The organism is Mycobacterium sp. AZCC_0083 (genome assembly GCF_014202335.1).
In the GTDB taxonomy this organism is placed as follows: domain Bacteria; phylum Actinomycetota; class Actinomycetes; order Mycobacteriales; family Mycobacteriaceae; genus Mycobacterium.
This window is the reverse complement of record NZ_JACHGP010000005.1, coordinates 1-227208: the sequence shown is the minus strand read 5'-3', so window position 1 is coordinate 227208 and position 227208 is coordinate 1. Positions and strand designations below refer to the sequence as shown.

214 protein-coding genes, 9 pseudogenes and 1 riboswitch are annotated in these 227208 nt (G+C 66.7%); of the genes and pseudogenes, 124 read left to right on the top strand and 99 right to left on the bottom strand.

The window, feature by feature from the left end:
* Positions 1–93: 93 nt before the first annotated feature.
* The 3 genes from HNP02_RS14200 to prpB are packed head-to-tail and all read left to right on the top strand — an operon-like array spanning position 94 to position 3215.
* Positions 94–768 (top strand): GntR family transcriptional regulator, encoded by a 675-nt coding sequence (locus HNP02_RS14200; protein ID WP_184439379.1) that lies wholly within the window; start codon positions 94–96, stop codon positions 766–768.
* Between the two features lie 17 nt (positions 769–785).
* Entirely contained in the window at positions 786–2303 is a 1518-nt protein-coding gene (locus HNP02_RS14195) for an MmgE/PrpD family protein (RefSeq protein ID WP_184439377.1), read from the top strand.
* Positions 2304–2315: 12 nt separating this feature from the next.
* Positions 2316–3215: a methylisocitrate lyase gene (prpB, locus tag HNP02_RS14190; protein WP_184439375.1), complete on the top strand. Its 900-nt coding sequence runs from the start codon at positions 2316–2318 to the stop codon at positions 3213–3215.
* 32 nt (positions 3216–3247) lie between these two features.
* On the opposite strand, the gene HNP02_RS14185 is transcribed toward prpB, so the two are convergent.
* Genes HNP02_RS14185 through HNP02_RS14160 form a run of 6 tightly spaced genes read right to left on the bottom strand, consistent with a single transcriptional unit; the run spans position 3248 to position 8524 of the window.
* On the bottom strand, positions 3248–4012 hold the full coding sequence (locus HNP02_RS14185) for an HpcH/HpaI aldolase/citrate lyase family protein (protein ID WP_184439373.1): 765 nt from the start codon (positions 4010–4012) through the stop codon (positions 3248–3250).
* A 14-nt stretch (positions 4013–4026) separates the two neighbouring features.
* Positions 4027–4986, bottom strand: a complete 960-nt coding sequence (locus HNP02_RS14180) for an aldo/keto reductase (RefSeq protein ID WP_309241550.1) — start codon at positions 4984–4986, stop codon at positions 4027–4029.
* Entirely contained in the window at positions 4983–5828 is an 846-nt protein-coding gene (locus tag HNP02_RS14175) for an ATP-binding cassette domain-containing protein (protein ID WP_184439371.1), read from the bottom strand. The genes HNP02_RS14180 and HNP02_RS14175 overlap by 4 nt, the downstream gene beginning before the upstream one ends.
* Entirely contained in the window at positions 5825–6649 is an 825-nt protein-coding gene (locus tag HNP02_RS14170; RefSeq protein ID WP_184439369.1) for an ABC transporter ATP-binding protein, read from the bottom strand. The genes HNP02_RS14175 and HNP02_RS14170 overlap by 4 nt, the downstream gene beginning before the upstream one ends.
* A 1-nt stretch (position 6650) precedes the next feature.
* A complete protein-coding gene (locus tag HNP02_RS14165) occupies positions 6651–7592 on the bottom strand; it encodes an ABC transporter permease (RefSeq protein WP_184439367.1) in 942 nt (313 codons plus the stop codon).
* Complete coding sequence (locus tag HNP02_RS14160; protein WP_184439875.1) at positions 7589–8524, bottom strand: ABC transporter permease; 936 nt, start codon at positions 8522–8524, stop codon at positions 7589–7591. Before HNP02_RS14160 ends, HNP02_RS14165 begins: the two co-directional genes overlap by 4 nt.
* A 309-nt stretch (positions 8525–8833) precedes the next feature.
* On the opposite strand from HNP02_RS14160, the gene HNP02_RS14155 reads away from it, so the two are divergent.
* From HNP02_RS14155 to HNP02_RS14135, 5 genes are all read left to right on the top strand, one after another.
* Positions 8834–10411: an ABC transporter substrate-binding protein gene (locus HNP02_RS14155; RefSeq protein ID WP_255506509.1), complete on the top strand. Its 1578-nt coding sequence runs from the start codon at positions 8834–8836 to the stop codon at positions 10409–10411.
* 31 nt (positions 10412–10442) lie between these two features.
* Positions 10443–11657: an exo-alpha-sialidase gene (locus tag HNP02_RS14150; RefSeq protein WP_184439363.1), complete on the top strand. Its 1215-nt coding sequence runs from the start codon at positions 10443–10445 to the stop codon at positions 11655–11657.
* A 38-nt stretch (positions 11658–11695) separates the two neighbouring features.
* Positions 11696–12355, top strand: a complete 660-nt coding sequence (locus HNP02_RS14145; RefSeq protein WP_309241548.1) for an SDR family oxidoreductase — start codon at positions 11696–11698, stop codon at positions 12353–12355.
* A gap of 88 nt (positions 12356–12443) precedes the next feature.
* On the top strand, positions 12444–14543 hold the full coding sequence (gene pdxA, locus HNP02_RS14140) for a 4-hydroxythreonine-4-phosphate dehydrogenase PdxA (protein ID WP_309241547.1): 2100 nt from the start codon (positions 12444–12446) through the stop codon (positions 14541–14543).
* A gap of 9 nt (positions 14544–14552) precedes the next feature.
* Complete coding sequence (locus HNP02_RS14135) at positions 14553–15320, top strand: DeoR/GlpR family DNA-binding transcription regulator (RefSeq protein WP_184439361.1); 768 nt, start codon at positions 14553–14555, stop codon at positions 15318–15320.
* 60 nt (positions 15321–15380) lie between these two features.
* Here the strand turns inward: HNP02_RS14135 and HNP02_RS14130 are convergent, their stop codons facing one another.
* Positions 15381–15785, bottom strand: a complete 405-nt coding sequence (locus tag HNP02_RS14130; RefSeq protein ID WP_184439360.1) for a RidA family protein — start codon at positions 15783–15785, stop codon at positions 15381–15383.
* 70 nt (positions 15786–15855) lie between these two features.
* On the bottom strand, positions 15856–16569 hold the full coding sequence (locus tag HNP02_RS14125) for a class I SAM-dependent methyltransferase (RefSeq protein ID WP_309241546.1): 714 nt from the start codon (positions 16567–16569) through the stop codon (positions 15856–15858).
* 63 nt (positions 16570–16632) lie between these two features.
* Here HNP02_RS14125 and HNP02_RS14120 point away from each other — a divergent pair, with 63 nt between their 5' ends.
* The 4 genes from HNP02_RS14120 to HNP02_RS14105 are packed head-to-tail and all read left to right on the top strand — an operon-like array spanning position 16633 to position 20124.
* On the top strand, positions 16633–17442 hold the full coding sequence (locus tag HNP02_RS14120) for a MerR family transcriptional regulator (protein WP_184439357.1): 810 nt from the start codon (positions 16633–16635) through the stop codon (positions 17440–17442).
* A 57-nt stretch (positions 17443–17499) separates the two neighbouring features.
* The gene (locus tag HNP02_RS14115; protein ID WP_184439355.1) at positions 17500–18453 is read left to right on the top strand and encodes a metal ABC transporter solute-binding protein, Zn/Mn family; all 954 of its coding nucleotides are present in this window, start codon (positions 17500–17502) and stop codon (positions 18451–18453) included.
* On the top strand, positions 18446–19228 hold the full coding sequence (locus HNP02_RS14110; protein ID WP_184439871.1) for an ABC transporter ATP-binding protein: 783 nt from the start codon (positions 18446–18448) through the stop codon (positions 19226–19228). The genes HNP02_RS14115 and HNP02_RS14110 overlap by 8 nt, the downstream gene beginning before the upstream one ends.
* Positions 19225–20124 (top strand): metal ABC transporter permease, encoded by a 900-nt coding sequence (locus HNP02_RS14105; protein WP_184439353.1) that lies wholly within the window; start codon positions 19225–19227, stop codon positions 20122–20124. Before HNP02_RS14110 ends, HNP02_RS14105 begins: the two co-directional genes overlap by 4 nt.
* Positions 20125–20128: 4 nt before the next feature.
* Here the strand turns inward: HNP02_RS14105 and HNP02_RS14100 are convergent, their stop codons facing one another.
* A complete protein-coding gene (locus tag HNP02_RS14100; RefSeq protein WP_184439351.1) occupies positions 20129–20959 on the bottom strand; it encodes an Rv3717 family N-acetylmuramoyl-L-alanine amidase in 831 nt (276 codons plus the stop codon).
* A gap of 845 nt (positions 20960–21804) precedes the next feature.
* On the bottom strand, positions 21805–22953 hold the full coding sequence (locus tag HNP02_RS14095) for an acyl-CoA dehydrogenase family protein (RefSeq protein ID WP_309241572.1): 1149 nt from the start codon (positions 22951–22953) through the stop codon (positions 21805–21807).
* Between the two features lie 133 nt (positions 22954–23086).
* Here HNP02_RS14095 and HNP02_RS14090 point away from each other — a divergent pair, with 133 nt between their 5' ends.
* The 4 genes from HNP02_RS14090 (at position 23087) to HNP02_RS14075 (ending at position 28177) form a co-directional block, all read left to right on the top strand.
* The gene (locus HNP02_RS14090; protein ID WP_184439347.1) at positions 23087–24259 is read left to right on the top strand and encodes a thiolase family protein; all 1173 of its coding nucleotides are present in this window, start codon (positions 23087–23089) and stop codon (positions 24257–24259) included.
* A gap of 44 nt (positions 24260–24303) precedes the next feature.
* Positions 24304–25077: an SDR family oxidoreductase gene (locus HNP02_RS14085; protein WP_184439345.1), complete on the top strand. Its 774-nt coding sequence runs from the start codon at positions 24304–24306 to the stop codon at positions 25075–25077.
* Positions 25078–25514: 437 nt separating this feature from the next.
* Positions 25515–27146, top strand: coding sequence for an AMP-binding protein (locus HNP02_RS14080; RefSeq protein ID WP_184439343.1), 1632 nt, complete (start codon positions 25515–25517; stop codon positions 27144–27146).
* Complete coding sequence (locus HNP02_RS14075; RefSeq protein ID WP_184439341.1) at positions 27143–28177, top strand: phosphotransferase family protein; 1035 nt, start codon at positions 27143–27145, stop codon at positions 28175–28177. The genes HNP02_RS14080 and HNP02_RS14075 overlap by 4 nt, the downstream gene beginning before the upstream one ends.
* A 5-nt stretch (positions 28178–28182) precedes the next feature.
* On the opposite strand, the gene HNP02_RS14070 is transcribed toward HNP02_RS14075, so the two are convergent.
* On the bottom strand, positions 28183–28995 hold the full coding sequence (locus HNP02_RS14070; RefSeq protein WP_184439339.1) for an enoyl-CoA hydratase/isomerase family protein: 813 nt from the start codon (positions 28993–28995) through the stop codon (positions 28183–28185).
* 82 nt (positions 28996–29077) lie between these two features.
* On the opposite strand from HNP02_RS14070, the gene HNP02_RS14065 reads away from it, so the two are divergent.
* Positions 29078–30730 (top strand): class I adenylate-forming enzyme family protein, encoded by a 1653-nt coding sequence (locus HNP02_RS14065; RefSeq protein WP_184439336.1) that lies wholly within the window; start codon positions 29078–29080, stop codon positions 30728–30730.
* 53 nt (positions 30731–30783) lie between these two features.
* Here the strand turns inward: HNP02_RS14065 and HNP02_RS14060 are convergent, their stop codons facing one another.
* From HNP02_RS14060 to HNP02_RS14050, 3 genes are read right to left on the bottom strand one after another with little or no spacing between them, the layout of a single operon-like run.
* A complete protein-coding gene (locus HNP02_RS14060; protein ID WP_184439334.1) occupies positions 30784–32019 on the bottom strand; it encodes a cytochrome P450 in 1236 nt (411 codons plus the stop codon).
* A 47-nt stretch (positions 32020–32066) separates the two neighbouring features.
* The gene (locus tag HNP02_RS14055) at positions 32067–32261 is read right to left on the bottom strand and encodes a ferredoxin (RefSeq protein ID WP_184439332.1); all 195 of its coding nucleotides are present in this window, start codon (positions 32259–32261) and stop codon (positions 32067–32069) included.
* Between the two features lie 42 nt (positions 32262–32303).
* The gene (locus tag HNP02_RS14050) at positions 32304–32975 is read right to left on the bottom strand and encodes a TetR/AcrR family transcriptional regulator (protein WP_184439330.1); all 672 of its coding nucleotides are present in this window, start codon (positions 32973–32975) and stop codon (positions 32304–32306) included.
* Positions 32976–33087: 112 nt separating this feature from the next.
* On the opposite strand from HNP02_RS14050, the gene HNP02_RS14045 reads away from it, so the two are divergent.
* Positions 33088–34191 (top strand): serine hydrolase, encoded by a 1104-nt coding sequence (locus tag HNP02_RS14045; protein WP_184439328.1) that lies wholly within the window; start codon positions 33088–33090, stop codon positions 34189–34191.
* A 16-nt stretch (positions 34192–34207) separates the two neighbouring features.
* On the opposite strand, the gene HNP02_RS43720 is transcribed toward HNP02_RS14045, so the two are convergent.
* Both HNP02_RS43720 and HNP02_RS14035 read right to left on the bottom strand, forming a co-directional pair.
* Entirely contained in the window at positions 34208–35317 is a 1110-nt protein-coding gene (locus tag HNP02_RS43720) for an acyl-CoA dehydrogenase family protein (protein ID WP_184439326.1), read from the bottom strand.
* Positions 35314–36618: an acyl-CoA dehydrogenase family protein gene (locus HNP02_RS14035; protein ID WP_184439324.1), complete on the bottom strand. Its 1305-nt coding sequence runs from the start codon at positions 36616–36618 to the stop codon at positions 35314–35316. The genes HNP02_RS43720 and HNP02_RS14035 overlap by 4 nt, the downstream gene beginning before the upstream one ends.
* 147 nt (positions 36619–36765) lie before the next feature.
* On the opposite strand from HNP02_RS14035, the gene HNP02_RS14030 reads away from it, so the two are divergent.
* Positions 36766–37845, top strand: coding sequence for an amidohydrolase family protein (locus HNP02_RS14030; protein WP_184439322.1), 1080 nt, complete (start codon positions 36766–36768; stop codon positions 37843–37845).
* Between the two features lie 100 nt (positions 37846–37945).
* On the opposite strand, the gene HNP02_RS14025 is transcribed toward HNP02_RS14030, so the two are convergent.
* Together HNP02_RS14025 and HNP02_RS14020 are read right to left on the bottom strand one after the other, a co-directional pair.
* Positions 37946–39550, bottom strand: coding sequence for a GMC family oxidoreductase (locus HNP02_RS14025; RefSeq protein WP_184439320.1), 1605 nt, complete (start codon positions 39548–39550; stop codon positions 37946–37948).
* Positions 39551–39563: 13 nt separating this feature from the next.
* Positions 39564–41042: an aldehyde dehydrogenase family protein gene (locus tag HNP02_RS14020; RefSeq protein WP_184439318.1), complete on the bottom strand. Its 1479-nt coding sequence runs from the start codon at positions 41040–41042 to the stop codon at positions 39564–39566.
* A 172-nt stretch (positions 41043–41214) separates the two neighbouring features.
* Here HNP02_RS14020 and HNP02_RS14015 point away from each other — a divergent pair, with 172 nt between their 5' ends.
* The 6 genes from HNP02_RS14015 to HNP02_RS13990 all read left to right on the top strand — a co-directional run bounded on the left by HNP02_RS14015 (position 41215) and on the right by HNP02_RS13990 (position 47731).
* Entirely contained in the window at positions 41215–41676 is a 462-nt protein-coding gene (locus tag HNP02_RS14015; RefSeq protein ID WP_184439316.1) for a zinc ribbon domain-containing protein, read from the top strand.
* Entirely contained in the window at positions 41673–42824 is a 1152-nt protein-coding gene (locus HNP02_RS14010) for a thiolase family protein (RefSeq protein WP_309241543.1), read from the top strand. Before HNP02_RS14015 ends, HNP02_RS14010 begins: the two co-directional genes overlap by 4 nt.
* The gene (locus HNP02_RS14005) at positions 42821–43990 is read left to right on the top strand and encodes an acyl-CoA dehydrogenase family protein (protein ID WP_184439314.1); all 1170 of its coding nucleotides are present in this window, start codon (positions 42821–42823) and stop codon (positions 43988–43990) included. The genes HNP02_RS14010 and HNP02_RS14005 overlap by 4 nt, the downstream gene beginning before the upstream one ends.
* Complete coding sequence (locus HNP02_RS14000) at positions 43980–44912, top strand: acyl-CoA dehydrogenase family protein (protein ID WP_184439312.1); 933 nt, start codon at positions 43980–43982, stop codon at positions 44910–44912. Before HNP02_RS14005 ends, HNP02_RS14000 begins: the two co-directional genes overlap by 11 nt.
* The gene (locus tag HNP02_RS13995) at positions 44909–45715 is read left to right on the top strand and encodes an enoyl-CoA hydratase/isomerase family protein (RefSeq protein ID WP_184439310.1); all 807 of its coding nucleotides are present in this window, start codon (positions 44909–44911) and stop codon (positions 45713–45715) included. Before HNP02_RS14000 ends, HNP02_RS13995 begins: the two co-directional genes overlap by 4 nt.
* 66 nt (positions 45716–45781) lie before the next feature.
* Entirely contained in the window at positions 45782–47731 is a 1950-nt protein-coding gene (locus tag HNP02_RS13990) for a hypothetical protein (RefSeq protein ID WP_184439308.1), read from the top strand.
* 225 nt (positions 47732–47956) lie between these two features.
* Here HNP02_RS13990 and HNP02_RS13985 read toward each other — a convergent pair whose 3' ends face one another.
* Positions 47957–48928 carry a hypothetical protein gene (locus HNP02_RS13985; protein ID WP_184439305.1) on the bottom strand — a complete coding sequence of 324 codons (972 nt, stop codon included), beginning with the start codon at positions 48926–48928 and terminating at the stop codon, positions 47957–47959.
* Between the two features lie 194 nt (positions 48929–49122).
* Here HNP02_RS13985 and HNP02_RS13980 point away from each other — a divergent pair, with 194 nt between their 5' ends.
* The 8 genes and pseudogenes from HNP02_RS13980 (at position 49123) to HNP02_RS13950 (ending at position 56356) form a co-directional block, all read left to right on the top strand.
* Positions 49123–50331, top strand: coding sequence for an amidohydrolase family protein (locus HNP02_RS13980; protein ID WP_184439304.1), 1209 nt, complete (start codon positions 49123–49125; stop codon positions 50329–50331).
* An 83-nt stretch (positions 50332–50414) separates the two neighbouring features.
* Positions 50415–50537, top strand: a pseudogene (locus HNP02_RS43715) (zinc ribbon domain-containing protein); the annotation flags it as partial.
* A 24-nt stretch (positions 50538–50561) separates the two neighbouring features.
* A complete protein-coding gene (locus HNP02_RS43710; protein ID WP_309241571.1) occupies positions 50562–50813 on the top strand; it encodes an OB-fold domain-containing protein in 252 nt (83 codons plus the stop codon).
* Positions 50810–51985, top strand: a complete 1176-nt coding sequence (locus HNP02_RS13970) for a thiolase family protein (RefSeq protein WP_255506507.1) — start codon at positions 50810–50812, stop codon at positions 51983–51985. The genes HNP02_RS43710 and HNP02_RS13970 overlap by 4 nt, the downstream gene beginning before the upstream one ends.
* 50 nt (positions 51986–52035) lie before the next feature.
* The gene (locus tag HNP02_RS13965) at positions 52036–53649 is read left to right on the top strand and encodes a class I adenylate-forming enzyme family protein (RefSeq protein ID WP_184439302.1); all 1614 of its coding nucleotides are present in this window, start codon (positions 52036–52038) and stop codon (positions 53647–53649) included.
* Between the two features lie 66 nt (positions 53650–53715).
* On the top strand, positions 53716–54945 hold the full coding sequence (locus HNP02_RS13960) for an acyl-CoA dehydrogenase family protein (protein WP_184439863.1): 1230 nt from the start codon (positions 53716–53718) through the stop codon (positions 54943–54945).
* 41 nt (positions 54946–54986) lie between these two features.
* The gene (locus tag HNP02_RS13955; RefSeq protein WP_184439300.1) at positions 54987–55802 is read left to right on the top strand and encodes a mycofactocin-coupled SDR family oxidoreductase; all 816 of its coding nucleotides are present in this window, start codon (positions 54987–54989) and stop codon (positions 55800–55802) included.
* Positions 55802–56356: a PaaI family thioesterase gene (locus tag HNP02_RS13950; RefSeq protein WP_184439298.1), complete on the top strand. Its 555-nt coding sequence runs from the start codon at positions 55802–55804 to the stop codon at positions 56354–56356. Before HNP02_RS13955 ends, HNP02_RS13950 begins: the two co-directional genes overlap by 1 nt.
* Before the next feature lie 56 nt (positions 56357–56412).
* Here HNP02_RS13950 and HNP02_RS13945 read toward each other — a convergent pair whose 3' ends face one another.
* Positions 56413–57945: an AMP-binding protein gene (locus tag HNP02_RS13945; protein ID WP_184439296.1), complete on the bottom strand. Its 1533-nt coding sequence runs from the start codon at positions 57943–57945 to the stop codon at positions 56413–56415.
* Positions 57946–58148: 203 nt separating this feature from the next.
* Here HNP02_RS13945 and HNP02_RS13940 point away from each other — a divergent pair, with 203 nt between their 5' ends.
* The 12 genes from HNP02_RS13940 to HNP02_RS13885 all read left to right on the top strand — a co-directional run bounded on the left by HNP02_RS13940 (position 58149) and on the right by HNP02_RS13885 (position 71864).
* Positions 58149–59501 (top strand): phenylacetate--CoA ligase family protein, encoded by a 1353-nt coding sequence (locus HNP02_RS13940; protein WP_255506506.1) that lies wholly within the window; start codon positions 58149–58151, stop codon positions 59499–59501.
* Positions 59498–60199, top strand: a complete 702-nt coding sequence (locus HNP02_RS13935; RefSeq protein WP_184439295.1) for a hypothetical protein — start codon at positions 59498–59500, stop codon at positions 60197–60199. The genes HNP02_RS13940 and HNP02_RS13935 overlap by 4 nt, the downstream gene beginning before the upstream one ends.
* Positions 60199–60654, top strand: coding sequence for a CAP domain-containing protein (locus tag HNP02_RS13930; protein WP_184439293.1), 456 nt, complete (start codon positions 60199–60201; stop codon positions 60652–60654). Before HNP02_RS13935 ends, HNP02_RS13930 begins: the two co-directional genes overlap by 1 nt.
* A 383-nt stretch (positions 60655–61037) precedes the next feature.
* Positions 61038–61796, top strand: a complete 759-nt coding sequence (locus tag HNP02_RS13925; RefSeq protein ID WP_184439859.1) for an ABC transporter permease — start codon at positions 61038–61040, stop codon at positions 61794–61796.
* The gene (locus HNP02_RS13920) at positions 61793–62647 is read left to right on the top strand and encodes an ABC transporter permease (protein WP_184439291.1); all 855 of its coding nucleotides are present in this window, start codon (positions 61793–61795) and stop codon (positions 62645–62647) included. The genes HNP02_RS13925 and HNP02_RS13920 overlap by 4 nt, the downstream gene beginning before the upstream one ends.
* Before the next feature lie 3 nt (positions 62648–62650).
* Complete coding sequence (locus HNP02_RS13915; RefSeq protein ID WP_184439289.1) at positions 62651–64081, top strand: MCE family protein; 1431 nt, start codon at positions 62651–62653, stop codon at positions 64079–64081.
* A gap of 43 nt (positions 64082–64124) precedes the next feature.
* The gene (locus HNP02_RS13910; protein ID WP_184439287.1) at positions 64125–65153 is read left to right on the top strand and encodes a virulence factor Mce family protein; all 1029 of its coding nucleotides are present in this window, start codon (positions 64125–64127) and stop codon (positions 65151–65153) included.
* On the top strand, positions 65150–66481 hold the full coding sequence (locus tag HNP02_RS13905; protein ID WP_184439285.1) for an MCE family protein: 1332 nt from the start codon (positions 65150–65152) through the stop codon (positions 66479–66481). The genes HNP02_RS13910 and HNP02_RS13905 overlap by 4 nt, the downstream gene beginning before the upstream one ends.
* Complete coding sequence (locus HNP02_RS13900; RefSeq protein ID WP_184439283.1) at positions 66478–67851, top strand: MCE family protein; 1374 nt, start codon at positions 66478–66480, stop codon at positions 67849–67851. The genes HNP02_RS13905 and HNP02_RS13900 overlap by 4 nt, the downstream gene beginning before the upstream one ends.
* Positions 67852–67862: 11 nt before the next feature.
* A complete protein-coding gene (locus HNP02_RS13895; protein WP_184439857.1) occupies positions 67863–68981 on the top strand; it encodes a virulence factor Mce family protein in 1119 nt (372 codons plus the stop codon).
* Positions 68982–68983: 2 nt separating this feature from the next.
* Positions 68984–70489: an MCE family protein gene (locus HNP02_RS13890; RefSeq protein ID WP_184439281.1), complete on the top strand. Its 1506-nt coding sequence runs from the start codon at positions 68984–68986 to the stop codon at positions 70487–70489.
* 331 nt (positions 70490–70820) lie between these two features.
* Entirely contained in the window at positions 70821–71864 is a 1044-nt protein-coding gene (locus HNP02_RS13885) for a methyltransferase (RefSeq protein ID WP_184439855.1), read from the top strand.
* 238 nt (positions 71865–72102) lie between these two features.
* Here the strand turns inward: HNP02_RS13885 and HNP02_RS13880 are convergent.
* The 4 genes and pseudogenes from HNP02_RS13880 to HNP02_RS13865 all read right to left on the bottom strand — a co-directional run bounded on the left by HNP02_RS13880 (position 72103) and on the right by HNP02_RS13865 (position 76297).
* Positions 72103–72967, bottom strand: a pseudogene (locus tag HNP02_RS13880) (LLM class flavin-dependent oxidoreductase).
* Between the two features lie 383 nt (positions 72968–73350).
* Positions 73351–73851, bottom strand: a complete 501-nt coding sequence (locus tag HNP02_RS13875) for a DUF3830 family protein (RefSeq protein ID WP_184439279.1) — start codon at positions 73849–73851, stop codon at positions 73351–73353.
* Positions 73848–75251 carry an amidase gene (locus HNP02_RS13870; protein WP_184439277.1) on the bottom strand — a complete coding sequence of 468 codons (1404 nt, stop codon included), beginning with the start codon at positions 75249–75251 and terminating at the stop codon, positions 73848–73850. The genes HNP02_RS13875 and HNP02_RS13870 overlap by 4 nt, the downstream gene beginning before the upstream one ends.
* On the bottom strand, positions 75248–76297 hold the full coding sequence (locus tag HNP02_RS13865; protein ID WP_184439275.1) for a D-2-hydroxyacid dehydrogenase: 1050 nt from the start codon (positions 76295–76297) through the stop codon (positions 75248–75250). The genes HNP02_RS13870 and HNP02_RS13865 overlap by 4 nt, the downstream gene beginning before the upstream one ends.
* 79 nt (positions 76298–76376) lie before the next feature.
* Here HNP02_RS13865 and HNP02_RS13860 point away from each other — a divergent pair, with 79 nt between their 5' ends.
* From HNP02_RS13860 to HNP02_RS13845, 4 genes are read left to right on the top strand one after another with little or no spacing between them, the layout of a single operon-like run.
* Complete coding sequence (locus HNP02_RS13860; protein ID WP_255506505.1) at positions 76377–77099, top strand: Asp/Glu racemase; 723 nt, start codon at positions 76377–76379, stop codon at positions 77097–77099.
* Entirely contained in the window at positions 77096–78316 is a 1221-nt protein-coding gene (locus tag HNP02_RS13855; protein WP_255506504.1) for a M24 family metallopeptidase, read from the top strand. Before HNP02_RS13860 ends, HNP02_RS13855 begins: the two co-directional genes overlap by 4 nt.
* 3 nt (positions 78317–78319) lie before the next feature.
* Positions 78320–79522 (top strand): PLP-dependent aminotransferase family protein, encoded by a 1203-nt coding sequence (locus HNP02_RS13850; protein WP_184439273.1) that lies wholly within the window; start codon positions 78320–78322, stop codon positions 79520–79522.
* Between the two features lie 4 nt (positions 79523–79526).
* Positions 79527–80705: a M20 family metallopeptidase gene (locus tag HNP02_RS13845; RefSeq protein ID WP_184439271.1), complete on the top strand. Its 1179-nt coding sequence runs from the start codon at positions 79527–79529 to the stop codon at positions 80703–80705.
* Here HNP02_RS13845 and HNP02_RS13840 read toward each other — a convergent pair.
* Positions 80680–83574, bottom strand: coding sequence for an FAD-binding and (Fe-S)-binding domain-containing protein (locus HNP02_RS13840; protein WP_184439269.1), 2895 nt, complete (start codon positions 83572–83574; stop codon positions 80680–80682). The genes HNP02_RS13845 and HNP02_RS13840 overlap by 26 nt on opposite strands.
* A 46-nt stretch (positions 83575–83620) precedes the next feature.
* Between HNP02_RS13840 and HNP02_RS13835 the strand changes: the two genes are divergently transcribed.
* Positions 83621–84358 (top strand): maleate cis-trans isomerase, encoded by a 738-nt coding sequence (locus HNP02_RS13835; RefSeq protein ID WP_184439267.1) that lies wholly within the window; start codon positions 83621–83623, stop codon positions 84356–84358.
* The gene (locus tag HNP02_RS13830; protein WP_184439265.1) at positions 84355–85020 is read left to right on the top strand and encodes a GntR family transcriptional regulator; all 666 of its coding nucleotides are present in this window, start codon (positions 84355–84357) and stop codon (positions 85018–85020) included. The genes HNP02_RS13835 and HNP02_RS13830 overlap by 4 nt, the downstream gene beginning before the upstream one ends.
* Here HNP02_RS13830 and HNP02_RS13825 read toward each other — a convergent pair.
* Positions 85017–86477, bottom strand: a complete 1461-nt coding sequence (locus tag HNP02_RS13825) for an NAD-dependent succinate-semialdehyde dehydrogenase (RefSeq protein WP_184439263.1) — start codon at positions 86475–86477, stop codon at positions 85017–85019. The two genes, HNP02_RS13830 and HNP02_RS13825, sit on opposite strands and share 4 nt — an antisense overlap.
* Positions 86478–86550: 73 nt before the next feature.
* On the opposite strand from HNP02_RS13825, the gene HNP02_RS13820 reads away from it, so the two are divergent.
* Positions 86551–87810: an aminotransferase class III-fold pyridoxal phosphate-dependent enzyme gene (locus HNP02_RS13820; protein ID WP_221317595.1), complete on the top strand. Its 1260-nt coding sequence runs from the start codon at positions 86551–86553 to the stop codon at positions 87808–87810.
* A gap of 37 nt (positions 87811–87847) precedes the next feature.
* Here the strand turns inward: HNP02_RS13820 and HNP02_RS13815 are convergent, their stop codons facing one another.
* Positions 87848–89197 (bottom strand): MFS transporter, encoded by a 1350-nt coding sequence (locus HNP02_RS13815; protein WP_255506546.1) that lies wholly within the window; start codon positions 89195–89197, stop codon positions 87848–87850.
* 278 nt (positions 89198–89475) lie between these two features.
* Here HNP02_RS13815 and HNP02_RS13810 point away from each other — a divergent pair, with 278 nt between their 5' ends.
* A complete protein-coding gene (locus HNP02_RS13810) occupies positions 89476–89898 on the top strand; it encodes a VOC family protein (protein WP_184439256.1) in 423 nt (140 codons plus the stop codon).
* A 1-nt stretch (position 89899) separates the two neighbouring features.
* Here HNP02_RS13810 and HNP02_RS13805 read toward each other — a convergent pair whose 3' ends face one another.
* Positions 89900–90346: a MarR family winged helix-turn-helix transcriptional regulator gene (locus tag HNP02_RS13805; protein ID WP_184439254.1), complete on the bottom strand. Its 447-nt coding sequence runs from the start codon at positions 90344–90346 to the stop codon at positions 89900–89902.
* Positions 90347–90589: 243 nt separating this feature from the next.
* Here HNP02_RS13805 and HNP02_RS13800 point away from each other — a divergent pair, with 243 nt between their 5' ends.
* From HNP02_RS13800 to HNP02_RS42695, 3 genes and pseudogenes are all read left to right on the top strand, one after another.
* Positions 90590–91204, top strand: a complete 615-nt coding sequence (locus HNP02_RS13800; RefSeq protein WP_184439252.1) for a hypothetical protein — start codon at positions 90590–90592, stop codon at positions 91202–91204.
* Positions 91205–91301: 97 nt separating this feature from the next.
* Positions 91302–91817 (top strand): annotated as a pseudogene (locus HNP02_RS42700) (FAD-dependent oxidoreductase); the annotation flags it as partial.
* A gap of 3 nt (positions 91818–91820) precedes the next feature.
* A complete protein-coding gene (locus HNP02_RS42695) occupies positions 91821–92891 on the top strand; it encodes an FAD-dependent monooxygenase (RefSeq protein WP_304611003.1) in 1071 nt (356 codons plus the stop codon).
* A gap of 5 nt (positions 92892–92896) precedes the next feature.
* On the opposite strand, the gene HNP02_RS13790 is transcribed toward HNP02_RS42695, so the two are convergent.
* The 10 genes from HNP02_RS13790 to HNP02_RS43705 are packed head-to-tail and all read right to left on the bottom strand — an operon-like array spanning position 92897 to position 104003.
* Positions 92897–94279, bottom strand: coding sequence for a glucose-6-phosphate dehydrogenase (locus tag HNP02_RS13790; protein WP_184439250.1), 1383 nt, complete (start codon positions 94277–94279; stop codon positions 92897–92899).
* Positions 94280–94288: 9 nt separating this feature from the next.
* Positions 94289–95473: an imidazolonepropionase gene (hutI, locus tag HNP02_RS13785; RefSeq protein ID WP_184439248.1), complete on the bottom strand. Its 1185-nt coding sequence runs from the start codon at positions 95471–95473 to the stop codon at positions 94289–94291.
* Positions 95474–95513: 40 nt separating this feature from the next.
* A complete protein-coding gene (locus HNP02_RS13780) occupies positions 95514–96884 on the bottom strand; it encodes a formimidoylglutamate deiminase (protein ID WP_309241542.1) in 1371 nt (456 codons plus the stop codon).
* Positions 96881–98104, bottom strand: a complete 1224-nt coding sequence (locus HNP02_RS13775; protein WP_184439245.1) for an allantoate amidohydrolase — start codon at positions 98102–98104, stop codon at positions 96881–96883. The genes HNP02_RS13780 and HNP02_RS13775 overlap by 4 nt, the downstream gene beginning before the upstream one ends.
* Positions 98101–99822 carry a urocanate hydratase gene (hutU, locus tag HNP02_RS13770; RefSeq protein ID WP_184439243.1) on the bottom strand — a complete coding sequence of 574 codons (1722 nt, stop codon included), beginning with the start codon at positions 99820–99822 and terminating at the stop codon, positions 98101–98103. The genes HNP02_RS13775 and hutU overlap by 4 nt, the downstream gene beginning before the upstream one ends.
* Positions 99823–99852: 30 nt before the next feature.
* On the bottom strand, positions 99853–100779 hold the full coding sequence (locus tag HNP02_RS13765; RefSeq protein WP_184439241.1) for an ABC transporter substrate-binding protein: 927 nt from the start codon (positions 100777–100779) through the stop codon (positions 99853–99855).
* A gap of 38 nt (positions 100780–100817) precedes the next feature.
* Positions 100818–101543, bottom strand: a complete 726-nt coding sequence (locus tag HNP02_RS13760) for an ABC transporter permease (RefSeq protein WP_309241541.1) — start codon at positions 101541–101543, stop codon at positions 100818–100820.
* Positions 101540–102184, bottom strand: coding sequence for an ABC transporter permease (locus tag HNP02_RS13755; protein ID WP_184439239.1), 645 nt, complete (start codon positions 102182–102184; stop codon positions 101540–101542). Before HNP02_RS13755 ends, HNP02_RS13760 begins: the two co-directional genes overlap by 4 nt.
* Positions 102181–103326 carry an ABC transporter ATP-binding protein gene (locus HNP02_RS13750; RefSeq protein ID WP_184439237.1) on the bottom strand — a complete coding sequence of 382 codons (1146 nt, stop codon included), beginning with the start codon at positions 103324–103326 and terminating at the stop codon, positions 102181–102183. The genes HNP02_RS13755 and HNP02_RS13750 overlap by 4 nt, the downstream gene beginning before the upstream one ends.
* Entirely contained in the window at positions 103323–104003 is a 681-nt protein-coding gene (locus HNP02_RS43705) for an IclR family transcriptional regulator C-terminal domain-containing protein (protein ID WP_184439235.1), read from the bottom strand. Before HNP02_RS43705 ends, HNP02_RS13750 begins: the two co-directional genes overlap by 4 nt.
* A gap of 159 nt (positions 104004–104162) precedes the next feature.
* Here HNP02_RS43705 and HNP02_RS13740 point away from each other — a divergent pair, with 159 nt between their 5' ends.
* A complete protein-coding gene (locus tag HNP02_RS13740; RefSeq protein ID WP_184439233.1) occupies positions 104163–105632 on the top strand; it encodes an aromatic amino acid lyase in 1470 nt (489 codons plus the stop codon).
* Here the strand turns inward: HNP02_RS13740 and hutH are convergent.
* Positions 105613–107169 (bottom strand): histidine ammonia-lyase, encoded by a 1557-nt coding sequence (gene hutH / locus HNP02_RS13735; RefSeq protein WP_255506502.1) that lies wholly within the window; start codon positions 107167–107169, stop codon positions 105613–105615. The two genes, HNP02_RS13740 and hutH, sit on opposite strands and share 20 nt — an antisense overlap.
* A gap of 57 nt (positions 107170–107226) precedes the next feature.
* Here hutH and HNP02_RS13730 point away from each other — a divergent pair, with 57 nt between their 5' ends.
* Positions 107227–108438 carry a hypothetical protein gene (locus HNP02_RS13730; RefSeq protein WP_184439231.1) on the top strand — a complete coding sequence of 404 codons (1212 nt, stop codon included), beginning with the start codon at positions 107227–107229 and terminating at the stop codon, positions 108436–108438.
* Between the two features lie 29 nt (positions 108439–108467).
* On the opposite strand, the gene HNP02_RS13725 is transcribed toward HNP02_RS13730, so the two are convergent.
* Positions 108468–109169: a helix-turn-helix domain-containing protein gene (locus HNP02_RS13725; RefSeq protein ID WP_184439229.1), complete on the bottom strand. Its 702-nt coding sequence runs from the start codon at positions 109167–109169 to the stop codon at positions 108468–108470.
* The gene (locus HNP02_RS13720) at positions 109160–110278 is read right to left on the bottom strand and encodes a substrate-binding domain-containing protein (RefSeq protein WP_184439227.1); all 1119 of its coding nucleotides are present in this window, start codon (positions 110276–110278) and stop codon (positions 109160–109162) included. Before HNP02_RS13720 ends, HNP02_RS13725 begins: the two co-directional genes overlap by 10 nt.
* A 292-nt stretch (positions 110279–110570) precedes the next feature.
* Between HNP02_RS13720 and HNP02_RS13715 the strand changes: the two genes are divergently transcribed.
* The 6 genes from HNP02_RS13715 to HNP02_RS13690 are packed head-to-tail and all read left to right on the top strand — an operon-like array spanning position 110571 to position 116923.
* Complete coding sequence (locus HNP02_RS13715; RefSeq protein ID WP_184439225.1) at positions 110571–111620, top strand: autoinducer 2 ABC transporter substrate-binding protein; 1050 nt, start codon at positions 110571–110573, stop codon at positions 111618–111620.
* A gap of 27 nt (positions 111621–111647) precedes the next feature.
* On the top strand, positions 111648–113159 hold the full coding sequence (locus HNP02_RS13710) for a sugar ABC transporter ATP-binding protein (protein ID WP_221317593.1): 1512 nt from the start codon (positions 111648–111650) through the stop codon (positions 113157–113159).
* Positions 113156–114178, top strand: coding sequence for an ABC transporter permease (locus tag HNP02_RS13705; RefSeq protein ID WP_184439223.1), 1023 nt, complete (start codon positions 113156–113158; stop codon positions 114176–114178). The genes HNP02_RS13710 and HNP02_RS13705 overlap by 4 nt, the downstream gene beginning before the upstream one ends.
* A complete protein-coding gene (locus HNP02_RS13700; protein ID WP_184439221.1) occupies positions 114175–115257 on the top strand; it encodes an ABC transporter permease in 1083 nt (360 codons plus the stop codon). Before HNP02_RS13705 ends, HNP02_RS13700 begins: the two co-directional genes overlap by 4 nt.
* 56 nt (positions 115258–115313) lie before the next feature.
* Positions 115314–116081, top strand: coding sequence for an SDR family NAD(P)-dependent oxidoreductase (locus HNP02_RS13695; RefSeq protein WP_184439219.1), 768 nt, complete (start codon positions 115314–115316; stop codon positions 116079–116081).
* A 29-nt stretch (positions 116082–116110) separates the two neighbouring features.
* Entirely contained in the window at positions 116111–116923 is an 813-nt protein-coding gene (locus HNP02_RS13690) for a CDP-diacylglycerol diphosphatase (protein WP_309241540.1), read from the top strand.
* Positions 116924–116960: 37 nt separating this feature from the next.
* On the opposite strand, the gene HNP02_RS13685 is transcribed toward HNP02_RS13690, so the two are convergent.
* Positions 116961–117143, bottom strand: a complete 183-nt coding sequence (locus HNP02_RS13685) for a long chain fatty acid-CoA synthetase Faa4p (protein WP_184439841.1) — start codon at positions 117141–117143, stop codon at positions 116961–116963.
* A 258-nt stretch (positions 117144–117401) separates the two neighbouring features.
* Entirely contained in the window at positions 117402–119345 is a 1944-nt protein-coding gene (locus tag HNP02_RS13680) for a potassium transporter Kup (protein WP_184439217.1), read from the bottom strand.
* Positions 119346–119474: 129 nt separating this feature from the next.
* On the opposite strand from HNP02_RS13680, the gene HNP02_RS13675 reads away from it, so the two are divergent.
* The 4 genes from HNP02_RS13675 (at position 119475) to HNP02_RS13660 (ending at position 121833) form a co-directional block, all read left to right on the top strand.
* The gene (locus tag HNP02_RS13675) at positions 119475–120050 is read left to right on the top strand and encodes a DUF6611 family protein (RefSeq protein WP_184439215.1); all 576 of its coding nucleotides are present in this window, start codon (positions 119475–119477) and stop codon (positions 120048–120050) included.
* Positions 120050–120214: a hypothetical protein gene (locus tag HNP02_RS13670; protein ID WP_184439213.1), complete on the top strand. Its 165-nt coding sequence runs from the start codon at positions 120050–120052 to the stop codon at positions 120212–120214. Before HNP02_RS13675 ends, HNP02_RS13670 begins: the two co-directional genes overlap by 1 nt.
* Positions 120215–120577: 363 nt before the next feature.
* Positions 120578–121009, top strand: coding sequence for a PPOX class F420-dependent oxidoreductase (locus tag HNP02_RS13665; RefSeq protein ID WP_184439211.1), 432 nt, complete (start codon positions 120578–120580; stop codon positions 121007–121009).
* Complete coding sequence (locus HNP02_RS13660; protein ID WP_184439209.1) at positions 121006–121833, top strand: TIGR03620 family F420-dependent LLM class oxidoreductase; 828 nt, start codon at positions 121006–121008, stop codon at positions 121831–121833. Before HNP02_RS13665 ends, HNP02_RS13660 begins: the two co-directional genes overlap by 4 nt.
* Positions 121834–121851: 18 nt before the next feature.
* Here HNP02_RS13660 and HNP02_RS13655 read toward each other — a convergent pair whose 3' ends face one another.
* From HNP02_RS13655 to HNP02_RS13645, 3 genes are read right to left on the bottom strand one after another with little or no spacing between them, the layout of a single operon-like run.
* A complete protein-coding gene (locus HNP02_RS13655; RefSeq protein WP_184439207.1) occupies positions 121852–122526 on the bottom strand; it encodes a class I SAM-dependent methyltransferase in 675 nt (224 codons plus the stop codon).
* 2 nt (positions 122527–122528) lie between these two features.
* Complete coding sequence (locus HNP02_RS43700) at positions 122529–123005, bottom strand: DUF1772 domain-containing protein (protein ID WP_184439205.1); 477 nt, start codon at positions 123003–123005, stop codon at positions 122529–122531.
* Positions 123002–123691 carry an NAD(P)-dependent oxidoreductase gene (locus HNP02_RS13645; RefSeq protein ID WP_184439203.1) on the bottom strand — a complete coding sequence of 230 codons (690 nt, stop codon included), beginning with the start codon at positions 123689–123691 and terminating at the stop codon, positions 123002–123004. Before HNP02_RS13645 ends, HNP02_RS43700 begins: the two co-directional genes overlap by 4 nt.
* 74 nt (positions 123692–123765) lie before the next feature.
* Here HNP02_RS13645 and HNP02_RS13640 point away from each other — a divergent pair, with 74 nt between their 5' ends.
* The 4 genes and pseudogenes from HNP02_RS13640 to HNP02_RS13625 all read left to right on the top strand — a co-directional run bounded on the left by HNP02_RS13640 (position 123766) and on the right by HNP02_RS13625 (position 127774).
* The gene (locus HNP02_RS13640) at positions 123766–124257 is read left to right on the top strand and encodes a MarR family winged helix-turn-helix transcriptional regulator (RefSeq protein ID WP_184439201.1); all 492 of its coding nucleotides are present in this window, start codon (positions 123766–123768) and stop codon (positions 124255–124257) included.
* Positions 124258–124324: 67 nt separating this feature from the next.
* Positions 124325–124618: pseudogene (locus HNP02_RS13635) on the top strand (hypothetical protein); the annotation flags it as partial.
* 67 nt (positions 124619–124685) lie between these two features.
* On the top strand, positions 124686–125429 hold the full coding sequence (locus HNP02_RS13630; RefSeq protein WP_184439200.1) for a beta-phosphoglucomutase family hydrolase: 744 nt from the start codon (positions 124686–124688) through the stop codon (positions 125427–125429).
* A complete protein-coding gene (locus HNP02_RS13625; protein ID WP_184439198.1) occupies positions 125426–127774 on the top strand; it encodes a glycoside hydrolase family 65 protein in 2349 nt (782 codons plus the stop codon). The genes HNP02_RS13630 and HNP02_RS13625 overlap by 4 nt, the downstream gene beginning before the upstream one ends.
* A 7-nt stretch (positions 127775–127781) precedes the next feature.
* Here the strand turns inward: HNP02_RS13625 and HNP02_RS13620 are convergent, their stop codons facing one another.
* The 3 genes from HNP02_RS13620 to HNP02_RS13610 all read right to left on the bottom strand — a co-directional run bounded on the left by HNP02_RS13620 (position 127782) and on the right by HNP02_RS13610 (position 131536).
* Entirely contained in the window at positions 127782–129158 is a 1377-nt protein-coding gene (locus HNP02_RS13620; RefSeq protein WP_184439839.1) for a YdiU family protein, read from the bottom strand.
* A gap of 64 nt (positions 129159–129222) precedes the next feature.
* Complete coding sequence (locus tag HNP02_RS13615; protein WP_184439196.1) at positions 129223–130392, bottom strand: acyl-CoA desaturase; 1170 nt, start codon at positions 130390–130392, stop codon at positions 129223–129225.
* Between the two features lie 46 nt (positions 130393–130438).
* Positions 130439–131536 (bottom strand): ferredoxin reductase, encoded by a 1098-nt coding sequence (locus tag HNP02_RS13610; protein ID WP_184439194.1) that lies wholly within the window; start codon positions 131534–131536, stop codon positions 130439–130441.
* Positions 131537–131631: 95 nt separating this feature from the next.
* Here HNP02_RS13610 and HNP02_RS13605 point away from each other — a divergent pair, with 95 nt between their 5' ends.
* The 4 genes from HNP02_RS13605 (at position 131632) to HNP02_RS13590 (ending at position 135307) form a co-directional block, all read left to right on the top strand.
* On the top strand, positions 131632–132834 hold the full coding sequence (locus HNP02_RS13605; protein WP_184439192.1) for a CdaR family transcriptional regulator: 1203 nt from the start codon (positions 131632–131634) through the stop codon (positions 132832–132834).
* Between the two features lie 54 nt (positions 132835–132888).
* Positions 132889–133587, top strand: a complete 699-nt coding sequence (locus HNP02_RS13600; RefSeq protein WP_184439190.1) for a DUF899 domain-containing protein — start codon at positions 132889–132891, stop codon at positions 133585–133587.
* Positions 133588–133673: 86 nt separating this feature from the next.
* Positions 133674–134108, top strand: a complete 435-nt coding sequence (locus HNP02_RS13595) for a hypothetical protein (RefSeq protein WP_309241539.1) — start codon at positions 133674–133676, stop codon at positions 134106–134108.
* Entirely contained in the window at positions 134018–135307 is a 1290-nt protein-coding gene (locus HNP02_RS13590) for a wax ester/triacylglycerol synthase domain-containing protein (protein WP_309241538.1), read from the top strand. The genes HNP02_RS13595 and HNP02_RS13590 overlap by 91 nt, the downstream gene beginning before the upstream one ends.
* 21 nt (positions 135308–135328) lie before the next feature.
* On the opposite strand, the gene HNP02_RS13585 is transcribed toward HNP02_RS13590, so the two are convergent.
* Positions 135329–136585, bottom strand: coding sequence for an RNA polymerase sigma factor (locus tag HNP02_RS13585; RefSeq protein ID WP_221317592.1), 1257 nt, complete (start codon positions 136583–136585; stop codon positions 135329–135331).
* A complete protein-coding gene (locus HNP02_RS13580) occupies positions 136575–136925 on the bottom strand; it encodes a YciI family protein (RefSeq protein ID WP_184439188.1) in 351 nt (116 codons plus the stop codon). The genes HNP02_RS13585 and HNP02_RS13580 overlap by 11 nt, the downstream gene beginning before the upstream one ends.
* Before the next feature lie 291 nt (positions 136926–137216).
* On the opposite strand from HNP02_RS13580, the gene HNP02_RS13575 reads away from it, so the two are divergent.
* On the top strand, positions 137217–137648 hold the full coding sequence (locus HNP02_RS13575; protein ID WP_375373671.1) for a hypothetical protein: 432 nt from the start codon (positions 137217–137219) through the stop codon (positions 137646–137648).
* A 3-nt stretch (positions 137649–137651) separates the two neighbouring features.
* Here HNP02_RS13575 and HNP02_RS13570 read toward each other — a convergent pair whose 3' ends face one another.
* Positions 137652–138815: a hypothetical protein gene (locus HNP02_RS13570; protein WP_184439184.1), complete on the bottom strand. Its 1164-nt coding sequence runs from the start codon at positions 138813–138815 to the stop codon at positions 137652–137654.
* A 54-nt stretch (positions 138816–138869) separates the two neighbouring features.
* Here HNP02_RS13570 and hrpA point away from each other — a divergent pair, with 54 nt between their 5' ends.
* Positions 138870–142769, top strand: coding sequence for an ATP-dependent RNA helicase HrpA (hrpA, locus tag HNP02_RS13565; RefSeq protein WP_184439182.1), 3900 nt, complete (start codon positions 138870–138872; stop codon positions 142767–142769).
* Between the two features lie 35 nt (positions 142770–142804).
* Here hrpA and HNP02_RS13560 read toward each other — a convergent pair whose 3' ends face one another.
* Together HNP02_RS13560 and HNP02_RS13555 are read right to left on the bottom strand one after the other, a co-directional pair.
* Complete coding sequence (locus HNP02_RS13560; protein WP_184439180.1) at positions 142805–144292, bottom strand: amino acid permease; 1488 nt, start codon at positions 144290–144292, stop codon at positions 142805–142807.
* A 92-nt stretch (positions 144293–144384) separates the two neighbouring features.
* Positions 144385–144564, bottom strand: a pseudogene (locus HNP02_RS13555) (hypothetical protein); the annotation flags it as partial.
* Positions 144565–144795: 231 nt separating this feature from the next.
* Between HNP02_RS13555 and HNP02_RS13550 the strand changes: the two are divergent.
* A complete protein-coding gene (locus HNP02_RS13550; protein ID WP_309241537.1) occupies positions 144796–145770 on the top strand; it encodes an NAD(P)H-binding protein in 975 nt (324 codons plus the stop codon).
* Between the two features lie 522 nt (positions 145771–146292).
* A complete protein-coding gene (locus tag HNP02_RS13545; RefSeq protein ID WP_184439176.1) occupies positions 146293–146556 on the top strand; it encodes a hypothetical protein in 264 nt (87 codons plus the stop codon).
* A gap of 84 nt (positions 146557–146640) precedes the next feature.
* Here HNP02_RS13545 and HNP02_RS13540 read toward each other — a convergent pair whose 3' ends face one another.
* From HNP02_RS13540 to HNP02_RS13515, 6 genes are read right to left on the bottom strand one after another with little or no spacing between them, the layout of a single operon-like run.
* On the bottom strand, positions 146641–147393 hold the full coding sequence (locus tag HNP02_RS13540) for a hypothetical protein (protein ID WP_184439174.1): 753 nt from the start codon (positions 147391–147393) through the stop codon (positions 146641–146643).
* Positions 147390–148370 carry a VWA domain-containing protein gene (locus HNP02_RS13535; protein WP_184439172.1) on the bottom strand — a complete coding sequence of 327 codons (981 nt, stop codon included), beginning with the start codon at positions 148368–148370 and terminating at the stop codon, positions 147390–147392. Before HNP02_RS13535 ends, HNP02_RS13540 begins: the two co-directional genes overlap by 4 nt.
* A complete protein-coding gene (locus HNP02_RS13530) occupies positions 148367–149302 on the bottom strand; it encodes a hypothetical protein (protein WP_184439171.1) in 936 nt (311 codons plus the stop codon). The genes HNP02_RS13535 and HNP02_RS13530 overlap by 4 nt, the downstream gene beginning before the upstream one ends.
* Positions 149293–149766 carry a hypothetical protein gene (locus HNP02_RS13525; protein ID WP_184439169.1) on the bottom strand — a complete coding sequence of 158 codons (474 nt, stop codon included), beginning with the start codon at positions 149764–149766 and terminating at the stop codon, positions 149293–149295. The genes HNP02_RS13530 and HNP02_RS13525 overlap by 10 nt, the downstream gene beginning before the upstream one ends.
* Positions 149756–150628, bottom strand: a complete 873-nt coding sequence (locus tag HNP02_RS13520) for a DUF58 domain-containing protein (protein ID WP_184439167.1) — start codon at positions 150626–150628, stop codon at positions 149756–149758. Before HNP02_RS13520 ends, HNP02_RS13525 begins: the two co-directional genes overlap by 11 nt.
* 20 nt (positions 150629–150648) lie before the next feature.
* Complete coding sequence (locus HNP02_RS13515; RefSeq protein WP_184439165.1) at positions 150649–151650, bottom strand: MoxR family ATPase; 1002 nt, start codon at positions 151648–151650, stop codon at positions 150649–150651.
* A 92-nt stretch (positions 151651–151742) separates the two neighbouring features.
* Between HNP02_RS13515 and HNP02_RS13510 the strand changes: the two genes are divergently transcribed.
* Positions 151743–152426, top strand: coding sequence for a GAP family protein (locus HNP02_RS13510; RefSeq protein WP_184439163.1), 684 nt, complete (start codon positions 151743–151745; stop codon positions 152424–152426).
* A 58-nt stretch (positions 152427–152484) separates the two neighbouring features.
* On the top strand, positions 152485–152679 hold the full coding sequence (locus HNP02_RS13505; RefSeq protein WP_184439161.1) for a hypothetical protein: 195 nt from the start codon (positions 152485–152487) through the stop codon (positions 152677–152679).
* A gap of 11 nt (positions 152680–152690) precedes the next feature.
* On the opposite strand, the gene HNP02_RS13500 is transcribed toward HNP02_RS13505, so the two are convergent.
* Entirely contained in the window at positions 152691–153608 is a 918-nt protein-coding gene (locus tag HNP02_RS13500; protein ID WP_184439160.1) for an AraC family transcriptional regulator, read from the bottom strand.
* A gap of 118 nt (positions 153609–153726) precedes the next feature.
* Here HNP02_RS13500 and HNP02_RS13495 point away from each other — a divergent pair, with 118 nt between their 5' ends.
* Entirely contained in the window at positions 153727–154809 is a 1083-nt protein-coding gene (locus tag HNP02_RS13495) for an aldo/keto reductase (RefSeq protein ID WP_184439158.1), read from the top strand.
* On the opposite strand, the gene HNP02_RS13490 is transcribed toward HNP02_RS13495, so the two are convergent.
* From HNP02_RS13490 to HNP02_RS13480, 3 genes are all read right to left on the bottom strand, one after another.
* Positions 154806–155441, bottom strand: coding sequence for a cutinase family protein (locus HNP02_RS13490; protein ID WP_184439156.1), 636 nt, complete (start codon positions 155439–155441; stop codon positions 154806–154808). The genes HNP02_RS13495 and HNP02_RS13490 overlap by 4 nt on opposite strands.
* A 237-nt stretch (positions 155442–155678) precedes the next feature.
* Entirely contained in the window at positions 155679–156845 is a 1167-nt protein-coding gene (locus HNP02_RS13485; RefSeq protein ID WP_309241536.1) for an acyl-CoA dehydrogenase family protein, read from the bottom strand.
* Positions 156838–158040, bottom strand: coding sequence for an acyl-CoA dehydrogenase family protein (locus HNP02_RS13480; RefSeq protein ID WP_184439152.1), 1203 nt, complete (start codon positions 158038–158040; stop codon positions 156838–156840). The genes HNP02_RS13485 and HNP02_RS13480 overlap by 8 nt, the downstream gene beginning before the upstream one ends.
* Positions 158041–158253: 213 nt before the next feature.
* Between HNP02_RS13480 and HNP02_RS13475 the strand changes: the two genes are divergently transcribed.
* On the top strand, positions 158254–158742 hold the full coding sequence (locus HNP02_RS13475) for a hypothetical protein (RefSeq protein WP_184439150.1): 489 nt from the start codon (positions 158254–158256) through the stop codon (positions 158740–158742).
* Positions 158739–159050 carry a transcriptional regulator gene (locus HNP02_RS13470; RefSeq protein ID WP_184439148.1) on the top strand — a complete coding sequence of 104 codons (312 nt, stop codon included), beginning with the start codon at positions 158739–158741 and terminating at the stop codon, positions 159048–159050. Before HNP02_RS13475 ends, HNP02_RS13470 begins: the two co-directional genes overlap by 4 nt.
* A gap of 48 nt (positions 159051–159098) precedes the next feature.
* Here HNP02_RS13470 and HNP02_RS13465 read toward each other — a convergent pair.
* From HNP02_RS13465 to HNP02_RS13445, 5 genes and pseudogenes are all read right to left on the bottom strand, one after another.
* Positions 159099–160386, bottom strand: a pseudogene (locus HNP02_RS13465) (acyl-CoA carboxylase subunit beta).
* Positions 160383–161615: a lipase LipE gene (gene lipE, locus HNP02_RS13460; protein ID WP_184439145.1), complete on the bottom strand. Its 1233-nt coding sequence runs from the start codon at positions 161613–161615 to the stop codon at positions 160383–160385. The pseudogene HNP02_RS13465 and the gene lipE overlap by 4 nt, the downstream one beginning before the upstream one ends.
* The gene (locus HNP02_RS13455; protein ID WP_184439143.1) at positions 161612–162100 is read right to left on the bottom strand and encodes a peroxynitrite isomerase; all 489 of its coding nucleotides are present in this window, start codon (positions 162098–162100) and stop codon (positions 161612–161614) included. The genes lipE and HNP02_RS13455 overlap by 4 nt, the downstream gene beginning before the upstream one ends.
* 17 nt (positions 162101–162117) lie before the next feature.
* Positions 162118–162465, bottom strand: coding sequence for a hypothetical protein (locus tag HNP02_RS13450; RefSeq protein ID WP_184439141.1), 348 nt, complete (start codon positions 162463–162465; stop codon positions 162118–162120).
* A gap of 38 nt (positions 162466–162503) precedes the next feature.
* Positions 162504–163160, bottom strand: a complete 657-nt coding sequence (locus HNP02_RS13445) for a class I SAM-dependent methyltransferase (RefSeq protein WP_184439139.1) — start codon at positions 163158–163160, stop codon at positions 162504–162506.
* Positions 163161–163270: 110 nt separating this feature from the next.
* Between HNP02_RS13445 and HNP02_RS13440 the strand changes: the two genes are divergently transcribed.
* Genes HNP02_RS13440 through HNP02_RS13425 form a run of 4 tightly spaced genes read left to right on the top strand, consistent with a single transcriptional unit; the run spans position 163271 to position 167665 of the window.
* Positions 163271–164401 carry an FAD-dependent oxidoreductase gene (locus HNP02_RS13440; RefSeq protein WP_184439137.1) on the top strand — a complete coding sequence of 377 codons (1131 nt, stop codon included), beginning with the start codon at positions 163271–163273 and terminating at the stop codon, positions 164399–164401.
* Positions 164402–164460: 59 nt separating this feature from the next.
* On the top strand, positions 164461–165654 hold the full coding sequence (locus HNP02_RS13435) for a PP2C family protein-serine/threonine phosphatase (RefSeq protein WP_184439831.1): 1194 nt from the start codon (positions 164461–164463) through the stop codon (positions 165652–165654).
* A complete protein-coding gene (locus HNP02_RS13430; protein WP_184439135.1) occupies positions 165651–167228 on the top strand; it encodes a CHASE3 domain-containing protein in 1578 nt (525 codons plus the stop codon). The genes HNP02_RS13435 and HNP02_RS13430 overlap by 4 nt, the downstream gene beginning before the upstream one ends.
* Positions 167225–167665: a response regulator gene (locus HNP02_RS13425; protein ID WP_184439133.1), complete on the top strand. Its 441-nt coding sequence runs from the start codon at positions 167225–167227 to the stop codon at positions 167663–167665. The genes HNP02_RS13430 and HNP02_RS13425 overlap by 4 nt, the downstream gene beginning before the upstream one ends.
* Here the strand turns inward: HNP02_RS13425 and mrf are convergent.
* Positions 167634–168854: a ribosome hibernation factor-recruiting GTPase MRF gene (gene mrf / locus HNP02_RS13420; RefSeq protein ID WP_184439131.1), complete on the bottom strand. Its 1221-nt coding sequence runs from the start codon at positions 168852–168854 to the stop codon at positions 167634–167636. The genes HNP02_RS13425 and mrf overlap by 32 nt on opposite strands.
* A gap of 112 nt (positions 168855–168966) precedes the next feature.
* Here mrf and rpmB point away from each other — a divergent pair, with 112 nt between their 5' ends.
* From rpmB to HNP02_RS13395, 5 genes are read left to right on the top strand one after another with little or no spacing between them, the layout of a single operon-like run.
* Complete coding sequence (gene rpmB / locus HNP02_RS13415; protein WP_184439129.1) at positions 168967–169203, top strand: 50S ribosomal protein L28; 237 nt, start codon at positions 168967–168969, stop codon at positions 169201–169203.
* A complete protein-coding gene (rpmG, locus tag HNP02_RS13410; RefSeq protein ID WP_184439127.1) occupies positions 169203–169367 on the top strand; it encodes a 50S ribosomal protein L33 in 165 nt (54 codons plus the stop codon). The genes rpmB and rpmG overlap by 1 nt, the downstream gene beginning before the upstream one ends.
* A gap of 2 nt (positions 169368–169369) precedes the next feature.
* A complete protein-coding gene (rpsN, locus tag HNP02_RS13405) occupies positions 169370–169675 on the top strand; it encodes a 30S ribosomal protein S14 (RefSeq protein ID WP_184439125.1) in 306 nt (101 codons plus the stop codon).
* Entirely contained in the window at positions 169672–169935 is a 264-nt protein-coding gene (gene rpsR, locus HNP02_RS13400; protein WP_184439118.1) for a 30S ribosomal protein S18, read from the top strand. The genes rpsN and rpsR overlap by 4 nt, the downstream gene beginning before the upstream one ends.
* Positions 169932–170303, top strand: a complete 372-nt coding sequence (locus HNP02_RS13395) for a hypothetical protein (RefSeq protein ID WP_184439116.1) — start codon at positions 169932–169934, stop codon at positions 170301–170303. Before rpsR ends, HNP02_RS13395 begins: the two co-directional genes overlap by 4 nt.
* Before the next feature lies 1 nt (position 170304).
* On the opposite strand, the gene HNP02_RS13390 is transcribed toward HNP02_RS13395, so the two are convergent.
* Positions 170305–170664: a hypothetical protein gene (locus tag HNP02_RS13390; RefSeq protein WP_184439114.1), complete on the bottom strand. Its 360-nt coding sequence runs from the start codon at positions 170662–170664 to the stop codon at positions 170305–170307.
* Positions 170665–170766: 102 nt separating this feature from the next.
* On the opposite strand from HNP02_RS13390, the gene HNP02_RS13385 reads away from it, so the two are divergent.
* Genes HNP02_RS13385 through HNP02_RS13355 form a run of 7 tightly spaced genes read left to right on the top strand, consistent with a single transcriptional unit; the run spans position 170767 to position 176595 of the window.
* On the top strand, positions 170767–171240 hold the full coding sequence (locus HNP02_RS13385) for an SRPBCC family protein (RefSeq protein ID WP_184439112.1): 474 nt from the start codon (positions 170767–170769) through the stop codon (positions 171238–171240).
* 4 nt (positions 171241–171244) lie between these two features.
* Entirely contained in the window at positions 171245–172414 is a 1170-nt protein-coding gene (locus tag HNP02_RS13380) for an alpha/beta hydrolase (protein ID WP_184439110.1), read from the top strand.
* A gap of 58 nt (positions 172415–172472) precedes the next feature.
* Positions 172473–173459, top strand: a complete 987-nt coding sequence (locus HNP02_RS13375) for a DUF4129 domain-containing protein (protein ID WP_184439108.1) — start codon at positions 172473–172475, stop codon at positions 173457–173459.
* Positions 173456–173941 (top strand): hypothetical protein, encoded by a 486-nt coding sequence (locus tag HNP02_RS13370; protein WP_184439106.1) that lies wholly within the window; start codon positions 173456–173458, stop codon positions 173939–173941. Before HNP02_RS13375 ends, HNP02_RS13370 begins: the two co-directional genes overlap by 4 nt.
* Positions 173938–174912, top strand: coding sequence for a MoxR family ATPase (locus tag HNP02_RS13365; protein WP_184439088.1), 975 nt, complete (start codon positions 173938–173940; stop codon positions 174910–174912). Before HNP02_RS13370 ends, HNP02_RS13365 begins: the two co-directional genes overlap by 4 nt.
* Positions 174909–176159 (top strand): DUF58 domain-containing protein, encoded by a 1251-nt coding sequence (locus HNP02_RS13360; RefSeq protein ID WP_184439086.1) that lies wholly within the window; start codon positions 174909–174911, stop codon positions 176157–176159. Before HNP02_RS13365 ends, HNP02_RS13360 begins: the two co-directional genes overlap by 4 nt.
* A 1-nt stretch (position 176160) precedes the next feature.
* On the top strand, positions 176161–176595 hold the full coding sequence (locus HNP02_RS13355) for a hypothetical protein (RefSeq protein ID WP_184439084.1): 435 nt from the start codon (positions 176161–176163) through the stop codon (positions 176593–176595).
* A gap of 57 nt (positions 176596–176652) precedes the next feature.
* On the opposite strand, the pseudogene HNP02_RS44025 reads toward HNP02_RS13355, so the two are convergent.
* The 3 genes and pseudogenes from HNP02_RS44025 to HNP02_RS13340 form a co-directional block, all read right to left on the bottom strand.
* Positions 176653–176889 (bottom strand): annotated as a pseudogene (locus HNP02_RS44025) (DUF805 domain-containing protein); the annotation flags it as partial.
* Positions 176890–177204: 315 nt separating this feature from the next.
* Positions 177205–178716: an RNA polymerase sigma factor gene (locus HNP02_RS13345; protein WP_184439082.1), complete on the bottom strand. Its 1512-nt coding sequence runs from the start codon at positions 178714–178716 to the stop codon at positions 177205–177207.
* Between the two features lie 99 nt (positions 178717–178815).
* Complete coding sequence (locus HNP02_RS13340; RefSeq protein ID WP_184439080.1) at positions 178816–179151, bottom strand: hypothetical protein; 336 nt, start codon at positions 179149–179151, stop codon at positions 178816–178818.
* A gap of 181 nt (positions 179152–179332) precedes the next feature.
* Between HNP02_RS13340 and HNP02_RS13335 the strand changes: the two genes are divergently transcribed.
* Both HNP02_RS13335 and HNP02_RS13330 read left to right on the top strand, forming a co-directional pair.
* Positions 179333–180157 carry an acyl-CoA thioesterase II gene (locus HNP02_RS13335; protein ID WP_184439078.1) on the top strand — a complete coding sequence of 275 codons (825 nt, stop codon included), beginning with the start codon at positions 179333–179335 and terminating at the stop codon, positions 180155–180157.
* 54 nt (positions 180158–180211) lie between these two features.
* A complete protein-coding gene (locus tag HNP02_RS13330; RefSeq protein ID WP_309241535.1) occupies positions 180212–181057 on the top strand; it encodes a rhomboid family intramembrane serine protease in 846 nt (281 codons plus the stop codon).
* A gap of 3 nt (positions 181058–181060) precedes the next feature.
* Here HNP02_RS13330 and HNP02_RS13325 read toward each other — a convergent pair whose 3' ends face one another.
* Positions 181061–181438 carry a heme-binding protein gene (locus tag HNP02_RS13325; protein ID WP_184439076.1) on the bottom strand — a complete coding sequence of 126 codons (378 nt, stop codon included), beginning with the start codon at positions 181436–181438 and terminating at the stop codon, positions 181061–181063.
* 323 nt (positions 181439–181761) lie between these two features.
* On the opposite strand from HNP02_RS13325, the gene HNP02_RS13320 reads away from it, so the two are divergent.
* Positions 181762–182691, top strand: coding sequence for an esterase family protein (locus HNP02_RS13320; protein WP_184439827.1), 930 nt, complete (start codon positions 181762–181764; stop codon positions 182689–182691).
* A gap of 47 nt (positions 182692–182738) precedes the next feature.
* Positions 182739–183206, top strand: a complete 468-nt coding sequence (locus HNP02_RS13315) for an SRPBCC family protein (protein ID WP_184439074.1) — start codon at positions 182739–182741, stop codon at positions 183204–183206.
* Here the strand turns inward: HNP02_RS13315 and HNP02_RS13310 are convergent.
* Positions 183190–183843 carry an O-methyltransferase gene (locus HNP02_RS13310; RefSeq protein WP_255506496.1) on the bottom strand — a complete coding sequence of 218 codons (654 nt, stop codon included), beginning with the start codon at positions 183841–183843 and terminating at the stop codon, positions 183190–183192. The genes HNP02_RS13315 and HNP02_RS13310 overlap by 17 nt on opposite strands.
* Positions 183844–183895: 52 nt before the next feature.
* Positions 183896–184502 (bottom strand): annotated as a pseudogene (locus HNP02_RS13305) (nitroreductase).
* A gap of 146 nt (positions 184503–184648) precedes the next feature.
* On the opposite strand from HNP02_RS13305, the gene HNP02_RS13300 reads away from it, so the two are divergent.
* The 3 genes from HNP02_RS13300 to HNP02_RS13290 all read left to right on the top strand — a co-directional run bounded on the left by HNP02_RS13300 (position 184649) and on the right by HNP02_RS13290 (position 186585).
* Positions 184649–185251 (top strand): DUF6636 domain-containing protein, encoded by a 603-nt coding sequence (locus tag HNP02_RS13300; protein ID WP_184439072.1) that lies wholly within the window; start codon positions 184649–184651, stop codon positions 185249–185251.
* 90 nt (positions 185252–185341) lie between these two features.
* Positions 185342–185617 (top strand): hypothetical protein, encoded by a 276-nt coding sequence (locus HNP02_RS13295; protein WP_184439070.1) that lies wholly within the window; start codon positions 185342–185344, stop codon positions 185615–185617.
* 74 nt (positions 185618–185691) lie between these two features.
* Positions 185692–186585: a DMT family transporter gene (locus HNP02_RS13290; RefSeq protein ID WP_184439068.1), complete on the top strand. Its 894-nt coding sequence runs from the start codon at positions 185692–185694 to the stop codon at positions 186583–186585.
* A 27-nt stretch (positions 186586–186612) separates the two neighbouring features.
* Here HNP02_RS13290 and HNP02_RS13285 read toward each other — a convergent pair whose 3' ends face one another.
* A complete protein-coding gene (locus tag HNP02_RS13285) occupies positions 186613–187536 on the bottom strand; it encodes a class I SAM-dependent methyltransferase (RefSeq protein WP_184439066.1) in 924 nt (307 codons plus the stop codon).
* A gap of 183 nt (positions 187537–187719) precedes the next feature.
* Here HNP02_RS13285 and car point away from each other — a divergent pair, with 183 nt between their 5' ends.
* On the top strand, positions 187720–191223 hold the full coding sequence (car, locus tag HNP02_RS13280) for a carboxylic acid reductase (protein WP_184439064.1): 3504 nt from the start codon (positions 187720–187722) through the stop codon (positions 191221–191223).
* A 249-nt stretch (positions 191224–191472) separates the two neighbouring features.
* On the opposite strand, the gene HNP02_RS13275 is transcribed toward car, so the two are convergent.
* From HNP02_RS13275 to HNP02_RS13255, 5 genes are all read right to left on the bottom strand, one after another.
* A complete protein-coding gene (locus tag HNP02_RS13275) occupies positions 191473–192540 on the bottom strand; it encodes a dihydrodipicolinate reductase (RefSeq protein ID WP_184439062.1) in 1068 nt (355 codons plus the stop codon).
* A gap of 17 nt (positions 192541–192557) precedes the next feature.
* Positions 192558–194651 (bottom strand): elongation factor G-like protein EF-G2, encoded by a 2094-nt coding sequence (locus HNP02_RS13270; RefSeq protein ID WP_184439060.1) that lies wholly within the window; start codon positions 194649–194651, stop codon positions 192558–192560.
* A 116-nt stretch (positions 194652–194767) separates the two neighbouring features.
* Positions 194768–195067, bottom strand: a complete 300-nt coding sequence (locus tag HNP02_RS13265; protein ID WP_184439058.1) for a hypothetical protein — start codon at positions 195065–195067, stop codon at positions 194768–194770.
* A gap of 247 nt (positions 195068–195314) precedes the next feature.
* Positions 195315–195734 (bottom strand): TIGR03668 family PPOX class F420-dependent oxidoreductase, encoded by a 420-nt coding sequence (locus tag HNP02_RS13260; protein ID WP_184439056.1) that lies wholly within the window; start codon positions 195732–195734, stop codon positions 195315–195317.
* A complete protein-coding gene (locus HNP02_RS13255; RefSeq protein ID WP_184439054.1) occupies positions 195731–196510 on the bottom strand; it encodes a hypothetical protein in 780 nt (259 codons plus the stop codon). The genes HNP02_RS13260 and HNP02_RS13255 overlap by 4 nt, the downstream gene beginning before the upstream one ends.
* Positions 196511–196639: 129 nt before the next feature.
* On the opposite strand from HNP02_RS13255, the gene HNP02_RS13250 reads away from it, so the two are divergent.
* Entirely contained in the window at positions 196640–197758 is a 1119-nt protein-coding gene (locus tag HNP02_RS13250; RefSeq protein ID WP_184439052.1) for an ABC transporter substrate-binding protein, read from the top strand.
* A gap of 10 nt (positions 197759–197768) precedes the next feature.
* Here the strand turns inward: HNP02_RS13250 and pyrE are convergent, their stop codons facing one another.
* Together pyrE and HNP02_RS13240 are read right to left on the bottom strand one after the other, a co-directional pair.
* The gene (gene pyrE, locus HNP02_RS13245; protein WP_184439050.1) at positions 197769–198338 is read right to left on the bottom strand and encodes an orotate phosphoribosyltransferase; all 570 of its coding nucleotides are present in this window, start codon (positions 198336–198338) and stop codon (positions 197769–197771) included.
* Positions 198339–198379: 41 nt separating this feature from the next.
* Positions 198380–199180 carry a HugZ family protein gene (locus tag HNP02_RS13240; RefSeq protein ID WP_184439048.1) on the bottom strand — a complete coding sequence of 267 codons (801 nt, stop codon included), beginning with the start codon at positions 199178–199180 and terminating at the stop codon, positions 198380–198382.
* A gap of 124 nt (positions 199181–199304) precedes the next feature.
* Between HNP02_RS13240 and HNP02_RS13235 the strand changes: the two genes are divergently transcribed.
* The 7 genes from HNP02_RS13235 to HNP02_RS13205 all read left to right on the top strand — a co-directional run bounded on the left by HNP02_RS13235 (position 199305) and on the right by HNP02_RS13205 (position 207136).
* Entirely contained in the window at positions 199305–200309 is a 1005-nt protein-coding gene (locus HNP02_RS13235; RefSeq protein WP_184439046.1) for a hypothetical protein, read from the top strand.
* 84 nt (positions 200310–200393) lie between these two features.
* Positions 200394–200909 carry a signal peptidase II gene (locus HNP02_RS13230; protein ID WP_309241534.1) on the top strand — a complete coding sequence of 172 codons (516 nt, stop codon included), beginning with the start codon at positions 200394–200396 and terminating at the stop codon, positions 200907–200909.
* A 15-nt stretch (positions 200910–200924) separates the two neighbouring features.
* Entirely contained in the window at positions 200925–201446 is a 522-nt protein-coding gene (locus HNP02_RS13225) for a hypothetical protein (RefSeq protein WP_184439044.1), read from the top strand.
* 23 nt (positions 201447–201469) lie between these two features.
* Positions 201470–203224, top strand: a complete 1755-nt coding sequence (gene treS, locus HNP02_RS13220) for a maltose alpha-D-glucosyltransferase (protein ID WP_184439042.1) — start codon at positions 201470–201472, stop codon at positions 203222–203224.
* Positions 203221–204567 carry a phosphotransferase gene (locus HNP02_RS13215; RefSeq protein WP_184439039.1) on the top strand — a complete coding sequence of 449 codons (1347 nt, stop codon included), beginning with the start codon at positions 203221–203223 and terminating at the stop codon, positions 204565–204567. Before treS ends, HNP02_RS13215 begins: the two co-directional genes overlap by 4 nt.
* Before the next feature lie 75 nt (positions 204568–204642).
* Positions 204643–205125, top strand: a complete 483-nt coding sequence (locus tag HNP02_RS13210; protein ID WP_184439037.1) for a YkgB family protein — start codon at positions 204643–204645, stop codon at positions 205123–205125.
* A gap of 28 nt (positions 205126–205153) precedes the next feature.
* Positions 205154–207136: a glycosyltransferase family 39 protein gene (locus HNP02_RS13205; protein ID WP_309241533.1), complete on the top strand. Its 1983-nt coding sequence runs from the start codon at positions 205154–205156 to the stop codon at positions 207134–207136.
* A gap of 9 nt (positions 207137–207145) precedes the next feature.
* Here HNP02_RS13205 and HNP02_RS13200 read toward each other — a convergent pair whose 3' ends face one another.
* The 4 genes from HNP02_RS13200 to glgX all read right to left on the bottom strand — a co-directional run bounded on the left by HNP02_RS13200 (position 207146) and on the right by glgX (position 211509).
* Complete coding sequence (locus HNP02_RS13200) at positions 207146–207886, bottom strand: ABC transporter permease (protein ID WP_184439818.1); 741 nt, start codon at positions 207884–207886, stop codon at positions 207146–207148.
* A 97-nt stretch (positions 207887–207983) separates the two neighbouring features.
* A complete protein-coding gene (locus HNP02_RS13195) occupies positions 207984–208796 on the bottom strand; it encodes an ATP-binding cassette domain-containing protein (protein WP_184439035.1) in 813 nt (270 codons plus the stop codon).
* The gene (locus HNP02_RS13190) at positions 208793–209245 is read right to left on the bottom strand and encodes a MarR family transcriptional regulator (RefSeq protein ID WP_184439033.1); all 453 of its coding nucleotides are present in this window, start codon (positions 209243–209245) and stop codon (positions 208793–208795) included. The genes HNP02_RS13195 and HNP02_RS13190 overlap by 4 nt, the downstream gene beginning before the upstream one ends.
* 113 nt (positions 209246–209358) lie before the next feature.
* The gene (gene glgX, locus HNP02_RS13185; protein WP_184439031.1) at positions 209359–211509 is read right to left on the bottom strand and encodes a glycogen debranching protein GlgX; all 2151 of its coding nucleotides are present in this window, start codon (positions 211507–211509) and stop codon (positions 209359–209361) included.
* Positions 211510–211816: 307 nt separating this feature from the next.
* A riboswitch (cobalamin riboswitch) is annotated at positions 211817–212033 on the top strand.
* 145 nt (positions 212034–212178) lie between these two features.
* Here glgX and metE point away from each other — a divergent pair.
* Complete coding sequence (gene metE, locus HNP02_RS13180) at positions 212179–214440, top strand: 5-methyltetrahydropteroyltriglutamate--homocysteine S-methyltransferase (protein WP_184439029.1); 2262 nt, start codon at positions 212179–212181, stop codon at positions 214438–214440.
* Here the strand turns inward: metE and HNP02_RS13175 are convergent.
* The 9 genes and pseudogenes from HNP02_RS13175 to HNP02_RS13135 all read right to left on the bottom strand — a co-directional run bounded on the left by HNP02_RS13175 (position 214437) and on the right by HNP02_RS13135 (position 221593).
* Positions 214437–214991, bottom strand: a complete 555-nt coding sequence (locus HNP02_RS13175; RefSeq protein ID WP_184439027.1) for an isochorismatase family protein — start codon at positions 214989–214991, stop codon at positions 214437–214439. The two genes, metE and HNP02_RS13175, sit on opposite strands and share 4 nt — an antisense overlap.
* A gap of 148 nt (positions 214992–215139) precedes the next feature.
* Positions 215140–215622 carry a MerR family transcriptional regulator gene (locus tag HNP02_RS13170; RefSeq protein WP_184439025.1) on the bottom strand — a complete coding sequence of 161 codons (483 nt, stop codon included), beginning with the start codon at positions 215620–215622 and terminating at the stop codon, positions 215140–215142.
* Positions 215623–215630: 8 nt separating this feature from the next.
* A complete protein-coding gene (locus HNP02_RS13165) occupies positions 215631–216503 on the bottom strand; it encodes an SDR family NAD(P)-dependent oxidoreductase (RefSeq protein WP_184439023.1) in 873 nt (290 codons plus the stop codon).
* 178 nt (positions 216504–216681) lie between these two features.
* A pseudogene (locus tag HNP02_RS13160) lies at positions 216682–218018 on the bottom strand (hypothetical protein).
* The gene (locus HNP02_RS13155) at positions 218015–218428 is read right to left on the bottom strand and encodes a hypothetical protein (protein WP_184439816.1); all 414 of its coding nucleotides are present in this window, start codon (positions 218426–218428) and stop codon (positions 218015–218017) included. Before HNP02_RS13155 ends, HNP02_RS13160 begins: the two are co-directional and overlap by 4 nt.
* Before the next feature lie 29 nt (positions 218429–218457).
* Complete coding sequence (locus HNP02_RS13150; RefSeq protein ID WP_184439022.1) at positions 218458–218652, bottom strand: hypothetical protein; 195 nt, start codon at positions 218650–218652, stop codon at positions 218458–218460.
* Positions 218649–220493 carry a hypothetical protein gene (locus HNP02_RS13145; protein WP_184439020.1) on the bottom strand — a complete coding sequence of 615 codons (1845 nt, stop codon included), beginning with the start codon at positions 220491–220493 and terminating at the stop codon, positions 218649–218651. The genes HNP02_RS13150 and HNP02_RS13145 overlap by 4 nt, the downstream gene beginning before the upstream one ends.
* A gap of 105 nt (positions 220494–220598) precedes the next feature.
* On the bottom strand, positions 220599–221366 hold the full coding sequence (locus tag HNP02_RS13140; RefSeq protein ID WP_184439018.1) for an isocitrate lyase/phosphoenolpyruvate mutase family protein: 768 nt from the start codon (positions 221364–221366) through the stop codon (positions 220599–220601).
* A 14-nt stretch (positions 221367–221380) separates the two neighbouring features.
* Positions 221381–221593, bottom strand: a complete 213-nt coding sequence (locus tag HNP02_RS13135) for a molybdopterin-binding protein (RefSeq protein WP_184439016.1) — start codon at positions 221591–221593, stop codon at positions 221381–221383.
* 59 nt (positions 221594–221652) lie between these two features.
* Here HNP02_RS13135 and HNP02_RS13130 point away from each other — a divergent pair, with 59 nt between their 5' ends.
* Positions 221653–222219: a hypothetical protein gene (locus tag HNP02_RS13130; RefSeq protein ID WP_184439014.1), complete on the top strand. Its 567-nt coding sequence runs from the start codon at positions 221653–221655 to the stop codon at positions 222217–222219.
* Between the two features lie 364 nt (positions 222220–222583).
* Here the strand turns inward: HNP02_RS13130 and HNP02_RS13125 are convergent, their stop codons facing one another.
* Positions 222584–223408, bottom strand: coding sequence for an alpha/beta hydrolase (locus HNP02_RS13125; RefSeq protein ID WP_184439012.1), 825 nt, complete (start codon positions 223406–223408; stop codon positions 222584–222586).
* A gap of 205 nt (positions 223409–223613) precedes the next feature.
* Between HNP02_RS13125 and HNP02_RS13120 the strand changes: the two genes are divergently transcribed.
* The 5 genes from HNP02_RS13120 to HNP02_RS13100 are packed head-to-tail and all read left to right on the top strand — an operon-like array spanning position 223614 to position 227038.
* On the top strand, positions 223614–224795 hold the full coding sequence (locus tag HNP02_RS13120) for a tyrosine-type recombinase/integrase (RefSeq protein WP_184439814.1): 1182 nt from the start codon (positions 223614–223616) through the stop codon (positions 224793–224795).
* Positions 224770–225561 (top strand): hypothetical protein, encoded by a 792-nt coding sequence (locus HNP02_RS13115; RefSeq protein ID WP_184439010.1) that lies wholly within the window; start codon positions 224770–224772, stop codon positions 225559–225561. Before HNP02_RS13120 ends, HNP02_RS13115 begins: the two co-directional genes overlap by 26 nt.
* On the top strand, positions 225558–225962 hold the full coding sequence (locus HNP02_RS13110; RefSeq protein WP_184439008.1) for a hypothetical protein: 405 nt from the start codon (positions 225558–225560) through the stop codon (positions 225960–225962). The genes HNP02_RS13115 and HNP02_RS13110 overlap by 4 nt, the downstream gene beginning before the upstream one ends.
* Positions 225963–225978: 16 nt before the next feature.
* Positions 225979–226647 (top strand): tyrosine-type recombinase/integrase, encoded by a 669-nt coding sequence (locus HNP02_RS13105; RefSeq protein ID WP_184439006.1) that lies wholly within the window; start codon positions 225979–225981, stop codon positions 226645–226647.
* On the top strand, positions 226637–227038 hold the full coding sequence (locus tag HNP02_RS13100; RefSeq protein ID WP_184439004.1) for a DUF6262 family protein: 402 nt from the start codon (positions 226637–226639) through the stop codon (positions 227036–227038). Before HNP02_RS13105 ends, HNP02_RS13100 begins: the two co-directional genes overlap by 11 nt.
* The last annotated feature ends 170 nt before the right edge of the window (positions 227039–227208 follow it).

The window sequence follows — 227208 nt, the reverse complement described above, 5'->3', positions numbered from 1 at the left end:
AAACGTATACACAATGTCCGTCGGCTGGCAATAGATCCTGGCAATTCTTGACGGGCGGCCCGGTCGTTGACTTGGTATGTATACACTGAGGCCGTGGCATCCAAGGTTTCGAGCGCTGCGACCCGCGCCTACGAACAACTGCGATCGGAGATCGTCGAGGGTGCGCTCGGTCCAGGCACCACGCTCTACGAGGTCGAGCAATCCGAGCGCATCGGGGTGTCGCGCACCCCGGTCCGCGAGGCGTTCGGGCGTCTCGTCGCCGAGGGCCTGCTCGACGACGGGCAGGGGCGCGGCCTCGTCGTCACCGACGTCTCCGACGGCGACATCGACGCACTCTTCGAGATGCGGACCTGCCTGGAGGCGCAAGCCGCCCAGCTCGCCGCACGTCACGCCGACCCGGAAGTCTTCGCGCAGTACGCCCGCGAGTTCCGGACATGGCACAGCCCGCTGCTCGACCCCGACGTGACCGATCAGCAGGTGATCGACTACTACGCCCTGATCCGCCGCTTCGACCACGAGGTGGACGCCGCCGCGAGCAACACCTACCTGGTCGACGCCCTCGAAACGCTGCGTACGCACATCGCCAGAGTGCGCCGAAAGGCCGGCGCATCACCGGCGCGCCTGGCTGCCTCTGCCCTCGAGCACGCCCTCATCGCATCGGCGATCGCAAATCACGACGCGAGCCTGGCGGTGCACGCCACCCACGTTCATCTACACAACAGCCTCGAGCACTTCCGCCACGGCTACACCGGTCTCGGCGCTGACTGAAGGGAAGAACGCCACCCATGAGGAACCACTTGGTGCGGGTGCACCGCAGCGACGAAGGGCTGCCGAGGGACGGGCAGCTCGCGTGGGCCATGGCTCAGGTCGCTGCGGACCCGGTCGAGGTGAGCGATGAAGTCACCGAGATGATCGTCAACCGGGTCCTCGACAATGCGGCGGTCGCGGCGGCATCGATCGGACGGGCGGCGCCTTCGGCAGCTCGCGAGCAGGCCGTCGCGCACCCACCGAGTGCGGGAGGCGCAGGCGCTTCCATCTTCGGCCTGGACGCGAATGCGCACGTCAGCCCGGAGTGGGCAGCCTTCGCCAACGGAGTTGCGGTGCGGGAGTTGGACTTCCACGACACGTTCCTGGCAGCCGACTACTCCCACCCGGGGGACAACATCCCGCCCATCGTCGCGGTCGCTCAACACGTCGGCGCGGACGGACCTGCGATCGTGCGCGGCATCGCAACGGGGTACGAATTGCAGATCGACCTGGTCCGCGCAATCAGCCTGCACGCACACAAGATCGACCACGTCGCACACCTCGGCCCGTCCGCGGCAGCAGGCATCGGCACTCTGCTCGACCTGCCCGCCGACGTCATCTACCAAGCGATCGGGCAGGCGCTGCACACCACCACGGCCACCCGGCAGTCGCGCAAGGGTGAGATCTCGTCGTGGAAGGCCTATGCCCCTGCCTTCGCAGGGAAGGTCGCCGTCGAGTCCGTCGACCGCGCCATGCGCGGGCAGACCAGCCCGGCCCCGATCTACGAGGGGGAGGATGGCGTCATCGCTTGGCTGCTCGACGGGCCGGACGGACGATACGACGTTCCGCTACCGGATCCCGGTGAGCCCAAGCGTGCGATCCTGGACAGCTACACCAAGGAACACTCGGCCGAGTATCAGGCGCAGGCGTGGATCGACCTGGCCCGCAAGCTGTTTCGCGAGCACCCCGGTATCGGCGACCCGCAACGCGTGGAGAGCATCGCCATCCACACCTCCCACCACACGCACTTCGTCATCGGCTCCGGTGCTGCCGACCCGCAGAAGTACGACCCCGCCGCGTCGCGCGAAACGCTCGATCACTCATTGCCGTACATCTTCGCGGTGGCACTTCAGGACGGGGCCTGGCATCACGAAGCCTCCTACACCCCGGAGCGTGCCGCACGTGCGGACACCGTCGCGTTGTGGCAGAAGATCTCGACCGTCGAAGATCCGGTGTGGACCGAGCGCTACCACGCGGCGGGTGCTGACCAATCCTACGGCGGGCGAGTGGTGGTGACGCTGGCCGACGGCCGCCAGGTCGTCGACGAAATCAGCGTTGCGGACGCCCATCCCAGTGGCGCGCGACCATTCAGGCGCGATGACTACGTGCGGAAGTTTCGCAGCCTGGCCACGCCCGTGCTTGGCGAGGCGGAAGTGGAGCGCTTCCTCGCGCTGGCCCTGCGCCTGCCCGAACTCGGTCCAGAAGAGGTGCGGACGTTGACCTTCACCGCGCTGCCAGGCGCATTGCCCGCGGCCGGCCGGCCCGGGCTGTTCTGACCCGGGGGAACCATGCTGTACGCGACGACGACACCGGCCGACAAGCGGGCACACCTACGCAGGCGCCTGGAATCGGGCGACCTGTTGCAGTTCCCTGGGGCGTTCAACCCGTTGTCCGCCAAGCTGATCGAACGAAACGGCTTTGACGGCGTCTATGTCTCTGGTGCCGTGTTGAGCGCCGACCTCGGTCTTCCCGACATCGGATTGACCACGCTGAGTGAGGTCGCCACGCGTACCCGCCAGATCGCACGGGTCACCGAGCTGCCTGCACTCGCCGACGCCGACACGGGATTCGGTGAACCGATGAACGTGGCGCGCACCGTCCAGGAGCTCGAGGACTCCGGGCTGGCGGCACTGCACATCGAGGATCAAGTCAATCCCAAGCGGTGTGGTCACCTCGACGGCAAGCAGGTCGTGGATCAGGCCACCGCGACACAGCGCATCCGCGCGGCGGTCGATGCCCGGCGAGACCCGAATCTGGTGATCGTCGCGCGCACCGACATCCGGGCGGTCGATGGCATCGAGGCGACCATCGAACGTGCGCGGCGGCTCGTCGACGCCGGCGCCGATGCGATCTTCCCCGAGGCGTTGGAGTCGCTCGACGAGTTCGCTGCAGTGCGCTCGGCCGTCGATGTCCCGCTGCTGGCCAACATGACCGAGTTCGGCAAGAGCGAGCTGTTCACCACCGACCAGTTGCGCGAGGTCGGCGTCAACGTCGTGATCTGGCCGGTTTCGTTGCTGCGCATCGCAATGGGCGCCGCCGAGCGGGCGCTAGATACCCTCAAGGCGGAGGGATCACTGACCTCCGAGCTGGACCGGATGCAGCACCGGCGCGACCTCTACGACCTGGTGGACTACGAGAGCTACAACAGGTTCGACGAGTCGGTGTTCAACTTCCGGGTCGCCGACTGAAGCCGGCTCGCCGACTGCCGGGCCGCACTGAGCTACTTCCCCAGCGCGGCTTTCAGGTGCGCGGAGGACACCGCCTTGAGGTGGGTGAGGTCGGAGGCAACGGTGGCGAAGGTGTAGCCCTCGCTCACGCGTTTGGCCGCGATATCGCCTGCCGCAGTGTGGATGCCTGCGGCGATGCCTGCAGTCGCGGCGGCGTGCTGGATTCGGCTGAGGGCCGCTTCGAATTCGTCGTCGACGGACACGTCGTTGGGTGAGGCGCCGCCCACGGCCAGTCTGAGGTCAGAGGGTCCGACGTAGATGCCGTCGAGTCCGGGTACGGCGCAGATCGCTTCGACGTTCTCCAGGCCGAGAGGGGTTTCGATCATCGCGATGACGACGGTGTCGCGGTCGGCATCGGCGGGAGTGGGGCCGATCCGCAGCTGCGACCGCATTGGGCCGTAGGACCGGATGCCGGCGGGTGGGTACCGGGCGGCGGAGACGGCGCGGGCGGCGTCCTCCGCGGTATCGATGAGCGGGACGATGACGCCCACGGCGCCGGCATCCAGGGCCCGGCCGATGGGAGTGATGTCGTTGGCTTCGACGCGGACGATCCCGGCGGGGCCGTGCGCAGCGTCGATTGCCGTGAGTCCACGCAGCATGCCGTCGTAGCCGATGAGGCCGTGCTGGAGGTCGAGCGCGATGTAGTCCCAGCCGATGTGGGCCAGCCACTCGGTGGAGACGGGACTATCGATCACAGACCAGTACCCGAGTATCCGCTCCCGATTGCGCAACCGCGCGGCGAAGTCATTGGGGGACATGGAGAAAACAGCTCCTATCGGTTGTAAGCGGGCATCTGGCCCCGTAAGGCTGTGCCGACTTCGTCGCAGGCCACGACGAGGTCGTCGGACAACGGTCCACGTGAAAGGGAATCGATGTTGGCCTGTAGGTGAGTTGTCTTCGATCCGCCGAGCAGGATCGGCCCGGCCGCCGGCTTGGACCGCAACCACCTGAGTGCCAGTTCGGTCATGGGCAGTCCGGCGTCGTCGGCGATGCGGGACAGGGCGCCGATGGCGTCGAAGATCTGTGTGTTCCAGTACCTCTCGCGGTACATCTCGGCGAGCCGTGAGTCGCCGAAGCGGCCTTCGGTTGGCGCCTCGGTGAACTGGTGCTTGCCGGTGAGCAGCCCGCCACCGAGCGGGTTGTAGACCATCGTGGTGAGGCCGGTGACGGCCGCGTACTCGGCATATTCTTCTTCGATGCGTCGCGCGAGCAGGTTGTACAGCTGCTGGGCGACGATGGGCCGAGGAGCGCCGACGCGGTCGGCGACGCGAATGACTTCACCTATCTGCCAGGCCGCAAAATTCGAGACGCCAAGTGCGCGGATCTTGCCCTCGGCGACCAACTCGGCGACGGTCGTCAGCGTATCATCCAGGGACGCAGCGCGATCGGGCTGGTGAAGGTAGAGCAGATCGACGTAGTCAGTGCCGAGCCGGGACAGGCTGGCGTCCACGCTGAGCCGCAGACCCTTCGGAGAGAGCGGGGAGTTGCCATCGGTGTCGCCGGTGTACATGCCGGCCTTGGTCGCGATGGTGACGGAGTCACGCTTGTCGGCCAGTAACTTCGCGAGGATGCTCTCGGCGGCACCGCCGGCATACCCGTTGGCGGTGTCGATGTGGGTGATGCCGGCGTCGAGGGCGACCTCGAGTAACGCGCCTGCACCGTCGGCGTCGACGGTATCGCCGAAGGTCATGGTGCCGAGCACCATCGGCGACAAGAGGTCGGGCGTGGTCACGTCGCGGCTCCTGCGGGTTGAGGCGCGGTGGCGCGTCTTGAGGTGAGGTGACGGGGCTTGATGCCGACCATTGACGTCGGATCGAGCGCGGCGGCCCGAAGCGCCTGCGTGTACGGCTCGCGCGGATGGGCCAGAACGTCAGCGGTGGAACCCGATTCGACGACTTTGCCCTTGGACATCACGGCGACGGTCTCGCTGATCTCGCGCACCACGCCGAGGTTGTGCGAGATGAACACGTAGGTCAGTCCAGTGTCATGCTGAATCTCGCGCAGCAGGTCGAGCACCTGAGCTTGCACGGACACGTCGAGGGCGCTGGTGGCCTCATCGCAGACCAGGATCTCGGGTCCGCTCGCGAGGGCGCGGGCAATGCCGATGCGCTGCCGTTGCCCACCGGAGAACTCGGCGGGACGGCGATGCAGTGCGGTGGTCGGCAGCCCGACTCGGTCGATCAGTCCCGCAGCCGTCTCTGCCCGCTTCCGTTTGTCGCGCACCCCCTGCAGCCGAAGCGGCTCGCCGACGATGTCGACGGCGGTGAGGTGCGGATCGAGGGACCCGTAGGGGTCTTGGAAGACCATCTGCACGCGAGAGCGGAACGGGCGCAGCGCTTTCTCCGACAGTTGGGCGATGTCGGTGCCGTCGACGACGATGCGCCCCGAGGTGGGAGTGAGCAGCCGCACGATGGACTTTGCGATGGTGGACTTGCCGCAGCCGGATTCGCCGACGATGGCCACCGTCGCGCCGCGGTTCACGCTGAAACTCACGGAGTCGACGGCTCGGAACGTCCCGGTGGGTACCGGATACTCGACGACGAGGTCCTCGACGGACAACACTGTCTGGCTCATGCTGGGACCCCCGCTTTCGCTGTGCCCGCACTCCATGGACCCAGCACGGGGATCGCGTCGAGCAGCTTCTTGGTGTACGCGCTCTGCGGGCGACGCACCAGGTCCTCGGCGCCACCGTTCTCCACGAAGGCGCCGTTGCGCATTACATAGATGCGGTCGGACATCAGCCGCGCTACTCCCAGGTCGTGGGTGATCACCAGCATTCCGATTCCGGTGCGTTCCTGCAGTTCCAGGAGCAGATCGAGGATGCTGGCCTGCACGGTGACGTCGAGAGCGCTGGTGGGCTCGTCGGCGATGATCAGTTCGGGCCCTGCGGCTAGTGCACTGGCGATCAACACGCGTTGCAGCATGCCGCCGGAGAGTTGATGGGGATACTTCGCGAGTTGAGCGGCCGGATCCGAGATTCGTACCTGCTCGAGCAGCTCGATCGCCCGGCTGGTTTCCGCGGACTTGCCGCGTACCCCGCTGTGGCGCACTGCTTCTCGAAGCTGGCTTCCGATGGTGTGCACGGGGCTCAGGGCTGTCATCGGATCCTGCGGGATGAGCGCGATGTGCTTACCACGGACTTCGGCGAGTGTCTTCGGGTTGCCGAGGAGTTGGCAGTCCTTGAACCGAACGGATCCGGAGAGAACGGCGAGGTCGTCAGCCAGCAGTCCGAGAATGCCCATGGCGGTGGTGGACTTGCCGGAACCGGACTCGCCGATGATCGTGACGGTCTCGCCGGCGTCGATGCAGAAAGAGACTCCGTCGACGGCCCGGATGACACCGGTGGCGGTGACGAGCTCGATCTGTAGCTCGTCGACTGTCAGTAGATTTCCCACGTCACGCTCCAGCTCTGTTCGGACGGAATTTGTTCAACAGCCCTCGCAGGCTTGATCCGGCGGGCCGGTCACGCAGCCCGTCGCCGAGCAGATTCACGCCGACCACCAACAGAACGATGACCAGGCCCGGCAGGGTGACCAACCACCAGGAGGTGGTGATGTAGTCCTGGCCGTCGGAGATGATCCGACCCCATGTCGCGAACGGCCGTTGCGGGCCGGCACCGAGGTAGCTCAATGCGCTTTCCAGCAGGACGGCCTGAGCCAGCAGCAGGAGGACGACCAGAGATGCGGCCTTGATGACATTGGGCAGTACGTGGCGGAAAAGCGTCGCGAACTTTCCGAGCCCGAGTATGCGTGCGGCGGCGATGTAGGGCTTTTCACGCTCCACCAAGACCAATGACCTAGTGATGCGGGCGATCTCGGGCCACTGTGCGATGGCGATCACGAAGGTGATGACCGGAATGGAGGGCCCGAACAACGCGACCACGAGAAGCAGCATCATCAGCAGCGGAAGAGAGAGCTGCGCTTCGAGCAGGCGGCTGACCGCCGTGTCCACCCAGCCGCCGAGGTATCCCGCGAGGGAACCGAGGGTCAGACCGATGAGCCCGGACACGATGATCGCGAGAACACCGATGGTCAGCGATACCTGCCCGCCGAAGAGCACCCGGGCAAAGAGGTCGCGACCGAGTTGATCGGTGCCGAAGAGATGTCCGTCGGTCAGCGGTGGAAGCCGCCGCCTGCCCAAGTCGGTCGCGTCGGGCGACGGGAGCGGAAGTAGCCGGGCGAAGGCGACGGGCAGAATCACGGCGAGTGCGCAGATGCTGCCCACCCAGATCTTCAGGCGACTGTCGCGGGCGCGACGAGTGACCCCGGCGCGGGCGATGTCCTTGGCAGTGACTGCGCTGGGGCGCTGTCGGTCGGTGCTGTCGGTGACTGTGGTCATCGGTTCGTTCCCTTTCCAAGCCGTACCCGCGGGTCCAACAGCGGGTAGCAGAGATCGACGAGCAGCTGCACGAGGATCGCGAGGACGGCAGTAACGAGGACGGTGGCCTGGATCAATGGATAGTCCCTCGTTTCGAGGGCCCGCACGACCAACGAACCGACGCCGGGCCAGGCAAACACCACTTCGACGACCACGACGCCGTTGAGCATCGAGGCAAACCGCGTCCCGAGCGCGGTGAGGACGGGAATGGCGGAATTGCGCATGGCGTAGCGCCAGGTGAGTTCGCGTTCACTGGCGCCACGGGAGCGAGCCACCGTCATGTACGGCGACAGGAACGAACTGACCATCTCGCGTCGGACCATTCGGGAGATCAGCGCGATCTGGAGCACGGCCACGGTCACCGCGGGAAGGACGAGTGACGACCATTGGGTGAAGCCAGCGGACGGTAGGACCGGGATGAGCACGGCGAAGACGGTCAGCAGCATCAACCCGGTCCAGAAGTCGGGCATGGACTGTCCGGCGATGGTGACCACGTTGGCCGCTAGTTCACGGCGGCTGTCTGCGTGGCGCGCCATCCAGGTGCCAAGGGGGATGGCGATCACGGTGGTGAGCAGGATCGCCGCGATCGCCAGGGTGATCGTGTAGGGCAGCCGGCCCAGCACCACGTCGAGCGCAGGCGCCTGAAACGAGTACGACGTTCCGAGGTCGAGTTGCAGCAGCCCTTTGAGGTAAAGCAGGTACTGGACGAAGATCGATTGATCGAGGCCCATCGCGGTACGGATCTTGGCAAGGTCTTCGCTGGTGGCCAATGGACCGGCCATCGAGTACGCGGGATCGCCTGGCGCCAGCCGGATCAGTACGAAAACTGTACTGAGCGTGAGGAACACGGTGAGCACACTCTGCGCGAGCCGTTTCCCGACGTAGCCATGCAGGGCAGACCGGCGCACCTTGTTGTCGATGGGTGCCGTGCGGGGCGGGCCGAGGCTCGCTGGTTCCGCGAGTTGCTGTGTCATCTGTTCACCAACTGTCCGGTGTGCCGATTTGGGGCCGCTGAGCGCGGGGTCGCTGTAACCCAGCTCACAATGCCATTTGTGCGTGATTCGCGCAAGTCTTCGTCACTGATTGCGTATTTCATGCATGTCTGCGTATTCTATGGCTGTGCTCGTGGTCACAGTTGCAGGGTTGTGGGACCTCGGATCGGGCACCCCAGCTTCCGCCGTTGCTACTTCGTCGAGAGGTCGATGATGACCAGATCTCCCTTGCAGCACCAGTTTTCGAGAAGAACGCTGTTCCGGTCCGGCCTGGCTCTTGGTGCCGGTCTCTCGCTCGGATCGCTGGTGAGCTGCGCTACCCCGACTGGGACACTGGGACCCCGGACGGCCAGTCTTGCGCTCAACCGCTCGGTGGTCAGCCTCGACAACAAGCTCAACCAGTTCGATGCCGCGGTCACCGTGCAACGGGCCGTGCGTCAATCGTTGATCACCCTGGACCAGCACCTCAAGCCGCAGCTAGTGCTGGCGGACAAGTTCGACATGACCAGCCCCACTCAGTGGTACGTGCACCTGCGCCCGGGAATCGTCTACTCCGACGGCCGGCCGGTACAGGTCCAGGACGTCGCCACCGCGCTGAAGATGTACAGCCAGGTCAGCGGTTCATTCGTTGGCGCGTTCTTCCCGGAGTGGCCGACGGTCGACCAGATCGACGGGTCCAGCTTCACACTCAACACGGAGCGGCCGGTTCCGGTCCTGGATTACCTGATGACGAACATCCTGATCACCCCGGCCGCCGAAAACCGCCCGGAGGAACTGCAGACCGGCGTCGGTTCAGGTCCGTACATCGTCACCGCCAGCGATCGCGGAACGGGTGACTACACGCTGGAGAAGAACCCCAAGTACTGGGGCCCTGCGCCCAACATCGATTCCGTCCAGGTCCGATTCGTCCCCGACGAGTCCAACCGCGTAGTGGCACTGCGCAGTGGCCAGATCGACGTTGTCGACTCCGTGTCACCGGATTCCGCCGACCAACTCGACGGGCTGTCGGGGGTCACCATCGATCGCGTCGACGGTGTGCGCCTCAACCAGCTCTTCTACAACTTCCGCAAACCGCCTGGCCATCCGCTCGCCGACAAGCGGGTACGGCGCGCCTTGAGCTTCGCGATCGACGGCAAGTCGTTGATCGACGAGGTGATGCAAGGCTCGGCTACCGCGTCCAAGGGAGTCATCCCCATGACTCTCACCGGCGCGATCGAGACCGGCGAGTACGTCTACGATCCGGTTCGTGCCCGGGCTGAACTGGACGCGCTGGGAGTCCGCAATCTCGACCTCAAGATCATCTGGGAGAGCGGGGAATTCGTCGCTGATACCGACATCATGGAAGCCGTGGTCCAGATGCTGTCCGCGGTGGGCGTACGCCCGAAGCTTCAGCAGTTCGAGCCCGGCGGGGATATCTCGACCTGGCGCCAGGGCAAGGCCGGCGACTGGGATGTGCTGGGCAACGGATTCCCGGGACCCACCGGGCTGGGCATCACCATCATGCAGGGCATGTATGCGGGCACCGCTGCCAAGGAAGCCACCCGCGACACGTACCACGGCTATGTCTTCCCCGAGATCACCGATGTCATCACCCGCGCCTCCGAAGACACCGATCCCGCGCGGCGGGCAGTCCTGTTGGCTGATGCCCAGCGGATGATCTGGGATACCTGCCCGATGATGTGGTCGTTCGTCCCGAAGGTTGTCCTGGCCCGCCGCGAGCGCTTCGGCGATGTCGGGTTGCGCCCCACCAACTCCTACGACCTGAGCGCCGCCACCCTGGGTGCATGACGCTGCCCACCTCCACGGATACGGAGTGCCGATGACCGCTCGAACCGCCACCATTCTCGGATCGGCCGACGGCGTCGTGCGGCCCAACGACGATGGTGGTCGATCGGATGCTCTGTTGCCCGCGCCTCAGGTACAGAATCACGCAGCGAACCTCGCTGTCCTGCCGGATGATTCACTCGGCTGTGTGTGGTTTGCTGGCACCCAGGAGGGCGTCCCGGACATCAGTGTCTGGTTCTCGACCCTGGCGCCGGGGTCAGGCCAATGGTCGGCACCGGTGCAGCTCTCCGACGACCCGAGCCGCTCGGAACAGAATCCCGTCCTGCACGTCGTCGACGATGGGTCGGTGTGGCTGCTGTGGACCTCGCAGCATGCCGGCAACCAGGACACCGCCCGCGTGCTCCGGCGGATCTCCGAGGACGGCGGCCACAGTTGGGGCCCGACGCACGTGTTGATTCCGGAAACCGATGCCGGCGGGATCTTCGTCCGCCAGCCCATCACCGTGTTGCCGTCCGGTCGACTGCTGCTCCCGGTGTTCCATTGCGTGCGTGTTCCCGGCCGCAAATGGGTCGGCGACCGCGACTACAGCGGCGTGATGATCTCCGACGACGGCCAGACCTGGCGCGAGGTGGTGGTCCCCGACAGCATCGGATGTGTCCACATGAACATCGGCCGACTCTCGGACGGAACCTTGGTCGCGCTGTATCGGAGCCGGTGGGCCGACCACGTCTACCGGAGCGAGTCGCTCGACGACGGCGAGACGTGGACGGCTCCGGTGGCCACCGAACTGCCGAACAACAATTCGTCGATCCAGTTCGTGGTCCTTCCCGACGACCGACTTGCGCTGGTGTTCAACAACTCCAGTGCCCTCGATGCCACCGAGCGCCGCACCTCCCTCTACGACGAGATCGACGACGACGGCGTGGCAGGGGACGCCCCCGCGGAGAGTCTGACACCCATCGACGACGGTGACGGCCGGTCCGCCTTCTGGGGCGCGCCTCGTGCCCCGATGACGCTGGGCATCTCCCACGACGGCGGGCTCACCTGGCCCCTGCTCCGAGACCTGGAGACCGGCGACGGATACTGCATCACCAACAACTCCCGCGACGGACTCAACCGCGAATTCTCCTACCCGAGCATCACCGGTTCGGCCGACGAAGTGCTGCACATCGCCTTCACCCGGTTCCGCCAGGCCATCGAATACGTGCGCGTCGAGCCAACCTGGGTACGCGACGGCCCGACCTCGTGACGCCGCGACACGACCCCATCTCCGCGCGGCGAGCAGTCGTGACCGGCGTCAGCTCCGGCATCGGCGCGGCAATCGTCGCGCGACTGCTCGACGACGGCTGGTCGGTGATCGGATTGTCCAGACGCAAACCGGATTTCGAGCAAGTGGGGTTCTGCTGGCGGGAATGCGACCTGAGCGACCTGCCCGGCATCCATTCTGCCGTAGCGGGACTCGGTTGCATCGATGCGATCGTGCACGCCGCAGGCCTGCAGCGATCGGCGCGACTGGGTGAGCTGTGGTCCGCGGACGGCCAGGCGATGTGGGCGGTACACGTCGGGGCCGCCGAGGAACTGGTCAATGCACTGATCGGTGACGTCGTGGACGGCGGACGCATCGTGCTGGTCGGGTCGAGGACCATGACCGGTGCGGCACGCAAGAGCCAGTACACCGCGACGAAGGCCGCCCAGCTCGCCATGGCCCGATCATGGGCCCTCGAGCTGGTCGAAAGAGCTGTCACCGTCAACGTGGTGGCCCCAGGACCCACCGCAACGCCGATGCTGACCGACCCGGCCCGCAGCGCGACCCCGCCCCGAGTACCCCCGTTCGGCCGGTTCATCGAGCCCGAGGAGATCGCAGGCACGGTGGCGTTTCTGTTGAGCCCGGCCGCCCGCAGCATCACTGGTCAGGCTTTGGTGCAGTGCGCGGGGACCTCGCTGTGAATGTGCGTCGCAGTGAATTGATGCGCAGAACACGCAACACTGATAGTGTTAGCGCACAAAACACGCAATCAAGCCAGGTGAGACCTACGTGACGGGAACGGAATCCATCGGAGGCGACCAGCGCACGGTGTGGGTTCTCGCTGACGACGTGTCCGGCGCAGCAGAAGCCGCCGCCGGATTCATGGGGCGCGGAGTCGGCGTCGAGGTACTCCTGCATGCCGGGGTCTCGAACCGGCCAGTGACGGTGGTCGACCTGCATACCCGCCGGCTGTCGGTCGCCGACGCGGAGAAGGCTGTGGCGCAAGCGCTTTCGATCGCCGCCGACGCACGAGTGGTCATCAAGATCGATTCGCTGCTGCGCGGTTCCGTCGAGGCCACCGTCCGTGCCGCGGCGCACACCGGGCGCCCCGTCGTCATCGCCGCAGGTAATCCCACGCTGGGACGCACCGTGGTCGGGGGAGTGGTATTGGTCGACGGAGTTCCGTTGGACCAGAGTGGCCTGTGGGCAGCGGAGAGCACCCCGGCACCTCGCAGCATAAGTGACGCCGCGGGGGCCGCGCGGGGAGTCCGGATCGTCGACATCACCTCCGACGCCGACCTGGACGGCGTTGTCGCCCAAGCGACTCCGGACACGATCCTGATCGGAACGGGCGCATTGACCGCCGCCGTTGCGCGGACGCTGCCGCCCCGTTCAGGGGCGCGGGCGGTCGCCATCTCGTCGCGCACGGTGATGGTGGTCGGCACCGCCGACTCCGGTGTGGAGGCTCAGCTGCGGCACCTCGAAACCGACGGGACCGCCGTCGTACGCATCGATTCCGCGGACCTGCTCGCCGGGCGCGCCGCCAAGCCTGACGTGCACGACGCAGTGGCCATCGCCATCGATGGCCCGGTCACCCCCGAGAACGCACACCGCCTGGTGCACGCCCTCGCCGGCGTCGCCGCCGGGATCATCGATGACTCCACCAATCTGGTGCTGACCGGCGGTGAGACGGCCAGGACCGTGCTCGACCGACTCGGCGTCGACCGCATGGAACCGATCGCCGAAATCCATCAAGGGGCCATCGCGTGCGTCACGTCCGACGGTCGCCTCGTGGTGACCCGCCCTGGCAGTTTCGGCGACGATCGCTCGCTCGCGACGATCGCTGCCTACTTACGCTCCAACAACAGTGAGGGCCATCCCATGACGAAACACCTTCCGTACGTTGCCGTGACGATGGGTGACGGTGCCGGTATCGGGCCAGAGGTCATCGTGCCCGCGATGCTCGATCCGCGCGTCGCCGGATGGTGCCGCCCCGTCGTCATCGGCGACGCGTCGCGTTTGCGCCTGGCCGCCGGTGCGTTGGGCCTGCAGCCGCAGATCGTTACCGTAGAACGGATTTCCGACGCCGAGTTCACCCCAGGGCGGATCAATGTCATCGATCTCGCTCTGCTTCCCGAAGATCTCGCGTGGGGCGAACTGTCCGCCGTCGCGGGCCACGCGGCCTACGAATACATCCGCGTCGCAGGCGAGCTGGCAGTGGCGGGCGACGTGCAGGCGATCTGCACTGCTCCGCTGAACAAGGAAGCACTGCATGCCGCCGGACACATCTTTCCCGGCCACACCGAGCTGCTCGCGCACCTGACCGGTACCGAAGAGGTGTCGATGATGTTGTCGTCGCCGACGCTCAAGGTCATCCACGTGACAACCCACATCGGGCTGCTAGACGCCGTCGCCAAGATCGAACCCGGCCTCGTCGAGCGGACCATCCGCCGCGGGCACGACGCGCTAGTGCGATCGGGTAACGCACACCCGAAGATCGGCGTGTGCGGTATCAACCCGCATGCCGGCGAGAACGGACTTTTCGGCTATGGCGAGGAGGATCAGAAGATCGTTCCCGCCGTCGAACTGCTGCGGGCGGAAGGAATCGACGTGCACGGACCCTTGCCTGCCGACACCGCGTTCTTCCTCGCCGGCCGCGGAGATTACGACCTCATCGTCGCGATGTACCACGATCAGGGGCATGGTCCGGTCAAGGTGCTCGGACTCGAGGCGGGAGTCAACATCACGGTTGGCCTGCCCGTCATCCGCACCTCCGTCGATCACGGAACCGCGTTCGATATCGCAGGTAAGGGCATTGCTGAGCCCGGTAGCATGATTGAGGCCCTCCGGCAGGCAGCGGAACTGGCCACCAGCACGGCCACAGTCTAGGAGAGGCGGATGGCGGTCCGACAGTCACAGGCGCGACGTTCCGAGATCGTCCGACTGGCCAAGACCAGCGGCCTCGCGAGTGTCGAAGAACTGTCGGTGATATTCGGTGTGACTCCGTCGACGATCCGCCGCGACCTTGGGCAACTGACCACCGAAGGATTGTTGGCGCGAACCTACGGCGGCGCCATCGCCCTCAACGCTCATCCCGAGCCGTCGATCCGGCAGCGCACCCTCGAAGGCTTCGACGCCAAGCGGGCGATCGCGAAATGGGCAGCGACCCAAGTCCTTCCGGGTGAGACAATCCTGCTCGACGCCGGCACCACCGTCGGTGCGATGGGAGAGTTTCTGCGCGAGACGGAACGGCTCACGGTCATCACGGCGGGGCTCACCGCTCTCGAAGCGCTCGCCGACGCCGACACGGTGCGGGTCGAATGCCTCGGGGGAACGCTGCGACACCTGAGTCAGGGCTTCGTCGGGCCGCTGACCGAATCCGCGCTCGCCAGGGTGTCCTTCGACCGCGCGTTCCTCGGCGCCGATGCCGTGACCGCGGATCGCGGGATATGCGAGGCCGAGCTGGAACAGACGCGGCTCAAGGAGCTCATGATGGAGCGTGGTAGCGCGGTGTACGTCCTCGCGCACGCCGCGAAGCTAGGGCGCCGGCCGTTTCACGCTTGGGCGCCCCTGCCTCCCAGCGTCACCGTGGTCACCGATTCCACTGCTACCGACGCGCAGCTCCGCCCCTTCGCCGACGCAGGCATCGTGGTCGTGACGGTCTGAGATCGGCGGAGTCGGTGAGCGGCGACGTCGTGGGTCAACTTCCGGGTCGCCGACTGAAGCCTAGGCGATCACCGCGGTGACTTCGGCCTCGACGAGGATGCCGGGTTCGTAGAGGATGCTCACACCGATCAGAGCAACCGGCGGCGTCGAGAGCTCGAACTCGCGTGCCGCCTGGTCGACACCGGCAGTGAACGCCTCCATCTTCGACTTTTCCCAGTCCACGGCATACCAGGTCATTCGGACGACGTCACTGAAGGTTGCTCCCGCCGCCTCGAGCGATTTGGCGACGTTGCGGTAGACCTGGGCGACTTGGCCCGCCAGGTCTCCTGGCGCCACCAAATTGCCGTCCGCGTCCCATGAGACCTGACCCGCGATGTGGACTTGCTTGCTACCCGTCGCGACTGCGACGTGGTGGTACAACGGGATTCGAACGTGTCCGTCCGGATTGATCAGAGAAACAGGCACAGAAACTCCTTCGGGGTCGCACAGCAGTAACAGGAGTCGACTGAAGTTATTCCGCTGAGCCTTCGCGCCTTCACTGACGTCGCGGGTCCGGCACGGCCCTGATGGCGAGGAAGCCCGTCGGCTCGCGGGTCAGCCGCTCGTAGGCTTCGCGATCGATCTCGGCTGCGCCCTCGGTTGGGCGCGGCTCGAGCAACCGCTCGATGAGGAACCCCGCCTCGTGCAGCTCTTCACACGTCCGCTCAAGCGGCGCAAGCCAGTACCGCACCCGCCACCCCCGGCTCCACACCTCGTCGATGACCCGAACGTCGAAATAGCTGCCGCCGTGGCGCAGCCAGTCGCCCGTCGGATGCTGCCGCGACAAGACGATCGCCCCGTCGGGCCGCAGCACCCGCCGTAACTCACGCAGCGCCGCCGTCCCGTCGTCCACGTACTCCAGCGCCAGTGCGAACAGGACCAGATCGACCGAGTCGTCGGCCAGCCAGTGCAGCGGGTCGGCCAGATCATGTGCGCGAAAATCGCCAGAGGGCACTCGTTGCCGGGACAGCTCCGCCATCCGCGGGCTTTGGTCGAAGCCGATCACCGATGCGCCGCGGGCCGTCAGCTCCTCGGCGTACAGACCGGGACCGCAGGCCGCGTCCAACACGGTGCGTCCTGCCACGTCTCCGAGAAGCCCCAGGCAGGCCGGGCGGTCGTAGTGGGCGTTGTAGAAGCCGTCCCTTGCGTGTTCGAGGAACTCGTCGGCGAATACATCGTACTGGGGATGCGAACCCACGGAATCAGGCACGTAGCCAGTCTGATCCATGGTGGGCTTGCACCTGACACGGTGTCATGGGACATGGTGGAGACCATGTACACCATCGGAGCGTTCGCCCAACTGGGCGGCGTGACGGTCCGGATGCTCAGGCACTACGACCGCATCGGGTTGTTCGTGCCGTCACGCGTGGATCCGACGACCGGGCACCGCGCCTACGAGGCCGCCCAGCTGCCCCGGCTGAACCGGCTCGTCGCTCTGAAGGACCTCGGGTTCTCACTCGAACAGGTCGGCGAGCTGTTGACCGACGGGGTCGAAGTGGACCAGCTGCGTGAGATGCTCCGTTGTCGGGCAGCCGAATTGGAGAAACGCATACTTCACGACCGGCAGACCCTGGATCGGGTGCGTGGACGGATGCGACTCATCGAGAGCGAGACACCCGTGCCCGTCACCGACGTCGAAGTCAAGCAGGTCGTGCCACAACGCGTCGTGGGCCTGCACGTCACCGTGCCCGCGGACGAGGACACGCAGGACGTCGAGGCGCTGTTCGAACGAGTCATCGAGCTCGTGGAGGCAGCAGGTGCCGACCGCGCATCGCCGATCTCGTGGCGTGACTGCACCGATGGTGCCGTGCGCATCTGCGCCGGCTATCTCGCACCCACCGGCGACGTGCCGGGACTCGAGACGTTCGCGCTCGCCGGTGCCGCCGTGGCGTCGGTGGTGCGTCGCGGTGCCATCGATGGGGCGGCCGAGGCGCACCAGGCGGTCGGCCGGTGGGCGGAGGCGCGGGGACTGGCCGCGAGTATCGAGTCAGGCCGGTGGCGCGAGATCTATCTGGAGACCAACGACGACGATCGCTCGGACTGGCTCATCGAAGTGCAGCTGGAGCTCACCGAGCCGCAGTGAAGGGGCGCCAGCGGGACCCGCTCGCACCATGCAGTTGGTAACGGTTATCGTTATCGTATGACTTCGTCCCGCCGCCGCGCTCTCGCCGCCGCCGTGTTCGCGCTTGCAGTTCCCGTTGGATTGGCCGCATGCTCGTCGAATGACAGCGGAACCACCATTGCCGCGACGTCGACCAGCGCCGCGTCGGGCGGAGCATGCCCCACCACACCGGTCAACGTCGTCGTCAGCGTCGACCAGTGGGGCGACATCGTCTCTGCCCTCGGCGGCGAGTGCGCCAAGGTGACGACGGTCCTGGCCAGTTCATCGGTCGACCCCCACGACTTCGAGCCGTCGCCCGCTGACGCCGCGACCTTCGCGAGTTCCCAGCTCGTCGTCGTCAACGGCGCGGACTACGACCCGTGGGCGTCAAAGTTCGCGGCGACCTCGGCGCCGAACGCACCAGTGGTCGACGCGGGCGTGGTCACCAAGACGGCGGCGGGCTCCAACCCGCACCTCTGGTACAGCCCGCCGGCGGTTGACGCCGTCGCCGATGCCGTCACGGCCGAACTCGACAAGCTGGCACCCGACGCCAAGAGCTACTTCGCCGACCAGCGCAAGGCGTTCACGACGAGCTTGGAGCCCTACGACAAGCTGGTCAGTGCCATCAAGGCCGGTGCATCGGGTAAGACCTACGCAGCCACCGAGACGGTATTCGACTACACGGCTGCAGCCGTCGGGCTGGCGGACAAGACGCCGCCGGGATACCAGACTGCGTCGGCCAACGAGAGCGACCCGTCGCCTGCCGATCTGGACGCCTTCCGTCGCGCCCTTGCCGATCACCAGATCAACGTGCTGATCTACAACACCCAGACCGAGGGCTCGGTACCCGAGCAGATCCGCTCGGCCGCCGAGGCGGCAGGGGTACCCGTCGTCGAGGTGACCGAGACGGTGCCGCCGGGAACGACTTCGTTCGAGGCGTGGCAGGTCGCCCAACTCAACGCATTGGCAAAGGCGCTTGGTGTCCCTGTCTGATCACGAAGCCGCCGCACCGGCACTCGCGCTCGAGGACGTCAGCGTGGTGCGCGGCGGGAGGCTGATCTGGTCCGAGGGGACCTTCGAGGTGCCCGCAGGCGGCATCGTCGCGATCATCGGATCGAACGGATCTGGCAAGACCAGCCTGCTGCAGGTGATCCTGGGATTGCTCCCTGCGGCCTCGGGCAGTGTCAAGGTGCTCGGGAAGCCGCCAGGCGAGGTCAACGCGTCCATCGGTTACGTGCCGCAGAACTACGCGTCCGCGTCGGGTGAGGCCATCCGGGTGTGTGACGCAATCCTGCTGGGCCTCAACGGAACCCGGTGGGCATTCGGCCGCACCAGCCGCGAAGACCGACGCAGGGTTGCCGAGGTCCTCGACGCCGTTGGCGCCGGTGCGTTCGCCCGTCGGCGACTCTCGGAACTATCCGGTGGGCAGCGCCAACGCGTCGCGATCGCCGAGGCGCTCGTCGCCCGCCCGAAGATGCTCATTCTCGACGAACCGCTGGCATCCTTGGATCTGCGCAATCAGCGCGAGATCGTCCAGTTGCTCGATCGTCTCCACGAGGATCTCGGCGTGACCATCCTGGTCGTCGCCCATGACCTGAACCCTCTCCTGGGCGTATTGAGCAGCGCGATCTATCTGCTGGACGGGCACGCACACTTCGACGTCCTCGACGACGTGGTGGACGAAAGCCTGCTCAGCCATCTGTACGGCACCCAGATCCAGGTGATCCGCACACCGCAGGGCGGGCTCTACATGCGCAGCTCCGGATGACGACGCAGGTCGTAGCCATGGGCTACCAACACAATTGGTGGCAGATCCTCACGTCGCCGTTCATGGGCAATGCGCTCATCGGCGGAACGATCGTCGCGCTCGCTGCCGGTCTGATCGGCTACTTCGTCATCGTCCGAAACACCGCATTCGCCGCACATGCATTGGCGCACATCGGGTTACCCGGTGCCACCGGCGCCGTCCTACTCGGAGTGCCGGTCGCGCTCGGGCTCGGAGTGTTCTGTGTCGGCGGGGCGCTCGTCATCGGCGTGCTTGGCACTCGCCGCGCCGATCGCGAAGTGGCCACGGGAACCATCCTGGCGCTGGCGACGGGCTTCGGGCTGTTCTTCAACTCGCTGGCGACCAGGAGTTCGAGCACCATGACGAACGTCTTGTTCGGGAACCTGCTCGCGATCTCCCACGAGCAGCTGATCACGTTCGCGGTGCTATTGCTGGTGCTGGCGGCCAGCATTGGCTTCATCTACCGGCCGCTGCTGTACACCTCGGTCAACGTGGAAGTCGCGGAGGCCAAGGGCTTGCCGGTGCGCCTGCTGTCGATGATCTTCATGGCGCTACTCGGCCTCGCCGTCACCATGGCGGTCCAGGCGGTGGGCACCCTGCTGCTCTTCGCGCTCGTCGTCACCCCTGCGGCGACCGCGATCATGCTCACGCCGAAGCCGCCAGCGGCGATGTTGGTCTCCACCGTGATCAGCGTGATATCGGTGTGGCTTGGCGTTGGGGTGTCGGCGATGTTCAACCTGCCGCCGAGCTTCCTCATCATCACGATCGCCTGCACGGTGTGGCTGGTCGTCTGGGTCGTCGAACGCCGGGTACGTCCGGCATCGAAGGCAGCCGGAACGGATCGACCGAGCGCCGTCGGCGACCACGCCCACCATTGAGGCGCTATGCCACCCCGGCCTCGTGGCTCAGGTAGCTGGTGATTCCCCGCGCGGCGGCAGCGGCGTACGCGGCTCTGCCGCCCGCGCTCTCCATCTGCGCGGCGTCGTTGGCGTTCTTCATGTTGCCCATCTCGACCAGGATGGACGGATGCCGTGCCAGGTTGAGGCCAGCCAGATCCGCGCGCCCGCAGAGGCCATTGGACCCCATGTACGTCGAGGGCGTGAGGCCTGCGGCGACCAGTTGATCGCGCATCATGGTGGCCAATTGCACTGCGGGCCCGGACTGAGCGTCGTTCAATGGCGGGTTCGAGTAGTTGACGTGAAATCCGTGACCCCCCGGCGGTCCGCCGTCGGCGTGAATGCTGACGATGGCGTCGGGATTCAGTGCGTCGGCCATCGCGGCGCGCTCGTCGACGCAGGGCCCGAGGGCGTTGTCGTTGCCCCGTGACATCGCGGTCCGCACCCCGAGCTGGTCAAGAGCAGCCCGAAGCTGTAGCACCACATCCCAATTGAAGGTGTGCTCGGGAAAGCCGCCGGCGGTGGTCGTGCCAGTGGTCTGGCATTCCTTGGTGCCGCCGCGGCCAGTGGGGACCTGACGATTGATCGAGGCGTCGTTGGCGCCGTTGTGGCCAGGATCGAGGAAGACGATCATCCCGGCGATACCCGCTGCGGCCGCGGCGTTCGGTGCGGCCACGGCTCCGGCCAGGGAGCTCAAGCCGAGAACGGCGGGGGCCGTCGCCGCAAACCGCAGAAGATTCCGTCGGGTCACGGAATCCGTTGGTGTGTACCTGCACGGATCTTGCACGGGGCCACGGTAGCCCTCCCGGCCTTGCATGCCGCTGGATGACGCGCCGCCCGTTGGGTTTTCACAGGATCTCGGCAGGCTCCCAGGGTCGCGTCGAAGGTCGCGGATATCGTTTGCCGACGGCCACACGGACATTGGCTGCGGTGATGGCCAACGGCCGCGGTGGTCGAAACCCGGATGCGAGCATGAAGACCCGTGAGGCGGCGAAGCGGACCCGATCCTCGGCACGCACAACAACGGTCCGACCAAGGCGATTACCGTTGCCCACCAACTGCTTTGTCGCGATTCACGAACTTGGCGATCAAGCTCACACGAGTCCAATTGGACACGAAAGTGAGAATCACCAGTTGAGGTCGGCGTCGCCGTGGGCTTGGTCATAGCTCCCTTGTCCGACGATGGCGATCGCTTTAGGTCCCACCACGGTGTTCGTCATTGATGAGCGCGGGTGACCGTGGTGGAAGGGTGCTGGTCCCCAGATGGCGGCCGAGCGTCGCGCGCGAGCGATCGACGGTTCTATTGCGCCTCGTGGGTGATTGCGCGACCTGACCTCCGCAGCACCGGCCAACACATCGCGACGCCCCGGCCACAGATTGCAGAGGCGATGGGGACGTCGGGATTCATGTCCCCATCCTTTGTTCAGCCTGACCGAGCGCGCCGCCTCCGGTACTTCGAGGTTTAGGTGTGCTGTCTCAACTGTCGGTGACTTACCGATATGGCGCCCTCTCGGATCGACCGAGTTCACGCAAGCGGCGCATGGATCGCGCGTCGAGGCCAACGGCGCCGGAGATCTCCTGCTCGGTCAGCGGAGGTGGTTTGCCTCGCCTCTTGTCAGCCACTTTGTCGGGTTCGCGATCGTCGACCCGTGCACGCCTTGCCTAGAACCCCATGCCGCGACCAACGATGTCGAGCATGATTTCGTTGGTGCCGCCGTAGATGCGCTGTACCCGTGCGTCTCGCCACAACCGCGCTATCTCGTATTCATTGACGTAGCCGTAGCCACCGTGAAGTTGCAGGCAACGATCGACGATGCGCCACTGCGCCTCGGTTGTCCACCACTTCGCTCCGGCCGCCTCGTCCGCGGTGAGTTCCCCTGCGTTGACGGCCATGATGCCTTTGTCGACGTAGGTCTGTATGACGTCCATCTCGGTGAACATCTGAGCGAGCGCATGCCGATTGACCTGAAACGTGCCGATGGGCTGGCCGAAGGCCTTTCGGGTCTTCGCATATTCGGTCGCGAGGTCCAGAGCGCGCCGCGCTTGAGCCGCCGCGTGAATCGCGATGCCGAGCCGTTCGGCGGGAAGGTTTGCCATCAGGTGATAGAAACCACGATTGAGCTCACCTATGAGATTGCTTGCGGGAACGCGTACTTCGTCGAAGTGAAGCTCGGCGGTGTCCGCGGACTTCTGTCCGATCTTGTCCAATGTGCGCCCACGGCTGAAGCCGTCCATTCCGGCCTCGACCATGAGCAGACTGATGCCCTTGTGCGGTGACGCTGCCTCGGGGTCCGTCCGGCACACCACGATTATCAGGTCCGCGAGCAGGCCGTTCGAGATGAACGTCTTGGAGCCGTTGAGGATGAAGTCCGTGCCGTCGCGGCGAGCGGAGGTGGCGATGTTGGCGAGGTCGGATCCTGCGCCGGGTTCGCTCATGGCGATCGCGCTGATCAGCTCGCCGGTGATGTACCCGGGCAGCCAGCGCGCCTGCTGTTCATCGGTCGCGAGGTTGTCCATGTAGCCGGCGACGATGTCGTTTTGCACGCCCAGACCGATGCCGACGGCGCCGGTGGCGTGGAACTCCTCGGTCATGATGGCGTTGAAGCGGAAGTCCTTGATCCCCGACCCGCCGTAGTTCTCCGGGAGTTCCCAGCCGATCAGTCCTAGTTTGCCTGCCTCGATCCACGCTTCCCGATCGACGTAGCCGCGGTGTTCCCACTCTTCGGTGTGCGGAACGCAGACGGTCTCGTAGAACGAACGCGCGGTGGCGCGGAAGTCGTCGTGCTCGGGCTCGAAGATGTCTCGGCGCACGAGGTCACTTCCCATCCGGACGTCGCTGGATTGCTTTAAACCCCAACGGTTGGGACCGAACTATACGTGTATAGTTCGGTCGTGCGCAATTGCCCCGGGCATGCGTTCTCGTTGCGACGACCTAGGAGGAAAGATGCGTGATGCCGTCATCACCGCGGCCGTGCGGACACCGATCGGCCGGCGCAACGGCGGCCTGAACGGCGTGCACGCCGTCGATTTATCGGCATTGGTGCTGCGTGAACTCGTCGACCGCGCCGGCATCGACCCTGCGGTCATCGATGACGTGCACTGGGGCAACGTCATCAGCATCGGCCAGCAGTCGGGCAACGTCGCGCGGATGGCAGTGCTCGCAGCGGGCTGGCCGGAGTCAGTTCCCGGATTCACCATCGACCGCCAGTGCGGGTCCTCGCAACAGGCGATCTCCACCGCGGCCGCAGCGGTGATCTCCGGACAAGCCGAGGCCGTCATCGCTGGGGGGGTGGAGATGATGTCGAACGTGCCGATGGCGGCCGCATACGTCGAGGGAACCGGCGAAATGGGCGGCGCGGCGGTCGATCGGTACGAAACAGCGCTTCGTGCAACCGGATTCAACGGTCGCTTCAACCAGGGTGCGGGAGCCGAACTGATCGCTGCCGAGTACGGATTGTCCCGAACCCAACTCGACGAATACGCACTGCTGTCGCACGAACGAGCCGCCAAGGCACAAGACGACGGTGCCTTCGACGACGAGATCGTCGCCGTGCCGACCACCTCGTCCATCGTCGACGCCGACGAGGGGGTGCGGCGTGGGTCGACGATCGAGTCGCTCGCACAGCTGAAGGCCCCGTTCGTCGCGGAGGGAAAGATCACCGCGGGCAACGCCTCTCAGATCTCCGATGGCGCCTCGGCCGTCATCGTGACGACCTCAGAACGTGCCGCCAGCCTCGGTATGACACCCCTAGCGCGCGTACATACCGCGGTCGTGACGGGCGATGACCCCGTGAAGATGTTGACCGGGCCGATCCCGGCGACGGCACTTGCGCTGAAGCGCTCTGGACTGTCCTTGGACGATATTGCCGCATTCGAGGTGAACGAAGCCTTCGCATCGGTGCCGCTGGCGTGGCAGGTCGCCGTCGGCGCCCCGTCGGACCGCCTCAATCCTCTGGGTGGCGCCATAGCGCTCGGCCATCCGTTGGGCTGCTCGGGGACTCGGCTGGCCACCACGCTCATTCATCACCTCCGACGCACCGGCGGAAGATACGGCCTACAGACGATGTGCGAAGGCGGGGGCACGGCTAACGCGACCATCTACGAGCGACTGTCGTGACCCGAGCGGCCACACGGACGACGACGCCGAAGGGCAACAAGGCAATGAGCATTCGAACCGACGCATCTGTGATGGTCAGCGGGGGAGTGGGCGGCCTGGGTGCTGCGACCGTGCGTCGCCTCCACGCCGACGGGTTGGCGGTGGTGGTGTGCGACCTCGCCGAAGAGGCGGGCGACGCTCTGGCGGCTGAGCTCGGGAAGCGTGCCGCCTACGTCCGCACCGACGTCACTGATTCCGATAGCGTCGCCGCCGCGATCGACCGCGCCGGACAGCTCGCGCCGCTGCGCTACGTGGTGACCGCCCACGGTGGACCTGGCGTAGCGCAGCGCATCGTTGCCCGCGACGGCTCACCTGCGGACTTCGACGCCTACCGCGGGACGATCGACGTCTACCTGAACGGCACGTTCAACCTGCTTCGTCTGACCGCTGCTGCGATCGCTGCGTCCGATCCGGGCGCGGACGGCGAGCGGGGCGCGGTCGTGCTGACGTCGTCCATCGCCGCATACGAGGGTCAGATCGGACAGTCTGCCTATGCAGCGGCGAAGGCGGGGGTCGTCGGCCTCACATTGGCCGCGGCCCGTGATGTCAGCTCGGCGGGCATCCGGGTGAACGCCATCGCGCCGGGAACGATGAAGACACCCATCATGGAATCGGTGGGTGCCGAGGCGCTTGCGAAGTTCGCGAGCAGCGTGCCGTTTCCCAAGCGGCTCGGATCACCAGACGAGTACGCCGACGCCGCGGCGTTCCTGCTGGGCAACCGGTACGTCAACGGCGAGATCCTGCGCTTGGATGGCGCCCAGCGGTTCGCTCCCCGATAGAGCCCGCTGCACGCGCGGCAATGGTGGTGCAAGCGGCGTGGGCCAAGCGCTTCGCACGCATCACCCACGTATCGCAACCCGGGGCAGCCCGTTTCCGGGTGTGTGGTCCTAACGGAGGTTGCGACGCCACGACATCCGTGGCAACAACCTCCGGCGCGACTCGCGTGGATGCAGGCACAGGTGGTAACCCGAGATCCACACGCACGCGCGAGGAATGCCGTCCTGGCCGCACGCCGGCCCGGCGGTGGCCCTGATCTGGCGTCGGCGATGCCGAGAACGGACCGCCTGCCGAGGACGAAACCGAGTGCGAGGCCGAGCATTCGGAGCTCTCATGGTATAACCACTATACATGTATAGTTGCCTGATCGGGGAGCCATGCCGGCGCTGAGCGTCGCAGTCGGCACCGTGGCGCCGGCACGCGTCGGCGAGGTGACGCTGTGACCGTCCGCGAGCCGCTGAACCCCGCAAGAATCCCGGGCTCCCTGCGGGAGCGGTATCTGCGCAGCGGTCTGTGGGACGACACGTCACTGGGTACCCTTCTCATCGACGGCCTGCGACGTCGTCCGCGCCAGCGGGTGGGCATCTGGTCGAAGCACACCGGCCGCGAGGAGACGTTCGGATCGTTGGAGGCGACGGCGCGCCGAGTAGCCGCCGGCCTGTCCAAGCGCGGGCTCGCCGCGGGTGATCGCGTGGTGATCTGGTTGCCGAACGGGTGGGAGGCCGTAGCGGCGTTCGTCGGCGTGGCTGCGTTGGGCGCCGTCGTCGTTCCGGTCGCCTCGTTCTACGGGCGCAAGGAACTGACCGAGATCGTCAACGCGACCGGCGCCACGGTGCTGATCACCTGCGAACGCCACGGCGCTCGCGACTACCTCGGTGAAGTCCTGGACTCTCGCACGGAGATGCCCAGCGTGGACACCGTCGTGGTGTGCGCCGGCCTGGGCAAACGCGCGCCTGGCTCGGACGTCGTATCGTTCGATGACCTGCTATGTGACCCCATCGCGGCAATCCCGAGCGATCGGTCGCCAGACGACGAGTGCCTGTTGGCCTTCACCTCCGGGACCGGGGGCACCGCGAAGGGGGTCGTCCACACCCACCGAACCCTCGGGGCCGAGGTGCGTGGACACCTCGTGGCGATGATCCCCACTGACGCGACCCCCCAGATCATGGCTTCACCGATCGCGCACGCGGCCGGGATGACCCTAGGACTGCTGGCGCCGATTCACCGTGGCGAACCGATCCACTTGGTGGACACCTTCGACGCCGACTTCATCCTCGACACCGCACGGGCCGAGGGGCTCGCACCCGGCGGCGGCGCGGCGGTCTTCTTGTCGGCGTTGATCGACCATCCCGGTTTCACCGACGAACTCGCCCACCGGATGGGGTACGTCATCCTCGGCGGATCGCCGGTGCCGGAGAGCTTGGTCGCCAAGGCAGCCCAGCGCGGGATCACCGTGCTGCGGAGTTACGGACTGACCGAACACCCGACCGTCAGCGCCAGTCGGCTTGGCGACACCCCTGGACAACTGGCCCGCACCGATGGCTGTCTACTCGACGGGGTGGAGGTGCAGGTGCGCGATCGCTGCGGTGCGCTCTTGCCGTCGGGCAGCGAAGGCGAGATCTTCACCAGGGGCCCGGATCGGTGCGCCGGTTACCTGCAACCGGAACTGAACACCGTCTTCGACGTGCAGGGATGGCTGGCGACCGGCGACGTCGGCGTCGTCGACGCCGACGGGCACCTCTCGGTGACCGGACGGGCCAAGGAACTCATCATCCGCAACGGCGTGAAAGTCTCACCCGTAGAAGTCGAAAGCGCGTTGATGACCTGTGCTGCGGTGGCCGAGGTCGCGGTGATCGGTGTCCCCGATATCCGTACCGGGGAACGTGCGGTGGCGGTCGTCGTTGCGCGGGGCGGCCGGGAGATGTCCCTGTCGACGCTGACCGGGCATCTCGCCGCGATGGGGCTGGCCAAGCCGAAGTGGCCCGAGGAACTCCGTGTCGTCGACGCACTTCCGCGCACCGCATCGGGCAAGGTGCGCAAGAACGAGATCAGAAAGACGTGGTTGGTGTGACGACGACAAATGCTGAGGCACTGGATCTTTCGGCGCTGACCCGGCATCTCGCCGGTGCCGGGTTCGCCCGCCAGGGCCAACTTCGGGCCGAACTGATCTCCGGCGGTCGATCGAATCTGACGTACCTGTTATTCGACGACGTGTCCACGTGGGTGCTGCGTCGCCCCCCGTTTCACGGCGTCACGCCCTCGGCTCATGACATGAGCCGGGAGTACCTGGTGGTGTCTGCGTTGGCCTCTACCGACATTCCCGTCGCCCGTCCTGTCACGATGTGCCAGGACGCATCGGTGTTGGGTGCGCCGTTCACCCTCGTCGAATACGTCGTGGGTCAGGTGATTCGCACGCAGACCGAACTGGACGCGATCGAATCCGACTCCGTGGTGCGCGATTGCGCGTACGGCTTGATCGACGTCTTGGCCGCGCTGCACCAGGTCGACCCCGTCAGCGTCGGGCTGGCGGACTGGGCACGTTCAGACGGCTATCTACAGCGCCAGATACGGCGGTGGGGATCGCAGTGGGAGCTAATTCGTGAACCCGGCGACCCGCGCGACGAGGACGTTCGGCGCTTACACGCGCGACTCGCGGAATCGGTTCCGCCGCAAAGCGCGACGACGATCGTGCACGGCGACTACCGCATCGACAACACCATCTTGGAATCATCGGCACCGCATCGGGTTCGGGCCGTGGTGGACTGGGAGATGTCCACACTCGGCGACCCGCTGGCCGACGTCGCACTGATGTGCGTCTACCGTGACCCCGTCTTCGACCTAGTGATCGGTACCGACGCGGCATGGACGTCGTCGAGGCTTCCCAGCGCCGACGAGATGGCGCAGCGGTACGCAACCGTGTCCAGTACGCCGCTGCAGCACTGGAACTTTCACCTGGCGCTGGGCTACTTCAAAGTGGCGATCATCGCGGCCGGAATCGCCCACCGCCGCCGCAGCAACGACGGCGCGGTCGACGTCGCCGACGATGCGGTATCCCCTCTGATTACGACCGGCCTACGGCACCTGGGCCGGTCACGGGGCTGATCGGCTCACCCTCGGCGTGACCCCGCGGCTGCCGCCTTGGACTGCGCCGCGGCAACCGCCAGCCGGTGTTCCTCGGAGTGCATGCTGTCCAACTCTCCGGACAGTGCAACGGCATAGGCATTGTCGAGCTGTTGGTCCAGGTAGGCGTTCAGGGCCCGCTTGGTGGTCTGAAGGGCCGCGGCGGGCACGTCGGCCAGCCGCAGCGCCAGCGCGAGCGCCTCGTCGAGGAGCTTCTCCGGTGCCACGACGCGGCTGGCCAGCCCCATGCTCACGGCGTCGGCGGCAGGAATTCGCGAGCCCAGGAACAGGTATTCCTTGGCCCGCGAGAGGCTGGTCAGCATCGGCCAGGTCATGCCACCGTCACCGGGCACCAAGCCCATCCGCAAGTGCGGGTCGGCCAGGAAGCTACCTTCGACCATCAACACGATGTCGGACAACACGGCCAGGCTGCATCCCAGTCCGACCGCGGGGCCGTTGACCGCGGCGATCACCGGCAACCGGCACCGCACCATGCCCTCGATGATTGCGCGGCCCTCGGCCATCGTCTGTGCGCGCATTGCCTCATCGTCGATGTTCTGCTGCATGTAGCCGAAATCTCCACCGGCACTGAATGCCTGCCCGCTGCCGGTGAGGATGACAGCGCGCGCCTCGGTGTCCTCGTCGAGCCGGTTCCACAGCCCGGCCAGCGCCTGATGCATGGCACGGTTGGCACCGTTGAGATCGTCCGGACGGTTCAGCGTGACCAGCCGTACCGGTCCGTGGGCCTCGACCTTGACTTCTGCTGGGAATCCGTAGAGAGCATCGTCGAAGTCGTTCATCTGGAGTCTCCATCGGCCGCGGGATCATCGGATAGGCTGCACGTAACTTTACGTGTATACCACGCTGCTCGTGGAGGCTGCCATGACGACGACGACCTTTACCACCGTCGAGCCCACACCTGAGCTCTGCGCCCGCTACCGTGCCGAAGGCTGGTGGAGCGGCGAGACGCTACGCGACCTGCTGGCAAGCGCCCTGCACTCCTCCGGCGGGCGGATGTTCACCATGTACACCCGGAGTGGGATGCAGCGGATGTCGTTGCGCGAGATGGCAGATCTGGGACGACGGGTGGGTACTGGGCTTCGGCGACTGGGCATCGTGCCCGGCGACCCCGTCGCGTTCCAACTGTCCAATAGCGTCGAAGCGGCTGCGGTCTTCTACGGCCTCGTGCACGCCGGCGCCGTTCTGGTACCGATCTCGCACGCGGCGGGAAGCTCCGACGTCATGCATGCCCTGCGGACGTCTCGGGCACGCGCGGTCATCATCGAAGGCCGCCGCGGTCACGGTGCCGTCGTCGAGGAGATCACCTCGGGACACCAGCGATTGGAGAAGCTGGAGCACCTCATCGTGGTCGGTGACGGCGCGAAACCGTCAGCGGCGATCGGTTTCGGCACGCTGACCGCATCTGCAGCAGAGCACAGCCAGATCCGGCTCGATCCGGCAGCCCCAGCGGTGATCGGGTGGACCTCAGGCACGACCGCCACCCCGAAGGGCGTGCTGTTGAGCCACCGGGCGCTGTGCGCCGAGATACGTCAGCACATGGCTCCTCTGTTCGCCGAACGGAGTCGGGGCCTGCTGAGTACGTCACCGGTCAGCCACGTCACCGGAATGCTCGTGTCGTTGCTGGTGCCTCCGCTGGTGGGCCACGACGTGCATCTGATGGACTACTGGAACGCCAGTGACGTGCTAGGGCTCATGCAGACGCACGACCTGGCCGCCGGCAGTGGAGCGCCAGTGTTCCTGCAGGGCCTGCTAGACGATCCACGGTGCACGCCGGAGCATCACCGGCTGGTCGGCGTCGCCGCCCTGGGCGGAGCCGCCGTGAGCCGGGAACTGATCGAGCGCGCTGACGCGCTCGGTGTTGCTGCCGTGAAGGGATACGGGTGCACCGAGCATCCCAGCATCTCGCTGGGCCGTCGCGCGGACCCGCTGCGGGTGCGCGCCGCCACCGACGGTCGCCTGTGCACTGGTGTCGACGTCCGCATCCGCGACGAGCGGGGCGCCCACCACCGCACCGGAACTGGCGAGATCATCACCCGCGGGCCCGACCTGTTCAGCGGATACGTCGACCCCGCCTTGAACACCGATGCATTCAAGGTGGGGTGGTACCGCACCGGTGACATCGGCTCGGTCGACGAACGCGGGTACGTCACCGTGCTGGACCGGGTGAAGGACATCATCATCCGGTCCGGACTCAACGTGAGCGCATCCGAGGTGGAGGCAGCGTTGGCATCGATGCCAGAAGTTGCCGACGTGGCGGTGGTCGCCGCCCCCGACGCCCGCACCGGCGAGCACGGCTGCGCCTTCATCCGTCCGGCAGCCGGTCACAGCGTTCCGTCGCTGCCCCGAATTCGGGAGCACCTCGTCGAGTCGGGTCTGGCGAAATACAAGTGGCCCGAAGAGATCCGGGGACGGACCACTGACTTCCCCCGGACACCGGCAGGCAAAGTGCAAAAATCTGCCTTGCGGGCGATGGCTCGTCAGTCACCCCCCCGAGACGGCATCCAGTCGACATGATCATCGATGCAGTCTGGGCCCGCTCACGTCGCGACGACGTTGATCGCTTGGCGTCAGGCCGGAGAGAACGAAATCGGAATCCGTACTGCCTGGCGGATTCCAGGGATCGACCGATAGACGATCCGCTCACCGTCGGTCACCGCGTAGTTGGGAATACGCTGGTGGAACCGTTCCAACGCCGCTACCATCTCCAGTCGGGCCAGATGTGACCCGAGGCAACGGTGCAGGCCGACGGCAAAGGACATGTGCCGGTTGGGCTTACGGGTCAAGTCCACCTTCATCGGATCTTCGAACACGGCCGGGTCGATGTTGGCACTGCCCCAACCCAAGAAGATCATGTGACCCTTGTTGACCTCGACTCCATTGATCTCGAGATCCTCGGCGGCCCAGCGTAATCCTCCCTGCGGAACCGGGGATTCGGTTCGCATGAGTTCTTCGACGGCAGTCGGCCACAACGATGGGTCGGCGATGAGCCGTTCACGTTCCCGTGGGTGCGTGGCCAAGAAGGCGAACTGCACCGACAGCGAGGACGTCACGGTGTCGAGACCGGCGATGGTGAACATGTGCATGAGGTTGACGATTTCGTCGTCGGTCAGCTTGTGACCGTCGAGTTCGAAGGTCAAGAACTGACTGATTAGATCATCGCGCAGCGCTTCGTTCTTGCGCTCGGCGAGCCGTTTGCCAAGGTGCTCCCTCAGCCGGTCGCCTGCTTCGATTCCGTGTTGTTCGCGCTCGTCCAGAGTTTCGCCGGTAGCACCGAGGATGTCGTCCTTGAATTGGATCAGTAACGTCCGGTCCTCTTCGGGCAGACCAAACAGCCGCAGAAAGATCTTTGTCGGCAGCGGGCCGCACACCCGCTCGAAGAGCTCGGCGTGGCCGTCGTCGATGAATTCGTCGATCAACTCGTCGGTGATTTCCCGCACTGTGTTGCCCCATGGCTCCATGCGCTTCGCGGTGAGCAGCGGGGTGAGCAGTTTGCGGTAGCGCACGTGGGTGTCCCCAGTGAGGTGCAGCGGTATCAGCTGGTCGCGCGAACCCATGCCCATTGACAAGCCGGTGTAGGGGTTGACCGAGATCACGTCGGGATGGCGACCGGCGGCAGTGATGTCGTCGGCGCGGAAGAACCCAACACCCATCTCCCACTTCACCACCGGATGGTTCTGGAGCAGGTCGTTCCAGATGAGTCTTGGATCATCGACGTCGAACGACGGATTCGATTCGTAGAGGATGGCGGCGCGCATCGCCGGATCCATGTCGGCAAAGCCGATTTCGTGTACATCGGTGCGCATCAACGCTCTCCTTTGGGCGGTGGACTGTAATTCCGCGTCGGGCAGTGTCAAGGCTCGTCGAACCGCACGGCCTGCTCTGGGCAGCTGTCTACGGCGAGGCGCACTTCGTCATGCCACTGGTCGGGTACCTCGGAGTAGAGCGCGACGCCGCGGCCTTCGTCGTCTGCGTCTATCGCGTGTGGCGCCTCGGCATAGCACCGGCCATGCCCCACACATGCATTCAGGTCGATCTCCAAGTGCATGTGACCATGTTAACAGGCTGAGCTATACGTGTATAGTAAAGGTCAGCTAACGCGCTTGGTCGGCGCCTTGCGGGCCTTGGGCGACGTCTTTTGCGGTGTGCTTCGGCGACGCGGGGCAGAGGGAGTGTAATGGTCGAGCAGTCCGGTCAACGCCCCTTCGAACGAGGCGCGACTGTGCAGCGCATCCATGTAGGCGATCAGGTCGTCGTCGGCCGGAACATGGGTGTGCACGACGAAATTCGAACTCGACTCGACCATGAGACGCCCGATGCTGAGCTGGTGCAGCCCGGCGTAGGCGAGCTTGGCCTCTTCCTCGCTGAGCCCCGCGCGCTCGAACTGCCTGATGCAGAAGACCAGGAGTCTGCGCGCATTGGGCAGCAACTTGCGCGTCAGCATCACCGACACCATTCCGGGCACGCTCAACAATGCTTCGTGGGACGCAGTGACGGCCTCGATCAGCAGCTCGCGCCAGTCGCCGGACTCGGCGTCGGGAAGGTCGATCTTGGCAAGGATGTCATCGCCGACCAAGCGGATGATCTCGTCCTTGTCCTCAACGTGGTGGTAGAGGGCCATGGCCGACACGCCCAGGGTGGCCGCCACCGTCCGCATCGTCAGCGCCTCGAGACCTTCTTGCCTGATCAAGTCTGCCGCCTCGGCGGCAATGAGCTCTCGCGTCAGCGGAGCACGCTCAATCGCACTGCGTCGCTTGGCCACATTTCCTCCCACCTGTCGAAGCACCTCACCATGAACAAGACCTTACGCGTACAGCCAGAGCACTGCGCTTGTACGTGGCCGACTGTGACAGCGTTTCGTTGAAAGGTATCGCGTGATCAAGCGCCCCTCATACGTCCCCGATTCCCGCCGCATAGATCTGGTGCTGGAGCGGGTCCGTGTCGAAGTCGACTCGGGTGTGCTGCCCTCGGCACAAGTGGCCATCAACGTCGGCGGGCAGCAGTACGCATTCGAGGCCTTCGGGGAGGCCACCACGGCAACTCGTTATGTTCTGCAGTCCGCAGGTCGCCCGGTCGTGGCCGGAGTGCTGTGGAAGCTGATGTCGGACGGGCTGCTCGACATCGGGCGCACCGTCGGCTCCTACATTCCCGAGTTTGCCACCAACGGCAAGGAGTCGGTCACGGTCGAACAGGTGGTCACCCACGTGGGCGGCTTCCCGTTGGCGCCCTTGGCCTATCCACAGATGCTGCACCGCGATCAGCGCCTGGAGGCCTTTGGCAAGTGGCGCTTGACCTCGCCGCCGGGTACCGCTCTGGAGTTTCACCTAACCTCGGCGGCCTGGATCATTGGCGAGTTGTGCGAACGAGTCACCGGTCGCCCGATCGCCCAGTATCTGGCCGACGAGCTGGCCGCGCCGCTGGGCCTGCACACCATCGAGATCGGGCCCCCGGTACAGCGACAGGGCGACGTCGCCCCGTTCGTGCGCACCGATGGCGACAGCGGCGCCGAGGTCAACCCGTGGGGTCCGTGGTATCTGTCTCGCCCCGAGATCCTGGCGGCCGGTGAACCCAGCCATTCCCTGGTGGCCACGGCAGCAGACCTCGCCGGGTGGTATCAGGGGTTGATGACCTCATCGCTGTGGCGCCGCGACGTCGTCGCCGACGCCTTGCGGGTCCGCGTCACCCTTCCGGTCACCGGCGAACGGGGCGGTACCCGAAGTGTTCCCGGCAACGTCGCGCTGTTCGTCATCGTTGCCGGGGACGACGGCCTGTCGCGGGGGTTCCTGCCGACCGCCTGCAGTGCGCAGACTTTCGGCCACGGCGGCGCTCCCTGTCAGATCGGTTTCGCCGATCCGGAAACCGGACTGTCCTTCGCATTTCTCACCAACGGCTACCCCGCCACCGGCTATGAACAGTCACGCGTGGGCCTCAACCGCATCATCAACATCGCCAACATGGCTGCCGACTGTTTCAGCTGATCGGCGCGAACATTCGCTAGATCCCCATGCGCTCCAGCAGTCGCTCGTGGCTGACGGCGGGTCCTCCGAGCAGGAGTTGCGACGCCGCCGCCCGTCGGAAGTACACGTGCGCGGGATGATCCCAAGTGAACCCGATCCCGCCGAGAACCTGAATGGTCTCCTTGGCCACGTACATCGCTGCCGCGCAACAGGTCAGGTGTGCGGCCGCGGCGGCTATGGCCGCGCCCGCATCGCCTTCCTGCGCTTCGCGAACCGCGTCGTCGGTCGCCGCGCGAGCCATCTCGACTTGAACGAGCATCTCGGCGCACAAATGCTTGACGGCCTGAAAGCTTCCGATCGGACGCCCGAATTGTGTTCGCACCTTGGCGTATTCGACGCTGATCTCCAAGCACCGTTCGGCGATGCCGACCTGTTCGGCGCACAGCGCGAGGACCGTCAGATCCAGCAGCCGGGAGAGCAGCAGCCCGCCTGCGCCCTCGCGTCCGACGAGTTCGGCCGAGGCATCGCGCAACGTCAGCGTGGCCATCGGTCGGGTCTCGTCGAGCACACGCATCGGTTCGAGGGAGGCTCCTTCTGCGGTGGGGTCGACACTGAACAGTGTCGGACCCGCAGTGGTCCGGCCCAGGACCAGGATCGCGTCGGCGCCAGTCGCGTCGGGCACCCAGTTCTTTACGCCGGTGATGCGCCACGATCCGTCTGGGCCGCACTGGGCGCGGGCGCTGATCACTGCCGCGTCCCAGGATCCGTCGCGTTCGGCGACCGCGATGGTTGCTCGACTGGTTCCCTCGGCGAATCCGGGGAGATGGCGCTGGCACTGCTCGTCGTCTCCGGACAGCAGCAATGCCTGGGTGGCAACGAAGCTGGAGAAGTACGGAGCGGGTGCCACCGCGCGGCCGAGTTCCTCGAACACCACCGACATCACTGTCAGGTCGGCCCCGTCGCCACCGAAGCGCTCTGGTATCGCCAGACTGTGAATGCCCAAGGCGGCGTTCATCTCCGACCATAGATCGCTATCCGTGTCGTGCCCGTCCGCGAGGTGGCAGAGCTCGGAGTCCGGTAGTCGGGCCTGCAGGAACTTGCGGATCGCCGATCGCAGCTCGTCGAGTTCTTGCTGTGAAACGCTCACGCGCGTTGTCCTCCTACGGTCGCAGGGACTGAGCCGGGGCTCGGAGCCTTGACGGTGGCCGACGGTTCCTTGGGCAGCCCGAGGACCTGCTCTCCGAGGATGTTCTTCATGATCTCCTCGGTGCCACCGAGGATGCGCAGTGCCGGCGAGGCGAGCAGCAGTTCCGACCACGCGAAGGTCCCCCACTGCCCGTTGTCGGCGATGATGCGCGGGCCGAGCACTTCGGCGACGAAGTGCGCCGCACGCGTCACGTTGCGTGCATGCACGAGTTTGGCGATCGAACGTTCCGGCCCTACGGCCCTGCCGGTTTCGATCTTGCGCGCGGCCATCGCATTGAGACTCTCGACCGCCATGACCTCGGCTAGCAGGGCGGCGAGCTGGCGGCGCAGCGCACGGTCGTCCCAGGTGTAGGTGGCTCGCATGAGTGCCGAGAGATGCTCGGCAGTCAGCGCGCGGGCCACCTCCGGAGAGTCCACTCCGGCGACCACGTCGCGTTCTGCGGTCAGCGTCGTTAGTGCGACCTTCCATCCGCCGTCGACCTCACCGAGGCGGTGACCGTCGGGTACGCGTACGTCGGTCAGGAACACCTCGTTGAACTCGCACCCGCCGGTCATCTGGCGCAGCGGGCGGATCTCGACGCCAGGGGCGTTCATGTCGACGATGAACGCGGACAGGCCCCTGTGCTTGGGGGCATGCGGGTTGGTCCGGCACAGAATCTCACCGACGTCGGCGTGCTGGGCTGCAGAGGTCCATACCTTCTGCCCGTTGATGATCCACTCGTCGCCGTCGCGCACGGCGCGTGATTGGACGCCGGCCAGATCCGATCCCGCGGCCGGCTCGCTGAACAATTGACACGCGATCGATTCGCCGCGGTACATGCGCGGCAATAGCGCGCCCTTCAGGGGTTCCCGTCCATGAGTCAGGATGGTCGGTCCCACCATTCCCAGCCCGACCACCGAGAGCTGACTGGTATCGGGAACCTCGTAGTCGGCCTCGGCGGCGTGATACAGCATCTGGTACCGCACCGACAATTCCAGCCCGCCGTATGCGCGGGGTCCGGTGATCCAGCCCCACCCGTGGTCGTAGCGCAGGCCTTGCCAACGACGTGCTGCCTGCACCGTCTCTAGTTCCTGCTCCGGGGAACCCGAGGCGAAGTAGGACACCCGGTCGCTGCCGGATCCCCACGCGGCGGTCAGGGCGCGGGCCGGCTCGGCATGGGCGGCAAGGAACCGGTGCGCTGATTCGGTGAAGGCTTCCGGATTCGTCGTGTCGGGGCGCAAATGCGCAGCCGTGTCGGGCATCCCTACCGTCCTTCGTCGTCGAACAAACGGAAAATTCGCCGGCCTCCCCGGTGTACCGACACAGTAACTATACATGTATAGTTACTGTTGACTCCATCCACCACGGGCCGACTGGCAGCGCTGGCCCGGCACGACACGGAGGAACCGATGACGAAGATCTGGGCGAACTCGGCCGACTCACACGTCCTGGAACCGGATGACCTGTGGTTGACGCGACTGCCCAAGCGACTTGCCGATCGCGCTCCCCGTGCCGAGCGAGGCGACAAGTACGAGATCCTCTACATCGACGGCAAGCAGATCAATCGCCAACTCAACGACTTCATGGACGCCATTCGTCCGCCTGGCGCCCGTGACTTGGACATCCGGCTCAAGGATCTCGATCAGGAGGGAGTTTGGGCCCAATTGGCCTTCCCCTCAATGGGATTCTGGACCGTCGAGATCACCGATGCCGAGTTGGCACGCGAGGTGGCGCGGGCGTGGAATGACTGGGCCTACGAGGACATCCTGCAACGCAATGACCGTATCTTCACCCCGGCGATCGTGCCGCTGGTCGACGTGACCGACGCGGTCGACGAACTCGAACGCGCGGTGCAGATGGGATTCCAAACCGTGTTCCTGCCCTGCGGCACCAGACCGGGCGAGGAATGGGGCCTGGACAAGTGGGAACCATTGTGGGCGGCCGCGGAACGCAACGGCACGGTGCTGTCCTTTCACATCGGTACCGGTGGTGAGAACGTCGTCTACCGCGGGCCTGGCGGCGCGGTGGTCAACTACATGGAGACCACCTATCCCGGGATGCGGGTGGTGTCTCACATGGTCGCTAGCGGCGCGCTCGACCGTCACCCGGACCTGAAGATTCTGATTGCCGAGGGTGGTGCGGCGTGGGTGCCCGCGATCGGGGACCGGATGGATGAAGCGTATCGGCAACACGGAATGTTCGTGCGGCCCAAGTTGTCTCGTCTGCCCAGCGAGATCGTCCGCCATCAGGTGTATGCCTCGTTCCAGCACGACATCAGCGGTGTGCAGATCATCGAGGGTACCAATTACCGCAACGTGTGCTGGGGTGACGACTACCCGCATTTGGAGGGTACCTACGGTCACACGCAGAAGACACTGCGCACACTGTTCGACGGGGTCGACCCGGCCATTCAGGACCGGGTCTTGAGGGGTACGTTCGCCGAACTGTTCAGAATTCCCGAGCGCAGCGCCGCGGACGAAGCACGCTAACGCGTCATCGGTTGTGGCGACCCCGTTGCCAATCGTGCGGCGGCTTGAGCTCGGATCGACTCAAGGCGAGAGTCAGTGTCATCCCTTGATTCTCATCCGTTCAGCGGTCTTCGGTGATCAAGTCCGCGGCACGCCAGGCCATGGCCATCATCGGGCCGTTGAGATTGCCGGACACCATCGTCGGCATGACCGAACAGTCGACGACACGCAGGTTCTGCACACCGCGGACCCGTAGTCGGCCATCGACGACGTCGTCGTCGGCGGGACCCATCCCCGCGGTGCCCACCGCGTGATATCCGCAGTACCCCTTGTCCAGTGCGGCGTCGATGATTGCGTCGTCGTCGACGACGCCGGCACCGGGGGTGGTCTCGTGGTCGATCAGCTCGGCGATCGGGTCCTGCTCGAAGAGCTCGCGCATCTTGGCGAAGAGCGCGATGGCGACGGTGCGGTCGTAGTCGGTGGCGAAGAAGTTTGGATCGATGTCCGAGGGCGCGGAGGGGTCTGCCGACGTGACGGTCACGCTGCCCTCACTTGTCGGCCGCAGGACGTATCCGATGGCCTGGATGCCCGGTCGGCGCTCGACGCCGAGTTCCCCACCCGCCTTCAACGGTATTGCGGTGAACGGTGCAGAGAGAATCTGCGCGTCGGGCCGGTTGCACTGCGGTCGGGTCTTGAGAAATCCCACGACGTCGTAGGCTCCGCCGGCCAATGGGCCACGCTTGGTCGCCAGATACTTCACGCCGGTGAGCGCCTGTCGCGCTGCAGTGCTGAGCAGACGGTTGTAGCCGACATCTCGGTTGAGCCGATATTGCACGGCGAGGCAACGATGTTCGAGCATGCGTAGACCGACGTTGGGGCTGTCCGCGTACGTCTTGATGCCAAGCGCTTCCAGGACGCGGCGATCCCCGATCCCCGAGAGTTGCAGCAGGCGTGGGGTTGCCAGACTGCCCAGGCTCAGTATGACCTCCGACGTGGCGCGGAATTCTGTCCGTCCGTCCGAGCTCGACACGACCACACCGACTGCGCTGCCGCCCTCGACGATCACCCGTTGCGCGTCGGCCCCTGTAATGACGGTGAGGTTGGGGCGGTGTTCGACAGGGTGCAGGAACGCGTGGGCAGCGCTGACCCGCTGCCCGTCCTTGATGGTGCGCGCCGCCGGTCCGATTCGCTCGTCATCGCTGTCGTTGATGTCGTCGGTGCGCGACCAGCCCATCTTCCGGCCCGCTTCGATGACCCCGTCGCAGATGTCGGGAAGGTCGGGGTCCAGCGACACGGTCAGTGGCCCGCCGGCACCGCGCATTGCGTTGGCGCCCAGCTGGTGATCCTCGATGGCCTTGAAGATGGGCAGCATGGTGTCCCACCCCCACCCGGGATTACCGCGTCGCGCGAGCTCGTCGTAGTCGGCGCGGTGACCCCGGTTGTAGACCATCCCGTTCACTGCGCTGGACCCGCCAAGCGTCTTGCCCCGCACCCATTGCTCGACCTTGTGATTGGGTCCGATGGGCCGTACGGGGTGATGCCAGGCCAGCTTCGGGTTTCCCAGAATCTTTCCAAAACCCTTGGGTATCTTGATCATGGGACTGCGATCTCTGCCGCCGGCCTCCAGTAGCAGAACCCTTGTTCGTGGATCGCGACTGAGCCGGTTCGCCAGCACACAGCCAGCCGACCCGGCGCCCACCACGATGTAGTCGAACGTCGTCGTCATCGGTTGATCCCGTTCAGGAGCCGGCCGGGCTGGCGATGGTCTTGACTTGCAGGTAGTCGCGGAATCCGTCCTCGCCGTGCTCGACGCCGTCGCCACTGATGCCGTAGCCGCCGAAGGGCGCGTCGGGGGAGAGGTAGAACGAATTGTTGATGTTGACCGTGCCCGCCTTGAGCCGATTGGCCACGCGCCACGCCCGCTGTTCGTCAGCGGACTGAACATATCCCGACAACCCGTACCGACTGTTGTTGGCCACGCGGACCGCCTCGTCGTCGTCACCGTCGTAGCGCACGACTGTCAGCACCGGTCCGAACACCTCGGTTTGGGCGAGTTCGGCGTTCTCGTCGACGTCGGCGACGACGGTCGGCAGATACCAGAATCCCTTGCCGCCACGGTCAGCGCGGTGACCGCCGACGACGAGCCGGGCTCCGTCGGCAACGGCCCGGTCGACCAGCCCTTCGATGCGGTCGAGTTGCGCGGCGCGGATGATCGGTCCGACGACGGTGCTCTCATCGTTGGGATCGCCCCAGGGCAGTGCAGCTACCGCGGCCTGCAAGCGTTCGATGACCTCGTCGTAGATGTCGGCGTGCACGACCATCCGCGTCGCCAGGGCACATCCTTGTCCGCTGTTGGACATGCACATGCCCACACCGACGGCGCATGCCATGTCCAAATTGGCATCGGGTAACAGGATGTTGGCCGACTTGCCTCCGAGTTCCAGGACGGTGTGACGGATGCCGACGGCTGCGTTCTGCGCGATGCGCTGCCCGACCTGTGGTGAGCCGGTGAAGTGCAGCAGCCCGACCCGTTGGTCGGTGGTGAGCGCCTCGCCGGCGATGGCCTTGTCGGCCGAACTGATGGTGTTCAGCACGCCGGGGGGCAGATCGGTTTGCTCGGCGGCCACCTTCGCGATCAGCGCGGCGGTGAGCGGGGTGTCGGGCGCGCTCTTCAACACGACCGCGTTGCCGGTGGCCAGCGCATGACCGACCTTCCAGATGTTGGTCATGAACGGGGCGTTCCACGGCGAGATGGCACCCACGACACCGTAGGGCTCGTAACGAATGTGCCGCTTGCTTTGCATGCCGAGCAGCTCGTAGGCGGGCAGATCCCGTTCCCACGGCCAGGTTTCGATGAGTCCATTGAAGTAGCTCATGTCGTCGATCTGGGCCGTCACGTGCGTCAACGTCGCCGAGTGCGGCGTACCCGCCTCGGCCACGGCCAGTGCGCGGAACCTGTCGGCTTCCTCGTGGAGCGCGCTCTGGAGTTGGTCGAGGCACTTGCGCCGGAACGCGTGATTGGTCGACCAGTCAGTCGAGCGCACCGCGTTGTCGGCGGCGGCCACGGCGCTGCTCACGTCCTCTGGATCGGCGTCGACGGCAGTGGCGACCACCGACTCATCGGCCGGATTGATCACGTCGTATCGGCGGCCGGAGACCCCCTCGGTGAACTTGCCGTCGATGAACAGCCGGCCCTCGAAGCCGTCGTTGAACGTCATGGTCGCTTCCCGTCGTAGCCATTGGCCGGACCGCCGAACCCGAGGCGATCGCATCTATCGGAGCCGAACTATACATGTATAGTAGCGAGATGTGAACGGCCTCACAGCGCGAATTTCCGAGTGCGGCACCCGGCCGGGACTCGTCGGTGCCGCCGAATTTCGAGGAGCCATTGTGGGGTTGAATCCCATCGCTGAGAACCTGTTCTGCGAAACCGACGACGGGGTGCACCTCATCGGAGGCCGATGCAGCGACTGCGCGCGCGTCACCTTCCCCGCACGGGCGCGCTGCGGGCACTGCCATGGCACCTCGATCGTGGACGAGCTGCTGCCCCGGCGCGGCACGGTGTGGACCTGGACCACGCAGTCCTTCCTGCCCAAGGCGCCCTACGCCGGCCCGGAAACCGAAGACGACTTCGCCGGATTCGTCGTCGGGTATGTGGACCTTCCCGGCGCCTGCCGCGTGCAGGCACGCCTCGACGTGCCCGTCGGCCAGGCCGCACAACGCGCTGCGATCGGCACCGAAATGGAATCCGTGGCAATCGAATTCAACGTCGACGAAGAAGGACGTCCGATCCACGTCTACGCCTTCCGGCCCGTGACCCCCGCAGCTGCCCACCAGGAGGCGCACCAGTGAACACCATGGCCATCGTCGGCATCGGCATTCACCCCTTCGGTCGCTTCGACTCGACCGCGCAGCAGATGGCCCTCTCGGCGATCGGCGACGCCCTCGCCGACGCCGGGGTGCGCTGGGCCGACATCGAAGTCGCCGTCGGCGGAAGCCTCGACGGCGGCCAGGCCGACGTGATGGTGGGCGCGCTGGGCCCCACCGGCATCCCCTTCATCAACGTGCTCAACGGATGTGCCACCGGTGCCGCCAGTCTCATCACGGCGCGCAACATGATCACCGCAGGCATGGGGGACCTGGGCTTGGTCGTCGGATTCGACAAACATCCCCGCGGCGCGTTCGCCGCAACGGATGTCACGACGTGGGGCGTGGGCAGCTGGTACGGCGAAATTGGGATGTTCCTCAATCCCCAGTTCTTCGGCCTCAAGGCCCAACGCTATCTGCACGACCACCGCATCCCGGTCGAGACGCTGGCCGTCGTCGCCGAAAAGGCCTTCGCCAACGGCGAGCTCAACCCCAATGCCTGGCGCCGCAAACCGCTGACCCGCCAGGAAATTGCGACGTCGCGACTCATCAACGACCCGCTGCGCCAGTACATGATCTGTTCTCCTAGCGAGGGAGCAGTGGCCCTGGTGGTGTGTCGCGCCGAGGTGGCCGACCGCTACAGCGACAACCCGATCTATCTGCGCGCGGCCGAACTGGCCAGCCGCAAGGACGGATCGTTCGAACTGTTCCAGACCTCGCTGCCCAGTGAACTGCCCCCCACCCCGTCGGAGTTGGCGTCCCAACGTGCCTACGCCGCAGCGGGGATCGGTCCCGGTGACGTCGACGTCTGGCAGTTGCAGGACACCGAGAGCGGCGCCGAGGTCATGCACATGGCCGAGGTGGGCTTGTGCGAGCACGGCGCCCAGACCGGCCTCATCGCGGCGGGCGCCACCTCGATCACCGGCGCCTCGCCGGTCAACACCGACGGCGGACTGCTCGCCAACGGAGAACCGGTCGGTGCCTCGGGCCTACGGATGGTCTACGAAGTCTGCACCCAGTTACGCGGCGCTGCCGGCCCGCGGCAGGTCGCCAGCCCACGGACTGGTTTCACCCACGTCTACGGAGCACCGGGCATCAGTGCGTGCACGATCTTGGCCAAGGATCCGGCATGACCACCATGACGTCCACCGACCAGATTCTCGACGACTTCGAGGAGGCCCTCAGCGAGGCTTCCGGCGAGCTGGCGCACCTGCGGGTCCCCGCACCGGACATGGCAGGAGAGTTGCAGCACTCGCGGGCGATGATGAACTGGCTCTACGACGGCGGTTGGATCCGCTGGGGCTGGCCCGAAGCGGTTGGAGGACTGGGTGGTTCACCGCTCGTCCGGTGCCAGATCCTCGAACGTTTGGCATTGGCCGGTTACACCATCCCCGATCACCTGCTGGTGTTGGAGGTGGTGGGCCCCGCCGTGGTCACGCATGCACCGCAACTGGCTGCCCAGCGGCTCCCCGCGGCGCTACGCGGCGACGAACTCTGGTCGCAGGGATTCTCCGAACCGGAGGCGGGCAGTGACCTGGCTGCGCTGCGCACCAAGGCCGTGGCCGGCGAGGACGGCACCTACGTCGTCAACGGGCAGAAGATCTGGACGTCCTACGGAGCTTTCGCTGATCGCGTCGTGCTGCTGGCGCGCAGCGGCGCGCTGACCGACCGCCACCGGGGCCTGGTGATGTTGCTCGTCGATCTCGACGCGCCCGGAATCGAGCGTCGGCCCATCGCCTTGGCCAGCGGCCGCGAGGAGCTCGCCGAGATCTTCTTCACCGACGTCGTCGTCGACGCGGACCGCGTCATCGGTGCCGACGGCAGCGGGTGGTCGGTCGCGATGGACTTGCTGCAGTACGAACGTGGCACCTACGCCTGGATGAGAATGGCGACGGCGACAGCCTATTTGCAGCAACTGCTGACCTCGATCGACCGCGATCCACGCACCGCCGACCCGCGCACCGCGGCAGTGATCGGCCGCGTGTATCTGAATCTGGCGGCACTGCGGGCCCGCACCTCCTCGACTTTGCGCCGGCTGGCAGCCCAGGAAACCGTCGGATCCGAGACCAGCGTGGACAAGCTGTTGCTGTCCACTGCTGAGCAAGACGTCCTGGACGCTGCACTGTCGTTGATCGGCCCCGAGGTGCTGATCGGTGACGAAGCCACCCACGCCAGCTGGCGGGATCGTTGGTGGTACTCGCGGGCCGCCTCGATCTACGGGGGAGCCCGAGAAGTGCAGTACAGCATCATCGCCGACCGCATCCTGAAACTGCCAAGGGAGAACACCCATGGACGCTGAAACCCAAGACTTGCTCAAGGCGTCCATCCTCGAGCTGTTCGGTTCCGGCGACGGCGACATCGTCACCGGCCTAGAGGAATTGGGCTGGAGTGAGGTCATCGCCGAGGACGCCGAGGCCGCCATCGATCTGCTGTTCACCGCACAGGGCGAAGCAGGCAAGGCGTCCTCGGCCCTGGACACCGTGGCCTTCGTCGCGCACGCCGACGGGTCCACACACCCAGTCATTCACCCCATCGGGGGCCTCGCCTCGGCCCGCATCACCGGCGATCGAATCGACGTCGACGGGGTGCTGCTGACCGACCCCGACCTCCCCGCCGTGGTGGGAACGGCTGACGGCGACTCGTACGTCGTCGAGGCCGCGGACCTGCGGGAGGCGAGCACGGTCGTCGGCGGCTTCGACCCGACCTCACGCCTTCGGCGCGTACGGCTCACAGTCGGCCTCGACACGGTGTCGCAGGTGAGCACCGACTGGGACGCCGTTACGACGGCCGCCCGCCGCGCGCTGGCCGCCGAGCTGGTCGGCAACGGCACGGCCATGCTGCACCTGGCCACCGATCAGGTGGCCAGCCGGCACCAGTTCGGGCGACCGATCGGCGCCAATCAGAGCCCGCGCCACCGGCTCGCGGAGTGTTATGCACTGCTGCGCGGCGCGGCAGAGTTGGTGCAGGTTGCCTGGCAGTCCGGGGCAGGGTGGGACGCCCGAACGGCCAAGGCCTACGCAGGATATGCCGTCGACACGACCAGTCGCGCCTGCCTGCAGGTGTGCGGGGCGATTGGCCTGACCACCGAGCACCAGTTGCCCAACCTCGTCAAGCGTGCCCGCATCCTCGACGCCCTCTACGGCGGGTGGTCGGCGGCGACGACCGACATCGGCGCCCACCTGCTGGCCGCGGCGACGGTACCTCCCCACGACCGGCTATGAGCGACACGACCCCCCACGCCGAATTCTCCACGCCCGAGGATGGCATCGCGGTGATGACCATCAACCGGCCTGCCCGGTTGGGGGCCTACACCCCCCGGATGTGCGAGGAGATCCTCGAGGCCGTCCGCCGGGTACGCCTCGACGACGACCTGCGCGTCCTGATCCTCACCGGCGCCGGCCGCGGATTCTGCACTGGCGGCGACGTGTCCGCCGACGCCGGATTCGCCGAAGCGCTGACCCATCAGATCGGGCGGGCCCGGGAGCTGCGAGAGGATGCCCATGCGGTCGTCACGGCGTTGCACCACCTCGACAAGCCGGTGCTCTGCGCCGTCAACGGAATCGCCGTCAACGGTGGGCTCGCGTTTGCGTTGGCCTGCGACATCAGGATCGTGGCGGCCAGCGCCCGGATGGGCGACACCAGCGCCCGCGCCGGACTCCTTCCCGACGAGGGGGGTGCCTGGCTCTTCCCTCGAACCATGGGCTATGACAACGCCTTTCGGATGGTCGCGTTGTCGGAGATCTACGACGCCAACGAAGCTCATCGGTTGGGATTGGCCACCGAGGTCGTCGACGACCCCGACCTGTGGCCCCGAACACTCGACATCGCCCGCCAGCTCGCCGGCGGCGCGCCGCTGGCGTTGCGCGCGGTCAAGTTCATGATGCGCCGGGCGATGGAGAACACGCTGCAGGCCTCTCTCGGCGATGCGCAGCAGGCGGTGTTGTGGGTCGGCCCGAGTGCCGACGCCGCCGAAGGCAAAGCCGCCTTCCTGGAGCGCCGGCCACCCAAGTTCACCGGTCACTGACCGCGCGCAACCCGTCGACGGGAGACCTTTCCTGCTCGTTCCTATACATGTATAGTACGAAATCCTATGACCACGGACCGCCGCGCGTCGTCGGCGACAGACGTGCCCATGATCACCAAGACCCGCAGCTTTGGACCAGCCGTCCGCCGGGCCCGCCGGCGAACGATCACCATCTGGCTGGTGCTCTGCATCGTTGGAATCGTGCCGACGCTGTTGCAGTTACCCAGCGCCATCCAGACCGTCGGTCTGGGATTGGTGTTTCCCGGCGGCGGGTTTCTGGCAGCAGGCGGCTGGTGGATTGCGGTGTTCTTCGTCGTCGTGGGGCTTTTCGTGCTCAGCTTGGCGGCGTGGCTGTTCACCGGCAACGTCGTTGCACCCCTATCGGTTTGGCTGGTCTCAGCGGGGCTTGCTGCGCTCGCCGATGAGGGTCTGTCCCCGGTCGGTCCTACGACGGTCGTTGCGGTGGCGATCGCGGTTTGCTTGGCCGGTTGCATTGCCGCACAGCGCAAGGAACGTAGCCGTGCTGCTGGCGGTCGGCGCCGCAACGCCAACATGCCCGCTGCGTTCGCCCAGTTCCGCGCTTCGTCGGCGCCGGCACCACAGCCGCTGGACCGCGAATTGAGCGCCGACGATCTGGCAGCCCTGCGCAGGCTCCTGGATGTCACGCTGCAGCCCGTGGGCGAGCTCGGCGGATTCGACATGGTCGATCCGCGATTCCAACCCGCAGCACTGCGGTATCAGCTCAACAAACTCCAGCACGCCCTCAGCGTTGCCCAATGCCAGTACACCCCCAGCTTTCACGGGTATCTGAGTCACGCCCAACGGTTCACGATCGAGAGCCTCGTTCTCCCGCAGGTCTGCGGGTACTGGATGTTGGAGAGTCTGTGGGGCCACCTGCGGTGGCATCCCGACCCCATCGACACCAAAGACAACATCATGATGACCGGATGGTCGGGTCACTGCATCGGTACCTACACCGCCAACACTGGTGACAAACGTTACGGCGAGCCGGAAGCGTTGACGTTTCGCCCATTCAAACGCCACCCCGGCAAGGCTTACCCACATAGCCACCATGACTTCATCGCTTCATTGCGCCAGAACTGGGCGACTGCACCGTACTCGTTGTACCCGTGCGAGCCGAACTTCTCTTACACCGTCTGCAATTTCTACGGCTATAGCGCGGCCGCAACCTATGACCGCGCCTACGGGACTCAACATGCCATCGAGGTGTACGAACCCCTGCACCGAGGCGTGCACGACGAGTTCGAACTGGCCGACGGCGAGCTGCAGCCGGTGCTGTCGGATTGGACGGGTCTAACTCTGATCTTCAAGCCGACGTTGGTGTCGGCGGTGTCGAATGTCCCATTGATGAATGCATTCGAACCTGAACTGGCCGAACGGACGTGGGCCACGACACGCCACGAAAGCATCCGACTGTCACCGGACGGGCTCGATATCGGCCGCCTGAAAGCCCAGGACAGGGTCGACGTGGGCAACTACCGCACTGGCAGCACCGCGTTCACCCTGGCTTGGGTCGCAGCTGCAGCCCACGAAATGGGCGACGACGGTCTGGCGCACGCCGCGCTGGCGGAGATCGACGCAACGCATGCGCGGGTCGACAGCCCCGGAGTTCTGGCCTATGAGGGAGTGTCCACGCTGGTGTCGTCCGATATCGTCTTGGCCCGGATACTTCGCCGCGATTACTGGCGCGACACCATAGTGAAGGGCCCCGGGGAGCAGGTGCTGAGCGGACCCCTGCTCATTGATTGTCGTTACCCCGACGTCCTGGTGGCGCGGGCCTTCAGCTTCGATGGTCTTGGCCTTGATCTGGTACTGCGCCCCGGCGCCAATGCTGGCACCTTTCAGGCGCTCGCCTTCGGCCGGCTGCGGCCTGGTGGCCGTTACCACGTCACCGGCGCCGTTGAGTCGGAGGTGACTGCTGACCAGACGGGCAATGCCAATGTTCGGGTCTGCTTGCACGGTCGAACCGAAGTCACGCTTCAGCCGTTGGGCTGAATGCAGGCTCAGTAGTCGGTGTTGAACAACTCAGACCGGAAGGAGCGCCAGTGGCCTGTTGCGTCCTAGGGGCATATCTATTGTCGCTTCTCCGAACGGCTATCGGCGGGAAATCCTCGAAGCGTGAACGAAATCCGGCGCCTCGGTCTCAGTACACACCTCACTACATACCGAACGAGCCGGTACAGGAGCCGCGCTGAGGCTCGGTTGCCGCGCCTCTGTCCGCTATTCGGAAGTCGCGGGTGAAACATCCTCGGGCGGCGTGCAGACGGGCGTCCGCCGAGCGACGATGTGTGTGATACCAGCCGTAGCATGGCGTCGGTCCGCGCGGGTGAGACCGCGTGCGATCGGGATGGCAACGCCGGCGCACGTTGCCATCATCAAGATTCCGCCCAGGCGCTGGTCCCACATCGCCGACAGGCCCAACGGACTATCGTGAGCACTTCCCCACGCACCGAACAACGACAGCAGGCCTATGAATGCTGCGACCTCCTGCGCGCCGAGTAACGCCGCTCGGCGGACGTTGGTGGGCACTCGCCCGTTCGTCCGCAACACCCCGAACCAGAATCCGATTCCGATCACGGCCGCGACCACCGTGATCCACAACGGGACTGAACCGAGTTCGATGCCACGGTGATGCACGGCCGGAATGTGGACGGCGACCAGCAGTGCGGCGTAAGTCAGCGCCGCTCCGAGGGTAAAGGCTGTCCAACCAACACCACTGACTCTCTGAGGGGCCCTGGCACTACCGATGCGCTTGAGGGCCGAAAGCACCAGCAGCGGGGCAAGCACCAACAATAGGTCCAGCGCCACCATCGCGACGAGGTGGGACTGCGTGGCGAGCAGGCGAACTGCTGGAGACGAAGCGAACACCGCCACTGCGATTGCTGCCAGCATCGCCGACATCGCCTGGCGGCGTAACAGCCACCACAGGATCGCCACCGCGGCCAGACCGCCGGCGGAGAGTTCCAGCCAACCGAAGTGAGCGCTGCGCGGGGCCGTCGACATGTCCGGCATTGGCACACCATCGGCACCCTGGTGAGCGTGTGGGTACGACGACCAACTTCGGTCGTTCGTCAAGATCAGCTTGGCCACCGCGAATGCCACGATGAGTTCGATCGCTGCCAGTGCCCAGGTAAGAGCCGATGGCCGGGTGTGCCGCAGCGACACAGCGCCAAGCTCAAACTGACCGGCCACCTGACCATCATCGTCCACAAGCCTTGCTTGCCTGCGTTCACGCCGCTGCTTCGACCGACGCGCAGCGGTACGTGCCATGGTTGATGCCGCCAAATGATCGAGAGGCTGTTCACAGATGCCCTACTATACATGTATAGTTCGGTCATCGGGTGCGGCACGTCTGTGGCTGGCACGCCTGGCGAAAGGACATCCCCATGGCGCTCATCGAGAACTCGGTTGGTGTACTCCCATACCAACTGAGCGACTTCGATCAGCACTCCTATGAAGCAGAGGACTGCTTCACCCGCTTCATGCCAAAAGTAAAGATGGACACCGCGGTTCGTCCGATCATCGCGCCGTCGGGGCGAAAGATCCTGCTGGCCAACGACCGGATCGTGACCGCGCTGGAGAATGACCTCGACCAGGCCTACGTGCCAGGATCGTTGGTGGAGATGCTCAAGCAGCGCGCGTCGGGCAACGCCACCGACGCCGACCGGTTCTACGAGCCGATGCAGACCGAATACCTCAACCGGGATGCCCGCCTCAAGCAACTCGACGAACAGCAGATCGAGCGTTCGATCATGTACCCGGGTGGCTGGGCGCTCATGGCCGAGCAGTACCTGGAAGGCATCGAGCCTCTCTACGACAACATCGAGTCGTTCAACAAATGGATCAACGAGGACTGGGGCTTCAACTACCAGAACCGGATCTACGCCCCGGCACTGCTATCGATGCGCGACCTGGATAGGGCCTGCGCTGAACTCGATCGGGTCCTCGACGCCGGCGCCCGCTTCATAGTCTTGCCCGCAGGCCCGGCATACGGCCGTTCTCCGGGTGATCCCTACTTCGACCCGTTCTGGGCCCGTCTCAACGAGGCACGCGCCGTGGTGTGTTATCACATCGCCGAGTTCTACTACCAGGACAACGTCGCCTCGCATTGGGGATGGAAGTTGGTTCCCCCGTTCCAGTTCTCGGCTTGGCAATGGCAGAACACCTACGGTGAGCGGCCGATCACCGACACCCTGTCCGCGCTGATCTTCGACAACATCTTCGGGCGTTACCCCAACCTCAAGGTGCTCGTCAGCGAATTCGGCGCCGAATGGGTGCCGCACTTCATCCGGCACATGGACAAGAGCCGCGGCATGGCACGAAACGGCCGGTGGCTGGGCGGCCAACTGTCCGAGCGACCGAGCACCATCTTCAAGAAGCACGTACGCGTCGTGCCCTACCCGGAGGATGACACGGTGTCGATGATCGACACGCTGGGCACGGACCAGACGCTGCTGATGGGCTCGGACTGGCCACACGCCGAAGGCCTGCGCGAACCTGCGGACTTCTACCACAGAGTCGACGGGCTCGACGACAACTCGAAGCGAAACTTCTTGCGTGAGAACGGGATCAAGCTGACCGAAGGGCGGGACTGATCACCGGCGCGGCCGTGAACGGCGACACTGCGGCCCCAGAGAGCCCCACGGCCGAGGAGTTGATCGACCGCTTTCCCGGCGAAATGATCACTTACGACAATGCCGCACATTACCGGGGTCGACTGCGGCAGCAGTTGCTAATGAACCGTTGTGCGGAATGTCAATCGTGGCATGCGCCAATGCAACCGGTTTGTCCACGGTGCTGGTCGTCGAATGTAGTCGCGGAACCCGTGCACGGCTCGGGAACGATCTACCTGCTGACGTTCCTGCACCAGGGCCCGGCGGCGCCCGGGGTCGCCTACGACCCGCCCTACCCGGTGGTCAGCGTCGAACTCGATGAACAGCCCGGCCTGCGCTTCACCTCGACGGTGGTCGACGCAGACCTCGCCGACATCGTCATAGGTGCACGCGTAACGCTGAGTTGGCGGACCTTCGACCGCGCGCCGATGCCGGTGTTCGTGTTGAGCGACGTGCCCCGATGAACACCCCCGTGCGCAATCCAATGAAGGACCGCGTTGCGATCGCCGCGGCGGTGACCACCGGATTTCAGGCCACCAATACGCCACGAAGTCAGACGGCGCTGGCAGCACACGCCTGCATCGACGTCATCGGTCAGGCCGGGTTGACCGCAGGCGACATCGACGGGCTGTGCGGGAGCTGGCCGAGTGCGGCGGAGCTGCAGTCAGTGCTCGGCCTTCCGAGAATCACCTGGTCGGGCAACCCGCAGATCCCGATGGTGGATCACGTCGCCACCGCTGCGGCGGCAGTGCACGCCGGGCTGTGCGACACCGTCTTGGTGTACCACGCCGCCTACCGAGCCGCGTGGAACACCGGATCTGCGCTCAAGGACCCCTTCCGGCGTCTGGCCACCGAAGGTCTCAACGACCCGCCCCCGCGTCCGGAGACGATGGCCTCCAGCGTCGGATACGCCGGATGGGCCGCGCGCTATCTGCACGAATATGGGCTTGGCCGAGACGACTTGGCCGTCGTGGCGCTCAATGCGCGGGCCAACGCCGCGGACAATCCCGCCGCCGCCAAGCGTGAACCACTCACCCTCGACGACTACCGCGCCGCCCGATTGGTCCGCTGGCCGCTGGGGCTCTACGACATGGACGTGGCCGTCGACGGCGCCGACGCCTTCATCGTCACCACCACCGAACGAGCTCGCGACCTCCCGTTGCCGCCGGTGCTCATCCACGCCGCCGTGCTCGGACGGGCCAGTCCCACCGAAGAGGATCAAACGGTCAGCCTGCGTCACCACGGGCAGCAGGTCGTCATCGACACGTTGCAACGCAAGAGCGACTTCTGGCTCGACGACATCGACGTGTACTTCCCCTACGACGGATTCACGCCGATCACCTTGAACTGGATCGAGAACGCAGGGTGGTGCGCGCCAGGTGAGGCACCGGCGTTCCTGCGTGATCACCGCGTCGCAGACAGCGCACGCGTGCTGATCAACGGCCGGGTCCCGGTCAACCCGCACGGCGGGTCGCTCTCGGAGGGCGCGACCCAAGGTTCCGGTCACGTCCGCGAAGCCGTCCACCAGCTGCAGGGGTCCGCCGGTCCGCGCCAAACCCTCGATGCCAGTAAGGCTTTGATCACTGCTGGCGGATTCTTCTTCAACGCCCAAGGCCTGATGCTACGAACGGAGTGAACCCGCAACCACCCCCGATGCCGCGAGTGAACTCGATCGAGGAGACGACGATGTGGCCCAGTAGCACGACGGCCCACGGCCAACCGCCGACGCTGCTCGACGTGTTCCGCGCACGCGTCGCCGCGGCACCGCGGAGTCCGGCGCTAGCGTACTTCGACACCGTGATGTCATTCGGCGAGCTGGATGCCGCCAGTGACGAACTAGCCGTGGCACTGGCCGACGGCGGCTTCCGCGCCGGAGACCGAGCGGCGCTCTACATGCAGAACATGCCGCAATACGTCATTGCCATGCTGGCGATCTGGAAGATCGCAGGTATCGCCGTTCCGGTGAACCCGATGCTGCGACCCGGCGAAGTCGCCAAGCTCTTCGTCGACGCCGCACCGCGGGTGCTGATCGCCCTCGACGAACTACACACCGCACAGTTGGCCGAAGCGCTGAACATGACCGCGGTCGAGCGGGTGATCACCACCAGCGCCCTGGATTGGCAGCACGCCGGCGACCCGCGCTCGTTGCCCACCACCCGACTCACCGTGGCGGGAACAGAGGACCTGCGCGAACTCATCACCGACCGTGCTGGCCGACAGCCCCCGCACCACGCCCCCCGCAGTGCGGACGTCGCGGTAATCACCTGCACATCGGGTACCACCGGAAAGCCCAAGGGCGCCATGAACACCCACGGCAACGTAGCCGTCGGTGGGCAGGCCTACAGTCAGTGGTTCGGGCTAGATTCGCGCGACTCCATCCTGGGCGTCGCCCCGCTGTTCCACGTCACCGGGCTGACCGGGCACATCGCCGCCGCGATCACGGCCGGCGCTCCATTGGTCCTGTTCAATCGGTTCCACCCCGACGTCGCCGTCGACATGATCCGCCGTCACCGCCCGACCTTCACCGTGGGGGCGCTGACGGTATTCATCGCGCTGGTCGAATCAGCAGCTACCGCAGAGGATCTGGCGAGCCTGACCAAGATCGCCTCGGGCGGTGCGCCGGTCGCGGCGGGTGTGCTGACGCGCTTCCAGAACCGCTTCGGCACCTACATCCACAACGTGTACGGCATGACCGAGACGACCTCTCCGGTGCTGGCCGTCCCGATGGGCGCCGACGCCCCAGTGGAGGCGCAGACCTCGGCGCTGTCGGTCGGCAAGCCGATGCTCACCGCCAAAGTCGTCGTCCTCGACGACGACGGTGCGCCCGTTGCCACCGGACAGGTCGGAGAGCTTGCCGCCTCGGGGCCACAAATCGTGCCCGGCTACTGGCGCCAGCCCGAGCAGACTGCGGCGGCCTTCCGCGACCAGTGGCTGTTGACCGGCGACGTCGGCTACGTCGACGCCGATGGCTGGTTCTATCTGGTGGACCGCAAGAAGGACATGATCGTGGCCAGCGGATTCAAGGTGTGGCCACGAGAAGTCGAGGACGTTCTCTACACCCACGAAGCCGTCCGAGAAGCGGCCGTCGTCGGTCAGCCGGACTCCTACCGCGGCGAGACCGTCAAGGCCTTCGTCTCGCTGCGCGACGGACACACGGTGGCATCAGAGGAGCTGATCGCGTTCTGCCGAGAACGAATGGCCGCCTACAAATACCCGCGCCACGTCGAGATCGTCGACGCCATTCCGAAGACGGCCACGGGAAAGGTCATGCGGGCCGTTCTGCGCGACCGGAGTTCTTGAGCCAGATGCGACACCGCTTGATGCCGAGATTGCCCATACCCGAAGGAGATTGACGTGGACTTTGCGATGTCGCCCAAGGCTGCCGATCTGCACGCCCGGCTGACCGAGTTCGTGACGGAATTCGTGATTCCCGCCGAGGCCTCCTACGAGCAGTACCGCGAGCTGGCTGGTACCACCGACCACACCGTCCCACCCGTCGTCGAGGAGCTCAAGAAACGGGCACGGGAGGATGGGCTGTGGAACCTGTTCCTTCCCGCAGTGTCGGGATTGAGCAACCTCGAGTACGCGCCCTTGGCCGAACTCACCGGATGGAGCATGGACATCGCCCCGGAGGCGCTGAACTGCTCGGCCCCCGACACCGGCAACATGGAGACCCTGCACCTGTTCGCCACCGACGAACAGCGGGTCCAATGGTTGGAGCCGCTGCTCAACGGTGAGATCCGCAGTGCCTTCTCGATGACCGAGCCCGCAGTGGCCTCCAGCGACGCACGCAACATCGAAACGACGATGCTGCGCGACGGTTCGGACTACGTCATCAATGGGCACAAGTGGTGGACCTCGGGGGCGTCGGACCCTCGCTGCAAGGTGCTGATCGTGATGGGGCGGACGAACCCGGACGCGGCCAGCCATCAACAACAGTCCATGATCCTGGTGCCCATCGACACCCCAGGGGTCAAGATCCTGCGTTCGACGCCGGTGTTCGGGTGGCAAGATCAACACGGCCACAGCGAAATCGTCTACGACGACGTCCGGGTGCCCGCGACCAACTTGATCGGCGACGAGGGTGGCGGTTTCGCGATTGCCCAGGCCCGACTCGGGCCGGGACGAATCCATCACTGCATGCGAGCCATCGGCGTCGCCGAACGGGCGCTCGCACTCATGGTCGACCGAGTCCAAAAGCGCATCGCATTTGGCCGACCGCTGGCCGAGCAAGGTGTCGTTCAACAACAGATCGCGCTGTCCCGCAACGAGATCGATCAATCTCGCCTGCTGTGCCACAAGGCGGCCTGGACCATTGACCAATACGGCAACAAGGAAGCCAGAAACGCCGTCGCGCAGATCAAGGCGGTAGCTCCGCAAATGGCGTGCAACGTCATCGACCGGGCGATCCAGGTGCACGGCGCCGCCGGCATCTGCGACGACCTGCCGCTGGCACGGCTCTACGCCTGGCACCGCGCGATGCGCCTCTTCGACGGACCCGACGAGGTGCACGTGCGCGCGGTTGCGCGTGGCGAACTCGCCAGGACACCAAGCCCGCTCGCCGCTGCCGTCACCGGGTCAACGGCGCGTTCCTAGATCCAGGCCCCGCGGCGGTGCCGCAGAAACGGATGGTCAAAATGGCAACCCTTGACGGCAAGGTCGCCTTCGTCACCGGTGCCGGTCGTGGCCAGGGACGTTGCCACGCGGTCCGACTCGCCGAGGAAGGCGCTTCGGTCATCGCGATCGACGTCGCCGGACCCGTCGCCGAGTACAACGGGTATCCCGCGACCACCCCCGAGGACCTGGAGCAGACTCGCGCGCTGCTGGCCGCCACCGCAGGCCGGCACTACGTCGCGACCGCCGACGTCCGCGACTCCGGCGCACTCGATGCCGTTCTGGCCGAGGCGATCCCCAGGCTCGGGGCCCGCCTCGACATCGTCGTCGCCAACGCCGGCATCAACAACTGGAACCGGTTCTGGGAGATGTCCGACGACCAATGGCACACAATGATCGAGGTGAACCTCACGGGCGTGTGGCGGACACTGCGTGCCGCGGTACCGCACATGCTCGCCGCCGGCAACGGCGGATCGCTGATCACCATCAGCTCGGTAGCCGGGATCAAGGCCCTGCCCGGCCAGGCCCACTACAGCGCCGCCAAACACGGCGTCACGGGGTTGACCAAGTCGGCGGCGCTGGAGCTGGGGGAGTACGGCATCCGCGTGAACTCGATTCACCCCTGGGGCGTGAACACGGCGATGCTCGACGACCCCACCACAGCAGCGATGTTCGAGTCTCATCCCCACTACCTCGCGTCGTTCGCCGGCGCGTTGCCCACCGTGCCCACCGCAGAACCCGACGACATCGCCGACGCGGTGATCTGGCTGGCAAGTGACCGATCACGCGCGGTCACCGGCACTCAGCTGACCGTCGACATGGGCGCCACCAAGATCTGATGAGCGACCAACAACACTCCCCGGACGCCGGCCGCCCGGCCGACACCTGGGCCGGCCTCGACCACCGCGACCCCACCTCACATCTGTTCGCCGACGTCTCACCAACCGGCGTGCTGCTGTGTCGGTCGTGTCACGCACCGCGCCGATGCCGACTCGGGCTGCACCGCGAAACCCTGATCGAGGACGGGACGGTCCGCAGCGAGGTCACCTGCCCCGCCGACCACGAAGGCGGACCCGAAGTGGCACACGGCGGCTGGACGGCGGGCGTGCTTGACGAGATGTCGGGCCACGCACTACTGCTGCGCGACGAATTCGCCGTCACCGGAGAACTCACCGTCAAATACGTGCGCCCGGTGCCGATCGAGCGGTCTCTCATCGGAACGGCCACGATCGCGGGCCGCGACGGCCGCCGGGTGTACGTGACTGGTGAGCTTCGGCTCGTCGGCGCCGACGAGGTCCTTGCAATCAGCCGCGCCGTGATGATCAGACGACCCGGTGACCACTTCGACCGCCACCGACAGTGGCTCGAGGACCTGCCGCACGACAAGCGCTAACGGCGCTGATCTGAGCCGCTGACCGGCAGCCGTCTCAGGGACGTGCCTGGGAGCGGTCAGGTCGCGACGTTGCAGCCACCGGGATAGCCGCCTCCACCGAACCGCGCGTCCAATGCCTCGTAGTCGGTCCGCCCGCCCACGAGGGGAAGCTCGTCGACGAACTCGACGAATTTCGGCTTCTTGTAGGAGGCGATGCGCGCTCGACAGTGCTCGATCAAGTCATCGGCAGCGACGCGGTGGCCGTCATCGACGACCACCACGGCCTTCACCGACTGGGTGAACTTCGGGTCGGGCACGCCGATGACCGCCGCAGCCTTGACCGCGGGATGCAGTGCCAGACAACGCTCCACCTCACTGGGATAGACGTTCTCGGCCGCGGACTTGATCATCCGCGTCATCGTGCCGAGGAACTCGATCGTTCCGTCAGGCTCGACTCGACCCAGATCGGTGGTATGCCACCACCCATCCTGGAATCGGGCGGCGTTGCGCTCCGGCCGGTTCCAGTAGCCCAGGTGCACGGCGTCGCCACGGACTACGATCTCGCCGCTGATCCCCGCAGGTACCTCGTCACCGTCGGGATCGACGATACGCACCTCACACAACGGGGTCGGGCGGCCCGAGTTGCCAATACCCTTGCCGCCGTACGCATTGAGTATGCACAGCCCGGTCAGCTCGGTCTGGCCGAAACCTCCGGTGTGCCGCGCCCAAGCGCTGGGGTCCGGGGGCAACGCGTCACCCCACAGCGGGCCGAAAGGGCCAGCTCGTAGCGACGAGATATCCAGTCCGAGTGTGGAATTGAGCTCCTTCATCTTCAAGATGGTGGGAGGCATCAAGAAGGCCGAGGTCACCTTCTCGGCGGCGATGAGGTGCAGCAGTTGCTCCTCGTCGACGCGCCTGACGTACACGTTGGTGCCGCCGCGCAGGAACACCGGTAGCGAATCGAACTGGAAGTTGCCGATGTGGAAGAGGGGGCCGGAGTTGACGAATACGCTGCCGTGATCGATTCCGGTCACCGCCCCGGTCATCGTCGCCATCGTCATCAGATTGCGTTGGCTGAGCATCGACCCCCCTGGACGATCCTCTATTGCGGCGGTGTAGATGACCAGCAACGCATCGTCGGCGTCGACCGCGCCAACGACCGGGGCGACGTCGCATAGCTCGACTAGCTGGTCAAAGCCCGTGTCGCCGTCGGTGTCGTGTTGAATCCACGTGGCTTCCGTCGTGACGTTCGCACGTGCGGCGCGCACCTGGGGTCCGATCTCGAGTTCCTGCCAGACAATCAGCTTGGGATCGAAGTCCTCGATGACGAAGGCGAGTTCCTCGGCGGACTGGCGCCAGTTGGCGGGGCAGATCATCGCGCCCACACGGGCGCAGGCCAACATCAGTTCGAGGAACCGCACCGACGTCTGTGCCAACCACAAGACCCTGTCGCCGCGGGATACCCCGCACGACTCCAGCAAGTGTGCGACCTGATCGACCCGAGCATCCAACTGGGGCCACGTGTAGCGGACATCGCCGTCGACCGCGGCGATCACGTGCGGGAAGCGTCGTGCATTCTCGCGACAGACATCGGACAGGTTGACGGTCACCGGCGGCGTCCCTCCGCATTCTGATCACGATGCGGCGCTGGGTTGGCCGCATGATTCGAGCGTTCCGGGCATGTCATTGCTCACACCCAACTTTACATGTAAGAATCATCACCGACCTTACGCGTAAGGCGCACCCCGGCCCCGTGGCGGGGGCATCGCCGTTCGACGGCGTGAAGGCCGTGTGCTCGGTGGACCGGAGGATGATGACCACGAACGTAGAACTTCACGACGGCGGCCTGGCCGACGACATCGCCTTCGTCGACCGGCGGTTTCTGGAGCCTGCGATCGAGACGGCCTCCCGCGACGACATCACCAAACTGCAAGAGCGGCGCATTCTCGAGCTGGTCGACTACGCGTGGTCGCATTCGGCCCTCTACCGCGAGCACTGGTCTCAGGCAGGGGTTTCGCCAGCCGACATCGGATCGGTCGAAGACTTCGTGCGCCGCATCCCGACCATCAGCAAGGTCGACATCCAGGCCTACCGCGATCGCACTGGCGACCCCTACGGTGGTCTGCTGTGCGTTGACCCCGCCGACGTAACGTCGATCACCTCGACGTCGGGCACGACCTCGCTTCCCGAACCGATTCCGGAGATCTGGACGACCGCGCCACCGCTGCCGACCATCTCCGCCCGTGACCTGTGGGAGATCGGAGTGCGGCCCGGCGACCGCGTGATCATGCCGACCGGAACCTTGCGCAACTACTTCGATGACTTCTTCCACACGCTGGGTCTCGTCCCCGTCTTCGTCGACACGTGGGTCGGCGAGGGTGAACGCGTACTGCAAGCCATCGAGCGTCACCAGGTCGCCTATCTGCAGTTCATGCTGCCGCTGGTCATGGAGTTCGAACGTCTTGAGGCGAGATACGACATGCGCACGATGCTGTCGTCATTGAAGGGAGCGGCCTTCGCCGGACAACCGCTCGGCAAGGTCCTCACCAGCAAGATTCGTGATGGATGGGGAGTTGATCTCTACACCTACACCAGCGCCGGTGACACCGGCACCGCCTGGGAGGGCCGCGAGCACGACGGCTACTACCTCTGGGAGGACACGGTTTTCGCCGAAACCTACGACCCCGTTTCCGGCGCGCCGGCCGATGACGGCGAACTCGGCGAACTCGTGGCCACCGACCTCGACAACTGGGCGGCGCCCTACATCCGATTTCGCTCAGGTGACCTCGTCCGGCTCACCCGCAAGCCAGGGCGGCACGGACGCACCCACAGTCGGATCTGGGTGGCGGGCCGTACCGGGGACGAGAGCGTCGTAGCCGGCAAGGCGATTCTGGTTGCCGACGTCTGGGAAGCCGTCGAGACGGTGCCCGAGCTCAGTGATGGGGTCTTCCAGATCGTGAGGTTCGCCGATGACATGGACCGCTTGCGGTTGCGGGTCGGCTACGCCACGGAGCGCACCGGCGACATCGACGAACTCGCGACCCGGTCGACGGCGGCGCTGCAGAAATTCTTGGGCGTTGGCGTCGACCTCGAATTGTGTCCGACCGACGATCTGTTGGCACGGAGCACGAGCGTTGCCAAGTTCCCGCGGGTGGTGAAGGCATGAGCCGGGCAACCATGATCGAGGCGGCGGCGCAGCTGCCCCGCTCGCCGCTCTACGGGCTGGCCAGTTGCAAAGTCGGAACGACCTACTTGGACTTCGAAGTCGGCTGGCCCGAGTTCGAGCGGGACACCCAATGGGCAGAGGCGCAACTACGCCAAGCCGGCTTGGGTCGGGGTGACATGGTGCTGACCACCTTGACGAACTGGGAGTCGCCCTGGACGAGCCCGGTCGTACACGCGCTGCGCAGTATCGGCGTGACCTACCTGACGGCCGAAGTGTTCGCCTGGGACGTTCGCCGGATATGGATGTTCCTGCAGCGCTTCCCGGTCAAGGCCGTCATCGGGATCGGTGGTCAAACCCTCACCGCGCTGACGGAGGCAGGAGCTCCCGTGCGCGAACTGCTCGGGAAACTCGAGATCATCTGGGCGAGGCCCAACGCCTTCGCGGCGTTGGGGGAGCACCAGCCCAGAGTTCTCCCCTTCGTGCGGTTCGGGCCTGCCCTGGCGATGGGCCGTCCAGGAGCTTCCACCGCCTTGATCAACGCGAGCGAGTGGAACGTCGTCGAGACCGCCGATGGGCTCGTCGTGTCGAGCGTCGCCGAGCGCGCCGCGACGTTCCTCAACATCGCCACCGGGTTCCGTGGCACCGCAACACGTCTCGGCGATGAGATCGCGGTGAGCTTGGCAGCCGAGCCCGTGTAATGCGACGGTGTTCGCAGTCGGTGCGCCGCTGGGGTGCTGCGACCGCGAACGCAGACAACAGACGACTCAACTCACGCGTGGCCGCCAACGTGTACACCGTTCAGCATCAGGCCGGCTGCTCCACTGATCTGAAGATCAACCCGCAGTTGCGGTCGGCCGCACAGTGGCATGCCGACGACGTACTCGACAATCGCGCGCTGGACGGCGACATCGGCTCCGACGGTTCGGCCGTTCAGGATCGCGCCAACGCCGCCGAGTTTGAGGGAACAGCCTCGGAGACGGTTGCGATCAACCCGGCGTTGGCGATCGGCGGCATCGAGATCATGAACGACTGGTACTACCGGCCGGACTACATCGCCATCATGTCCAATTGCGCCAACAGCCAGATCGGTGTCTGGTCGGAGAGCAGCCTCGACCGCACCGTGGTCGTCGCGGTGTACGGCACACCGGCTTGATCGGAACCCGGACGCAGCGCGAATCTGAGCGCAGAACGATGCCGCGAACGTCTTCGTCTCGTTGCCAGCCCCGCGGGCTTCGGTTCGAGTGTTCGTCGGCTGCCGCAGGCTATGCCCGTGCCGACCAACCGACTCCGGGGTACGAGAATGGCGCCAACCGCTCCGGGTGTATCACTGTCTCGCAGCCAAAGATTCGATCCACTTGCGGAGCGCCGGACCCGTGCATTAACGCGTGCCGCGCAGAGCCGTCGCGGGAGCCTTACGTGTAAGAACTTTTTGGACTTTACGTGTACACCGCGTTGCTATACATGTACAGTCCGTGTTCGTACACTCAGTCCACTACCTCCGCGTCTCATGACAGCAAAGGGGCGTCCGTGATCTCGATGGGATCGACCGCTGCACCCGTCCGGGCCGTTGGCGGCTTCTTCGCGATGTCGCTGGACACCTTCGTGCTGATGTTTCGCCCCCCGTGGGCGTGGCGGGAATTCCTGCTGCAGACTTGGTTCGTCGCCCGGGTATCGCTGTTTCCGACGATCATGCTGGCGATCCCGTTCACCGTGCTGACGACGTTCACGCTCAACATTCTCTTGGTCGAGATCGGAGCGGCAGACTTCTCCGGGACCGGTGCTGCTCTCGGCACCGTCACGCAAATCGGTCCGATCGTGACGGTGCTGGTCATCGCCGGTGCAGGAGCAACGGCAATGTGCGCCGACCTGGGGGCGCGCACTATCCGCGAAGAGCTTGATGCCCTGCGGGTGCTGGGCGTCCACCCGGTTCAGGCGCTCGTCGTGCCGCGCGTGCTAGCCGCCACACTCGTCTCGTTGATGCTCGCCGCGTTGGTGACCCTGGTGGGCATCGTTGGCGGCTTCTTGTTTGCGGTGTACTTCCAGCACGTGAGCCCCGGCGCGTTCGCTGCGGGGCTCACCTTACTGGTGGGGACATCGCAGGTCATCGTCTGCCTGATCAAGGCCGCCATCTTCGGTTTGGCCGCCAGCCTAATCGCCTGCTACAAGGGTATCTCGGTGGACGGCGGTCCACAGGGGGTGGGCAACGCGGTCAACGAAACCGTCGTGTACACCTTCTTGGCGTTGTTCGTGATCAACGTGATCGCCACCGCGGTGGCAGTAAAGGCCACCGCATGACGGCATCGGTTGCCAGCACTCAATTCCCGCGAATTCGCCGGACGGTGAGCGGGTGGCTAGACGACTGGGACCAGATCGGCCGACAGACGCAGTTCTACGTCGACACCGTCAGAGGCATCCCCGACGCACTCCGCCATTATCGGACTGAGTTGGTGCGGCTGATCGCACAGATGAGTCTGGGAGTCGGAGCACTCGCGGTCATCGGCGGCACGGTCGTCATTGTCGGATTCCTCACCCTATCGGCAGGCTCGCTGATCGCCGTACAGGCATACAGCCAACTCCAGGAGATCGGCGTCGATGCACTGGCCGGATTCACCTCCGCCTTCCTCAACGTGCGCTTGACCTCGCCGCTGGTCGCCGGCATCGGTTTGGCCGCCACCATTGGCGCCGGCTCCACTGCGCAGCTAGGGGCGATGCGTATCAGTGAGGAGATCGACGCGCTCGAAGTGATGGGTATCCGATCGGTGGCCTACCTCGCATCCACCCGGGTCATCGCCGGCGTCGCGGTGGTGATCCCGCTCTATTGCGTCGCAGTGCTGATGGCCTTCCTCGCCACACGCGTGGGCACCACCTTCGTCTACGGCCAATCCACAGGCGTCTACGACCACTACTTCAACACCTTCCTGAACCCCACCGATCTGATCTGGTCGTTCCTACAGGCCGTCGCGATGGCGATCGTAATCATGCTGGTGCACACCTATTACGGCTTCAACGCCTCCGGCGGCCCCGCCGGGGTGGGTGAAGCCGTGGGGCGTGCCGTGCGGACGTCTCTGGTGTCCGCGGTGTTCGTCACCCTGTTCGTCTCACTAGCCATCTACGGCCAGTCTGGCAACTTCCACCTGTCGGGATAGCCGATGGATGCAAACGGACGACACAGGCGGATCAGCCCGCGACGGTGGACGTTGATCCTGCTGAGCACCATTGCAATGCTCGTGTTCTTCTCGCTGTCACTGTTCGCAGGCACCTTCCGCTCCTTCGTTCCCGTGACCCTCGTCTCCGAACGTGCGGGCCTGGTAATGGAGACGGGCGGCAAGGTCAAGATGCGCGGTGTCGAGGTCGGCCGCGTCGAAGCCATCCATGGGGACACCGGCCAGGTAGAACTCAAGCTCGACATCGACCCCGATCAGGTTCGCTACATCCCGGCGAACGTCGCGGCTCGGATACGCGCCACCACTGCCTTCGGCGCCAAGTACGTCGAGCTGATCTACCCCACGGATCCGAGTGTGAAGCGTCTGTCCGCCGGGGCGGTGATCCGCTCCGAGAACGTCTCGACCGAAGTCAACACCGTATTCCAAAACCTGACCAACCTGCTCGACAAGATCGATCCGGCCAAGCTCAACAGCGTGCTCTCCGCATTGGCAGAGGGCTTGCGCGGGGAGGGCCCCGCCATCGGTCAGGCCACGACTGATGCCAACGAGGTCCTCCTACAGCTCAATCCGCGCTCCGAGACGGTGCGCCGGGATTGGCAGTCGCTCAAAGGTTTTAGCGACACCTACAGTGCAGCCGCACAGAACATTCTCGCCGTGCTGGACGCCGCAAGTACTACCAGCGCGACCGTAGCCGACAACGCTTCGGCCCTGGATCAACTCCTCACCGGCGTGATCGGCTTTTCGCGCAGCGGCGTGAATTTGCTTGCTCCCGCCAAAGACAGCCTGGTAAACGCGGTCAACATCCTCGAGCCGACGACCCGATTGTTGATGAAGTACAACCCGGAATTGACCTGCTTGATCGTCGGCGGCAAGAACGTCCTCGACCGCGTCATCGGACCGACCGGGGGCGCCAACGGTTACTCAGACGTCGTCGACGCTCAACTGCTGTTCGGCAAGGACCCTTACCGGTATCCGGACAATTTGCCCATCAATGGGGCCAAAGGCGGACCTGGAGGCAAGCCGGGCTGCGGATCGCTTCCGGACGCTGCCAAGAACTTCCCGGTCCGAAACCTCGTTACCAACACCGGATTTGGGACCGGCCTGGACAACAGGCCCAACGTCGGTATCGGGTTCCCCGGGTACGCCGACTACTTCCCGGTGACCCGTGGCGTTCCACAGCCACCGAGTATCCGCCATCCCGGCGGGCCGGCACCGGGGCCAATTCCCTACCCGGGCGCGCCGCCGTACGGCGCGCAGCTCTACGCCCCTGACGGCACACCGCTCTACCCGGGCTTGCCGCCGGCACCGCCGCCAGGGGCGCCGCGCGAGCCTGGTCCGCCGCCACCGGGAGCCGAACCGCCCATCGTTACCGACCCTGCCGCCGTACCCCCACCTCCCGCGGTGCCGTCGCCATGATCGATCAGCACCTGCACGATGCGACCCAGGACAGGACAGTCACGTGAAAGACAACCTGGCAGGGGCAGTGTGGCGCCTGGCCATCTTCATGGTGGTGTGCCTCTTCGGTATCTTCTCGATCTTTGCGATCTTTTCCCAACTCCGGTTCGGCACCGAGGAAACCTACAGCGCGGAATTCACCAACGTGAGCGGGCTGGAGAAGGGAGAATTCGTCCGAATCGCCGGCGTCGAGGTCGGCAAGGTCAAAAACATCCTGATCCAATCGGACAACAACGTGCGGGTCGACTTCACCGCGGACCCGACGGTGGTATTGACCCACGGCAGCCGCGCTGTCATCCGCTACGACAACCTGATCGGCGGACGTTACCTCGCCATGGAAGAGGGTCCAGGAGACGCCAAGAAACTCAACCGCGGCGACACCATCCCGCTGTCCAACACCTCGCCCGCCCTCGACTTGGATGCACTGATCGGTGGCTTTCGGCCGTTGTTCCGCGCGCTGGATCCCGACCAGGTCAACGCCCTGACCGGTCAGCTCATCAAAGCCTTTGAGGGCCAAGGGGATACCATTGGCTCCTTTTTCACTCAGACCGCTGCACTGACGAACACACTGGCCGACCGCGACCAACTGATCGGCCAGGTCATCGACAATCTCAACACGGTTCTCGGCTCACTAGGGGACCAAAACACACAGTTCGCCAAAGCGGTGGATTCGCTGAGTCAATTAGTGGCCACATTAGCCGGCCGCAAGAAAGACATCAGCAACACCGTGGCGTACGCGAACGCTGCCGCTCGATCCATCGCCGACTTGCTCGCCCGGGCGCGCCCACCCCTTGCCAAGGTGGTCCACGAGACTGATCGCACCGCCAGTACCGTGCTGGCAGACAAAGACTACTTCGACGAGATCATCAGAACACTGCCCGAGGCCTATCAAATCCTGGGCCGCCAAGGACTCTACGGCGATTACTTCAGCTTCTACCTGTGCGATCTGATCATCAAACTCAACGGCAAAGGCGGACAGCCGGTCTTCGTCAAGCTTGCCGGTCAACCAACCGGAAGGTGCACTCCGCGATGAAACTCTTCGAGGAACGCAATCCTGCACTGATCGGTGCGGTCGGGGTCGCGCTGACTCTGGGTGTGATGTTGGTTGCGCTCAACTACGACACGATCCCGGTGTTCAACCAGAACAAGGCGTTTTCCGCCTACTTTGCGGAAGCCAGTGGGCTGATAGCCGGGGCGCCCGTGCAGGTGTCCGGCTTCAAAGTCGGAAAGGTACAAGAAGTCGAGCTCGATGGGGCCCGCGTCTTCGTGACGTTTGAGGTGGACAAGCAGGTTCACCTCGGGGACCGTACCGAGGCAGCGATCAAGACCAAGAGCCTTCTGGGCGCCAAGGTTCTTGAAGTCACACCGCGCGGAGACGGTCAGCAGTCTGGGCCCATTCCTCTCGATCGGACGCGCCCCGCCTATGAACTGCCCGATGCGCTCGGGGATCTGACATCGACGATCAGCGGGTTGAACACCGACCAACTCTCGCAGTCGCTTTCGGTGCTTTCCGATACTTTCAAGGACACTCCGCCCGACGTGAAGGTCGCCGTACAGGGCGTCGCGCGATTCTCTGACACACTTGATCGCCGTGACGCGCACCTGCGCACCCTGCTCGGCAGCGCTAATACAGCCACCACCGTGCTGGCCCAGCGCACCGACCAGATCGTCGGCCTCCTCGGCGACACCGACGCCCTGCTCGTCGAGTTGCAAACCCAAAGCAGCGCACTAGATCAACTGTCCGGCAATATCTCTGCAGTCGCCCGGCAGATCAAGGGATTCATTGCCGACAACCGCGACACCTTCAAAGGAACACTGGACAAACTCAACGGCGTCTTGACCATCGTCGACAACCGCAAGGCGCAGCTACAAAAGGCCATCAAGGGCCTCAATGGGTATGCGACGTCGCTTGGAGAGTCGGTGTCGTCCGGCCCGTTCTTCAAAGCCTATCTAGGCAACCTGCTGCCAGGTCAGTTCGTCCAGCCCTTCATCGATGCGGCGTTTTCCGACCTTGGTCTCGACCCGAACACCGTGGCGCCTTCCGACCGTGCCGACCCCCAGTTGGGACAGCCTGGCACGCCCGCACTACCGGTGCCCTATCCGCGGACCGGGCAGGGTGGCGACCCCAGATTGACCCTGCCCGACGCCATCACCGGCAACCCGGGCGACCCGCGCTATCCATACCGCACCCCTGCGCCGGCGCCGCCGCCAGGTGGCCCGCCACCTGGGCCCCCTGCGGCGACGCAAGGGAACCCGCCCTATGTAGTGGTGCCGACCGGCACCCCGCCGGATCCCATCGACCTGCCCACCCCTGGCCAGATCCCGCCGTTGCCGGCGCCCGGACAGGGAGGCGGACAATGACCCGTTCCCGAACCACCCGCATGGGTTTAGCGCTGGCATTGGTGGGGTTGCTGATCGCCGGCGTGGTCGTAGCCACCAGGTCGGCGGCCGATATGAGCAGGAGCCGTGTCGTCGGATACTTCGCCAATAGCAACGGGATCTTTCCCGGGGACGAGGTCCGCATCTTGGGGGTGCCCGTCGGAAAGATCGACACCATCGAACCCCAGCCCAACGGAGCCAAGATCACCTTCTGGTTCAACGACAAGTACAAGGTGCCCGCCGACGCAAAGGCGGTGATCCTGTCGCCCTCACTGGTGGCCGTCCGCGCGATCCAGCTCACTCCCGCGTGGACCAGCGGGCCGACGATGGCCAGCGGCGCAACCATCCCGCGGGATCGCACCGCCGTTCCCGTCGAGTTCGACGACCTGCGCCAACAACTGGAGAAACTCACTGACACATTGCAACCCACACAACCCGGCGGCGTCAGCACGCTGGGCCAGTTCATCAACACTGCCGCCGACAACCTCCGCGGGCAGGGCCCTGATATCCGCGATGCCCTCATCAAACTGTCCCAGGCTTTCTCGGCCCTCGGCGACCACAGTACGGACCTGGTTAGCACCATCAGTAATCTGTCGAGCCTGGTGACTGCCCTGCAAAGCAGCAAGGATCTCCTGGTCAGTCTCAATCAGAATCTGGCGTCGACAACCGGGCTACTGTCGAACAATCCTGACGGAGTCGCTCATGCCTTGACCGACGTCAACTCGGTAGTAGACGACGTCCATACCTTCGTCGCCAACAACCGCGAAACGTTGGGCACGACAACGGATGAGTTGGCGTCGATCACGAACGCTCTCAACGACAGCCTCCCCGACGTCAAGCAGACGCTGCACATAGCCGCGCCGGCCTTCTCGAACTTCGTGAACATCTATCAGCCCGCGCAGGGGACCCTGACCGGAGCGTTGGCTGTCAACAACTTTGCCAACCCCATCCAGTTCCTGTGCTCGGCAGTTCAGGCCGCATCGCGTCTCGGCGCCGAGCAGGCCGCCAAGCTCTGCGTGCAGTATCTGGCACCGATCATCAAGGACCGGCAATACAACTTCCCGCCCCTTGGCGTCAACCCGTTCGTCGGTGCAACGGCACGTCCCAACGAGGTCACCTACAGCGAGGACTGGCTGCGCCCCGACTACATCCCACCACCAGATCCGGCGAGCGCGGCCGCCCCGCCCGCTCCGCCGCCGGCGCCGCTGGCCGCCGAAACACCGGCGGCGTCAACGAATACGACGCCACCCAACGCTGGGCCAGCACCAGATGACACCCCTGAGGACACCCAAGCCACGGATCCGACCAAAGGTCTGGAAGGCCTGATGGCTCCGCCAGGAGCCGGCTCGTGAACTCGTTGCGTATGCAGGCCGCCGGAATCCTTTTCGTATTGACTCTTTTTGGCCTAGTCGGCTGCGATTGGCGCGGTGCCAACTCGCTGCCGCTGCCCGGCACCGAAGGCGGAGGGTCCGGCTCGTACACCATCCAAGCTCAGTTGCCCGACGTGGACAACATCGACCGTAACTCTCGGGTGCGCGTCGGTGACGTGACCGTTGGCAAAGTCACCAAAATTGAACGCCAAGGCTGGCATGCATTGCTGACCATGACGATCAACGGTGACGTGGACCTGCCCGCGAACGCTAGCGCCAAGATCGGACAAACGAGCCTGCTGGGATCACTGCATGTCGAGCTCGCTCCACCGCAAAGCGTTCCTCCCGAGGGGAGATTGCACGATGGCTCGCTAATCCCGTTATCGTCCAGTTCGGCCTATCCCAACACCGAGAAAACCCTTGCGGCGTTATCGACGTTGCTGAACGGAGGCGGAATCGGCCAGATCCAGGAGATCACCCAAACGCTGTCCAGCGCGTTCGCCGGTCGCGAGAACGACCTACGCAGCCTGATCGCGCAACTGGACACGTTCGTCACCTATGTCAACGATCAAAGCGGCGACATCATCGCCGCCACAGATAGTTTGAACAATCTGGCCGGACAAGTAGCCGCGCAGAGACCGGTGGTCGACAAAGCGCTCGCGACCGTGCCAAAAGCCTTGGGGGTTCTCAAAGACCAGCGGGCCAACCTTGCCGATGCGCTCACGGAACTTGGCAAGTTCAGCGCGCTGGCCGCCGACTCGTCCAACCAAACCAAGGAAAATCTCATCAAGGAACTCCATGACCTGGGGCCGGTGCTGCAGTCCCTGGCCGACAGCGGTCCGGCACTGACCCGCTCGCTGGACTACTTTTCTACCTACCCATTCCCCAAGCCGGCTTTGCGAAATTGGCTGCGCGGTGATTACGGGAACCTCACGGCAGTCATCGATTTGACGTTGAGCCGACTTGACGCGTCCTTCCTCACCGGCACCCGTTTCGAGGGTGACCTGACCAAACTCGAGCTGCAATGGGGTCGCACGATCGGTCAAATGCCGAGCCCGTATACAGCGGGCAATCCGCTCGTCGCGCCCTACCGCACAGACCAGGGGCCCTAACGATGCATCTGCCCCGCCGGATCCGCATTCAACTCGCAGTCTTCATCGCGATAGCACTAACCGCCTTCGTGGTGATGGCGATCGGCTATATGCGGCTGCCCAACCTGCTCTTCGGTATCGGGCACTACACGGTGACGGTGCAGCTGCCTGAAACCGGCGGACTCTACGAGCGGGCCAACGTCACCTACTACGGAACCGAAGTGGGACAGGTCGAGACGGTTCGGCTGACTGACTCGGGAGTTGTCGACGCCGAGCTGTCGCTACGCTCCGATATCAAGATTCCGTCCGACCTGAAAGCCGAGGTGCATTCTCAGACTGCGGTCGGTGAACAGTATCTGGCGCTTCTACCGCGCAACGGCACCGCGCCGCCGCTCAAGGACGGGAGCGTCATCCCGCTCGGCGACGCCCGTGTCCCCCCGGATATCAACTCGCTGCTCGACGCCACAAACCGTGGGCTGCAAGCAATTCCCGGCGACAACCTCAAAACTACGGTCGACGAAGCCTACGCCGCAGTGGGTGGCCTCGGCCCGGAGATCGCTCGGCTGGTGAAGGGCTCGACAGCGCTGGCCACCGACGCTCGAAACCACCTCACCGACCTGACCAACGTAGTTGACAATGTCGGCCCGATTCTGGATACCCAAACCGACACTGCCGATTCAGTCAAGGCATGGGCGGCGCATTTGGCGAACGTGACCTCGCAGATACGTGACAGCGACCCCGCTGTGCAGGGGATCTTGCAGAAGGGCGGCGGCGCGGCCGATCAGGCGCGGGCCCTGCTCGATCGGATACAACCCACCCTGCCAATCATTCTGGCCAATCTGGTCAACGTGGGCTCCGTCGCGGTCACCTATCGCGACAACCTGGAACAGATCCTGGTGCTGCTGCCACAGGGAACCGCGATCACCTCCGGCGCGGGAGTGGCCAACGCAGGTGTCCGTGGGCCGTACAACGGTGCCTATTTGAGCTTCAACCTCAACATCAACGTGCCTCCGACATGCTCGACCGGTTTCCTGCCGCCGCAACAGCAACGTTCGATGAGCATGCAGGACTACCCCGATCGCCCGGCGGGACTGCTGTACTGCCGTGTCCCGCAAGACTCGGCGCTCAATGTCCGTGGGGCCCGCAACTATCCGTGCGAAACGCGGCCCGGTAAACGGGCAGCCTCGGTCGAGTTGTGTGAAAGCGACGAGCCCTACGTACCGCTCAACGACGGCTACAACTGGAAAGGCGATCCCAACGCCACCCTGTCGGGCCAGAGCGTCCCGCAGTTCCCCAAGGGCATCGTCCCACCACCGGGTTACCCAGCCTCTGCCCCTGTGCCAGCCCCGGCCGCAGTGCCATCACCCCCAGCGGCCGCGCCACCGCCAATCGCCGTCGCCGAGTACGACCCCGCAACTGGTAGCTACGTCGGACCCGACGGTCACGTCTACACCCAGACGGACTTGATAGAAGGCGCGAACCAGAACAAGACCTGGCAGTCGATGCTCGTCCCACCCGGAACACCATGAGGGCAGTGTCGATGACCACACCGGATACCGACGCCATCGGCGATACATCGTTGAACGGCAACGTCGTCGACGACGAAGCCGACCGTGGACAGGGAACTTGAGAAGCCACAGAGGAAGCGATTGAGATCGGCTGCCCACGGGCGCCGGAGATGTCACCAGAGGTGAGTCGAGCACCAGAGGCAGCGCCGCCAGCAGAACGAACTCCACCGGCGCAACTTCAATCGGTCCCACATCCTCCGAGGAGCGCGAATCGTTAGCCAAATAACGCGAATTGATGAGCCGTCGGGGGAACGCCGCCGATGATTTGCTTAGCCTCGTCGGTATGAGACCGATGCGGGATAGCACACCACTCCTGTCGACCGCTGGGCTGGATCCGTCACACATCATGGAAGTCGGCACAGGGTTTTGGCCGTCGAAGACACTGCTCTCGGCCGTCGAGCTCGACCTGTTCAGCCATTTGGGCGCCGAGTCGATCTCTGGTGAGGAAGTCGGTGCGCGGCTCGCGCTGCACCCGCGCGCCATATACGACTTCCTTGACGCCCTGGTCGCCTTGGGCTTCCTCGAGCGCGAAGGGGAGGGGACCAACGGCCGCTATCGCAACAGCGCCGAGACGGCGGCGTTCCTCGACAAGCAAAGCCCCACCTATGTGGGGGGATTCCTCGAGATGTGCAACACCCGGCTCTACAGGGTCTGGGGTGAACTGACTGAGGCACTCAAGACCGGCGAGCCCCAAAGCGAAGTCAAGCTCAAGCCGTTCTTCGAGGAGATCTACAGCGACCCGGCGAAGCTTGAGCAGTTCATGCAGGCGATGTCGGGCTTATCGCTGGGCGACGCCCACGCCCTCGCGGAGCGGTTCGACTTCGGTCGTTACGGGACCGTCTGCGACGTGGGCGGGGCCACGGGCCGACTCTGTACGACCCTTGCCGGGCGCTACACCCATCTGCGCTGCACGACCTACGACCAGCCGGTGGTGGCGCCGATCGCCGAGAGGTCGATCGCCGCGGCCGGGCTAAGTGACCGCATCACCGTCGCCTCGGGCGACTTCTTCACCGGTGAGCTTCCGGAAGCCGACGTCATCACCATGGGCCACATTCTTCACGACTGGAATCTCGATCGAAAAAGACAGCTGATCAGCGCGGCCTACGATGCCCTGCCCTTCGGAGGGGCGTTCATTGTCGTCGAGCACCTCATCGACGACGCTCGGCGCGACAACGTGTTCGGGCTGATGATGTCGCTGAACATGTTGCTTACCTTCGGGGACGCGTTTGATTTCACCGGCAGCGATTTCGCCGGGTGGTGTCGAGAAGCCGGGTTCGGCGACATCGAGATCCTGCCGCTGACCGGTCTTACCAGCGCAGGCATCGCCTACAAATAGGCGATCGGTGCTCGGTCGATTTGGTTGGTGGGGTCGACGGGTGCTTCGGTAGATTCGCCGGCTCCCAGTTTGTTCGCGCCGTCGGCAACCTTCTGGACGACTCCGAACCTCGCGGTGTATTCCTCGCCGAGATCACGGTCGCTGTCCGCCTGATCGGCGCAGGGTGGCAGGCGCCTCGAAAGGTGACCCGATGAGCCGGCGACTGGCAGTTAAACTGTTCATACGCGAAGCTTTCCGATCATTGCCCGCTTCCAGCTCGGCATGTCGCAGTGGCTCGCAGCTTCTTGAGCCCGCGAAGGATCGTGGCCAACGGGATGCTCGCCGCTAACCCTCTGCGCAGGCTCGGTTGTAAGGTGCTGAGGTTGAGAACGACGGCATAGCGCAGTCCGTGGTCGCGCCATTGTGCTGCTTGGTCGATGACGTCGTCGGGTGTGCCGGCCAAGACGACTTCTTTCATCAGTGACATCGGAACTTGCGCGGTGTAGCGTCCGGTGGCCCGCAGCATCCGCGGACCGTGGGCGGCGATCCAGATTTCCGGCCACTTCCCACGATAGGGCGGCAGGTCGAACGCGGCGTTGTGCAGCGGGAAATACGGAGAGTCACGCGTGACGAGTTTCGCCGCCTGAGTCCCACAGCGCACGGATGGTGGCGATCGCTTCCTCGAACCGCGCTACCGGTTTGTTCCAGTCCACCCCATAGGGTTGGTTGCCTTCGCGTTCCCCGACCCCAATGCCCAGGATCGCCCGGCCATGGGTCAGCAGATGCAGTGTCGCGGCGGCCTGCGCGGTGACCGCGGGATTACGCCGACCAGCATCGGTGACACTAATACCAAGCCGCAACCGCCCCACCCGATTCCGCGCGGCAAGGTGCCCCAGCATCGTCCACGGTTCCAGGTAGGCATCGATCTTCGGTGTCAGCTTGGCTGTCCCGAGGTACTGCGGTGTGGCGATCGCTCGCGGCAACAAGGAGTTCAGATGGTCGGGCACCCACAATGAGTCGATGCGGCTCGCGACCGCGGTCAGGTAATTTGCTCGCAGCAGGGCGGTCGGGGAATGGCGAGCATTCAGAATCTCGCTTGCCAGACCGACTTTGAATCCGGACATGCTTCTTCACCCCCAGCGCCGGGACAGCGTGTCCGGGCGCATGCCTCGATGACAGTGCGCGAGCGGCGCTTCCACATGCCGACAAGGAGTCGCACTGACCGCACCGCCATCGCGCGCCGACCGTGGACATACGAGAATTCGATCTTGCAGTCCCATGGGGCCAGGCTAAGCCGAACCTCGGCGGCGTTCCTCCGATCCGGGGCCGATCTGCGCTAATTGGCCAATGATTCGCGTTCGATGGAAGTTGTCGCCACCCGGGCGGTGCTCCAACTCATTCGGCGTTGTATCGCACGCTGTAAGCCCTCAGAAGGACGACGATGGCTGGGCAGAGGCTGTGCGTCATGCCCAGCAGGGGTCGAGACGTTCAAGGCGGCAAACTGAGGTCAGTCCCGGCGGCTGAAGCTCAGGGTCTCGCCGCGCACGCCACCCATCCAGAGGTCCTGGCATGCCACGGTCATCTCGTCCAGTCCCTCGACGATGGCGCCGAAGACGTTGCCGGGCACCCAACCCTGGTCACCGTTGATCAGCAGGTTGTTCCGTCCGTAGAACAGGGCCAGGTCGACGATCGCGCCGGTGGTGCCGGTGCCCGTGGCGTTCTCGTACCCGTATGCCGGGTTGCCGAGGTCGTCGGAGTCGAAGGAGAACCAGCACAGGTCACCAGGGATCGGGGTCACCGTGATGTTCTCCTTGCCCGGGTCGGCCGGCGCGAAAACCGGTAACAGAGTGTAGATCTCGTTGCGCGCATACTTGCCGTGGTACACCTGGGCCCACAACGGCAACGCATCCCAGACCGCCGCGCAGGTCCGGGGTGCCGCGTCGTCGAGCAGCCGGGCAACGCAGCTCACCCCGCGCTTGTCCAATGACACCGTGATGAACCTGCTCATCGAATCTCCTCGGTCAGAAGTGCCGGATTTCTCACATGCCAGTCGGTGGCGGACTGATACGCCTGGCCGACCCGCAGGACCAGCGCGTCGGCGTGCCGCGGACCGACCACCTGCAGGCCGACCGGCAGTCCGGCTGCAGTGAATCCGCACGGCACGGTGAGCGCGGGCTGCTGGGTCAGGTTGAACGGGTAGGTGTACGGCGTCCAGCTCGTCCAGTCCTGCGAGTGCCAACCGTCCGGCGCGTCCTGCCCGGCGGGGAAGGCGGGCAGCGGAAGCGTCGGAGTGAGCAGCACGTCGTAGGTCCGGTGGAACTTGCCCATCAGCACGCCGAGGTCCATCCGCACGGCCGTCGCATCGAGATAGTCCGCCGCCGAGTATGCCGCCCCGACCGCCGCGGTCCTCCGCAGTCCGGCGTCGACTCGGTCGTCGACGGCATCGCCGTAGCCCCGCAACACGTGCGCCTCCCCGGAGAACCACAGCACGTGAAACGCCTCAACGGGATCCGCGAATCCCGGGTCGATCTCGACGACTTCGGCTCCAGCACTGGCGATTACGTCAACCGCGGCGCGTACCGCTGCATCCACCTCTCGGTCGTTGCGCACGAACCCGAGGTTGGGCGAGAACGCGACCCGTAGGCCAGCGACCCCGTCGTCCAGCCCGTCCAGGAAGGACGTCATCGGCGTCGGCATGGCCGTGCAGTCACGGGCGTCGAAGCCGCTGATCACGTCCAGCAACGCGGCGCAGTCCCGCACCGACCTCGTCATCGGCCCGACGTGGGACAAGCTGCCGAACGCACTCGCCGGATAGTGCGCGACCAATCCGTAGGTCGGCTTCAGCGCGACCGTGCCGGTGAACCCCGCCGGAATCCGGACCGAACCGCCGCCGTCCGTACCGACCGACCACGCGCCCATGCCGAGGGTGACGGCGGCTGCGCTGCCGCCACTCGACCCGCCCGACGTCGTCCCGGGATTCCAGGGGTTGCGCGTCACACCGTGCCGGAACGAATCGGTCACGCCCTTCCACGAGTACTCCGGGGTGGTGGTCTTGCCGAGGATGACCGCACCCGTCTCCCGCAGTCTCGCGACGCTCGGCGCGTCTTCCTCCCACGGGCCGGCCTCGTCGATCAGCGTGCTGCCGCGCAGGGTCGGCCAGCCACGCGTCCAGAGCGCGTCCTTGATCGACGTCGGGACGCCGTCACCGGGGCCCAGTGGTTCGCCTGCGTGCCAACGGATCTCGGACTCCTTCGCCGCAGCGAGTGCGCCCTCGGCGTCCACCAGAACGAAGGCGTTCACCTGGTCGTCGTACCGGTCGATCGCATCCAGGGCGGCCTGGGTGGCCTCGACCGGCGAGAGCGCCCTGCGCCGGTACGCCTCGACGAGGTCCATCGCCGACGGGATCATGGACGACCTCCTGGGCTGGATGTCGCCGGCAGCCCGGCTCCGGGAAGGTAGCCGAGCTTCTTGTCCACCACGTTGAGCAACGGTTCGCCGCCCAGCCAACGCCGGACGTTCTCCCCGTACTGCACGGCCAGGGTGTCCCGCCAGCCGACGACGTCCCCGGACATGTGGGCGGTGATCGTCACGTTCGGCGCGTCCCACAGCGGGTGCTCGGCGGGCAGCGGTTCGACGGTGAACACGTCGAGCGTGGCACCGCCGATCCGGCCTTCGCTCAGCGCGGCGAGCAGGGCGGACTCGTCGACGAGCGGGCCGCGGGCGACGTTGACCAGGTGTGCGTCGGGTTTCATCGCGCCCAACACCGCCGCATCAACCAGGCCGCGGGTCGCGTCGGTCAGCGGTGCGGCCAGGATGAGGTGGTCGCACCAGCCGACCTCGGCCGAAAGGTCGCCGCTAGCAACGACTTCGCCGAAGTCGGGGTCGCCGGCGCGCGCCCTGCGACCCGCGCCGCGGACGTCCATCCCTGCCGCGCGCAGCAGCCGTGCGATCTCCCTGCCGATCCCACCGGTGCCGACGACGAGGGCCCTGGCGCCGGTGATCTGGCGGGTCTCGCGGTGTTGCCAAACGTGGCGCCGTTGGAGGTCGAGGCTGCGGCGGCTGTCCTTGGCGTGGGCGATCACCGCCCCGAGTACGCACTCCGCGATCGGCCGGTCGAAGACCCCGTGCGCGTTGGTCACCACGACGTCGGAGTCGCGCAGCTCGTCGAACAGCAGGGTGTCGACACCGGCGGCGGTGACGTGGATCCACTCGACGGTGCCCGCGTCGGCCCACACGTCGCTGACTGCGGTGGAGAAGAAGTCCCAGAGCAACATGGCGCGCGCGCCGCGAACTGCCTCGGCCAGCCCGTCGGCGGCGCAGTACCGAAACTCCACGTCGAGTCCCTCGAGACCCGGCGGCCGCTCATCCGCCCGTGCGCAGAGCACCGCAACGACTGGGCGCCCATCGTTGACCGTGCGACCTGTGGCCGCAGCTGATTCGCGGGGCGTCGGCACGCGTTCGAGGCTAGGAACGCAACTGTCCGATTGTCAACAATCAGTTGCGATTGACCCGGTGTCCCACCAAACTGGGGCCATGGACCAGTCCCCACCGCTGGAGCAGACCGGGATCGGTGTCGTCGTGCCGTACGACTTCGCCCTCGACCGGGAACTGTGGCGCTGGGTGTCGCCCGACATCACCCTGCACGTGACCCGGATGTCCTACGTCCCGCTGGCCGCGACGATGGAGATGGCCATTCACATCTCCGACCCGGCGCTGCTCGCTCGGGGCGCGACCGATCTCCTTGCCGTCTCCCCGGAGGTCACCGCTTACGCGTGCACATCGGGAAGTTTCGTCGGAGGCCTCGCAGGGGAGTCTGCACTGGTGACCGCGATGACGGAGGCCGGCGCCCACGCTGCCGTGACCACCAGTGGCGCCCTGCTCGCCGCGCTGCGGCACCTCGACATCACCAGGATCGCCACGGTCACGCCGTACACGCCGGACCTTACCGCGGGGCTGAGCAGTTACCTCGCCGAGGCCGGCGTCGACGTGGCCGCGACGGCCGGGCTCGGGCTGACCTCCCGGATCTGGACGGTGCCGTACGACGTCACCGCCCAATTCGTCCGCGACACCGACCACCCCGACGCCGAAGCCGTGTTCATCAGTTGCACCAACTTGCCGACATACGACCTGATCGCCCCGCTGGAGGCGGAGCTCGGCAAGCCGGTGCTGACCGCCAACCAGGTGACCATGTGGTCGGCATCGACCATGGCTGGGCACAAGGCCGTCGGCCCCGGTCAATGGCTGCTGGCGCGATGACCGTCAACACCACGATGACCGTCAACACCACGATGACCGTCGACCCTACGATGACCGCAGACACCACGGAGTACGCGCAGCGGCTGGGTCGGGTCCGCGAGCGCATGACGCAAAGCGACCTTGGCGCGCTGGTGGTGTGCGACCCGGCGAACCTCTTCTATCTGACCGGTTACAACGCCTGGTCCTTCTACACGCCGCAATGCCTCCTGATCCCCGCCGAAGGCGACCTTCACCTGTTCTCCAGGGCACAGGACGCGGCAGGCGCCGGCTACACCTGCAACCTGCCCGCCGAGCAGATCCACGGCTACCCCGAGGAGCTCGTGCACCGGCCGGACGTGCACCCCTTCGACTGGATCGCCACCGCCGCCCGCGAGCTGGTGCCCGCCGGTGAACGGGTCGGCGTCGAGGCCGACGCGCACTTCTTCTCGCCGCGCGGCTATCTCGCGCTCGACAACGGACTGCCGACGAACCGGCTGGTCGACTCGGCCGAGCTGGTGAATTGGGTCCGGTTGGTCAAGTCCCCCTACGAGATTGGCCAGATGCGCATCGCAGGCACATTCGCCGAGCGCGCCATGCGCATCGCCTGCGACGGGCTCCGGCCGGGTCGCAGGCAGTGTGACCTCGTCGCCGAGATCGTCGCCGCGCAGGTGACCGGCACCCCAGAACACGGCGGCGACTACCCCGCCCTATGGCCGCTGCTGCCGACCGGTGAAGCGGCAGGAACACCACATCTCACCTGGACCGACCAGCCGTTCCGCGACGGCGAAGCCACCACCATCGAGCTGGCAGGCACGTTCGGCCGCTACCATGCGCCGCTGGCCAGGACGGTGATGCTTGGCGACCCCCCACCCCGGCTCGCCGACACGGCGAAGATCATCGCCGAGGCCATGAGCGCGACGCTGGAGGCGATCCGCCCCGGCGTCACCGGCAACGTGGTGCATCAGGCGTTCGACGACGTGATCCGGCCCCACGGGATGACCAAGGATTCGCGCATCGGGTACTCAATCGGCATCGGTTACCCACCCGACTGGGGCGAGCGGACCGTGAGCCTGCGGCGCGGGGAGACCACCGAGTTGGCGGCGGGCATGACCTTCCACGTCATCCTCGGGATGTGGATGGACGGCTGGGGCTACGAACTGTCCGAGCCAATCGTGGTCGCCCCCAACGGGGTTGAACGCCTGACCGATGTATCTCATGAACTCGCGATTTGGAGGTAGCACGTGAGATCGGCAACCCTTCCGTACGCAGCGCGGGCTGCCGGCCTGGTCGGGTCGGTCATCGACTCGAGCACGTCGCTGCTCCACAAGCAGACCCACGACATCGTCCGGTTCGCGATGGGAAGTCCGGCGGCCGAGGCGGTGCCGTCGGAGATCCTGGCTCGCATCGCGGCCATCGAGCTCAGCGCTCCCGACGCCTACGACTACGCCGCCACCGAAGGCGACCCGCCGTTGCACGCGGCCCTGCTAAAGACGTTGAGCGGCACCAGCGACGAGACCACCGAGGAGCGGCTGACCATCACCGCAGGCGGAATGCAGGGCCTCGACCTGTTCTTCAAGATCTTCGTCGACTCCGGCGACCTCGTCGTGGTCGAGTCCCCGACCTACACCAACGGCAGCGCCACTGCACTCTCGTACGGCGCCACCCTGCTGGAGGTCCCGGTCGACGACGACGGCATGCACGTCGACATGCTGGAGGACCTGGTCGCGGCGGCGGGCCGAATCCCCAAGGCCATCTACACGATTCCGACCTTCCAGAACCCGTCCGGCGTGACGCTCTCACTGGAACGCAGGCACCGGCTGCTCGACCTTGCCCGTGACTGGGGCTCGATGGTGATCGACGACGACCCGTACGGTCTGCTGCGATTCGCGGGTGAACCGCTGCCGACGCTGCGCGAGCTCGGCGCCGGTGACCCCCTGGTGTTTTCGGTGCGGACGTTCTCGAAGATCGTCGCCCCTGGCCTGCGCGTCGGGTGGGTGGACACCGCGCCCGAGCTGCAACCGTTGCTGATCAACGCCAAGCAAGCGATGGACACGTGCACCAACCTCCCGGCGCAGCGCCTGCTGACCGGATTCCTCACCGGCGGGCACCTGGAGAACCACCTGATCACCCAGCGGGCCGAATACAAGCGGCGCAAGGAGGCGATGCACGCGGCGCTGCACGAGCACTTCGGCGACATCGCCCGATGGACCGACCCCGAGGGCGGATTCTTCCTCTGGGTGACGCTCGACAACGGCGTCCACGCGACGGAACTGTTCGACCGGGCATTGGCCGAGGGCGTCGCATTCATCCCCGGCGCGGCGTTCTCCCCGTCCGGGCGGTTCACCGACGCCCTGCGTCTCTGCTTCGCCTCCACCCCGCCGGACCGGATCCACGAAGGAGTCACCCGTCTCCGACGGGCGGTCGACCTGCTGGCGAAGGGCTGAGTGGATGGGCGTCTCAGCCGCAGAGCAGGACGTGCTGGACAGGATCGACGAAGCAACGCTGGTCGACCTGACCACGGAACTGGTCAGGGCGACCGGGCAGAATCCGCCAGGCGGTGAGGCGGCCACGGTGAAGGTGCTGCACGTGGCTGCCGCCGAGCTGGGGCTGGACGTAGTCGAGATCCCGGTCGAGCCTGACCGCAACAACCTGCGCATCACACTGCAGGGCGGCGCCGGGCCCGGCGTCCTGCTGCTCGGGCACACCGACGTCGTCCCGGTCGGCGATGGCTGGACCACGGACCCGTTCGGCGGCACCGTGCACGACGGCCGCATGTACGGCCGCGGAACGTCCGACATGAAGGGCGGCCTCGCCGCATCTCTGGCCGCCCTGGCCGCCCTGCGCGGGGTTGGCCTGAGCGGCCCGGTCGAGCTGGCCGCCCTGGTGGACGAGGAGGAGACCGGCAAGGGCATCCGCGCCTACGTCGATTCCACGCAGCCGCCCTTCCTGGGCTGCATCACCGCCGAGCCAACCGACATGCAGACCATCATCGGTGCCCGCGGTGCGTCCTACACGCGCATCGAAGTGCACGGAAAGGCCTGTCACGCAGGCAATCCCGCGGATGGCGCGAACGCGATCTACGGAGCCTCCGCGGTGGTCGCCGAGATCGAACGGATGCACGCCGAGCTCGCTCGGCGGCCCCACCCGCTGCTGGGGCCCGCCACCTGGAGCGTCGGGCAGATCCACGGCGGTGCCGGCGGCTCCATCGTGCCCGCGGAATGTGTGGTGGTCGCCGACCGCAGGCTGCTGCCCGGCGAGTCGCCCGAGTCCGTGCTCGACGATCTTCGCGCACGTGTCGAAGGGCTGCGGCTGGCCGACCGTGGTCTGACGGTCGACGTCGCGATGGCGATGGAGATGCCTGCGTTCCAGACGCCCGCCGACTCCGAGCTGGCCCAGACCGTCGACGCCGCACTGGCCGACGTGGGCGGACCCCGCCTTCCGCCGGGCGGCTGGACGGGCGCCTGCGACGGTGGATTCGTGGCCCGCGCTCTCGGGATCCCGGTGGTCGTGCTGGGACCCGGCTCGGCCACCAGCCAGGCCCACCGCGCCGATGAATCGGTCGCGATCGAGGAACTGATCGTTGCGGCCCGCGCCTACGCCCTTACGGCTCTTCGTCTGCTTGGCTGACTTCACGGCCCCGGCGCAGCGCCCCGGCGAGCAGCTGGGCGAGGTGCACCGGCTGACGAGACGTGCCGTGGGTGATCTGCGTCCGGCAGCTGAAGCCGTCGGCGACGATCGCCGTGGTGGGGGCGGCGTCCCGAACGGCAGGCAAGAGGACCCGTTCCCCTGCGGCCTTCGACACCTCGTAGTGCCCGCGTTCGAAGCCGAAATTGCCTGCAAGCCCGCAACATCCGGAGTCGGGCACGGTCGCCTTGATGCCGGCGCCTGCCATCACCGCTCGGTCGGCGTCGAAGCCGACGACGGCGTGCTGGTGGCAATGGGTCTGCACCAGCGCCTCCCCACCGACATGGGGCGGTTGCCAGCCCGACCCGTTCAGGAACTCGGCGAAGGTGTGCGTCGCGGCGGCGGCCGCGGCAGCGAGGGGATTGTCCGGCAGCAGCGCCGGAGCGTCGTGCCGTAGTGCCGCAATGCAGCTCGGCTCCAGCCCGACGATCGGCGTTCCTGCGCTCAGTGCCGGCGCCAAGGTCGCCAATGAGCGCCCGAGCACCTTCTTGGCCCGATTCAGCTGACCGGTGGAGATCCACGTCAGCCCGCAGCACACCGCCTTCTCCGGCAGCACGACCCGATACCCCGCAGCTTCGAGCACCTCGACCGCCGCCATGCCGACCTCGGGTGCCAGGTGGTTGGTGAAGGTGTCGGGCCACAGCAGGACGGTGCCCGCCGCGCCTTCCGCGTCGTGGGTGCGACCGGCAAACCAGGAGGTGAACGTCTGCTCGGCGAAGCTGGGGATCTCTCGCTCGGGAGCGATCCCGCCCAACCGCTTCGCGAGCGGGAGCCGCGTCATCCGGTTGACCAGTCGTGGCGCCAGGGAGGCAATCCGCGATGACAGCGGCAGCCAGCCCATCGACCAGTGCGACAGTGGGCGGGCCCAGGGCCGGCGTGCGTAGTGATGGTGGGTGAACTCGGCCTTGTAGGTCGCCATGTCCACGTTGACGGGGCAGTCCGACAGGCATCCCTTGCAGGACAGGCACAGGTCGAGCGCGTCCCGCACTTCGGTCGACCGCCAGCCGTCGGTCACCAGATCGCCCTGCAGCATCTCCCAGAGCAGGTGCGCCCGCCCACGCGTCGAGTGCAGCTCCTCGCGCGTCACCTGATAGCTCGGGCACATCACGCCACCGGAGTTCTGCCTGCACTTGCCGATTCCGACGCACCGGCGCTGTGCCTGGGCGAAATCGTCCTTGTCGTCGGCGTAGGTGAACAGCGTCAGCGGCTTGCGGTCCTTGGCAGGGCCGTCATGCCGGATGCCGGCGTCCACCGCGGGCGGGTCGACGATGACGTGGGGATTCATCACCCGGCCCGGATCCCAGATGTCCTTCATCTCGGTGAGCAGCCGAACCCCGTCCGCGCCGTACATGCGGCCGAGCAGCTCCGAGCGCGCGCGCCCGTCGCCGTGCTCGCCGGAGACGGAGCCGCCGAGTGAGACCACCAAATCCGTTGCCTGCTCGACGAACTCGCGGTAGATGGCGAGGCCGGTCCGGCTGAGCAGGTCGAAATCGATCCGCATATGCATGCAGCCCTCACCGAAGTGGCCGTAGAACGCCCCCGAGAATCCGTGCCTGCCCAGCAGTTCGTCGAGCCCCCGCAGGTAGTCGCCAAGACGTGCAGGCGGAACGGCGGCGTCCTCCCAGCCGCCCCATGCTTCGGCGCCATCGGCCCGGCGGGTGGCGAGGCCGGCCGCATCCGTCCGGCACCGCCACAACACCCGCTGCGCCCCGAGGTCGGTGACCAGCGACGCGGTGGCCGGCGACCCGGAGTCGCGGAGCTCCTCGAGCATCTTCTCGGCGGCCGCCCGGGCCGAAACTTGGTCTTCCCCACCCATTTCCACCAGCAGCCACGCGCGGCCCGCCGGCAGTCCCGCCTCGATCGCGGCGGCGCGCACCTCGGCTGGAAGCCGGTCGACGAGATCGACGTTGATCGACTCCATCGTGAGCGGATCGTGGCGCAGTACGACGGGCACGCAGTCGGCCGACGAGATCGAGTCGCCGAAGCCGAGCACGCACAGCACCTTGGCTGCGGGCAGCGGGGTCAGGGAGAGTGTCGCCTGCAGCGTCGTCGCGAAACCGCCTTCGCTCCCGCATAGCAGCCCTGTGACGTCGTAGGAGTTCTCCGGCAGCAGCCGGTGCAATGCGTATCCCGAGATCTGCCGGGTGAATTGGCCGAACCGGCGCCGAATCGCCAACTCGTGCCGGTCGACGAAGGCCTGCAGCTGCCTGTGCAATTCGCCCTCCCGGCCGGGCCCGTTGGCGAGTTCCTCGCGGTTCCCGACGGAATTCACCGTGCACCTGGTGCCGTCGGCGAGCAGCACGTCGAGCGAGGTGACGTTGTCCGCAGTGGTGCCCCAGGCAACGGAGTGCGCGCCGCACGCGTTGTTCGCGATCATCCCGCCGAGCGTCGCGCGGCTGGCCGATGACGGGTCGGCGCCGAACGCCAGCCCCAGCGGCGCGGCCGCGGCCAGCAGGTCGGTGAGCACCACGCCCGGCTCGACGATCGCGGTCCGGGTATCGCCGTCGATGGCAAGGATCCGGTTGACGTGCCGCGAGGCGTCGATCACCACGCCGCCGATCGCATTGCCTGCCATCGACGTGCCGCCGCCGCGCATGGTCACCGGCGCACCCGCGGCGGCGGTCAGGGTCACCGCCGTCGCGAGGTCTTCCCGATCGGCTGGGACGACGACCAAGTCGGGAACGTCGCGGTAGTTCGACGCGTCGGCCGCGTACAGGGCCCTGGTGCGGGCATCGGCGCCGACCGACCCGCGAACCTCCGACTCGAGCGCCTTGGCGAGGCGGCGGACGTCGTACGACGCGGGCGTTACCATTGTCAACAATCTACCTATCTCTACGACGATCAACCAGGGAGACCGCATGGTCACGGTGGGCCTTCTCTACCCCGGTCACAGCGCGGAGGACGACTTCCCTGCGCTGGAGTCCCGCGTCGGCGGCGTGGTCCGGCTTCCGGTCGTGATCACCTCGGTCGGTGAGGACGCGCACCGAGTCGACGCCCTGCTCGACCTCGGGCGTGCGGAGCGGCTCGCCGACGGCGCCACGCAGCTCGCCGCCGAGAAACCCGATGCGGTGATGTGGGCCTGCACATCCGGCAGTTTCGTGTTCGGCCCCGACGGCGCTCGAGACCAGGCGTCCGGCGTCGCCGCCGCGGCCGGTGTGCCGGCGTCGTCCACGTCGATCGCCTTCGTCGACGCGGCGCACCACCTCGGCGTGCGCCGGGTCGCCGTGGCGGCGTCCTACCCCGACGACGTGTCTCAGCACTTCGTCCGGTTCCTATCTGCTGGCGGTATCGAGGTGGTGTCGATGGGTAGCCACGGCATCGTCACCGCGGCCGAGGTCGGCACGCTGGAGCCGGCGCAGGTGGTCGCGATGGTGACGGCGGCCGACCATCCCGACGCCGACGCCGTGCTGGTCCCGGACACCGCGATGCACACGTTGGCGATCATTCCGGAGCTGGAGGCGGCCATCGGCAAACCGGTCCTCACCGCCAACCAGGTGACCGTCTGGAAGGGTCTGCAGCTCCTCGGACCGGTCCCTGCCCTGCCGGGGCTGGGCACGCTGTTTGGAGACCACCAGTTCCTTGGAGACCACCGATGACGAACGTGATCGAGCCGCTTCTGCAGCAGTCGACGCCGAGCATCATCGCCGACAAACTGCGTCACGCGATCGGCAGTGGGGAACTCAAGCCTGGTGCGCAGCTCAGCGAGGCCGACCTGGCCCGCAAGTTCGGCGTGAGCCGGGGTCCGCTGCGCGAGGGCATGCAGCGGCTCACTCAGGAAGGTCTGCTGGTCTCCATCCGCCACCGCGGTCTCTTCGTGATCGACATGACGCCGAACGACGTCCGCGACATGTACCTGGCTCGTGAGGCGATCGAACGCGCCGCGGCCCGCAAGATCCTCGAGGGCGACCACGCCGCGGCCGGTGACGCTCTGCTCGAGATCGTCGAGCAGATGGCCACCGCGACGACGTCTGCCGAGGTGAGCGAGTTGGACATCGGCTTCCACGTCCGCCTGGTGCAGTTGGCCGACAGCCCGCGGTTGAACCGGATGCACCAGACGTTCATCACCGAGACGCGGATGTGCATTCACGCGCTCGAGGAGTCCTACTCCGTCTCGGAGGTCCGTGAGGACGAGCACCGCGCGGTGGCCACCGCGATCAGGAACGGCGACCTCAAGCTCACCGACGAATTGCTCGTCGCGCACATGGACGACGCCATCAAGCGACTGTGCGTCCCCGACGCCACCGGGGACTGCGCCTAATTCATCGCGATCCCAACGTATTTGGTCTCAAGGAACTCGTCGATGCCGACGGCTCCGCCCTCGCGGCCGAGCCCGGATTGCTTGACGCCCCCGAAGGGGGCCGCGGGATTGGAGACGACGCCCTGGTTGAGTCCGACCATTCCGGTCTCCAGGGACTCGGCGACGCGTAGTGCGCGACGAAGGTCGTTGGTAAAGACGTAGGAGACCAGTCCGTACTCGGTGTCGTTGGCTGCCCCGACCACCTCGTTCTCCGAATCGAACGGAGTCAGCGGCGCGACCGGGCCGAAGATCTCCTGGCCGGTCATCTCCGCGTCGCGCGGCACACCCGTCAGCACCGTGGGCGGGTAGAAGTAGCCGACGCCGGGGGCCGCCGAACCGCCGGTCAGGACGGAGGCGCCGCGCTGCACCGCGTCGGCGACCAGCGACTCGACCTTTCGCAGGGCGGCCTCGTCGATCAGTGGTCCGACCTGAACCCCGTCGTCCGTGCCCCGGCCGACCGACATCGATGCCATCCGCTCGGCAAGGCGACGGCCGAACTCGTCGATGACCGACGAGTGCACGAACATCCGGTTGGCCGCGGTGCAGGCCTCACCCATGTTGCGCATCTTGGCCGCCATCGCACCGGCCACGGCCTCGTCGAGATCCGCGTCCTCGAACACGATCAGCGGAGCATTGCCACCGAGTTCGAGCGAGGTCCGCAGGATCTTCTCCGCGCATTGCTCGAGAAGCAGCCGGCCGATCCGGGTGGAGCCGGTGAAGGACAGCTTGCGTGCGCGACCGGACCGGATCAGCGGCTCCATCACCCCGCCCGCGTCCATCGCGGTGACGCAGTTGACCACGCCGGCAGGCACACCGACCTCGGTCAGGATGTCCATCAGCGCGAGCATCGACAGCGGCGTCTGGTGGGCCGGCTTGATCACGCTGGTGCAGCCCGCCGCGATCGCGGGCCCGAGCTTGCGGGTGCCCATTGCCATCGGGAAGTTCCACGGCGTGATCAGCAGACACGGACCGACGGGCTGCCTGGCGATCAGGAAGCGCGCGCCGCCGGCAGGCGCGGTCTGGTAGCCGCCGTCGATCCGTACCGCCTCCTCGGCGAAGTGGCGGAAGAACTCGGCGGCGTAGGCGATCTCACCGCGGGCCTCGGCGAGCGGCTTGCCCATTTCGAGTGTCATCAGCATGGCCAGGTCGTCGACCCGCTCGTGCAACAACTCGAACGCCCCGCTGAGCATGTCGGCCCGCTCGCGCGGAGAGGTCGCGGCGAACGCCGGCTGGGCGGCGACGGCGGCGTCCAGCGCGGCCATCCCGTCCTGCGGTGTGGCATCGGCGACCGCGCAGAGCGTCGTCCCGGTTGAGGGATCGACGACGTCGAAGGTTCCACCGTCCGCCGCATCGACCCACTTGCCGTCGATGAACAGGCGCTTCTCGACGGCGCCGACCACTTGGGCTTCCTCGTTCATCCGTAACCCCTTTCACCGATGCGGTGACCTTCGATACTCTGATTGTTGACAATCTACTCATCGACAGCAAGGGATGGCCGTGGCCGAGCTCTCGCAGATTCTGAAACAAGCGACCGGCGTGCTCGCCGCCCGTGGCGAGGGCGTGCTGCTCTTCGACGAAGACGACCGCAGATACCTCGACTTCACCGCGGGAATCGGCGTGACGAGTACCGGTCATTGCCACCCCCGGGTCGTCGAAGCCGCGCAGCGGCAGGTGGCCACGTTGATCCACGCGCAGTACACGACGGTGATGCACCGCCCGCTGCTCACGCTGGTGGAGCGGCTGGGGGAAGTGCTCCCGCCCGGCCTTGACCGGATGTTCTTCGCGAACTCCGGCAGCGAGGCGATCGAGGCGGCGCTGCGACTGAGCCGCCAGGCCACCGGGCGCCCGAACGTCATCGTGTTCCACGGCGGCTTTCATGGCCGAACCGTGGCGGCGGGATCGATGACCACCTCCGGCACCAAGTTCCGCTCGGGGTTCTCACCGCTGATGGCGGGTGTGCACGTCGCACCGTTCCCGGACCCCGGCCATTTCGGCTGGCCGGTCGAGCAGGTCACCGATTTCGCACTCGCCCAGCTCGACTACGTGCTGCAGACGCTGAGCGCGCCGGCCGACACGGCCGCGTTCTTCGTCGAGCCGGTGCTCGGTGAAGGCGGGTACGTGCCCGCGAACGAGCGGTTCCTCGCCGGCCTGCGCGAACGCGCCGACGCACACGGCATCCTGCTGGTGCTCGACGAGGTGCAGACCGGCTTCGGTAGGACCGGAAAGTTCTGGGGCGGTGACCATTTCAACACCCGGCCCGACATCGTGGTCACCGCGAAGGGGCTCGCGTCCGGCTTCCCGCTTTCCGCGATCGCGGCGTCATCGGAGCTGATGGCCAAGGCTTGGCCTGGCTCGCAGGGCGGCACGTACGGCGCGAACGCGGTGGCCTGTGCGGCCGCCGTTGCCACTCTCGACGTGATCCAGGATGAAGGCCTCGTCGAGAACTCGGCCGAGCGGGGCGCCCAGCTCAAGGATGCGCTGCAGATGGTCGCGGACAAGCACGAGCAGATCACCGACGTGCGCGGGCTCGGCCTGATGATCGGCAACGAGTTCCGCGACGCCGATGGCAAACCCGACCCGGCGGCGGCTGCGGCCGCCCAGCAGGAGGCGGCCCGGCGCGGACTGCTCCTGCTGACCTGCGGGGCCTGGAGTCAGGTGGTCCGCTTCATCCCGGCGCTCGTCGTGTCGGCCGACCAGATCGACGAGGCGGTCGGCGTCTGGGCCGACGCCGTGGCCGCCGTCGCCACCTGACGACCGCCTCCTGACGGCACCTTCCCTCCTGGTGCCGTCAGGCGCGGGCGGGTTGGAGTTCGTATTCCAGGGCCGGCGGGGCACCCTCGGTACCAGGGACGGTTCTGCCGTTGATCGGACAGCGGGTGGTCTCGGGCACCGTGATGAGGGCGATCGCACCCACCACGCAGGCGGCCATCATGTAGTACGCCGGGATGAGGCCGTCCCCGGTCTTGCCGATCAGCCATTCGTTGACCGCGGGCGCCGTGCCGCCGAAGAGCGAGGTGGACACGTTGTACGCGATCGCGAAACCGGCATACCGCACATGGGTGGGGAACATCGCAGGGAAGCTCGCCGAGATCGTCGCCAGCTGCGGCACGTAGAGCAGACCAAGAACGGCGAAGCCGATCACCGCGCCGGCCATGTTGGTGGCCATCAGCAAGAACATCGGGATGCCGGCAATGAACAGGCCGATCAGCGAGAACCACCACAGCGGCTTGCGTCCGACCCGATCCGAGAGCCGCCCGGCGAACGGCAGGAACACCATCATCGTCAGCATGCCGATGATCGGAACGATGAGGGATGCGTCGGCCGAAAGCCCGATCTCGCCCTCCAGGTAGGTCGGCATGTAGCTGAGCAGCGTGTAGTTCACCACGTTCAGCGCGACGACCAGGCCGGCCAGCCGCAGGATCGGGCGCCAGTACCCAGCGATCAGGTCCCTGAACTGGGTCGTGGTCTGCTCCTCCTTCTCGCCCTTCGCCTCCAGCTCACGGAAGATCGGGGTGTCCTCCAACCGTGTGCGGAGGTAGATCCCCACGAGTCCGAGCGGGGCGGCGACCAGGAACGGCAGCCGCCAGCCCCACGCATGCATCTGGTCATCACCGAGGAGCAGCGAGAAACCGAGCATCAGCAGCGCGCCGACCGAGAAGCCGGCCAGCGTGCCGAACTCCAGGAAACTGCCGAGGAACCCGCGCTTGCGGCACGGCGCGTACTCCGCCATGAACGTTGCGGCGCCGCCGTACTCCCCGCCGGTGGAGAAGCCCTGGATCATCCGCAACAGCACCAGCAGGATCGGCGCCCAGATCCCGATCATGGCGTACGACGGGACGAGCCCGACGCACAGCGTCGCGCCGGCCATCATCAGGATCGTGATGGCGAGCACGCGCTTGCGGCCGAGCCGGTCGCCAAGTGGACCCCACACCAGTCCGCCGAGCGGCCGGACCAGGAAGGACACCGCGAAGGTCATCAGCGCGAGCAGGGTCGCGGTCGCAGTGTCCCCTGGGAAGATCGCCGCGGATATGTAGGTCACGCCGTAGGCGTAGATGCCGTAGTCGAACCACTCGGTCGCGTTGCCGATCGCAGATGCGGCGACGGCTTTCCGCACGACATCCGGGGGCGGGTCCGTCATGACGGTGGGCGGATGAGCCTGTTCGGAGTCCACGGGATCCTCCTCGTCCATCGACTCTGAGCCCCGCAGGTCACCTCACGAGCGAACTGGCTGTGACACCACCACAGGGTCAGGTCGTAGTTTTGTTGACAATCTGAAGACTCCCACGGTTGAAGGTGAACAGCAAGAGGGTGACTGTTGCGCGGCGGTTAACTTCCCAACATGTGCCGCCGATGCAGTTTCCACGGCAACCCGGACGGCCTTGACGTCAAGCTTTGTTGAGGTTGCAGACTGCGGGCATGGAAACGCAGACCGGCTGGCCGAGCGGGCTGGCCGTCGCACAGGTTCGGGTCGCCCGCCCGACCGATCAGCTCGCGGAGATCGAGAAGTTCTACTCGACGATTCTTGGCCTGCCTGTGCTCTACAGATTCGAGGATCACGCCGGATACACGGGCCTCATGGTTGGCCTGCCCGGCACCGATTACCACCTCGAGTTCACCTCACACGTCGATGGCAGCCCGTGCCCAGCCCCCACTGCGGACAACCTGCTCGTCCTGTACTTCCACAACGACGCGCAGATGTACGACGTGGTCGAGCGTCTCGCGGCGGCAGGCCACGAACCCGTTGAAGCCGAGAACCCGTACTGGGGTGGAGTGGGCGCGTTGACCTTCGAGGATCCCGATGGCTGGCGGGTAGTGCTGGTGCCGACGCGCGTCTTCTAGGTCAGGCAGTCGACTGAGCCTCGTCGGACGCGCTTGTTCCGACTGCGGCGAGAAGCTGTTTGAGTTGGCGCTGCTCGTCGGCGGTGAGTCCAGTGAGGATCCGCTGATCGGCCAGATGGGCTGCGGCATCGGCCCTTTTGAGCAAGGCCTTGCCGCGCTTCGTCAAGTGCGCGGGCATGGGTTTGCCCGTCGTCGTCGACGCCGGCCGAGTCACCGCGCCACGGTCTTCCAATGCGTGCAGGATCTGATTCATCGCTTGTGCCGACACGTGGGTCCCGCGCGCCATTTCCGCACTGGTGAGCCCCGGATTCAGGGACAAGATGCGCATGCAGACGAATTCGGGCACGCCGATCCCCAACGCGCCGAGCTCAACGGCGAGCTGTGGTCGCAGCGCCGCCATCACGCGATACATCAAGTAACCCAACGGCTCATTGTCAGATTGGCTCATGCTCATATGCTGACACGCTTTTACCGGATGACCACGGGGATGCTGCGGATCGCACTGTGATCGGCTCAAATCGATTACGCCGCTGGAGATCGCGGAGCGGGGTATTCAGCGCCAATGCGGCGTGTCTAGCACTGCCTGACCATCAAGTTCCTTGACACCACCTGAAACCGTGAGTATCAAGGAGCTTGTTAGTGGTTGTCGCGGCTGCCCGCGGCGACTGCCCATCACGAAAGGACCAAACTCATGTCTTTTGACGGATTTTCAGGCGGCCCCGGCTTCGGCGGCTTTGGCGGACCGGGCTTTGGCGGTTTCGGCGGACCCGGGTTCGGCGGTTTCGGCGGACCCGGTTTCGGCGGCGCGGGCTTTGGTGGTCCTGGCGCTGGAGGGTTCGGTCACGGGTCGGGGCACGGCCTCAAGCGCGCGGCATTCGGCACCGCGGCGGTGCTTCTGGACGGCCCGGGTGACGCCGCCCAGATCGTGCAACGTGTCTTCGAGGCTACCGAGGGCGCGTTCACCCCGCCCGAGGACATCGCACAACTCGCCATCGGGCTGCTCGCCGCACGCGGGCTGGTGTCGGTCGACGACGGCGTGGCCACACTGACCGAATTCGGCCGCAATCTGCTGGCCTGGCGTGGTGTCACCAGCGACACCGCGCGGGCTTTCCTCAAGCGTGCCGGACAGTTCGCCGACGTGATCAAGATCCGCAAGGAACTCTTCGAGGTCGCAGGCCGAGCCAGGTCGATCGCGTGGACGGGCACCGACGAGCAGAAGGCCACGCTTGCCGAGGCCCGCACCAAGATTCTGCAGGCGGTGACCGAAGCCAAGAAGGATCTGGACCGCGCGCTTGCCGATAGCTAAGCCGCCCAACGAGATCGGCGCGGTCGACGCGAACACCCGTCGACCGCGCCGACCCCAAAGCTCGGAAGAAGCCAAGAAAACACAAGAAGGCAGTGACATGACCGACACCGAAGTGGTGATCGCCGGAGGCGGGCCGACCGGTTTGTTGTTGGCGTGTGAGCTTGCCCTGGCTGGGGTCACACCGATCGTTCTCGATCCGTTGCCGGGCCCCAATACCGAACCCCGCGCCAACGGGGTCGGCGGGCCGGCGGTGCGGTTCCTCGACCACCGTGGCCTCTACGAACTGCTGACCGGCTCACCGGATGGTCCCCAACCCTGGGCGATGGGGATGTTCGCGGGGTTGATGCTCGAATTGACCGCAACAGCGTCGAGGCAGAACTACATGCTGCCCGTGCAGCAACCCCGGCTGACCAGCACGCTGGCCCAGCGTGCTGCCGCGATCGGGGTGGACGCGCGCTGAGGCCACGGCGTACGCGGATTCACCCAACACGCCAAGAGCGTCACTGTCGAGGTCGACGGGCCTGACGGATCCTACGACATTCAAGCCGGGTACTTGGTCGGCGCCGACGGGGGTCGCAGCGCCACCCGCAAGCTCGCAGGCATTGATTTTCCCGGAATGTCGTCCAACGACGCCGTGTTCCGTATCGGGCGTGGGCTGACCCCGCCACCGCACTGGATCGACCCGGTCACTGGCGAACTGGATGTCCCTGGCTTCGGGCGCGTACCCCCGATGCAGTTCCTGCGCACCGAGGCTGGGATGTTCATGCGAGGTCAACTGGACGGATTCTCGCTTCTTGGCACCCTGGAACTGGCGCCCACCCCCGACAATGTTCGCACCGATTCCGACCATCCCGGGTTCGGTGATTCACTGACCACCGCTGAACTCGAGGACAGCATCGGTCGCGTCCTCGGCGTCCATGTACCGGTGCAATCGCTCGAACCCGACAGCGAGCCCGTGCTGCGAAGCTTTGCCGGCATCAATTCACGCGTCGCCGGCCAATACCGTCACGGCCGGGTCCTGCTGGTCGGTGACGCTGCCCACGTGCATTCCCCGCTAGGCGGACCGGGACTCAACCTGTGCCTGCAAGACGCCGCCAATTTGGGCTGGAAGCTGGCCAACGTCGTCTACGGCCGCGTCGACCCGGCCTTGCTGGACACCTACGACGCCGAGCGCAGACTCGCGGCCGACAACGTGATGACCCACAGCCGCGCTCAGATGGCGCTCATGCGCCCCGGACCGGAAATCACTGCTCTGCGAGCCATTTTCGAGGAGATGGTCAGCCAGCCGACGGCTGCCGAGAGCCTCGCCGTCACCCTGTCCGGCGTCGCCGTGCGCTATCCGACCGAACCCGACGCTCATCCCGCCGTCGGGTACTGGATCCCCGACATCACCATCGACACCCCTGCTCACGGCGAGCAGCGCATCGCGCAACTCGCTCGCGACGGCCGGCCGCTTCTCCTGGACTTCACCGGCGGCAGCGTCGTCGCCAACAGCCTCCACGCCAGCGGACCGGCCCTCAATGTCGTGACTGGCACACCTACTGAGCCAGTCGACCTCACCGCCGTCCTGATCCGTCCCGACGGCTACGTCGCCTGGGCGTCATCAAAGGCCAACCCCACCACCGACACCCTCGAAAAGACGCTGGCGCACTGGTTCGGCGTGGCACAGGCGGCGCGCACGAACTAACCGACTCAGTCCTCGAGCCAGGGTTCGTGCCAGCCGGGTAGTCCGCGAACGAGGGCGTCGGTGCCTGCCGGACCCCAGGAGCCCTTGGCGTAGCTCTGCACCGGCGGCGGGCCGCTCAGCAGCGGTTGGACGATGCGCCAGGTCTCCTCGATGCTGTCCTGGCGGGCGAACAGTCGGTCGTCACCGGTGAGCGCCGCATGCAGCAACCGCTCGTACGGCTCCAACGGTTCGCCCAACGCCGTTGCAAAGAGAGTCTGCAGGTGGACCGTGCGCCACGCGTTATTCTCCCCATGCGCGGTGAGTTGCATCCGGAACCCCGGGTTGGGATCGATGCGCAGCACGATCTGGTTGCGTTCGACCTCGGCGCGCTTGGGCAGGAACGCGAGTTGCGGTGTGCGGTGCAGGATCAGCCGCACTTCGGTGACCCGCTCCTTCAGTGCTTTGCCCGCTCGCAGGAAGATCGGCACGCCTGACCAGCGCCAGTTGTCGATCTCCAATCGCAGCGCGACGAACGTCTCCGTGGTCGAGTCCGACGCGACGCCATCGACGTCGAGGTAGCCGTCGTACTGACCGCGCACGCAGTGCTCGGGATCGGCCGCAGGCATCGCACGAAACACCTCGGCCTTCTTGTCGCGCAGCTCGGCACTCGACGAGCCGGCAGGAGGTTCCATCGCGACCAGGGCCAGCACCTGCATCAGATGGTTCTGCACGACGTCGCGTAGCGCTCCGACGGCGTCGTAGAACTTGCCGCGGTCCGCGACGCCGAAGTCCTCGGCCATCGTGATCTGGATGGCGGCGACGCTGCGACGGTCCCAGACCTCGGCGAGCGCCAGGTTCGCAAAGCGCAGGTACTCGAGTTCGATGACCGGTTCCTTGCCGAGGAAGTGGTCGACGCGAAGGATCTGGTTCTCGCGCAGGACGGCGTGCAGGCGGTCGTTGAGCTCGCGGGCCGACTCGAGGTCGTGCCCAAAGGGCTTCTCCACCGCAACGCGCGCCCCCTCGAGGAGGTTCGCCTCGGCGAGTTCCTCGACGATCGGCCCGAACAGCGACGGCGGTACCTCGAGGTAGTACAACGGTTGTTCGTGGTGGCCGATCTGCTTGGCCAGCTGCTTGTAGACGCCTGGCTGGGTGATGTCTCCCGACAGGTACGACAGCCGGTCGGCGAGCCTGCCGAACACGGCGTCGTCGACCTGCTCGCCGGTGTTCTCGATGTCCTTGCGCGCCATGTCGCGCAGTTGGTCGACGGTGATCTGGTCGGCGGCCACGCCAACGATCGGGCACTGCAGCGCATCGCGTCGTTCAAGCCGGTACAGCGCGCGGAAGGTCATCTTCTTGGCCAGGTCACCGGTGATGCCGAAGATGATCATGACGTCGCTGTCGTCGCTCATCGAATCAGCCTACGGGCGGTGCGTAAGAAGCCGTCCGCTCGAGACCACGTCCCCGATCAGGGGCACACCGGGTCGGTAGGCCAGGTGGATATACGACGGAGCGTCGAGCCGCACGAAGTCGGCACGACGTCCCACGGCCAGCACTCCGATGTCATCACGGCGCAGCGCCGCGGCCCCACCTCGAGTCGCCGACCACAATGCCTGTGCGGGAGTGAAGTTCATGTCGCGCACCGCGACCGCGATGCAGAACGACATGCTGGTGGTGTACGAGCTTCCGGGGTTGCAGTCGGTGGCGAGTGCCACGGTGGCCCCTGCCTCGATGAACCGCCGTGCATCCGGCCACTGTGCGCGGGTGGAGAATTCGGCTCCTGGGAGGAGCGTCGCCACGGTGGTGCCGGCCGCGCCGGCAAGGGCTTCGAGGTCGTCGTCGGAGGCGTAGGTGCAGTGATCGACCGAGGCTGCCTGCAGCTCGACGGCCAGCTGAATTCCCGCCCCTGGACCGAGCTGTCCGGCGTGCAGTCGAGGGATGAGACCCGCGGCGACTCCCGCACTCAGGATGGCGCGACTCTCGTCGACGTCGAAAGCACCCTTGTCGCAGAAGACGTCGATCCAGCGGGCCAGCGGTGCGCACGCATCGAGCATCGGTCCGGTCACAAGATCGACGTAGGCGTCGCGAATCTCGTGAAACTCCTTGGGCACCACGTGAGCGCCGAGATACGTCGTCTCCGTGGTGAATTGGGAGGCCACCTCGAGCGATCGGGATTCGTCGACGACGGTCAACCCATAGCCGCTCTTCGTCTCGAAGGTCGTGACCCCGCCGCGGACGAGCTCGTTCGCGAGTCGCCCGACCCCGCCTGCGAGGGTCCTGTCGCTGGCCGCCCGCGTCGCGGCGACGGTCGTGGCGATGCCACCCGCGGCATAGGCCTGGCCGCTCATCCTTGCCGCGAACTCCGCCGACCGCTCGCCCGCGAACACCAGATGTGCATGACTGTCCACGAATCCGGGGATCACGCTCGACTCGCCGAAGTCCACCGACTCGTCCGCGCCGGGCGCGTTCGCTCGTCGCCCGACCCACGCGATGCGGTCGCCGTCGACGACGAGGGCGGCGTCGGAGATGATGCCGAGGGCGGTCCCGTCACCCTGGCTCGGGTCGTTGGTGACGAGTTCACCGATCCCGCTGTAGAGGACGGTCACCGGACATGCTCCTTGCTGGGGCGGTTCATGCTGGGTCGGTTCATGCTGGGGAGTCCATCAGGCCTGAAATCGCCTCGGCGAGAAGGGCGGCAGGGTCATCGATGCCGAGGTGCCGACGCCCGGCGACCACGATGCGGCCGTCGACGATCACGTCGGTGACGTCGGCGGCCGTGGCGGCGAACACGACGGTCTCGACGGCCGCGCCGCCACCCGCGGTGCGGATCGACTGCAGGTCGACGGCGACGAGATCGGCACGCGCGCCGACCGTCAACGTCCCTGCGTCGGTCCAGCCGAGTGCATGCTGGCCGTCGACGGTCGCTGCCCTGAGCAGTCGCTCGGCGGGGATGATGCCGCGTTCGCGGCGGGCCAGGCGCTCGTCGAGCTCGGTGCCACGAGCCTCCTCGAACAGGTCGATCACCGCGTGCGAATCCGAACCGAGACTGAACAGTCCGCTGCCTGCGAGCAACGCAGAGGCAGGGCCGATCCCGTCGCCGAGGTCGCGTTCGGTGGTGGGGCAGAAGCACACCCCCGTCGCGGTCCGATCGAGATCGGACAGGTCCTCGTCGGTCAGATGGGTGGCGTGCACCGCGGTGGTGCGGGGCCCGAGAGCGCCCGCGTCGCGAAGCAATGCCGTTGGGGTACAGCCGTGTACGGCCAAGCACTGGTCGATCTCGGCGGTCTGCTCGGAGGAGTGCACGTGCAGTGGGGCCCGGTGCTCGTCCGCCCACGCCACGACGGGCGCCATGTGTTCGAGCGGCACTCCCCGGACCGAGTGCAATGCGGCGCCGATGATGGCGTCCGGTCCACCGGAACCAGCCGTCTGCCGGTGAAGTGCCTCGACCCGCTCGGCCCACGCGTCGCCACTGCCGTCGCCGAACCGCTGTTGCGGCCCGGGTGCCAGCGCCGTCCCGTCCACCCCGGAGCTGAGGTAGCAGGTGTCCAGCAGGGTCATCCGCAGACCGGCATCGGCCGCGGCGCCCAACAGCGCGTGGCCCATCGCGTTGGGGTCGGCGTAGGGTACGCCGCCGACGTCATGGTGCAGATAGTGGAACTCACCGGCGGAAGTGATTCCAGCCAAGGCCATTTCGGCGTACACGCCGCGGGCGAGGCGCCGGTAGGTGTCCGGGTCGAGCCGGCCCGCCGCTTGATACATCAGATCCCGCCACGTCCAGAACGAGCCGTGCCCGCGCTGCGTGCGGGAGCGAAGGGCCCGATGGAACGCATGCGAATGCGCGTTGCCCATGCCGGGTATCACCAGGCCGGGCAGCCGGTGCGACGACGGCAGCGCAACCGTGTCGGTCTCGATCGCGCTGATCCGGCCGTGGGACACCGTGATGAGGACCCGGTCGGAGATCAGATTGCCGCCGAACTCGCCTCCCAAGAATGCGTGCTCACACCACCAAGTCGTCACTGCACCCACTCCGTCATGACGTCGGCAAGCGCTTCGGCGCCGAGGTTGCAGTCGTCGGCCTCCGCATGCTCCTCCGGGGAGTGGGACACCCCAGTCGGGTTGCGTACGAAGAGCATTGCGGTCGGCACCTTGGCGGACAAGATGCCCGCGTCGTGGCCGGCCTGGGTGGGCAGCACCGGGATGTCGCCGAGGCGGCGCAGCGCCCGCTGCAGGCGCGCCCGCGGACCTTCTGGGAATTCGACTATCGGCGTGATGGATTCGACGGCCACCTGCAGGTCGATACCGTCCTGCGTGGCGTGGCCACGGGCCTCGGCGCTGATCTGTTCGACCAGTGCGGTCAGCGTCGCCTCATCCGCGGCGCGCGCGTCGAGCCAGGCCCGGATCCGCGACGGTATCGCGTTGGCCCCGTTGGGGGAGACCAGAACCTTGCCGAACGTGGCGACCGCGTCGTGCACGGTGGCCGCCGAACGCGCGGAGTGCACCGACGACGCAAACGCCAGCATCGGGTCGCGTCGGTCGACCAAGCGCGTCGTGCCTGCGTGGTTCGCCGCGCCGTCGAACGTGAACTCCCAGCGCCCGTGCGGCCAGATGGCCGAGGCCACCGCGATCGGGCGGTCGACGAGATCGAGGGCACGGCCCTGCTCGACGTGCAGTTCGACGTAGACGCCGATGCGGTCGGTCAAGGTGTCGTCCGCGCCGAGGGTCTCGGGTCTGCGGCCCGCACGGGTCATCGCCTCGGCGAGCGTGACACCGTCGACGTCGCGTAGCCCGCGGGCCCGGTCGCCGGTCAGAGCACCCGTCGACAGCTGCGATCCAACGCACGCAACGCCGAACCGTGCGCCCTCCTCGTCGGAGAACGCGGCGACGGCCACCGGCACCGTCGGCACCACGCCACGCGCCCGCACGATGTCGATCGCGGCGAACGCCGACACCACGCCAAGGGGCCCGTCGAACGCTCCGCCGTCGGGCACCGAGTCCAGATGGGAGCCGGTGACGAACGCGTTCGTGGGATCGCCGGTCCATCCCGTCGGCAGCCACCACGCCCACATGTTCCCGTTGCGGTCCTCCTCGACGTCCATACCGCGCGCGGCCGCACTGTCGCGGAACCATTCCCGCAGGGTCAGGTCCGCGTCGGACCATGCGTACCGGCGATAGCCGCGGGTGTCCTTGTCCTGGCCGACGTCCAGGATGGAGCTCCAGAGCGAATCGAATGCCGTCATTCGGTCTCCTGCATGGGGATTCGCACCCCGCGCTCGGCCGCGACTGCGGTGGCGTGCTCATAGCCGGCGTCCGTGTGCCGAATGACGCCCATGCCGGGGTCGTTGGTCAGCACGCGTTCCAGCTTCTCGGCCGCCAGCGCGGTCCCGTCGGCGACGGAGACCTGCCCAGCGTGGATGGAGCGGCCCATGCCGACACCGCCGCCGTGGTGGATCGACACCCAGGTGGCACCGGACGCGGTGTTGAGCAGTGCGTTGAGCAGCGGCCAGTCCGCGATGGCATCCGATCCGTCGAGCATCGATTCGGTCTCGCGGTAGGGCGAGGCCACCGATCCGGAGTCGAGGTGGTCGCGGCCGATGACGATCGGCGCCGACAGTTCACCGGAGGCGACCATCTCGTTGAACTTCAGACCGGCAAGGTGGCGTTCGCCGTAGCCCAGCCAGCAGATGCGCGCGGGCAGTCCCTCGAACTCCACGCGCTCGCCGGCCATGGTGATCCATCGCCGCAAGTGCGCGTTGTCGGGGAACAGCTCGAGGATGGCCTTGTCGGTGGCCGCGATGTCCTTGGGGTCGCCGGACAGGGCGGCCCAGCGGAACGGTCCGAGGCCTTCCTCGAACTGAGGCCGGATGTAGGCGGGAACGAATCCGGGGAAGTCGAATGCACGGTCGTAACCCGCCTTTCGGGCCTCGTCGCGGATCGAGTTGCCGTAGTCGAAGACCTCGGCCCCCTTGTCGAGAAACCCGACCATCGCCGCGACCTGCTTGGCCATCGACTCCTGGGCCTGCTCGGTGAAGTAGGCCGGATCCTTCTCGGCCATCTTCTTCATGTCCTCGAGCTCGATGCCGATCGGCAGATACGACAGAGGGTCGTGCGCCGAGGTCTGGTCGGTGACGATGTCGATCGGTGCATCACGCTCGAGCAACGCAGGGAAGATCTCCGCGGCATTGCCGACCACACCGATCGACAAGGCCCTCTTGGCATCTCGCGCCTCGATGGCGATGGCCAGCGCGTCGTCGAGATCCTTGGCCTTGACGTCGAGGTAACGCTTGGCGATGCGACGGTCGATGCGAGACTCGTCGACGTCTACGCAGATCGCGACGCCTTCGTTCATCGTCACCGCAAGCGGCTGCGCGCCACCCATGCCGCCGACCCCACCGGTGAGCGTGATGGTGCCCGCCAGGGTGCCACCACAGTGCTCATACCGACCAGAGGCCGCGAGCTTCTTGGCGATGGCCCCGAACGTCTCGTAGGTGCCCTGCAGGATGCCCTGGGTGCCGATGTAGATCCAGGATCCGGCCGTCATCTGGCCGTACATCGTCAGCCCCGCGGCCTCCAGTTTGCGGAACTGCTCCCAATTGGCCCAATCACCAACCAGATTCGAGTTCGCGATCAGCACGCGGGGCGCCCAGACGTTGGTGCGGAAGACACCGACCGGCTTACCGGACTGCACCAGCATCGTCTCGTCGGCCTCGAGACCGCGCAGCGTACGGACTAGGGCATCGAACGCGGGCCAGCTGCGTGCCGCGCGCCCGGTGCCGCCGTAGACGACGAGGTCGTCGGGGTGTTCGGCGACCTCGGGATCGAGGTTGTTCATCAACATGCGAAGGACGGCTTCCTGTTGCCAACCCTTGCAGGTGAGTTCGGTGCCGCGTGCGGCGCGGACAGGACGCGGACCGGCGACCGTAGAGGACACGGCGGTTCCGGATGAGGGTGTAACCATGAGACAGGTATTCCTTTGGATGAGTGTTGCTTACTTGCCGCTGATGCCCGCGCCTGCGAGCCACTTCTTCGCGATGTCAGCCAGGTTGGCTCCTGTGGCGGCTTCGCCATTCATCGTGATGAGGTCGTTGGTGGTGAGCTTCGTCGAAACGTCGTTGAGCGTCTTGGTGACCGTGTCGGTTGCCTTGGCCGTCTTGATCAGTGGGACGACGTTCTCCGCGGCGAAAAGGGACTTGTCGTCATCGAGGGCGACGAGGTTGTTCTTGACCAGACCCGGGTCGGTGCTGAACAGGTCGCCGGCTTGGACCTGTCCGTTGACGAGCGCCGTCATCGTCAAGGTGCCGCCTGCGTCGAGGCTGACGAAGTCCTTGAAGTTGAGCCCGTAGATGTCGCGGAGCCCGACCACGCCCTGGGTCCGGGTCTTCCATTCCGGCGGTCCACCGAGAACGAGGTCACCGGCGACGGGCTTCATGTCCGAGATCGTCTTCAGCTTGTACTTGTCGGCGGTCGCCTTCGTGACGGCAAGGACGTCCTTGTCCTCCGCGGGCGATGGCGTCAACATGGAGATCCCCGATGGCAGCTTGCCCTTGAGCTCGGTGGTCACCGCCTCGGCCGTCGCGGCGGTCGACTTCGGGTCGAGGTAGCTCAGGAACGCACCGGAGTACTCGGGAACCAGATCGATCGAGCTGTCCTTCAGGGCGGCCACGTAGACTTCCCGGCTGCCAATGTTGAACTGTTCCTTGACCGATACTCCGGCGGCCTGCAACGCCTGCGAGTAGATGCTGGCGATCAGCTGGCTCTCCGTGAAGTCGGCGGAGCCGATGATGATCTGCGAGCCGGATGAGCCGGAGTTGTTCCCGCCTCCCGAGAGGGGATCACTGCCGCCGCCCGCGCCACAGGCGGACAGGGCGAGCACAGAGGTGGCGGCAAGGGCTGTGAGGATCGTGCGTTTCTTCATGAGTTTCTCCTGATGTGATGGTCGGCGCCGGGCGGCGTCTAGGTGGCGGCTGCTGGGACGGTGGTGGCGACGAGTGACGTGGACTTGGCGGCGGTGCGCCGCAGACCCGGCGACACGATGATTCGGGCGAGCCAGGCGAAGCTCATCTCGAGAACGATGGCGAGCAGGGCGACCAGGATTGCGCCGCCTGCCATTTCGGCGAAGTCCGCCTGGGCCCTGCCGTCGAGAATGAAACGGCCAAGACCCTGAAGACCGAGATACGCTGCGATCGTGGCCGTCGAAACGATTTGCAGTGTCGCACTTCTGACGCCGGAGATCATGAGCGGCAACGCGCAGGGAAGTTGCACCCGCAGCAGGATCTGACTCTTGGTGAACCCCATTCCGCGGGCCGCACCGACGGCGTCGCGGTCGGCGGATTGAATGCCGACGTACGTGCCGGTCAGAATCGGTGGCACCGCAAGAAGGACGAGTACGACGATGGTTGGCAGGACGAAGACGAGTTGCCCGGCGACCACCGGCGAGATGACCAGGAAGAGCAGCACCAGCAGCCCCAGCGTCGGGAGCGCCCGCAATGCGTTCGCGAACCCTGCGACCACCGCTTCGCCTCGCCCCGTGTAGCCGATGACGATGCCGAGCGGTACTCCGATCGCCAGGGACGTCAGTAGCGCGATCGCCGAGTACAGGAGGTGGTAGCCGACCTGGGCCGGGATGCCGCCGGAGCCAGCCCAGTTCGCCGGGTCGGTGAACCAGCCGATGATGTTCACGAGGTGACCGTCCTTTGGCGCCAAGGGGTTAGGAGCTTGTTCACCCAGATGATCGAGCCGTCGAAGATGACCGCGAGCACGACGCACAGGACGACGCCGGTGACGAGCGGAACGTAGAGCCGAAGTTGAAACCCTTGGGTGAACAGAGAGCCCAACTGCGGGATGCCGAGCAATGCGGCCATGGTCACGATGCTGACGTTCGACACGACCGCAACCCGCAGCCCCGCTGCGATGACGGGTACGGCGACGGGCAGTTCGACCAGCACCAGTCGCTGCCAGTTGCGGTACCCCATGGCCTCGGCGGCAGCCACTGTGTCGTGTGGCACCGAGCTCAGCCCGTCGGCGACCACGCGCACCAGCAGCGCGAGGGTGTAGAGCGTAAGCGCGACAACGATGTTGATCGGGTCGAGGATCTTGGTGCCGAGGATGACCGGCAGGATGATGAACAGGGCGAGCGAGGGAATCGTGTAGAGCAGGCTCGAGGTTCCGACGATGGCCGCGTACCCGCGACCCCACCGGTGGGCCCACCACCCGAGCGGCAGTGCGATGATCAGGCCGATCACCGTCGGTACCAGTGTGAGCCAGACGTGGCTGATGGTGAGCTCGATGATGCGAGCGCTGTTGGACGAGATCCAGTTCATGCCGTCACGATTCCCCGGTCGCTGCGCTCCTGCCCGCCGGACACCATCCGGGCGTCCTTGGCCCTCTTGATCGCATCGATCACGTCGTGGTCGGTGGCCGTGCCGAGCAGCCGTCCCGACTCGTCGGTGACCACACATCGACCACTCGGGCTCGAGAGTGCGGAGTTGAGGACGTCGCGGAGCGGATCTCCCCTGCGTGCCGTGGTGGCACACAGGTTGACGTCGCGGTCCTGCACCGCGTCACCGCGCACGGATGCGGTGTCGACCCAGCCGATCGGTGCGCTGTCCGCGTCGACCGCAAGGATCCACCGTCCCGGTACCGGAGGAATCGTCGAAACACTCTGTCCCACGGTGATGGTCGGTTCGTGGTTGAGTACGAGGCTGTCGTCGGAGTTGTGGAATCCCAGTGCCCGATAGCCCCGCGCGGATCCGACGAAGTCGGCGACGAACGCATCGTTGGGAGCTGCCAAGAGCTCGGCCGGCGTCGCGGCCTGGGCCAGGGTTCCGCCCTCGCGCAGCACCACCACCTGGTCGCCCAGCTTGAGGGCTTCGTCGATGTCGTGCGTGACCATCACGATGGTCTTGGAGATGTCGGCCTGCAGGCGCAGGAACTCGTCTTGAAGCTGGCTTCTGACGATGGGGTCGACGGCACTGAACGGCTCGTCCATCAGAAGGAAGGGCGGATCGGTCGCCAGGGCGCGGGCGACGCCGACGCGCTGCTGCTGACCACCGGACAGCTGCCAGGGGTACCGGCCGGCGAACTTCGCGTCGAGTCCGACGCGCTCCAGGAGTTCCATTGCGGCCGAGCGGGTTTCCTTCTTGCTCCCGCCGAGCAACCGCGGCAGTGCGGCCACGTTGTCGACGACGGTGCGATGGGGAAAGAGTCCGGCATTCTGGATGACGTAGCCGATCCTGCGGCGAAGCGTGACCCTGTCGAGGGTCTGGGTATCGACGCCGTCGAGCTCGATCTTGCCCGAGCTCGGCTCGATCAGGCGGTTGATCATCCGCATCGATGTCGTCTTCCCGCAGCCGGACGGGCCGACCAGGGTGGTGATCTTTCCGTTGGGTGCGGTGATGGTGAGGCTGTTTACGGCGACGGTTCCGTCGGGATATTCCTTGGAGACTTTGTCGAATGTGATCATGCCGGGCTTTCTGGAAGGCTTGTCTTCGGAGAACTACTCAATCGGGCGGTAATGCCCGCCGCGGCCGACAACAGCGTTCGGCCGTACTGCTTGGCTTGTGTGGCGGTGAGCCGGTAACTGGGAACGACGACGCTGAGCGCGGCCACGGTCCGAGCCTCGGAGTACACGGGGCAGGCGATCGCGGTGACGTCCTTCTCGACGCCGCGCTCCACCACGACGTAGCCCGCTTCGGGTACCTTGCCCCGCAGCACGTGGCCTGCCGCCGACGTGTCGAGGGGGACGGTCCGACCGACCCAGCTGGCATGCCGGACCGAGTGCGTTCCCTCGACGATGCTGATGTAGAGCGCGGTGCCTGCGTGCCCTTCGACGCTGAGATAGGACGACTCACCGGTCTCGGTGGCGACGTATTCCATCGCCTCCGCGGCGAGGTCGATCAACGACTCGTTGCTCAGTGCCTGTGCGCCGAGCTGGATGATACGACCGCCGGGCCGGTACATGCCGGACTCGTCCTTGCTGACGAAACCGGTGGTTTCGAGCGTGCGCAGAAGGCGAAGCGCCGTGCTGGGTGCAAGGTCGCAGTCCCTCGCACTGTCGGCGAGATTCGCGCCGCCACGCTCGCAAACGGTAGCGAGCAGGGCGAGTGCCCGCTCCACTGTCCGAGTGGACGGTTCGGCCACGTTGACCTCCTTTCGGGACGAAACCTACGACTGCGATGTTTCGTCCGAGCCACCCACCGTTGCCACTGAGTAAAATTTGAATGCCACCTAGTGGAATTGCGGGTCTTGGGTGATGATAGAGCGCATCGCTCGCCTGCGATAGAGGATCGAGGAGAAAAAATGATCGAGTTGGACGGGACCGGCAGGGTTGGCGACGTCGTGACGCTCGCCGACGGACGCGATCAGGTCTCGGTCTCCGCGACGGTCGCCGCGACCATCGCGCGCGTGTACGACCAGGCTGCCGACCTGAGCACGCGCTACCCCACCTACGGGCGCACCACCGGTGTCGGCGCGAATCGCAGCACCCCGGTTCTGTCCAGCGACCAGAGCTACGGGATGCGCCTCCTGCGCAGCCACGCGGCCGACGCAGGCGATCCACTCGACGGCAGGACGGTCCGGGCGATGCTCGCGGCGCGCCTCATGCAACTCTGCGTTCCCGGCGCTGGACTCGACCCGGCGATCCTGGACGGGCTTGTCCGAATGCTCAACCAGAACGCGCTGCCGGAGCTGCTCCATTACGCATCGATCGGCACGGGTGACCTGGCGGCTCTCGCCGGAACCGCGCTGACGTTGATCGGTGAGAGGCCGGCCACCAACCCGTTGACTCCGATGGATCCGTGGGGGGCCGACAGTGCCCTGCCCTTCATGAGCAGCAGCGCGCTGACCGTCGGCCGTAGTTGTCTCGCAGTGGCTGAACTGGCCAGACTCGAACGGGCATCGAGCGTGATCTACATGCTCAGCTTCCTCGCGCTCGACGGCAACCCGTCGGCGTTCTCGGCCGCTGCCGCACGGGCCGCGGCCGCGCCGCAGGTGGATACGGTCGCCGCCCGATTGCGGTCGTTGTTCGCCGGTGCCGGGCAGCCCGATCACAGCCAGGCACGCATCCAGGATCCGTACGGGCTGCGGGTCTACCCGGTCGCCCAGGCAAGTGTCGTCGCAACGCTGAATTCGCTTGTCGGGCAGCTGGAGCGGACGCTGAACACGGCGCAGGAGAATCCGCTGTTCGACCCCGAGGGTGACCAAGTGGTCCATCACGGCGCCTTCTACCAGGCGTCATTGTCGCTCGGGCTCGACGGCACCACCCTGGCGATGGCCTTGACCGCACCGATCACCCATTCGCGAATCCGAATGCTCAACGACCCGGAGACCAACGGCGGCAATGCCTTTCTGGCCGCCGTCACAGACGGATCGTCCGGCCTGATGATGGTCGAGTACGTCGCAGCGGGCGCGATCGCCGAAATCCGCGCGGCGGCGCAACCCGCGTCCGTCGGCACGCTGGTGCTGTCGAGGGGTATGGAGGAGGACGCCACCTTCGCCTCCCAGAGCGCGCTTCAGCTCGAACGGTCGGTGGCTGCGTACCGCGTCCTGTTGTGCTGCGAACTGGTCGGGGCAGTACGCCTGCTGCGCCAACGTGGTCTGCACGACCGCTTCTCGGGTATCGCCGGCGAGGCTGTCGCGTTGGCCGCCGGCCTGCCCTGGGACGACCACGACCGCGATCTTCGTGGCGACCTCGCGGCGGCTGGGGCGCTTCTCGACGACCTTGGCAGGCTCCTGCCCGATGTCGACGACCTCACGCCAACGGGCCGGTAACCGATTCCGCTGCGGCGACCAGTGATCCGTCGCGCGCGAGGTCGACGACGGCTTCGATCTCGGGTGCCAGGTACCGGTCGGCGCCTGGACCGTCGACCCGCGCGCGCACGGCGGCGACGACTGCGCCGGTGGCCGGCGCAGGCAACAGCGGTGCGCGCATGTCGATGCCCCTGGCCGCGGTGAGGACCTCGATGGCGAGAACGCGGGTCAGACCGTCGATCGCCCTCCGCAGTTTGCGGGCCGCCGACCAGCCCATCGACACGTGATCCTCCTGCATCGCCGACGACGGAATCGAGTCGACACTCGCGGGGCTGGCCAATCGCTTGAGCTCGGAAACGATTGCGGCCTGGGTGTACTGGGCGATCATGTGGCCGCTGTCGACACCAGGATCGTCGGCGAGGAACGCGTTGAGCCCGTGATTGCGCGAGGCGTCCAGGAATCGGTCGGTCCGTCGCTCACTGATGCTGGCCACGTCCGCGACGACGATCGCGAGGAAGTCGAGCACGTAGGCGACGGGCGCTCCGTGGAAGTTTCCGTTCGACTCGACCTGCCCGTCGTCGGTGACGACGGGGTTGTCGATGACGCTCGCCAGCTCCCAGTTCGCGACGTTGCGCGCATGCGCAATGGTGTCGCGTGCGGCGCCTGCCACCTGCGGTGCGCACCGCAGCGAGTACGCGTCCTGGACCAGCGGGCAGTCCGGCCCGCTGTGACTGGCCACGATCGGTGACCCGGCGAGGATGCGGGTCATGTTCGCCGCGGCGACGGCCTGGCCGGGCTGAGGCCGCAGGGCATGCAGGTGTGCCGCGAAGACCCTGTCGGAGCCGAGCAGGCCTTCGACGCTCATCGCCGCCGACACGTCGGCCAACACCAGCAATCGGTCCAGGTCGGCCAGCGCCAGGATCAGTTGGCCGAGCATGCCGTCCGTGCCGTTGATGAGGGCAAGGCCCTCCTTTTCAGCGAAGACGATCGGTTCGATGCCATGCACGCGCAGAGCGTCCGCGGCGGGCACGACTGCGCCATCGACGGTGCGGACCTGGCCCTCGCCCATGATCGCCAGGGCCACGTGCGCAAGGGGTGCAAGGTCCCCTGAACAGCCAAGGCTGCCGTACTCGTAGACCAGCGGCGTTAGGCCTGCAGATAGCAGACCGGCGTAGGCCTGCGCGACTTCGGGCCGAACACCGGTGTGGCCGGTGGCCAGCGTCGACAGTCTCAGCAACATCATCGCTCGGATCACTTCGCGTTCGACCTCGGGACCCGACCCTGCGGCATGGGAGCGAATGAGGCTGCGTTGCAGCTTGGTTCGGAGCTCGAGGGGAATGTGGCGGGTGGCAAGGGCACCAAACCCGGTGGAGATGCCGTATACCGGCACTGGGTCGTCGGCGAGTGCTTCGATGCGGGTGCGACTCGCGGCCATGGCGGCAAGGGCGTCGTCACCGATCGTCACGGGGGCTGCGAGGCGCGCAACGCGCACGACATCGGCCACGGTGCTCGGAGCGATACCAACGACGACGGGAGCCATGAGAGCTGATTCGGACATTCGATGATTGTGCACGGTCGGCACATTAGGTTGGAACGATCAACGACAGGAGATTTGATGCGGCGCAGTCTGCAGTTCGGCGTCCTCGTTGCCAGTGCACTGGTGTTGGCCGCGTGCGGCAGCAACACGGGGGCCGCCGGCGGCCCTGACGCCGCGCCGAGCACCGCTGCGACGACCTCCGCGCCTCCCGCGGTCGTGGACCCCAAGATTCTCGACGTCGGCAACTACCCGACAGTGCCCTTTCCACCGCTGGGTGGCGCGGGCAGTCCCGAGGCAGGCGCCTTGGCCGATGCGAAACAGATGGCCGACTTCCTGGTCGGCCCATGGGAGATCGACGAAAGCGTGATCAAGCCGTACCTCGACAGCTTCTACGTGATCAACGGCGTCACCGCGCTACTGCAGCTCGGACCGGAGACGGTTGCGGCGGCGGCGGGCAGGCACGGCTTCATCAACGGGTTCGCCTCCGAACGGCAGGCCACCGACAAGATCGTGTTGGTGAATGCGGTGTTGCGGTTTCCCGATCCCGCAGCCGCCGCGGCGGCAAGCACCGACATGGGCGATGCCGCAGCCACGTTTCCGATTGCGGGTGTCACGCCGACGGTCGTGGCCATTCCCGGCCATCCCGATTCAGTCGCCTCCACCTACCCGTTCACACCGCACGGATCGGATCAGACCAGGGCCACCATCCGGTCGTTCACGCCGCACGGACCCTACGTGCTGATGCAGTTCGTGCAGACCATCGACGGCGTCGAACACGCAGCCGAGCTGGTCGCCAAGACCATCGACGCACAGGGGCCATCGATCGATCAGTTCAAGGCCGCCGACCCGGGTGCGCTGGGCGCAGTCCCGTTGGATCCCACCGGATTACTGGCAAGGACCTTGCCGACGACGAAGGGCGCCACCGCGAAGAACGCCGTCTACGACATTCGCGGGGCCGCGCACTTCCAGAGCGATCCGATCGCCTCGACGAAGCTGTTCAAGGACAACGGGGTAACGGCGGTGGCGATGGCGAAGACGAACGTCTACCAAGCGAAGGACGCGGCAGGCGCGTTGGCCATCACCGACGCGTTCGGCATGGAGGTCACCGCGGAGGGCACCAAGCCCGCCGACCCGGTGCCAGCACTTCCGCACAGTCATTGCATGGGGTTCCCGAAGGGCTTCTACTGCGTCGCACCGGCAGGGCGGTACGCGATCGAGGCCAGAGGTGAGCAGTTGCGCGACGTGCAGCAACAGGTGGCCGCGCAGTACGTGATCCTCACGGCGCATTGAGATTTCGAGCGAGGCTCGTAGTCAGGCGTTCACCCTGCGCCAGCCGCGATGTTCAACGCCCGCGCGGCTTTGCGGACAAGCACGGAATCGGACCAGCGATCGGGTAAGTGCAAGGTCAGCGCCAAACGGGTGCCGGCAACGGCGCAGGCGAACTGTCGCCCGGTCTGGGTGGAATGCGATTCGTAAACACCCTTGCGCTGTTTGCGCCTGAGGGCGAGGGTGTCTTCTACCTGTTCGTCGTTGAGGCCGAGGTGGTCGGCGGCTACCCGAACCAGCTCCGTGGCTGCGGAGAGTGGTACCGACGACAGGATGGCGATCGCTCCCGCGGTGTCGGTGGCGTTCGTGCGTTGACCGGGCCGTGGGGTTAGGGGGAGTGGGCGTCGGCCCTGGCGGACATCCAGGCAAATGATCTGGTTGCCAAAGAGTTTGACGACGGAGATGGTGTGCCCGTCAAGGTCGGGCGTGCGTCCGCAGGCACGGAAGAGCCGGTCTACCGCCGCATCCGGGTCGGACAGGGCGGCCCAGCGCGCCCCGGTGTGCAGGCGGCCGTCCATGCTGCGCCTGATGAGACCTTCGTCTTCAAGGGCGCCAACGAGGTCGGTGATCGAGCTCTTGGCCAGCCCGAGTGCACCGCTCAGGGCCGTGGGTGTGTCGGCGTCTCCGAATGAAATCGCGTCGAGGATTCGAGCGCCGCGGTGCACGGCGGGTGTGCGCGGTCCGGCTATCCCCACGGCTGATACTCCTGGACGTTCTGTGCGTCGAGCAGTCGGGGCTGGATGTAATGCGATTGCCGCACCACGCCGATGCCGCCGTGTAGGGCAGTTCCGATCTCGATGGCCGCTCGCACCAGCGCAATCGGGTCCTGTGTGGCTGTGGCGACAATTGGTCCCCCGGCACGGATCTGGTCGACCGCGCCCTGGGCCCCATCGACTGCGACGATCGGTACGAACAGGTTGCGGCGGGCCAGCACGCGCGAGATGCCGATGGCGATCTGGTCGTTGGCGGCGAAGAATCCCTCCACAGCGGGGTGGGTGGCAAGGATCTCCTCGGCGGCCCTCTGCCCGGACAGTGCGTCCAGCTCGCCTCGGCTGGTGACTGCCACGGTCAATTGAGGGTATGCGGCGATTGCTCCGAGGAACCCGGCCACCCGGTCGGCGTTGGCGGTGATCGATATGCCGCCGACGACAGCGATGCGACCTTGTCCTGAAAGTGCTTTCGCCAGTGCTATTCCGGCCAGTGAGCCGGCCTTCGTGTTGTCCGTCGCAACGACCGCGTCGGCGCCACTGATGGCCGAGCCGATGGCAACGACCGGGATCCGGGCGGTGTGCGCTGCGGCGCACGCGGCTTCGAGCCCTTCCGACACCACCGGCTCGACCAGTATCAGATCGACGTCGGCCGCGACGAAATCGCGGATCTGTTGGGACTGGCGTTCTTTGTCCTCCTTGGCGCACCGCAGATCGAGGTTGGCGCCGAGCCTGGTCGCTTCCGCTCGCACGGTTCGGATCTCGGCGAGGAAGAAGCTTTCGTCCACCGGGTAGCTGAACCCGATGTCGTGTAGCGGCCGGCTGTGCGCCCTTGCCGCAGAGCCGAACTCGAAGACTCGTGAGCCCAGCGCGTAGGTGCCGTCCACCCCGCGGACCAGAACGTGTTCCTCGGCCAGCGCGTGGCAAATCCCCATCACGCTGCTCTTCGGAAACCCGGTCACCTGAGCGAGTTCAGCCAGCGGCATCGGGCGCCCGGCGTCGCAGATGCTCTGCAGCACTGTCGCCGTGCGGACGAGAGCGGGCACCCTGCCGCCGCCCCGCGGGTGGGGCTCGGAAGCGATCCTCGGGGCCGGCACCAGGGTCAGAATAGTCGCCCTGCAACCGTTCGCCACGTCAAACCTGTCTACATGCGCGTTTCATTGATCGGTATATGACACGAAAAATGAAATGACGGGCGACGCCGAGACTGTTGACAGCGTCACACCACGTGCTTAGTGTGATGTTTCACAACCCGGTATCTAGTACGAAATATGAAACGCCCGATTAACCCGGGCGTCCGTCTCGCTGAGTTCGATCTGGTGAGGCGCACGTAGTCGACGTCGTCCTGGCGCGGACACGTGGTATCGATCCAGTTCGGAGGAGAAGTCGATGAGGATTTCCCAGCGTGTTGTCGGCGGTCTTTGTATCGCGTTGGCGGTCACCATGATCGCGGGCGGGTGCACCAAGAAGAACGAGAACAGCACGTCAACCGGCGGGAGCGCGTCCGAAGGAAGCTCATCGGGAGGCAAGGTCAAAGTCGCCTTCGTTCCGAAGCTGCAGGGATCCCCGTACTTCGAGGCGATGGACACCGGCGCGAAGCAGGCCGCAACGGCCCTCGGTGACATCGAGTGGCTCTACCAAGGCCCGACCTCGGCCGATGCCGCCGCACAGGCGCAGGTCGTGCGGTCGTTCATTCAGCAGAAGGTCGACGTGCTGGTGATCGCACCCAACGACCCCGACTCGATGGCACCTCTGATGAAGGAAGCTCAGGCCGCAGGCATCAAAGTCATGACCGCCGACACCGACGCTCCCAATTCGGTCCGCGAAGCATTCGTCAACCAGGCCACCGCGGAGGGAATCGGAAATACCACCGCGGAGACACTGATGGCAGCGATGGGCGGAAAGGGCAAGTGGGCCATCGTGTCCTGCGGCGAGACGGCCGAGAACCTGAACTCCTGGATCGCCGCGGAGAAGGCATACGTGTCGCAGAAGTATCCCGGGGCCGAACTCATCGACGTCGTGTACTCCGGTGAGGACCAGGCCAAGGGAACGCAGATGGCCACCGACCTGATGAGCGCGCACCCCGATTTGACCGGTCTCATCGGGCAGTGCACCACCTCCGCCGTCGGCGTGGCCCAGGCGGTCAAGGACGCCGGGAAGATCGGCAAGGTCTTCACCGTCGGGGTCGGCACCCCGAAGTCGATGAAGCCGTACCTGGCCGACGGATCCTCATCCGGCTCGATCTTGTGGAACGTCCAGAACCTCGGCTACCTCACGGCGTGGGCCGGTCAGCAACTCGCCGCCGGAAAGGCCTTCGCCCCGACCAACAAGGTCAACGACGACATGCCCGCCGTGAAATGGGATGAGGCCAGCAAGACCCTGGTGCTCGGTGATCCCTTGCTCATCACGACCGAGAACGTGGACCAGTTCAACTACTGATCGACCACCAGCATCATTGGAGATGCCTTGTCGGACACACGACTGAGCCTCACCGGGATCGTCAAGAGCTACGCCGCTGTCAAGGCAATCAGGCACGCCGACTTCGAACTCCAGCCGGGACAGGTGCACGCACTTGTCGGGGAGAACGGAGCAGGCAAGTCCACGCTGATCAAGATCATCTCCGGCGCCATCACCCCCGACGCAGGCAACATCACCTACGACGGGCAGCCGCTGACGATCGCCTCGACCGTCGATGCGATCGAGCTGGGCATCGCCACCGTCTACCAGGAACCACAACTGTTCGCCGAGCTCACCGTCGCCGAGAACATCTTCCTCGGCCGCGAGATCGTCAAACGCGGACGCGTGGACTGGGCTGCCCAGAACGAACGAGTCGTGGGGCTACTCGACACCCTCGATCTGCCTTCGGAACTCGCCACCGTCACGGTCGGCGACCTGTCGGTGGCCACTCAACAGCAGGTGTCGATCGCCAAGGCACTGGCAGGCAAGCCAGGTGTCCTGATCCTCGACGAACCCTCCGCGATCCTGACCGACGCCGAAATCGACGTGCTCTTCCGCGTCATCCGAAGACTCGCCGATGAAGGCGTTGCCGTCATCTACATCTCCCACCGACTCGACGAACTGATCAAGATCGCCGACCAGGTGACCGTGATGCGCGACGGCAGCACCATCGGCAGCTACCCCATCGGGGAACTCTCGGTGCGTCGGATGGCCGAACTCATGGTGGGAGAGGCACTTTCAGACGAACGTAGTCCGCGCGCCATACCGGACGGGCCACCGATGCTCGAACTGATATCACTCGCGCGGGTCGGTCACTTCGATGACGTGAGCCTGCAATTGCGGGCTGGTGAGATCCTCGGTCTCTACGGCCTGATCGGTTCCGGCGTCGCCGAGATCGCCGAATGCATCCACGGCCTCGCAAGAGCCAGCGGCGGGGAGATCCTGCTGCAGGGAAAGGCTGTCGCTCCCCGCACGCCGCGGCAGGCCGGGGAGGCGGGTATCGCGCTGTTGCCCGCCAACCGCAAGACCGAAGGCATGTTCTCGTTTCAGTCGATCGCCTTCAACATCTCGGTCGGGCATCTCCCACGCCTCTCATTCGGCCGGGCATTCGTGGACCGGCGCAAGGAACGCAACGTGGCCAAAGACCTGATGAAGCGGCTGGCAGTGAAGGCGCCGGACGAGAACTACGCCATCGGCAGCCTTTCCGGGGGCAACGCCCAGAAGGTGATGCTCGCCCGGCAACTCGTCGAGCGGCCCAAACTGCTCCTCCTCGCCGAACCGACCCAGGGAGTGGACATCGGAGCCAAGGAGGAAATCCACCGCATCATCGCCGATCTCGCTGGCAACGGCACGGCGGTCCTGATCGTGACCTCCGACCTTCAAGAGGCGCTACGGATCACCGACCGGCTCCTTGTCGTGCGCGCCGGAACCATCACCGCGGAGTTCGGGCCCGACGCAAGACAAGTCGATGTGCTCGCTGCGGCCGCTGGCGACGCCGGAGATGCGGACCCAGCGGCATGAGCATCACCGTCGATCCCAATGCCGCCCCGACCGCACCACCGGTGCGGGGCCGAGGCCGGGTGTTGCCTGCACCCGTGACGCCGGCCGAGATCGTCCTCGTCGTGGTGCTCGTCGTGCTCTGGGCCGCACTGGCTTTCGCCACGCCGGCGTTCCTCTCTGCCGGTTCGATCATCCCGCTGCTGGTCGAAGTTGCGCCGGTGGCGCTGATCGGCATCGGCATGACGTTCGTGATCATCGCCGGTGGCATCGACGTGTCCGTCGGCGGCGCGATCATGGTGTGTTCAGTCGTGACCGCCAAGCTCATGCGCGATCAGGGCCTGCCGCTCATCCTGTGCGTGGTGGTGGCGATTGCCACCGGCGCGGTACTCGGTCTGATGAACGGCCTGCTCATCGCGTACGGCCGAGTGCACGCCATCATCATTACCTTCGGCACCGCGAACGTATTCCTGTTCATCGGCCTCCAGATCTTCGGCTCACAACCCGTCAGTGGCATGCCGAACACCCTGGCCTGGTTCGGCCGGGGCGTCGACGGTCAAACCCTCGGAGTGCCGCACAGTTTCGCCATCACGGTCCTGCTCGCCGCCGTCGCCTGGTGGTACCTGCGGCACACCGCCGGGGGTCGTCATTTCCTCGGCATCGGGGGCGACGCCCTCGCCGCCCGGCTCGCCGGAATCAGGGTGCAGCGCCGGGTCCTGCTGACCTACGTGATCACCGGTGTTCTGATCGGGTTGGCCTCGATCTTCACCCTGGCCAAGGGCACCTCGAGCCTCGACCAATCCGTCGGTAACGGACAAGAACTCGCGGTCATCGCCGCAGTGGTGATCGGTGGTACCTCGATCATGGGCGGCCGCGGCTCCGTGCTCGGCACTCTCCTTGGCGCGCTTCTCGTCCAAACCGTGAAGTCCGGCGTCACCCAACTCGGCTGGCCCTCACAACTATCCGACCTCTTCGTCGGAATCTTCATCGTTCTTGCCGTCGGTACCGATCTACTGCGCCAGCGCACCAGGAGGGCGGAATGAGCGTCGACACTGCCCTACCCACCAGGGAGGAGTCGGCCACTCACCGCCGAGCGAACCGAATCCTGGAAGCAGTCCTGACGCAGCGAATCGTGCTGCTCGGCGTGCTGATCGTGGTGGTGGTCATCGTGCTGATGTACCTGAGCGCCAACGGGTACCTCACCGGCGACTACGACTTCGACTACATGTCAGCCACTCTCATCGACGCCGTCCCACTGGCCCTGCTGGGATTCGCCGAACTCATCGTGATCGTGTCCGGCCGCGGCGGTATCGACCTCTCCGTCGGTGCCATGGTGTCGCTGGTCGGGATGATCTTCGGATTCGCCTACGGGCAATGGGGATGGCCCCTGTGGGCGGCAATCCCGCTCGCGCTGCTCGTCGGCGGTGTCCTCGGGGGCATCAACGGACTCCTCATCGCCCACGTCGGCTTCCCTGCCCTGATCGCGACCCTGGCGACCTACTACGCGTACAAGTCCGTCGCACTGGTCATCAACGACCAGAAACCCATCAACAGCACGCAGATCCAAGACCTCTACTCGCTGACGGGGTCCGTCCGCATCCCGCTCATCGGCGACTACGTCCCCGACGTTCCGCTCGGGGTGTTCACGTTCCTCGCCCCGGTGCTCGTCATCCTCTGGCTGGTTCTCGGCCGCGGCACCTACGGACGGAGGCTCTACGCCGTCGGCACCAACGACACCGCCGCCCGATGGGCAGGCATCGGCGTCGCCGGTACCCGGATGCGGGCCTACGTTCTGTCCGGAGTCCTCTCCGGTCTTGTCGCGGTGTACATCTCCGCTGAGTTCGCATCCGCCCGCCCGGATGCCGGAACCTCCGGCAACGGTCTTGCGCTCCCGGCGATCACCATCGCCGTCCTCGGCGGTGTCGCGATCACCGGTGGCATCGGACGCTTGGCCGGAGTACTGCTCGCCACCGTGCTGATCGTCTGGCTCAACGCCGGCATCATCCTGTACTTCGAAGGCAACGCCGGCTCCCAGTTCCAACTGCTCGCCCTCGGCGTCGTACTCATCGTCGCCGCACTGCTCAACGGATTGACCACCAGCAGGTTCCGTGGCACCGGTTGACGAATGATCAACGGCCCCACTGTAGTTCATGTCCGTTCGGAAATGGAGAGAAACTCATGCGTGTTCTCGATACCTTCTCCCTCACCGGCAAGCGCGCTCTCGTCACCGGCGGCAACCGCGGCCTCGGGCTGGCCTTCGTCGGGGGGCTGGCAGAGGCCGGCGCCGATGTCGTCTTCGTCTCCAGGGACGTCGAGCGCAACACCGCCGCTGTGGCGGCATTGGCCGAGGAGGGGTTGAGGGTCCAGGCCTTCGAGGTCGACATCACCACGCCGGACGGCCCAGCCATCGCAATCGACGGCGCGGTGGAACGACTGGGCGGCCTCGACCTACTGCTCAACAACGCCGGACTGGCAATCCACCGGCCCGCATTGGAGATCAGCGACGAGGAATGGGATCACGTCTTCGACGTGAACACACGATCCCTGTGGCGGCTGAGCCGAAGTGCGGGCGCCTACATGAAGGACCATGGCGGTGGCAACATCCTCAACGTCGGCTCGATCAGCTCCATCATCGTCAACCGTCCGCAGTGGCAGCCCTCCTACAACGCGTCAAAGGCGGCGGTACACCAGCTCACGAAGTCCCTTGCAGCGGAATGGGCCCCGTACAACATTCGGGTCAACGCCATCGCCCCCGGCTACGTGAAGACCGAAATGGCCCCCGTTGACAACCCGGAATTCCGCCAGCACTGGATCGAAGACGCCCCGATGAAGCGGTTCGCCCTGCCCGAGGAGATCGCCCCCACCGTCGTCTACATGGCCTCCGACGCGTCCGCGTTCATGACCGGATCCATCGTCGTCATCGATGGCGGCTACACCATTTACTGATTCCGACCGTCGGCGCTAGGGTAGGCGCCGTGCGGAGTTCAGAGACGTTGACCCGTCGCGGGATTCGGGCCGGGTTGATTCTGGCCGCGGCGGTGCTGGCGGCGCTGCCCAGTGCCAGGATCAGCGGAGCGCAGGGCGATCCGAATGCCCTGTGGAGCATCGTCAACGGCAGCTGCGTTCCGGATCAACAGGCGCACGGCGACCCCGCTCCCTGCGCGCAGGTAGATCTGAGCGCAGGTGAGGAGAACGGGTATGCGGTGCTCAAGGACCTCGTCGGGCCGCTGCAGTTCCTCCTCATCCCGACCGGTCGCATCACCGGTATCGAGAGTCAGGAGATACTGGCTCCGGAGGCACCCAATTACTTCGCGGCCGCCTGGCGCGCGCGCTCCTTCGTCGAGGAGCGCGCCGGACGGACGTTGCCGCGCGATTGGCTGAGCCTCGCGATCAACTCCGAGCAGGCGCGGACGCAGACCCAACTTCACGTCCATGTCGACTGCCTACGAGCCGACGTACACGAAGCGTTGGTTGAACATTCATCCGAGGTCGGTCCCGAATGGACCTCGTTCCCGGTGCCGCTGGCCGGCCGTCGCTACAGCGCCATCGCCGTTGGCGGCGAGGATCTGGACGCGGTGAACCCATTCACCCTGCTGGCCGACGGCGTTCCCGGCGCACGTTCGGCCATGGGCGACCAGACACTCGTCGTGGTGGGTGCAACGGGCCCAGACGGTGAGCCGGGGTTCGTCATCCTCGCCGATCGTGCGGATATGGCTACCGGCGACAGCGCGAGCGGAGAATCGTTGCAGGACCACACGTCTTGCGCCGCTCCAGCGATCGGCAAGTAGGCCGACTACGGCTGAAAGACATTGGCGCCAAGTGTTTTCAGAGATGCACGAGAACCGCGACGTAGCCGATCGGGATGCCGGTCTTGGTGGCAATGCACCTGCGCGCCGCCAGTTCGACCGTCGCACGGCGGCTGGCGTGAGTGACGCCGTCGATCTCGGGGATGTGGATCAGCCACCCGTTCAACTCGCGGCTGACTTCGACGTCGAAGCACTGACCGATCGTCGGAGAAGTGACGCGGCGAGCAGCGTGTTGGGGCCGAACGGTGTGCAGTAGCGGTGTAGGCATAGTGGTTTTCCTGAGTCGACGACGAACCGCGCGCAACAATACTGCGGATAGCACCGGAGACCCAATCGGTCCAGATCGGTTGCGCAGGTGCCGGGGGCGGTCCTTCCCCCGTCGCTCCGCTCGCCCCGACCCTTCCCCCCCGTCGCTCCGCTCGCCCCGACCCTTCCCCCCCGTCGCTCCGCTCGCCCCGAGTTAGATCTCGACCCGTTCGCCCATGATCACGGTCCTGTCCTGTTCCAGGCCGAAGTAGTGGCTGGCGTCGGCACTGAACTTGGCGGTGGCGATGAACAGCCGCTTGCGCCACGTCGGCATCGTCTTGGCGTTGCCCCTCGACAGTTCCAGCTTCGACAGGAAGTAGGAGGCGCCGTCGATGGCAATCGGTCCTTCGGTCTGTTCCGGGTCGAGAAGGCGAAGCGCGCCTGCGACGTTTGGCGTCTCCATGTAGCCGAAGTTCGCGGTGACGTGGATGATCCCGTCCTTCTCATAGCCCAGCGGGTCGACCGTGACCCGTTCGGAGTCGGGGACACGCGGCACGGGCAGCGTTTCGATGGCCATGATGACGCACTGTTCGTGGCGTACGTGGTTGTGCTCGACGTTCGCGCGCATCGCCAGCGGCGCGGTCTCCTTGCCGCGGTTGAGGAAGACCGCCGTGCCAGGGACGCGCACCAACGGCGGCTCACCGCAGGCGATCTCGTCGACGAAGTCGCGTAGCGATCCCTCGGCTTCCTCGCGTTCCTTGGTGACGAGGATGCGTCCCCTCTCCCAGGTCCGCATCACCGTGAAGGCCACGATCGCGATCAGGAGCGGTAGCCACGCCCCATGGACGAGTTTGGTCAGGTTCGCCGCGAGGAACATCAGGTCGACCAGTATCAGCGCGCCGCCGCCGACGAGCACGATCCACAGCGGGGTCCGCCACCGCGTGTGGGCGATGTAGAGGAACAGCGTCGTGGTGATGGTGATGGTGCCGGTCACCGCCATGCCGAACGCGTACGCCAGAGCGGCGGAGCTTTGGAACGCGAACACCAGGACCAGGACCCCGACCATCAGAATGCCGTTGATGGACGGCACGTAGACCTGGCCGTACGCAGACGCCGACGTGTGCACGACGCGCAGTCTCGGCAGGTAGCCGAGTTGAGCGGCCTGCGACGCCACCGAGTAGGCCCCGGTGATCACGGCCTGCGATGCGATCACCGTGGCGGCGGTGGCGAGCAGCACCATCGGCAATCGCGCCCACTCCGGGGTGAGCAGGAAGAACGGCGCGCTCACCGTGGTCTCGTCGCCGAGGATCAGTGCTCCCTGGCCGAAGTAACTCAGAACGCATGCGGGAAGGACGAGGAAGAGCCAGCCAAGGACGATGGGTTTCCGGCTGAAGTGGCCCATGTCGGCGTACAGCGCCTCAGCGCCGGTGACCGAAAGCACGATCGCCGCCAGCGCGAAGAAGGCGATGTGGAAGTGCCCGGTCATGAATTCGATCGCGTACAGCGGCGAGAGCGCCTTGAGGATCTCCGGATGACCGACGATGCCCATGACGCCACAGGCACCGATGGCGGCGAACCAGAGGATCATCACCGGTCCGAAGAAGCGCCCCACGATGGCGGTCCCGTGGCGCTGTACAGCGAAGAGCGCCACGATGATGACCGCGGTGATCGGGACGATCCACTGTTCCAGGTCCGGCTCGACGACCTTGAGGCCCTCGACCGCGGACAGCACCGAGATCGCGGGGGTGATCATGCTGTCGCCGAAGAACAATGCGGCACCGAACAGCCCGAGCGCGGCCAGCATCAAGGCGGTACGACGACGCCCGTCCGCCACGCTCCACCGGCGCAGCATCGTGATGAGCGCCATGATGCCGCCCTCGCCGTCGTTGTCGGCGCGCATCACCAGGGTGATGTAGGTCAGGGTGACGATTATCATCACCGACCAGAAGATCGTCGACACCACGCCATAGACGTTGTCGGTGCTGATCGGCACGGGGTGCGGGTCGGCAGGGTTGAACACCGTTTGGATCGTGTAGATCGGGCTGGTCCCGATGTCGCCGAATACGACGCCGAGTGCGGCGACGACGATGGCGAGTCGGACCGGGCTTGCCGCGCCTGCTGGGGCGTGTGGCTCAGCAGTCTTGGGTGTCGGGTGCACGTCAGCTCCTCGATTCGCTCAGGGCGCCACGGGGCGGTCGACGACCCCCCGCAAGGATCTTGCCCCAACGCGTATGGAAAGCGTTAGGAGAGCCCTTTCGGCCCCCCGTGCGGCCGTAGAAACAGTGGCGTGGCCGAGGAACAGGACCGTCCGATCACGCGCGTTGACGAGAGCGTCGGCGGGCGGGTGCGCGTCATCGACGGGCAGCGGCCGTGGGGTTCGATCGACACCGGTGTGAGCAGGCAGGGATTCCGACGCTACCGGCTCGTGGTGTTTCCTCCAGGGATCAGTGACTTCGAGCGACGACTGCTCAGGCTGTGGCACCGGTGGCCGGTCTGGGGCGCGACGTTGTGGCTGGTGACCGTGATCCCGTTCGTCGGCACCCCGAACGCGTCGATGGCCGTCGTGACCGCCACCGCTTTGCACCTGGGCAGCGGGGCAACGCTTTTCGCGATGCTGGGGCCCGTGCGGACCCGGGTGCTCACGATGTCGGTGGTGCTGATCTCCGGGTACCCGGATCTGGTCGCTGCTGCGGCGTACACCGAGCTGAAGGCAGTGGCGATCATCCTGTGCGCCGCAGACACCCTGCGCGACGAGGGAGACATCACCCCGGCCCAGCACGAGGCGCTCTGGTGGCAGGCGTACGACCGGCTCGGGCGAAACGAGCATGTACGAGGAACGACCATCGATCGGAAGGTGCACTGATGGCTGAGATGTTTCAGGTCGTATCGCTGATGGCCGGCGTCGCGGTCGTCTTCGTAGCGATGGGCTACGTCAACCGCCGCGGCGACCGGGCCTCGGCCCAGGTCCTGGGGAGTGAGACCCGCCTACGGGCAAGAGCGGCGACGGCCAGGATGACGCCGAGGTAACCGACCACTAAGGGTCGTTCGCTAGGTCGCCCAACACATCTGCAAGTTGGGCCGGCCTCGACAGGAGCGGGAAGTGACTCCCCGGCATCTCAACGACATCGGCCGAAGCCTTTCGATCGCGGCATGCGCGACGTCATCGGCGCAGTCATCGAATGGCACCGATTGAGCCAGACGATGATCCACCCACCTCTGGCGCAGTGCACAAGCCGGGCACATACATTGGGTTCAGCATATGGACGTCGTCGCGCATCTGATCGGCGAGGCGCAGCGCATCGGGAGTCTTGGGCCTGTGTGTGCGAACTCCGAGGCCGCAACCGGATTCGACTTGACCTCAATCACCGTTGAGGTCTTACGGTGTGCGGCATGATCTTCACGGTCGTCGAGCGCAGGTATCTGGAGCGCCAACAGTTGTGCCGGTTCGCCACCATCGGTCCTGGCGGCGTGCCCCACGTCCGACCGCTTGGGTTTCGACTCAATCCGGATGGGACCATCGACATCGGAGGACCGAATCACCGGGCGACACAGCGATTCCGCAACGTCTTGGTGCGTCCGGACATCGGGCTCGTCGTTGACGACATGACACCGAACGAACCCGGTGCGCTGAAGCCGGGAATGGGCCGCGGCGTCGAAGTCCGAGGTCACGCCGAGGCCATCGTCGTGGACGACCCTCCGGTCAACCCCAGCTGGTTCAGCCACGACGTGCTGCGCGTGTATCCGCGGCGGGTACTCAGCTGGCACATCGACCCTGCGATGCCCGATGGTGAGGCCCGCGACATCGACGACTTCGTCCGGTGATCACTCCCGGATCCGTCGGCCTGGCGGTCAGCGGGCTCACCGCTCAGAACCCGGATGCCGCGGCCGATGAGGTCGGCCGGGCTGAACTCCTCGGCTACTCGACATTGTGGATACCCGGAGGGCCCAACGATATTCTGCCGTCGCTCGAGCGAGCGGTGCGCTCCAGCAATACGATTCAGGTGGCCAGCGGAATCCTTTCGGTGGACACGGTGGCGGTAGCCGCCGTTTCGGCCCTCAGCCATGCCCTGGAGGGCGAGCATCCAGGCCGGCTGTTGCTCGGACTCGGGGGAGCACACGGAAGACGTCCACTCGCCACGCTCAACGGCTACCTCGACGACCTCGACTCCACGGGGATCGCGGCCCATTCGCGGATACTGGCTGCACTCGGCCCAAACATGCTCGCGCTGGCGCGCGACCGTGCGGGCGGCGCCTATCCATTCCTGGTGACTCCGTCGTACGTGGCCGATGCGCGGACCATTCTCGGCGCAAACCGCGTCCTGGCAGTGCTTTTGATGGTCGCCCCGTACGTCGACCGCGAGTCCGTCCGACAAGCGGTCGCAGAGCCGCTGCGCTTTCTGTGTTCGGTGGGGGGCTACCGCCTCAACTTGGTGCGCCAGGGATTCACAGAGGTCGACATCGACTCCGTCAGCGACCGATTGCTCGACGGTGTCACCGCCTGGGGAGGTCTGGAGGACATCGCATCCCGCGTCGCGGAGTACCACGCCGCCGGTGCGGATCAGGTCGTGCTGCGGATGATCGGCGTTGACAGCGACCAGTCGGAAACTCAGGCGCGAATAGCGCAGGCACTCGTCGGCAAGTCCTGAGGAGAGAGCTCGCCGCGTCTAGGGCAGGTGTGCACTCAACAGCCAGCCGGGCACCGATTGGCGGCCGTGCGGCTCCTCCCGAACGTCGCCGAACGGCAACGCCGAGAAGCCCTTCGACAGAAGGCCGTGCAACCGGGCGGGCCTGATCTCGTCGACCGTCCAGTACTTCGACACGATCTCGCGCAGCTCGTCGTCGGTCACCGCGTTGGCCGGGCCGTCAGGCATGCTCGCCCTGTCGAAGACCAGCACGAAGTACGACGCCCCTGGAGCGGCAGCGCGCACGGTCGAACGCAGGTAGCCCTCGCGGACCTCGACGGGGATGGAGTGAAAGAGCGTGCTGTCGACGATGGTGCCGAATCTGCCGTCGTATCCAGTGAAGTCGCTGATGTCCGCGACGTCGAAGGTGGCGTTGGTCAGCCCGCGCCGTGCGGCTTCTGCCCTCGCCAAGTCGATGGCGGTTGGTGACAAGTCGAGCCCGACGGTGTTGTGACCGCGCGCCGCGAGGTCCAGCGAGATGGCCGCCTCACCGCATCCGACGTCGAGCACGTCGCCGTGGAACCTGCCCTGCTCGATCAGCACGGCGAGCTCGGGCTGCGGTTCACCGATGCTCCATGGCGGTTTGGGGCTGTCCCCAAGACCGGGTGCCTCGCCCCGGTAGGCGTCGTCGAACGTGAAATCCCCTGGTGTGGTCATGATTAACTTTCTACTCTCTTGGGTCGGGTGGGCGTCATCGCCGCCACGGTCAGCAGCACGAACGCCAGTACGGAGGTGGTGGTGCGTGCGACGTGGGCCAGTTGCCAACGGTCACGCACGGCCGACCAGTCGGCGGGCGGCGCCACGACGGACCAGGTCGCCTGGGCGGTGTTGATCGGCACGCTGATCGACACACTGATCACCAGGGTCGCCAGCAATAGGACAACGGCGGTAAGCGGCAGCCAGCGGCTGCTGCCGTGACGACGAAACACGGCCACGGCCAACATAACTGAGGTGAGGATGGCAGGCAGCAGCAGCGCGGTGGCCAGGTCGTCGAGGTGCGCGAGTTCGATGAGGCGGACCTGGGTGTACACCGCGGACCCGTAACCCCGCAGGGTGGCCTCGACGACAAGGACGGTGGTCAGGAATCCAGCGAACAGACCGCTGAACAGCACGGCGATGAAGGCTGTCGGCTTCACGACGCGGCCGCTTCCCGCCGGATCATCTGCCACAGGCTTGGCGTGCCCTCGGTGGTCGAGATGATGACGGTCTGGCGCGCGGCAGCCGAGTCGGCGGCCAGCGACAGCAGGTAGTCGGCCAGGTCGATGCGCGCGGTGAACGCACCGACGGGATCGACGACGCCGCGGACGTAGTCGGTGGGTGCTGGCAGGTCGAACAGGCCAGAGGGGCGAACGATCGTCCAGTCCAGGCCGCTGCCACGGACGACGTCCTCCATGCGCCGGACGTCGTCGTACACGGTCTTGCCGATGGTCCTGGTGATGATCGGCTCCACCAGTCGCAGCGTGAGCGAGGAGCCGCTGCGACGCGTAGGGTACGCCGCGGTCGAGCTGACCACGATCAGCCGACGCGTCTTGGCGGCCTGCATAGCGGCGACGATGTTGGCCGTTCCCGCCGAGTACGTGTCGACCTGCTCCCTGGTGAACGTGACGCCGAGCGTCGACACCACGGCGTCTACCCCTGCCACGACGGGCCGGACGGCGGTCGCGTCGCGCACGTCGGCCTCGACCACCATCAAACCCGGCCCACTCAGCGGGAACTCCTGCGGGCGGCGCGTCACCGCAAGAACCTCGTGGCCTGCATTGAGGGCCAATGCTGTCGCCAGCCGGCCGGTCTGACCGTTGGCGCCGAACAGTGCGATCTTCACGATTCCTCCTAGAATAATCACTTCTTGTGATCATCACATTAAGTGACAATCATCAAAAGTGCTAGTGTCTGCGCATGGAAGATCGGTCGCTCGGCATCGCCTCGCTCGACGAACGCATCCCGTTTCTGTTGTCTCAGCTGGGCTTTCACGTCGCCGGCGTGTTTCAGCGCGACATGGGCGCCATCGGCGTCGACCCGCGGTCCTACGCGGTACTGATGGCGTTGGCGACCGAGAACGGCCAGTCCCAGCGTCAGCTGTCGGCCCGGCTCGGCATCCACCGCAATGCGATGGTGGCCGTCATCGACACGCTCGAAGCAAACGGCCTGGTCAAACGCATGGCGCATCCCGACGATCGCCGCGCCTTCGCGATCACGCTCACCGACCGGGCCCACACCCTCCTGCCAAGCCTCGACGAGGCGACCAGCGCACTCGAAGACATCGTCACCGAGCCACTGTCGGCCGCAGAACGAGACACCCTGCGCCAGCTTCTGCAGCGGATCGCCGTCGGCGCGGGCCTCATCCCCGGCGTCCATCCAGGCCTCGGCACCGGCAAGACGAACTTCTAGGGGCGAGCGGAGCAACGGGGGGATGAGAAGGGTGCCCCTGCTCAGCTCGAGTCGCTATGGTGCGGTCATGAACCGTCCAGACATCTTCGATCGCCTACCCGCCGATCTCGCCGGCATGGGCGTTTACGGTCAGCCCATAGAGGTCGACGGAACCACGGTCATCCCCGTCGCTAGGGTCCGCGGTGGCTCCGCGACGCCGGTCGGCGTGTTCGTCATTCGCGGCGACGCGGTCTCGTGGACGGCAGCCGTCGATGGGAACCGGATCGCGCTAATCGGCGTGATCACCGGGCTGGCGTCGGCGGTGATAGCCACTCTGGCAGTGCTACGCCGACCGCCATGGCCGGACATCGTTCTGCGAGACGACCTCGTCAACATTCGAAGGCGACTCACTCCGCCAGGGCACGGCCATCGGGGAAGCGGGGTCGGCGTTGCTGGGTCTGCCCGATGACGTTCATGCGTGTCTGTTCGACCTCGACGGAGTTCTGACCGACACCGCCAGCGTGCATCGCAAGGCATGGAAGTCGATGTTCGACGACTTCCTGCGGGCTCGCGCGGAACGTGACGGTGACCAATTCCGGCCGTTCGACGTCGACGGTGACTATGCGACCTACGTCGACGGCAAGAAGCGCGAGGACGGCGTGCGGTCGTTCCTCGAGAGTCGTGGCATCACGCTGCCAGAGGGAGACTCGGACGACGATCCCGGCGCCGAAACCGTGAACGGGCTTGGAAACCGCAAGAACGTACTGTTTTTGGAGGTTCTGCACGGCGAGGGGGTCGAGGTCTTCGAGGGTTCTCGGAGGTACCTGGAGGCCGTGCACGCCGCCGGGCTCGCGGTTGCGGTGGTGTCCTCGAGCGCCAACACCCGCCAGGTACTGGAGATCACCGGCCTCGACCGGTTCGTCGGGCAGCGCGTCGACGCGATCACCATGCGGAATGAGCACATCCCTGGCAAGCCAGCACCCGACTCGTACCTGCGGGGCGCCGAGCTGCTCGGCGTGCCGCCCGGTGCCGCGGCGGTGTTCGAGGATGCGATCGCCGGGGTGCAGGCCGGCCACGCGGGCCATTTCGGCGTGGTGATCGGGGTGGACCGCGTGGGGCACGCAGAAGCGTTGCGCCGCAACGGTGCCGACGTCGTGGTCAACGACCTCGCCGACCTGCTTCCCGCGTCATGATCAGCGACGACGCCTACCCGGTCGAGCCGTGGCACGTGCGCGAGACCACGCTCAACCTCGATCTGCTTGCGCAGTCCGAGTCGGTGTTCGCGCTGTCCAATGGGCACATCGGCCTGCGGGGCAACCTCGACGAGGGCGAGCCGTACGGGCTGCCCGGCACGTATCTCAACTCGTTCTACGAGACGCGGCCGCTGCCGTACGCCGAGGCGGGCTACGGCTACCCGGAGGACGGCCAATCACTCATCGACGTCACCAACGGCAAGATCATGCGCCTGCTGGTCGATGACGAACCGTTCGACGTGCGCTACGGAGACCTCATCGAGCACGAGCGGGTGCTCGACCTGCGTGCCGGCACCCTGACGAGGGTGGCCCGATGGCGCTCGCCGGCGGGCAAGCTGGTGCTGGTACGTTCCACCAGGCTGGTGTCGCTGACGCAACGCAGCATCGTGGCGATCGAATACGTGGTCGAAGCCGTCGACGAATTCACCCGTGTGACAGTGCAATCCGAGCTCGTCGCGAACGAAGATCAACCGCAACCATCGGCCGACCCCCGGGTCGCGGCCATGTTGAACAACCCGCTGGAATCGGTGGCCTACGAGTCCGCTGATCGGGGCGCCCTTCTGATCCATCGCACCAGAGGGAGCGGGCTGACGCTCGCCGCGGCGATGGACCACCTGGTGGAGGTGCCCGGGCGCGTCGAGGTGAATACCGATGCGGGCGAGGACTGGGCCCGCACGACGGTGATCTGCGGTTTGAGGCCCGGTCAGCAGTTGCGCATCGTGAAGTACCTCGCCTATGGCTGGTCGAGCCTGCGGTCGCGGCCTGCGTTGCGCGATCAGGTGGCCGGCGGTATCGAGGGCGCCCGCTACACGGGCTGGCAGGGTTTGGTCGACGGTCAGCGCGCGTACCTCGCCGACTTCTGGGACAGCGCCGACGTCGAGGTAGAGGGCGACCCCGACATCCAGCAGGCGGTGCGATTCGGGCTCTTCCACGTGCTGCAGGCCAGCGCCCGGGCCGAGCGCCGGGCGATCGCTGGCAAGGGCCTGACCGGCACCGGCTACGACGGGCACGCATTCTGGGACACCGAGGGATACGTCCTGCCTCTGCTGACCTACACCGCACCGGATGCGGCCGCGGACGCGCTGCGGTGGCGGGCGTCGACGCTGGACCTCGCCCGTGAGCGGGCCGCCGAGCTCGACCTGGCGGGTGCTGCGTTCCCGTGGCGCACCATCGCGGGGGAGGAATGCTCGGCGTACTGGCCGGCAGGCACCGCGGCCTGGCACGTCAACGCCGACATCGCGATGGCGGTCGAGCGCTACCGGGTGGTTACCGGCGACGACACGCTGGAACGCGAATGCGGTCTGGCGGTGTTGGTCGAGACGGCCCGGCTGTGGCTCTCGCTCGGCCACCACGACCGGCACGGCCGGTGGCATCTGGACGGGGTGACCGGCCCAGACGAGTACACCGCGGTGGTCCGCGACAACGTGTTCACCAACCTGATGGCCGCGAACAATCTGGGCATCGCCGCTCAGGCGTGCGAGCGTCATCCCGTCGCGGCGCAGGACTTGGGTGTCACCACCGAGGAGATGGCCGCCTGGCGGGATGCCGCTGCGGCAGTACACATTCCGTACGACGTCGAGCTGGGGGTGCACGAGCAGTGCGAGGGGTTCACCACGCTGCGCGAGTGGGACTTCACCGAGAACACCGAGTATCCGCTGCTGTTGCACGAAGCCTACGTGAGGCTGTACCCCGCGCAGGTGATCAAGCAGGCCGACCTGGTCCTGGCGATGCACTGGCAGGGCCACGCATTCACGCGGGAACAGAAGGCACGCAACGTCGACTACTACGAGCGGCGCACCACGCGGGACTCGTCGCTGTCGGCGTGCACGCAGGCCGTGCTGTGCGCTGAAGTCGGGCACTTGGAACTGGCACATGACTACGCCTATGAAACCGCAGTGATCGATCTGCGCGACCTGCACCACAACACCCGCGACGGCCTGCACATGGCCTCATTGGCAGGAGCGTGGACGGCGCTGGTCGCCGGATTCGGCGGCTTGCGTGACGACGAAGGCTGCCTGTACTTGGATCCGCAACTGCCCGACGGCATTTCACGCCTGCGCTTCCGGCTGCGCTGGCGCGGATTCCGGCTCGTCGTGGACGTCGGCCACGATCAGGTGAGCTACGCCCTGCGCGACGGGCCCGACGGTACGTTTACCATCCGCCACGGAGGCCGGGACGTCACCCTCAGCACGCAGAGCCCGACAACGGTCGCGCTCCGTGCCAGGGGGTCGCTACTGCCGCCCCCGCCGCAACCGCCGGGTCTGCAACCGATTTCGCGCCACTGAGCGGGCCTCAGGTCCCGCAGAAGGTGCGGTAGTCGCCGAAGTCGCGTGGCGCCGCGTCGGCGTAGCGCTCGAGGCCGGGACGTTCGTCGTACGGCGCGGCCACCGCAGCCACCAGGCGTTCGAACGGTGCCAGGTCGCCGTCGGTTGCCGCGGTGAGGGCCTCCTCGACCAGGTGGTTGCGTGGAATGTAGACGGGGTTCACCCGATCCATCGCGTCGGCGTCCGGGCTCAGTGCCCGCCAGCGCGTCAGCCACTCGTCGAATCCGGCGAGGTCGACGAACAGGCCGCGCGCGGGTTCGGCGTCACCGCGGGCGGCCGTGGCGAGGTGTCGGAAGAACGAGGTGTAGTCGACGCGGCTCTGTTCGAGCTGCGCCAGAAGCTCGCCGACCAGCGGCGTTACGTCGCCGCCGCCGTTGGCCAGCCCGACCTTCGCGCGGATGCCCGCCGACCAGGCGGCCGCGTACTGACGGTGGAAACCGCCGAGGGACTCCGTCGCGAGCGCTATCGCCTCATCGGGGTCGTCGGCAAGCAGCGGTAGCAGGGTCTCGGCGAACCGGGCCAGGTTCCACTCGGCCACCGCGGGCTGGTTGCCGTAGGCGTAGCGGCCCGCGTGGTCGATCGAGCTGAAGACGGTGACCGGGTCGTAGGCCTCCATGAACGCACACGGGCCGTAGTCGATGGTCTCGCCGGAGATCGTCATGTTGTCGGTGTTCATGACGCCGTGCACGAACCCGACGAGCATCCACTTGGCCACCAGCGGCGCCTGGGCGGCGACGACCGCCTCGAACAACGCAAGGTAGTCGGTAGCGTCCGGGTAGTGGAGGGCGATCGCGTAATCGGCGAGGCGCCGCAACAAGTTTGGGTCGGTACTGGCGGCGTACTGGAAGCTGCCGACGCGCAGATGGCTGGCCGCGACCCTGGCGAGCACGGCACCTGGCAGCGTCGTCTCCCGATACACCGGGCGTCCCGTCGCCACCACGGCGAGCGATCGGGTGGTGGGGATGGCCAGTGCGTGCATCGCCTCGCTGATGACGTACTCGCGCAGCATCGGACCAACGGCGGCCAACCCGTCGCCACCCTGCGCGAACGGTGTGCGTCCCGAGCCCTTGAGGTGAAGGTCACGACGGCGTCCGCCCGCTTCGAGCTCGCCGAGCAGCAGGGCGCGCCCGTCGCCAAGACGCGGGACGAAGCCGCCGAACTGATGCCCGGCGTAGCCCTGCGCGACGGGAGTGGCACCGTCGGGAACCACGGCGCCGACCAACAGGCCAACCCCCTCGGGGCTGCGCAGCCAGGCGACGTCGAGGCCGAGATCTGCGGCCAGCGCCTCGTTGAGCACCAGCAGACGCGGGTCGGGTGTGGCCTCGGCCTGCCAGCGGATGGCCATCTCCGGCAATTCGCGGGAGAAGGTGTCTCCAAGGGTGATGCTCACGTGTCCAGACTACGGAGGATCAGGCCGCGCGAACGTCGACCTCTCGTCGAGAATCCTGCTCGCGGCCACCGAGAAGTCCACGCTGGAGCGCGGTGATCGAGAAGTCGTTGGGCAGCGACAGCCGGATCACCTTGCGCCATGCGGATGCGACCTGCTTCACCAGTGGGCCGGTCGTGTAGGTGAGCCCGTAACGGTCGAAGACGTCCTTGACCTTGGGAGCGATCTCGCCGTACCGGTTGCTCGGCAGGTCGGGGAACAGGTGATGCTCGATCTGGTAGGACAGGTTGCCGCTCATCAGGTGCATCAGGCGGCTACCGCTGATGTTGGCCGATCCGAGCATCTGCCTCAGGTACCACTCACCGCGGGTCTCGCCATCGATGCTGTCCTTGGTGAACGTCTGCACGCCTTCAGGGAAGTGCCCGCACATGATCACCGAGTGCGTCCATACGTTGCGCACCACGTTGGCGGTGAGGTTGGCGGTGAACGTCGTGACGGCACTTGGCCCCGACAGCAGGGGATGCACGACGTAGTCGCGCAGGCTCTGCTTGCCGATCTTGCGCAGTGTGGAGCTCACGCGGGCGCGGAACTCCGGGTTCTTGCGGCGCTCAGCGGTTTTCAGGTTCTTGCCGAGCTTCAAGTCGTAGGCGGCGATGCCGTACTGGAACATCACGGCGTTGATCGCGTTCCACAGCGGCTGGCCCAGATGGAAGGGGGTCCAGCGCTGGTCCTCGTCGACACGCATGATGCCGTAGCCGAGGTCGCCGTCCTTGCCGAGGACGTTGGTGTAGGTGTGGTGATCCTCGTTGTGGGAGTGCTTCCACTGCTCGGCCGTCGACGCGTTGTCCCACTCCCAGGTGGTGGAGTGAATCTTGGGATCGCGCATCCAGTCCCATTGGCCGTGCATGACGTTGTGGCCGATCTCCATGTTCTCCAGGATCTTGGCCGCGGACAGACCGGCAGTGCCGAGCCACCACGCGGGCGGGAACAGTGAGAACAGCAGTACGCCGCGGCTTCCCGCCTCGAGGCCGCGCTGAACCTTGATGATCTTGCGGATGTAGCGGGCGTCGTCCTCGCCGCGGCTGTCGAGCACCTGCTGACGGATGGCGTCCAACTCGCGCCCGAGGTTCTCGACGTCGTCATCGGTCAAGTGCGCGATGGGGCTGGTGGGCTTGTTCTGTATGGCGGTCATGGGATCCTCCAAGGATGGGGGTCGAGCTGAATGTGGTTGAGGTGGCTCAGATGTCGATTTCGCAGGAACCGGCGACGGTGGAGATGCAGGTCTGCACCAGCACGCCTGCGTCGGGTGCGCCGATGGTGACGGCGCCGTTGCGCACGTCGCGCACCGCGCCGTTGCGAAGGGGAAGGACGCAGCCGAAGCACACGCCCATCCGGCAACCCGACGGCATCAGGACGCCTCCGTTCTCGCCGGCTTCGAGAAGTGTTGTGCCCGAGCTGGTTTCGACGGTCGAGCCGGTCCTGGTGAAGCTGATCGGGCCGCCGTCGCCGCCGCCAACGGCTGGCGCGGTGAACCGCTCGGTGTGCAGCAGGTCGGCCGCGCCGTGCCGAGCCCAGTGCGCCTCGATGTCGTCGAGCAGCGCGGCGGGGCCGCAGGCCCAGGTCTGGCGGTCGGCCCAATCCGGCACCAGCGCATCCAGATCGGCTGCGGTGATCCGGGGCGAGGTGGCGGTGTGGTGTTCGAGGAGCCGCACCGAGCCGGCGTCGGCGAATGCCCGGAGCTCGCTACCGAAGACCACGTCGTCGGCGGTGGGGGCGCTGTGCACCACGACCACGTCGGCGAGTTCGCGCGAGTGGCTGCGCAACATGCCCATGACGGGTGTGATGCCGCTGCCCGCGGTCACGAACAAGACCTTGTCGGGGCGCGTGGCGGGCATGGTGAAGTCGCCGCAGGCCTGGTCGAGGTGAACCAGGGTGCCTGCCGTCGCCTGACGCACCAGGTAGTTGGACACCACGCCGTCCGGCACCGTCCTGACGGTGATGGTGATGAAACGGTTGGCCTTCGCCTTGGCATTGGTCTGGGACGTGCCCTGCGAGGTGATGGAGTAGGTCCGCCACTGGCGGACGCCGTCGACGTCGACACCGATGCGGACGTACTGGCCGGCCCGGTGCCCGCGCCAACCGTGCCCGACCCGGATGCGGATGGTCGCCGCGTCGGTCGTTTCGGCGGTGACGGCGTCGATCCGACCGCGAAGGTCGCGTGAGCTGCTGAGCGGGTCGATCAGATCGATGAAGTCGCGCGGCACCAGTGGCTGGGTCACCATCTGCGCGAGGGACCGCAGGGGCCGCCGCGCGGTTCCAGCGATGAGGGAAGTCATGACTACTAGTCTGATTGTTGAAATGGGTTACTTCTCGACCTATCCGTGTGAAAATTAGGCATGAAATTGTTCTTCAAGAACAAAAAGAGGATGTCATGACGGAAAACGACGGGCGAACGGTGTGGGCACCTCTGCCCGACGCGGTGCTTGCGGCCATGTGGTCGGTGCTGCCGTCGGTGGCCGAGCGTACCGTGACGGCGGTCGTCGACGACGTGCCCAGCTACGCCGACGCGTTCGCGGGGCGGATGGGCCCGACCATCGAGCAGGCAGTGCAGCAGTCGTTGGCCGCCTTCCTTCAGCTCACCACCGAGGGTGACGATCCCGACACGTCACCGAACGTCCGCCCGGCTCTCGACGGTGCCTATGCGCTGGGGGAGGGCGAGGCGCGTCAGGGCCGCTCGACGGACGTGCTGTTGGCGGCCTTCCGAAGCGGTGCCCGCACGGCGTGGCGGGAGTGGAGCGCGGTCGCGGTGACGCACCAGTTGCCGGGTGATCAGCTGGCGGTGTTCGCCGAGCGGGTGTTCGCCTACATCGATCGACTGTCTGCCGCCAGCGTGGCCGGCCACGCCGATCAACTCGCCAAGACCGGCCTCGTGCGGCAACGGCATAGGGAAACCCTTGCGCGCCAACTCCTTGCGTCCGCGAGTGCCGAAGACCTCTTGGTCAGTGCCGAGCGTGCCGAATGGCAGCCTCCGCGGACTCTCACGGCCGTGGCAGTGCCGCGGGGTGACGAACGGCGCCTCATCTCGGCGGTCGGCGCACGCAGCCTCGAGGTTCCCGACGACGCGCTGCCATCGATGGGACGTTCGGTCAGCGTGCTGCTGGTCGCCGACGTCGGTGTCCGCGCGCGCACGGCGCTGCTCCGTTCGATCGACATCGCCGGTGCGGTGATCGGGCCCGAACGACCGTGGACGCAGGCCGGCCTCTCCGTCGACCGGACGCTGCGGGCGATCGGCTTGTTCGGCGACGACGACGATCCGATCGACACGGAGCGGCATCTGACCGAACTGATCCTCAATGCGGATGCCGATGCGCTGGCCGATCTTCGGGCCAGGGTGCTCGCGCCGCTCGAATCGGTGCGCCCCGCGGTCAGGGACAAGCTGGTGGAGACGTTGCGTGTGTGGCTGCTGCACCACGGCCGCCGCGACGACGTAGCCGCTGCGCTCTTCGTGCACCCGCAGACCGTGCGCTACCGCATGGGTCAACTCCGCGAACTGTTCGGCGACGACCTCGCCGACCCACGCGTGGTGGAAGACCTCACCGTCGCGCTTGCGGGACGCCAACTCGCCCAGCGATGAGTTCCGGGGTCGGCCGGCGTCTATACGTGTAGCCGACGAACGGAAGGCAGCGCAATGGACACACCCCAGATCGTGTCGGAGCAGGAGTGGGAGAAGGCTCGCCTTGAGCTGCTCGTCAAGGAGAAGGAGGTCACGCGCGCTCAAGACGCACTGGCCGCGGAGCGTCGCCGCATGCCGTGGCTCGCCGTGGAGGAGGACTACGCATTCGACGGGCCCGACGGGACGATGAGCCTGCTTGACCTGTTTCACGGCCGCCGACAGTTGATCGTGTACCGCGCCTTCTTCGAACCAGGCGTGCACGGGTGGCCCGAGCACGCCTGTCCCGGGTGCTCGCTGATGGCCGACCAGGTGGCCCATGTCGCGCACCTGAATGCCCGCGACACCACGTTGGTGTTCGTCTCGCGCGCTCCGCAGGCAGACATCGGACGCCTGAAGGCACGGATGGGCTGGGACATCCCCTGGTACACCGTCACCGACCATTTCGACACCGACTTCGGCGTGGACGAATGGCATGGCACCAACGTGCTCATCCGCGAGGGCGACGAGGCTGGCGACCGCGTCTTCCGCACCTACCTTCTCAACAACCGAGGCGACGAGAAGATGGGCGGCACCTGGAGCTACCTCGACATCACCGCTCTCGGGCGTCAGGAGACCTGGGAGGACACTCCGCAAGGCCGCCCGCAATCCGCGCCGTATGAGTGGTGGAACTGGCACGACGAATACGCGGGTGTGACGTCCGGTGATGCGAGGTGAGCCCGCGCGCCAGTGTTCTCGGACGACGGGCATGTGCGGTGCTTGCGGCTTGTTCGGCTGTGCTGCATGGGATTTCACTTGGTCACGTGGCGAACCCCGCGGCCATGGCCCTGATGGTGGCGATGCTCGTCGCGTGCCTCTACTGCGCACGTGATCTGTGGCTGCACGGCACGGTACGGTGCTGGTTGCTGGTGGCGTTGATGAACTTCGCGATGATCGCGATCCACCTGCCTGCGTCGGCCGCGCATCAGCACGGCGCGGGCCTGACCGCGGTCGCACCGGTCCACGAGTCGACGGTGACGAACATCGCCACTGTGCTTGCGGCGGTCGAGGTGACGATTGCCGCCGTCGTCCTCTACTACCGCACGCGCGGAATGCGACCCGTCGAAACCCCACCTTCGGTGGACGGCGAGACACCTACACTGACCGCGTGGCCCGGCTGGACGATCCCGATCGGCTCTCGGCCGACGACGCCCGCATCCTCGGCGTCGAATCGGCGGCGATCGCCGGCCACACGCTGAAGCTCAACGTGCTCGAGGCGGGTGATCCGCTCGACCTCGACGCCCTGCGGGCCGCGGTCGCGAAGCGGCTCCCGAGCCAGCCGAGGGCGACCCAGCGCGTCGACACCTCGGGACCCGAGCCGCGCTGGGTGCAGGCAACCGACTTCGACATCCGCGAACACGTCCGGCGTCAGACCACGTCCTGCGTCTCGCGGGCCGACCTGTGGCGGATCGTCAGCGGGTTGATGTCCGAGCATCTCGATCGCAGCAAGCCGCTGTGGACGTTCGACGTGATCGGGCCACTCGAGGACGGTCGCGAAGCCATCGCCGTTCGCATCCACCACGCGATGTGCGACGGCATCGCCGGTGTCCGCTTCCTCGACGCCGTGCTCTGGGATGCCCACCCCGACGCCCCGGCAGCGGCAGGGGCACGCCCCGGTGTGCATTCCGACGAACCCAGCGGCCTCACTGAGGCGCGGCGCTTGCCGGGCGCCGTCATCCGTGAACTCGGGCACCCCAACGAACGTTCGCCCTTCGACCGCCCGATCACCATCGCCCGCGAGTTGGCCTTCACCGTCGCGCCCTTGTCGGAGGTGAAGGCGATCGGCGCGTCACGGCCTGTCCGCGCCACGGTCAACGACGTCCTCCTCGCGGTCATCACGGGAGGTCTGCGGACCTGGCTCGGGGAGGCGGGCACGCTCGTCCACCACCTGAACGCCCAGATACCGGTCAGCCTGTACCACCGCGACGAGGATGCGACCGACCTCGGAAACCGGGACTCGTTCATGAACGTCGACCTGCCGCTCGCGGAGACGGATCCCCTCGTCCGGCTGGACCGGATCCGGGCCGAGACCGGCGAGCGCAAACGCCTCGACGACGCCGAGGAGATGTACGACCTCTTCCACGCCCTCGGCCGCGTGAAGCACCTCGGCAGCGCCGCTCAGCGAATCTCCAAGAGCGCCAGGGAGTTCAGCGTGTCGATATCGAACGTGCCTGGCCCGCGCGTCCCCGTCGGCGTCGCCGGTCGCGGGGTGCAGCATCTCTTCTCATCGTCGGAGCCTGCCGCCCATCACGCGTTGCGCATCTCGGCGATCTCGTGTGCAGGAGATCTCGGCATCGGGCTGTGCACCGATCCGGGGGCGCTGCCGGACGTCGCGGGGCTCGCCGACGCGATCGAGACCGCCTATGTCGAGTTGCGCACCGCAGCAAAAGCGATATGAGGTCGAAGTGCCCGCGCAAGGCTAGTGCTCGGGCTGGTCCGCTGCCGACCATGCCGCGATGCGGCGTGCACGGTGGCGCCGTTCCGGCGCCGACACCTCGTCGGTGATCGATTCGCGTGTCGCGGCGACCGCTTCGGCGTATCTGCCCTCGCGGGCGAGCAGTTCACCGCGGACCGCGTGCCATCGTTGGTCGTGGTTTTTGTCGCGGTCGAAGTCCAGGTCGGCGAGCGCGTCCAGTCCCGCTGCCGCGCCGTCGGATTCGGCGATGGCCACAGCCCGCGCCAGCGCGGCGGGAGCGCTTGGCTGGACCGTGAGCAGGAGGTCGTACAGCCGGATGATCTCCTGCCAGTCGGTCGCCTGATAGCAGGTTGCGCGGGCATGTTCGGCGGCGATTGCGGCCTGCAACTGGTGGGGATCGGCGACCGCACCGGTTCGACGCAGTGAGGTGTCCAGGAGGGTCAGCGCTTCGTCGATCGCGGTGGTATCCCACGACGTCCGGTCCTGGTCGGCGAGCAGAACCGGATCGCCGGCGTCGTCGACCCGTGCCGCGGACCGCGATTCGGTCAGTAGCAACAGGGCCAGCACAGCCATCGGCGAGGGCTCGTTGGGCAGCAGTTCGTGGACCAGACGTGCGAGTCGCAACGCCTCCCGACGGCCATCGACGTCGGTCAGCCGTTCGCCGCCGACGGCGCTGTGGGCGATCGTGTACGACGCGTGTAGAACCGCGCACACCGACGCCAGCCGGGCCGGTAGCTCGTCGTCGTCGGGGACGCGGTACGGGATGCCTGCGCGGGCGATCTTGGCTCGCGTCCTGGTCAGCCGTTTGGCTACCGCCGACTCGCTCGTCAGCATCACCGCCGCGATCTGCGCAGGCGAGAGCCCGCAGAGGGTTCGCAGCGCCAGCGTCACCTGGGCGTCCAGCGCGAGCGCGGGGTGGCAGCAGGTGAAGATCAGCCGTAGCCGGTCGTCGTGCACCACACTGTCCGGCGGCAGGTCGGGTACTGCGTCGGGCACTGCGAGGTTCATGCTGGCCCGCTCCTTTCCGGCCCGCATGCCCTCGCGTCGAATGATGTCGATCGCCACCCGGCGCGCGGTCACGGTCAACCAGGCGCGCGGCTCGTCGGGAACGCCGGTACGCGGCCAGTCCCGCAACGCGCGCAGCGCCGCCTCCTGCACCGCGTCTTCGGCAATCGGCAGGCTGCCGACCGTCCGGACGAGCGTGGCCAGGATGCGCGCGCCCTCCGTCCGAACGGTCTCGGCAAGCCGGTCAGCCGCCAAAATCGATGGTGGGACGCACCTCGACGGCACCGTCCCACGCCGCAGGGAGGTCGGCCGCGATGCGCAGGGCCTCGTCCAGATCGCCGGCCTCGATGAGGTAGAAGCCCGTCAGGGCCTCCTTGGTCTCTGCGTACGGACCGTCGCTGAGGAGCACCTCGCCGCCGCGGGCGCCCTTGACGCGCACGGTGGTCGCGGTGCTCGTCTGGTAGAGCGCGGCACCGCCGCGGATCACGGCGCCGTGGGTCTCACCGAACTTCTCGTACTCGGCCATCTCCTTGGCGTTCTCGGGCGCTGTCCAGTCGACGTCCTTGGTGTAGGTGAGAGCGACGTATTGCGGCATGACGTTTTCCCTCTCCACGTGATTCGAGCATTTCCCGAATCTCAACACATGGACGAACGGGAACCGCCCGTTAGGACACTTCGAGCACGAGTCATCCGTTCTGCCTCACCACCATCACAGCGGACTGACAGCGCGACGGGGGTGGCGCGCGTACAGTCTGCGTATTCCTGGGGTGGGGGCCCCGTGGCGAGCGAAGCGACGGGCGAGGGGGGACGGGTGGCAACCATTGATCGATGCGCGCGGCGAGGGGGTGTTGGCCTGTTCGCCGTGTGCGCAGCCCTAACGCTTCCGATGGGGGGTGTGTTCGGGCAAAGTGCCGCAGCCGACACCACACTCACCTTGTTCGAGCACGACACCCAATCGACGCAGATCGATCTCGGAGAGCCAGGACAGGGTCCAGGAGACGAGTTCCTCTTCGCCGGTGACGTCTTCGATCGCGCAGGAGGGACGAACATCGGCCACGTCGCAGGTCAGTGCACGACACTCAGCGGTGACGCGTCGAGCGGAGATGCCTTCTGCCAGGGCACCTTCGTCCTCGAAGGCGGGCAACTCGCCGTCCAGGGTCTGGACAGCGGTGGCCCTGCCGAACCGGGTCAACCCGGCGCAGTCGCGATCGTGGGCGGCACCGGCATCTACGCCAACGCACGCGGGGGCGGCACGATTCAAATATCGCCCGACGCTCCGACCGACTCGACGTTCGTCCTGAACGTGATTACCGGCTGAGAGTCATGACGGTGCCTGCGCTGGGATCACCTCGAGCGCGTTCACGTCCGGCTTGACCGGGAACCTGCGTCCGCTGTCCTCGACGACCAGCGTGCCCGACTGCTCGGGTGTAGGGCCGCCCTGGGGAATGATCAGTGCCCGCTGACCTGGGGTCACCTCGACCGCCTCCAACGCCACCGTCGGCGGCGTCATCTGGACGAGACGGTCGGAGCCGAGTTCCCACACCCGCGGCGAGTACGAGCTGGCCGGATCGCATTGCCACGTCGCCAAGCTGAGCGCCATGGGGTGGGACTCCTGCCACCACAGATGCAGAACCTCGGAGCCGGTCGCCGGCCCCGGTGCGGCGACGTCGTACGACTGTTGCGACCCGTCGGCGTTGGAGACCACCACAGCAGCCGTACCGCAGGTGTCGCTCGAACGGCGGTACAGCGCGTAGGCGAGGCTCGCACCGTCGGGGCTGAGTTCGGCGATCGCCACCGGCGTGTTCGCATCCGCGCGGCCGAGAGACGCCGGCGCGCCACCGCCGCGCACGGCGTACAGCGTGTCGGGACCTCCGGTCGGTGACGGCGCGGACTCGACCCGAGAGATGATGGCCGTGCCGCCCCTTGCGGTGAGCAACGCGGGAGCGGTCGCCGCCGCGTCGTAGACAGGCGGCAGGTCCACTGTTTGGCGCAGTGTTGGCGCGACGGCCTCGGCGGCCAGATCGAGCTGCATCAGCCTGTTCGGCTGCTCCCACCACACGATCATGCTGGCGCCCGCGGTGCCGAGGCGGGAGGCCTGCGGCAGCGGGGAGACCCGGGTCTCCCCGGAGCGCGCGTCGAGCGTGACCAGCTTTCCGTCCGAGGATCGCGCGAAGACGAAGCGGCCGTCCTCGGTGACGAAGGGTTCGCTGGACGGTGTGAAAGTCCCGGGCGCCGTCGCCACGATCTTCGTGCCGTCGGCCAGTCCGATCTCGGTCGACGCGCGGTAGGCCACCAGGGGGCCCGCTGGTATGGCGGGCTTGGTGGTCGTCGTCGGCGCGGTCGGAAACGTCGGCAATCCCGGCGGCGTTGCCGTCGGTGTTCCGCCGGGCGGGGTCGTGCAGCCGGCGACCAGGCTCGTGCACAACGCCAGCAGCAGGATCAACCGGAAATACGCACTCAGGATTCGCCGACTCACCGTCTCCATGTAAGCCGAAGATGCGGCAAGGTACGAACTGGGTGGTCAACTATCCTTGCCCGAGTGTCCGAACCGTCCGTCTCAGAGCTGCGTGCGCGGCTCGACGGGCTGACGATCCGCGACGCCTCCCGGCTCGGCCGCAGGCTGAAGGGTCTCCGCGGGAGCGACCCGGCAACCGTCGGAAAGATCGCCGAACAGCTCGCCGCGGCCGAGGCCCTCGTCGCGGCGCGCATCGCCGCCGTCCCGACGATCACCTACCCCGACCTCCCGGTCAGCGAGCGGCGCGACGAGATCGCGAAGGCCATCGCCGAGAACCAGGTGGTCGTGGTCGCCGGCGAGACGGGATCGGGCAAGACCACCCAGCTGCCGAAGATCTGCCTGGAGCTCGGCCGCGGCATTCGCGGCACCATCGGCCACACCCAGCCACGCAGGCTCGCCGCGCGTACGGTCGCGCAGCGCATCGCCGACGAGTTGGGCGTCGAGCTCGGCGGCGCGATCGGCTACACGGTCCGGTTCACCGATCAGGCCAGCGACCGCACGCTGGTGAAGCTGATGACCGACGGCATCCTGCTCGCCGAGATGCAGCGTGACCGTCGCCTGCTGCGCTACGACACCCTGATCCTCGACGAGGCCCACGAACGCAGCCTCAACATCGACTTCCTGCTCGGCTATCTGCGCGAGCTGTTGCCGCGGCGGCCCGACCTCAAGGTGATCGTCACGTCGGCGACGATCGAGCCGGGTCGTTTTGCGGCGCACTTCTCGGGTGCGCCGATCGTCGAGGTATCGGGGCGCACGTATCCCGTCGAGATCCGGTACCGGCCACTGGAGGTCCCAGTGCCGTCATCGAATGATGACGACCCGGACGACCCCGACCACGAGGTGGTTCGCGCGGAGATCCGCACCACGATGCGCGACCAGACCGAGGCCATCGTCGACGCCGTCGGCGAGCTCGAAGGCGAACCACCCGGTGACGTGCTGGTGTTCCTGTCCGGCGAACGCGAGATCCGTGATACCGCAGAAGCACTGCGCGCCACCCTGAAGCACACCGAGGTGCTGCCGCTGTACGCGCGGCTGCCAACGGCCGAGCAGCAGAAGGTGTTTGCACCGCACTCCGGTCGGCGCGTCGTGCTCGCCACCAACGTCGCCGAGACCTCGCTCACCGTGCCCGGCGTCCGCTACGTCGTCGACCCCGGCACCGCGCGCATCTCCCGCTACAGCCGACGGACCAAGGTGCAGCGCCTGCCCATCGAGCCCATCTCGCAGGCATCGGCCGCACAACGGGCCGGCCGGTCGGGACGCGTGGCGCCCGGTGTGTGCATCCGCCTCTATTCGGAGGAGGACTTCGAATCCCGGCCCCGCTACACCGATCCCGAGATTCTGCGGACCAACCTCGCGGCGGTGATCCTGCAGATGGCCGCCCTTGGCCTTGGCGACATGGAGGACTTCCCGTTCCTCGACCCGCCCGACAAGCGCAGCGTCCGCGACGGCGTGCAGCTGCTGCAAGAACTCGGAGGGTTCGACGAGCACGGGGCGATCACGGCTCTGGGCCGCCGGCTTGCTCAGCTGCCGCTGGATCCACGCATCGGCAGGATGATCCTGCAGGCCGACGCCGAGAACTGTGTGCGCGAGGTGCTGGTGCTTGCCGCGGCGTTGTCGATCCCCGACCCGCGGGAGCGGCCCGCCGACCGGGAAGAGGCGGCACGGCAGAAACACGCCCGGTTCGCCGACGAGCACTCCGACTTCGTCTCCTTCCTCAACCTCTGGAACTACCTGGGTGAGCAGCGAAAGGAGCGGTCCGGCAGCTCGTTTCGGAGGATGTGCCGCGAGGAGTTCCTGCACTACCTGCGCATCAGGGAATGGCAGGACCTCGTCGGCCAGCTGCGCAGCATCGCGCGCGACATGGGCATCCGCGAGCAGGACGAGCCGGCCGATGCGGCACGCGTGCACGCGGCGCTGACCGCCGGGCTGCTTTCCCACATCGGCGTGCGGGAGGGCGAGACGCGGGACTATCAGGGCGCACGCAACTCGAAGTTCGTGCTTGCACCCGGCTCGGTGCTCACCAAGCGGCCGCCGCGCTGGATCGTCGTCGCCGACCTGGTCGAGACCAGCCGCCTCTATGGCCGGATCGCCGCGCGCATCGAGCCGGAGGCCGTGGAACGTGTTGCCGCGCATCTCGTTCAGCGCACCTACAGTGAGCCGCACTGGGACGCCAAGCGCGGCTCCGCCACCGCGTTCGAACGCGTCACGCTGTACGGCTTGCCGCTGGTGCCGCGACGCCGCGTCGGGTACTCGCAGATTGACCCGGTGCTGGCGAGGGAGCTGTTCATCCGCGGTGCGCTCGTCGAGGGTGACTGGCAGACCCGTCACCACTTCTTCCGCGACAACGCCAGCCTGCTCGAAGAACTCGCCGAGATCGAGGAGCGGGCCCGCCGCAGGGATCTGCTGGTCGGCGACGACGAGATCTACGCCCTATACGACGCGCGGGTTCCCGCCGACGTGGTCTCGGCCAGGCACTTCGACGCCTGGTGGAAGAAGCAACGGCACCGTACACCGGACCTACTGACGTTCACGCGGAATGACCTGCTGCGCAACGACGACGACGCCGATCGACCGGACACCTGGCAAGCGGGCGACCTGTCACTGCCCATCACCTACCGGTTCGAGCCGGGTGCCGAGGATGACGGCATCACCGTGCACGTACCCGTCGAGGTGCTTCCCCGACTGGGTGGCGACGAATTGGCCTGGCACGTACCGGCATTGCGCGAAGAACTGATCACCGAGCTGATCCGGTCCCTGCCGAAGGACCTGCGCCGCAACTTCGTTCCCGCACCCGACACCGCCCGCGCCTTGCTCGCCACGCTCGATCCGGATGGCGCACCGCTGCTGCAGGCGCTGCAGGGCGAATTGCGTAGGCGCACAGGGGTACTGGTGCCGATCGACGCTTTCGACATCGAGAAGATCCCCGCCCATCTGCGGGTGACGTTCGCCGTCGAATCCGGTGGCGCCGAGGTGGCTCGCGGCAAGGACCTCGACGCGTTGCAGGAACGGCTGGCCGCGCCGGTGCGGAAGGCGGTGGCGGGTGCTGTCGCGAGCGGCCTTGAGCGAACCGGATTGCGCACCTGGCCCGACGACCTGGCCGAACTGCAGCGCATCGTGGAGCGCACTGCCGGAAGTCACACGGTGCGTGGGTTCCCCGCGTTGGTCGAAGCGGGTTCCGGCGTCGACGTGCGCGTGTTCGCCACGCAAGTGGAGCAGGGCTCGGCGATGGGTCCCGGTACCCGCCGGTTGCTGCGGCTGGCCGTCACCTCACCGGTCAAAGCCGTTGAGCGGGCGTTGAATCCCCGGACGCGTTTGCTGCTCGGCGCCAATCCGGACGGCTCGCTGACCGCATTGCTCGAAGACTGCGCCGACGCCGCGGTGGACCTGTTGGTGCCCGCTCCTGCGTGGACGCGGGATGCGTTCGTTGCGCTACGGGACAGGGTTGCCGCCACCCTGGTGCCGACCGCGCTGGACGTCGTCGGCCGCGTCGAAAAGGTGCTCGCCGCATGGAATGACGTTCAGCTCGCATTGCCCGACAAGGCGCTGCCCGCGCAGGCCGACGCGGTCGCCGACGTGCGGGCCCAGCTGGCCAGACTCCTGCCACCGGCGTTCGTCACGGCCACCGGCGTCGCGCGCCTTGCCGACCTCACCCGGTACCTGACCGCCATCAGCCGCAGACTCGACCGGCTGCCGCACGCGGTCAACGCCGACCGCGATCTCATGCTGCGCGTGCATGCGGTACAGGACGCCTACGACGACCTCGTCAAGGCACTGTCACCGGGGCGTGCGGCCGCCGACGACGTGCGCGACATCGCGCGGATGATCGAGGAACTCCGCGTGAGCCTGTGGGCCCAACAGCTCGGCACCGCACGCTCAGTCAGCGAACAACGCATCTACCGCGCGATCGACGCCGTCGGGGCTTAAGCCTTTCCCCGTCGCTTCGCTCGCCCCCGAAAGGCCTACTCGTCGTCACCCGGCGGAGGCCGGTTGGCGACGGTCGGGAATTCACCGGTGTAGCCGATGCGCTCCTGCGCGACGGCCAGCACCCGTCCACGGACCGCGTACCACCCGGCGATGAGTGCAGGGATGATGAGGATCAGTGAGGCAACCGTCCAGGTGCCGATCGGAGGATCGAACGCCATCAGCACGACGACGCCGAACAGGAACGCCAACGTGAGATAGCCGGTGTACGGCGAGCCCCACAACTGGAATACCGGCCGCTCCAGGATGCCGCGCTTCGCCCAGCGGTAGAGCTGGATCTGACAGATGACGATGGTGGCCCAGGACGCGATGATGCCGAGGGCCGCGATGTTGAGCACGATCTCGAACGCCTGGCCGGGCACGAGAAGGTTGAGGACGACGCCGAACAGCCCGACGGCCGCGGTCAGGAATATTCCGCCGTACGGCACGCCGCGGCTGGACATCTTCGCCGTGAACTTCGGTGCGCTGCCGTTCATTGCCATCGACCGCAGGATCCGGCCGGTCGAGTACAACCCGGCGTTGAGGCTGGAGAATGCGGCGGTCAGCACGACGATGTTCATGATCGTGCCCGCGCCCTCGAACCCGATTCGGGAGAAGAACGTGACGAACGGGCTCTCGCCTGCCTTGTAGGTGGTGTACGGGAGAAGAAGGGCCAGCAGGAACAGTGAACCGACGTAGAAGACCGCGATACGTGCGATCACCGAGTTGATCGCACGCGGCATGATCTTGTGCGGATGGGCAGTCTCACCGGCCGCGGTTCCGACGAGTTCGACTGCAGCATAGGCAAATACGACACCGGACATGACGATCACCAATGGGAAGGCACCGTGGGGGAAGAGCCCGCCGTTGTCGGCGATCACGCTGAAGCCGGTTGGCTGTCCTTCAATCTTGTAGCGGCCGGCAAGGAAGATGGTGCCTGCGACCAGAAATGTGATCAGCGCAAGGACTTTGATGGCCGCAGCCCAGAACTCGAGCTCCCCGAACAGGGTGACCGAGATGAGGTTTATGCCCACCACGGCCGCCAACGCGAGCAGGGCGATCAGCCACTGCGGGACGCTCCCGAAGGACGTCCAGTAGTGAAAATAGGTGGCGATCGCCGTCGAGTCGACAATGGCCGTGAACGCCCAGTTCAGCCAGTACATCCAGCCGGCGACGAACGCCGCCTTCTCGCCGAGGAACTCGCGCGCATACGACACGAAGGACCCCGACGACGGCCGGTGCAGCACGAGTTCACCCAGCGCCCGCAGGATCAGGAAGACGAAGATGCCGCAGAACGCGTAGCTCAAGAACAGGCCCGGTCCGGCGTTGTGTAGTCGGCTGCCGGCACCGAGGAACAGTCCGGTGCCGATGGCACCGCCGATCGCGATCATCTGCAGCTGCCGGGGCTTGAGGCCCTTGTGGTAACCCTCGTCCTCCGCCTTCAGAGCGGAGTTGTCGTACACCGACGGCTTGGGTTCAGTGGTCATCGAAGCAATCCTCGCTCTAGTCAGTTTCCGGGTGACGCAGGATCAACGGGGTTACCTCGGGCATCCCATTGCTCCGGAGGTCCCGGCGTATCGCTGACGTCACGAAACGTCATCACGAAGCCGCACACGGCGACCACGGCCGCAATCGCGTAGCCGATGATCGAATACCACCCGGCGTGAAGATACGCGGTGACCGCGACGATGAACATCGCCAGGAACACCAGGGACATCCCGATCAATGGAATCTTCGCAAACAAATCAATGCGTGCCATGAGACTCACCTCGATAGTGCCGAATCAAACGTGTTGGTCAGTCAACACCCTCCGGCGCCGTCGCGCGTGGAAAACGAGGGGTGGAATCAGTCGGCCGTGTTAACACCAGATGTACCGAGAATCTGCTCAAGTGCAACGATCTCGCTGCCCTAGGGTGACGGCGTCGGTCTCCATCGCATCGGCGGCTGGTTCGTGTGCCACGACCTGCGGTATACCGGCCTTGTCGAGTGTGTGGTCGAGCGAGACGCGGCGCCCACCGAAGCCGAGGCCGAGCCGCTGCTGTGGCCGCTCGCCGACGCCCAGCTCGAGCGGATGTTCCCAAGCGAAAGTGGCGCTGCGACCTGGCAGAAAGACTTCACCAGCGTGACGGTGCGACCGCAGCCACTGCTTGGTATCACCGGGTCCACCGGCGCCGTCGGCGGACTGGTCGCACACCGATTGGCGCACTACGCCCCCGTGCTGGTGGTCCGGGATCCCACTCGGGCACCGGATCTCGGTCTGCAGGTGCGCAACTGCGAGTACGCCGACGAGGCTGCCGCCGTGGCGGCGCTGCGCGGCATCGAGGTGCTGTTCATGGTCTCGGCTGCCGAAGCGCCCGACCGGCGCGAGCAACACCGGACGTTCATCCGGGCTGCCGCGTCGGCCGGAGTACGGCATCTCGTATACACGTCGTTCGCCGGGGCGGCTGCCGATGCGACGTTCACCCTCGGCCGCGACCACCACGATGCCGAAGAAGCGATCCGACAGAGCGGGATGGATTTCGCCTTCCTTCGCGACAATTTCTACGCAGACCTGCTGCCCGCCTTCGCCGATGAATCGGGAGTGATCCGTGGCCCGGCAGGAGACGGCCGCGTTGCGGCGGTCGCGCGGGCCGATGTCGCCGACGTTGCCTCCGTCGTCCTACGTGACCCCGACCGTCACACCGGCGCCACGTACACGCTCACCGGTCCCGAGGCCCTCACCCTCACCGAGGTCGCTGCGCGCGCGGGCGCGGTGCTGGGCCGCGAGCTGAGTTTCGAGAACCAGACCATCGAGGAGGCGTACGCAACGAGGGCGGCCGCCCACGACGTCGAGCAGTGGCAGCTGGATGCCTGGGTGAGCACCTACACGGCCGTTGCCGACGGTTCGTGCGCCGCGGTCTCCGACGACGTCGCGGCGTTGCAGGGCTCCCGGCCAAGGACTCTCGAGGAAGCGCTCGCGCCGTGACGCACGTGGGTGGTGTCGACGCCCTCGCGCTGGTGCTTGGCCTTGCCGTGTGCATCGTGTTGGCGTTCCTGGTGAGTCCGCTTGCGACGCAGAGTGATCCGGACATGGTCTGGGAGGGCCGCGTTGCGGTGGGCTTTGCGGCGCTGGTCTACGTCGGCCCGCTGTGGCTGGGTCAGGCGGCCTCAACCCTGTTCGCCGCACTGGCGGACGGCGGGATCTGGCCCGGTTGGCTCTGGGGGTGGCTGGTGGTGGCCCCGCTGCTTGGCGCCTCACCGCCCGCGGCCGCGATGGCCCGACGGTCGTCGCGTATCTTCCGCGGCGGTGCTCCCGATCCTGACCTGCATCTCAGTGGCGCAGCGGTCCAGCAGGCTTCGAACTTCGCGTGGGCCGACACCACCGCAGAGCCGGGTTGGGAGCTGCGCAGGACGCCACCGCTGCCGCTCACGTGGCCACCGACACGGGGCGGGGCGGCGGTGTGGTTCTGCCTATGCCGAACGTCCGGCCGCGTCCGAGACGATCGACGTGGCGGGACCGTGGGCGCGGATCACCGTCCCCGGTCGGGCAGCGGCGCCGATCGTCGAGCGGTTGTCCGATGCCGTGGAATCGTTGGGGTCGCAGGGCATTCAGTCCGCCGAAGGCGGCCTCAAGCGGCAGGTCCTGCTCACGGAGCTACGTGCTGGCGACCCCGACGGTGTGCTGGCCCGGGCATTGAACGAGTGGCGGGCGCGCAACGGGCTGATTGCCGCCGAGCCGTCGGTGGCGCAGCATCTCCCTCCGGTCGTCTAGCCGAGTCGTTCACTCTGTGACCAGGGCGTGAAACTGCGAGTGGCGCACACCCTCAGCGCAGAGTGGACGAGTTTCGTCGGTGGGTCATCCGCCACCGCGCTGCGCAGCCGCCGCATCCCGCAGGATCTGCTGCAGGCGTTCCAGCGGATCCCCCGAGTCCGGGTTCAACCGCAGGCGGGGATCCCGTTCGTCGGGCGCGGATTCGCCAGCAGGTGGCGGGGGTGGCGGTGGCGGGGGCGGAGGGACGGCCGCGGGCGGCGGCATTGGGGGCGCGGCCTGCAAGTCGTCGATCTTGTCGTTGAGCCGGGCGGCCGCCTCGTTGCGGACGACGCGCCGCTCCTGATCGGGATCGGCGTTACCCTCGAAGCATTCGGCGGGGGCGTCTTTCACGGCGGCCAGCGCGCTGCGATAGCGGACGACGGCCGTCTCGACGTCGAGCACCCCGGCTGCCTTGTCGCCGAGCGTTTCTCGGACGAGTTCGAGGTTGACCCGCGTGGCGCAGGACTCTGCGGGCGCAGTACGCGCCAGCGCCTCGGAGAATTGGCCATCGGCATCCTCGAGGCGGCCGTCGAGCACCGCGAGATCGCCTGCGGCGAAGAACGCCTTCGCGGGCTCCACGACGTTAAGCGCGTTGAGCGTTGCAACCTCGGTCCGAAGTGCGCCAGTGTCCTTCCGCGCGAAGTCGGACGCGGCAAGACCACCGGCGATCACGACCGAACACAGCTTCAGCAGCACGATCACCAGCAGCAGCGCGACGGGTGCGGAGAACACCAGCAGCCGTCGCCGCAGACGCAGCCGTGAACATTCCCCCGTCGCTCCGCTCGCCCGAAGGGTCATACGACCACGTCCGCGTTGGCCAGCCGGGTCCGCCGGAACTCGAGCAGCACCAGGTAGAGCTCGATCAAGACCAGGATCGCGGCGCCGATCGCAGGCGCCCAATACAACTCGATCCTGCCGGCAGGCGCTGCGACCGGTGGTGGCGGCCCGATCACGGTGCCCTGGTCCTGAAGAACTCCGGCCAGCGGTGTGGTGCCGTCGCGCGGGACGTAGGGCACGCCGATCTGATCGGCGACGCCGCGCAACGCCTGCTCGTCGATCGCCGACCGTGCGACGTCGGTCCCTGGAATGGGTCCGCCATCGGCGCTGCCGTAGCCGAGCACCGCTCCGCCGTCCACCGCTCCCTCGGGCAGCTCGAATTGTCGCTGGGGGACTTGGGTTTCGGACGCACCCGCGCCGAGGTAGAAGACCAGGTTCTGCGCCCGCGGGAACTGCTGCCTTGCCCCGATGAGCTGGTAGCGCAGCACGTTCCCCGCAGCACCGACGTTGGTCTGCACCACTGCGTCGGGCGCCGAGGCGTACGGCGTCATGGCGGACGTCACCGGCCGCAAGCTCCAGGTGTCCGCCGACAGCGGCCAGTCCAGCGACGGGCGTGACGCGAAGGAGATGACGGCGAATCGGGCGTCGGGATAGCGGTCGATCAGAGCCGAGATGTCGTCGCGCGCACCGGCCATCCGCTCCTTGTCTCCTGCCAGGTCTTCAACGCGCATGTCCGCCGAGCGGTCGACGACGATGAACACGTTCGGGTCGCCGTCCCCGGCGGCGCGGACGATGCCCTGGTCGTCGCTGCCGATCACCGGTCGTGCGGCCGCCACCAGCAGCAGCAGCGCGGCCAGCGTCACGCCGCCCCAACGCAAGAGAGCGGCGCGCGTGCGACCGGCGGCGGTCAAGCGCCGCAATGCGACGACGCGGGCAACCACGATCGCGGCAGCGACGGCGCCGAGCAGCAGCAGGGGCAGTACCGGTTGAAGGGTCATCGCCGCACCACCGGCCACGCGGCCAGAATCAGAGCCGCCAGGAGCGCCACCGCCAGTGGTACGTCGGGAGATTCGGTCGGCTTGAGTGGGGTGGTGCCGTCGGTGGGCACCGCGGCGGGCGGGTTGGCCCTGATGTTTGCCAAGTGTGCGGTCACGCCTGCATCGGCGGAGAAGGCGCGCCCTCCGGTGTCGCGGGCCAGCGACGCGAGGGTGCCGTTGTCCGAGCCCGTCAGGACGACGTTGACCTGAACACCCGCCGTCCGGGCCAACTCCCTGACCTTGTCGGCGGTGAAGAGTGGAGCCTGACGGCCATCGGAGTCCGGCCCGACGTAGATCAGCGAACGTCGTTGTGCAGGTGGCTTGTCGAAGGCGGGGAACCCGGTCAGGCACATCGCCAGCAGATCCTCGGCACCCTCCGTGTAGTCGACGTAGGACACCGGCGCCACGAAGCCGTCGTCCGCGCCGGCGAACTTACCAGCGGCGTACTGGTAGTCACGGGTGAGCGGCACGACCCGCCGGTTCGGCGAGGTCAGCCCGATGCGCTGAGTGGAGAACGTCTTGACCTGCTCGGCGAAGTAGCGCAGCGCTGCACTCGGGGCGGGATCCGTGGCGGGCCCGTCGACGCACAGCATGACGTCCTCCGGTTGGCCCGCGCCCGATTCGCCTGCTGCCGAGGGTAATCCGGTCGGGCGCGAGGCGGCGACGACCGCGGCGGCGAAGATGACGACGAGCAGCACCATCGCGATGACCATCGACGACGACCGGATGCGTGCCGCCAGGACGTACTCGGGCAGCGTGGTCAGACGGCCGACGTTGGCCAGTGGTCGCAACTGCCGACGCTCGGCGTCCATCGGCCGGAACAACACGGCCGCAATGCAGATCGCCAACGCGACACAGCCGGCGATCGCCACGACCCACCAGGTCAGGTCCACGATCGGATCAGCTCCTCGGTGGACTCGCTCACCGCTGAGATGTCCACCCGGGACGCGGCGTTGAACTGGGCGTCGTCGAGCTGCTCCAAAAGCGGTGCGGCCCGCGCGAGTTCGCCCGCTGCGATCTGCTCCACCTGCATGTACTGGGCCCGGACTCCGGTGGTCTGCTGCAGGAAACCACGCAGCGCGGCGCTGACCGCGGCACCGGCGGGAGCGGTGGCGAGATCACCTGCGCGGTACTTCTCGCCGATCTGATGGACCGTCCTTGCGAAGCGCCGCCGCACCATGTCACCGTGCATGGCTCCGACGACGGGCAGATTGCGCAACCGCCCAGCAGGCATGGTCAGTGCGAATACGCCTGCGTACCAGACGATGAGGACGACCAACACCAGCACGGCCGCCCACAACCACCACGACGAGTAGGGCGTCGGGCCGATGACGTGACGCAGCAGGTCATCCGGCACGGGCGAACACCCCGGTCATCGCGATCAGCTCGGTCCTGATGTCCGTGCTGCCCGCGATCATCGCGTGCGGGACACCGCGGAGAGTCATGAATTCCGAAAGCCGTTCCCGCCGTTGTACTTCGGCGCGTTCATACTCGGCGATCACCTTGGGACCCACCGCGGCGGCGCTCAGGACGAAGCGTCCGCTGGTCACGTCGAACCCGTCCTGCTCATCCTCCGTCGACGCCACCGCGGGCATGTCGGAAACCATCGCCCACATCACGTCGTGCCTACCGGTGAGCCGGGTCAGAACGTCGCCGAGCCGCTCGTCGACGTCGGGCTCGTCGGACACCACGAAGATCAGCAGAGGATGCCGGTAATGCCTTGCCACCCAGTTCAGCTGGGTGACGACGTCACTACGGGCCTGCCGCGTCGTGGTCTGCTGCTCGAACCGGTGCAGCAGGTACTCGATGTGCGTCTCGCCGCGCCGCAGCCGGATGTCGACGCATCCGCGGACGTCACCGAACACCATGCCGATCTCGTCGGACCGGCGGAGGGTGATCAGCCCCATCGCGCCGATGACGTTCGCCGCGACCTCCCGCTTGAGCTCGCCCGACGGCGCCAGCGCGGTCGTGTTCCTGCCCGTGTCGGCAACCACCAGGATCTTGTGGTGCTTCTCGGTGACGAATCGCTTGATCAGCACGTGGCCCGAGCGGGCCGACGCCTTCCAGTCGATGTCGCGCACGTCGTCGCCGGGCACGTACGGCCGGAGATCGTCGAACTCGAGGCTTCTGGTGTGGACGAGCGCGTAGCGACCGCCTTCTAGAAATCCGCTGGTGTCGCGGCCGAAGTACTTCTTGGCGCTGTCGAGATGCTTACCCACGCTGTTCGTCTATCTCACGCTCACGGCACCCGCACCACTTGCAACACCGCGTCGACCACGGCGTCCGGCGTCACGCCTGCGCTGGCCGCCTCGAACCCGAGGATCAGGCGATGCCGCAACACGCGATGCGCGAGCCGGGCGATGTCGTTGGGGACCACGTGGCCGCGGCCGTGCAGTATCGCCAACGCCCTCGCCGTCCGGCAGAACGCGATGGTGGCGCGCGGACTGGCGCCGTACTCGATCAGCCGGGCCGTGCTCGCCGGCAGGTACTGCTCAGGCTCGCGAGTGACGCCGACGAGGCGGCTGGCGTACTGGATGAGGGCCCGGTCCATGTGCACCGAACCAGCCAGGTCCTGAACGCGCATGATGTCGGCGGTTGCCACGACCGGCGCGCTCCGATGGTCCTTCTCGTACAGCCCGGCGTCCATCCGTGAGATCACCTCAACCTCTTCGTCGGTGGACGGGTAATGCACGATCTCCTTGAGCATGAAGCGGTCGGTCTGCGCCTCCGAGAGGGGATAGGTGCCCTCCTGGTCCACCGGGTTCTGCGTCGCGATGACGAGGAACGGTTCGGGGATCGGATACTCGACACCCGCGATCGTGGTCTGACGCTCCTCCATCGCCTCGAGCATCGCGCTCTGCGTCTTGGCGCTGGAGCGGTTGATCTCGTCGAGAAGCACGATGTTGGTGTGCACCGGCCCGAGTTGGGTGACGAACGAATTGGTGGCCGCCTCGTACACCTGGGTGCCGATGATGTCGCTCGGCAGTAGGTCTGGGGTGCACTGGATGCGCTTGAATCCGCCCCTGATCGATTCGGCGATCACGCGGGCCGCGGTGGTCTTCGCCAGGCCGGGAACGCTCTCGATGAGCAGATGGCCACCCGCGAGGAGGCCGAGCAACATGGACTCCCGTAGGTGGTTCTGGCCGACCACCTTGGCGGAGAACGCGCCTGCCACTGCGCTCACGATGCGCTGGGCTTCGGCCATGTCACGCTGGTCAAGCTGCGCACGTGCTGCGGTCATGTGTCCTTCCGGTACGGGCTGCGTGAAGACCTGGTATACCCCACGACGTCGATTCCATGCCTGAGCGGTCACTCCCGTAGGTTCGTGACGTCATGCTGGCACTCCTCCTAGCCCTCCTGGGGTTCGCGCTCCTCGATTCGGTCAACGTTCTCAACCTCGGAATCACGACGGCGATCGTGTACGACAGCCGGCTGAGCCGCAGGTCAGCGCTACCGTCCGGGCTGAGTTTCGTGGCAGGCGTGTTCATCGCCATCACGACGTTCGGCGTGCTGACCGTGCTAGGGCTGAACTTCCTGACCGACCGCTTCGAGTTCGATCTGACCCCCACGATCCGCTATTGGGGCCAGTTGGTCCTCGGAGTGGTGCTCATCACCCTTGCGATCGTTTCGTCGAGGTCGAAGCCGACGCCGCCGCTGTGGGCGGTGAACGTGGCACGGCGCAACCCGTGGCTGCTCGGGCTCGTCGGGCTCGTCATCGGGTTCGGGCAGGCGCCTACCGCGGTGCCCTATCTGACGGCGCTGGCGATGCTGTCGGCGCGCGAGCCGCTGCCGTCGGCATGGCCGGTGATCATCATCTGCTACTGCGCGCTGACGTTGGTGCCCTCACTGTTGGTGTTGGCGCTGTCGACCCGGCGGACCATCCGCGCCAGGCACATTCAGCGCAACATCGTGCGCGCAATCACCCGCTACGGGCCGCTCGCCGTGCGAATGTTGTTCGCGGGCATCGGAATCGTGCTCGTCGTCGGTGCGCTGTTGAACTACAAGTCCCTGTGGTGAGGGTGCGGTCGGCGAAAATCGATTGCATCTCGATTGGTAGTGCGAGTTGACTGTTGTCATGGAGCAGGGGGAGAGGGCACTACTGGCGGGGCTACCCGAAGTCGGGTACGCCGTCGGCTCGCTGCGTGGGTGGGACGGCCTGCGGCAGAACGCGGTTGGCCGGTCGATGGGTCGCGACTCGGCGACGGTCACCCATGTCGGGGAGACCAAGCAGGGCTGGGCGGCGACGATCCTGGCGGAGCTGACGCGGTAGCGGCTGCGCGCTCAGATGAACGACGCGACCGGCTCCGGCTCGGTCCGCAAGCGTGCCGCGTCCTGACCAGGCGGGGCACCGAAGAGGCGGCGGTACTCGCGGGTGAACTGTGATGGGCTGTCATACCCGACGACGTGTCCGATGCCTGCGACGTCGCGGGGATGCGCCAGCAGCAGCGAGCGGGCCTGCTGCAGACGGATGCGCTTCTGAAACTGCAAGGGGCTCATGGCCGTCACGGCGCGGAAGTTGCGGTGGAACGCCGATGCGCTCATCCCCGACAAGCCCGCGAGGTCGTCGACGCGCATCGGCTCTGCGTAGTTGTCGCGGATCCAGCCGATCGCCCTGCTGACGTGGGTGAGGTCGCTGTCGGCGAGCCCGATCTGACGCAGCGTGTCGCCCTGCGGTCCGGTGAGCAACCGCCAGAGGATCTCCTTCTCGATTAGCGGGGCGAGCACGGCCGCGTCGGCGGGTTCGTCGAGCAGCCGCAGCATGCGCACGACGGCGTCCAGCAGTTCCGCGCTCGCTTCGCCGGTGGCCATCGCGGACACGTCGCCCGCGGCGCGCGGCCGCCGCCCTGCGCTGGTCTGCAGCAGCAACGCCGCGATGGCCGACGGCCGAAGGACCAGGGCAAGCGCCAACGCCGGGGTCGCCTCGCTGGTGCCGACCCAGTGGCCGGTGACCGGCAGGTTGGCGGTGACGACGAGGTACTGCCCTGCCCGGTATTCATAGGTGCGGTCGCCGAGCAGGAGGTGCTTGCCACCCTGGGCCATCACGACGAGCAGGGGCGCGGTCAGCGAGTACTCCGGGATCGCGGGCCCGCTGGTCACCTTCGACATCAACAGCCCGTCGATGGACGTAGTCATGTCCGGTCGGGCGCCCGTGGCGATGCGGGCGCGGATCTCGTCGAGCAGCTCGCTGTGGGTGTGCATGACTCGATCATGTCGATTTGAGCAGGATTATGCAAGAGGTCGGGCGGATCGGTCTACCTCCACGAACGCGTCGGAGCTTTGATGGGAGTACACATTCCGATCTACGAGGAGCAAGAAGATGGCACTGAATCACTACGTCACTTTGGGACGATCCGGCCTACGCGTCAGCCCATTTGCACTAGGCGCGATGACGTTCGGCGAAGATCCAGGCGGAGCAGGCACCAGCGTCGAGGAGTCCGAGCGGATCCTCGACACCTACCTCGACCTCGGCGGCAACTTCATCGACACGGCGAACTTCTACACCAACACCCATTCCGAGAAGATCCTCGGCGACTACTTCGCCGCACGCGCTGGCCGCCGCGAGCACGTGGTGTTGGCGTCGAAGTTCTTCACCAACCTGTTGCCCGGCGACCCGAACGGTGGTGGCGCGGGCCGCTCGTCGATCACCGCCCAGCTGCACGAAACGTTGCGCCGCCTGCAGACCGACTACCTCGACGTCTACTGGCTGCACAACTGGGATCGGCACACCCCGATCGAGGAGACCATGCGGGCTCTCGACAGCCTCGTCCAGTCCGGCAAGATCCGTTACGTCGGGTTCTCCAACACCCCGGCGTGGGTGACTGCGCAGGCGCAGACCACCGCTCTACTTCGCGGCTGGACGCCGCTGATCGCGCTGCAGGTCGAGTACTCGCTGCTGGCGCGCACGGTCGAGGGTGAGGTCGCGCAACTGGCACTGGATCAGGGCATGGCGCTGGTGCCGTGGAGCCCGCTGAAGAACGGCTTCCTGTCCGGCAAGTACCAGCGCGGTGCGGACGTCGTCGACTCAGCCCGCGTCGCGTTCGTCGGCGGCCCGAGTGACGAGGAGTTCCGCGTCATCGACGTCGTCGGTGCGATCGCCGACGAACTCGAAACCAGCTCCGCTGCAGTGTCGTTGGCGTGGCTGCGGTCACGGCAGGGGACCGTCGTGCCCATCGTCGGCGCCCGGCGGCTCGAGCACCTGACGTCCAACCTCGCCGGTCTCGAGGTCTCGCTCAACGCCGAACAGCTGGGCATGCTCGACGCGGTCTCGGCTCCGACGTTGAACTACCCGGCCGAGTTGAACGGCGACATGTGCGCGATGCTTCAGTTCGCGGGCACCACGGTCGACGGTGAGGCGTCCGGCGTCTACCCGCCGCTGCTGCAGAGCGACGTCCGGTATTAAACGTGATCGACGGCCCACTGTGCTGCGCGCTTGACGAGTCCCGATTCCGGATAGCGGACGTGCGAGTTGAAGTCCTTGCCCAGAGAGCAGATTGGATCGTTGGTGTTGCACATGTCGGCGGTCCGCGCGCCGTACAGCGGGCTGAGCGTCGTCAACGGCTGGCCAACTCGCGCCGACGGATTGCCGAACACGGTGACCGCGGCGACGTGGTTGGCCATCGCGGGTGGCATCGGGGCCTTGAACCCGACACCGGCGATCGGGGAGGTGGTGACGACGTCGACGACCGCGGCGCCCTGCGAATATCCGCCGAGCACGATCCTCGTCTTGGGGCACTTCGCCGCGGTCGCCTGGACGCGGGCGCTCGCATCGTTGGCGCCGTCGACGACGCCGAGGAAGTCCCAGGAGGCAGGGTAAACGACGGCGTAGGAGCGGACCGTCTTCTTCTTTGTAAGCGCCTTGATCGAGTCGACGAGCGCCTGGCCCACCTTCCCGATGCCAGGCGGCTCGTCGGTGCCGCGGGCGAAGACCACCTCGATGTCAGGGCAATCGGCGGCCGAGGCAGTCGGCGTGGCGGGGGTGAAGGCCGTCGTCACGGAAAGGGTAAACATCATCGCGAGGACGGCCGACACCATGCGGGCACCGCGACGAACGCGGGTCACCTCGGCGGCGCTGAAGGACCTAAACAAGGAAGGTCCCCCCTTGGACCGAAGTGGGCATGCAAGCAATTACCCCAATTATCACTCGCGTCACTCAGTCAACACGAAACGTTACCGATGCGTTGTAATGCCGTAGCCATTTCTGCAGGAGGGCTGCGGGCGCGCGAGGATCGCGACCCTGCTGCACACGTCGGCGAAGGGGAATGAGGGGCGCTAGGCCGGCGTCCCGTCGGCGACCCTCGGCGCCCGCTCGGCCGACGCGGTGTCGAGCACCAGCGCGGCCACCCGGGAGCGGTGTTGCTCGGCACTACCCAGCAACGCGGCGTCGGTGGTCGCCCGCTTGAAGTACAGGTGCGCCTGGTGTTCCCAGGTGAAGCCGATGCCGCCGTGCACCTGGATGGTGTCGGTCGCGACCCTTGCGAACGCCGCCGATGCCGTCGCCTGGGCGATGCTCGTCGCCAGCGCGGGATCGTCCGACCCGTCGGTCAACGCCCAGATCGCGTGATACGCCGTGGAGCGGGCGTGCTCGACGTCGACAAGCAGATCCGCGAGCCGGTGCTTCACAGCCTGGAACGACCCGATCGGCCTGCCGAACTGCAGCCGTGTCTTGGCGTATTCGACCGACAGGTCGAGCAGATGCTGTGCGGCCCCGACCTGTTCGACGGCCAGCAGTGCCGAACCCACCTGCAGCGCATGCTCGATGACGCGCGGCGCCTCGCCGGCGTCGGCCACCAAGCGGGCCTGCGCATCGGTGAACTCGATCGAGGCTTGCGGCCGCGTGAGGTCGAGAGTCACCAGCGGGGTGCGGGCCACGCCCGCCGCCGCGGCGTCGACCGCGAACAGGGCGACCCCGTCCGGTCCGTTCGCGGCGACGAGCAGCACGTCGGCGACCCCGCCGTCGACGACCCGTGGCACGGTTCCGGTCAGCGTCCACCGCTCACCGGACCGCGACGCAGTGACCGTCACCGCCGCTGGATCGAAGGCGCCAGCCCGGTCGGCCACGGCCAACGCCGCGGTGCGGCGGCCGTCGATCAACTCGGCGAGCAAGCCGTCCCGCACCGGCCCCGACGACGCCGCGACCAGCGCCGGGATCGCGAGGAACACGGTGCCGAACACCGGCCCGCAGGCCAGCGATGCACCGAGCTGCTCGACGGCGACCGCCTGGTCCACCAGCGAGCCACCGAAGCCGCCGTCGGCCTCGGGGACGGATAGCCCGAGCACGCCGAGCTCAGTGCCGAGTCGCGTCCAGACCGCCGCGTCGAACGGCGGATCGGACTCCATCAGCCGCCGCACCGTCGGCTCGTCGAAGTTCTCGGCGCAGAACTTGGTGACCGCAGCCTTCAGCTGAGCCTGCTCGTCGGTGAACGTGAATTCAGCCACGGGGGATCTCCTTCCAGGGCATTCCGGCATCGGCCCGCAGGTCCCCTGGCAGCCCGAGAATTCGCTCGCCGAGGATGTTGCGCATCACGTCGGATGTGCCGCCTTCGATGGTGTTGGCGCGGCTGCGCAGGAACCGTTGCTGCACAGGACCCCGCCAGTCGGACTCGGACTCGTCGTCGTCGCCCGCACCCGTGCCATAGCCGTGGTACAAAACCCCTTCTGGCCCAAGCAGATCCATGCAGAACTGATAGATGTGCTGGTTCAGTTCGGCGCCGACCAGCTTGCCGATCGAGCCTTCGGGACCGGGGCCGCCGACTGTGGCGGCTGCCCGCGAGCGCTCGGAGGTGAGGCGCTGCGCCTCGGCGCGCAGCCACAGCTGGGCCAGCCGGTCGCGAAGCACCGGGGTCTGCAGATCGGGACGCGATGCCCACAGCGAGACGGCATCGGCGATGGTGCCAGCGCCCCGCCTGCTGGCGCTGCCGCCGAGTGCGCTGCGCTCGTTCATCAGCGTCGTCATCGCGACGTTCCAGCCGTTGCCGACCGCACCCAGCCGGTGCGCGTCGGGGATGCGGGCGTCGGTGAAGTACACCTCATTGAACTCGGCCTGACCGGTGAGCTGACGCAGCGGCCGGGTCTCGACGCCTGGGCCGTGCATGTCGATGACGAAGTACGAAAGCCCCTTGTGCTTCGCCACGTCGGGGTTGGTCCTGGCGAGCAGCAGACCCCAGCGCGCCCGGTGGGCGAGGCTGGTCCACACCTTCTGCCCGTTGATCACCCAGTCCGAGCCGTCCTGCACCGCCGAGGTGGCTAGCCCGGCCAGGTCGGAGCCGGCGCCTGGTTCGGAGAACAACTGACACCAGAGGTCCTCCGTACTGGCCAGCGGACGCAACCAGGACTTCTTCACGTCATCGCTCTGCGCGTGCTCACGGATGGTGGGCGCCGCCATGCCGTAACCCATCGGATTCAGCCCGAGCGGCACGGGGCCGCCTGCGCCCTGCAGGATCCGGTCGGCGACGGCCTGCAGCCCGCGCGAGACACCAAGCCCGCCAAGACCCTCTGGAAAGTGCACCCAGGACAGGCCGGCGTCGTAACAGGCCGCGAGGAACTCGGGGATGGGGACCGACTTCGGATCGTGTTCGGCGACGACCTGGCGCGCGAGACGCGCGACCCGGTCGGTATCAGCGTCGTTGCTCATCTGGCCACGATAGGAAGTCGACACCCGTCAACTTCCACCGGGGCCACTACTACTGCACCGAGACTGCTGTCAGATCGCGAAAATCGCGGCGGACGCGATCTGGCAGCAGTGTCGATGAGAAGAACGGGGGTTCCGGAAAGTACTTGACGGATTGGAAAGTAAAAAGTACTTTCCACTCTAGAAAGTAACCGCGCGAACCCGAAAGAGACGGCAATGGACATCACGCCCACCCCGAACGAAGCGGACGAGGCGCTGCGCCAGATCCGGCACCAGCAGGCCGAATCCGTCAGGAACGCCTACAAACCAGGCCCATGGTGGGCGCATCTGGTGCTCACCGCCTTCTTCGTCAGCTACGGCCTCGGCAAGGACCTGGACTCCGTCTGGGGCACCGTCTTCCAGGTCCTGTGCTGGCTGATCCTCGCCGCAGTGGCCGTGGTGCAGTGGCGCCGACGGCAGGTCAAGCGGTCCGTTTCGACGTCGATGCGGATGAATGACCCCCTGAGCTGGGTTCTCATCATCGGATTCACGGCGGCAACGCTCGCCGTCCTCTTCGGAGGCCCGCATCTGCTCGCCTCGTTTGACGTGCCGTTCCCGCACGCGATCAGCGGCTTGGCTACCGGCTTGATGCTGATCTTGGCAATCCCGTTGGGCCGCTGGCAGGTTCGACGTAGCATCGCGCGCATCGAGTCCGGGGAGCGATGACTGCTCAACTGGACGCCGTCATCCACCCACCGACCCGACTGTCGATCATGGCGCTGCTCGCCACGGCGGACGAGGCCGACTTCGCCTTCGTGCGCGACAGCGTCGGCGTCAGCGACTCCGTGCTGTCCAAGCACGGCAGCGCACTGGAAGCGGCTGGCTACGTCGAGATTCGCAAGGGGCACGTGGGCAAGCGGCCGCGGACGTGGTTCAGGTTGACCCCGGCCGGCCGACGAGCGTTCGCTGGGCACGTCACGGCACTGCAGGAGATCGTCGGTAAGGCAGCGAATCTGCCGGAACTGCGTGGGTAGTGTCCTGAGTCGTCAATTCGCCTGTAGCGGTTGGGGTTGGTGGGTGTATCAACGCCTCGGGACACTAGCTGTATACCAGGTGTCGACGAAACGCGGTCGCGGGGAATCGAGTTCGTGGACTCCGGCCGCGGAAAGCGTGGACGCGATCAGCTCGCGGGTATCGGCCGGATCGATGACGTCGTCGATCTCGAAGAGCTGGGCGGCGTTGAGCGCCTTGGCATTCTCCTGCGCGGACGCGGTGGCCTGACGCACCCGCTCCTCGCGCTCGTCGTCGTCGGCGATCGCCTCAAGCTCCTTGCGAAGGCCAAGCCGCACGGCACCCTCCAGCCCCATCGGACCGAGGTGAGCACCCGGCCACGCCACGGTCAGCAATGGTTCGTGCAGCCCGCCGCCGCACATCGCCTGTGCCCCAAGCCCATACCCGCGACGCAGGATCACCGCGACGAGGGGCACGCGAAGCGAAGCCCCCGCGACCAGCATGCGCGAGCCACGGCGTACCAGCGCTTCGGCCTCCGCGGCGGGGCCGACCATGTAACCAGGGCAGTCGATCAGCGAGACGACGGGAAGCCCGAACGCATCGCACAGCTGCAGGAAGCGGGCGGCCTTGTCCGAGGCGCCTGCGGTGATCGCCCCTGCCATGACCATCGTGTTGCACCGAGATCGGTCCGACCTCGTCGGGGTGCACGTCGCCCAGCCCGCCGCCCGCGATCATCGCAGGGCCGCCCATCCCGATGGAGGCGTTTTCGGTGGCGACGATGAGGTCGGCGCAGCCCGCGATGACGGCGTTGCCCGCGAAGCACCGTCCGTTGACCACCGCGATCCGCGGCACCAGACCGGACAACGCAGCCCACAGCTTGAACGCGCGGACGTCGAGCGACGAGACCACCGGATAGTCGGTGTCACCCGGCCTGCCCCCGCCGCCCTCGGCGAAGAACACGGTGGGCAGCCGCATCCGCTCGATGACGTCGAACAGCCGGTCCTTCTTGCGGTGGCCGAGCGCGCCCTGCGTGCCCGCGAGCACCGTGTAGTCGTAGGCCAAGACGGCGCACGGGTTGCCGTCGATGCGGGCGGTGCCCGCCACCAGACCGTCGGCCGGCGTGCGCGCAATGAGGTCGTCGACGTCACGGCGGAACCGCTGCGCGGCGATGGCGAACCGGCCGTACTCGACGAACGAATCGGGATCGACGAGGTCGGCGACGTTCTCGCGCGCCGTACGCCCGTTCGTCCCGTGTCTGCGCTCGACCGCGTCGGGTCGCGCCGCATCCTCGGTCAGCGCCCGGCGCCGCAGCAGCTCCGCATGATCATCGCGCAGGGTTTCGTCGGCGGAAGGGGTCATCGGGGGATCTCGGCGGCGATGGCGTCCAGCAGCGCCGGATACCGCTTGGCCTCCCTGTGTCCGCCTGGCTTGCCGCTACTGACCACTCCTGCCGCGAGCTTGCGCGCCGGGTCGGCCCATATCGCAATGTCGACAAGGCCGGTGTGCCCGAACGCGGCGGGCGCGTCGCGGCCGAATGGACCGAATCGCTTGGAGCCCAACATGTACCCGGTGCCCCAGCGCAGTGGTGCGAGTCCCATGGCGAGGTCAGGACGCAGCCGCCTTGCCTCCGTCGTGGCGGCGCGCAAGGTCTCCGGTTTCATAACCCGAACGCCGTCGAGTTCGCCACCGCGACGGAGCAATTCGGCGAACCGGGACAGCTCGTCAGCGGTGGAGACGGTGCTGGACGACGGCACCACGCTGGTGAGGAACTGTGGGGTGTTGGTGAACGGGATGATCTGGTGTGTCGTACCGCCCACCGCTAGCTTGAAGGCCGCCGCGATCGGGGCAGGCAACGGCTTGCCCGTGGCGTGACTCGGCGCGACCAGCGGAACGTCTTGCGGTGCAACGCCGTAGTTCGTCCAGCGAAACCCCAGCGGGTCGAGGATCTCGGTGGCGAGGACGTCGCGGATGTCTCTACCCGCGGCGGCGGAGACGATCTCGCGGACGAGCGGCCCCCACGTCAACGCGTGATAGATGTGCACCAACCCCGGCCGGTAGATCGGCTTGAGGTTGCCGAGCATCTCGCGGGCGTACTCGCTGTCGTTCATCCGCTTGAGGTCCGGCTTCGGGCCAGTGGCGAACGGCACGCCCGCGCTGTGGGTCATCACGTGCCGGATCGTGGTGCGGTCCTTGCCGTGGCTGGTGTAGGTGGGCAGGTAGTCGCAGACCCGGTCGTCGAGCGAGAGCACCCCGCGTTCGGCGAGCATGTGTACGACGGTCGTCGACATCGCCTTGGCCGCGGAGTACACGCAGAACGGGGTCTCCGTGGTCACCGGAATCTTCTCGGTGTCCGGTGAATCCTCTGGACCGTTGCCCCAGCCGTGCCCGATCGCCCGGTTCAGCACGACCTTGCCGTCGTGCCGAAGGCAGACCTGGATGGCCGGGTGCATGCCCGCCCGGTACCAGTGCCGTGCGGCCCGCCAGATCCGGTCGACGGCCGCGCGATCGATGCCGGAGTGGTCCTCGTCGCCGATCGACGTGACCGCGTCGAGGTCGGAGGGGACGCGAATCCGCCCATCGCCGGTCATGCCGGTTTCCTGTGCAACGTCGCACCCAGGTGGTGTTGTAGCGGCTGGCCCACCGCGCGGAGGCGCAGCGCGTAGGTCAGCTCGTCACCGTCGATGCGGAACGAACGGCCAAGGGCCGTAACGTCCTTCGCCGAGGCGGTCAGCCCGACCGTCGTGGTGGTCAGCTCCATCACGATCGTCGTCCCGTCGATCGTCAGCGTGCCTTCCTCGATCTCGGTGATCCCGTTCGGATGCGCGAGTATCCATTCGACCCGCCCTGGTGACGGCACCCGCACGAACCCGACTTCGGCGTGCAACGGCCTGCCCGTCTCGTCGTCGGACTTCGTCTTCTGGCCGTAGGTCAGAAACGGCTTGCCGACGTGGCCGAAGGTGATCTCCTCGAGGTAGCCGAACGTCTCGATCGTCGGGTATTCACCGACGCCACGCCCGACCCACGTGCCGAGCAGGGGGGCGAGCACGGCGATGTCGGGGTGCAGGTCGACCACCTCCGTAGATTACTCACCTACGTGGTGACCGCCATGTCGGCCACAGGCGTGCGGAACCGCAGGTTGAAGTCGGTGACCTCGTCGGCGTGCAGCAGTTTGACGTCGTCGGCATAGTTCATCGAGGTCAGCGACGGCGCACCGTCGCCCTGGCGGGGTAACGCGTGCACCGAGCGCTGCACGTAGCCCGCCGAGAAGTCGAGAAGCGGCCGCGTCGGCATGGCCGGGCTGGGCGCCTCGGGGGAGCAGACGGTGTAGCCGCCTGTGTCCATGTGTGACAGCAGCGCGCAGAAGTGTTGGCACAGAAGGCCGATCTTCAGCGTCCACGACGACGTGGTGTAGCCGATCGCGAAGGCCAAGTTCGGCACACCGCTGAGCATCAGGCCCTGCGCTGGCGCGGCTCTGCTTAGGGCTTGCCTCCGAAGGTGACCAGGTCGGGGACGAGCTTCGTCCAGAGCGGCCGGTCGACGCGATGCTGATCGAGGATGGTGAACCCGGCGCCTTCGAACAACGCCCGCATCTGCGTCGGCGACGGACTGTGGGCGGGGGTGAACCGGCTATCGGAGAGCCACTGCAATGCCTGCGGCGGCGCCGGGCTGATCGTCGCGACCGCCACCAGACCGCCTGGGGCGAGCACCCGGTGGAACTCGGCTAACGCCGCCGGCTGGTCGAAGAAGTGGAACGCCGACGTCGTCACCACGGCGTCGAGCGCGCCGTCGTCGAAGGGGAGCTTCTCGGCAGGACCCTTCAACCAGTGCACCTGCGACGATCGCGCCTTCGCCTGAGCGAGCATGCCGTCGGACATGTCGACCCCGTAAACCTCGTCGAGATGCAGTTCGCGCTCGATGCGATCGGCGAGAATGCCCGTACCACAAGCGATGTCGGCAACTCTGCGAGATCCAGCCGACCTCAGCCGCGCGACCACCTCGTCCTGCGCAGGACGATAGACCCAGCGCTGAAGAAACTGCGCGTCGTATGCGGGCGCGGCGAAACTCCAGAACCGTGTGATGGCTTCGTTGAAGCCCCTGCGCCGTACTTCCGTGCCCGAACCATCGAAAGTCATGTCACCACGCTACGCGCGGCTTTGCACCCGGCCTGGACGCAAACTAGAACGTGTTACATTCTGCAAAATGGGGGCTACAACCCTGAATAAGGCCACGAGTGAGCAGGACCATGAGTAAACGCATCGTCATCGCGGGCCTCGGCGACAGCGGCGTGCTCACCGCGATCCGGCTCGCCAAGCACGCCCCCGACGTTCACGTGGTGGGCATCTCGACCAAGCCTGCGTTGGTGAGCGGTCAGGAACTCGGATGGCGGATCAGCCGCCCCGACCACTGGGCCCGGCACAACTGGATCTCCTTCGACCAGTTCCGGGGACTGGATCGGGTGCGCACCGTCCACGGCACGCTGACGGGGGTCGACCTGGCGAACCGGACCGTTGCCGTTCGGGGCGACGACGGCGCGACGACGGACGAGGGCTACGACGTCCTGATCATCTCGACGGGTGTCACCAACGGGTTCTGGCGTCAGCCGACGTTTCAGTCCACCGACGAGATCGGCGCGGACCTGCGCGCCGCACGCGATCGGCTGGCCGCCGCCACGTCGGTGATCGTCGTCGGCGGCGGCGCCGCGGCCGTCAGCAGCGCGGCGAACATCGCGAGGACATGGCCCGGCACACGGGTCGACCTCTACTTTCCTGGCGAACGCGCATTGATCCAGCACCACACCCGAGCATGGGATCGGGTGCACCGTCGTCTCGATGAGGCAGGCGTCGTGCTCCATCCCGGCCACCGCGCCGTGCTGCCCCACGGTTTCACCGGTGATGAGATCACCAGCGACCCGGTCGAGTGGAGCACCGGGCAGCCGTCGTCGTCCGCCGACGCCGTCCTCTGGACGATCGGCCGGGTGCGGCCCAACACCGGATGGTTGCCAAAGGATCTACTCGACGAGCATGGGTTCGTCCGCGTCACCCCGGAGCTGCGAGTGCCCGATCACCGAGGCGTATTCGCGGTCGGAGACGTCGCCGCCACCGATCCGCTTCGAAGCTCTGCCCGCAACAGAGCCGACGGGCTGCTCGCGCACAACGTCCTCGCCGAATTCGAGGGCAAGCCAATGCGTTCCTATCGGCCACCAACGCGGCGTTGGGGTTCGGTGATCGGCATCCAGCGGGATGGCCTCGAGGTGTTCACCCGGAACGGGCGCGCTGTGCGCTTTCCCGCGTGGTCGTTCGAACACGTCTTGATGCGGTGGATCGTGCGGTGGGGAATCTATCGCGGTGTGCGCGATGCCGAGCCTCGTGTGTGACGTAGCTGGGTATTGTCGACCCATTGTCACTCGATGCAACACCACATCCCCCCGAACCGATGTCCATGGTCGGCCCAGGCACTGATCGCGATCCGACCCAGGAGCCGTTGTCACTGCTGTTGGTCGAGGACGACCGCGGTGACGCCCTGCTGGTCGAAGAGCTGATCGCCGACGCCAACGCAGACATTCGCGTGGTGTGGGTCCGGTCGATGGCGGACGCCGAGCGCGAGCTGGCGAACGTTCGCCCGGACTGCGTGCTGCTCGACCTCAAGCTGCCGGACGCCAACGGGATCAGCGCGCTGGACCGGATTGCCAAGCGGTCGGACAACGTGCCGGTCGTCGTGCTGACCGGATTCAACGACGAACACTTCGGTGTCTCGGCGGTGGCGTCCGGCGCCCAGGACTACCTGGTCAAGGGACGAGTCGACCCCGAGACGCTGCGCCGCGCCCTGCTCTACGCGATCGAACGCAAGCGCGCTCAGAGCATCTCCGCCGAACTGCATGCGAGCCAGTTGACGGCCCAGGAGAACACGCGCCTCGCGCGGGGGCTGCAACCCACGCCGCTGCTGCTGGAGAACCCTGGTGTCGACATCGTCGCGCAGTACCGGCCCCGCCACCAGAACGCCACACTCGGTGGAGACTTCTACGACTTCGTCCAGACTCCTGACCGGACGGTCCACGTCATGGTCGGTGACGTGGCCGGACACGGTCCCGACGCAGCCGCGCTTGGAGTGGCGTTGCGGATCGGCTGGCGGGCGCTCACCTTCGCCGGTCTCCGCGGCAGTGAGCGCATGCGGCAGCTCGAGCGGATACTTCTGGCCGAGAGCCCAGCCACCGGCATCTTCGCGACGGTGCTCAGCGTGGCCCTCGCACCCGACAGCCGGCGCTTCAACGCGGTCCGCGCCGGTCACCCCGGCATGTTGAAGCACGGGCCGAAGACCGTCGAGTGGCTGGAACCGCCTGCCGGGCCTGCCCTTGGCCTCGGCGGCACCGAATGGCCGCTCAGCGAGTTGGAGCTCCCCCAGGGGCACGGGCTGGTGCTGCTCACCGACGGCATGTTCGAGGGACATTCCGGTGAAGGCAATCAGCGCCTCGGTGAAGCAGGCCTGCTCGACCTGGCGCGCTCGCTGACCGCGCTGCCCGGCCCTGAGTTCGTCACCGCCCTCATCGACGGAGCCGAGAAGCGCGCCGAGGCACACGGCGGACTCAGCGACGACATTGCGGTGGTCCGGGTGGAACGCACGGACGGATGACCAAGTCCCAGCGTGGGTTTCAGCTCACCGTGCAGGGCTGGCAGAACCTGGTGCTGGCCGCCATGGGAATCGTGGTGTTCGCGGGGGCGGTGACCGGGTCGATATTGCTGAACCGGACCGACGAGGTGTCGCGCGAGCTGATCAATGACATTCAGCCGTCGCGAGTGGCCGCCTACCAGTTGCAGGCCGCCCTCGGGGATCAGGAGACTGCCACCCGCGGGTACGCGATCGCCGCCGATCGACAGTTCCTCGACCCGTATTTCGACGGCCAACACGCGGAGGAGGCCGCCGCGGACGCCATCCGCGAACGCCTTGCCGATCGACCCGACCTGATCGCCGACGTGGACGCCATCCAGCGGGCTGCGGAGCGCTGGCGCAGCACCTACGCCGAGCCACTCATCGCGAGCATCAAGCCCGGTGCGCCTGGCGTGATCGACGGCACGACCGTCGACCGTGGCAAGACCGAGTTCGACGGCATCCGCTTGCTCTTCGAGCTGCAGAACCAGCACCTGATCACGGCGCGGCAGGACGCGATCGGCGAGCTCGATCAGGCGCGCGGCTGGCGCGACCGGGTGTTGGTGGGCATGGTCATCGCGTTCCTCGGGATGGCGATCGCGTTGGCGATCTTGGTGCGCAGCGCGATCACGCGACCGTTGGAAGCGCTCGCGGCGGCGTGCAGGCGGATCACCGAGGGGAACTTCTACGAGCGGATCACCGTCCACGGGCCCAAGGACATTCGTCGCATCGCCACCGACGTCGAGAACATGCGGCAGCGCATCGTGGCAGACCTCGTGGCGGCGCAGGCGGCTCGTGACCAGCTCGACGAACAGACCGTCGAGCTGCGTCGGTCCAACGCCGAGCTCGAGCAGTTCGCCTACGTCGCGTCGCACGACCTGCAGGAGCCGCTGCGAAAGGTGGCGTCGTTCTGCCAACTGCTGGAGAAGCGCTACGCCGACCAGCTCGACGAGCGCGGTGTCGAGTACATCGACTTCGCGGTCGACGGCGCAAAGCGCATGCAGGTGCTCATCAACGACCTGCTCACCTTCTCCCGCGTCGGCAGGCCCAACACCACCACGGACGTCGACGTGGACCTCGACGTCGCGCTGGATGCCGCGCTTGGCAATCTGACGGCGGCCATCGAGGAGTCCGGTGCGGAGATCGTCCGTCCTGCGCCACTGCCCACCGTCTCGGGGGACCCGACGCTGCTGACGATGCTGTGGCAGAACCTGATCGGCAACGCGGTCAAGTTCCACCGCGACGGTGTCGAGCCGCGGATCGTCCTGGAGTGCGAACCCGGCTCCGGTGTGCACGACGGTCAATGGCTGTTCAGCCTGACGGACAACGGGATCGGCATCGATGACGAGTTCGTCGACAAGGTCTTCGTGATCTTTCAGCGACTGCACGGCCGCGACGTCTACGGCGGAACCGGTATAGGGTTGGCACTCTGCAAGAAGATCGTCGAGTACCACGGTGGCACGATCTGGATCGACACGTCATACGAGACTGGAACCCGCTTTCGGTTCACCCTGCCCGCCAAGGAACCAGCGGCAGTTCTGGAAGGATCACTGGGATGACACCTGCTGTCCGGACGATAGACGTGCTGCTCGTCGAGGATGACCCTGGCGATGTCCTGATCACCCGGGAAGTTCTCGAGCACAACACGATCAACAGCATCGTTCACGTCGCAAGCGATGGGCAGGAGGGTCTGGACTTTCTGTACAAGCGGGGCGCCCACGCCGACGCGCCCCAGCCCGACCTGATCCTGCTCGACCTGAATCTGCCCAAGTACGACGGCCGCCAACTGCTCGAGCAGATCAAGTCCGACGCCGACCTCTGCCACATCCCCGTCGTCGTGCTCACCACCTCCTCCGCGGAGGAAGACGTCCTCGAGAGCTACAAGCTGCACGCCAACGCCTACGTCACAAAGCCGGTCGACGTCGATCAGTTCATGAGGGCGGTCCGCCAGATCGACGAGTTCTTCATCCAGGTGGTTCGCCTTCCGCAGTCGTAGGGGTGGCACGCCCTACGGCTTCGTCGGACGAATCCGCACAGGGATCCTCGTGGAATTCACCGAACGGATCGGGGTAATCGTTCCACTCACCGGGGACGGCCATCTCGTGGGCGGTCAGTAACGCGCCAGTCAAGGCGTCGAGGATCTCGGCCGGGTCTGCACCGCACACCAGGACGGCCATGGCACTGTGCCGATCGCCAAAACGCCGATCCCACATCAAGTTCGAGAACGCGCGCCGCTGCGGGTTCACGTAGGCCAAATCTTGAGTCGTCATGGCGGCGAGCCACTTTCCCGCCGAGCTGACCCGAAGCCCGCCTCCTGCCGACTCGAGCCACATGGCCTGTTCCGGCCGGCCCGCCAGCCACAGCCGGCCACGGGCGCGGACCACGCCGTCGAGCAGCAGGTCGATCGCGGCGTGCAGGCGACGGGGATGAAATGGCCGCTGGGCGTTGAACTCCACTAGTGCGACACGGCCATCGCAGTGCAGCGGTGGCTCTCCGGACAGCAGTGGTTGGTGCGGCTCGTCGCTGCGTCCGCGTCGCGCATCCGGCTCCAGATGCGCCAGTGCCTGGTCGAGCTGCTTGACGCCGACCGTCAGCCTCGCCCGCGGTGCCAGCCTGCGCAGTACCGCGAGGGTCTCGAGTTCCGGTGCGGTGAGCACTACGACGTCGGCGAATTCGGCCTGGCCGACGACGACCTGGGCGACGGTCCGCCCGTCGTTGAGTTCGGCGTCGCCGAGGGCCCGCCCCAGCCATGTGGACGAGTCGATGCACGTGACCACGGCGGCGACCTCCACGTCACGCGCCGCAGGCCCGTCGGCGTACCCGGGGCCGACGCTGACGCGCACGTAGTTGATCGCCCAGCAGATCGGCTCGGGCTCGAGCCACGGCGATAGATGCACGACGATGCGTTCGACGTCGGCGCGACGATGCAGCTTGCGTAGCAGGATCAGCAGGTCGTCGCGGATCGTGCAGGCAATGCAGCCGTGGGCAAGTTCGAGAGCCGTCTCCGCCGTCACCAGCACGCCGTCTTGAAGGTTGATCCCGTCTTGAAGGTTGCGCACAGTCCGCTTGACCACATGACCGTCGAAGCGGTGCTCGACGACCAACGTTCCTGGCTTGCGCAGCAGTGTCCCCGTCACCGAGTCCGTGTCGCCTTGGCCCGCCACCAGCAGCACCGGAGTCCGCATGATCCTCCTATTGAGAATGATTGTCATTAAGCCCTTTCCTACGGTACAGTCCCGGCCGGAGCTTGTCGAAAATCATTTTCAATAAGACGTTGGGTCGAGAGGAGTGATTCGGTTGTCCGCGACGTGTCAGATCACGGGCCGTACAGTCGGTTTCGGGAACAAGGTGTCGCATTCGCATCGCCGCACCCGTCGGCGGTGGTCGCCCAACATCCAGCACAAGACGTACCACCTGCCGTCCGAGGGGCGGCGCATCAAGCTGCGGGTCAGCGCCAAGGGCATCAAGGTCATCGACCGCGACGGGATCGAGGCGGTCGTGGCCCGCCTGCGCCGCGACGGGCAGCGGATCTGATGGCACGCAACGAGATCCGGCCAATCGTCAAACTGCGATCCACCGCGGACACGGGCTACACCTACGTCACCCGCAAGAACCGTCGCAACGACCCGGACCGAATGGTGCTGCGCAAGTACGACCCCGTAGTCCGCAGGCACGTCGACTTCCGCGAGGAGCGCTGACCATGGCGAAGAAGTCGAAGATCGTCAAGAACGAGAAGCGTCGCGAGATCGTGGCCCGCCACGCCGAACGGCGGGCGGAACTCAAGGAGATCATCAGGGTGCCGACCAGTACTGACGACGAAAGAACCGCAGCCCGTGCGGAATTGGCTAGGCAACCGCGTGACGCCAGCCCAGTCCGGGTGCGCAATCGCGACGCCGTCGACGGGCGGCCCCGCGGATACCTGCGCAAGTTCGGGGTGTCCCGCGTGCGGGTGCGCGAGATGGCTCACGAAGGGCACCTGCCCGGTGTGCGGAAGGCGAGTTGGTGAAGGACAAGCCGTCGTCGAGAACCCGCCGCGCCGACCTCGCACCCAAGCGGGCCAAGAAGAACATGTTCAAGACGCTTGGCGTGACCGAAGTCGACTACAAGGACACCGCGGCACTGCGGTTGTTCATCTCCGACCGCGGCAAGATCAGGGCGCGAAGCGTCACGGGGCTCACGGTCCGCCAGCAGCGCCAGGTGGCGACCGCGATCAAGAACGCCCGCGAGATGGCATTGCTGCCGTACGTGCCAGGTGCGCCGCGGTGACCGACCGTGCCTTCGCGTTGGTGGTGTGCACCGGTTGCACTGCAGAACAAGGGATCTCGGTCCTGGACGAGCTGCGCGCCACGATAAGGAGCTGCCCGCACGGGGTACTGGTGGCCGCAGGCTGCATGCTGGGGTCGCTCACCTGCGCGGCCCGCCCCGATCGCCCTGGCGTGTTGGTGCTTCTGCAGCCCTGCGCGATCGACCGCACGCCGGTTGGGTCGGCGACGTGGGTCGGTCCGATCAACAACCGGCACGACGCGGCCGCCGTCGGAGACTGGGTGCGAAACGGGGACTGGCGTCTCGGTTCGCTACCGGAGCACCTGCGCCCGGCGATGAACTCGAAGCGTCACGCAGGCAGCCGGAACTGATTTATAGCGGGATGAACTTCTCGCTGTTGAGCTCGCGCCACAACCTTCGGCAGAAGGCCAGCAGACGCCGCCGGGTCGCGCTCTCCGACATGTGGTCGATCAGGTCGAAGTCCGCGATGACGTAGCCGTCCTTCGCGCGGTGCCACACCTCGGCCAGGCATAGCTCCAGCGCGGCCATGGTCGTCACCCTTGCGGGGGCGATGGCGTCGAGGGCTTCATCGGAGATGAAGGCCGGACACGTGGTGTGCACGGTGTGGTCGACGGCGCGGACGTGAATCTCGAGTGCGATGGGGGACAGCGCGGGAGCCTTGGCACGCTCCCGCAACGTCTCTACCTCGGCGTAAACGGCGTCGTCGCGCATACTGAAATTATAGGGGTAACACGTCCGTAACACTGATTTTACGTCGTTCGGATTCTGGGAGCCCGGTAGGGTTCGGCTCACAGCTGAGCACCGGGAGGCGCAATGTCGGGTCGGACGTTCTCGTTCGAAATCAACAGGACCACCTACGCGCCCCCTGCGACGTTGTTCCGTCTCGAGACCGACGGCGCGCGCTGGGCGGATTGGGCCAAGCCCCTGATCGTGCAATCCAGCTGGGAGCAACAGGGCGATCCGGCACCCGGCGGGGTCGGCGCCATCCGCAAGGTCGGGCTGTGGCCGGTGATGATGCGGGAGAAGACCGTCGAGTACGAGCAGGACAGCAGGCACGTCTACGCGCTGATCGGACCGACGACGCCCGCCAAGGACTACCAGGCCGAGGCGCTCTTCACGCCGAACGCGTCGGGCGGTACCGATCTACGGTGGCGAGGATCGTTCACCGAGGGGGTCCGAGGCACGGGGCCGATCATGCTTGCCTTCCTGCGGGGCGCGCTCCAGCTCATCTCGTTGCGGATGATCAAGGCCGCCGAACGCGAAACCCTCACGGGCCCAACGGGCTGACGATTTGGCGCGCGTCGCTCCGCTGGTCGGTACCGGCCTGGCCACCATACTGGTCGTCGGCCCCGCTCTCGGCGTAGCGGCCACCTTCCTGCACGACGTGCCCTATACGGGCCTGGCGTCGGCGTTCGTCACGCCGGTGATGTCGTGGGTGATCGTCGTCGCGCTGGCAGGGGGAGCGCTCGCGGGCTACCACTGGTTCAGGCGACGCGGCCGCCTCTGCGCGACGCTCGTCATCCTCGCGGTGTTGACCATCGCGGGCGGCTCGGTGGTGACCGCGCGGATGGTCGCCACCGTCGAGGACGCGGGCGCCGACATCGACGTCGTCGACACGTTCGGCGTCTGGTCGAAGCAGACGGCGGCACCGGACACCGAGGCGACCTATGCGACGTTCGACGGAGAACCGTTGCAGCTCAGCATCTATCGGCCGCCGGACGCCGACTCCGCACCCGTTCTGGTCTTCATCCACGGTGGCGGCTTCGTCGCGGGCAGCCGCGATGTGCACGGCCCCGACCTTCGGTGGTTCGCCGATCGGGGCTGGCTGACGATCAGCATCGACTACCCGCTGTCGTCGGCCGACCAGCACCTGTGGGACGTGGTGCAGGGGCAGATCGGTTGTGCACTGGCATGGGTGAGCGCCAACGCGCCCATGTACGGCGGCGACCCCACCCGGCTGTCCCTGAGCGGCGACTCCGCAGGTGGAAACCTCGCCATCAACATGGCGTACATGGCTGCGAACGGCACGCTGGCGTCGGCGTGCGGCGGCCCGCAACCCGTGATCTCCGCGGTGTCGGCGCTGTACCCGGTGGTCGACGTGGCCGGCTTCTACGACAACGCCGACCTCGTACTCGGCGCCGTGTCCCGAGACATGGCCGGCGCGTACACCGGTGGGTCGCCGCAGGAGTTCCCGCAGCGGTACTCTGCGGTCGCCTCGGCCACCCACATCAGTCCGAAGGCGCCACCCACGCTGATCCTGATGGGTGCGGCCGACCACCTCGTCCCTACCGAAGGGACGTACCGGTTCGCCGACCAGGCGAGGGCGGCAGGCGTCGACGTCGAACTCGTCGCGGTGCCCTACGCCGATCACGTGTTCGACGAAAGGACCGGCAGCGTCGGCCAACAGGCCTATCGGCAATTAACCGCAAAGTGGCTGCGCGAACATGGCCAGGCGCCGTGACGACCGGCCTACTATCAGGCACATAGCGGCTGCTCGCAGCGCCGCTAGGAGGTCTGCGATGACGCGCAGCACGGACGGGAACCATCCCGCCGCGACGCCCGCTGCCGAGCACGCGACCAGTCAGGCCGTGTGGCTCGCGGTCCTCGTCGTCATCGTTGCGGTGTCCTTGCGCGGCTACGTTCCCGGCGCCGAGGAACCGGCGCCCGAACACGACACCGAGAACCCCGCAGCCACGGGGCTGGTCATCGGACTGCTAGTGGTCTCGATCGCGATCGTCGCGGCCGCGGTCATTTCCCGCATGCGCAACCGGAAGGTCCCCGCGGCGGGCGGCATGGATCTGCCGGTCCTGCCCCGTGGCAAGGGGGCACGACCGACGTGGCGAATGGTGGTGATCGCCTTCGCCGTAGTGGTTGTATGGCTGCTGGTCGTCATGGCCCTCAACCGCCTCGGCGCAACGCTGGCTACGGATCCGCCCCACGCGACTGTGCCAGGCTCGGTGCCGTCTGCCGTCCCCACTCCGGAACCTGGAAACGCGCCGCCACGGACCGAAGAACCGGCAGGGGAGTCGAACCTGATGCGGTACTTCTACGTCGCCACCGTGGCATTCCTAGTCATCCTCGTGGCGGGCACGCTCGTCGCCGCCCACAAGCGGCGACGCGTGGTGCCGGTCGCGCCGCTGGCCGACCTGCGACGCGACGAGGCGCCCGACGTGGCATCCGAATCACTCGCCCGCGCAGCGGAAGTCGGCCTCGCCGAGGTCGGTGACCTCAGCCGCGAGCCCCGCAAGGCGATCATCGCGTGCTATGCGGCGATGGAAGGCGAACTGTCCCGTGTCCCCGGCGCCATGCCCGAGGACTTCGACACCGCATCGGAGGTCTTGGACCGGGCCGTGGCACACCACGCACTGGGACCGGACAGCGCGACGCAACTGGTGGATCTGTTCGACGAGGCGCGGTTCAGTCCGCACGTGATGACCGAGGCGCATCGCGACGTGGCGGTGCGAGTGCTGCAACGAGTCCTTGGCGAACTGCGGGCCGGCGTATGAACAAGCTGGTGGTCGCGGGCATCGCCTTGATAGTCGTGGTCGGGGCGCTGTCGCTGTCGCTGCCAGACCGCCGACTCTTTCCGTTGATGGTCGGTGCAATGACGGCGGTCGCGCTGCTGACGGTGCGGTGGTTGCTTGCACGCGACGTCCGGATCGCCTCCGACGACACCAGGGCCCGCGATCCTGGCGAGGCCCTGCGTCGGTGGCTGGCGCGGACCGAGAACCTGGTGCAGCGGGCGGAATCCAGCCGATCCGACTGGGACAAGCATCTGCGGCCCATGCTCGCGCGGCAGTTCGAACTCGCCTCCGGGCAACGAAAGGCGAAGGATCCGAGCGCATTTCGGGCCAGCGCTCTGATGGTGTTCGGCCCGGAACTCTGGGCGTGGGTCGATCCGGACAACGTGGACCGATCGGGCGGGCTGCAGCCTGGACCCGGCCGGGCAGTGCTCAACGACGCGCTGGAGCGATTGGAGCAATTGTGACCGAACATGCCGAGGCGGCCACCACGACCGCCGCCAACTGCGAAGCCGTGCTCGACGAGATTCAGCGCGTGGTGGTGGGCAGACGGGCGGCGCTGACGCTCATCCTGACCGCGGTACTGGCGCGCGGACACGTGCTCATCGAGGACCTTCCTGGGTTGGGAAAGACGCTCATCGCACGGGCCTTTGCCGCGGCGCTCGGCCTCGAGTTCAAGCGGGTGCAGTTCACCCCCGATCTGCTACCCGCCGACCTGCTCGGCTCGACCATCTACGACATGCAGTCGGGGCGGTTCGAGTTCCGTCCCGGCCCGATCTTCACCAATCTGCTTCTGGCCGACGAGATCAACCGGACGCCACCCAAGACGCAGGCGGCGCTACTTGAGGCGATGGCCGAACGCCAGGTCAGCATCGACGGCGTCACGCACCGGTTGCAGCCGCCGTTCGTCGTCCTCGCCACCGACAACCCGATCGAGTACGAGGGCACCTATCCGTTGCCCGAGGCCCAGCTCGACCGCTTCATGATCAGGCTGGAGCTGCGCTACCTGTCCGAGACCGAGGAGTTGTCGATGCTGCGTCGCCGTATCGATCGCGGGTCACCCGAGCCGGAGATCGGTCAGGTGATCGACGTGCACGACCTGATCGCCATGCGCGAGTCGGTGGAACAGGTGACGGTGCACGAGGACGTTCTGCGGTACGTGGTGTCACTGGCCGCCGCCAGTAGACAGCATCCGCAGATCGCGGTCGGCGCCAGCCCGCGCGCCGAGCTCGACATCGTCCAGCTCGCCAGGGCCCGCTCGCTGCTGCTCGGCCGCGACTACGTCATCCCCGAGGACGTGAAGGCGCTCGCGGTGCCCGCGATGGCCCACCGAATCACCCTTCGCCCCGAGATGTGGGTTCGGCAGGTGCGCAACACCGACGTCGTGGAGGATCTGCTGCGCCGTGTGCCGGTGCCGAGAACGCACGGCGCAACGTGAACGACACCCGGTCAACCCCTGTCGAACTACAGTGGCAGGCTTCGCGATTGGCGCTAGCACTGACCACCTGCGTGGCGGTGGCGCTGGTCTGCGCCGTGCTGGGATCGGCATGGCAGCTGGTCGCGTTCGCGGCGCCGCTCCTCGGCGTCCTGGTGTCGATCCGGTGGCAGCGGGCGGCGCCCGAGGTGCACGTGCACGCCGAGCCGGGCGTGCTGCGCTGCTTCGAGGCCGAGGAGGTGCGGCTCGCGGTGTGGGCGACGGCCGACGACGGGTCTCCCGTGGAGCTCGTGGTGACGGCACCCGACGGCATGGTGCTCGACGTCACGACCGATCATGCGGGCCGGCTCGAGATCGCGGCGTCGGCCGACCGGTGGGGCCGCTATCCCGTCGTGGTGCGGGTGGAGGTGTTGGCGCGCGGCGGAATGTTCGCTGGCACGGCGACTTTGGCCGCGGTCGAGGTCTTCGTCTTCCCTATCGCGCCCGCACAGTCGACCGCTTTGCCGCGCACCGAGTTGCTCGACCGGCTCGGCACTCACCTCACCAGATACATCGGTCGGGGCGTCGAGTACGGCAACATCCGCACCTACGTGCCCGGTGATCAACTGCGCACCGTCAACTGGCCGGTCAGCGCGCGCCGCGGCGCCCTGCACGTGACCGAGCGACTCAGCGAGCGGGCCGCCGACGTGGTGGTGCTGGTCGATTCGTCCGACCAGCCGCGGGGCCCGGCGACGGAGGCGACCGAGCGGACCGTGAGGGGTGCCGTCCAGGTCGTCCAGCATGCGTTGCGAAGCGGCGACCGGGCCGGTGTCGTCGTTCTCGGTGGCGAGCCGCGCTGGCTCGGCATCGACATCGGGCGCAGGCAGTTCTACCGGGTGCTCGACGCGGTTCTTGGTGCCGGTGACGGATTCGAGGACACGACGGGAACTTTGGCGCCCCGCGCGGCCGTACCGTCGGGGGCCATCGTGGTGGCCTTCTCGACGCTGCTGGACACCGACTTCGCGCTGGCGCTGATCGACCTGTGCCGCCGCGGCCACGTGGTGGTGGCCGTCGACGTGCTGGGTGGGGCGCCGTTCGAAGTGGAGCAGGACCCGTTGATCACCCGGATGTGGGCGCTGCAGCGCTCATTCATGTACCGCGACATGGGCACGGTCGGCGTTGACGTGGTGTCCTGGCGCGGTGACAGCCCGCTGGATCATGTGATGCATCTGGTGCCCGATCACCGGCGCCCGGTCACGGGACGGAGATGACATGCCCGCAGGACGTGCCCTGTCTACTGCGTTCGGTCTGCTGATGGTCGCCGCGACCGCGCTCGTCGCCGAGGGGCCTTCACTCGTCGGTGCAGCACTGGCGGTGGTCGCGGTGGCATTCGGCATCCGGTTCGCCGGGGCCGCAACTCTTGCGGTGACGATCAGTGTGGTGGTGGCCTTGTTGGCCGACGCGCCACCGATGAGTACCGCCCTGGCGGGCATTGCCGCCGCCGCCTACCTGGTGCTGCGGTACTCCAGCAGCGTTGAGTCCGTCGTTACTGCACCGACGGTCGTTGGTGCGCTGGGCTTTTCGGCCATCGGGTTGGGGGCGACGGTGATCCCGGTCAGCGTGCCGTGGTTGCCGCTGGCCGCGCCCGTGGCGGTATTGGTGAGCTACGTGATCGTCGTCAAACCGCTGCTGGCCCAGCGCCGCTGATCGGTCAGTCGAGTGTTCCGGCCCGTTGTCAGCGGCGGTCGAATCGTTCCCCAAGGGTTTCGGGGGCAGCATCCCGAAGACGATTTGCACGATCGCCCCGGCGTAGGGCAGCACGGTGCGCAGAGACATCCACCCGGACAAGTCCGCGTCATGCAGCCTGCGGACCACCAACGCCCAGCCGGGTAGCGCACACCCGAGCGCCGCGAGCACGAAGACTGACAACGCGATGGTGGTGGTGATCGGCTCGGACTGCGTCGCTGACGGCAGCCCGAAGATCACTACTACACCCAGCATGCGTCCTCGCCCGGGTGGCGCAGTCGATGGCCGAACGTGTTGCCGAGCGACCACCGGATACGACGGCGTCGACCGCGTGGTGGAGCTGATCTTGGCGGCTTCGGCAACAGGGCGTTCCCTGCCCGTGCTCGTCGAGATGCTCGATCACGCCCGCGATGAACAGGTCCGCGCACACCTCAGCTCAGCGGCGACCCGCTCTGCCGCGTTGAGAACCGCCGACGGTCGGTCAGCTGAACACCCGGGCGCGAGCGTGCACGTTTGTTGGAAATTCCGCGGCGTGTCGCCAGCAGACGCGCACGCTCGCGGAGGAGGGGGTCAGTTGAAGACTGGCCCACCGCCGCCGTCGCACTGCGGATTCGACGGCGGGCAGTCCGGACCCTGCTGCTGCGCGGGTGGGGCCTTGGAAATGGTGACGGGAGGCTTCGTCTTGGATGGCGGGGTCTCGGGAGTCGACGGCTCGGGCGGCGCTTCGGGCGGTGGCTCGATGTTGGGCAGCGGCTCCTCCTGGCTCGGCTCGGTGCGCTTGGTGGTCGGCTTGGGCCTGGTGGTGATCGGCACGTTGGTCGATGGCTCTGGTTCCGTCGTGCGCTTGTTCGTGGGTCCGGGGTCAGTCGTCGTCACCGGTGGCTCGGTCGGCGCGATCACGATGGCGGTGGTGGTCGTCACCTCGGATGTGGGGATGGCGGGCGGCAGCATTGCCGGAGTGTCGCTCGGCGCAGGGCGTTGGGCGATCGACGGCGTGCTGGTGACGAGCGTGGTCGTCGGCGTGATGGGTTCATTCGAGTCGGCGGGAACCACGCGGAACGCCGCCGGTGCGCCGAGGAAGGCCGCGCCGCCAACGCTGAGGAGGAGCAGGGCCGCGCCGAGGCCAACACGTCCCCTGCGACGCATGGACTTGGACGTCGATGTGGTCTTTCCCGGTGCCGCGGACGCGTGGTTGGCGGGCACGTCGCCGTCGAAATCACGCGGCGGCCACCAGGACTCGTCGTCCTCGGGTCCAGTTGCCTTGGCCCCGTGCTCGGGCACCACCGCCCGATCGAGAGTCCGCTGACGCAGCCAGGCCGGCGCGGGGATGGCCACCGGGGCTGCGCCGAGCAGTGCGGCCGGGCTGACCATCCTGGCGCGGTCGTCCTCGCAGACCTCGCAGTCGTCGATGTGCCTGGCCACCCGTTTACGGATCAGCGGAGTGAGGTGGCCGTCCCATTGATCCACGATGGCGGCCAGCTCGGGGCAGCGGCCAGGGTCGGCCTTGGCGCGCCGGCACAGCAGTAGCGCGCCGAGCGAGCGCGCGACGGTATCGCGCAGACGTTCCACCAGGGTGTTGGCGTTCTTGGGCGTGACGCCGAGCGCCTCCGCCAGTTCGGGGCCGTCGAGACCCTGTCGGTAGGACAACTCGAGCACCACGCGGTCGCGGTCGCTCAATCCGCCGCTGGCGTCGGCGATCAGGTCGGCCAGTTCGGTTCGGGCCGCCAATGTGGCCATATCCGCTTCGCCGCTGGGCATTTCGGGGAGTTCCTCACTGAGCTGTTCGCGCTTGCGGGCGCGGATCCGGGCCAGTGCCTCGGACCTGGCGATGGCGTACAACCAGGACCGCAGCCTGTCGGGTTCGCGAAGTTGGACCAATTTGGTTGCCGCGGTGACGAATACGTCCTGCACGCAGTCCGCGGCGGCTTCGCGGTCGCGGAGCATGCCGACGCAGAAGTCGTGCAGCCGGTCGGCGTAGCGGTCGTAGATCTCGGCGAACGCCGATCGGTCCCCCGCCGCGGCGGCGCGTGCGAGTGTCGCGTCGTCCAGGCCGCTCGGCGACGACGTCGCGAAAGAAGTCATCGATCCACCCCCGGAACAATTCTGACGTTTGCTAGAAATGCCATCATCGTCCTCGCCTCCACGCCGTGTAGTGAATTGGACAAGTCATCGGGCGGTGAATCACCGCTCGCTGAGCACTGGGGCCGGCCTGTTGGGCAGGACCAGCCGGTAGTAGCCGTAGTCGGTGGCGGTGTAGGTGCCGAGGAGCTTGTGACTGGCGTCGTAGACCTTGCAGATCTGGTCACGGTCGAATCCCCGCTTCTGCGTGCTGTACACACCGAGCACTGCGCCGGTGGCATACAGCTCCGGGTGCTGTTCGCACGTCGGCTGGATGCTGGCGGCCGCACTGGCCGGTGCACTCATGGCGAGTGCGCCGACGGCGATGGCGCTGGCGCCGACCGCGGTGGCGACGAGGCGGTGGAGGGTGGTCCGGAAGGTGGTGTGGCTGGCGTTCACGATTTCTCCCTGTGGTTTGTCGCGGCCCGTGTGCCGCGTTCACAGGTAGGAGCGACCTGCCGAACGGAATCCCTCACTTTTTCCGTGGACGTTTCCAGAAGTTCCTCGATACGGCATCCGCGCAGGTCAACGCCGCCCTCGAAGACGCGGAGCCTGATGCCTCCGCTAAAGTGACCCTCCGATGACAGGTGTCAAGTCCGAGGGTTCGCAACCCGATGTGGACGAACGAAGCTGGATCGCCCGCATGCTGGACTTCCGTCGTGACGGTGACGTGTTCGTCGTGCGCAACGCGGCAAGCGGCCCTGGCAGCAGGTTGTTCGGGGGGATGATCGCCGCGCAGGCGCTGGCGGCCGCGGGCGCTACGGTCGACCCGGAGAAGCTGCCGCAGTCACTGCACCTGTACTTCGTGCGCGGCGGCGACTACAACGTCGACGTCGAACTGCAGGTCGAGCGCACCCGCGATGGCCGCTCCTTCGACACGCGACGGGTGACCGCCGTCCAGCACGGCAAGACCATCCTCGAGATGATCGCGTCCTTTCACCGCCTGGAACCCGGCGCCGACTGGCAGCCATCCGTGGTGCCTGCACTCGAGTTCGACGACTCCGTGCCCAAGACCACGGGCCTTGGGTTCGCCGATCGCTTCGAGATCCGCACCGCTGCCGGTGACGATTCCATCTTCGCGGTGCCGCCGTTCTGGATCAGGACCAAGGATCCCATCGAGGACGGTGCGCTGATCCGGGCCTGCACGCTCACGTTCATGTCCGACTTCGGCCCGGTGCCGGTCGCGCGGCCGCCCGGCACGTCGATGAACGCCGAGGGCTCATACGCGGCAAGCCTCGACCATGCGGTGTGGTTTCACCGGCCCTTCAGCCCCGACCAGTGGCACCGCTACGAAGTGCGGCCACTGAACGTCGGAGATGCCCGCGGTCTCGTGGTCGGCTCGCTCTACGACGGTGCAGGCACGTTGGTGGCGAGCACCAGTCAGGAAGCGTTGTGGCGGTTTTGATCGGCCACGCGTCGCGGTCGGCGTGCGCCCCGCCCGGTCTGCCAGAGTAGAGGTGTGAGCACCCCGTACAACCCGGCCGCAGGTACGGCGCCGAGTTGCTATCGCCATCCCGGACGCGAGACATATGTCAGCTGCAACCGTTGCCAGCGTTACATCTGTCCCGACTGCATGCGGTCTGCCGCGGTCGGCCACCAGTGCGTCGAGTGCGTGAACGAAGGCGCTCGCAGCGTTCGACAGCCGACGACCGCGTTCGGCGGGCGGCAAACGAACGTCCCGCTGGTGACGTACGTTCTCATCGCCATCAACGTGGCGATGTTCGTCGTGCAGACGGTGGCGCCCGAGTTCGAGAGGCAGTTCTTCCTCTGGCCGAACGGAGTCGCCCACTACGACCAGTACTACCGGCTGCTGACGTCGGGCTTCCTGCATACGGGCATCACCCACATCGCGTTCAACATGATCGCGCTGTACTTCACCGGGCCCGCTCTCGAGCGCGCCATGGGTCACACGCGCTTTCTCGCCCTCTACGTCCTGAGCCTCATGGGTGGCTCCGTGCTCGTCTACCTCTTGACGCCCGTTGGAACGCCCACCCTTGGTGCCTCGGGTGCGATCTTCGGGCTATTCGGGGCGTCGTTCGTGCTCGCGCGCAAGCTGCAGTTCGACATCCGGGGCATCGTCGGACTCATCGTGATCAACCTCGTCATCACGTTCGTCGCACCCGGCATCAGTTGGCAGGGACACATCGGCGGGCTGGTGACGGGCGCCGCGGTGGCGGCGGTCTTCGCGTACGCACCGAGAGCGAATCGGACGTTGATTCAGGTGGGGTGCTCGGTCGCGATGCTCGCGCTGTTCGCCGCCCTCATCTGGTGGCGCACTGGCGCCATCCTCACAGGCGTCGGGTAACCGTTAGGGGCTCGGCGGCGCGGCGCAGCGGTCCTTCAAGTCGGTCAGCGGCTGCCGAATGCCGATCATGTCGGTCTTCACCTGCGGGTTCGCCGCCATGTAGGCCTTCATCTTCACGGCCACCTGGGCGCGCGAGAGGCCACCGAGACTCGAGACGTAGTTGTTCACGTCCGGGTGGGTGAACAGGTAGGCAGACGTCGCTGCCGAGACTCCGGCCCTAACGCCCTCCAGATCGGCAGCGGTGCAGTTGGGCGGGTCGGCCGCCGGATCCTGGTCGGCCAGTGCTGACGGGATGCCGCCGAACAGGGCCGCGCTCAGCAGCCCGCCGGCGATGATCGTGCCGCTTGCGAGCAGTCGCGTGGTGCGTTCGGAGAATGACATTGACTGACTCCTTGTCTGTGTGGTCCGAGTTTGCCGTGGCGATCGGCGCCTGGCTGGCCGCTCAAGGTGATTCACAGGTCATTGGGGTGTGGCTCACAGCCCACGACGGGCGTGTTCACGAGTGGGAGGTGGTGGACGGCTCGCCGAACACCTTGATAACAAGGCGATTACGGGCGGCGTGGGCGGTTCGCGCCGATCCGGCCCGCTGTTAGCTTCGATTCACACGACATGTGAGAAGGGGTTGACCGGTGTTGGAGACTGGCGTTCGAAGGAGTCGGCGCGGATGGGTGCGGCGGTTGAGTACCGCCGTATTGGCCGTTGTGATGATTCCCGGATTCGTCGGCATCGCCGGGCCCGCACCCACCGCAGGGGCGTACTCACGCGAAGGACTCCCGGTCGAGATGCTGCACGTTCCTTCACCGTCGATGGGCCGGGACATACTGGTCCAATTCCAGGGTGGCGGCCCCCACGCCGTCTACCTTCTCGACGGGTTGCGCGCGCAGGAGGACGCGAGCGGCTGGGACATCAACACGGCCGCCTTCGAGTGGTACTACCAGTCCGGCTTGTCGCTGGTGATGCCCGTCGGCGGACAGTCCAGCTTCTACAGCGACTGGTACCGCCCCGCGGTGGGCAGCGCGGGGACCGTGACCTACAAGTGGGAGACGTTCCTGACCCAGGAGCTGCCGGGCTGGCTGGCGGCGAACAAGGGTGTCGAGCCGACCGGCAACGCGGTCGTGGGTCTGTCGATGGCCGGCGGCGCCGGGTTGACGCTGGCGATCTGGCATCCCGCGCAGTTCATCTTCGCCGCGTCGTTGTCGGGTTTCCTGAATCCATCACAAGGATTGTGGCCCACCATGATTGGGTTCGCCATGAAGGATGCGGGTGGGTTCAACTCCACCGACATGTGGGGGACGACGAGCGACCCGGCCTGGCAGCGCAACGACCCGATGGTCAACGTCGGAACGCTGGTGGCCAACAACACCGCGGTATGGATCTACTGCGGCAACGGCAGGTCGTCGGACCTGGACGCCGGCGGTGACTTCGGCACCGCGTACAGCGCGCAGTTCCTCGAGAACATCACCATCGACACGAACAAGGACTTCCAGAAGAAGTACTTGGCCGCCGGTGGGCACAACGCGGTGTTCAACTTCCCGACCAACGGCACGCACAGCTGGGGTTACTGGGGTGCGCAACTCCAGGCGATGAAGCCGGACCTGCTGCGGGTGCTCGGCGTACCGCCGCCGCCTGCATAGTCCGGCCGTCGGGGTTGCGCGACGCCGACAGCGGGTAAGGATTGGTCATGGCAAGCGTCGACGTCTCCGTGTCTTCCGACCTCACCCCAGAACAGGCGTGGAAGCTGGCGTCGAACCTGCACCGGTTCGACGAATGGCTGACCATCTTCGGCGGCTGGAAGAGCCCGGTGCCCGATGTCATCGAGAAGGGCACCAAGGTCTCGTCGTGCATCAAGGTCAAGGGATTCCGCAACGTCATCCACTGGGAAGTGCAGCGCTACGACCCGCCGACGGGGATCGAGATGCGCGGCACCGCCCGGGGTGGCGTCCGGATCGCACTGGGAATGACGATCACGGACGACCGGCCAGGGTCGACGTTCCACCTGCTGGCCGATCTCTCCGGGCCACTGCTCAACGGGCCGGTGGGATCCATCGTCGCGAGGATCCTGCGCTCCGACGTCGAGCGGTCCGTTCGCAACCTGGCCGCGCTCGGTGCCCGCGAGACGGCGGCTCCCAGCTCTAAACCCGGCAGCTGATCTCCATGCTGTCGGTGTCCCTTGCGAGGAAGTTGACGCTGACGTACCCGTTGGACGGCTCCCGCACGTAGTCGAGGTAGGGCTGGGTGTCGGGCATGTTGGTGTTATCTGCGACGATCAGGCTGCCCGGCAGCAGTAGCGGTTCGAGCAACTTGATCACCGGCAGGTAGAACTCCTTCCACCCGTCGAGCAGTACGAAGCCCACCGGGCCCTCGAGCGCGGCCAGTGTGTTCAGCGCGTCGCCTTCGAGAATGGTGATGACGTCGGCAAGGCCGGCGTCGGTGAAGTTCTGCGTGGCCGTCTTGATCTTCTCCGCGCTCAATTCGGTCGTGACGACGCGGCCACTGCCGTTGTCGCGCACGGCGGAGGCGAGGTGGATGCCGGACAGCCCCAGCGACATTCCGAACTCGACGACCGTCTCGGGCCGCGTGGCCCGAACCAGGGAGTACAGCAGCCGGCCTGCTTCTGGCGTGACGGGCATGTAGACGTCGCTGAGTGCGTCGGCGCGTTCCTGCGCGGTGGCCGTAGCCATGTCGACGTTGCCAAATCGGTCGCGAAGCGTCGACATCTGCGCCTGGGACGCGGCGTACATCCGGTCCAGTGCCGAGGCGACCTTGGTATCTGAAAGCGTGGTCATGGAACCGACGCTACGCGCCGACGTCAGCCGTGTCCGGCGTCCCTCTGCCCGTTCAGCTCTCGACGAACACGACGTTGTCCTCCAGGGGATTCCGCGACACGGAGCGAATTGCCAGGAAAGTCGGGGTCGGGGTAGCCGACGGCAAGGCCGCACAGAATGCGCATCTCCTCGCCGATGCCCAGCTGTTCGCGGATCGTCTCGGGGTAGCCGGCGATCGACACCTGCACGCAAGTGCCGAGGCCCCGCGCGGTCAGCCCGAGCAGCAGTGTCTGCAGGAACAGCCCGACGCCGATGGCGTCCACGTAGTCCAGGTCGCGGTGCATGCACACGACGCCTGCCAGCGGTGCCCGGAAGAACTCCCAATTGCGAAGCACCGCAATGCGTCTGGCTTCGGAATCGTGCCGCGCGATCCCCATCGATCCGTACACGGCCGCGCCAAGGTCACTGCGGGCATGCGCGAACGCGTCGGGGAGCGGCGGCACCTTGGGGGCGCTCGACCGGGCGTCCACGAGCAGTGCCTCGACCAGCCGGTCGCGAGCCCGACCAGACGCGAACACCACATGCCACGGTTGGACATTCGAGTTCGACGGCGCATGGATGGCCAGCTCGAGTGCCTCCGTGACGAGCTGTTTGGGTACCTGCTTGTCACGCAGGAACATGCGCGACGAGCGACGCGCCAAGATGGTGTCTTCGAGGTCGTGGGTCATCGTGTCCGTTCGCTGGTCGCCAAGATTCCTCCAAGGCCTTCCCCGCACCCTTGCGTCAAGTACCCCAACATGTTCGACGATGAGGAAGGCCAAGGGACATGAATCCAAGATCTGGTGCGATGCGCAACGTGGTGTTGATCGTCGCGCTGGGCGCGGTGCTGGCGGCCGGTTGCTCGCGGACCGTTTCGACCGCCGTCCAGGCCACCCCGGTGGCGCCCGCGACATGGGCGCCGATCACGTCGACGCAGGCACCGTCACCGGCTCCGGCCGCGACGCCAGTTGCCGCACCGACGGTCACCGTCACGCCGTATGCGCCGGCGCCAACGACGGCCGTGGTGGCGGGCAATGCGTCGACGGGACCGTTCCAGTCCCCGTCGGGAAACATCCGCTGCGCGATGTTCGCCTACGACGGGCAGAACAGCGTCCGGTGCGATATCGCCGACTACAGCTGGACGGCGCCGCCTCGATCGCCGAACTGCCATCTGAGTTGGGGCTCCCGATTCAAGCTGGAGCAGGGCGGGGAAGCCGTCTTCGACTGCTACGCCCAGGAACTTCCCGCGTTGGACCACACCCTTGGCTACGGCCAGACCCAGACCGTCGGCGCGATCACCTGCGCTAGCGAGCCCTCCGCAATGGCGTGCGCCGACAGCACCACCGGGCACTACTTCCGCATCTCGCGCGAGGCCTACGAAGTCGGCTGATCCCAGTGACCGCCGGGAGCGGAGCGACCTGGCGGCGGTACTCGCCTGATCCGACTACTCTGATGGCATTCGTCACCCATGGGAGCCGATATGCGGATCAAGGTATTGCCCTACGTCACCGTCGAGGTCGACGACCGGTTGCGTGGCCGAATCCGCGCCAGGGTGGAGCGGCTGCGGCTGAACGTCCGGGCCCACCTGCTCAGCGCGGCGGATGACGTCGACACTGCGGGCGACAAGGTCCGCGACCTGTGCGACGCCGCGGTTACCAAGGTCGACGTCGCGGTGGCCAAGGTGACCGACAAACTCGAGCCCACGCCCAAGGTCAAGCCCGCAGCCGAGCAGGACGCTCGAGTCGAAGCCAGCTGACGACACCTCTACGTTGTAGGTAGCAGGTTCCACCACGGCCCTGCCGCATAGCAGTTGAAGGGATATCGAGGACGTTGGTGGGCCATGGACTCGTCATCGTCCTGGCGCTGTGCGCCGCCGTCTTCATGGCGGTCGGCATCGTCATCCGTCAGCGCGCCACCATGAGCCTGCCGTCCGAGGATGGCGTCAGCGCCGTCATGGTCACCACGTTGTTGCGCAGCCCGGTGTGGTGGGCGGGCACCGGGGCCGCGGTGCTTGGCTACGTGTTCCAGGCGCTCGCCCTCATCAAGGGCTCCCTGATCCTGGTTCAGCCGATCCTGGTGTCGGCCCTGCTGTTCGCCCTCCCTCTGAGCGCGCGGCTGGCGGGGCGACGCGTCACGCGCGGGGAATGGCTGTGGGCCGGGCTGCTCACGATCGGGCTCGCAGTCTTCGTGCTGCTGGCCCGTCCTGGTCCACAGGACAGCTTGGCGTCGTTGCCCGTCGCCGCCATCGTCGCGAGCGTGTGCGGCGTGATCATCGTCTGCTGCGTCGTGGTGGCCGTGCGGGTCGGGGGCTGGCAGCGCGCCGTGCTGCTGGCCGTGTCCGTGGGTGTGTTGTTCGGCGTGGTCGCCGTGGTGACCAAGATCAACATGCACATCGCCGGGGAGCGGGGAGTGCTGGCACTGCTGGCCACCCCGGCGCCGTATGCCCTCGTGGTGCTCGGCGTCATCGCAACGCTGTTGCAGCAGTCGGCCTTTCACGCCGGTGCACTGCAGACGTCGGTGCCGACGATGCTGGTGCTCGAACCGGTGGTCGCCGTCCTGTTGGGCGCGCTGGTACTCGGCGAGGACCTGGAGGCCGGCCGGTACGAGGCCATCGCGTTGGCCGTCGCGGTCGCCGCGATGACCGCCGCGACCGTCGCCCTAGGCCGCGACGAAGGGGCCTACGAAGCCGAACTGGAGATGAAGATCGCGCGCCGCGCGGCGTGAGGTCACGCCGCGCAGCGAGGGATCAACTCAGCGCTTCGAGGTGTAGTAGACGACGCCGTTCATCGTCGGCTGGTCGTCGTCGGGCGGCGGTATCGCCGGAAACCCGTTGATCACCAACAGTTCGCTCATCGGCGTGCCGACCGACTGCCAGCCCCGTGCGTCCAGGTACTCGCCGACCTCGTGGCGCTCGCCCTCGAACCCCAGTTCGGAGAAGTCGAGGTCGAAGCCGTGCTCGCGCCACTTGTCGGTGGCCTCCCGCATCTTCTCCCTGGCTGCGTCGTAGTCGACGTCGCCGATGTTCGGTACGGCCTCCGAGCCCAGCCGGCTACCGGGCGCGCTGAGCGAGGTGACGGCGTCCAGCAGCCGGTCCTGCGCCTCGGGTGGCAGATAGCCGAACAGCCCCTCGGCGATCCATGCCGACGGCTTGGTCGGGTCGAACCCCGCCGCCAGCAGCGCGCTCTGCCAGTCATCGCGCAGGTCGATGGCGACCGTCCGGAGGGTGGTCTTTGGCTTGACGCCGAGGCCTTCCAGCGTTGTCGTCTTGAATTCGATGACCTCGGGCTGGTCGATCTCGAACACCGTCGTGCCTGCGGGCCAGTCCAGTCGGTAGGCGCGGGCGTCGAGACCGGAGGCCAGGATCACGGTCTGGCGGATGCCTGCGTCGGCAGCCTCGGAGAAGAAGGCGTCGAAGTACCGGGTGCGGGCCGCCATCGCGGCGGGCATCTGCGCCAGACCCCAGCCGGCGCCCCCGACCTCGATGTCGTCGACGTTCAGCTCGCCGGTGACCCACCGTGTGAGGAAGTCCACACCGACCGCACGCACCAGCGGCTCGGCGAACGGGTCGTCGAGCTGATCGGCCTTCGTGGCGACCGCTCGAGCGGCCGCCACCATGGTCGCCGTGGCTCCCACGCTGGTCGCAAGGTCCCACGTGTCGTCATTGGTACGGGTCATCGTCTGCCTTTCGTAGTTACTTAGCCCCCGTAACGAACTGCCTGGCGAGTGTGTTCCCTCACAGGGAACTGCCAGGTCAGCCGTTTGGGGCATATCTTTAGTTTTGCTAACGTTGTGTCGGCTGGGTGAGGTAGCGAAGCCTCCCACGCAAGACTTTCCATGCAATTACGTAGAGGACTCCTTATGTCTACCGATTCTCGCGAAGCGCGCCTCGAGCGCCGCATCGCCGACCTGTACGCCACCGACGAAGAATTCGCCGCCGCCAAGCCAGACGAAGCCGTCAGTGCCGCTGCCGTTCAGCCAGGGCTGCGTCTGCCCGATCTCGTCCGCACCGTCCTCGAGGGCTACGCCGAGCGACCCGCCCTCGGCCAGCGGGCAGTCGAGTACGTCACCGACGGTACCGGCCGCACCACGGCCCAACTGCTTCCGCGGTTCGACACCGTCAGCTACGGCCGGCTGTGGGAGCGGGTCCAGGCCTTCGGTGCCGCCCTGCGCAACGACCCGATCCGGCCCGGCGACCGCGTCGCCATCCTTGGTTTCACCAGCGTCGACTACACCGTCATCGACATTGCGCTGACCCAACTGGGCGCGGTGTCAGTGCCGTTGCAGACCAGCGCCCCCCAGGCTCAGCTCCAACCGATCATCGCCGAGACTGAGCCGGTGCTGATCGCGTCGAGCATCGACTACGTCGACGATGCGGTCGAGCTGATCCTCTCCGGGCACGCTCCGGCGCGGCTGGTGGTGTTCGACTTCCAATCCGCGATCGACGATCAGCGCGACGCACTCGATGCGGCCAAGATGCGACTGGCGGGCACCCCGGTGACCGTCGAGACCCTCGCCGACGTGCTGACCCGTGGACGGGACCTCCCCGCCCCACGTGGAGTCACCGCCGACGGTGACGATCCGCTGGCCCTGCTGATCTACACCTCCGGCAGCACCGGGGCGCCCAAGGGCGCGATGTATCCGGAGCAGAAGGTCGCCACCATGTGGAAGTCGGCAGCCAACACCCACTGGGACGAGAAGCAGGGCGTGGTGCCGGGCATCGTCTTGGCCTTCCTGCCGATGAGCCATGTGATGGGCCGCGGCGTCCTGTACGGCGCGCTGTCGTCCGGCGGCACCGTCTACTTCGCCGCCCGCAGCGACCTGTCCACGTTCCTCGAGGACCTGGCCATGGCCCGGCCCACTCAGCTCAACTACGTTCCGCGCATCTGGGACATGCTCTACCAGGAGTACGTCAGCGAGGTCGACCGGCGCGGAGTCGTCGACGCCGCAGGAGAAGAACAGGTCATGGTCGATCTGCGCCAGAGCCTGCTCGGCGGCCGTTTCGTCACCGCCTTCACCGCCTCGGCACCGATCTCGCCCGAGCTGAGGGCATGGGTCGAGGCGTTCCTCGACATGCATCTTGGGGAGGGCTACGGCTCGACCGAGGCAGGCGCGGTGTTCGTCGACGGCCAGATCCGGCGCCCACCGGTGATCGACTACAAGCTTGTCGACGTCCCCGAACTGGGCTACTTCGGCACCGACGTGCCGCACCCCCGCGGTGAGCTACTGGTCAAGTCCGACCAGCTGTTCCCCGGCTACTACAAGCGCCCCGAGGTCACCGCCGAGGTGTTCGACGCCGACGGCTACTACCGCACCGGCGACGTCGTCGCCGAGCTCGGCCCCGACCAGGTGAAGTACGTGGACCGACGCAACAACGTGCTCAAGCTGTCCCAGGGTGAGTTCGTCGCCGTGTCGAAGCTCGAGGCGGCGTTCGGGGACAGCCCGCTGGTGAACCAGATCTACATCTACGGCAACAGTGCGCGGCCCTACCTGCTGGCCGTCGTCGTGCCGAGCGAGGACGCGGTGTCCCGCTACTCCGCCGACGAGTTGAAGCCGGCCATCAGTGCGTCGTTGAAGGATGCGGCCCGCTCAGCGGACCTGCAGTCCTACGAGATCCCGCGCGACTTTGTCATCGAGACAACGCCTTTCACCCTCGAGAACGGTCTGCTCACCGGTATCCGGAAGCTGGCGTGGCCACGGCTCAAGGAACGTTACGGCGAGCAGCTCGAACAGCTCTACGTCGATCTGGCCGACGGTCAGGCCGGCGAACTGCGCGCGCTGCGGCAGAGCGGCGCCGACCGCCCCGTCCTCGAGACCATCAGTCGGGCCGCTACCGCGCTGCTCGGCGCGGCCGCCGCAGACGTGCAGGCCGACGCACAGTTCACCGATCTGGGTGGAGACTCGTTGTCGGCGTTGACGTTCGCCAACCTGCTGCACGAAATCTTCGGGGTCGACGTCCCCGTCGGCGCGATCGTCAGCCCGGCGTCCGACCTGGCCGCCATCGCCGCATACGTCGAGGCGGAGCGGGCGGGCGGCATCAAGCGGCCGACCTACGCGTCCGTGCACGGCCGTGACGCGACCGAGGCGCACGCCAGCGATCTGACGCTCGACAAGTTCATCGATGCTGAAACCCTCTCCGCGGCAACGTCACTGCCCGGTCCAGCGTCCGAGATCAGGACCGTGCTGCTCACCGGCGCCACCGGATTCCTCGGCCGCTACCTGGCCCTGGAGTGGCTGGAGCGGATGGACATGGTGGACGGCAAGGTCATCTGCATCGTCCGCGCCAAGAGCGATGACGAAGCGCGAGCGCGGCTGGACGCGACGTTCGACAGCGGTGACCCGAAACTCCTTGCGCACTACCGGGGTTTGGCCGCCGAGCACCTGGAGGTCTTGGCCGGCGACAAGGGCGAGGCCAACCTCGGCCTCGATGACACGACCTGGCAGCGGCTGGCCGACACCGTCGACCTGATCGTCGACCCCGCCGCGTTGGTCAACCACGTGCTGCCCTACAGCCAGCTGTTCGGGCCGAACGTGGTGGGCACCGCGGAGCTGATCCGGATCGCGTTGACGACGAAGATCAAGCCGTTCGTCTACGTGTCCACGATCGCCGTCGGCGCGGGGATCAACCCCGCCGACAATACCGAGGACGCCGACGTCCGCGTCGTCAGCGCAACGCGCACGGTCGACGACAGCTACGCCAATGGCTACGGCAACAGCAAGTGGGGCGGTGAAGTCCTTCTGCGCGAGGCGAATCAGCAGTTCGGACTGCCCGCCTCGGTGTTCCGCTGCGACATGATCCTTGCCGACACCACCTACGCCGGGCAGCTCAACCTGCCAGACATGTTCACCAGGATGATGCTCAGCCTGGTGGCGACGGGTGTCGCGCCGTACTCGTTCTACGAGTTGGGTGCCGACGGCAAGCGGCAGCGGGCGCACTACGACGGACTGCCCGTCGAGTTCATCGCCGAGGCGATCTCCACGCTGGGCGTCAACGTATGCGAGGGCTTCGAGACCTACCACGTGATGAACCCGTACGACGACGGCATCGGCATGGACGAGTTCGTCGACTGGCTGGTCGAAGCGGGCCACCCGATCCGCCGCATCGACTCCTACGGCGACTGGCTGACCCGGTTCGAGACCACGCTGCGGGCACTGCCCGAGAAGCAACGGGCCGCGTCGCTGCTGCCGTTGCTGCACAACTACCAGACGCCGGATCACCCGTTCAACGGGTCCATCGCGCCGACGGACAGGTTCCGCGCGGCGGTGCAGGAAGCGAAGATCGGCCCGGACAAGGACATTCCGCATATCTCCGCGCCGGTGATCGTCAAGTACATCACCGACCTGGAGCTGCTCGGCCTGCTCTGAGTCTCGGCGTATGTGGGGGCGCAATCGCGCGGTCGATTCTGCGGCGAGGGAGCAGAAGTGCGAGTGGCCCGCGCCGTGAGCGCAGGATCGACGGCGGTTGTTTGACGGGGCGTTTGGCGCAGCACCATGTCGGTGTCGCGTCCTTCAGGCGCCTACCTCACCTTCGACGTTGAGGAAGCGCGCGCGGCGCAGAAGTGCGAGAAGGCCACGCCCTGAGCGCTGTCTCAACGCCAAGATGCATGCGGAGGCTTAGGCGTGGCCGAAGCCGATGATGCTGCGCACCTGTGGCAGCGTCGCCGTCGTCGCGAAGCCGGGTGCGGCGGCGCACACCGCGGGTACCGCGTTCAGTATCTGCATCCCCGTGGCCACGTTCGCGGAGTTGACGTGTTCGAGCATGGTGGCGTCGCGGCTGAAGCTCGCGACCGACATGAAGTGGGTGCGCATCGACGGGTCGCCCTCGATGGTCAACGTCCAGCCGTGCTTCGGCTTGGGCCAGTGCTTCGGGTACTCGTTGCCGACCGTCCACAGCGCTTCGATCTCGATCAGCGGCTCGCCGTCGCGGCGGCCCACCCAGTTCCACCGCTGCCCGGAGGTAGTCCCTGCGTGCAGCACGCGGTCGAAGATCTCGTGGTCGTGTTCGGCGGCGACCGCCTCCACCGTCGCAGTCACCTCGTCGAGGCCCGCGTTCAGGGCATCCGCGAGAAGCCACACCTGCTCGGTGAAGATCGAGCTGTTGAACGCGAGGAATTCGTTTGCATGGGTGCTGATCTCGTCGACGGGCTGTCCAAAGCGCATGTTGTCGAACGTGATCGCGGTGCTGTCGTAGACCGACCAGTCGGCCCGCTCCTGCAGCGTCAGCGTGTCGATGGTGCGGCTCATCCCGGTCAACGCCAGGGGCAACGCCCCCGACAGGTTGCCGGGGTTCAGCCCGCAGCCGTGCACGCTGACGCCACCTGCGTGGCACGCGGCGAGTAGGCGGTCGCGATCGGCGGCGGGGAGGCGGTTCGGGTGGAACAGGAACGCCGTCGTGACGACGTTCTTGCCGCTGGCCAGAATGGCGCACACCTCGTCGAGGTCAGTGAGCCTCGGTGTGTACACCACGCAGTCGGCGTCGACGGCCAGGACGCGTTCGACGTCCTTCGATGCGGTGATGCCGACGGGGTCCGTGCCGAGCAGCACGCCGGCGTCGACGCCGTCCTTGTCGTCGGAATACACTCTGACGCCGGCCAATTCGAGCCCGGACCTGGGATCGAGGATGCCCTTGAGCACCTCCTTGCCGACGGCGCCGGTGCCCCACTGGATGATGCGCAGTGCCATGTCGGTATCCCGTCCGTTCAGGCGCCCACCTTCAACTTGGCGGCGGCTGATTCTGGCATGGGTTCGTACCTGGCGAAGGAGCGGGTGAAGGAGCCCGCGCCGTGCGACAGCGCGCGCAGGTCGATGGCGTAGCGGACCAGCTCGACCTCGGGGATCTCGGCGTTCACGACGGTGCGGTCATCGTCGCCAGACTCGGTGCCAAGCACGCGCCCGCGACGACTGGACAGGTCGCTCATCACGGCGCCGACCAGAGCGTCGGGGATCACCACCGAGACCGCGTCGACCGGCTCGAGCAGGTTCAAGGTCGTTGCCGCGGCGGCTTCGCGCAGCGCCAGCCCGCCAGCGGACTGGAACGCGAAGTCCGACGAGTCGACGCTGTGCGACTTACCGTCGAGCAGCGTCACCCGGATGTCGACCATCGGGTAGCCGGCACCGACCCCCTTCTCCATCTGCGCACGGACGCCCTTCTCCACGCTCGGGATGAACTGCCGGGGCACCGCGCCGCCGACCACCTTGTCGACGAACTCAAATCCGGACCCTTGCGGCAACGGTGCCACCTCGATGTCGCAGACGGCGTACTGGCCGTGGCCGCCGGACTGCTTGACGTGCCTGCCGTGACCCTTGGCGGTACCACCGAGCGTCTCCCGCAACGGGATTCGCACGTCCACGGTGTCGACGGAGACGCCGTACCGCTTGGCCAGCCCGTCGAGCACCACCCCGGCATGCGCCTCGCCCATGCACCACAGCACGATCTGATGCGTCTCGGGATTCTGCTCGATCCGCAGCGTCGGGTCCTCGGCGCCGAGGCGTTGCAGGCCGACCGCCAACTTGTCCTCGTCGGTCTTCGCGTGCGGTTGAACGGCTATGGGCAGCAGGGGCTCAGGCATGGTCCACGGCTTGAGCACCAGGGGGCGGTCCTTGTCCGACAACGTGTCTCCAGTCTCGGCGCGGCTGAGCCTGCCGATGGCGCAGATGTCGCCCGCCACTGCCGATCCTGCGACACGCTGCCGCTTCCCGAGCGGGAACGACAGGGCGCCGATCCGCTCGTCCTCGTCGTGGTCCCCTCCTGTGGTGCGACCGGGCGAGGTCCCGAAGAACGACGTGAAATGGCCCGACACATGGACGGTCATGTCGGGCCTTATGGTGCCGGAGAACACCCGGACCAGGCTGACTCTGCCGACGTAGGGGTCCGACGTCGTCTTCACCACCTCGGCGAGCAGCGCGCCGGAGGGATCGCAGGCCAGCGGTGCCCGCACGGCACCGGCGGGGGTGAACACCTCGGGCGTCGGATGCTCTGAGGGAGGGGGAAATCCAGTGACGATGACGTCCAGCAACTCCGCCGTGCCGACACCGCTGGTGCTGCACACCGGGAGCACCGGAAAGAACGACGCCTTGGCGATGGCCTTCTCGAGGTCGTCGTTCAACAGGGACGCCTCGACGTCCTCGCCGCCGAGGTAGCGCTCCATCAGCGTCTCGTCCTCGGACTCCTCGATGATGCCCTCGATCAGGGTGCCGCGCAGCTCGGCGACCGCGTCGTCGCCCGCGGCGGACAACAGTCCCACCACACAATCGTCGCCGGGCACGCAGAGCGGAACGACGTTGTCGCCGAACGCGTTCCGGGCGGCCGCCACCGCGCCGTCGAAGTCGGCGCGGGCGTGGTCGAGCTTGGTGATCACCACTGCACGCGGCATGCCGACGCGACTGCACTCCAGCCACAGCGACCTGGTCGGCTCGTCGACACCCTCGTTTGCGGCGATCACGAACAGCGCGCAGTCCGCCGCGCGCAGGCCCGCCCGCAACTCGCCGACGAAGTCGGCGTAGCCGGGTGTGTCGATCAGATTGACCTTGACGCCCTCGTGCATCAGCGATGCCAACGCCAAACCGACCGAACGCTGCTGTTCGATCTCGGCATCGTCGCAGTCGCAGACCGTGGTGCCGTCGGCGATCGATCCCGCGCGGGTCAGCACGCGGGTGGCGACCAGCAGGGTTTCGACGAGGGTGGTCTTGCCGCCGCCGGATGGTCCGACGAGTGCCACGTTGCGGATGGAGGCCGGACCGTCCGCGGTGGGGGCGGCTCCGTTGAGTTGGGTTGTGTTCGTCTTCTCTGCCATGACGTCCCCTCGGGCCGGATCGGTCCACCATTCACCCAAACCGGGGACGGGCACAAGGGTCACCAGACACGAAAGAGGGGCACCCCTTTCGGGATGCCCCTCTTCGATGTTGCGGCTTACTTGACGTCTACGTAGACGGTCTTGTCGAGGACCGTGGTCGCCAGGTCGTCTCCGGGGTTTCCGGAGTCGGTGCGACTGAAGGTCTGTCCTGGGCGAACCGCGACTACGGACGCCTCCTGCAGCGGGGTGCTGCCCACGTGATTGATGATCACGTTGTAGCCCTGCGCTTCGAGCTTGCTAATGGTGTCTTGGGCGCTGCCCGGTCCGCTCGGTGCGGCGTCGGCGGGCGCTGCGAGCCCGAGGACGGCCGCCACCAGACCGCTGGCGACGATGGTGGCAAATCCAAGGTTCTTCATTCTGCTTGCTTCTTTCTTCCTCTTCATCCGTCCTCGAGCCGTGGTGCCGGTGTCGCGGTTCGGATGCTTCCCCTACCCGCTCGAGAAGTCTCGAGCTGGCCTGACTGATTAAACCAACAGGTCAGGGGTTTAATTCCGCTGGCAGAAATTTATCGACGGATGGCAGTAATGGAACTAGGTGCGCGTTCGTCGTGCGCTTGTCCGGCAATCGACTCTTGCGCAACCGTTCAGTTTCCAGCAAACACTGCTAGGCCTGCCAGGACGACCAGCGCTGCACGTCGACGGTCACCACCGGGCCGTCCAATGCAATACGGTCGTACTGACGGTATTTGTGGCGCAGCAACGCGTACCCGGCCGCCATTTCCTCGCCCGTTTCGTGGATCTCGGCGACCCCGTCGGCGCGCACCCACCACAGTTGCGTCCAGTCCTCGTCGTAGTGGTCGACGAGCAGGCTGACCCGCGGATTGGCCGCGATGTTGGCAAGGCGGCGCAGCCGATGGGTCGACTTTCGCTTGGCGTCGACCGCGGTGTAGATCTTGGCGCCGTCCGATCCGCTGCTGACTGCGAAGACCACCGGGACGACGTGCGGGACGGCGTCCGAACCGGCCGTGGCGAGGATGGCCACGCCGGACGCGGAGAACGACGCTTCGGCGTCGAAACCGGTCATCGGTGCTGCGAGCCCGGGCGTGGTTGCGGGGCAACGCTGATCTGCGTCCGGGTCACCGGCGTGCGGGTGACGCCGATCTCGGGCGGCTTGGTCTGCCGCGGTTGATAGCGCGGCCCGTTGTACACCGGTGGCGCGACCGACGACGCCGACGTCTCCGGCGGGGGTGGTGGTGGCGGGGGCGGCAGTGCGCTGGTGGTGTCCGGGGTGCTTGCGGCCGTGGTCGGGGTGGACGAGGTATCGGTGGCCGGGGTGTCGTCGGTGTCCGACGGGCCGCCCAAGGCGAGCAGGACGACCGACACGACCAGCGCGACGATCGCCGCGGCAACCGCGGCCAGCGCGATCAGGGCCTGTCGAGTCCGATACCACGGCGGCGGCGCGGCCTTGAAGTGCCAGGTATTCGCGTTGAAGGCGTCGAAACGGTCGTCGTCGGGGTCCGCGTACTCGTCTGTGTACTGGTCCACCCACGGGTCGTCGTGCTGGTCTGCATATTGGTCCCCGTACAGCTCGCCGCTGGACTCGGGGTCGAGCGGGCGCGTGTTCTCCCAGCCCGTCCACCCGGCGCCATCCCAGCGATCATCGGGCGCTGCGCCGTCGACCTGTCTTTGTTCGTCCGCCTGGTCGCCAAGCAGGTAGCCGAAATCCTCGGCCGCCGCCTCGGATTCGGGATCTGCGAGGTCTTCCTGCGTCGGAATGGCCAGCCGGTCGGTGTCGACCGGCTCGTCCAACCGGTAGTCCCCTCCTGAATCGGAGTCGCCGGAGGCCCCACTTTCCGCCACCCCGTGATGGTAGGCGGCTACCTGGGCAAACGTGCGATAGAGCGCAAATTGACGCGGCGTGGCGGCGAGCGCCTTGGCCTGTCACGAACTCGCGGAAGCGTGCAGGAACCCCAGGTAGGGTCCGCGGCAATGAACAAATCTCGGCTCGTGGCGGCTGTGAGCGCCCTCGTCCTGCTCGCCGCGTGCGCGTCGCCGGAGAAGGACGGCGACGGCGAGACCACCGGATCGGGCGTCAAGGCGAGCGAGGCGACCTCTGCTGCCGACTTCGGCGGAATCGACGGGCTGGTGGCGGCCGCCAAGAAGGAAGGCAAGCTCAACGTCATCGCCCTGCCGCCGGACTGGGCCAACTACGGCGCCATCATCAAGGCGTTCGGTGACAAGTACGGCATCGACGTCACCTCCGCGCAGCCCGACGCCACCAGCCAGGGCGAGATCGACAACGCCAACCAGCAGAAGGGCAAGGCAGGCGCGCCGGACGTGTTCGACCTCGGCCAGTCGGCGGCGCTGGCCAACACCGCGCTGTTCGCGCCGTACCGGGTGGCGACGTTCGGTGACGTCTCCGATGCGTTCAAGGATCCCGACGGCGCCTGGGTCAACGACTACGGCGGCTACATGTCGATCGGGTTCGACTCGTCCAAGGTGCCGCCGATCACGGGCGTGAACGACCTGCTGAAGCCGGAGTTTGCAGGCAAGGTCGCGCTGAACGGCGACCCGACGCACTCCGGCGCGGCCTTCTTGGGCGTGATGATGGTGTCGGTGTCGCAGGGCGGCTCGCCCGACGACATCGCCCCCGGCGTCGAGTTCTTCCGCAAGCTGCGCCAGGCGGGCAATTTCCTGCCGATCGACCCGACCCCCGCGACCATCGAGTCGGGCGAGACCCCCGTGGTGATCGATTGGGACTACCTCAACGTCGCCGAGACCAGGAAGCTGCCGTCCTGGCAGGTGGTCATCCCGCCCAACGCGGCGGTGGCCGGGTACTACTTCCAGGCGGTCAGCAAGGATGCGCCGCACCCGGCCGCGGCCCGGCTGTGGCAGGAGTTCCTCTACAGCGACGAGGGCCAGAACCTCTACCTGCAGGGCGGCGCCCGTCCAGTGCGCGCCGACACGATGGTCACCAAGGGCACCATCGACCACGCGGCCTACCGGGTGCTGCCACCGGTCGACGGGGCGGCGACGTTCGTCTCGGTGGAGCAGGACAAGGCGGCGACCGAGTACCTAAAGGCCAACTGGGCCAACGCGATCGGCTGAGACCGACCGGTCAGACGTCGCGAACCGGATCGATGCCCAGATCCCGGTAGGTGACCAGCGCCGCGAAGGGGATGCCGCGCGCGGCGAACCGCTTGGCCGCGACGTCACCGCGGTCGACCATCGGGATCACACCCGTCACGACCACCCCGAGCGGGAGGATCCGCTCGAGGGCCTTCTCGGTCGAGCCTCCGGTGCTGATCACGTCGTCGACCAACAGGACGCGGGTGCCCGGTTCGAGTCGGGTGCCCTCGACCCACTGCTCGTGGCCGCGCTGCTTCTGCTCCTTGCGGACCGAGAACCAGGCCTTGCCGGTCACCAGTGCGATCCCGATCGCCAGCGGGTCGGCGCCCATGGTGAGGCCACCGACGGCGTCGAATTCGATGCCGCTCTTGGCGGCGAGGTCGGCGATGGCTCGGCTGACGGTCGCCAGCCGGTCCCCGGTGTTGACGGCGAACTTGCCGTCGATGTAATCGTGGCTGAGCTGGCCGCTGGCCAACTTGAACGGCTCGTCGCGGCGCTCGTGCCCACGGGTGCGGACCAGGTCGAAGGCGGCTTGCCAGGAATCCGGGCGGTCGGGCATACGGCGATCGTATCGGCCCGCACCGAAAGAAGGCGAAGCGGTCAGCCCTCTCGGGCCCGTTGCGCCAACTCGACTGTGGCAGCACGCAATTCGTTCATCGAGTCAATCGGCGCCGCGTAGCCGACCCTGGTGTAGGCCACGCCGCGCTCGGTGGTCACCCGCAGATCCAGCCCATAGCGGTCGGCGCCGGTGCAGGTGGCGTCCGCGGTGTCGGGGTAGCCGCCGAGCGTGCGTGCCATCGCCAACAGAGCCGCCGCGTGGTCGGCGTTGAGGTGCTCGATCGCGCCCTTGGCGGTGGGCTTGACCGGATCGGGCTGGGCTGCGGCGTAGTCCTCAGCGGTGGCGGAGTCCATCCGGCCGTAGCCGCCCACCCAGCGGACCCGGTGCACGCGCAGCACCCACAGGGTGAAGTCGCCGTAGTCGACGTAGTACTTGGCGGCGGGCACGGCATCGAGGTGTGCCTGCCGCGCGGCGGCTTGCTCGTCGCCCGATGGCCGCTCGACCACACCGGCCAGCGTGATGCGCCCGTTGGCGAGCGGATCGCCTTCGGTTGCCGGCGCGACGATCGACAGGCTGGCCCGCTGATCACCGGTGAGGTTGCGGCCATGTTCGGCCATGTTGGACAGACAGAGCACCGGCGCGCCACCGTGCAGGCCGTACGTGACGAACGACGCCCACGGATCGCCTGCGGCGGTCAACGACGCCAGCGTTGCGGTGTTGGTCGACGCCGCGATGGTCCGGGCCTCCTCCGCTGCCGACGGGCGCACGGAATTGACGACGGGGTTCAGCGGAGCTGGGACGGACGGGGCATCGCCCGGGTCACCATGGTCACGGGAGGCCACGTCGGCGACCCTACAGGGCGGGGGTCTGGCAACCGGCGTCCTTGGGTCCGACCAGTCAAATGTGCCAGAATCAGCTAAACGTTCGCTCCGTAGCCGACATCCGTTCACCAGAAACGAGAGGGTTGTGCCGACCGTCGTCAACCGCCTTGCGCGATGCCTGGGCGTGCTCTGCGCGACCGTCGTGCTCAGCGGCCTGGGTGCCGGCATCGCGGGTGCCGATCCCGACGACACGGGCACCTCTCCCGATCCGGGCCAGACCAGCGAGCCCGAGCCGGGGCCGTCATCGGCGCCACGGGGTCCGCTCGATCACCTGCGTGATGCCCTGCAGCGGCCGCGCAGCATCTTCGGCAACGGCAGGCCGCCTGGCCAACTGCCCAAGCCCACCTTCAAGATCCCTAGCCTGCCCAAGGCCGATCCCGACCAGCAAGCCCCAGAGAAGAAGTTGGTTGGCAGCAGCGCCGACATCGCGCTTCCCGGTGCGCCACCCATCTCCGTTCCGGTGCCGACGGTCCCCGGCACGTCCGATACGCAGTGGTCGATCAATCTGACCGACCCACAATCCGCCTACTCGTCCGTCCAGGACACGTTCTCCAACCTCAACGCCTTGGCGTCGGAGGCTTACGCGCCGTACAACCCGCGGCCGAAGCCGACCCTCAAGATCATGGAGGAGGAGCCCGTCGTCGACTCCGCGGGCGGTGGCACCGGCCTTGCCCCGAAGCCGGATGGTTCGCCCGATCTGCCTGTGCTGCAAGCACCGACGGCGTTTCCCGCCATCAAGCTTGGCCCGCCGCGCCCGCTGGCCGAACTGGTGCCTACGGGTGCGGGGGCGCCGGTGCTCGGCGTCGGAACCGCAGGCGTGCGTGCCCCGCAGGGACGTTCCGTCACGCAGGGCTCGGTGCAGGCAGGCGAGGCCGTCCCAGGCAGCAGCACCGCGCCGATGGGCAACACCGCCTATCGGCAGGGCTTCCCGCAGTACCTCCGCACTGCGCGGGTTGGCGAGCTGGCCATCGTCGCGCTGCCCGGTGTCGCTGGGCTGCTGGCGATCACCGCGAGCGGTGGCGCGATCGGCTTCCGGCAGGCCAACTCGGGGCGCTACCTCCGTTCAGAGGCCGCTCGCTTCCTGCAGTAGCGCGCCGTGACTTCGACGTTTGCCGTTCATCTGCGCGTCACCTCGAGATACGGCCGCGTGGCCGTCGCCGAACATGATGGGCGAGTGAGCGCGCGACGAGGGAGTAGGTCTGCGCTGTTCGTGATGACCGCGGCCGTGGTGCTTGTCGTCGACGTCGTCACCAAATCCGTTGCGGTGGGCGTGCTGACTCCTGGCGAACGGGTGTGGCTGTTCGGCGAATCGGTGTCGTGCCTCCTGATCAGGAACTCGGGTGGGGCGCTGGCCTGGGGTGAGAGTCAGCCTGCGTTGTTGACGCTGCTGGTCTGTGCCGTCGTCTGCGCCGTCGCGTGGCGGGGCAGCAGCGTGGTGTCACCCGTGGCGGCCGTCGGGCTCGGTCTCGTACTCGGTGGCTCCGTCGGCAACCTGGCCGACCGGGTCTTCCGGGCGCCGGGGCCGTTACGCGGTGCAGTGGTGGACTTCGTCTCCTTCGGATGGTCGCCGACCTTCAACGCGGCCGACGTCTGCGTGCTGGTCGGCGTCGTGACACTGGGATGGCTGGTGCTGACCGAAACCGCGGCACCTGTCGCCGAGCGCGGGTGGAGCGCAGACGACGCGTTCTGAGGGAAGATCAGCGGCGTGGCAGCGGGAGATGTCGTGGATCCGGCGGGCGTTCGCTGGCGCGTGCGGCGCCAGTGGTATCCCTGGCGCCGGAGGGCGTCAGTGATCGAGGCATGGAACAGTTCGCCGGACGAGCCTGCCGAGGCGGCGGAAACCACACCGGAAGGCGAGCCGTCGGACTCCAGTCTGCCGCGGAACTTCCTGCTGAAGGCGATCCTGATCACCGTGGCCTTCATCGTGTGGGCCGTGGTGGGCATCGGCAAGGTCTTGCTGTATTCAGTGGGGGCGCTGCTGTTCATCGCGGTGTCGCTGATCGAACTCGTCGCCGAACTCGTCGTGATGCCAATCGTGTTGCTGCTGAGACTGCTTGGGGCCGCGCGCTGGCCCGTGCAGATCAACAGGAAGGGCGAGCACTTCGCCACCAGGTACGCAGGCGACTTCGCTGCGGCCACGGCGCTGCGCGACGAGGTGGCCGGCCAGATCGAGGTGGGCGACCTGCCGCCGAAGGACGCGGCAACCGAGCCGGATTCAACACCGTAGAAGATGGGTAGGTTTGAACCTTGATGGATCAAACCACTGGCACCGATGGGATGGTGGAGCACCCGAACGCGGACGACTACAGCCACGCGCGGACGCTCCCGGAAGATCGCACCTGGTTCAAGCACGCCGTGTTCTACGAGGTGCTCGTCCGTGCGTTCAACGACTCGAACTCCGATGGCTGTGGTGACCTTCGTGGCTTGACCGACCGGCTCGACTATCTGAAATGGCTTGGCGTCGACTGTCTTTGGCTGCCGCCCTTCTACGATTCACCGCTGCGCGACGGTGGCTACGACATCCGCGACTTCTACAAGGTGCTGCCGGAGTTCGGCACCGTCGACGACTTCGTCAACCTGCTGGACGCCGCACACCGCCGGGGGATCCGGGTCATCACCGACCTGGTGATGAACCACACGTCGGACTCCCACGCCTGGTTTCAGGAGTCGCGCCGTGACCCGGACGGCCCCTACGGCGACTTCTACGTGTGGAGTGACAACAGCCAGCTCTACCAGGACGCCCGGATCATCTTCGTCGACACCGAGGAGTCCAACTGGACGTTCGATCCGGTGCGCAAGCAGTTCTACTGGCACCGGTTCTTCTCCCATCAGCCCGACCTGAACTACGACAACCCGGCCGTCCAGGAGGCGATGCTCGACGCGCTGAGGTTCTGGCTCGACCTCGGCATCGACGGCTTCCGGCTCGACGCCGTGCCCTACCTGTTCGAGCGCGAGGGCACCAACTGCGAGAACCTGCCAGAGACGCACGCCTTCCTGAAGCACTGCCGCAAGGTGATCGACGACGAGTTCCCGGGCCGGGTGTTGTTGGCCGAGGCCAACCAGTGGCCCGCGGACGTCGTCGAGTACTTCGGCGATCCGGCGACCGGCGGCGACGAGTGCCACATGGCGTTCCACTTCCCGTTGATGCCGCGCATCTTCATGGCGGTGCGTCGTGAGTCGCGGTTCCCGATCTCGGAGATCCTCGCCCAGACGCCTGCGATCCCCGACCTGGCGCAGTGGGGCATCTTCCTGCGCAACCACGACGAGCTAACGCTCGAGATGGTCTCCGACGAAGAGCGCGACTACATGTACGCGGAATACGCCAAGGATCCGCGGATGAAGGCCAACGTCGGCATCCGCAGGAGGCTCGCGCCACTTCTGGAGAACGACCGTAATCAGATCGAACTGTTCACTGCGCTGCTGCTCTCGCTGCCGGGCTCCCCGGTGCTGTACTACGGCGACGAGATCGGCATGGGCGACATCATCTGGCTCGGCGACCGTGACGGTGTCCGCACCCCGATGCAGTGGACACCCGACCGCAACGCGGGCTTCTCGACGGCGAACCCCGGCAGGCTGTACCTGCCGCCGAATCAGGACCCGATCTACGGCTATCAGTCGGTCAACGTCGAGGCGCAGCGCGACGCCTCCACCTCGTTGTTGAACTGGACGCGCACCATGCTGGCGGTGCGGCGCAGACACGACGCGTTCGCCGTCGGAACCTTCCGGGAGTTGGGCGGCTCCAACCCGTCCGTGCTGGCGTACGTGCGCGAGCTGGACCGCGACGGTGAGGTGGACGCCGTGGTGTGCGTCAACAACCTGTCCCGGTTCCCGCAGCCGATCGAGCTGAATCTGCAGCAGTGGAGCGGCTATTCGCCGGTCGAGCTGACCGGGCACGTCGAGTTTCCCGCGATCGGTCATCTGCCCTACATGCTCACGCTCCCTGGACATGGGTTCTACTGGTTTCAACTCCGGGAGCCCCTACGAGAATCGGAGGAAATTCGATGAGCGCGCCGGGTCACCTGCCGTGGACCGATTGGTTGCCGTCGCAACGCTGGTACGCCGGACGCGGCAGGGACTTCGCCGAGGTGCGGCCCGGCCATGTCGTGGCGCTGCGCGACGACATCGACCTGGTGCTGTTGGACGTGGGCTACACCGACGGCACCTCCGAGCGCTACCAGCTACTGGTCCGCTGGGGCATCGCGCCCATCGACGAGTACAGCGACGTCGCGACCATCGGCACCGTCGGTGAGGAGCATGGCGGACGCACCGCCTACGACGCGCTGTACGACCCTGGTGCCGCCCGTGAACTGCTGGCACTGGTCGACGGGTCCGCATCGGTTGGGCCGCTTCGGTTCATCAGGGAACCCGATGCCGAGCTTCCTGTGGACAAGGCGCCGCGAGTGTCGAGCGCCGAACAGAGCAACACCAGCGTGGTGTTCGAGGACGCGGCCGTCCTCAAGGTGTTCCGCCGGGTCAACCCTGGGGTGAACCCCGACATCGAGCTCAACCGGGTGCTGGCCCGTGCGGGCAACCCACACGTGGCCCGGCTGCTCGGCTCGTACGAAGCGGTGCTCGACGGCGAGCCCTACGCACTCGGCATGGTGACCGAGTTCGCGGCCAACGCGGCCGAGGGCTGGGACATGGCGATGGCGAGCACGCGCGACCTGTTTGCCGAGGGCGACCTCTACGCCGACGAGGTCGGCGGCGACTTCGCAGGCGAGTCCTATCGCCTCGGAGAGGCCGTCGCCTCGGTGCACCAGACGCTGGCCGAGGAGCTCGGCACGTCGCAGGTGCCGTTCCCGACGGACGCCCTTCTGGACCGGCTGCACGCCGTTGCGGCGGCAGTTCCGGACCTGCAGCAGTACGTCACGACGGTCCAGGAGCGGTACCGAAAGCTGGCCGACGAGACGATCACCGTCCAACGGATGCACGGCGACCTGCACCTCGGCCAGGTGCTGCGCACCCCCGAAAGGTGGCTGCTGATCGACTTCGAGGGCGAGCCAGGGCAACCGCTGGTCGACCGAAGGCGACCCGACTCTCCGCTGCGCGACGTCGCGGGCGTGCTGCGGTCCTACGAATACGCCGCCTACCAACGGCTCGTCGAACGCGGCGGTGACCCCCGGCAGGACAAACAGCTCGCCGCACGGGCCCGCGAATGGGTGGAACGCAACAGCACCTCGTTCTGCGAGGGCTACGCGGCGGCCGGCGGGGCCGACCCCGCCGGCCAACCCGATCTGCTCGCCGCCTACGAGCTCGACAAGGCGGTCTACGAGGTGGGCTACGAGGCCAGGCACCGGCCCGGCTGGCTGCCCATCCCGATGGGGGCGATCGTCCGACTCATCGGCTGACCTTGTAACGGTTCGGCGCCTGAGCTCCACGGAAGAGATGTACGCGTTCGATTCCGAGCAAAGGAGCCAACTGTCATGAGCCGTCCCATCGACGCCCTCGGCGGCACACTCGCGCGATACGGGCTGGTCGTGGTGCTGGCGTGGTTCGGGCTGCTGAAGTTCATGGCGTACGAGGCGCAGGGCATCGAGCCGCTGGTGTCGGACAGCCCGCTGATGAGCTGGCTGTACGGTGTGTTCTCGGTCACCACGTTCTCGGCCCTGCTCGGTGTCTTCGAACTCGCTGCGGCCGTGCTAATTGCCGTAAAGCCCTGGTGGCCATGGGTTTCGGCGCTGGGCAGCCTGCTGGCCATCCTCCTGTTCACCGGCACCATCAGCTTCCTGTTCACTACCCCCGGCGTCACCGAGGCGACCGCAGGTGGGTTCCCCGCCCTGTCGATCACGGGCGAGTTCCTGATCAAGGACGTGGCACTGTTCGGCGTGGCCGTGTGGACGCTGTTCGACGCGCTGGAAGCAACCCCCAGCCGTCTCTCGGCCAGTTCACAGGTCGGCGCAGGGTAGCAATGAGTCACTGGGCTATGTGACAACAGTGTTCAATGCTGCGGCAAGCACGTTCAACGCGCTGCAGACGACGCCGACCGATTCGGAAACCACCCCGACGCCGCCAGCCCGGATCTCCTCGAGCACGTGGAATCGCATCGGTCTCGGCGTCCTGCTGGTCGGCACCGCCGTCCTCTACCTGTGGAACATCACCATCAACGGGATGGGCAACCAGTTCTACGCGGCGGCCGCCCAGGCGGGTGCGACGAACTGGGAAGCACTGCTCTTCGGCTCGCTGGACACCAGGAACTTCATCACCGTCGACAAGCCACCGCTCTCGCAGTGGGTGATGGGGCTCTCCGGCCAACTGTTCGGGTTCAGCAGCGCGAGCATGCTGGTGCCAGAGGCGCTGATGGCGGTCGGCTCGGTCGCGCTGCTGTACGCCGCGGTGGCACGGATCAGCGGCCCACGGACCGGGCTGCTGGCGGGCACTGCGCTCGCGCTGACGCCGGTGGCCGTGCTGATGTTCCGGTTCAACAATCCCGACGCGGCGATGGTGCTGTTGATGACGGCCGCGGCGTACTGCACGGTGCGCGCGCTGGACGGCGGACGCGAGGAGCAAACCAGGGGAAGCCACGGTGGCAGGTGGTTCGCGCTGGCGGGCGCCGCACTGGGCCTGGCGTTCCTCGCCAAGATGCTCGAGGGCGTCATGGTGGCGCCTGCACTGGCCGCCGCCTACCTCGTCGCCGCACCGGTGTCGCTGCGGACCAGGCTGCTGCACATGCTCGGGGCGGCGGCCGGCTTCCTGGCCGCGTCCGGCTGGTTCGTCGTGCTCACGCTGCTGTGGCCGGCGTCGTCGCGGCCCTACATCGCGGGCTCGACGGACAACAACTTCATGAACCTGGTGCTCGGCTACAACGGGTTCGCCCGGGTACTCGGCCACAACCATCCGTCGTTCACCCCCTCGACCGCGGAGGTGGGCACGTTGGCAGGCGCCCAGGTGCACGTCGCGACCGGGCGGGGCGGCGGTGCGCTCGGCGGCGGCGGATGGGGCAGCCAGTCGCAGGGCCTGACGCGGCTGTTCTCCGGTGAATTCGGCTTCGAGATCGGCTGGCTGATCCCCGCCGCGCTACTGGCGACCGTCCTGGTGATGGTCGCGCGCGGCCGCGGCCCACGCACCGACCGGGTGCGGGCGGCCGCGATCCTGTTCGGCGGGTGGATCCTGGTCGACGGCCTGGTGCTGAGCTACATGCAGGGCACGATCCACCCGTATTACAGCCTGTCCGTCGCGCCTGCCATCGCAGCGATGTTCGCGATCGGTGTCGGCCAGATGTGGGCACGGCGTGAATCATTGTGGTGCCGAATTGGTCTCGCGGTGATGCTGGCGACGACGGGGCTATGGAGCTGGTGGACGCTCGAAGGCAACGCCGACTGGCTGCCCGTTCTGAAGTGGTCGGTGCTGGTGCTCACCGTGGTGGCGTCGCTGGCGCTGATCGCCGTGCTGGCGATCCAGCCGCGTCGCGGAGTCGTGCTGGCGTTGCTCGGTGTTGCGGTGGCGGGCGCCCTGGCCGGACCCGCCGCATACGCCGTCGCGACCGTCGGGGCCGCGCACGAGGGCGGCGGACCGTCGGTCGGTCCGGCTCGGGCTGGCGGACGTGGGATGGGCACGTGGGGCGGGCCAGGGAGGGGCGTCGACACCCCGGAACTGGACGCGATGCTGGAGGAGACCAGCACGCCGTGGTCGGCCGCCATCGACCGGTCGTCGAGCGCAGCTGGGCTCGAGTTGTCCACCAACACTGCCGTTATGGCGATCGGCGGCTTCTCCGGCACCGACCCGACGCCGACCTTGAAGCAGTTCCAGGACGACGTCGCGCATCACCGGGTCGCGTTCTACATCGCCACGAACAACCACGGCCACGGTCCGATGTGGGGAGGGCATGGCCACGCCGACATCGCCACCTGGGTGGCAAGCACCTTCGACGCGGTGCAGGTGGGCAGCGCGACGGTGTACGACCTGTCGACACCGAAATAGCTTGCGGCGTTACTGGACTAGCCTGCGCAACAGGGCCGACGCCGCGGCGACGCCGAGGACTGCCGCGATCAACAGGATGCCGATGTCCAGCCAGGTGTTGCCGGGAGTGCCGAGCAGCAGCGCACGCAACGCGTTGACCTCGTAGCTCAGCGGGTTGATCGCCGACAGCCAGCGCAGCCACTGCGGCATGACATCGACCGGGTACAGCGCGTTGGACGCGAAGAACAGCGGCATCGTGATGGCCTGGCCGATGCCCATCAGCCGGTCCCGATTGCGCACCAGACCCGCCAAAGTCATGGACAGACAGGCGAAGAACGCCGACCCGAGCACGACGACACCCATCGCCGCGATGATGCGCAACGGATTGGCGGTGAGGTGGATGCCCATCAAGTACGCGATCACCAGGACGCCGATCACCTGCGCGACCGACCGCACGCCCGCCGCGAAGGCCTTGCCGGTGATGAGCGCCGACGCGGGTGCCGGCGTCACCATCAGCTTGGCCAGGATGCCCGCGTCGCGGTCCCAGACGATCTGGATGCCGTAGAAGATCGAGATGAACAGCGCCGACTGCGCGATGATGCCCGGCGCGAGGAAGGCGAGGTACGGCACGTCGCCGGTGTTGATCACGTGCAGGCGGGAGAACGTCTGGCCGAAGATCAGCAGCCACAGCGCGGGTTGCACCATGCGGGTGATCAGTTCACTGCGGTCGTGCGAGAGTTTCTGCAGCTCGACGAGCGCGAACGCGCCCATGCGGCGCAGCAGTCCGGTGACGCGGTTCAGGCCGCGGGGAGCGCGGAGCAGTTCAAACTCAGGGCGAGCGAAGCGACGGGGTGACGTATCGGGGCGATCAACTGACACGGCGGGCCGCCCTTCTGCTGGAACGGATTTCACGCAGGCCCTGCTTGGCGGCGTCCTCCGAGAGGTCCTCGCCTGCGTGGTGTCGGAACACGTCTTCGAGGCTGGCGGTGGGTGACACCGCGGCCTTCAGCTCCGTCGGCGTGCCCACCGTCTGCAGCACGCCGTGGTGCATGAGGGCCACTCGGTCGCACAGAGCGTCCGCCTCCTCCATGTAGTGGGTGGTCAGCAGCACGGTCATGCCGAACTCGTCCTGCATCCGCGCCACCTGCATCCAGACACCGTCGCGCGCAATGGGATCCAGACCGACGGTGGGCTCGTCGAGAATCAGCAGCGACGGACGGTTCACCAGCGCCTGGGCCAGTTCGAGCCGTCGCACCATGCCGCCCGAGTAGGTCCCTGCGAGGTTGCCCGCGACGTCGAGCAGTTGCATCGCCTCCAGCGCCTCGTCGACCCGCGCGCGGCGCTGCTTGCGCGGCACGTCGTACAACCTGGCGAACAGGTCGACGTTCTGCCGCCCGGTGAGCGCCGATTCGATCGAGAGTTGTTGTGGCACATAGCCGATGTTCTGGCGGATGTCCAAGGTGTCGCGGCGGGAGTCGAATCCGAAGATCCGTACCTCGCCGTCCTGGACGGGGGTGAGCGTGGTGAGTACCCGCACGACCGTGGTCTTGCCTGCGCCGTTGGGTCCGAGCAATCCCATGGTCTCGCCGGCCTCGACCTCCAGGGTCAGGCCGTCCACCGCGGTGAACTGGCCGTACCGATGAGTCAGGTGCCTGCAGTCGATGGCCGGTGCACTGGTCATTCTTCCTCCTCGCGCAGTAGCCGGGTGACGTCGGCGAGTACCGCCAGCCCGTCGGTCAGTCGTTCGATCTGGTCGGCGTCGAGACGCTCGAGCACCGCGCCGAGGGCGGCCCGGCGGGAGGCGCGTGATTCGTCGGCGATGCGCTGTGCCGACTCGGTCAGTCGCAACCTGCCGACGCGGCGGTCGTCGGGGTCGACGGTGCGCACCAGCAGACCGTCGGCCGACAACCGGGAGACCAGCGTCGATGCGGTGTTCGCCGCGAGCCCGAGTTCGGCGGCAGCGTGCCGGACGGAGATGCCTGGCTGTCTACCGACCAGCCGCAGCAGCTCGGCCTGTGATTCGGGCAGGCCGGTGCCGATCGGGAGGCCATCGCCGGACCGCCGCACCTGGCGCCGGAGCCGGCCCACCGTGGCGATGAGTTCGACGGCGAGATCGGCCGAGGTTTCCACTCACCCACAATACCTCTGTTGCAGAGGTAATTATCGCACTGCCCGTGACTTGGATGCGGAAACCGTCGCGTACCGAACGCCAGCGCTCCCAAGTCGCGGATTGCGGCGAATGATCAAGAATGGTCGGGCGCGGGTTCCAGCACGATCAGCGCGCGTGCGCCAACCGACACCGTGCCCGCCGCAGCGATCCGCTCGTGCGCGTCGGCGATACCGGCTTCGGTGTCGATCACCGGCCGCCATGCCGCGCCGAACTCCTTGGGCGGCAAGGTGAACTCGATGGCCTCGTGGTGGGCGTTGAAGCACAGCAGGAACGAGTCGTCGGTGACGGGCTGGCCGCGCACGTCGCGGTCGGGGATGCCGTGGCCGTTCAAGAACACCGCGACCGACTTCGCGAAGCCGGCACCCCAGTCCTCACCGGTCATCTCGTCACCGTCGGGAGCGAACCAGGCGATGTCGGACAATCCGCCGTCGCCGCGCCGCCCGACGGGCTTGCCGCTGAAGAACCGACGCCGCCGGAACACCGGATGGGCTGCACGCAACGCCGACACCGTACGGGTGAACTCCAGCAGGTCTTCGTCGGCGTCGGCCCAGTCGATCCAGGTGATCTCGTTGTCCTGGCAGTAGCCGTTGTTGTTGCCGCCCTGCGTGCGGCCCAGCTCGTCGCCGTGCGAGATCATCGGAACTCCTTGCGACAGAAGCAGAGTCGTCAGGAAGTTGCGCTGCTGACGGGCCCGCAGGGCAGTGATCTCCGGATCGTCGGACGGCCCTTCCACGCCGCAGTTCCACGACCTGTTGTGGCTCTCGCCGTCGTTGTTGTCCTCGCCGTTGGCCTCGTTGTGCTTGTCGTTGTAGGACACCAGGTCGCGCAGCGTGAACCCGTCGTGCGCGGTGACGAAGTTGATCGACGCCACCGGGCGGCGGGCGGTGTGCTCGTAGAGATCGGCCGACCCGGTCAGGCGGTAGGCGAACTCGTCGAGGGTCGCGGGCTCACTGCGCCAGAAGTCGCGGACGGTGTCGCGGTACTTGCCGTTCCACTCCGTCCACTGCGGCGGGAAGTTGCCGACCTGATAGCCGCCAGGCCCCAGATCCCACGGCTCGGCGATCAACTTGACCTGGCTGACCGTCGGATCCTGCTGGACCAGGTCGAAGAACGCGCTCAGTCGGTCGACGTCGTAGAACTCCCTGGCCAGGGTGGACGCCAGGTCGAAGCGGAATCCGTCGACGTGCATCTCGGTCACCCAGTACCGCAGCGAGTCCATGATCAGCTGCAGGGAGTGCGGGTGGCTGACGTTGAGGCTGTTGCCCGTCCCGGTGTAGTCCATGTAGTACCGCTTGTCGTCCTCGACGAGCCGGTAATAGGCGGCGTTGTCGATCCCGCGCATCGACAGCGTCGGACCCCTGTGGTTGCCCTCGGCGGTGTGGTTGTAGACCACGTCGAGGATCACCTCGATGTTGGCCTCGTGCAGCGCGCGAACCATCGCCTTGAACTCCTGCACCTGCCCGCCAGGGGTAGTGCTGCTGCTGTACTTCGGATCGGGCGCCAGGAAGCCGATCGTGTTGTAGCCCCAGTAGTTCGACAACCCCTTGTCGATCAACGTGGAGTCGTTGGCGAAGTGGTGCACTGGCATCAGCTCGATGGCGGTGACGCCGAGGTTGGTGAGGTGCTCGATGATGACCGGGTGCGCGACGGCCGCGTACGTCCCGCGGATCTGCTCGGGGATGTCGGGGTGCGTCTCGGTCAGCCCCTTGACGTGGGCCTCGTAGATGACGGAGTCGGCGTACTCGTGCTGCGGCGGGCGGTCGACGCCCCAGTCGAAGAACGGGTTGATCACCACGGACTTCGGCATGCTCGCCGCGGAGTCCTCGTCGTTGCGGCTGTCCTCGTCGCCGAAGGTGTAGCCGAACAGCGACTGGTTCCACTCGAACGTGCCGTCGATGGCCTTGGCGTAAGGATCCAGAAGCAGCTTGTTGGGGTTGCACCGGTTGCCTGCGCCGAAATCGCCGGGCCCGTACACCCGGTAGCCGTAGCGCTGACCAGGCTCGGCGCTCGGCACGAAGCCGTGCCATACGAATCCGTCGACCTCGGGCAGCGTGATGCGGGTCTCCCCGCCGTCGGTGTCGAACAGGCACAGCTCGACGCGCTCGGCGACCTCGCTGAACACCGCGAAGTTGGTCCCAGAGCCGTCGTAGGTGGCGCCGAGCGGGTACGCCTTGCCGCGCCAGACCTCTGGTGCGGCGACGGTCGGACTCGGGGCTTGGGGCAAGGTGCGACCTTCCGGGTGGTGAATAACGGACCAAGGCGACGATACGGTGCACCCGGGTGGGAGGGCATTCCGGGCGAGCCGCTCACATCCGCGTTCAAGCGCCCTTGCACCCTCCCTGAACTGCCCGCTTGCCGCGTCCCGCAAACACGCGCAGGAAGGGGTGTGGGCACCATCACGCCTATTGGGCCGGGCCAGCGCGCCGCCATCGCCGACGGCACGCGCAAGGCCGGTCCCACCGCGAATCATGGCCGAGTAATCTGAATCACGCAGCTGGTCTGTCGACGTCGGGTTCTGGCCCGGTGTCGACATCGAGCGCCGCACCCTTGGTTGAGGTGCGACGCGAGAGGGAACTCGGTGAGAATCCGAGACTGTCCCGCAGCGGTATGCAGGAACGACCGCCGTCATCAGCACTGGCATGCAGGCAACTGCGGCTGGGAAGCGACGGCCAGTAGGTGTACGACGCCTCGGCAGAGGTTCGTGCGCGCCTGCGAGTCCGAAGACCTGCCAGTTGTACCGGACGCGCCGCGTCCGGTGGTTGTCGCCTCGCGGAATGGGCGGATGACCGACGTGGTTGTTGGTTGCGCATGCCTGCGGTGTGCGACTGGCAGGTGCTCGGTTGACGTCCGCTGGCGGTGACCATCCCGTCGCATTTGAAGGACGACCCAAGCAATGACCGCTAAGCCATTCACCACCACCATCACCGGATCGCCACGCATAGGCCCGAATCGGGAACTCAAACGGGCCGTCGAGAAGTACTGGTCGGGCAAGATCGATCGCGCAGAACTCGAAGGCGTCGCCGCCACGATCCGCCGCGACGCCTGGAGCCACCTGGTCGACGCCGGGCTGGATTCGGTTCCGGTGAACACCTTTTCGTACTACGACCAGGTCCTCGACACCGCCGTGCTGGTGGGCGCGCTGCCGCCCCGGGTTGCCAACGTCACCGATGATCTGGACCGGTACTTCGCCGCGGCGCGCGGGAACGACGACATCGCCCCGCTGGAGATGACGAAGTGGTTCGACACCAACTACCACTACCTGGTGCCCGAGATCGGCAGCGGCACCCGGTTCGCGCTCAACCCGGCCAAGGTCATCGGAGAGCTGGAAGAGGCACGGGCACAGGGTGTTCCGGCGCGGCCGGTGATCGTCGGGCCGATCACCTTCCTGGCACTGAGCAAGGCCACCGACGCCAGCGCCCCGATCGGACGGCTCGACGACCTGCTCGCCGTGTACGCCGAGCTGCTCGAACTGCTGGCCGACCAGGGTGTCGAATGGGTTCAGCTGGACGAGCCGGTTCTGGTGACCGACATCGTCGACAACGCCGCGGAGCTGGCGGAGCGCACCTACCGGGTGCTCGGCGGTCTGAACAAGCGTCCTGCCCTCTTCGTCGCGACCTACTTCGGTGAGCTGACCGACGCACTGCCCGCGCTGGCGCGCACGCCCGTCGAGGCGATCGGCGTCGATCTCGTCGCAGGCAGCGTCGCACCGCTGGCCGCCGTGCCGGAGCTGGCGGGCAAGACGATCGTCGCAGGTGTCGTCGACGGCCGCAACATCTGGCGCACCGACCTCCAGTCAGCCCTCGGCACGTTGACAACCCTGCTGGGATTGGCTGGCAGCGTTGCAGTTTCGACGTCGTGCTCGACGCTGCACGTGCCCTACTCGCTGGACCCCGAGACCGATCTCGACGACGCGCTGCGCAGCTGGCTGGCGTTCGGTGCGGAGAAGGTCGGAGAGGTGGTGACGCTGTCGCGCGGCCTGCGCGAGGGCCGCGATGCCGTCGCAGCGGAGGTCGACGCCTCCAACGCCGTCATTGCATCCCGTCGTGCCGACCCACGCCTGTCCAACGGTCGGATCAGGGCACGCATCGCGTCGATCATGGCGTCCGGCACCGCGCGCGGCCCGGCGGAAGACCGTCGCGTCGCGCAGAACGAGCGGCTGCACCTTCCCGCGCTGCCGACCACGACCATCGGGTCCTACCCGCAGACGTCGGCGATCCGCGTCGCACGCGCTGATCTGCGGGCAGGGACGATCGACGCCGCCGAGTACGAGCGCCGGATGAAGGCGGAGATCGCCGACGTCATCGCGTTGCAGGAGCAGCTCGGCCTCGACGTGCTGGTGCACGGCGAGCCGGAACGCAACGACATGGTGCAGTACTTCGCCGAACAGCTCGACGGGTTCTTCGCGACCCACAACGGCTGGGTGCAGTCCTACGGCAGCCGCTGCGTGCGGCCGCCGATCCTGTTCGGCGACGTGGCCCGCCCGAAGGCGATGACCGTCGAGTGGATCACCTACGCGCAGTCGCTGACCTCCAAGCCCGTCAAGGGCATGCTGACCGGCCCGGTGACGATCCTGGCGTGGTCGTTCGTGCGGGACGACCAGTCGCTTGCGGATACGGCCGCCCAGGTGGCGCTGGCGATTCGGGACGAGACCGTGGACCTGCAGTCGGCGGGCATCGCGATCATCCAGGTCGACGAGCCCGCGCTGCGGGAGCTGCTGCCGCTGCGGTCGAAGGACAAGGCCGCCTACCTCGAGTGGGCGGTCGACGCGTTCCGGCTGTCGACGTCAGGGGTGGCGGACTCCACGCAGATCCACACCCACCTGTGCTACTCGGAGTTCGGCGAGGTGATCGGTGCGATTGCCGATCTGGATGCTGACGTGACGTCGATCGAGGCGGCGCGCTCGCACATGGAGGTGCTCGGCGACCTGAACGCCGTCGGGTTCGCCAACAGTGTTGGTCCCGGTGTCTACGACATCCACTCGCCGCGCGTTCCCGGTGTGGAGGAGATCACGACGTCGCTGCACGAGGCACTGAAATCGGTTCCCGCAGAACGGCTCTGGGTGAATCCGGACTGCGGTTTGAAGACCCGCACCACCGATGAGGTGACGGCCTCGCTGCAGCATCTGGTGGCGGCGGCCGCGCAGGTGCGCGGCTAGCTCGCGATCTCGACGCCCGCGGCACGCAGTGCGTCGACGGCCTCGTCGGTCGTCGTCGGTGACACCCCGGCGGTCATGTCCAACAGGACCCTGGTGGTGAAGCCGGCGGCGACGGCGTCGGCCGCGGTGGCCTTGACGCAGTAGTCGGTGGCGATGCCGACCACGTCGACGGCGTCGATTCCCTTGGCGCGCAACCAGTCCGTCAGCGTCGTGCCGTCGTCCGCGGACGCACCCTCGAATCCGCTGTAGGCCGCGGAGTAGTGCCCCTTGTGGAACACGGCCTCGACCGCGGTGGGGTCGAACGCCGGGTGGAAGTCGACACCCGCGGTGCCGACGACGCAGTGTGGTGGCCAGGAGTCCTTGAAGTCGGGGTTCTCGGAGAAGTGAGTGCCCGGATCGATGTGGTAGTCCTTGGTCGCCACGACGTGGTCGTAGGCGTGGTCGGCGAGCAATTCGGTGATCTTCCTCGCCACCTCGGTGCCGCCCGCGACGGCCAGCGAACCGCCCTCGCAGAAGTCGTTCTGGACGTCGACGACGATCAGCGCGCGCATGCGCTCACCTTATCGAGCACCAGCCGCGAATAGGCACTGCGCAGCCGAGACCAGGGTGACCGACACTGCGCAGCAACACGGCACCTGAGCCATCTCGCCTCGCTCGTTGTTTGAGGCTGCTCGCCGCGTACGCAGATGTTGCCAGGATCTAAACGGGATGGCAGGTGTCGCCGGTGGCGCCGCCATACGTGGTGATCTTGTATTCCGTGGCGGCAAGGGAAAGGGTGAGTTCGCGGATCTGGCGGCGGATGGTGTCGCGGTGTTCGAGCAGCATGTCGAGTCGTTCGGGCACAGTCTGCTCGCCACTGTCGACGAGCGCGATGTAGTGCTGCAGATCGCGGATGGCCATGCCGGACAACCGCATCCGGGTGAGGAATACGAGTCGGCGCACCGCCTCGGGGTGGTAGCTGCGGTGTCCGTTCCCATCGCGGTCGACCTCGACGAGCCCGGCGCGTTCGTAGTAACGCAGTGTGTGCGCGGAGACGTCGAGCAGATTGGCGACTTCGGCGATGGTCATCGGTTCGGTGACGTCACTGGTGTCAGCGAGGCGGTGGATCACCTCGATCGACATCGGGCCGTCGATCTCGCTGAGCGACGCCAGCGCCCTGCTCATCAGGTCGTCGGTGGACATACCCGATCCTAGATTGGACGCAGCGAGGCGGCGACACCGGTGATGTCGGCGCTACGGGCCAAGCCAGCCCACTGGCTGACCTCATCCAGACCGCGTTGGTAGGCGGCCGTGAGACGCACGACGGCTTCGGCGCCGAGTGGCAGCCGCAGGGGTACTTCCTCGGAATGGGCCAAGGAGACGATGATTTCCGCGGCCTTGGCGGGGTCGCCTTCCTGAATCCCGTCTGCACCGGCCATGTCGGCTCGCACGTCGGCCAGGATCTCCCGGTAGGTCTGCGAGACGTCGGTGAAGTCGAGCACGTCGGCGGCGTTGAACGCGGTGCGGAACCGGCTTGGCTCGACCAGCATGACGCGGATTCCGAACGGGGCGACCTCCCCGGCCAAGGCCTCTGACCATCCCTCCAAAGCGAACTTCGACGCCGAGTAGGTCGACACGCCCGGGAAAGACGACCGGCCGCCCTGGCTACTCATTTGCACGATCGTCCCCCCTCCCTGGGCCCGCATGACGGGCAATGCCGCGCGCACTAGGGCAGCGGGACCGAACAGGTGCAGGTCCATCAGGTCGCGCAGCTGCGTGTCGGTGACCTCCTCGGCGGCGCCGACGATGGCGCGCCCCGCGTTGTTCACCACGACGTCCAATCGGCCGTAATGCTCGACCGCCACTTGGACGAGGCCGTCGGCTCCGGTGGTGTCCCTGGCGTCGAACTGAACGCTGATAACGCGGTTGGCGTATGCAGCCCTCAGGTCCGCCACGCAATCGGGATTGCGGACCGCGGCCACGACCTGATCGCCTGCGGCAAGGGCAGCCTCGGCCAGCGCACGTCCGAATCCCTTCGAGGCTCCGGTGATGATCCAGGTCTGCGATGCCGTAGGTCTTGTCATGGCAGCGACATTAGAAGTTCGAGCGCGCTCGAACGCAAACCCGACCCGCCGTCCTGGATCGTGGAGATGGATCGAGTCGTTGGCTCCGTGGGAGTTGGCTGCCGATGCTGGCCAAGTTGTGATCGCGTTCTTGAGTTGGCGGCGCCCACGAGTTGCATGCGAGCAAGGACTCAGGATGCTAGCCGCCGAAGAGCAGGTACAAACCGGTGAACGTATAGCCGACCATCACCAGCATCATCGCCAGCTGGCCGGTCACCTGGTGGCGCTTCGGCAGCAGCCACAGCGCCTTGTCGTGTGCGGCGATCACACCGGCGATGTGCCCGCCCAATACGAAGCCCACCTTGGCGTGGCCAGTACCGCCGGGTGCATCGACAGCACGTAACTCACGTGAGCATCGCCCAGCCCCAACGGATTCCAGCAGCGATCGAGCGGATCGGCCAACTGGATCACGGTCTGCTGGCCGCGTTCGACGAGGTAGGTCAGGTAGTGCGCGAACACGTACCCGATGACGATCGGGATCAGCGAGTGCGCCATCAACCCTGGCAGTTGGCGCCGCGTCGCGCCGTCCACGCCACCGGTGGCGCGCGCCGCGAGATGGAAGGTGGCGCTGACGGCGGCGGCGAACACCAGCAGGCCAACGGTACGGATCGCGACGGCGCCCAACGGCACGCCGTCGGCGTGGGCGTCGACGAAGTTGCGCCACTGCGGCATCGCCGAGAAGCTGTCGAACGCCGTCGATCCCAGCAGTACGGCCAGCACCGCGACCGTCCCCGGCCGGACCGGCATCGACGGCAGGTGATCGAAGGGATTGCCGATCGCGATCCTGCCGTCGGGGTTGCGACGCAGCGGCGACAGTCGCGAGGCGGCAACGCCGTACACCTCGAACGGGTCAGCCCGCGCGCACCAGCGATCGCCGAATACCAGCGTGCCGGCCAGCGTCACCGCCAGATACATCACCAGCCAGATCTTCACGGCGGCAAGCGATCCCGGGTCAGGACTGGCGAGCTCTAGCCACACGAACGTGAACAGCCCAAGTGCGGCGGGCCAGTAGCCCAAGCGCTGCGGGTATGCACTCGGCGGGGGCCGACGGGACAGCGGCGTCAGTCGGTACACCGTGCGCACCGGCGACAGCGCGCGCCACACCGGCCCGACCGCCAGCGAGAGCGCCACCAAGCCCACCCACAGCAGCACGTAGAAGACGCCGAGCAGTGGGTTCTGGCCATCCTGCGGACCGAACACGGCGGCGACCGCGACCCAGACGGCGAACAGCAGCGCCGCGATGGCCACCGCCCACCGGGTGGCGGGCGCGTCGACCACCGTGGTGAGCCGTGCCGGCAGCGGCCGACCGGGCTTGGCCGGGTCGAACCGGGGCTCGCGCCAGGCGAGCGCGACGACCGCGAAGGTGAACGTCAGCGCCCACGCCGCACCGATCAGCGCGTAGGTGTAGGGGATCGGTAGATCGGCGGAGCCGCCAAGACCGTGGGCGAGAACCGCCGTCGACCGATCCGCGATCACTGCACCGTGACGGTCGCGACGGTCTTGTTCAAGTGGTGCAGTTCGACGTCGACCTTGCCGGGCACATCGACGGTGAACTGGAACGACTGGGGGCCACTCTTGGCCTCGACGTTGAACGTGTGCTCGGGATTGGAGTGCACGTGCAACTCATCGGCGACGTCGCTGTTGACCCGCACCACGATGGGTTCCTTCGCCTTCGCATCGAACGAAGCGTTGGTCGGGGTCACCTCACCGCCCTTGATGGTGACGTCGATGACCAGCCGGGACGGCGGCGTCTGCTGGTCGGACATCTGTGGGGCGTCCGTGGACGATGGAGCCGCTGGGGCCCCGGAGCTGCTCGGAGTGTCCGAGCTCGTCGATCCGCCGCAACCGGCGGAAATCAGTGCTGCCGCGGCGAGGGCGGTCATCATTTTTAGGGACGGATTCAGCGTCTGCGTTGTCACGGGGAACCATCATGGTCGCCGGGAGCCGAGTTCTCACTGTGAGACCCGTCATCGCTGGTCTCGGCATCGTTGTTTCCGGCACTGTTGCGACGGTCGCGCATGGCGACGAACACCACGACGCCAACGACGACGACCGCGGGCGCGAACGCGGGCAGCGCCAGGAGCAGCGTGTGATCGGCGAGGACGGTCAACCGTGTGGCACCGGTTGCTTGGGCCCTGGATCAGTGGACGTCTCGGCGTCGGTGAACGACTCACGTGCGTTGATCCGTCCTGCGCCCCAGGTCAATACGGCGATCAGGACCAGCGTGCAGAACAGCACCACCAGCCCCGCCACGCTGAACAACCACGACGGGTGATCCGAGTTGCGTTCACGCTGCAGGATGGTGAGCTCCTGGACGAACGGGCGCGTACTCGACGCCAGGGCAGGCGTTTCCTCCGCGCCGATGCCAGGGTCGGCGGGAAGGAAGATCGGCACACCGGCCATGGTGTGACCGTCCTGTACGCGAAGCAGCGTCTTCCACGAACCCCAGACCGGGACCGGCTGCGTCGACCGGTAGTGGCCGGGGCCGACCTTCTCCAGCTTGTCGATGGCCAGGCCACGATCGTTGGCGACGCCACCCTGCCAGGACAGGATGGTGACCCATTCGGGGTCGTCACTGATCAGGTCAGTGGGGGAGATCCGGACGTCCGCCGACACCATCCGCTGACCGGCATCGCTCGGGAGGTCTGTCAATGCGATTGTGGCACTGGCATTCTCGGGTACCTCGGTGCGCAGGCCATTGGCCACCGCGCCGCCGACGACGAGCACCGTCACGACGACGGCGGTGATGCCGATCGCCGGGCGGGGCAACCGCTGCCCGGTGAGCACCATCGCCAGCAGCGCGCCGCACACGCCCATTGCGATGGCGACCGGCACCGACATGGCGAGCGCCTCCGGCCACATGCTCGTCGGCCACGGGTAGTGGTAGACCGCGTCGATCCACAATGACTCCAGCCACAGGCCGGCCGTGCCGACGCCGAAGCCTGCGACCGCGCCGAACAGCATGGGGCGCTTGGCAAGTGACGTCAGCGCAATCAACTCCACCACCAGCGCCGGGCCGAGGTAGAGCGCGAACCAACTGGTCGGGCCGCCAAGCACGGGACCCACGACCAGCGAGACGACGCCGCGGATCACGATCGCCAGCCCAGCAGCGATGATCGCTGCGCCACGGCCGAGCGTCAACCGGGCGCACACTGCGGCGAAGGCGGCCGCGGCGGCGATCAGCATCGGCTGCTGCACGAGGCGGAACTGCTCGACGCCGAAGTCGTACTCGATCTGGAATACCGACAGCCCGATGAACAGCCCGCCAAAGGACAGGTAGCGCAGCAGTTTCAGGATGATCGTGTCGTCGGCGACGTCCGGCCCCATCACGCGTCTGCCCTCGTACTCGAGGAGCAGCACGGCGATCAGCGAGAGCCCAGCGCCGCCGATCAACATCAGGTGGGTCGGGCCCCAGAGCGTGACGTCCTGGCCGAAGATGCGGTGCCAGATGTCATCGAGCGGGAAGCCGATGAGGGCGTAGAGCCCGCACATCGCCATCAGCAGGCCGCCGACGGGCGCGAACCAGGTGCGGGTGATCCGCACCGCGGAGGCGCCGGGCTTGTCGTAGGGCAGCACCATCGCCAAGGTGCCCGCGATGAAGAGCAGGAACAGTCCGAACAGGATGAAGTAGTGCGCAGGGTTGGCCAGCGGCCCTGGGTCACGGCCGTTGCCGATGTGCAGGCTGACGTCCCAGATGAATCCGAACAGCGCGGCGATGATGGTCGCGGTGAACAGGAACACCTGCAGCGCCACCCACGGTGGGCGCTTGAACTTGGTGCCAACCCGCTCGGACAGGTTCTTCAGCCACGTGATGCGCCGCATGCGGTGCAGGTAGCCGACCCACAGCAGGCCGAGGGTCACCACCATCGCGACCGCCGACATGCCGATGACTTGATCGAGGGCGGCGCCGCCGCCCTCGTTGGCCGCCGCGACGAATGTCTCCGATGTCATTGCCACTCATTCCCCTCTTGCCGAGTTCGAGCAACGGTTCCTACCCGTCGGTAATATTGTCCGATTTCCTAAAGTGAAACCAGAGGTCCCAGGTAGTTACCTGGGCTAACGGCCGTGGGAGTACCGATTCAGCTGTTCCTGCATGTCGGGGTAGGAGAGTGCGGCGGGAAACTTCAGGCCACCACGAGTGGCGATCGCCACCGCGACGGCGGCGCTCAGTGCGGCACGGTAGGGCAGCGATCCGGTGGACACCCGGCGCACCCCGAGGCCGGCGAAATCAGCGGGCGAGAACCCCTGAATCGCCAGCACGTTGAGTGGCCGGTCGATGGCGCTCGCGAGGTCGCGGAGCACGGCGGGGTCGGAGGCGCCCGGCACGAAGATCCCGTCCGCGCCCGCGTCGACGTAGCGACTCGCGCGGTCGACGGTCTCGGCCACCGTGGCGGACTGACCCAACCAGTACGTGTCGACCCGCGCGTTGACGAAGACCTCGGGCGAGCGGGCCTTGATCGCGCGGATCTTGGCGGCGTGCACCTCGGGCGCGATGAGTGTCTCGGCGGTGCTGTCCTCGATGTTGATGCCGTCGACCGGGAGTAGTGCGACGTAGTCGGCGACCGCGTCGGGGTCGGCGGTGTAGCCGTCCTCGACGTCGAGGCTCAGGTGGCAGTCCAGCGGTCGAAGCGCCGCGGCCAGCCGGAGGTTCGCGTCACGTGTCGAGCCGCCGCCGTCGGGCGCACCGTGAGTGGCCGCGACGCCGAAGCTCGTCGTCCCGATCGCGGTGAAGCCCGCCTCGAGCAGCACCAGCGCCGACGGCACGTCCCACGCGTTGGGCAGGACCAACGGCAGGTCGCCGTAGTGCAAATCGCGGAACGTCATGAGCGGCGGCCGGGTTACTCCACCCCGATGGCCACCTCGGTCGACTTGATCAGGACCGTCGCAGCCTTGCCGGCCTGAAGGCCGAGGTCTTCGGCGGCGTCCTTGGTGATCGATGCCGTGACGACCTGATCGCCGCCGTCGAGGCGGACCTTCACCGTGGCCATGACGGTCCCCAGCGTGACCTCCGTGATGGTGCCGGTGAGCTGGTTTCTCGTGGAAAGTCGCATGTGCGCAGCCTAGGCCGATCACGCTTGGCCCTGGCCTGCTTCGGCTTAGCCTGGTGACGATGAAGCTGGCGGCCATGCACCTTCGGCAGCGCGACACCGTGACGTGCGGTCCCGCCGTCGCGGTGGTGGCCGGCGCGCTGCTGGATCCCGCCTATCGCGAGAAGCTGATCGGCAAGGCCGATGCGGGCCGGGCTTGGTTCGACGGTGAGCAGGGCCGGGTGCACCACCAGGTCAACCGGGTGTGGCCACGCCAACTGGGCACCACACCGATGGGGGTGGCCCGCGCGATGAGCGCCCACAGCGGTGCCCTCGGCGTGCGCTACCGCTGGCGGCTCTGCTGGGGTCGACGCGACGCGATGGCAGACGTGCTGACCGAGGTCGCCGCGCAGTGGCCCGTCGCCATGCTCGTCGGCCGGGTCATCCCGCGGCACTGGGTGCTCATCGTCGAGGTGAAGGGCGACGTGCTGCGCTGTTACGAGCCGTCGTCGGGCGAGGTGCGATCGGTCGACGTGGCCGCGGTGCAAGGTGCGCGGCTGCGTGGGCTCGGCTTCCCGCGGGCGTTCGCGTTCGTCCTGCCCCGCAGGTCGCGCAGCACCGACCGAGCGTCCCGGCTGCGCCCGGCCTAAGACGTCTACCGCAGGGTTGGCGTGCCGGTCCACCGGAGACCCCCCACCCGCGGCCAACACCGTTCGGGCCGCAACAGAGCAAGACTCACTCCTGCTCAGTCAAGAGGAACGGTCGGGAAGCTGCTCGGAAATCCCGCAGAGGCGAATCGGCCACAATCGAACATATGTTCCCTAGGGTGGTTAGAAGAGTGGAGTTGATGTAGCCAACGGGAGCTGTGGTCCCTATCTGGCACGTTCTCTGGGTGTTACCTCGGGTCGTCCGTGAGGCGCTGTGGTGTGTTCGGGTTGCAGCTTCTCGACCGATACTTTCCGCATTGGCCGAACCCGAGCCTCATTCCGGGGTGCTCTTGGGCTGCGGTGACTATTAGCTCGTTACCGGCAGATCCGCTTCCCCTCGGTCGGATCGCAGGTCACGCGATTCGAGCCACGCGTGGATTCGTTCGGCGACAACGGCCCATCCGGGCTCGAGCATCATGTCGTGTCCCATGTCGGGAAAGCTCTCTGCTTCGGTGCGATATGCACGTGCTGTTGCACGCACTTCATTCGTGGTGATGCAGTCGTCAGATTCCGCGCCCAGCACGAGCAAGGGTGTGCTGACGCGCTTCGAGCGGGGCAGGTTGAGAACCAGTGCGTCGAGTGTGACTCGTCTGCTCTCGTCCTGGATCTGAGCAGCGCAATGCGTGACCGTTGACTCGGGAGTCTGTGCGGAGAAGAACTTCTCACGGACAGCCTCGGGGCTGTTGAACAGGGTCGACGACTTGCCCGTGATGAACGCTGCCGCGAGGCGCCACGGGTGCTGCTTCATAAAGCGCAGAAGGAAGCCGGCAACTCCGCGCGGAGGTAGTGAGGCGACCAGTACACCGGCCGGAGCGTGATGCGACTCGAGATACTTCTGCACAATTAAGCCGCCCATGGAGTGACCGATTACGACAGGTCTTGTGTCCAAGCTGTCGGCGACGGACGCGACGTCGTCGACGTAGTCGGCGATCGAGCAGGCGCGGAGCGGCTTCGCTGTCGGGCTGTTTCCGTGGCCACGTAGGCTCACCGCCAGCACGCGATAGCCGTTACCTGCGAAGAAGTCCAAGAAGTGTTCGTTCCAGCACCATGCGGCATGCCAGCCGCCGTGGACGAAAAGCAGCGGCACCGGGTGAGATTTGGTGTAAGTCCCCTTGTCGATCACCTCGAGCATGAGTTTGACCCCTTCGTGGGCAGCTATCACAGCAATCGAGTCCCGTGGCTTAGCTGCAACGACGCCGAGGATAGCTTGCGGGCACGCCTACCACACCGAATTGACTACCGATCTTGCCGCGGCCGTTGCGCAGGGGTTGTCGGACTCTGTCGCTAGCGTCGCCTTCAGCACGTCCCACGCTGGCTGGGGACCCAAGGAGGCGGCATTGCAGGTTCAGCACGTCCTGCCGCCCGACGGTGGTCCGGAGTCGTGGACCGTGGTGGATGAGCGGGTCGCGGTGATTGAGCCAGTTGACGCATTCCTCGCTCATCTGACCGCAATCGAGCGCTCACCGGGAACGGTCCGGGCATATGCGTTCGATCTCCGGGACTATTTCGAGTTCTTGGCTGCGCATGAGATCAACTGGCGAACAGTACGTTTGGAACATCTCGGCCGATTCGTCGGTTGGCTGCGACTTCCGCCGACGATGCGGACTCCATCGGTGACATCGCTTCCGACGATTGAGACACGGTGTTCGGCGCCCACAATCAACCGGAAGCTCGCGGCGGTCGGGTCGTTCTACAAGTTCCATCACCGCCACGGCGTGGATTGCGGCGAGCTGCTGTCGACGATGAAAGCCGGTGGAGTGCGAGGGTCGTGGCGACCGTTTCTGGCCCACCTCGGTTCTGCTGGTGACCAACGCCGCCGGACGATCAAGTTGAAGACCCACCGTCGGCTGCCGAAGACGTTGTCTGACGAGTCGGTCCAACTGATCGTCGATGCGTGCGATCGGTTGCGGGATCGGTTCTTGATCGAGCTCCTCGCGGGCACCGGGATGCGGATCGGCGAGGCGCTCGGACTGCGCCATGAGGACATCGACGCCGCCAGCACGCTGATTCGAATCCGGGCCCGCAACAATATCAACGGCGCGCGGGTCAAGAGTGGCCAGCGTGACGTACCGGTCCCACCATCGTTGATTCGGCTCTACACCGACTATCTCGTCGAGGAATATGGCGACCTGGACTGCGACTACGTGTTCGTCAATCTGTGGGGCGGATCGCTCGGCACACCGTGGCGGTATTGGAATGTCACTGATCTAGTTGCCCGGCTGCGCGACCGCAGTGGAGTTGCGTTCTCTGCCCACGCATTTCGCCACACCTACGCAACTGGACTGCTCCGACGGGGAGTCCCGGCCGAGGTAGTGCAGAAACTATTGGGTCACGCTTCGGTGACGACGACGACCGACACATACCAGCACCTGGAGATCGAGGACATTCGCCGCGTGCTCGATACGGCTGGATGTCTGGGCCGCCCCGCGACGGACGGGGAGACGGGCACCGGGGACGGAGATGAGCACGCAGCTATCGCCAGTAGAGACGACAATGGCGCCGTTCGCGGGTGGACCTGATGGCTCATGGATCGACCGACTGCAGGAGTTGGTTGCCTCGGTCCTGATCGAGGATCGCATCATCGTTGAGCCTGACGATCCCGTCGGCGGGGGTGCTCCATGTCAGATCGCCGGGTGCCCTCGGCCTTCGGTTGCGGCGGGCCTTTGCTCCAGCCATACGCAGCGATGGGTAAAGGCCGGCCGGCCGGCCCTTAGTGACTGGGATCCCGGCGAAGCGCCTGGGCTGCAGTCGCTGTCGCTGGCGGCGTTGCCTACACCGTTGCGTTGGGAGATCGCCTACGGAATCCTGCAAGCCCGGCGAACGAACGACGTCGTACGGCAGGACTTCAAATTCGCCAGCAGGATGGTGCGCGGCCTCGCGGAGTCGGGAATCACGTCACTGCTTGAGCACCCCGAGCACAAATGGCCCGTGATCCGTGCTGACCGCAACCACGGACAGGCAAGCATGCATCTCCGGTCCGGCTTCCTCACCTTCACCATCGACGAACTCGACAAGCTCCGCGGCGCCTACGGTCGCGAGCACGAATTTGCTCGGGACCGTTGGCGCTTGCGCCGTCTGGGCTTCACCGGTGACGAGGCGGGTTGGACGCTCAATTTCTGCGGAATCCAGCAACCGTGGCTGCAGGAGGCGATCAAGAAATCCCTTCGGTGGCGCGTCGACATCGGCCACAGCGCCAGCGGGATGCACCGAGATGCCGCGACCCTGACTCAGTTGGCTCGCGCGCTCCCGACTGTGCTGGCCCCGATGCGCGGCCGGAACACTTGACGCGCGAAGTCATTACCCGCTTTCTGACCGTGCTCGCCGAGGATGGCCTGACAGCTACGGGACGTAGTCAACGGATCAGCTCCGCGAAACGCTTTCTTGTTGTTGCCCGCCAACACGACTGGATACACGACGTTCCGGCAGGGACAACGTTTTACCCCGAGGACGGCCCGGCCCGGGCCAAACTGGCGCCGCGAGCATTGTCGTCCGTCGTGATGGCTCAACTGGAAAGTGCGGCCAACCTCGACAAACTCACCGACCGACGGTGGCGCCTACTGTTCCCTCTGCTTATGGAAACCGGGCTGCGGATCAACGACGCGTTGCACCTGCCGCAAGACTGCGTAGTGCACGACCGGCATCAGGCACCCTACTTGCGCTATCGCAGCTCAGCGGGTCCGCAATGATTACTCGCCGCGAGCAGTGCTGTTTCCCCGGCTGACCCGCAACAGCGGCGGTATGCACCCGGTGGCCAAATCGGTCGCCGATCAGGCGCTGAAAACCTGGATCGCCGACTGCCGAGTCGTCGACGAGTCCGGCGCATCGGCGCGGGTCACGCTGCACCAGTTTCGCCACACACTGGGCACCCGACTGATCAATAACGACGTCCCCCAAGAAGTCGTGCGCAAGATCCTCGACCACGACTCGGCCGAGATGACCGCCCACTACGCGCGGTTGCATGACGACACAGTTCGCCGCCACTGGGAACGCGCACGCAAGGTCGACATCAACGGCAACGAGGTCACCATTTCTGCAGACGGCCCGCTTGCCGACGCCGAATGGACCAAGCAACACCTGTCGCGCGCCACCCAGGCCTTGCCGAACGGCTACTGCGGCTTGCCGTTGCGGCAGAGTTGCCCACACGCCAACGCGTGTCTTACCTGCCCGGTGTTCATCACAACGCCGGAGTTCCTACCGCAGCACCGCGAGCAGCTCGAGCTGACCCGCGGCATCATCGAACGTGCACAGCAACGCGGACAGCTGCGGCTCGTCGAAATGAACACGCGCACCGCCGACAACCTCACCAAGATCATCGACAGCCTCGACAATGATGCCGCCGCAGCCGAGCTCAGTGCCGATGATGCTCGCTGACAATTCCTGGCACCTGCGGGCCGCAGCCCGCTCGAAGCACGAAAACACCCGACGGCGTGCGCTCGCCGCACTCGGCAAGCTTGAGGCCGACGGCGCGCGAATCACCGTCACGGCGCTGGCTAAGGCCGCTGGCGTCGCCCGCTCCTGGATCTACACCCAGCCCGACCTGATGGAGCGGATCGCGGCCACCCCTGAGCGACCCGTGAACTCCGCGCCGACTCGCACGACAGACGAATCGTGGCAGCGCCGGCTCGAATTGGCCCACCAGAGGATCAAAGACCTCACCGAGGAGAACAAGCAATTGCGAACCCAACTGGCCCTCGCCCACGGCCAGCGCCGTGCCGATCAGATCGCCTCGGTGAGGACACTGTCCACAAGGCAAACGCCCTGACCAGCACCGACGAGTACTCATGGAACCCAATCGAACATATGATCGAAGGATGGGCGACCTTCAGTCGATCGGCTATTGTCATCTCGCAGGACATCGGTGACAGTTCTGTATCAGGACACCGGTAACAGTTTGGGCGGTCTTGGTGGTGACACTTCTGCCATCAAGCTCCG

Excerpts from the sequence above, each read along its gene's own strand:
- HNP02_RS14150 (WP_184439363.1), top strand. The coding sequence starts at position 10,443 with ATGACCGCTCGAACCGCCACCATTCTCGGATCGGCCGACGGCGTCGTG.
- HNP02_RS13615 (WP_184439196.1), bottom strand. The coding sequence starts at position 130,392 with ATGACCGCCATACAGAACAAGCCCACCAGCCCCATCGCGCACTTGACC.
- HNP02_RS13575 (WP_375373671.1), top strand. The coding sequence starts at position 137,217 with ATGGGGGGTGTGTTCGGGCAAAGTGCCGCAGCCGACACCACACTCACC.
- HNP02_RS14165 (WP_184439367.1), bottom strand. The coding sequence starts at position 7,592 with ATGACCACAGTCACCGACAGCACCGACCGACAGCGCCCCAGCGCAGTC.
- HNP02_RS13870 (WP_184439277.1), bottom strand. The coding sequence starts at position 75,251 with ATGATCCCGTCGGCGATGGACCTCGTCGAGGCGTACCGGCGCAGGGCG.
- HNP02_RS13665 (WP_184439211.1), top strand. The coding sequence starts at position 120,578 with ATGATCTTCACGGTCGTCGAGCGCAGGTATCTGGAGCGCCAACAGTTG.
- pyrE (WP_184439050.1), bottom strand. The coding sequence starts at position 198,338 with ATGCCCGACCGCCCGGATTCCTGGCAAGCCGCCTTCGACCTGGTCCGC.
- HNP02_RS13270 (WP_184439060.1), bottom strand. The coding sequence starts at position 194,651 with ATGGCAGAGAAGACGAACACAACCCAACTCAACGGAGCCGCCCCCACC.
- HNP02_RS13915 (WP_184439289.1), top strand. The coding sequence starts at position 62,651 with ATGGATGCAAACGGACGACACAGGCGGATCAGCCCGCGACGGTGGACG.
- HNP02_RS14175 (WP_184439371.1), bottom strand. The coding sequence starts at position 5,828 with ATGAGCCAGACAGTGTTGTCCGTCGAGGACCTCGTCGTCGAGTATCCG.
- HNP02_RS13125 (WP_184439012.1), bottom strand. The coding sequence starts at position 223,408 with ATGCTCGAGGTGATCGACAAGGGGACTTACACCAAATCTCACCCGGTG.
- HNP02_RS14065 (WP_184439336.1), top strand. The coding sequence starts at position 29,078 with ATGACGACGACGACCTTTACCACCGTCGAGCCCACACCTGAGCTCTGC.
- HNP02_RS13100 (WP_184439004.1), top strand. The coding sequence starts at position 226,637 with ATGCTCGCTGACAATTCCTGGCACCTGCGGGCCGCAGCCCGCTCGAAG.
- HNP02_RS14025 (WP_184439320.1), bottom strand. The coding sequence starts at position 39,550 with ATGACGACGACGTTCGACTACATCGTGGTGGGCGCCGGGTCGGCTGGC.
- HNP02_RS13370 (WP_184439106.1), top strand. The coding sequence starts at position 173,456 with ATGAACAAGCTGGTGGTCGCGGGCATCGCCTTGATAGTCGTGGTCGGG.
- HNP02_RS13640 (WP_184439201.1), top strand. The coding sequence starts at position 123,766 with ATGGAAGATCGGTCGCTCGGCATCGCCTCGCTCGACGAACGCATCCCG.
- HNP02_RS13670 (WP_184439213.1), top strand. The coding sequence starts at position 120,050 with ATGGCTGAGATGTTTCAGGTCGTATCGCTGATGGCCGGCGTCGCGGTC.
- HNP02_RS13145 (WP_184439020.1), bottom strand. The coding sequence starts at position 220,493 with ATGACATCGGAGACATTCGTCGCGGCGGCCAACGAGGGCGGCGGCGCC.
- HNP02_RS13730 (WP_184439231.1), top strand. The coding sequence starts at position 107,227 with ATGCGGCGCAGTCTGCAGTTCGGCGTCCTCGTTGCCAGTGCACTGGTG.
- HNP02_RS14020 (WP_184439318.1), bottom strand. The coding sequence starts at position 41,042 with ATGACGTTCAACGACGGCTTCGAGGGCCGGCTGTTCATCGACGGCAAG.
- HNP02_RS13490 (WP_184439156.1), bottom strand. The coding sequence starts at position 155,441 with ATGGTGTCGGCCGTCCTCGCGATGATGTTTACCCTTTCCGTGACGACG.
- HNP02_RS13890 (WP_184439281.1), top strand. The coding sequence starts at position 68,984 with ATGCATCTGCCCCGCCGGATCCGCATTCAACTCGCAGTCTTCATCGCG.
- HNP02_RS14120 (WP_184439357.1), top strand. The coding sequence starts at position 16,633 with ATGTACACCATCGGAGCGTTCGCCCAACTGGGCGGCGTGACGGTCCGG.
- HNP02_RS13930 (WP_184439293.1), top strand. The coding sequence starts at position 60,199 with ATGCGACGGTGTTCGCAGTCGGTGCGCCGCTGGGGTGCTGCGACCGCG.
- HNP02_RS13620 (WP_184439839.1), bottom strand. The coding sequence starts at position 129,158 with ATGGCCATCCGCTGGCAGGCCGAGGCCACACCCGACCCGCGTCTGCTG.
- HNP02_RS13285 (WP_184439066.1), bottom strand. The coding sequence starts at position 187,536 with ATGACCCGTACCAATGACGACACGTGGGACCTTGCGACCAGCGTGGGA.
- mrf (WP_184439131.1), bottom strand. The coding sequence starts at position 168,854 with ATGCGGACTCCGGTGCTGCTGGTGGCGGGCCAAGGCGACACGGACTCG.
- HNP02_RS14005 (WP_184439314.1), top strand. The coding sequence starts at position 42,821 with ATGACCACCATGACGTCCACCGACCAGATTCTCGACGACTTCGAGGAG.
- HNP02_RS14155 (WP_255506509.1), top strand. The coding sequence starts at position 8,834 with ATGATGACCAGATCTCCCTTGCAGCACCAGTTTTCGAGAAGAACGCTG.
- HNP02_RS13805 (WP_184439254.1), bottom strand. The coding sequence starts at position 90,346 with ATGAGCCAATCTGACAATGAGCCGTTGGGTTACTTGATGTATCGCGTG.
- HNP02_RS13540 (WP_184439174.1), bottom strand. The coding sequence starts at position 147,393 with ATGACCCTTCGGGCGAGCGGAGCGACGGGGGAATGTTCACGGCTGCGT.
- HNP02_RS13175 (WP_184439027.1), bottom strand. The coding sequence starts at position 214,991 with ATGCGCGCGCTGATCGTCGTCGACGTCCAGAACGACTTCTGCGAGGGC.
- HNP02_RS13200 (WP_184439818.1), bottom strand. The coding sequence starts at position 207,886 with ATGGGCGCGTTCGCGCTCGTCGAGCTGCAGAAACTCTCGCACGACCGC.
- HNP02_RS13505 (WP_184439161.1), top strand. The coding sequence starts at position 152,485 with ATGGAGCAGGGGGAGAGGGCACTACTGGCGGGGCTACCCGAAGTCGGG.
- HNP02_RS13995 (WP_184439310.1), top strand. The coding sequence starts at position 44,909 with ATGAGCGACACGACCCCCCACGCCGAATTCTCCACGCCCGAGGATGGC.
- HNP02_RS14135 (WP_184439361.1), top strand. The coding sequence starts at position 14,553 with ATGGCGGTCCGACAGTCACAGGCGCGACGTTCCGAGATCGTCCGACTG.
- HNP02_RS13295 (WP_184439070.1), top strand. The coding sequence starts at position 185,342 with ATGCGGATCAAGGTATTGCCCTACGTCACCGTCGAGGTCGACGACCGG.
- HNP02_RS13755 (WP_184439239.1), bottom strand. The coding sequence starts at position 102,184 with ATGAACTGGATCTCGTCCAACAGCGCTCGCATCATCGAGCTCACCATC.
- HNP02_RS13515 (WP_184439165.1), bottom strand. The coding sequence starts at position 151,650 with ATGACCGCAGCACGTGCGCAGCTTGACCAGCGTGACATGGCCGAAGCC.
- HNP02_RS13170 (WP_184439025.1), bottom strand. The coding sequence starts at position 215,622 with ATGTCCACCGACGACCTGATGAGCAGGGCGCTGGCGTCGCTCAGCGAG.
- HNP02_RS13935 (WP_184439295.1), top strand. The coding sequence starts at position 59,498 with ATGAGCCGGGCAACCATGATCGAGGCGGCGGCGCAGCTGCCCCGCTCG.
- HNP02_RS13970 (WP_255506507.1), top strand. The coding sequence starts at position 50,810 with ATGAACACCCCCGTGCGCAATCCAATGAAGGACCGCGTTGCGATCGCC.
- HNP02_RS13325 (WP_184439076.1), bottom strand. The coding sequence starts at position 181,438 with ATGTCATTCTCCGAACGCACCACGCGACTGCTCGCAAGCGGCACGATC.
- rpmG (WP_184439127.1), top strand. The coding sequence starts at position 169,203 with ATGGCACGCAACGAGATCCGGCCAATCGTCAAACTGCGATCCACCGCG.
- HNP02_RS13480 (WP_184439152.1), bottom strand. The coding sequence starts at position 158,040 with ATGAGCAACGACGCTGATACCGACCGGGTCGCGCGTCTCGCGCGCCAG.
- HNP02_RS14115 (WP_184439355.1), top strand. The coding sequence starts at position 17,500 with ATGACTTCGTCCCGCCGCCGCGCTCTCGCCGCCGCCGTGTTCGCGCTT.
- HNP02_RS13775 (WP_184439245.1), bottom strand. The coding sequence starts at position 98,104 with ATGACGGCATTCGATTCGCTCTGGAGCTCCATCCTGGACGTCGGCCAG.
- HNP02_RS14060 (WP_184439334.1), bottom strand. The coding sequence starts at position 32,019 with ATGCGCACCGATGTACACGAAATCGGCTTTGCCGACATGGATCCGGCG.
- HNP02_RS13925 (WP_184439859.1), top strand. The coding sequence starts at position 61,038 with ATGGGATCGACCGCTGCACCCGTCCGGGCCGTTGGCGGCTTCTTCGCG.
- HNP02_RS13810 (WP_184439256.1), top strand. The coding sequence starts at position 89,476 with ATGGAAACGCAGACCGGCTGGCCGAGCGGGCTGGCCGTCGCACAGGTT.
- HNP02_RS13815 (WP_255506546.1), bottom strand. The coding sequence starts at position 89,197 with ATGACGGACCCGCCCCCGGATGTCGTGCGGAAAGCCGTCGCCGCATCT.
- HNP02_RS13830 (WP_184439265.1), top strand. The coding sequence starts at position 84,355 with ATGACGAACGTGATCGAGCCGCTTCTGCAGCAGTCGACGCCGAGCATC.
- HNP02_RS13195 (WP_184439035.1), bottom strand. The coding sequence starts at position 208,796 with ATGACCAGTGCACCGGCCATCGACTGCAGGCACCTGACTCATCGGTAC.
- HNP02_RS13940 (WP_255506506.1), top strand. The coding sequence starts at position 58,149 with ATGACCACGAACGTAGAACTTCACGACGGCGGCCTGGCCGACGACATC.
- HNP02_RS13355 (WP_184439084.1), top strand. The coding sequence starts at position 176,161 with ATGCCCGCAGGACGTGCCCTGTCTACTGCGTTCGGTCTGCTGATGGTC.
- HNP02_RS13390 (WP_184439114.1), bottom strand. The coding sequence starts at position 170,664 with ATGCGCGACGACGCCGTTTACGCCGAGGTAGAGACGTTGCGGGAGCGT.
- HNP02_RS13700 (WP_184439221.1), top strand. The coding sequence starts at position 114,175 with ATGAGCGTCGACACTGCCCTACCCACCAGGGAGGAGTCGGCCACTCAC.
- HNP02_RS13715 (WP_184439225.1), top strand. The coding sequence starts at position 110,571 with ATGAGGATTTCCCAGCGTGTTGTCGGCGGTCTTTGTATCGCGTTGGCG.
- HNP02_RS13965 (WP_184439302.1), top strand. The coding sequence starts at position 52,036 with ATGTGGCCCAGTAGCACGACGGCCCACGGCCAACCGCCGACGCTGCTC.
- hutH (WP_255506502.1), bottom strand. The coding sequence starts at position 107,169 with ATGTCCGAATCAGCTCTCATGGCTCCCGTCGTCGTTGGTATCGCTCCG.
- HNP02_RS13335 (WP_184439078.1), top strand. The coding sequence starts at position 179,333 with ATGACAGGTGTCAAGTCCGAGGGTTCGCAACCCGATGTGGACGAACGA.
- HNP02_RS13375 (WP_184439108.1), top strand. The coding sequence starts at position 172,473 with ATGACGCGCAGCACGGACGGGAACCATCCCGCCGCGACGCCCGCTGCC.
- HNP02_RS13315 (WP_184439074.1), top strand. The coding sequence starts at position 182,739 with ATGGCAAGCGTCGACGTCTCCGTGTCTTCCGACCTCACCCCAGAACAG.
- HNP02_RS13210 (WP_184439037.1), top strand. The coding sequence starts at position 204,643 with ATGAGCCGTCCCATCGACGCCCTCGGCGGCACACTCGCGCGATACGGG.
- HNP02_RS13905 (WP_184439285.1), top strand. The coding sequence starts at position 65,150 with ATGAAACTCTTCGAGGAACGCAATCCTGCACTGATCGGTGCGGTCGGG.
- rpsN (WP_184439125.1), top strand. The coding sequence starts at position 169,370 with ATGGCGAAGAAGTCGAAGATCGTCAAGAACGAGAAGCGTCGCGAGATC.
- HNP02_RS14090 (WP_184439347.1), top strand. The coding sequence starts at position 23,087 with ATGCGTGATGCCGTCATCACCGCGGCCGTGCGGACACCGATCGGCCGG.
- treS (WP_184439042.1), top strand. The coding sequence starts at position 201,470 with ATGGATCAAACCACTGGCACCGATGGGATGGTGGAGCACCCGAACGCG.
- HNP02_RS13115 (WP_184439010.1), top strand. The coding sequence starts at position 224,770 with ATGGCGCCGTTCGCGGGTGGACCTGATGGCTCATGGATCGACCGACTG.
- HNP02_RS13895 (WP_184439857.1), top strand. The coding sequence starts at position 67,863 with ATGCAGGCCGCCGGAATCCTTTTCGTATTGACTCTTTTTGGCCTAGTC.
- HNP02_RS13165 (WP_184439023.1), bottom strand. The coding sequence starts at position 216,503 with ATGACAAGACCTACGGCATCGCAGACCTGGATCATCACCGGAGCCTCG.
- HNP02_RS13500 (WP_184439160.1), bottom strand. The coding sequence starts at position 153,608 with ATGCACACCCACAGCGAGCTGCTCGACGAGATCCGCGCCCGCATCGCC.
- HNP02_RS13960 (WP_184439863.1), top strand. The coding sequence starts at position 53,716 with ATGTCGCCCAAGGCTGCCGATCTGCACGCCCGGCTGACCGAGTTCGTG.
- HNP02_RS13950 (WP_184439298.1), top strand. The coding sequence starts at position 55,802 with ATGAGCGACCAACAACACTCCCCGGACGCCGGCCGCCCGGCCGACACC.
- HNP02_RS13215 (WP_184439039.1), top strand. The coding sequence starts at position 203,221 with ATGAGCGCGCCGGGTCACCTGCCGTGGACCGATTGGTTGCCGTCGCAA.
- car (WP_184439064.1), top strand. The coding sequence starts at position 187,720 with ATGTCTACCGATTCTCGCGAAGCGCGCCTCGAGCGCCGCATCGCCGAC.
- HNP02_RS13855 (WP_255506504.1), top strand. The coding sequence starts at position 77,096 with ATGACCGTCAACACCACGATGACCGTCAACACCACGATGACCGTCGAC.
- HNP02_RS13695 (WP_184439219.1), top strand. The coding sequence starts at position 115,314 with ATGCGTGTTCTCGATACCTTCTCCCTCACCGGCAAGCGCGCTCTCGTC.
- HNP02_RS13495 (WP_184439158.1), top strand. The coding sequence starts at position 153,727 with ATGGCACTGAATCACTACGTCACTTTGGGACGATCCGGCCTACGCGTC.
- HNP02_RS13135 (WP_184439016.1), bottom strand. The coding sequence starts at position 221,593 with ATGCGACTTTCCACGAGAAACCAGCTCACCGGCACCATCACGGAGGTC.
- HNP02_RS14030 (WP_184439322.1), top strand. The coding sequence starts at position 36,766 with ATGACGAAGATCTGGGCGAACTCGGCCGACTCACACGTCCTGGAACCG.
- HNP02_RS14035 (WP_184439324.1), bottom strand. The coding sequence starts at position 36,618 with ATGCCCGACACGGCTGCGCATTTGCGCCCCGACACGACGAATCCGGAA.
- HNP02_RS13920 (WP_184439291.1), top strand. The coding sequence starts at position 61,793 with ATGACGGCATCGGTTGCCAGCACTCAATTCCCGCGAATTCGCCGGACG.
- HNP02_RS14195 (WP_184439377.1), top strand. The coding sequence starts at position 786 with ATGAGGAACCACTTGGTGCGGGTGCACCGCAGCGACGAAGGGCTGCCG.
- HNP02_RS13825 (WP_184439263.1), bottom strand. The coding sequence starts at position 86,477 with ATGAACGAGGAAGCCCAAGTGGTCGGCGCCGTCGAGAAGCGCCTGTTC.
- HNP02_RS13610 (WP_184439194.1), bottom strand. The coding sequence starts at position 131,536 with ATGACTTCCCTCATCGCTGGAACCGCGCGGCGGCCCCTGCGGTCCCTC.
- HNP02_RS13385 (WP_184439112.1), top strand. The coding sequence starts at position 170,767 with ATGTCGGGTCGGACGTTCTCGTTCGAAATCAACAGGACCACCTACGCG.
- HNP02_RS13790 (WP_184439250.1), bottom strand. The coding sequence starts at position 94,279 with ATGAGCGACGACAGCGACGTCATGATCATCTTCGGCATCACCGGTGAC.
- HNP02_RS13345 (WP_184439082.1), bottom strand. The coding sequence starts at position 178,716 with ATGACTTCTTTCGCGACGTCGTCGCCGAGCGGCCTGGACGACGCGACA.
- HNP02_RS13800 (WP_184439252.1), top strand. The coding sequence starts at position 90,590 with ATGTCTTTTGACGGATTTTCAGGCGGCCCCGGCTTCGGCGGCTTTGGC.
- HNP02_RS13875 (WP_184439279.1), bottom strand. The coding sequence starts at position 73,851 with ATGAGCAGGTTCATCACGGTGTCATTGGACAAGCGCGGGGTGAGCTGC.
- HNP02_RS14070 (WP_184439339.1), bottom strand. The coding sequence starts at position 28,995 with ATGAACGACTTCGACGATGCTCTCTACGGATTCCCAGCAGAAGTCAAG.
- HNP02_RS14055 (WP_184439332.1), bottom strand. The coding sequence starts at position 32,261 with ATGCACTTGGAGATCGACCTGAATGCATGTGTGGGGCATGGCCGGTGC.
- HNP02_RS13140 (WP_184439018.1), bottom strand. The coding sequence starts at position 221,366 with ATGACGTTCCGCGATTTGCACTACGGCGACCTGCCGTTGGTCCTGCCC.
- HNP02_RS13155 (WP_184439816.1), bottom strand. The coding sequence starts at position 218,428 with ATGATGACCGCCCTCGCCGCGGCAGCACTGATTTCCGCCGGTTGCGGC.
- HNP02_RS14105 (WP_184439353.1), top strand. The coding sequence starts at position 19,225 with ATGACGACGCAGGTCGTAGCCATGGGCTACCAACACAATTGGTGGCAG.
- HNP02_RS13320 (WP_184439827.1), top strand. The coding sequence starts at position 181,762 with ATGATTCCCGGATTCGTCGGCATCGCCGGGCCCGCACCCACCGCAGGG.
- HNP02_RS13440 (WP_184439137.1), top strand. The coding sequence starts at position 163,271 with ATGAGTAAACGCATCGTCATCGCGGGCCTCGGCGACAGCGGCGTGCTC.
- HNP02_RS13445 (WP_184439139.1), bottom strand. The coding sequence starts at position 163,160 with ATGACTTTCGATGGTTCGGGCACGGAAGTACGGCGCAGGGGCTTCAAC.
- HNP02_RS13470 (WP_184439148.1), top strand. The coding sequence starts at position 158,739 with ATGACTGCTCAACTGGACGCCGTCATCCACCCACCGACCCGACTGTCG.
- HNP02_RS13980 (WP_184439304.1), top strand. The coding sequence starts at position 49,123 with ATGGCGCTCATCGAGAACTCGGTTGGTGTACTCCCATACCAACTGAGC.
- HNP02_RS13990 (WP_184439308.1), top strand. The coding sequence starts at position 45,782 with ATGACCACGGACCGCCGCGCGTCGTCGGCGACAGACGTGCCCATGATC.
- HNP02_RS13600 (WP_184439190.1), top strand. The coding sequence starts at position 132,889 with ATGGACACACCCCAGATCGTGTCGGAGCAGGAGTGGGAGAAGGCTCGC.
- HNP02_RS14185 (WP_184439373.1), bottom strand. The coding sequence starts at position 4,012 with ATGTCCCCCAATGACTTCGCCGCGCGGTTGCGCAATCGGGAGCGGATA.
- metE (WP_184439029.1), top strand. The coding sequence starts at position 212,179 with ATGACCGCTAAGCCATTCACCACCACCATCACCGGATCGCCACGCATA.
- HNP02_RS13765 (WP_184439241.1), bottom strand. The coding sequence starts at position 100,779 with ATGAAGAAACGCACGATCCTCACAGCCCTTGCCGCCACCTCTGTGCTC.
- HNP02_RS13275 (WP_184439062.1), bottom strand. The coding sequence starts at position 192,540 with ATGGCACTGCGCATCATCCAGTGGGGCACCGGCGCCGTCGGCAAGGAG.
- HNP02_RS13310 (WP_255506496.1), bottom strand. The coding sequence starts at position 183,843 with ATGACCACGCTTTCAGATACCAAGGTCGCCTCGGCACTGGACCGGATG.
- HNP02_RS13705 (WP_184439223.1), top strand. The coding sequence starts at position 113,156 with ATGAGCATCACCGTCGATCCCAATGCCGCCCCGACCGCACCACCGGTG.
- HNP02_RS13840 (WP_184439269.1), bottom strand. The coding sequence starts at position 83,574 with ATGGTAACGCCCGCGTCGTACGACGTCCGCCGCCTCGCCAAGGCGCTC.
- HNP02_RS13580 (WP_184439188.1), bottom strand. The coding sequence starts at position 136,925 with ATGCCGCAATACGTCGCTCTCACCTACACCAAGGACGTCGACTGGACA.
- HNP02_RS13820 (WP_221317595.1), top strand. The coding sequence starts at position 86,551 with ATGGCCGTGGCCGAGCTCTCGCAGATTCTGAAACAAGCGACCGGCGTG.
- HNP02_RS13535 (WP_184439172.1), bottom strand. The coding sequence starts at position 148,370 with ATGACCCTTCAACCGGTACTGCCCCTGCTGCTGCTCGGCGCCGTCGCT.
- HNP02_RS13860 (WP_255506505.1), top strand. The coding sequence starts at position 76,377 with ATGGACCAGTCCCCACCGCTGGAGCAGACCGGGATCGGTGTCGTCGTG.
- HNP02_RS13560 (WP_184439180.1), bottom strand. The coding sequence starts at position 144,292 with ATGACCACTGAACCCAAGCCGTCGGTGTACGACAACTCCGCTCTGAAG.
- HNP02_RS13250 (WP_184439052.1), top strand. The coding sequence starts at position 196,640 with ATGAACAAATCTCGGCTCGTGGCGGCTGTGAGCGCCCTCGTCCTGCTC.
- HNP02_RS13300 (WP_184439072.1), top strand. The coding sequence starts at position 184,649 with ATGAATCCAAGATCTGGTGCGATGCGCAACGTGGTGTTGATCGTCGCG.
- HNP02_RS13130 (WP_184439014.1), top strand. The coding sequence starts at position 221,653 with ATGAAGCTGGCGGCCATGCACCTTCGGCAGCGCGACACCGTGACGTGC.
- hutU (WP_184439243.1), bottom strand. The coding sequence starts at position 99,822 with ATGGTTACACCCTCATCCGGAACCGCCGTGTCCTCTACGGTCGCCGGT.
- HNP02_RS13900 (WP_184439283.1), top strand. The coding sequence starts at position 66,478 with ATGACCCGTTCCCGAACCACCCGCATGGGTTTAGCGCTGGCATTGGTG.
- HNP02_RS13425 (WP_184439133.1), top strand. The coding sequence starts at position 167,225 with ATGACACCTGCTGTCCGGACGATAGACGTGCTGCTCGTCGAGGATGAC.
- HNP02_RS13430 (WP_184439135.1), top strand. The coding sequence starts at position 165,651 with ATGACCAAGTCCCAGCGTGGGTTTCAGCTCACCGTGCAGGGCTGGCAG.
- HNP02_RS13510 (WP_184439163.1), top strand. The coding sequence starts at position 151,743 with ATGCTGGCACTCCTCCTAGCCCTCCTGGGGTTCGCGCTCCTCGATTCG.
- HNP02_RS14000 (WP_184439312.1), top strand. The coding sequence starts at position 43,980 with ATGGACGCTGAAACCCAAGACTTGCTCAAGGCGTCCATCCTCGAGCTG.
- HNP02_RS42695 (WP_304611003.1), top strand. The coding sequence starts at position 91,821 with ATGTCGTCCAACGACGCCGTGTTCCGTATCGGGCGTGGGCTGACCCCG.
- HNP02_RS14085 (WP_184439345.1), top strand. The coding sequence starts at position 24,304 with ATGAGCATTCGAACCGACGCATCTGTGATGGTCAGCGGGGGAGTGGGC.
- HNP02_RS13750 (WP_184439237.1), bottom strand. The coding sequence starts at position 103,326 with ATGATCACATTCGACAAAGTCTCCAAGGAATATCCCGACGGAACCGTC.
- HNP02_RS13570 (WP_184439184.1), bottom strand. The coding sequence starts at position 138,815 with ATGGAGACGGTGAGTCGGCGAATCCTGAGTGCGTATTTCCGGTTGATC.
- HNP02_RS13655 (WP_184439207.1), bottom strand. The coding sequence starts at position 122,526 with ATGACCACACCAGGGGATTTCACGTTCGACGACGCCTACCGGGGCGAG.
- HNP02_RS13740 (WP_184439233.1), top strand. The coding sequence starts at position 104,163 with ATGATCGAGTTGGACGGGACCGGCAGGGTTGGCGACGTCGTGACGCTC.
- HNP02_RS13260 (WP_184439056.1), bottom strand. The coding sequence starts at position 195,734 with ATGACCGGTTTCGACGCCGAAGCGTCGTTCTCCGCGTCCGGCGTGGCC.
- lipE (WP_184439145.1), bottom strand. The coding sequence starts at position 161,615 with ATGACCGGCGATGGGCGGATTCGCGTCCCCTCCGACCTCGACGCGGTC.
- HNP02_RS13955 (WP_184439300.1), top strand. The coding sequence starts at position 54,987 with ATGGCAACCCTTGACGGCAAGGTCGCCTTCGTCACCGGTGCCGGTCGT.
- HNP02_RS13265 (WP_184439058.1), bottom strand. The coding sequence starts at position 195,067 with ATGAAGAACCTTGGATTTGCCACCATCGTCGCCAGCGGTCTGGTGGCG.
- prpB (WP_184439375.1), top strand. The coding sequence starts at position 2,316 with ATGCTGTACGCGACGACGACACCGGCCGACAAGCGGGCACACCTACGC.
- HNP02_RS14100 (WP_184439351.1), bottom strand. The coding sequence starts at position 20,959 with ATGCAAGGCCGGGAGGGCTACCGTGGCCCCGTGCAAGATCCGTGCAGG.
- HNP02_RS13885 (WP_184439855.1), top strand. The coding sequence starts at position 70,821 with ATGCGGGATAGCACACCACTCCTGTCGACCGCTGGGCTGGATCCGTCA.
- HNP02_RS13835 (WP_184439267.1), top strand. The coding sequence starts at position 83,621 with ATGGTCACGGTGGGCCTTCTCTACCCCGGTCACAGCGCGGAGGACGAC.
- HNP02_RS13435 (WP_184439831.1), top strand. The coding sequence starts at position 164,461 with ATGTCCATGGTCGGCCCAGGCACTGATCGCGATCCGACCCAGGAGCCG.
- HNP02_RS13625 (WP_184439198.1), top strand. The coding sequence starts at position 125,426 with ATGATCAGCGACGACGCCTACCCGGTCGAGCCGTGGCACGTGCGCGAG.
- HNP02_RS13605 (WP_184439192.1), top strand. The coding sequence starts at position 131,632 with ATGACGGAAAACGACGGGCGAACGGTGTGGGCACCTCTGCCCGACGCG.
- HNP02_RS13845 (WP_184439271.1), top strand. The coding sequence starts at position 79,527 with ATGGGCGTCTCAGCCGCAGAGCAGGACGTGCTGGACAGGATCGACGAA.
- HNP02_RS13475 (WP_184439150.1), top strand. The coding sequence starts at position 158,254 with ATGGACATCACGCCCACCCCGAACGAAGCGGACGAGGCGCTGCGCCAG.